The 188,722-nt window shown below is 70.9% G+C and carries 173 protein-coding genes, 2 tRNA genes and 1 riboswitch (1 of these 176 cut by a window edge); of the genes, 74 read left to right on the top strand and 101 right to left on the bottom strand.

Annotated elements, in window-relative coordinates:
• Nucleotides 1-302, bottom strand: a 302-nt coding sequence (locus ABZX11_RS14240; protein ID WP_354913099.1) for a hypothetical protein, incomplete at its 3' end; no start/stop codon positions are given.
• 319 nt (nt 303-621) lie between these two features.
• On the opposite strand from ABZX11_RS14240, the gene ABZX11_RS14235 reads away from it, so the two are divergent.
• Genes ABZX11_RS14235 through ABZX11_RS14225 form a run of 3 tightly spaced genes read left to right on the top strand, consistent with a single transcriptional unit; the run spans nt 622 to nt 3,779 of the window.
• Entirely contained in the window at nt 622-2,367 is a 1,746-nt protein-coding gene (locus ABZX11_RS14235; protein WP_354913097.1) for a hypothetical protein, read from the top strand.
• Nucleotides 2,364-2,918, top strand: coding sequence for a hypothetical protein (locus tag ABZX11_RS14230; RefSeq protein WP_176174923.1), 555 nt, complete (start codon nt 2,364-2,366; stop codon nt 2,916-2,918). Before ABZX11_RS14235 ends, ABZX11_RS14230 begins: the two co-directional genes overlap by 4 nt.
• Before the next feature lie 15 nt (nt 2,919-2,933).
• Complete coding sequence (locus tag ABZX11_RS14225) at nt 2,934-3,779, top strand: ferredoxin (protein ID WP_176174922.1); 846 nt, start codon at nt 2,934-2,936, stop codon at nt 3,777-3,779.
• Here the strand turns inward: ABZX11_RS14225 and ilvA are convergent.
• A complete protein-coding gene (gene ilvA / locus ABZX11_RS14220) occupies nt 3,764-4,966 on the bottom strand; it encodes a threonine ammonia-lyase (protein WP_354913094.1) in 1,203 nt (400 codons plus the stop codon). The two genes, ABZX11_RS14225 and ilvA, sit on opposite strands and share 16 nt — an antisense overlap.
• Nucleotides 4,967-5,061: 95 nt before the next feature.
• Here ilvA and ABZX11_RS14215 point away from each other — a divergent pair, with 95 nt between their 5' ends.
• Both ABZX11_RS14215 and ABZX11_RS14210 read left to right on the top strand, forming a co-directional pair.
• On the top strand, nt 5,062-5,334 hold the full coding sequence (locus tag ABZX11_RS14215) for a hypothetical protein (RefSeq protein ID WP_176174920.1): 273 nt from the start codon (nt 5,062-5,064) through the stop codon (nt 5,332-5,334).
• An 81-nt stretch (nt 5,335-5,415) separates the two neighbouring features.
• Nucleotides 5,416-5,892, top strand: a complete 477-nt coding sequence (locus ABZX11_RS14210) for a TIGR03618 family F420-dependent PPOX class oxidoreductase (RefSeq protein ID WP_354913092.1) — start codon at nt 5,416-5,418, stop codon at nt 5,890-5,892.
• A 3-nt stretch (nt 5,893-5,895) separates the two neighbouring features.
• Here the strand turns inward: ABZX11_RS14210 and ABZX11_RS14205 are convergent, their stop codons facing one another.
• The 6 genes from ABZX11_RS14205 to ABZX11_RS14180 all read right to left on the bottom strand — a co-directional run bounded on the left by ABZX11_RS14205 (nt 5,896) and on the right by ABZX11_RS14180 (nt 12,148).
• The gene (locus ABZX11_RS14205; RefSeq protein WP_176174918.1) at nt 5,896-7,053 is read right to left on the bottom strand and encodes a cystathionine gamma-synthase; all 1,158 of its coding nucleotides are present in this window, start codon (nt 7,051-7,053) and stop codon (nt 5,896-5,898) included.
• A gap of 50 nt (nt 7,054-7,103) precedes the next feature.
• Complete coding sequence (locus ABZX11_RS14200; RefSeq protein WP_176174917.1) at nt 7,104-7,529, bottom strand: hypothetical protein; 426 nt, start codon at nt 7,527-7,529, stop codon at nt 7,104-7,106.
• Entirely contained in the window at nt 7,530-7,922 is a 393-nt protein-coding gene (locus ABZX11_RS14195; RefSeq protein ID WP_254897139.1) for a hypothetical protein, read from the bottom strand.
• Nucleotides 7,923-8,328: 406 nt separating this feature from the next.
• Complete coding sequence (locus ABZX11_RS14190) at nt 8,329-9,858, bottom strand: hypothetical protein (RefSeq protein WP_354913089.1); 1,530 nt, start codon at nt 9,856-9,858, stop codon at nt 8,329-8,331.
• Between the two features lie 125 nt (nt 9,859-9,983).
• Nucleotides 9,984-11,354 carry a cystathionine beta-synthase gene (locus ABZX11_RS14185; protein ID WP_176174915.1) on the bottom strand — a complete coding sequence of 457 codons (1,371 nt, stop codon included), beginning with the start codon at nt 11,352-11,354 and terminating at the stop codon, nt 9,984-9,986.
• A gap of 338 nt (nt 11,355-11,692) precedes the next feature.
• Complete coding sequence (locus ABZX11_RS14180; protein ID WP_354913087.1) at nt 11,693-12,148, bottom strand: pentapeptide repeat-containing protein; 456 nt, start codon at nt 12,146-12,148, stop codon at nt 11,693-11,695.
• On the opposite strand from ABZX11_RS14180, the gene ABZX11_RS14175 reads away from it, so the two are divergent.
• Together ABZX11_RS14175 and ABZX11_RS14170 are read left to right on the top strand one after the other, a co-directional pair.
• Nucleotides 12,147-12,650 carry a hypothetical protein gene (locus ABZX11_RS14175; protein WP_354913085.1) on the top strand — a complete coding sequence of 168 codons (504 nt, stop codon included), beginning with the start codon at nt 12,147-12,149 and terminating at the stop codon, nt 12,648-12,650. The two genes, ABZX11_RS14180 and ABZX11_RS14175, sit on opposite strands and share 2 nt — an antisense overlap.
• Before the next feature lie 100 nt (nt 12,651-12,750).
• Complete coding sequence (locus ABZX11_RS14170) at nt 12,751-13,971, top strand: acetyl-CoA C-acetyltransferase (protein WP_354913083.1); 1,221 nt, start codon at nt 12,751-12,753, stop codon at nt 13,969-13,971.
• 48 nt (nt 13,972-14,019) lie between these two features.
• Here ABZX11_RS14170 and ABZX11_RS14165 read toward each other — a convergent pair whose 3' ends face one another.
• The 3 genes from ABZX11_RS14165 to ABZX11_RS14155 form a co-directional block, all read right to left on the bottom strand.
• Nucleotides 14,020-15,288 (bottom strand): YeeE/YedE family protein, encoded by a 1,269-nt coding sequence (locus ABZX11_RS14165; protein WP_354913081.1) that lies wholly within the window; start codon nt 15,286-15,288, stop codon nt 14,020-14,022.
• 153 nt (nt 15,289-15,441) lie between these two features.
• On the bottom strand, nt 15,442-16,182 hold the full coding sequence (locus ABZX11_RS14160) for a hypothetical protein (protein WP_254897137.1): 741 nt from the start codon (nt 16,180-16,182) through the stop codon (nt 15,442-15,444).
• Nucleotides 16,183-16,336: 154 nt separating this feature from the next.
• The gene (locus tag ABZX11_RS14155) at nt 16,337-17,170 is read right to left on the bottom strand and encodes a Bax inhibitor-1/YccA family protein (RefSeq protein WP_176174912.1); all 834 of its coding nucleotides are present in this window, start codon (nt 17,168-17,170) and stop codon (nt 16,337-16,339) included.
• Between the two features lie 318 nt (nt 17,171-17,488).
• Between ABZX11_RS14155 and ABZX11_RS14150 the strand changes: the two genes are divergently transcribed.
• From ABZX11_RS14150 to ABZX11_RS14135, 4 genes are all read left to right on the top strand, one after another.
• Nucleotides 17,489-18,946: a hypothetical protein gene (locus ABZX11_RS14150; protein WP_354913079.1), complete on the top strand. Its 1,458-nt coding sequence runs from the start codon at nt 17,489-17,491 to the stop codon at nt 18,944-18,946.
• Nucleotides 18,947-18,950: 4 nt separating this feature from the next.
• Nucleotides 18,951-19,757: a class F sortase gene (locus ABZX11_RS14145; RefSeq protein ID WP_354913077.1), complete on the top strand. Its 807-nt coding sequence runs from the start codon at nt 18,951-18,953 to the stop codon at nt 19,755-19,757.
• A 101-nt stretch (nt 19,758-19,858) separates the two neighbouring features.
• Nucleotides 19,859-21,853 carry an SDR family oxidoreductase gene (locus tag ABZX11_RS14140; protein ID WP_176174909.1) on the top strand — a complete coding sequence of 665 codons (1,995 nt, stop codon included), beginning with the start codon at nt 19,859-19,861 and terminating at the stop codon, nt 21,851-21,853.
• Nucleotides 21,854-21,958: 105 nt separating this feature from the next.
• A complete protein-coding gene (locus tag ABZX11_RS14135; RefSeq protein ID WP_176174908.1) occupies nt 21,959-23,107 on the top strand; it encodes a cell division protein DivIVA in 1,149 nt (382 codons plus the stop codon).
• Nucleotides 23,108-23,411: 304 nt separating this feature from the next.
• Here ABZX11_RS14135 and ABZX11_RS14130 read toward each other — a convergent pair whose 3' ends face one another.
• On the bottom strand, nt 23,412-24,449 hold the full coding sequence (locus tag ABZX11_RS14130; protein ID WP_354913074.1) for an IS110 family transposase: 1,038 nt from the start codon (nt 24,447-24,449) through the stop codon (nt 23,412-23,414).
• A 367-nt stretch (nt 24,450-24,816) separates the two neighbouring features.
• On the opposite strand from ABZX11_RS14130, the gene ABZX11_RS14125 reads away from it, so the two are divergent.
• Nucleotides 24,817-25,728, top strand: a complete 912-nt coding sequence (locus ABZX11_RS14125) for an IS110 family transposase (RefSeq protein WP_354913072.1) — start codon at nt 24,817-24,819, stop codon at nt 25,726-25,728.
• Nucleotides 25,729-25,882: 154 nt separating this feature from the next.
• Here the strand turns inward: ABZX11_RS14125 and ABZX11_RS14120 are convergent, their stop codons facing one another.
• From ABZX11_RS14120 to ABZX11_RS14105, 4 genes are read right to left on the bottom strand one after another with little or no spacing between them, the layout of a single operon-like run.
• On the bottom strand, nt 25,883-27,208 hold the full coding sequence (locus ABZX11_RS14120) for an amidase family protein (RefSeq protein ID WP_176174907.1): 1,326 nt from the start codon (nt 27,206-27,208) through the stop codon (nt 25,883-25,885).
• Between the two features lie 47 nt (nt 27,209-27,255).
• Nucleotides 27,256-27,858 carry a response regulator transcription factor gene (locus tag ABZX11_RS14115; protein ID WP_354913070.1) on the bottom strand — a complete coding sequence of 201 codons (603 nt, stop codon included), beginning with the start codon at nt 27,856-27,858 and terminating at the stop codon, nt 27,256-27,258.
• 46 nt (nt 27,859-27,904) lie between these two features.
• A complete protein-coding gene (locus ABZX11_RS14110) occupies nt 27,905-28,150 on the bottom strand; it encodes a hypothetical protein (protein ID WP_354913068.1) in 246 nt (81 codons plus the stop codon).
• Nucleotides 28,147-28,392: a WXG100 family type VII secretion target gene (locus ABZX11_RS14105; protein WP_176174904.1), complete on the bottom strand. Its 246-nt coding sequence runs from the start codon at nt 28,390-28,392 to the stop codon at nt 28,147-28,149. The genes ABZX11_RS14110 and ABZX11_RS14105 overlap by 4 nt, the downstream gene beginning before the upstream one ends.
• Before the next feature lie 172 nt (nt 28,393-28,564).
• On the opposite strand from ABZX11_RS14105, the gene ABZX11_RS14100 reads away from it, so the two are divergent.
• Together ABZX11_RS14100 and ABZX11_RS14095 are read left to right on the top strand one after the other, a co-directional pair.
• On the top strand, nt 28,565-31,819 hold the full coding sequence (locus tag ABZX11_RS14100) for a BTAD domain-containing putative transcriptional regulator (RefSeq protein ID WP_354913066.1): 3,255 nt from the start codon (nt 28,565-28,567) through the stop codon (nt 31,817-31,819).
• Between the two features lie 129 nt (nt 31,820-31,948).
• Nucleotides 31,949-35,578: a BTAD domain-containing putative transcriptional regulator gene (locus ABZX11_RS14095; RefSeq protein ID WP_254897136.1), complete on the top strand. Its 3,630-nt coding sequence runs from the start codon at nt 31,949-31,951 to the stop codon at nt 35,576-35,578.
• On the opposite strand, the gene ABZX11_RS14090 is transcribed toward ABZX11_RS14095, so the two are convergent.
• The 5 genes from ABZX11_RS14090 to ABZX11_RS14070 are packed head-to-tail and all read right to left on the bottom strand — an operon-like array spanning nt 35,537 to nt 40,487.
• A complete protein-coding gene (locus tag ABZX11_RS14090) occupies nt 35,537-36,913 on the bottom strand; it encodes a GH1 family beta-glucosidase (protein ID WP_354913063.1) in 1,377 nt (458 codons plus the stop codon). The two genes, ABZX11_RS14095 and ABZX11_RS14090, sit on opposite strands and share 42 nt — an antisense overlap.
• The gene (locus ABZX11_RS14085) at nt 36,910-37,734 is read right to left on the bottom strand and encodes a carbohydrate ABC transporter permease (protein ID WP_354913061.1); all 825 of its coding nucleotides are present in this window, start codon (nt 37,732-37,734) and stop codon (nt 36,910-36,912) included. The genes ABZX11_RS14090 and ABZX11_RS14085 overlap by 4 nt, the downstream gene beginning before the upstream one ends.
• Nucleotides 37,731-38,636: a sugar ABC transporter permease gene (locus tag ABZX11_RS14080; RefSeq protein WP_354913059.1), complete on the bottom strand. Its 906-nt coding sequence runs from the start codon at nt 38,634-38,636 to the stop codon at nt 37,731-37,733. The genes ABZX11_RS14085 and ABZX11_RS14080 overlap by 4 nt, the downstream gene beginning before the upstream one ends.
• A gap of 6 nt (nt 38,637-38,642) precedes the next feature.
• On the bottom strand, nt 38,643-39,899 hold the full coding sequence (locus ABZX11_RS14075) for an extracellular solute-binding protein (RefSeq protein WP_176174899.1): 1,257 nt from the start codon (nt 39,897-39,899) through the stop codon (nt 38,643-38,645).
• 9 nt (nt 39,900-39,908) lie between these two features.
• The gene (locus ABZX11_RS14070; RefSeq protein ID WP_176174898.1) at nt 39,909-40,487 is read right to left on the bottom strand and encodes a LuxR C-terminal-related transcriptional regulator; all 579 of its coding nucleotides are present in this window, start codon (nt 40,485-40,487) and stop codon (nt 39,909-39,911) included.
• 151 nt (nt 40,488-40,638) lie between these two features.
• Between ABZX11_RS14070 and ABZX11_RS14065 the strand changes: the two genes are divergently transcribed.
• From ABZX11_RS14065 to ABZX11_RS14055, 3 genes are all read left to right on the top strand, one after another.
• Nucleotides 40,639-41,808: a glycoside hydrolase family 3 N-terminal domain-containing protein gene (locus tag ABZX11_RS14065; protein ID WP_254897135.1), complete on the top strand. Its 1,170-nt coding sequence runs from the start codon at nt 40,639-40,641 to the stop codon at nt 41,806-41,808.
• A gap of 745 nt (nt 41,809-42,553) precedes the next feature.
• Nucleotides 42,554-43,423, top strand: coding sequence for an oxidoreductase (locus tag ABZX11_RS14060; RefSeq protein ID WP_354913056.1), 870 nt, complete (start codon nt 42,554-42,556; stop codon nt 43,421-43,423).
• A 43-nt stretch (nt 43,424-43,466) separates the two neighbouring features.
• On the top strand, nt 43,467-43,874 hold the full coding sequence (locus tag ABZX11_RS14055; RefSeq protein ID WP_176174896.1) for a hypothetical protein: 408 nt from the start codon (nt 43,467-43,469) through the stop codon (nt 43,872-43,874).
• On the opposite strand, the gene ABZX11_RS14050 is transcribed toward ABZX11_RS14055, so the two are convergent.
• Nucleotides 43,852-45,168 (bottom strand): MFS transporter, encoded by a 1,317-nt coding sequence (locus ABZX11_RS14050; RefSeq protein ID WP_354913054.1) that lies wholly within the window; start codon nt 45,166-45,168, stop codon nt 43,852-43,854. The two genes, ABZX11_RS14055 and ABZX11_RS14050, sit on opposite strands and share 23 nt — an antisense overlap.
• A 108-nt stretch (nt 45,169-45,276) precedes the next feature.
• On the opposite strand from ABZX11_RS14050, the gene ABZX11_RS14045 reads away from it, so the two are divergent.
• A complete protein-coding gene (locus ABZX11_RS14045; protein WP_354913052.1) occupies nt 45,277-46,224 on the top strand; it encodes an AsnC family transcriptional regulator in 948 nt (315 codons plus the stop codon).
• 3 nt (nt 46,225-46,227) lie between these two features.
• Here the strand turns inward: ABZX11_RS14045 and ABZX11_RS14040 are convergent, their stop codons facing one another.
• Nucleotides 46,228-46,404 (bottom strand): zf-HC2 domain-containing protein, encoded by a 177-nt coding sequence (locus tag ABZX11_RS14040; protein ID WP_176174893.1) that lies wholly within the window; start codon nt 46,402-46,404, stop codon nt 46,228-46,230.
• A 314-nt stretch (nt 46,405-46,718) separates the two neighbouring features.
• Between ABZX11_RS14040 and ABZX11_RS14035 the strand changes: the two genes are divergently transcribed.
• Nucleotides 46,719-46,970: a hypothetical protein gene (locus ABZX11_RS14035; RefSeq protein WP_176174892.1), complete on the top strand. Its 252-nt coding sequence runs from the start codon at nt 46,719-46,721 to the stop codon at nt 46,968-46,970.
• 351 nt (nt 46,971-47,321) lie between these two features.
• Nucleotides 47,322-48,338 carry a glycoside hydrolase family 19 protein gene (locus ABZX11_RS14030; RefSeq protein WP_176178149.1) on the top strand — a complete coding sequence of 339 codons (1,017 nt, stop codon included), beginning with the start codon at nt 47,322-47,324 and terminating at the stop codon, nt 48,336-48,338.
• A 35-nt stretch (nt 48,339-48,373) separates the two neighbouring features.
• Here the strand turns inward: ABZX11_RS14030 and ABZX11_RS14025 are convergent, their stop codons facing one another.
• The 8 genes from ABZX11_RS14025 to ABZX11_RS13990 form a co-directional block, all read right to left on the bottom strand.
• Complete coding sequence (locus tag ABZX11_RS14025; RefSeq protein WP_354913049.1) at nt 48,374-49,120, bottom strand: alpha/beta fold hydrolase; 747 nt, start codon at nt 49,118-49,120, stop codon at nt 48,374-48,376.
• 95 nt (nt 49,121-49,215) lie between these two features.
• On the bottom strand, nt 49,216-50,055 hold the full coding sequence (locus ABZX11_RS14020; protein WP_176174890.1) for a carbohydrate-binding protein: 840 nt from the start codon (nt 50,053-50,055) through the stop codon (nt 49,216-49,218).
• Nucleotides 50,056-50,139: 84 nt separating this feature from the next.
• Nucleotides 50,140-50,967, bottom strand: a complete 828-nt coding sequence (locus ABZX11_RS14015) for an AraC family transcriptional regulator (protein ID WP_217709786.1) — start codon at nt 50,965-50,967, stop codon at nt 50,140-50,142.
• A gap of 193 nt (nt 50,968-51,160) precedes the next feature.
• Nucleotides 51,161-52,309, bottom strand: a complete 1,149-nt coding sequence (locus ABZX11_RS14010; RefSeq protein WP_354913047.1) for a Cys-Gln thioester bond-forming surface protein — start codon at nt 52,307-52,309, stop codon at nt 51,161-51,163.
• Between the two features lie 195 nt (nt 52,310-52,504).
• Nucleotides 52,505-53,344 (bottom strand): serine hydrolase, encoded by an 840-nt coding sequence (locus tag ABZX11_RS14005; protein ID WP_354913045.1) that lies wholly within the window; start codon nt 53,342-53,344, stop codon nt 52,505-52,507.
• A 101-nt stretch (nt 53,345-53,445) separates the two neighbouring features.
• Nucleotides 53,446-54,963 carry a cellulase family glycosylhydrolase gene (locus ABZX11_RS14000; protein ID WP_176174886.1) on the bottom strand — a complete coding sequence of 506 codons (1,518 nt, stop codon included), beginning with the start codon at nt 54,961-54,963 and terminating at the stop codon, nt 53,446-53,448.
• Nucleotides 54,964-55,144: 181 nt separating this feature from the next.
• On the bottom strand, nt 55,145-56,860 hold the full coding sequence (locus ABZX11_RS13995; RefSeq protein WP_354913043.1) for a GTP-binding protein: 1,716 nt from the start codon (nt 56,858-56,860) through the stop codon (nt 55,145-55,147).
• 129 nt (nt 56,861-56,989) lie between these two features.
• The gene (locus tag ABZX11_RS13990) at nt 56,990-57,907 is read right to left on the bottom strand and encodes an aminoglycoside phosphotransferase family protein (RefSeq protein WP_354913041.1); all 918 of its coding nucleotides are present in this window, start codon (nt 57,905-57,907) and stop codon (nt 56,990-56,992) included.
• Between the two features lie 50 nt (nt 57,908-57,957).
• Between ABZX11_RS13990 and ABZX11_RS13985 the strand changes: the two genes are divergently transcribed.
• Together ABZX11_RS13985 and eno (ABZX11_RS13980) are read left to right on the top strand one after the other, a co-directional pair.
• Complete coding sequence (locus ABZX11_RS13985; protein WP_354913039.1) at nt 57,958-59,034, top strand: HAMP domain-containing sensor histidine kinase; 1,077 nt, start codon at nt 57,958-57,960, stop codon at nt 59,032-59,034.
• Nucleotides 59,035-59,156: 122 nt separating this feature from the next.
• The gene (eno, locus tag ABZX11_RS13980; protein WP_354913037.1) at nt 59,157-60,440 is read left to right on the top strand and encodes a phosphopyruvate hydratase; all 1,284 of its coding nucleotides are present in this window, start codon (nt 59,157-59,159) and stop codon (nt 60,438-60,440) included.
• Between the two features lie 6 nt (nt 60,441-60,446).
• On the opposite strand, the gene ABZX11_RS13975 is transcribed toward eno (ABZX11_RS13980), so the two are convergent.
• The 6 genes from ABZX11_RS13975 to ABZX11_RS13950 form a co-directional block, all read right to left on the bottom strand.
• Nucleotides 60,447-60,878, bottom strand: a complete 432-nt coding sequence (locus tag ABZX11_RS13975) for a S26 family signal peptidase (protein WP_354913035.1) — start codon at nt 60,876-60,878, stop codon at nt 60,447-60,449.
• Nucleotides 60,875-62,698 carry an ABC transporter ATP-binding protein gene (locus ABZX11_RS13970; protein WP_354913033.1) on the bottom strand — a complete coding sequence of 608 codons (1,824 nt, stop codon included), beginning with the start codon at nt 62,696-62,698 and terminating at the stop codon, nt 60,875-60,877. Before ABZX11_RS13970 ends, ABZX11_RS13975 begins: the two co-directional genes overlap by 4 nt.
• Entirely contained in the window at nt 62,695-63,198 is a 504-nt protein-coding gene (locus ABZX11_RS13965) for a TlpA disulfide reductase family protein (protein WP_354913031.1), read from the bottom strand. Before ABZX11_RS13965 ends, ABZX11_RS13970 begins: the two co-directional genes overlap by 4 nt.
• A complete protein-coding gene (locus ABZX11_RS13960) occupies nt 63,198-63,698 on the bottom strand; it encodes a MauE/DoxX family redox-associated membrane protein (RefSeq protein ID WP_176174878.1) in 501 nt (166 codons plus the stop codon). Before ABZX11_RS13960 ends, ABZX11_RS13965 begins: the two co-directional genes overlap by 1 nt.
• 72 nt (nt 63,699-63,770) lie before the next feature.
• Complete coding sequence (locus ABZX11_RS13955; RefSeq protein WP_176174877.1) at nt 63,771-63,938, bottom strand: hypothetical protein; 168 nt, start codon at nt 63,936-63,938, stop codon at nt 63,771-63,773.
• Between the two features lie 135 nt (nt 63,939-64,073).
• Nucleotides 64,074-67,724: a tetratricopeptide repeat protein gene (locus tag ABZX11_RS13950; protein WP_354913028.1), complete on the bottom strand. Its 3,651-nt coding sequence runs from the start codon at nt 67,722-67,724 to the stop codon at nt 64,074-64,076.
• 85 nt (nt 67,725-67,809) lie between these two features.
• Between ABZX11_RS13950 and ABZX11_RS13945 the strand changes: the two genes are divergently transcribed.
• The 8 genes from ABZX11_RS13945 to ABZX11_RS13910 all read left to right on the top strand — a co-directional run bounded on the left by ABZX11_RS13945 (nt 67,810) and on the right by ABZX11_RS13910 (nt 77,425).
• Entirely contained in the window at nt 67,810-70,974 is a 3,165-nt protein-coding gene (locus ABZX11_RS13945) for a BTAD domain-containing putative transcriptional regulator (protein WP_354913026.1), read from the top strand.
• Between the two features lie 75 nt (nt 70,975-71,049).
• Nucleotides 71,050-72,555: an FAD-dependent oxidoreductase gene (locus ABZX11_RS13940; RefSeq protein ID WP_354913024.1), complete on the top strand. Its 1,506-nt coding sequence runs from the start codon at nt 71,050-71,052 to the stop codon at nt 72,553-72,555.
• Between the two features lie 92 nt (nt 72,556-72,647).
• Nucleotides 72,648-73,559, top strand: coding sequence for a hypothetical protein (locus tag ABZX11_RS13935; RefSeq protein WP_254897134.1), 912 nt, complete (start codon nt 72,648-72,650; stop codon nt 73,557-73,559).
• Nucleotides 73,560-73,970: 411 nt separating this feature from the next.
• Entirely contained in the window at nt 73,971-75,023 is a 1,053-nt protein-coding gene (locus tag ABZX11_RS13930; RefSeq protein ID WP_176174872.1) for a C40 family peptidase, read from the top strand.
• An 86-nt stretch (nt 75,024-75,109) separates the two neighbouring features.
• On the top strand, nt 75,110-75,475 hold the full coding sequence (locus tag ABZX11_RS13925; protein WP_354913022.1) for a hypothetical protein: 366 nt from the start codon (nt 75,110-75,112) through the stop codon (nt 75,473-75,475).
• Between the two features lie 52 nt (nt 75,476-75,527).
• Nucleotides 75,528-76,073, top strand: coding sequence for a DUF305 domain-containing protein (locus ABZX11_RS13920; RefSeq protein ID WP_354913020.1), 546 nt, complete (start codon nt 75,528-75,530; stop codon nt 76,071-76,073).
• A gap of 60 nt (nt 76,074-76,133) precedes the next feature.
• Complete coding sequence (locus ABZX11_RS13915) at nt 76,134-76,490, top strand: BlaI/MecI/CopY family transcriptional regulator (protein ID WP_176174869.1); 357 nt, start codon at nt 76,134-76,136, stop codon at nt 76,488-76,490.
• Nucleotides 76,487-77,425, top strand: a complete 939-nt coding sequence (locus tag ABZX11_RS13910; RefSeq protein ID WP_354913018.1) for a M56 family metallopeptidase — start codon at nt 76,487-76,489, stop codon at nt 77,423-77,425. The genes ABZX11_RS13915 and ABZX11_RS13910 overlap by 4 nt, the downstream gene beginning before the upstream one ends.
• Before the next feature lie 116 nt (nt 77,426-77,541).
• Here ABZX11_RS13910 and ABZX11_RS13905 read toward each other — a convergent pair whose 3' ends face one another.
• Nucleotides 77,542-77,691, bottom strand: a complete 150-nt coding sequence (locus ABZX11_RS13905) for a hypothetical protein (RefSeq protein WP_354913016.1) — start codon at nt 77,689-77,691, stop codon at nt 77,542-77,544.
• Between the two features lie 225 nt (nt 77,692-77,916).
• Between ABZX11_RS13905 and ABZX11_RS13900 the strand changes: the two genes are divergently transcribed.
• Entirely contained in the window at nt 77,917-79,347 is a 1,431-nt protein-coding gene (locus ABZX11_RS13900; protein WP_176174866.1) for a helix-turn-helix domain-containing protein, read from the top strand.
• 57 nt (nt 79,348-79,404) lie between these two features.
• On the opposite strand, the gene ABZX11_RS13895 is transcribed toward ABZX11_RS13900, so the two are convergent.
• On the bottom strand, nt 79,405-80,964 hold the full coding sequence (locus tag ABZX11_RS13895) for a M28 family metallopeptidase (RefSeq protein WP_354913014.1): 1,560 nt from the start codon (nt 80,962-80,964) through the stop codon (nt 79,405-79,407).
• A 220-nt stretch (nt 80,965-81,184) separates the two neighbouring features.
• Between ABZX11_RS13895 and ABZX11_RS13890 the strand changes: the two genes are divergently transcribed.
• The 4 genes from ABZX11_RS13890 (at nt 81,185) to ABZX11_RS13875 (ending at nt 83,826) form a co-directional block, all read left to right on the top strand.
• Nucleotides 81,185-81,883, top strand: a complete 699-nt coding sequence (locus ABZX11_RS13890) for a GAF and ANTAR domain-containing protein (RefSeq protein WP_354913012.1) — start codon at nt 81,185-81,187, stop codon at nt 81,881-81,883.
• A 477-nt stretch (nt 81,884-82,360) separates the two neighbouring features.
• A complete protein-coding gene (locus ABZX11_RS13885; RefSeq protein WP_354913010.1) occupies nt 82,361-82,492 on the top strand; it encodes a hypothetical protein in 132 nt (43 codons plus the stop codon).
• Nucleotides 82,489-83,028: a histidine kinase dimerization/phospho-acceptor domain-containing protein gene (locus tag ABZX11_RS13880; protein ID WP_354913008.1), complete on the top strand. Its 540-nt coding sequence runs from the start codon at nt 82,489-82,491 to the stop codon at nt 83,026-83,028. Before ABZX11_RS13885 ends, ABZX11_RS13880 begins: the two co-directional genes overlap by 4 nt.
• Nucleotides 83,029-83,481: 453 nt before the next feature.
• Complete coding sequence (locus tag ABZX11_RS13875) at nt 83,482-83,826, top strand: response regulator (protein WP_354913006.1); 345 nt, start codon at nt 83,482-83,484, stop codon at nt 83,824-83,826.
• Nucleotides 83,827-83,861: 35 nt separating this feature from the next.
• On the opposite strand, the gene ABZX11_RS13870 is transcribed toward ABZX11_RS13875, so the two are convergent.
• Together ABZX11_RS13870 and ABZX11_RS13865 are read right to left on the bottom strand one after the other, a co-directional pair.
• Nucleotides 83,862-84,038, bottom strand: a complete 177-nt coding sequence (locus tag ABZX11_RS13870) for a hypothetical protein (RefSeq protein ID WP_354913004.1) — start codon at nt 84,036-84,038, stop codon at nt 83,862-83,864.
• A 151-nt stretch (nt 84,039-84,189) separates the two neighbouring features.
• Nucleotides 84,190-84,432, bottom strand: a complete 243-nt coding sequence (locus ABZX11_RS13865; protein WP_354913002.1) for a hypothetical protein — start codon at nt 84,430-84,432, stop codon at nt 84,190-84,192.
• Nucleotides 84,433-84,751: 319 nt separating this feature from the next.
• Here ABZX11_RS13865 and ABZX11_RS13860 point away from each other — a divergent pair, with 319 nt between their 5' ends.
• The 4 genes from ABZX11_RS13860 (at nt 84,752) to ABZX11_RS13845 (ending at nt 87,202) form a co-directional block, all read left to right on the top strand.
• Nucleotides 84,752-84,928: a hypothetical protein gene (locus ABZX11_RS13860; RefSeq protein WP_354913000.1), complete on the top strand. Its 177-nt coding sequence runs from the start codon at nt 84,752-84,754 to the stop codon at nt 84,926-84,928.
• Nucleotides 84,929-85,361: 433 nt separating this feature from the next.
• Nucleotides 85,362-85,931: a hypothetical protein gene (locus ABZX11_RS13855; RefSeq protein WP_354912998.1), complete on the top strand. Its 570-nt coding sequence runs from the start codon at nt 85,362-85,364 to the stop codon at nt 85,929-85,931.
• Between the two features lie 319 nt (nt 85,932-86,250).
• On the top strand, nt 86,251-86,493 hold the full coding sequence (locus ABZX11_RS13850) for a hypothetical protein (protein ID WP_354912996.1): 243 nt from the start codon (nt 86,251-86,253) through the stop codon (nt 86,491-86,493).
• A gap of 82 nt (nt 86,494-86,575) precedes the next feature.
• A complete protein-coding gene (locus ABZX11_RS13845; RefSeq protein WP_354912994.1) occupies nt 86,576-87,202 on the top strand; it encodes a VOC family protein in 627 nt (208 codons plus the stop codon).
• A gap of 73 nt (nt 87,203-87,275) precedes the next feature.
• Here ABZX11_RS13845 and ABZX11_RS13840 read toward each other — a convergent pair whose 3' ends face one another.
• Complete coding sequence (locus tag ABZX11_RS13840) at nt 87,276-87,563, bottom strand: hypothetical protein (RefSeq protein WP_354913123.1); 288 nt, start codon at nt 87,561-87,563, stop codon at nt 87,276-87,278.
• Here ABZX11_RS13840 and ABZX11_RS13835 point away from each other — a divergent pair.
• Nucleotides 87,481-88,026 carry an FAD-dependent monooxygenase gene (locus ABZX11_RS13835; protein WP_354913120.1) on the top strand — a complete coding sequence of 182 codons (546 nt, stop codon included), beginning with the start codon at nt 87,481-87,483 and terminating at the stop codon, nt 88,024-88,026. The genes ABZX11_RS13840 and ABZX11_RS13835 overlap by 83 nt on opposite strands.
• On the opposite strand, the gene ABZX11_RS13830 is transcribed toward ABZX11_RS13835, so the two are convergent.
• From ABZX11_RS13830 to ABZX11_RS13815, 4 genes are read right to left on the bottom strand one after another with little or no spacing between them, the layout of a single operon-like run.
• The gene (locus tag ABZX11_RS13830) at nt 88,015-89,832 is read right to left on the bottom strand and encodes a DUF1998 domain-containing protein (protein WP_354912992.1); all 1,818 of its coding nucleotides are present in this window, start codon (nt 89,830-89,832) and stop codon (nt 88,015-88,017) included. The genes ABZX11_RS13835 and ABZX11_RS13830 overlap by 12 nt on opposite strands.
• Nucleotides 89,829-92,981: a helicase-related protein gene (locus tag ABZX11_RS13825; RefSeq protein ID WP_354912990.1), complete on the bottom strand. Its 3,153-nt coding sequence runs from the start codon at nt 92,979-92,981 to the stop codon at nt 89,829-89,831. The genes ABZX11_RS13830 and ABZX11_RS13825 overlap by 4 nt, the downstream gene beginning before the upstream one ends.
• Nucleotides 92,978-94,558: an NERD domain-containing protein gene (locus tag ABZX11_RS13820; protein ID WP_354912988.1), complete on the bottom strand. Its 1,581-nt coding sequence runs from the start codon at nt 94,556-94,558 to the stop codon at nt 92,978-92,980. Before ABZX11_RS13820 ends, ABZX11_RS13825 begins: the two co-directional genes overlap by 4 nt.
• Nucleotides 94,555-99,216: a DEAD/DEAH box helicase family protein gene (locus ABZX11_RS13815; protein WP_354912986.1), complete on the bottom strand. Its 4,662-nt coding sequence runs from the start codon at nt 99,214-99,216 to the stop codon at nt 94,555-94,557. Before ABZX11_RS13815 ends, ABZX11_RS13820 begins: the two co-directional genes overlap by 4 nt.
• A gap of 305 nt (nt 99,217-99,521) precedes the next feature.
• On the opposite strand from ABZX11_RS13815, the gene ABZX11_RS13810 reads away from it, so the two are divergent.
• Nucleotides 99,522-100,178, top strand: a complete 657-nt coding sequence (locus ABZX11_RS13810) for a hypothetical protein (protein WP_354912984.1) — start codon at nt 99,522-99,524, stop codon at nt 100,176-100,178.
• 656 nt (nt 100,179-100,834) lie between these two features.
• On the opposite strand, the gene ABZX11_RS13805 is transcribed toward ABZX11_RS13810, so the two are convergent.
• The 6 genes from ABZX11_RS13805 to ABZX11_RS13780 form a co-directional block, all read right to left on the bottom strand.
• Nucleotides 100,835-101,998 carry a DNA cytosine methyltransferase gene (locus tag ABZX11_RS13805; protein ID WP_354912982.1) on the bottom strand — a complete coding sequence of 388 codons (1,164 nt, stop codon included), beginning with the start codon at nt 101,996-101,998 and terminating at the stop codon, nt 100,835-100,837.
• Nucleotides 101,999-102,628: 630 nt separating this feature from the next.
• A tRNA-Leu gene (locus ABZX11_RS13800) sits at nt 102,629-102,705 on the bottom strand.
• Nucleotides 102,706-102,728: 23 nt separating this feature from the next.
• Nucleotides 102,729-104,060 (bottom strand): ricin-type beta-trefoil lectin domain protein, encoded by a 1,332-nt coding sequence (locus tag ABZX11_RS13795; RefSeq protein ID WP_354912980.1) that lies wholly within the window; start codon nt 104,058-104,060, stop codon nt 102,729-102,731.
• Between the two features lie 200 nt (nt 104,061-104,260).
• A complete protein-coding gene (locus ABZX11_RS13790) occupies nt 104,261-105,595 on the bottom strand; it encodes an NAD(P)/FAD-dependent oxidoreductase (RefSeq protein ID WP_176174853.1) in 1,335 nt (444 codons plus the stop codon).
• Between the two features lie 84 nt (nt 105,596-105,679).
• The gene (locus tag ABZX11_RS13785; RefSeq protein ID WP_176174852.1) at nt 105,680-106,363 is read right to left on the bottom strand and encodes a uracil-DNA glycosylase; all 684 of its coding nucleotides are present in this window, start codon (nt 106,361-106,363) and stop codon (nt 105,680-105,682) included.
• Nucleotides 106,360-106,872: a hypothetical protein gene (locus ABZX11_RS13780; protein ID WP_354912977.1), complete on the bottom strand. Its 513-nt coding sequence runs from the start codon at nt 106,870-106,872 to the stop codon at nt 106,360-106,362. The genes ABZX11_RS13785 and ABZX11_RS13780 overlap by 4 nt, the downstream gene beginning before the upstream one ends.
• Nucleotides 106,873-106,909: 37 nt before the next feature.
• Here ABZX11_RS13780 and ABZX11_RS13775 point away from each other — a divergent pair, with 37 nt between their 5' ends.
• Entirely contained in the window at nt 106,910-108,403 is a 1,494-nt protein-coding gene (locus ABZX11_RS13775) for a peptidase S10 (RefSeq protein WP_176174851.1), read from the top strand.
• Here the strand turns inward: ABZX11_RS13775 and ABZX11_RS13770 are convergent.
• The 15 genes from ABZX11_RS13770 to ABZX11_RS13700 all read right to left on the bottom strand — a co-directional run bounded on the left by ABZX11_RS13770 (nt 108,381) and on the right by ABZX11_RS13700 (nt 123,782).
• Nucleotides 108,381-109,166, bottom strand: coding sequence for a hypothetical protein (locus ABZX11_RS13770; protein WP_354912975.1), 786 nt, complete (start codon nt 109,164-109,166; stop codon nt 108,381-108,383). The two genes, ABZX11_RS13775 and ABZX11_RS13770, sit on opposite strands and share 23 nt — an antisense overlap.
• Complete coding sequence (locus ABZX11_RS13765) at nt 109,163-109,918, bottom strand: hypothetical protein (protein ID WP_354912973.1); 756 nt, start codon at nt 109,916-109,918, stop codon at nt 109,163-109,165. Before ABZX11_RS13765 ends, ABZX11_RS13770 begins: the two co-directional genes overlap by 4 nt.
• A 46-nt stretch (nt 109,919-109,964) precedes the next feature.
• Complete coding sequence (locus ABZX11_RS13760) at nt 109,965-110,801, bottom strand: hypothetical protein (protein WP_354912971.1); 837 nt, start codon at nt 110,799-110,801, stop codon at nt 109,965-109,967.
• An 85-nt stretch (nt 110,802-110,886) separates the two neighbouring features.
• A complete protein-coding gene (locus ABZX11_RS13755; RefSeq protein ID WP_354912969.1) occupies nt 110,887-112,611 on the bottom strand; it encodes a S8 family serine peptidase in 1,725 nt (574 codons plus the stop codon).
• Nucleotides 112,612-112,685: 74 nt separating this feature from the next.
• Complete coding sequence (locus tag ABZX11_RS13750) at nt 112,686-113,723, bottom strand: dipeptide ABC transporter ATP-binding protein (RefSeq protein WP_176174846.1); 1,038 nt, start codon at nt 113,721-113,723, stop codon at nt 112,686-112,688.
• Nucleotides 113,710-114,711, bottom strand: a complete 1,002-nt coding sequence (locus tag ABZX11_RS13745) for an ABC transporter ATP-binding protein (protein ID WP_176174845.1) — start codon at nt 114,709-114,711, stop codon at nt 113,710-113,712. The genes ABZX11_RS13750 and ABZX11_RS13745 overlap by 14 nt, the downstream gene beginning before the upstream one ends.
• Before the next feature lie 5 nt (nt 114,712-114,716).
• On the bottom strand, nt 114,717-115,670 hold the full coding sequence (locus tag ABZX11_RS13740) for an ABC transporter permease (protein WP_176174844.1): 954 nt from the start codon (nt 115,668-115,670) through the stop codon (nt 114,717-114,719).
• Nucleotides 115,663-116,592, bottom strand: a complete 930-nt coding sequence (locus ABZX11_RS13735; protein WP_354912966.1) for an ABC transporter permease — start codon at nt 116,590-116,592, stop codon at nt 115,663-115,665. The genes ABZX11_RS13740 and ABZX11_RS13735 overlap by 8 nt, the downstream gene beginning before the upstream one ends.
• Before the next feature lie 88 nt (nt 116,593-116,680).
• Nucleotides 116,681-118,306, bottom strand: coding sequence for an ABC transporter substrate-binding protein (locus ABZX11_RS13730; RefSeq protein ID WP_254897128.1), 1,626 nt, complete (start codon nt 118,304-118,306; stop codon nt 116,681-116,683).
• 236 nt (nt 118,307-118,542) lie between these two features.
• Complete coding sequence (locus ABZX11_RS13725) at nt 118,543-119,496, bottom strand: Ppx/GppA phosphatase family protein (RefSeq protein ID WP_354912964.1); 954 nt, start codon at nt 119,494-119,496, stop codon at nt 118,543-118,545.
• Nucleotides 119,497-119,505: 9 nt separating this feature from the next.
• Nucleotides 119,506-120,684, bottom strand: coding sequence for a lytic murein transglycosylase (locus tag ABZX11_RS13720; RefSeq protein ID WP_354912962.1), 1,179 nt, complete (start codon nt 120,682-120,684; stop codon nt 119,506-119,508).
• Between the two features lie 140 nt (nt 120,685-120,824).
• Nucleotides 120,825-121,334, bottom strand: coding sequence for a DUF501 domain-containing protein (locus tag ABZX11_RS13715; RefSeq protein ID WP_354912960.1), 510 nt, complete (start codon nt 121,332-121,334; stop codon nt 120,825-120,827).
• Nucleotides 121,335-121,358: 24 nt separating this feature from the next.
• Nucleotides 121,359-121,721 (bottom strand): septum formation initiator family protein, encoded by a 363-nt coding sequence (locus ABZX11_RS13710; RefSeq protein WP_176174838.1) that lies wholly within the window; start codon nt 121,719-121,721, stop codon nt 121,359-121,361.
• A 248-nt stretch (nt 121,722-121,969) separates the two neighbouring features.
• Nucleotides 121,970-123,256, bottom strand: coding sequence for a phosphopyruvate hydratase (eno, locus tag ABZX11_RS13705; RefSeq protein WP_176174837.1), 1,287 nt, complete (start codon nt 123,254-123,256; stop codon nt 121,970-121,972).
• A 64-nt stretch (nt 123,257-123,320) separates the two neighbouring features.
• Nucleotides 123,321-123,782, bottom strand: coding sequence for a VOC family protein (locus ABZX11_RS13700; protein WP_354912957.1), 462 nt, complete (start codon nt 123,780-123,782; stop codon nt 123,321-123,323).
• A 72-nt stretch (nt 123,783-123,854) separates the two neighbouring features.
• Here ABZX11_RS13700 and ABZX11_RS13695 point away from each other — a divergent pair, with 72 nt between their 5' ends.
• Nucleotides 123,855-124,259 (top strand): tetratricopeptide repeat protein, encoded by a 405-nt coding sequence (locus ABZX11_RS13695; protein ID WP_176174835.1) that lies wholly within the window; start codon nt 123,855-123,857, stop codon nt 124,257-124,259.
• 222 nt (nt 124,260-124,481) lie between these two features.
• Here ABZX11_RS13695 and ABZX11_RS13690 read toward each other — a convergent pair whose 3' ends face one another.
• Nucleotides 124,482-125,228, bottom strand: coding sequence for a murein transglycosylase (locus ABZX11_RS13690; protein WP_354913118.1), 747 nt, complete (start codon nt 125,226-125,228; stop codon nt 124,482-124,484).
• Nucleotides 125,229-125,595: 367 nt separating this feature from the next.
• Between ABZX11_RS13690 and efeU the strand changes: the two genes are divergently transcribed.
• The 6 genes from efeU to ABZX11_RS13660 all read left to right on the top strand — a co-directional run bounded on the left by efeU (nt 125,596) and on the right by ABZX11_RS13660 (nt 130,953).
• Nucleotides 125,596-126,441: an iron uptake transporter permease EfeU gene (gene efeU, locus ABZX11_RS13685; RefSeq protein WP_354912955.1), complete on the top strand. Its 846-nt coding sequence runs from the start codon at nt 125,596-125,598 to the stop codon at nt 126,439-126,441.
• Nucleotides 126,438-127,574: an iron uptake system protein EfeO gene (gene efeO / locus ABZX11_RS13680; protein ID WP_176174833.1), complete on the top strand. Its 1,137-nt coding sequence runs from the start codon at nt 126,438-126,440 to the stop codon at nt 127,572-127,574. The genes efeU and efeO overlap by 4 nt, the downstream gene beginning before the upstream one ends.
• Nucleotides 127,571-128,830, top strand: coding sequence for an iron uptake transporter deferrochelatase/peroxidase subunit (gene efeB, locus ABZX11_RS13675; RefSeq protein ID WP_176174832.1), 1,260 nt, complete (start codon nt 127,571-127,573; stop codon nt 128,828-128,830). Before efeO ends, efeB begins: the two co-directional genes overlap by 4 nt.
• Before the next feature lie 61 nt (nt 128,831-128,891).
• Nucleotides 128,892-129,461, top strand: a complete 570-nt coding sequence (locus tag ABZX11_RS13670) for a WHG domain-containing protein (protein WP_354912953.1) — start codon at nt 128,892-128,894, stop codon at nt 129,459-129,461.
• The gene (locus ABZX11_RS13665) at nt 129,458-130,525 is read left to right on the top strand and encodes an SGNH/GDSL hydrolase family protein (RefSeq protein ID WP_354913116.1); all 1,068 of its coding nucleotides are present in this window, start codon (nt 129,458-129,460) and stop codon (nt 130,523-130,525) included. The genes ABZX11_RS13670 and ABZX11_RS13665 overlap by 4 nt, the downstream gene beginning before the upstream one ends.
• Nucleotides 130,526-130,542: 17 nt before the next feature.
• Nucleotides 130,543-130,953, top strand: a complete 411-nt coding sequence (locus tag ABZX11_RS13660) for a PPOX class F420-dependent oxidoreductase (RefSeq protein WP_176174830.1) — start codon at nt 130,543-130,545, stop codon at nt 130,951-130,953.
• Nucleotides 130,954-131,228: 275 nt separating this feature from the next.
• Here ABZX11_RS13660 and ABZX11_RS13655 read toward each other — a convergent pair whose 3' ends face one another.
• Genes ABZX11_RS13655 through ABZX11_RS13620 form a run of 8 tightly spaced genes read right to left on the bottom strand, consistent with a single transcriptional unit; the run spans nt 131,229 to nt 137,903 of the window.
• Nucleotides 131,229-131,774, bottom strand: coding sequence for a S1 RNA-binding domain-containing protein (locus ABZX11_RS13655; protein ID WP_354913114.1), 546 nt, complete (start codon nt 131,772-131,774; stop codon nt 131,229-131,231).
• 22 nt (nt 131,775-131,796) lie between these two features.
• Nucleotides 131,797-132,360 carry a hypothetical protein gene (locus tag ABZX11_RS13650; RefSeq protein WP_354912951.1) on the bottom strand — a complete coding sequence of 188 codons (564 nt, stop codon included), beginning with the start codon at nt 132,358-132,360 and terminating at the stop codon, nt 131,797-131,799.
• Nucleotides 132,357-133,697 carry a hypothetical protein gene (locus tag ABZX11_RS13645; RefSeq protein WP_354912949.1) on the bottom strand — a complete coding sequence of 447 codons (1,341 nt, stop codon included), beginning with the start codon at nt 133,695-133,697 and terminating at the stop codon, nt 132,357-132,359. Before ABZX11_RS13645 ends, ABZX11_RS13650 begins: the two co-directional genes overlap by 4 nt.
• Nucleotides 133,694-134,497 carry an ABC transporter ATP-binding protein gene (locus tag ABZX11_RS13640; RefSeq protein WP_354912947.1) on the bottom strand — a complete coding sequence of 268 codons (804 nt, stop codon included), beginning with the start codon at nt 134,495-134,497 and terminating at the stop codon, nt 133,694-133,696. The genes ABZX11_RS13645 and ABZX11_RS13640 overlap by 4 nt, the downstream gene beginning before the upstream one ends.
• Before the next feature lie 18 nt (nt 134,498-134,515).
• Nucleotides 134,516-135,340, bottom strand: a complete 825-nt coding sequence (locus ABZX11_RS13635) for a zf-HC2 domain-containing protein (protein ID WP_354912945.1) — start codon at nt 135,338-135,340, stop codon at nt 134,516-134,518.
• Nucleotides 135,337-135,894: an RNA polymerase sigma factor gene (locus ABZX11_RS13630; protein ID WP_176174826.1), complete on the bottom strand. Its 558-nt coding sequence runs from the start codon at nt 135,892-135,894 to the stop codon at nt 135,337-135,339. Before ABZX11_RS13630 ends, ABZX11_RS13635 begins: the two co-directional genes overlap by 4 nt.
• Nucleotides 135,895-135,948: 54 nt before the next feature.
• Complete coding sequence (locus ABZX11_RS13625) at nt 135,949-136,881, bottom strand: MazG family protein (protein ID WP_354912943.1); 933 nt, start codon at nt 136,879-136,881, stop codon at nt 135,949-135,951.
• The gene (locus tag ABZX11_RS13620) at nt 136,878-137,903 is read right to left on the bottom strand and encodes a hypothetical protein (RefSeq protein WP_354912941.1); all 1,026 of its coding nucleotides are present in this window, start codon (nt 137,901-137,903) and stop codon (nt 136,878-136,880) included. Before ABZX11_RS13620 ends, ABZX11_RS13625 begins: the two co-directional genes overlap by 4 nt.
• An 85-nt stretch (nt 137,904-137,988) precedes the next feature.
• Between ABZX11_RS13620 and ABZX11_RS13615 the strand changes: the two genes are divergently transcribed.
• Nucleotides 137,989-138,396, top strand: coding sequence for a hypothetical protein (locus ABZX11_RS13615; protein ID WP_354912939.1), 408 nt, complete (start codon nt 137,989-137,991; stop codon nt 138,394-138,396).
• Here ABZX11_RS13615 and ABZX11_RS13610 read toward each other — a convergent pair.
• From ABZX11_RS13610 to ABZX11_RS13600, 3 genes are all read right to left on the bottom strand, one after another.
• Nucleotides 138,380-139,375 carry a Scr1 family TA system antitoxin-like transcriptional regulator gene (locus ABZX11_RS13610; RefSeq protein WP_354912937.1) on the bottom strand — a complete coding sequence of 332 codons (996 nt, stop codon included), beginning with the start codon at nt 139,373-139,375 and terminating at the stop codon, nt 138,380-138,382. The two genes, ABZX11_RS13615 and ABZX11_RS13610, sit on opposite strands and share 17 nt — an antisense overlap.
• An 84-nt stretch (nt 139,376-139,459) precedes the next feature.
• Entirely contained in the window at nt 139,460-143,014 is a 3,555-nt protein-coding gene (gene mfd / locus ABZX11_RS13605) for a transcription-repair coupling factor (protein WP_354913112.1), read from the bottom strand.
• Nucleotides 143,015-143,066: 52 nt separating this feature from the next.
• Nucleotides 143,067-143,990, bottom strand: a complete 924-nt coding sequence (locus ABZX11_RS13600; RefSeq protein WP_354912935.1) for an LLM class flavin-dependent oxidoreductase — start codon at nt 143,988-143,990, stop codon at nt 143,067-143,069.
• Between the two features lie 75 nt (nt 143,991-144,065).
• Between ABZX11_RS13600 and ABZX11_RS13595 the strand changes: the two genes are divergently transcribed.
• Nucleotides 144,066-144,839 (top strand): helix-turn-helix transcriptional regulator, encoded by a 774-nt coding sequence (locus ABZX11_RS13595; protein WP_354912934.1) that lies wholly within the window; start codon nt 144,066-144,068, stop codon nt 144,837-144,839.
• Here the strand turns inward: ABZX11_RS13595 and ABZX11_RS13590 are convergent.
• Together ABZX11_RS13590 and ABZX11_RS13585 are read right to left on the bottom strand one after the other, a co-directional pair.
• Complete coding sequence (locus ABZX11_RS13590; RefSeq protein ID WP_354912933.1) at nt 144,815-145,294, bottom strand: DedA family protein; 480 nt, start codon at nt 145,292-145,294, stop codon at nt 144,815-144,817. The two genes, ABZX11_RS13595 and ABZX11_RS13590, sit on opposite strands and share 25 nt — an antisense overlap.
• Nucleotides 145,266-145,865, bottom strand: coding sequence for a methyltransferase domain-containing protein (locus tag ABZX11_RS13585; RefSeq protein WP_354912931.1), 600 nt, complete (start codon nt 145,863-145,865; stop codon nt 145,266-145,268). The genes ABZX11_RS13590 and ABZX11_RS13585 overlap by 29 nt, the downstream gene beginning before the upstream one ends.
• Before the next feature lie 132 nt (nt 145,866-145,997).
• On the opposite strand from ABZX11_RS13585, the gene ABZX11_RS13580 reads away from it, so the two are divergent.
• The 3 genes from ABZX11_RS13580 to ABZX11_RS13570 all read left to right on the top strand — a co-directional run bounded on the left by ABZX11_RS13580 (nt 145,998) and on the right by ABZX11_RS13570 (nt 149,035).
• The gene (locus tag ABZX11_RS13580; protein WP_354912929.1) at nt 145,998-147,116 is read left to right on the top strand and encodes a histidine kinase; all 1,119 of its coding nucleotides are present in this window, start codon (nt 145,998-146,000) and stop codon (nt 147,114-147,116) included.
• Nucleotides 147,113-147,769, top strand: coding sequence for a response regulator transcription factor (locus tag ABZX11_RS13575; RefSeq protein ID WP_354912927.1), 657 nt, complete (start codon nt 147,113-147,115; stop codon nt 147,767-147,769). Before ABZX11_RS13580 ends, ABZX11_RS13575 begins: the two co-directional genes overlap by 4 nt.
• Nucleotides 147,770-147,847: 78 nt before the next feature.
• A complete protein-coding gene (locus ABZX11_RS13570) occupies nt 147,848-149,035 on the top strand; it encodes a PQQ-dependent sugar dehydrogenase (RefSeq protein WP_176174816.1) in 1,188 nt (395 codons plus the stop codon).
• 190 nt (nt 149,036-149,225) lie between these two features.
• Here the strand turns inward: ABZX11_RS13570 and ABZX11_RS13565 are convergent, their stop codons facing one another.
• Both ABZX11_RS13565 and ABZX11_RS13560 read right to left on the bottom strand, forming a co-directional pair.
• The gene (locus ABZX11_RS13565; RefSeq protein ID WP_354912925.1) at nt 149,226-150,110 is read right to left on the bottom strand and encodes a hypothetical protein; all 885 of its coding nucleotides are present in this window, start codon (nt 150,108-150,110) and stop codon (nt 149,226-149,228) included.
• A gap of 139 nt (nt 150,111-150,249) precedes the next feature.
• A complete protein-coding gene (locus ABZX11_RS13560) occupies nt 150,250-150,975 on the bottom strand; it encodes an SDR family oxidoreductase (RefSeq protein ID WP_176174814.1) in 726 nt (241 codons plus the stop codon).
• 65 nt (nt 150,976-151,040) lie between these two features.
• Here ABZX11_RS13560 and ABZX11_RS13555 point away from each other — a divergent pair, with 65 nt between their 5' ends.
• Nucleotides 151,041-151,433 (top strand): NUDIX domain-containing protein, encoded by a 393-nt coding sequence (locus ABZX11_RS13555; RefSeq protein ID WP_354912923.1) that lies wholly within the window; start codon nt 151,041-151,043, stop codon nt 151,431-151,433.
• The gene (locus tag ABZX11_RS13550; protein WP_254897124.1) at nt 151,430-151,822 is read left to right on the top strand and encodes an NUDIX domain-containing protein; all 393 of its coding nucleotides are present in this window, start codon (nt 151,430-151,432) and stop codon (nt 151,820-151,822) included. The genes ABZX11_RS13555 and ABZX11_RS13550 overlap by 4 nt, the downstream gene beginning before the upstream one ends.
• Here the strand turns inward: ABZX11_RS13550 and ABZX11_RS13545 are convergent.
• From ABZX11_RS13545 to ABZX11_RS13535, 3 genes are all read right to left on the bottom strand, one after another.
• The gene (locus ABZX11_RS13545) at nt 151,782-152,702 is read right to left on the bottom strand and encodes a GNAT family N-acetyltransferase (RefSeq protein WP_354912921.1); all 921 of its coding nucleotides are present in this window, start codon (nt 152,700-152,702) and stop codon (nt 151,782-151,784) included. The two genes, ABZX11_RS13550 and ABZX11_RS13545, sit on opposite strands and share 41 nt — an antisense overlap.
• Before the next feature lie 31 nt (nt 152,703-152,733).
• Nucleotides 152,734-153,327: a TetR/AcrR family transcriptional regulator gene (locus tag ABZX11_RS13540; protein WP_003062116.1), complete on the bottom strand. Its 594-nt coding sequence runs from the start codon at nt 153,325-153,327 to the stop codon at nt 152,734-152,736.
• Between the two features lie 95 nt (nt 153,328-153,422).
• Nucleotides 153,423-154,388 (bottom strand): acyl-CoA desaturase, encoded by a 966-nt coding sequence (locus ABZX11_RS13535; protein WP_354912919.1) that lies wholly within the window; start codon nt 154,386-154,388, stop codon nt 153,423-153,425.
• Between the two features lie 205 nt (nt 154,389-154,593).
• Between ABZX11_RS13535 and ABZX11_RS13530 the strand changes: the two genes are divergently transcribed.
• The 5 genes from ABZX11_RS13530 to ABZX11_RS13510 all read left to right on the top strand — a co-directional run bounded on the left by ABZX11_RS13530 (nt 154,594) and on the right by ABZX11_RS13510 (nt 159,888).
• Nucleotides 154,594-154,665, top strand: a tRNA-Gln gene (locus ABZX11_RS13530).
• Nucleotides 154,666-154,701: 36 nt separating this feature from the next.
• A complete protein-coding gene (locus ABZX11_RS13525; RefSeq protein WP_176174808.1) occupies nt 154,702-156,456 on the top strand; it encodes a GGDEF domain-containing protein in 1,755 nt (584 codons plus the stop codon).
• A 48-nt stretch (nt 156,457-156,504) separates the two neighbouring features.
• Nucleotides 156,505-157,980: a bifunctional UDP-N-acetylglucosamine diphosphorylase/glucosamine-1-phosphate N-acetyltransferase GlmU gene (gene glmU, locus ABZX11_RS13520; RefSeq protein WP_176174807.1), complete on the top strand. Its 1,476-nt coding sequence runs from the start codon at nt 156,505-156,507 to the stop codon at nt 157,978-157,980.
• Entirely contained in the window at nt 157,977-158,957 is a 981-nt protein-coding gene (locus tag ABZX11_RS13515) for a ribose-phosphate diphosphokinase (RefSeq protein ID WP_176174806.1), read from the top strand. The genes glmU and ABZX11_RS13515 overlap by 4 nt, the downstream gene beginning before the upstream one ends.
• 64 nt (nt 158,958-159,021) lie before the next feature.
• The gene (locus tag ABZX11_RS13510; RefSeq protein ID WP_354912916.1) at nt 159,022-159,888 is read left to right on the top strand and encodes a TIGR03621 family F420-dependent LLM class oxidoreductase; all 867 of its coding nucleotides are present in this window, start codon (nt 159,022-159,024) and stop codon (nt 159,886-159,888) included.
• Here the strand turns inward: ABZX11_RS13510 and ABZX11_RS13505 are convergent.
• Together ABZX11_RS13505 and ABZX11_RS13500 are read right to left on the bottom strand one after the other, a co-directional pair.
• Nucleotides 159,882-160,523, bottom strand: coding sequence for an NAD(P)H-binding protein (locus ABZX11_RS13505; protein WP_354912914.1), 642 nt, complete (start codon nt 160,521-160,523; stop codon nt 159,882-159,884). The two genes, ABZX11_RS13510 and ABZX11_RS13505, sit on opposite strands and share 7 nt — an antisense overlap.
• A gap of 99 nt (nt 160,524-160,622) precedes the next feature.
• Nucleotides 160,623-161,717 carry a hypothetical protein gene (locus ABZX11_RS13500; protein WP_354913110.1) on the bottom strand — a complete coding sequence of 365 codons (1,095 nt, stop codon included), beginning with the start codon at nt 161,715-161,717 and terminating at the stop codon, nt 160,623-160,625.
• Between the two features lie 351 nt (nt 161,718-162,068).
• Between ABZX11_RS13500 and ABZX11_RS13495 the strand changes: the two genes are divergently transcribed.
• From ABZX11_RS13495 to ABZX11_RS13480, 4 genes are all read left to right on the top strand, one after another.
• Nucleotides 162,069-162,668 carry a 50S ribosomal protein L25/general stress protein Ctc gene (locus tag ABZX11_RS13495; RefSeq protein ID WP_176174803.1) on the top strand — a complete coding sequence of 200 codons (600 nt, stop codon included), beginning with the start codon at nt 162,069-162,071 and terminating at the stop codon, nt 162,666-162,668.
• A 9-nt stretch (nt 162,669-162,677) separates the two neighbouring features.
• The gene (pth, locus tag ABZX11_RS13490) at nt 162,678-163,271 is read left to right on the top strand and encodes an aminoacyl-tRNA hydrolase (protein ID WP_354912912.1); all 594 of its coding nucleotides are present in this window, start codon (nt 162,678-162,680) and stop codon (nt 163,269-163,271) included.
• Nucleotides 163,272-163,292: 21 nt separating this feature from the next.
• Nucleotides 163,293-163,616 carry a DivIVA domain-containing protein gene (locus ABZX11_RS13485; RefSeq protein WP_176174801.1) on the top strand — a complete coding sequence of 108 codons (324 nt, stop codon included), beginning with the start codon at nt 163,293-163,295 and terminating at the stop codon, nt 163,614-163,616.
• Between the two features lie 182 nt (nt 163,617-163,798).
• The gene (locus ABZX11_RS13480; protein ID WP_176174800.1) at nt 163,799-164,155 is read left to right on the top strand and encodes a DivIVA domain-containing protein; all 357 of its coding nucleotides are present in this window, start codon (nt 163,799-163,801) and stop codon (nt 164,153-164,155) included.
• Nucleotides 164,156-164,197: 42 nt separating this feature from the next.
• Here ABZX11_RS13480 and ABZX11_RS13475 read toward each other — a convergent pair whose 3' ends face one another.
• The 8 genes from ABZX11_RS13475 to metG all read right to left on the bottom strand — a co-directional run bounded on the left by ABZX11_RS13475 (nt 164,198) and on the right by metG (nt 175,755).
• Entirely contained in the window at nt 164,198-165,886 is a 1,689-nt protein-coding gene (locus tag ABZX11_RS13475) for a fatty acyl-AMP ligase (protein ID WP_354912910.1), read from the bottom strand.
• Between the two features lie 76 nt (nt 165,887-165,962).
• Nucleotides 165,963-167,726: an ABC-F family ATP-binding cassette domain-containing protein gene (locus ABZX11_RS13470; protein WP_354912908.1), complete on the bottom strand. Its 1,764-nt coding sequence runs from the start codon at nt 167,724-167,726 to the stop codon at nt 165,963-165,965.
• 219 nt (nt 167,727-167,945) lie between these two features.
• Entirely contained in the window at nt 167,946-168,908 is a 963-nt protein-coding gene (locus ABZX11_RS13465; protein ID WP_176174797.1) for a 4-(cytidine 5'-diphospho)-2-C-methyl-D-erythritol kinase, read from the bottom strand.
• Nucleotides 168,909-168,977: 69 nt separating this feature from the next.
• On the bottom strand, nt 168,978-169,991 hold the full coding sequence (locus ABZX11_RS13460; protein ID WP_354912905.1) for an ATP-binding cassette domain-containing protein: 1,014 nt from the start codon (nt 169,989-169,991) through the stop codon (nt 168,978-168,980).
• 209 nt (nt 169,992-170,200) lie between these two features.
• Nucleotides 170,201-170,291, bottom strand: a riboswitch (SAM riboswitch).
• Between the two features lie 126 nt (nt 170,292-170,417).
• Nucleotides 170,418-171,254, bottom strand: coding sequence for a 16S rRNA (adenine(1518)-N(6)/adenine(1519)-N(6))-dimethyltransferase RsmA (gene rsmA, locus ABZX11_RS13455; protein WP_354912903.1), 837 nt, complete (start codon nt 171,252-171,254; stop codon nt 170,418-170,420).
• Nucleotides 171,255-171,475: 221 nt separating this feature from the next.
• A complete protein-coding gene (locus ABZX11_RS13450) occupies nt 171,476-172,903 on the bottom strand; it encodes a resuscitation-promoting factor (RefSeq protein ID WP_176174794.1) in 1,428 nt (475 codons plus the stop codon).
• A 209-nt stretch (nt 172,904-173,112) separates the two neighbouring features.
• On the bottom strand, nt 173,113-173,949 hold the full coding sequence (locus ABZX11_RS13445) for a TatD family hydrolase (protein WP_176174793.1): 837 nt from the start codon (nt 173,947-173,949) through the stop codon (nt 173,113-173,115).
• A gap of 9 nt (nt 173,950-173,958) precedes the next feature.
• Nucleotides 173,959-175,755, bottom strand: a complete 1,797-nt coding sequence (gene metG / locus ABZX11_RS13440; protein WP_176174792.1) for a methionine--tRNA ligase — start codon at nt 175,753-175,755, stop codon at nt 173,959-173,961.
• A 53-nt stretch (nt 175,756-175,808) separates the two neighbouring features.
• On the opposite strand from metG, the gene ABZX11_RS13435 reads away from it, so the two are divergent.
• The 5 genes from ABZX11_RS13435 to ABZX11_RS13415 all read left to right on the top strand — a co-directional run bounded on the left by ABZX11_RS13435 (nt 175,809) and on the right by ABZX11_RS13415 (nt 180,181).
• Entirely contained in the window at nt 175,809-176,408 is a 600-nt protein-coding gene (locus tag ABZX11_RS13435) for a PadR family transcriptional regulator (RefSeq protein ID WP_354912900.1), read from the top strand.
• Nucleotides 176,409-176,489: 81 nt separating this feature from the next.
• Entirely contained in the window at nt 176,490-177,467 is a 978-nt protein-coding gene (locus ABZX11_RS13430; RefSeq protein WP_354912898.1) for an ATP-binding cassette domain-containing protein, read from the top strand.
• Nucleotides 177,457-178,221, top strand: coding sequence for an ABC transporter permease (locus tag ABZX11_RS13425; protein ID WP_354912896.1), 765 nt, complete (start codon nt 177,457-177,459; stop codon nt 178,219-178,221). Before ABZX11_RS13430 ends, ABZX11_RS13425 begins: the two co-directional genes overlap by 11 nt.
• 78 nt (nt 178,222-178,299) lie before the next feature.
• A complete protein-coding gene (locus ABZX11_RS13420; RefSeq protein ID WP_354912894.1) occupies nt 178,300-178,914 on the top strand; it encodes a GH25 family lysozyme in 615 nt (204 codons plus the stop codon).
• A gap of 19 nt (nt 178,915-178,933) precedes the next feature.
• The gene (locus ABZX11_RS13415) at nt 178,934-180,181 is read left to right on the top strand and encodes an aminodeoxychorismate synthase component I (RefSeq protein WP_354912892.1); all 1,248 of its coding nucleotides are present in this window, start codon (nt 178,934-178,936) and stop codon (nt 180,179-180,181) included.
• Here the strand turns inward: ABZX11_RS13415 and ABZX11_RS13410 are convergent.
• Nucleotides 180,158-181,114, bottom strand: coding sequence for a zinc-binding dehydrogenase (locus ABZX11_RS13410; protein WP_354912890.1), 957 nt, complete (start codon nt 181,112-181,114; stop codon nt 180,158-180,160). The two genes, ABZX11_RS13415 and ABZX11_RS13410, sit on opposite strands and share 24 nt — an antisense overlap.
• A gap of 42 nt (nt 181,115-181,156) precedes the next feature.
• Between ABZX11_RS13410 and ABZX11_RS13405 the strand changes: the two genes are divergently transcribed.
• Nucleotides 181,157-181,690 carry a QsdR family transcriptional regulator gene (locus tag ABZX11_RS13405; protein WP_354912888.1) on the top strand — a complete coding sequence of 178 codons (534 nt, stop codon included), beginning with the start codon at nt 181,157-181,159 and terminating at the stop codon, nt 181,688-181,690.
• Here ABZX11_RS13405 and ABZX11_RS13400 read toward each other — a convergent pair.
• Both ABZX11_RS13400 and rsmI read right to left on the bottom strand, forming a co-directional pair.
• Complete coding sequence (locus tag ABZX11_RS13400; protein WP_354912886.1) at nt 181,683-182,180, bottom strand: SUKH-3 domain-containing protein; 498 nt, start codon at nt 182,178-182,180, stop codon at nt 181,683-181,685. The genes ABZX11_RS13405 and ABZX11_RS13400 overlap by 8 nt on opposite strands.
• Before the next feature lie 17 nt (nt 182,181-182,197).
• Nucleotides 182,198-183,034, bottom strand: coding sequence for a 16S rRNA (cytidine(1402)-2'-O)-methyltransferase (gene rsmI / locus ABZX11_RS13395; RefSeq protein WP_354912884.1), 837 nt, complete (start codon nt 183,032-183,034; stop codon nt 182,198-182,200).
• 68 nt (nt 183,035-183,102) lie between these two features.
• Between rsmI and ABZX11_RS13390 the strand changes: the two genes are divergently transcribed.
• A complete protein-coding gene (locus ABZX11_RS13390) occupies nt 183,103-184,671 on the top strand; it encodes a phospholipid carrier-dependent glycosyltransferase (protein ID WP_354912882.1) in 1,569 nt (522 codons plus the stop codon).
• Between the two features lies 1 nt (nt 184,672).
• Here the strand turns inward: ABZX11_RS13390 and ABZX11_RS13385 are convergent, their stop codons facing one another.
• On the bottom strand, nt 184,673-185,386 hold the full coding sequence (locus ABZX11_RS13385) for a helix-turn-helix transcriptional regulator (RefSeq protein WP_176178139.1): 714 nt from the start codon (nt 185,384-185,386) through the stop codon (nt 184,673-184,675).
• A 76-nt stretch (nt 185,387-185,462) separates the two neighbouring features.
• Here ABZX11_RS13385 and ABZX11_RS13380 point away from each other — a divergent pair, with 76 nt between their 5' ends.
• Entirely contained in the window at nt 185,463-186,032 is a 570-nt protein-coding gene (locus tag ABZX11_RS13380) for a class I SAM-dependent methyltransferase (RefSeq protein ID WP_354912880.1), read from the top strand.
• Here ABZX11_RS13380 and ABZX11_RS13375 read toward each other — a convergent pair.
• On the bottom strand, nt 186,029-187,801 hold the full coding sequence (locus ABZX11_RS13375) for a serine/threonine-protein kinase (RefSeq protein ID WP_354912878.1): 1,773 nt from the start codon (nt 187,799-187,801) through the stop codon (nt 186,029-186,031). The genes ABZX11_RS13380 and ABZX11_RS13375 overlap by 4 nt on opposite strands.
• 186 nt (nt 187,802-187,987) lie before the next feature.
• On the opposite strand from ABZX11_RS13375, the gene ABZX11_RS13370 reads away from it, so the two are divergent.
• Nucleotides 187,988-188,722 carry the beginning of a propionyl-CoA synthetase gene (locus ABZX11_RS13370; protein WP_354912877.1) on the top strand. Its footprint extends 1,134 nt past the window's final position, so only the first 735 of its 1,869 coding nucleotides appear in the window; its start codon is at nt 187,988-187,990; the stop codon falls past the right edge of the window.

Raw genomic sequence — 188,722 nt, 5'->3', positions numbered from 1 at the left:
TCGCACGGGAGCGACAACAGCCCCTCGCCGACCAGGGGCAGCGACAGCAGCCCGTCGCACACCGGCGACACCAGCCCCTCACCAACCCGAGGCGGCGATGGCACGCCGTCGCACGGGAGCGACAACAGCCCCTCGCCGACCAGGGGCAGCGACAGCAGCCCGTCGCACACCGGCGACACCAGCCCCTCACCAACCCGAGGCGGTGACGGCACGCCGTCGCACGCAAGCGACAACAACCCCTCGCCGACCAGGGGCAGCGACAGCAGCCCGTCGCACACCGGCGACACCAGTCCGTCGCCCACGCGAGGCGGCGCCGGCGACAATGCTCCCTCGCCGACCCGGGGCGGCGACAGCAGCCCGTCGCACTCCGGCGACAACGGTCCCTCTCCCACCCGAGGCGGGGACAGCAGTCCCTCTCGGGGCGGTGGGGATGCTTCCTCGCCGTCGCGTGTTGCTGATGGCAGCGAAGCTCCGAGCAGTTCCGCGCCTCCTCGCCACGACGGGTCCACCTCGGCCAGCGGGACCGCTCCCGCCGCTCCGCGGACCGGGGAGCCCGGGGCCGTCCCGGCGGCTCGGGGTGGGGACGGTGCCTCCGTCCCCGCGCAGGGTGGCGCTCCGCTGATGGGCGGCGGTGGCGTGCCACCCGCGGGCGGGCCCGGTGGTGGCCTCGGCGGCGGTTCCCCGCGCGCCGGTGGCGGGCCGGGCTGGACCGGTACTCCCGGGAGCCCCGGTGCGCACGTCGACGCGCCCGGCAGGCCACGCTCCGGCGGTGACCTGCCCGGCGGTGGCCGTCCGCGGACTCCGGATGCTCCCGCGCCCGCCGCCCGCGGGTTCGGGCCCGGGACGCACGCGCCCGATGCCCGGCCCGGCACGCACGCGCCCGGCACCCGGCCGCACGAAACCGGCCCCCACCAAAACGGCCCGCACCAGAACACTCCCCACGAGAACGGCCCGCACGACAGCACCCCGGGCCACCACGACCCGGACGGCGCCACCCCGCACCACGACAGCACCCTCACCCCCGACGAGGTGAACGCGCGCCACGCCGAAAGCACCCCGTCGGGCAGCTCCTACCACGCCGGCGATCCCGAGCTGGGCGACCTGCCCCACCGCGTCCAGCCCGACCCAGGCGGCCGCTACACCGTCGACGTGCACGTCACCCCGGATGGCCACGCCCGCATCGGCGACCGCCTCTACACCCCCGAGGAATTCGCTGACATCCTGCGCCGCAACGGCGACTACGACGGCCGCCCGATCCGGTTGATCGGGTGTGATGCCGGCTCCAACGACTTCGCGCACCGGCTCTCGCGCGAGCTCGACACCGAGGTCATGGCCCCGACCAAACCCGCCTGGACGGACTCGCACGGCCGGGTCTTCTCCTCCGACTACGAAATCGGCCCCGACGGGCGGATGCGCCCCCGGATCCCGCCGGACGGCGAGTGGAACACCCACCACCCGGACGGCTCGACGCACCGGGCCGGTGACGACGGCTTCGCGCCCGACAGCCACCACGGCGACCAGCACGACGTCGACGCCGACTCCGCGGTCGACCGCGGGCAACGGCCGTACGACGCCGCCGAGCGCGACCAGGACATGCGGGATCTCCGCCGGGAGAACCGGGATCTGCGCGAAGAAGGGCTCGAATCGGTCCGGCACCACGACGGCCGGAACGTCAACCCGACGACGGACGACCTGCGGCGGCCGCACGACCGCGCCCTGACCACCTCGAGGTACCGCAGCCTCGAGGGTGGGGTGGAGGACATCCACAGCTTCAGCGGGAAGACCCACGACTGGGCGCCCGCGAGCGAGGGCCCGAGCTACCCGAAGCACGAGCGCCTGTTCGAGACCAAGGAAGCCGGCACCTACCGGCCCGAACTCGGGGAGCCGGACCCGACCAACAAGTTCGGGCGCACCCACGACTCCGAGCCCAAGCTCATGGAGGAGCTGGTCCGCCGCGACTTCGCCGAGCGGTCGGGGCTGCCCCGCGAAGAGGTCGACGACATCGTCAAGAAGCAGATCGAACGCCTGCGGCGCGAAGAAGCCGCCGGTGCCCGGTCTTACGACAACGGGCTCAAGGGCGACATCGCCCGCGCCCAGGACCGGATGGACGGCGCGCTCGACGAGATCAACCGGCGGGCCGCCGAACGCGCGGCCACGCGCGGCGAAACCTACACGCCGATCACGCGGGAAGGCATGGACGGTGATCTGCGGATGGTCGTCGACCTGCCTTCCACGAAACGCGACAACATCCCGGTGGACTACCAGATCTGCGACTCGTGCCAGGATGTCATCATGCAGTTCGAGAAACTGTTCCCGAATGTCCGCGTCGAGGTCGTCAACCTCAAGGGCGAGGAGCTGATCTGGTGACCACGCCGAATACCGACCCCGCCGCGCGGATCCGCGAAATCTTCGCCGGAGCCGTGTCGGACGGCCTCCGCGCGGATTCCGTGCGAGGAGCTTCCGACGCCGAAATCGACGGCTGGGCCGCCGAGCAGGGCGCCCGCGCCGTTCCGGAGGCCGTTCGCGAAGTCCTCCGGCTGATCGGCCGGGACCACGGGTTGTGGCTGGCCGGGAGCTCGCTCGGGGTCGGCGCGGTGCAGCGGGACGCCAAGAACCACCTCCTGGCCACCCTGACCACGATGAACGATCCGCTGGAAGACCCCGAGGGCGCGCTGGTGCTGGTCGAGCACCAGTCGTACACCTTCCACGTCGTCGACGGCGCGAAAACCGACCTCCCCGATCCCCCGGTCTGGCTCGTCACCGAAGGCGAAGGGGCCGAAGAACAATGGGAAAGCGTTTCTTCGTGGTTCCGCGCGATAACGCCCGACGTCGCGCGTTATCGCGAACGGCTGGAAGTGATGCAGGAACTGGGTCGCCGACGAATCCCGGATTGGGCGCAATACATTGAACCCCGGTGAAGCGCGGCGAGCGTCATGACCCAGCCACCGGGTCCGCTGCGCCCGGACCAGCAGCAGGAGATCGTCCGCCAGATCGGGGCGGTGCTGATGTCGCAGGTGCCGCCGGGGTGGCGGCAGGTGCGCGTGGAGTACCGCGCCGCCGGGCGGCACGTCGAAGCCGACCTGCTGGTCACCGGGCCGGACGGCGTGCCCCGGCCCGGTCCGCCGCACCCGGGAGCCGTGCGGCTGCTGGGGGTGCTGCGCTCGGGGATGTACCAGCCCGGCTTCGGCACGTGGCTGGGCGCGATCCTGGTGTTCGAGCCGGCGCAGCCACCCGACGTCGACTTCGTGCGGCCCGACCTCGAACCGCCGTTCCGGCAGCAGCCGCCGCCGATCGGGTTCCAGGACGAGCTGCGGTTCTTCCCGCGCGCCGACGAGCACATCCCGGCGTGGCTGCGGGAGCGCGCCGGGCTCGCCCCGGCGCCCGCGGCCGGCGAGGTGCGCACACCGCGGATCTACGACGGCGTCGACGCGACGGGAAAGCCGCTGGTCCGGCGCGCACCGCTCGTCCCGGCGGAAGCCGAGCGGGTGCTCGCCTACCTCGACGCGGCGCCGGTCATCCTGGCCTCCCGCAGCAACGGGCCGGACGCCTTCGCGCCGGACCGCACGGACGCCGTCCCGATGAACTTCCGCACCGACGGGGCCTGGGCCTGGCCCGGCGCGGTGGCGTACTACCTGCGTGAGCACGGCGTGCCGCCGGACCCGGACCTGGTCGCCCACATCCGGGCCCGCCGCTTCACCGCGCCGTCGGAGGTCCCCGAACCTGCCAAGGACCTGGCCTTGGCCGCCATCACCGGCGAAAGCCCTCAGACGACCGTGTAGCCCGCGTTGGACAGGGCGAACTCGACTTCCTTGCAGTGCTCGGGCCCGCGGGTCTCCAGCGCGAGCACGACGTCGGCCTCGCCGAGGTCGAGGCTGCCGGAGATGCGCGAATGCTCGACGTCGAGCACGTTCGCGCCCAGCTCGCTGACGCACTTCAGCACGCCGACCAGCGAGCCCGGGCGGTCCGGCACCCGCAGCCGCAGGTGCAGGTAGCGGCCGCCCGCGGTCATGCCGTGCTGGATGATCTGCAGCAGGAGCACCGGGTCGACGTTGCCGCCGGAGAGGATGGCCACGACCGGGGGCTCGAAGATCCCGGGGTGCTGCAGCAGCGCGGCGACCGGCGCCGCACCGGCCGGCTCGACCACCAGCTTCCGCCGTTCCAGGCACAGCAGCACCGCGCGGGACAGGAACTGCTCCGACACCGTCACGACGTCGTCGACCAGCGACTCGACGTGGGCGAAGCTGACCAGGCCGGGCTCGCCGACCGCGATCCCGTCGGCCATCGTCGACGTCGTGCTCAGCCGCACCGGCGCGCCCGCGGCCAGCGACGGCGGGTAGGCGGCGGCTTCCTCGGCCTGGACGCCGACGACCCGGACATCCGGGCGCAGCGCCTTCACCGCCGACGCGACCCCGCCGACCAGCCCGCCGCCGCCGGTGGCGACCAGGATGGTCTTCACCCCCGGCACCTGCTCGAGGATCTCGAGGCCGACCGTGCCCTGGCCGGCGATGACGTCCGGGTGGTCGAACGGGTGGATGAACACCGCCCCGGTCCGCTCGCCGAACTCGATCGCGGCTCTGAGCGTCTCCTCCAGGAGGGCGCCGTGCAGGTGGACGTCGGCGCCGTAGCCGCGGGTGGCGGCCAGCTTCGGCAGCGGGGCCCGCAGCGGCATGAAGACGGTGGACTTGGCGCCGAGCAGCGACGACGCCAGCGCGACGCCCTGCGCGTGGTTGCCGGCGCTGGCGGCGACGACGCCCCGATCTCGTTCGGCCTGGGTGAGGCCGTGGATGCGCGTGTAGGCGCCGCGGATCTTGAACGACCCCGTCCGCTGCAGGTTTTCGCACTTCAGGTGCACCGGACCGCCGTGGAGTTGGCGCAGGTCGCGCGCGTGCTCCATCGGCGTCACCCGGGTCACTCCCTTGAGGAGTTCCCGGGCGGCCTGGATCCGCTCGAGGGTGACGAGTTCCATGGGCCGGACTATGCCACTCAGGAACTCCACAGGTTGACCGGACCGTTATCCGGGTACCCTGGGTCGCGTCAACACACCGTAAACAAGGAGCGAGCATGGCAGCCGGGAATGACGCGGACACCGCCCGACGGGCTCGCGCCACCCGCTCGGCCGGCCTGCTCCCGCTCGTCATCGGGCTCGCTTCGGCCGCCGCGCTCACCGGGGCGGCCTACATCACGGTGGACAGCGCCTCGTGCGGGTCGCCGGCCCAGTACATCCGCCACGACAGCCACGTCGAGCTGGTCGGCGGCTGTGTGGACGGCGCGAAGCTGCCGGCCACCGGCCCCGCGCCGAGCGGCGGCGTCGTGCACGGGAACTACAACCCCTGACCTGGGGTGTTACCCCGGTGTGCCCGGGGAACACGAAAGTGCCTTCTTCCGCAGGCCGCAGCGGTCGCCGATGATCATCGGGTGACCACCGTTTACGAGCCGGGCCGCGGGCCCGGACCCGCCAAGCCCACCGAAGAAGCGTCGAGCTGGCTGCTGGCCGCCCACAGCCTGGGCGCACTGGCCACCGTGAACCGCGGCGGCTTCCCGCACCTGTCCACGGTCGCCTACGCCTGGGATCCGGAGGCGCGCGTGGTGCGGATCGGGTCCACCGCGGGGCGCGCGAAGGTGCGCCAGCTGGCCCGTGATCCGCACGCTTCGCTCTACGTCGGCAGTGACGACCACCTGGCGTTCGCGGTCGCCGAAGGGGTGGCCGAGGTGTCACCGGTCAGCGCGGTGCCCGGTGACGAGACCGGCCGGGAGCTGCTCGCGATGCAGGCGCCGTTCGACGACCCCGAGCAGGAGGCCGCGTTCCTGCGGAACATGGTCGAGGACCGCCGCGTGGTCATCCGGCTCCGGGTGGAGCGGCTCTACGGCGGCGGCCTCGACGTCGGTGCCTGAGGCTCAGCCCAGGGCCGCCAGCAGGTCCGCGACCAGGTCGCGGCCGTCCTCGATGCCGACCGAAAGGCGGAGCAGGTCGGCCGGGACCTGGAGGGTCGAGCCGGCCGTGCTCGCGTGGGTCATCTTGCCCGGGTGCTCGATCAGCGACTCGATGCCGCCGAGCGACTCGGCGAGGATGAACAGCTTCGTGCGGCTCGCCACTTCCAGGGCCGCCGCCTCGCCGTCCACGTGGCTGAAGGAGACCATCCCGCCGAAGCGGCGCATCTGCTTCGCCGCCGTCTCGTGGCCCGGGTGCTCCGGCAGGCCGGGGTAGTAGACCTTCGCCACCTTGGGGTGCTTGACCAGGGCCTGGACGATCTTCTCGGCGTTGTCGCTGTGGCGCTCCATGCGCAGGGCGAGGGTCTTGATGCCGCGCAGGGTCAGCCACGCGTCGAACGGCCCTGGCACCGCACCCGCGGCGTTGCGCAGGTAGAAGAACTGCTCGCGCAGCTCGTCCTCGTTGGTGATGATCGCGCCGCCGACCACGTCGGAGTGGCCGCCGAGGTACTTCGTCGTCGAGTGCAGCACGATGTCCGCGCCCAGCGACAGCGGGTTCTGCAGGTACGGCGTCGCAAAGGTGTTGTCGACCACCAGGCGGGCGCCGGCGTCGTGCGCGACCCCGGCCAGCGCCGCGATGTCGGCGACGCCGAGCATCGGGTTGGTCGGCGACTCGCACCAGATCAGCTTGGTCTCCGGCCGGATCGCGGCGCGCACCTCGTCGAGGTTCGCCAGGTCGGCGACGGTGTGCTCGACGCCCCACAGGCTGAGCACCTTGTCGATCAGGCGGAACGTGCCGCCGTAGGCGTCGTTGCCGAGCACGAGGTGGTCACCGGGGCGCAGGGTACTGCGCAGCACCACGTCGGAGGCGGCCATGCCGGAGGCGAAGGCCAGCGCGTGCCGGCCGCCTTCCAGCGAGGCCAGCGCCTCTTCCAGCGCCGACCGGGTCGGGTTCGCGGTGCGCGAGTACTCGTAGTCGCCCTCGCGGGTCCCGCCCACGCCGTCCTGCGCGTAGGTCGAGGTCTGGTAGATCGGCACGATCACCGCGCCGGTGCGGGGGTCGGGCTTCTGACCGGCGTGGATCGCGCGCGTCTCGAAGCCCAATTCGGAGTAGTCGTCCACCATCGGTTCAGCGTACGGGCCGCCCCTGACATTCCCGACAGGTGGGATGGGTCTCAGCGACGCGTCCAGCGGCGGGTGGCCGGCCGGGCCGCCAGCACCAGCAGCACGACGAACGGCGCCGCGATGACGACCGCGCGCAACCAGGGGACGCCGATCCCCGTCGGCCCGCCCACGACGAACACGACGAGCCGGTAGCGGAGCACCGTGTCGGCGATCGCGGCGACCACCGCCAGCACCGCCGCAAACAGGCACAACAGCCGGCCCGCCTCGACGCGCGCGAGCAGCGCCACTCCGCCGAGGACGAGGAGCAGGCCGACCACCGCGTCGGCGATCTGGCCGGGGACCAGCAGGTCGCTTTGGCCCAGCCCCTGCACGAGGCTCCACCAGAAGGTGCCCAGCAGGAACCACAGGCCGCCGAGCACCGCGAGCACGCCGGCGGCGATCGCCGGGGCCGGCCGGGGCGGGGCCGTGACCGTCACTCACCAGCTCCGGGACGAGTACGCACCCTGGCCGGACAGCACCGGGACCACCGACGTGCGGTAGCGCAGGTACCGGAACGTCGGCGGCAGGAACGCCAGCACCAGGACGAGCACCGCGAGCCCGGCCAGGCCGACGCGGTCCACCATCGCGAACCCGCCGTGGGTGAACATCGCGTCGGCGAAGCGGGCCGGGGGCACGCCGACCGACATCGGCTCGGTGAGCAGGGCGCCGATGGCCAGGAGGGCGCCCAGGCCGAGCAGGACCGCGCCCGCCGTCGCGCGGAACAGCGTTGCCAGCGAGCCGAGGAGGAGCACCAGGCCCGCCACGACGTACGCGGCGAGGTCCACCAGCACCCAGCCCGGCAGCGCGTCGAGGCTGAATTCGGCAGGCATGTCGAGGAAGATCTTGACCGGCACATATCCCGCGGCGACCGCGGCCGGAATGCCGAGCAGGCCGGCGAGAACCGCCGTTACTCCGGATGGCCGAGCCGATGAATACGAATGCGAATGCGCCACCGGGTATCGGTGCGGACCGGTCACAACTCCCCCATCAGCCGAGCGCTGGACGACGGCGCTCACCCTAACCGGAATCGGGGGAATCAAACCGAAATGTGAACGGAATTCGGCCGGACGGCGGAACCCAAGATCATTTTTGTGCGGTAGTGGCGGAAATGCCGTCACGCGATCACGCGCAGTGCTGAACGGCGCTTTGTCGTCCTCTTCGGACAATTGCGGACCGGCGGAAATGCAGCGTGCCCCGGAGCCGAATCGGCTCCGGGGCACGAAGGCGCGTGCTAGCTCACCACTGCTGCTGCGGGGGCTGGCCGGGCTGGCCGAACCCGCCGCTCGGCGGGCCCTGGTGACCCGGCTGCTGGCCCCAGCCCTGCGGCGGCTGACCCGGCTGCCCGGGGTGCCCCGGCTGCCCGGGCTGTCCCGGCTGGCCGTAGCCACCGGGCTGCCCCGGCTGGCCGTACCCGCCCGGCTGACCCGGCTGCGGGAACCCGCCGCTCGACGGCTGCGGGAACCCGCCGCTGGACGGGTTGGGCCCGCCCGGCTGCCCGTAACCGCCGGGCTGACCCGGCTGACCCGGCTGGCCGTAACCCGGACCGGGCTGCCCCGGCTGGCCGTAGCCACCGGGCTGCCCGTAACCACCCGGCTGGCCGAAGCCCGGCTGCTGCTGCGGGCCACCGAAGCCCGGCGGCGGCCCGCCGAAGCCCTGCGGCCCGCCCGGCGTGGCACCGCCGCCACCGAGGCCGACGAACTGCTGCGTCGCCGGGACGAGCCCGAGCACGCCCACGATCAGGATGAGGACACCCAGGATCAGCGGCGGCAGCCCGATCCCGAACGTGTCCCGGCTGGACGCGCCGACCACGCCGCCGCTCGGCGTCATGCCGATCTTGAGCAGCAGGGCGAAGACCGCGAGGATCGCGCCGCCCGCGACGATCGCGATCGGGACGAACTTCCGGAGCCCGCCCAGCTTGCCCACGAGCGCCAGCCCGATGCCACCGGCGAGGGAGATCAGCGACCCCAGCAGGATCATCACCACGTAGAACCAGACGAGCCCCGGGCCGATGATCCCGGCGGCGTCGAGCGCCTTCTGGATGATCTCCTGGCTCGCGGTGTCGTTGACGAGCGTCGAGTAGTCGCTCGCGTCACCCATGTAGTTGAACGAGATGATCAGCGCGATCAGGCCCAGCAGGGCCACGATGCCACCGGCGATGTAGCCGAAGAGGGCGTTGCCACCCGCGGCCGGCGCACCGAACGGCTGCTGCGGCCCGCCGAAGCCGGGCTGCTGCTGGCCACCGAAACCGGGCGCGCCGAACCCCTGCGGCTGACCCGGCTGGCCGTAGCCCGGCTGCTGACCGAAACCGCCCTGCTGCTGGCCCGGCTGCCCGAACCCGCCCGGCTGCTGCCCGAACCCACCGGGCTGCTGACCGAAGGCGGCGGCCGGGTTGTCGGCCGCGCTCGGCGGCGGGGTGTACGGGATGGCCGGCGGCGGCTGGGAGCCCGGGGGCACCAGCTGCGTCGAGTCCGCGACCGGGGCGTCGCCGCCGCCCGCCGGGTTCACCATCTGGGTCGCGTTCGCGTCGACCGGCGGCATCGCCTGGGTCGCGCCCGCCCCGCCGTCACCCGGCCGGCCCGGCTGGACGACCTGGGTCGGCTCCGGCGTCTCCCCGAACGGGGAACCACCCTGGTGCTGGGCGGGCTGGACGACCTGGGTCGGTTCCGGGCTGCCGAACGGGTCCTGCTGCGGCTGGGGGCCACTCGGCGGGCCCTGAGGTGGCTGGCCGCCACCCCACGGCTGGTTCGGTGGCTGCGGTGCACTCATGTGGGTCTTGAACCCCCTTGACGAGGACGCGAAAGTGTTCTACTCGCGCCCACGCTATCGGATCGCCCGGCAGGGCGCTCGTAACGCCCCTGCCGGGTCCGCCGATCTATCCCTTTCCGGCTCGGTCAGCGACCGGCCAGGAAGCCCAGCAGGTCGTGCCGGGTGACGACCCCGGCGGGCTTGCCGTCGACCAGCACGAGCGCGCCGTCGGCGCCTTCCAGCGCGGTCATCGCCGCGCCCACCTGCTCGCTGCCGCCGATCGTCGGCAGCGGCGGTGACATGTGCCGCTCGAGCCGGTCGGCCAGCTGCGCCTTGCCGGTGAACAGCGCGTCGAGCAGGTCACGCTCGTTGACGGCGCCGACGACCTCGGCCGCCATCACCGGCGGCTCCGCGCTCACGACGGGCATCTGGCTCACGCCGAACTCGGAGAGGATCGCGATGGCCTCGGCGACGGTCTCGTTCGGGTGCGAGTGCACCAGCGCCGGCAGGTGGCCGCTCTTCTTCGTGAGCACGTCGGCGACCGTCGCGCCGGAGGAGTCGGGCGGCAGGAAGCCGTAGGAGGACATCCAGGTGTCGTTGAACACCTTCGTCATGTACCCGCGGCCGCCGTCGGGCAGCAGCACGACCACGACGTCGTCCTCGGTGAGCCGCTCGGCGAGCTTGAGCGCCGCGGCGACGGCCATCCCGCAGGAGCCGCCGACCAGCAGGCCCTCCTCGAGCGCGAGCCGGCGGGTGATCTGGAAGGAGTCGGCGTCGGAGACCGGGATGATCTCGTCGGCGATGGTGCGGTCGTAGGTGTCCGGCCAGAAGTCCTCGCCGACGCCTTCGACCAGGTACGGGCGGCCGCTGCCGCCGGAGTAGACCGAGCCCTCCGGGTCGGCCCCGACCACCTGCACGCGGCCGTCGCTGACCTCCTTGAGGTACTTGCCGGTGCCGGAGATCGTGCCGCCGGTGCCGACGCCCGCGACGAAGTGCGTGAGCTTGCCGTCGGTCTGCTTCCACAGCTCGGGACCGGTGGAGAGGTAGTGGCTCTCCGGGTTCTGCGGGTTGGCGTACTGGTTGGGCTTCCAGGCGCCGTCGATCTCGCGGACCAGGCGGTCGGAGACGTTGTAGTAGGAGTCCGGGTGCTCGGGCGCGACGGCCGTCGGGCACACCACGACGCGGGCGCCGTAGGCCTTGAGCACGTTGCGCTTGTCCTCGCTGACCTTGTCCGGGCAGACGAACACGCACTGGTAGCCCTTGCGCTGGGCGACCATGGCCAGCCCGACGCCGGTGTTGCCGGACGTCGGCTCCACGATCGTGCCGCCCGGGCGCAGCTCACCGGAGGCTTCGGCGGCCTCGATCATGCGCAGCGCGATGCGGTCCTTGACCGAGCCACCCGGGTTCAGGTACTCGACCTTGGCCAGCACGAGCGGCTTGAGCCCCTTGGTCAACGAGTTCAGCTTGACCAGCGGGGTGTTGCCCACGAGGTCTGCGATGTGCTCTGCGTACTCCACAGGGCCAGCCTAAACGGCCCACCGATGAGGTTGTCCAGTCGTGCACGATCGAGGCCCGAGCGGACTCCGGGTGCGCGTCGGCAATGGTGGGCAGTGCGCGCGAGGTCGGGCCGCCCGGCCCGGACCTCAGGCAGCCACCAAGCCGCTCGTCCGCACCGGTACCGGCCCGAGGGCCGCTGCACACTGAGCCGTCATCCCGTCCCGGAGGTTCCACCCGGCGTCGATGACGCTGCGGCAGCCCGTCCGTGGGCCCGCGGACGCCCAGTAGGCGGCCCGAGTGGTGATCATCGCCAGTTCACCTCCTGTGGCATGGCGACTGTCTCCTTGGTGCGACGATCCTATCGGCTCGCCGGTTGCCCGGGTTCGCCCTTTCGTGTCAATTCCGCACGGCCGGGACGGTCGGCGATCGGCCGTTCTTCCCAGCCCGGCGGCCACGTTCTCGGAAAGCCCCCGTCCGCTTCCGCGCCCGCGAGCCGGGCCGCGGACTTCGTGCCGAAATCGGCCGGACCTGCGAAGACGGCACCGTGGAAGCTTTCGCGCTCGCCGCCGAAAACGGTTCCGCGGAAATCGACGCGGTCGGCGAAACGAGCCTTGTTGAAGTCCGCTTTGGTGCGGAATTCGGTGCCGCGGAACGACGCCAGTTCGAGAAAAGTCGCGCCGTAGCAGGTGATCGAGCGGATCGTGCAGTGCGTGAGGGTCAGCCCGACCAGCTTCGCGCCGGAGAAGTCGAGGTCGGTGTCCGGCCAGAAGTCCCCGCTCGGCTGCTCGGCACGACCGCGGCGAAGGTGCAGCATGAGGATGCGCTGCGCGGCCGTTCCGGACCTGCAGCTCCTCCTTGTCCTTCTTGGGGTTGAACGGCATCCGCAGGTAGGCGCAGAAGACGTTGACGATCGTCTGCCGGTGCTCCGGGTGCCCGGCGGCGAGCCGTTCGAGCGCGTACAGCCCGGCCAGCCGGACCGGCGCCTTGTCGCTGCCGAGCTGGTCGGCGGCCTTGCCGTACATCTCGGTGATCCGGCGCTCGGTGGCGTCGTGGTCCTTCTGCACCAGCTCCAGCTCGGCCGACCGCTGCCGCCGGGCGGCGAGCAGCAGGGCGGCCGCGCCGCCGGTGCCGACGACGATGTTGGCGGCGGTCTTCAGCGCGTCCAGCCGGGCCGAGTCCTCCGGGCGGCCACCGCCGAGCAGCGTCAGCAGCACCGCCGCGGCGGCCCCGGCCGTCACCAGCAGCCCGGCGCCCCACAGCACGATCGTCCTGGTCCGCAGCACCCGTTCGAGGTCGTTCGGCACGGCACCGGATGATGCCAGTGTTGCCTTGGTCGCGTTCCGCTTTGACCGATGCGGCGGAGACGGCAGTATGGTGAGCAACCGCTTAGCACGCCGATACGAGGATGTGTCCGCCATGCCCGAAGCCGTCATCGTCTCCACCGCGCGCTCGCCGATCGGGCGCGCCAACAAGGGCTCGCTGGTCGGCATGCGGCCCGACGACCTGACGGTGCAGATGGTCCGCGCCGCCCTGGACAAGGTCCCGCAGCTCGACCCGGCCGACATCGACGACCTGATGCTGGGCTGCGGCCTGCCGGGCGGCGAGTCCGGGTTCAACATGGGCCGCGCGGTCGCCGTCGAGCTGGGCTACGACCACCTGCCCGGCTGCACCATCACCCGGTACTGCTCTTCGAGCTTGCAGACCACCCGGATGGCGTTCCACGCGATCAAGGCAGGCGAGGGCGACGTCTTCATCTCGGCCGGCGTCGAGACCGTCTCGCGGTTCGGCAAGGGCAGCTCGGACTCCTGGCCCGACACGCACAACCCGCTGTTCGCCGACGCCGAGGCGCGCACCAAGGCGACCGCCGAGTCCGGCACCGACACCTGGACCGACCCGCGCACCACCGGGGACGTCCCCGACGTCTACATCGCGATGGGCCAGACCGCGGAGAACCTGGCCCGGCTGAAGGGCGTCACGCGCGAGGAGATGGACGAGTTCGGCGTCCGTTCGCAGAACCTGGCCGAGAAGGCCATCGCGGACGGCTTCTGGGCCAAGGACATCACCCCGGTGACCCTGCCGGACGGCACGGTCGTGTCGAAGGACGACGGCCCGCGCGCCGGCGTGACCGTGGAAGGCGTCTCCGGCCTGAAGCCGGTGTTCCGCCCGGACGGCCGCGTCACGGCGGGCAACTGCTGCGCGCTCAACGACGGCGCGGCGGCGCTGGTGATCATGTCCGACACGAAGGCGCGTGAGCTGGGCCTGACGCCGCTGGCGCGGATCGTCTCCACCGGCGTCACCGGGCTTTCGCCGGAGATCATGGGCTACGGCCCGGTCGAGGCGTCCAAGCAGGCGCTTTCGCGCGCGGGGCTGTCGATCGGCGACATCGACCTGGTCGAGATCAACGAGGCGTTCGCGGCGCAGGTCATCCCGTCCTACCGCGACCTGGACATCGACCTGGACCGGCTGAACGTCAACGGCGGCGCGATCGCGGTCGGCCACCCGTTCGGCATGACCGGCGCCCGGATCACCTCGACCCTGATCAACTCCCTGCAGCACCACGACAAGCAGTTCGGCCTCGAGACGATGTGCGTCGGCGGTGGCCAGGGCATGGCGCTGATCATCGAGCGCCTTTCCTGACGTCGTGAAGCGAAGGCCCCCACCCGGCGCGGGTGGGGGCCTTCGTCGTCAGCAGACGCTGTCGGACGGCTCCGGGTTCGCCAGCCCGAACAGCGGCCGCAGCTTGAGGCCGATCCAGGTGCCGCCGAGGGCGAACACGCCCCACAGCCAGCCGTGCAGGCTGCCCGTGGAGATGCCGCCGAGGTAGGCGCCGATGTTGCAGCCGCCCGCCATGCGCGCGCCGACGCCCATCAGGACGCCGCCGAGGAGGGCGGCCACCGCGGTGCGCCACGGGATCGAGCTGTGGATCTTCCACGCGCCCGCGGCCGCGGCGGCCACCGCGGCGCCGATCATGATCCCGATGTCGGTCAGGCTGGTCTTGTCGCGCCAGATCGGGCCGGCCAGCGACGTCGCGTTGGCCTTCAGCCGCCAGAACTCCCACGTCTCCGGGTGCAGCCCGAAGACCTGCAGGATCTTGGCGCCCCAGAGCGCGAAGGCGCTGGTGATGCCCCAGATCCCGCCGGAGACGAGGAAGACCGCGGCGGCCAGCACGCCGAGCACGACGGCGCCGACGAGCATCGGCCACGAGCCGCGGAAGACCCGGGCGAAGCCACGGGCGGTCGGGACGACGTCGACCGGCGGCGGCGTCCGGCGGCGTTGCACCGCCCGGGTCACGAGGACGATCCCGGCGAGGACGGCGATGGTGATCGCCCACGAGCCGAACCAGCCGACGTGGTCGGCGAGCAGCACGCCCTTGAGCTCGGGCCAGCCGGACAGCACCGGGTACGCCCAGGTGTAGAGCACCGAGCCGGCGATGAACCCGCCGAGGGTGAGCACGATGGCGGACTGGCCGGAGCCGACGGCGAACAGCGTCCCGGACGCGCAGGCGCCGCCGAGCTGCATGCCGATCGCGAAGAGGGTCGCGCCGACGAAGAGGGCGAGGCCGAGCGCACCCGCGGCCGGCGCCGGCTTGCTGCCGAAGAGGCCGCTGCCGGTGCCCGCGATCAGCGCGATGAGCGTCGCGGCGGTGCCGAGCAGGACGGTGTGGGCGCGCAGCCCCTGCCCGTTGCCGACCGCGATCAGCTGCCGCCACGCCGAGGTGAAGCCGAACCGCGAGTGGAACAGCGCGAGCCCGAGCCCGAGGCCGAGCAGCAGCAGGACGCCGAACTTCGCGCCTTGGGTGGCCCAGACGTACCAGGTCAGGCCGGCCGCCAGCACACCGGCGACGGCCAGCGGGCCGATCTTGACCGGGTCCTCCGGCCGCGGCACCGGCGCGGCGCAGGACGTGGGGAATTCGAGGAACTTCTTTTCACCGATCGGGGATTCGGTCGTCGCCACCGGCTACTCCAGGCTCGGGCGGGCAGGACGATCAAAGCTAGATCGGGTGACGGTCCGGTCGCAGCCCGTCGCACAGTGTGGGACGAACGGAGCAATCCGGGTACGCAAAAGGCCCCCTCGCCGGCGCGGCGAAGGGGCCTTCGTGGACTTGCGCTATTCGTTCGTCTTGACGCACATCGTGGTCGCCGGCTCCGGGTAGACCGCGACGCGGGTGGCGTCGGTGCCTTCGCAGACGTTCTTGTCCGCCTGGCCCGTCACGACCTTGACGAGCTCGCCGTCCTTGGTCGGGTCGGTGCACGGGACCTTCAGGTAGCCCTTGGTCTGGGACGTGAAGTTCGCCAGGCAGTCGCCCTGCTTCGCGTTGATCATCAGGCACAGCTTGTACGAACTGCGGCCGCTGACCGAGTAGGTGTCGTAACCGGCGTCGGAGCCGCCGGGACAGGTGTCGGAAGCCGTCTCCAGCTTCTTGGCGATCTTGACGTTCGCCTTCGGGTCGTTGCAGTCGGCCTTCACCGGGTCGTCGCCGCCCTGGGTGAACTCGGTGATGGTGAGGCAGTCACCGGCGTTCGAGGTGGCAGGCGACTTCATGAACGAGACGATCCCGATGACCACGATCGCGACCAGCACGAGGGCGCCGATGCCGGCGAGGATCAGCCGGGGGCCCTTCGAGCGCTTCGGCGGGGCCGGCGGCGCGGGCGGGAAGCCCGGCTGGCCGGGCGGCGGGCCGAACTGACCCGGCTGGCCCTGCGGCGGCTGGCCGTACGGGCCCGGCTGGCCGTACGGCTGCTGCGGCTGGCCGTAAGGCTGCTGCGGCTGGCCGCCGGGAGGCGGTCCGTAGGGATCGGGCTGACCCACCGGCTGCTGGCCCCCGGGGGCCGGAGGGGGAACGCTCACTGTGAACCTCACACATGTGAAATGAGAACCGACCGGGTTATCAAACACGCAGGGTGAGCGTCGTCCGCAGCGGGGTCCCTGTATGCACTAATTACCCACAGAAAAGGCGCCCCGCCGATTACGGAGCGCCTTCACTGAGGGACTGTGAGCCAGGTTACTCGCGGAAGTACGAGAGCAACCGGAGGATCTCGAGGTACAGCCAGACCAGGGTGGTCATCAGGCCGAACGCGGTGTACCAGGCCCACTTCGACGGCATGCCTTCGCGGATCATCCGGTCCGCCTGGTCGAAGTCGAGCAGGAAGCTGAAGGCCGCGATGCCGATGCAGAGCAGGCTGAACAGGATGGCGATCGTGCCGCCGCCGCGCAGCGGGTTGAAGCCGAAGGCGAACGTGCTGATCAGGTTGAACAGCATCAGGATCGCGACGCCGACGGTGGCGCCGACGATCCACTTGGTCAGCTTCGGCGTGACCTTGACCGCGCCGGTCTTGTAGACGACCAGCATGCCGATGAACACGCCCGCCGTGCCGATGATCGCCTGCAGCGCGATGCCGGGGTAGATCGCCTCGAACACGCCGCTCAGCGCACCCAGGAACAGGCCTTCGGCCGCCGAGTACGTCAGCGTCAGCGCGCCACTGGGCTTCTGCTTGAAGATGATCACCAGCGAGATGACGAGGCCGACGACCAGGCCGCCGAGCATCGCGCCGATGAGCGCACCGGGGAGCCGGCCGGTCTCGGTGATCTGCACCTGGGCCCAGATCGCCGTGACCACCCCGACGAGCAGCGCGACGCCGAGGGACATCCCGGTCTTGACGACGACGTCGTCGACGGTCATCGGGCGGTCGCCCTCGCCCGACGCGGCCCGGCCCGGGCCGTACCCGGGCACGCCACCCTGGGGTTGGTTGAAGCCCACCGGGGGCCCGTACTGCCCGTATGTCTGGGTTCCGCCGCCGGGCAGGTTGCGGAACGCCGGGTTGCTACTGGAACGCACCTGATCCTCCTGGATCTGCTGCTTCGTGGATCATCGCTGCATCGGGTTCAACGACCGCCGCGGGCGCGGGGTTCCCGTCGAGTAAAGACGACTTTACTCGACGACGGCCGCGCTGCCTCGGACGACACGGTAAGCGACGAACGTCACGACCGTTCGGCGACAGCCACCCGAAGAGCGGTACACAGTTTCCTTCCGTGGCGCAACGCTCACCTGGCGTGCCCGGATCTTCACCGAACGCGCGTCGGGGATTTGATCAGTCGTGTGACCTGCAGATACGCGGAGCCGCTGCCGAGCGTGGCGACGAAGGAGCATTGACACATGGGGTGGTCAGCACGCCCACGCGCGGGTGTTCGCGCGCTCACCGGCCTCGTCGCCGCGGCCCTGCTCGGCACGCTGTCGGCGACCGCCGGCGCGCCCGCCGCCTCGGCCGCGAGCCAGGAGGGCATCGGGCACGACGTCGGCGGCCAGGCGGGCTTCGGCACGGTCTGGCTCGGTTCGTACCTCGTCGGCGGCCAGCAGGTGTTCTGCGTGAGCTTCCTGCTCAAGGCACCGGACACCGACGAGCAGTACAAGCCCGGCGACGAACTGCTCACGAAGTGGGGCACGAAGCTCCCGGCCGACCAGGCCGCGAACATCTCGTACCTGCTGCTGCGCTACGGCGACACCAAGAACGCGGACGAGGCGACCGCGCTCGCGCACCTGCTGCACTCGTGGACCGCGGCGCCGCGCACGCCGGACGACCTCAAGGCGGGCCTCCCCAAGGACAAGGTCGCCTACGACGCGCCGGGGCACCTGGCCGAGATGCGCAAGAACTTCGCGGCCGCGGCCGACGCCGTCGACCGGCTGAAGACGGAGGCCGAAGCCAACCGCGGCCCGTGGACCGCTTCGATGACCACGCCCAAGGGCGACCAGCACCTCGGCGAGGCGGCCGAGTGGACCGCCACCGTGAAGAACGCGCAGGGCAAGGGCATCCCGGACGTCCCGGTGAAGCTGACGGCGACCGACGCCACCCTCGGCGACGGGAAAGCCGACGCCGCCGAGGGCAACGCGAGCCCGCAGTCGGCGGCGAAGGACGTCACGCTGAAGACCGGCGCCGACGGCACCGTGACCGTGAAGCTGACCCCGACCGGCGAGAAGCCGAAGCTGGTGGCCTCGCTGACCGCACCCGCGGACCGGCCCTACGTCCGGCTGCCGGTCGACACCGGCGTGCAGCGGGTGGTCTCCACCGGCGGCGAGAAGGAGCTGACCGCGCAGGGCGTGGTCAACGTGGCCAAGCCCGGCAAGGTCCAGGTGACCAAGACGGACGCGAACACCGGCAACGGCGTCGGCGGCGCCGTCCTGCGGATCACCGGCAAGGACCGGACGTCGGCCGCGCTCGGCCAGGACGGCAAGCCGCTCGTCGGCGCGGACGGCAAGCCGGCGGTCGTCACCACCGACGGCAAGACCGGCGGCGTGACGGTCGAGAACCTCCGCGCGCCGCAGGAGATCTGCGTCGTCGAGGCGAGCCCGCCGCCGGGCTACACGAACGCCTTCGACCCGAACAACCCGCCGTCGGCGTGCGGCACCGTGCAGCCGGGCGAGACGCTCGCGCTGACCGTGTCGAACAAGCCGAACGAGGTCCCGCGCGCGATCCCGGCAGGCGACCAGCCGGTCGCGCAGGCCCGCGGGGTCGTCGAGACGAGCTGGTCCGTGCCGGGCCTGGCCGGGTTCGGCCTGCTCGTGCTGCTGACGGCGGGGCTGATCGGCGTCGCCGCACGGCGGGCGTCCCGGCGGTAACGGCGTGGGGGACCGCTGGCAGGGCGAGGACTGGTTCGTCGACGAGTGGCACCGGGGCACCGGCTGGGCCGCCCCCGACGACGAGCCGCCCCGCGACGAGTGGGATCCGCCCGCGCGGAAGCCCGGCCGGGGCCGGCTGCTGGTCGGCTTCGTGCTCGGCGCGGCCACGGTGCTCGCGGTGCAGTTCGGCGTCCCCGTGCTGAAGGCGCCGCCGGTGTCCGTCGTGGCCGGCACGGCGCTGCCCGCCGCGGGTGCGGCCGGAGCCGCGGCCGCGGTGCCGTCGCCATCCCCGGCGGCCACCGCCGCCACGGCTCCGGCCGCGCCCGCCGCGCAGACGCCGTCGTCGGCCGCGCAGACGCCGTCCCCGCCACCGCAGCCGCGGGGCACCGTCCGGCTGCCCGCCGGCGGGACGGCGACGCTGGTCCGCACGGACCTCGGGCCCGGCGGCGAGCTGCCGGTGCCCACCGACCTCGGGCAGGCGACGTGGTGGGGTGCGTCACTCGACGCGGCGAGCGGGGCGAGCGTGTTCGCCGGCCACGTGAACTGGCGGGGCGCGACCGGGCCGTTCGCCGAGCTGTGGACGGCCCGGATCGGCACCGACGTGACCATTGTGGACAGTGCGCGCCGGACGTGGCGGTACCGGATCTCGCAGCTGGTCACGGTGCACAAGAGCGACCTGCCGGCCCGCGCGGACGCGCTGTTCGGCCCGTCCGGCCCGCACCGCGTGGTGCTGGTGACGTGCGGGGGCCGCTGGGTCGGCGGATCGGACGGCTACGAGGAGAACCGCGTCGTCATCGCGGACCCGAGCTAAGTTACTCGTGGGTAACATCACGTTTCGGCACGGTGGTCCTGGGCAGCGCCATGCAGCAGAATGCCCAGGGTCAGTGCGGTGCGGCGAGAGGTGTGAGTGAGATGGCGACGTTCTTGGTGACCGGGGCGACCGGACTGATCGGGCGTCACTTCACCCGGTTGCTGCTCTCCCGCCCCGACGACGACCGGGTCGCGCTCGTGGTGCGCGCGTCCTCGCGGGCCAAGCTGGCCGCGCTGGTCGACCAGTGGCCGCACTCCGACCGCGTCACGCTCGTGACCGGGGACCTCGGCGAGCCGCTGCTCGGCGTGTCCGAAGCGGACCGCGAGCAGCTGCGCGGCAGCGTCGACCACATCGTGCACCTGGCCGCGCTCTACGACCTCACCGCCGACGACGAAGCCAGCATCAAGGCCAATGTGGACGGTACGCGGGCCGTCGTCGACCTCGCCGCGGACCTGCGCGCCGGCTGCCTGCACCACGTCTCGTCGGTCGCCGTCGCGGGCGACCACGAAGGCGTGTTCACCGAGGAGATGTTCGACGCCGGGCAGCGGCTGGTGACGCCGTACCACCGGACGAAGTTCGAAGCCGAGAAGATCGTCCGCGAGCAGACCGAGGTGCCGTGGCGGGTGTACCGGCCTGCCGTCGTCGTCGGGCACTCCGAGACCGGCGAAATGGACAAGATCGACGGCCCGTACTACCTCTTCCCGGCGATCAACCGGCTCGCCGGGCTGCCGGACGTGCTGCCGATCGTCGGCCCCGACCTGGGTGACACGAACATCGTGCCGGTCGACTACGTCGCCAAGGCGCTGCTGGAGCTGGTGGTCAAGCCGGGGCTGGACGGGCACGCCTTCCACCTGGTCAACCCGGAGCCGCAGCCGGTCGTCTCGGTGTACAACGCCTTCGCGCGGGCCGCGGGCGCGCCGACGATCACCGTGCAGCTGGGCGAGGGCCTCTCGAAGCGGATCGTCGGGCTGGTCAAGCTGACCGAGCACATCCCCGGCGTCACCATCGCGCGCGACGCGGTGATGGAGCGGTTCGGCATCCCGCCGGTGCTGCTGGACACGATGGCGTTCCCGTCGGTGTTCTCCTCGGCCGAGACGCGCAAGGCGCTGGCCGGCACCGTCGAGGTCCCGCGGCTCGAGGAGTACGCGCCGACGCTGTGGCGCTACTGGCGCGAGCACCTCGACCCGTTCCGCGCGCGCAAGCACGGCCCGCGCGGCGAGCTGGACGGCCGCCGCGTGATCATCACCGGCGCGTCGTCGGGCATCGGCCGCGCGACCGCGCTGAAGGTGGCGGCCGCGGGCGGCGTCCCGCTGCTCGTCGCGCGCCGCCGGCACGAGCTGGAAGAGGTCCGCGACGAGATCGTGGCCGCCGGCGGCACGGCGTCGGTGTACCCGGCCGACCTGACCGACGAGGACTCGGTGCACAAGGCCGTCGACGCGATGCTGGCCGAGCACGGCCGGATCGACATGCTGGTCAACAACGCCGGCCGGTCGATCCGCCGGTCGATCAAGCTGTCGTACGACCGGATGCACGACTACGAGCGCGCGATGGCGATCAACTACTTCGGCGCGGTCCGGCTGATCCTCGCGGTGCTGCCGCACATGTCGGAGCGGAAGTTCGGGCACATCGTGAACGTGTCGTCGATCGGCGTCCAGGGCATCGCGCCGCGCTTCTCGGCGTACGCGGCGTCGAAGGCGGCGCTGGACTACTTCTCGCGCATCGCGGCGACCGAGACCCACGGCGACGGGATCACCTTCACCACCATCCACATGCCGCTGGTGCGCACGCCGATGATCCGGCCGACGAAGATCTACGACGCGTTCCCGACGAAGTCGCCGGAGCAGGCGGCGGACATGGTGATGAAGGCGCTCGTCGAGCGGCCGAAGCACATCGGCACCCCGGCGGGGCAGGCGATCGGGCTGGCCTACACGCTCACGCCGGGCCTGACCGACGCGATCGCGTACCAGGGTTACCGGATCTTCCCGGATTCGACCGCGGCGGGCGGTTCGGGCGAACTCAAGATCGGACGTGGCGAGAAACACCTGTCCCGCGCGGCGATGACGCTGGCCCGGCTTTCGCGCGGGTTCCACTGGTAACTGAGCGTTTCTCGGGTGCGGCCGTTCCGGCGACACCGCGACACGTGTTGGTGATTCGTGAAGCCGGAGGGCGGAGGCGGCGGGTGCCCGGGTACGGTCGGGCCCATGGTTCCTGAGCGCGACCCCGCCGCAACCGCCCTCAACGGCCTCCTCCCCCTCCGTCGTGAGTACACCCAGGCTTGGCACGGTTTCGACCGCAACGAGGTGCGGCAGTACCTCGACCACATCGAAGCCCAGCTGCGCCGGGTCCTCAGCGAACGCGACGCCGCCGCCGCGCAGGCCGCCGCCGCGACCCGCGAGGCCGAGACCGTGCGGCAGCAGGTCGCGGCGCTGGAAGCGCGCATCGAAGAGCTGAAGAAGCCGCCGGAGCGGCTCGAGGACCTCGACGAGCGCATGCAGCGCACGGTGACCCTCGCGCAGGCCCGCGCCGACGAGATCATCAAGCGCGCCGAGGTGGCCGCGGAGAAGACGTGGGCGTCCTCGACGGAGGCGTCGACGAAGCTGCGCGAGCGGTACTCGAAGCTGGTCGCGGAGCTGGACAAGCAGGCCGACCTGCTGCACTCCGAGCACGAGAACGCGCTGGCGGAGACGCGCGCCGAGGTCCAGCGGCTGACGATCGAGGCGGCCCAGCGGCGCGAGCTGCTGGACAACGAGGCCGAGCGCAAGCGCCGGAAGCTGGAGCGCGAGTTCGAGGCGTCCCAGGCGGCCCAGAAGGCGGCGCTGGAGAAGCACATCGCGGACCAGCGCACGGCGAGCAAGAACCAGGCGGAGCGCCGGATCGCCGAGGCGACGGCGGAGGCGAAGCGCCGTCTCGACGAGGCGACGGCCGAGGCCAAGCGCCGTCTCGACGAGGCGACCACCCAGGCGGCCCAGCGCACGACGGCGGCCAACCGCAAGGTCGAGCGGCTGGCGGAGATCCGGGAGCAGGCGCGCAAGAGCCTGGCGCTGGCCGAGGACATCCTCAACCGCAGCGAGACGCAGCTGGCGACGCTGCCGGAGGAGGCGGTGATCCCGCAGGCATCGAAGCTGGTCGGCGGCGACGCGGAGTCGGCGACCACGCCGTCGGCGCCGGTCGTGCCGGTGGTGCAGCCGTCGATCCCGAAGTCGGCTCCGAAACCGGCGCCGAAGCCGGCCCCGCAGGCCGCCAAGCCGGCGAACTCGAACGGCCCGGCAACCAAGCCGGCGAACGGCAACGGCGCGAACGGCAACGCGGCGAAGCCGCTCTCGCCGACGGGGAGCAAGCCGGGCGCCTGAGCCACCGAACATCCGTGAAGGCCGCGTCGCGGGACTCCTGGGTCCCCGGCGCGGCCTTCATCGCGTGAGGAGCCTCCAGCCGAGCGCGCGCTGCGAAGCCCACAACCCGCGCGCGAGTGGAGGGGCCCATTACCTTTTTCCTGGCTCCCGACCAGGGAGTTGTGGTCACTAGGCCTGGCATGACTTGCGCCGCCAGTCGAACCCATGATCCGGGGGGGTGGTGTCACCGGGTCTGGTGGCATCGACCGACCGCTGAATAGGGACACGGCCACCGCCGGGTAGGTCTCGATGCCCCTATTGTTCGTCAAGCAGCTTGTTGTGCTGGTGGAGGCAGCGGATCGGGCGCGGTGATGACCCGGTAGAGCTCACGGGCGATGTAGCGTTTGAGGCATCGGACGGCTTCACGTTTGGTCTTGCCCTCTCGGACACGTCGGTCGATGTAGTCGCGGGTGCGTCGGTCCCAGCGCAGGCGGACCAGCACGATGCTGCGCAGAGCAGAGTTGGCTTGGCGGTCGCCGCCACGGTTGAGGCGATGGCGTTGTGTCCTGCCTGAGGATGCTTCCACCGGGCTGACGCCGCAGAGCGCGGCGAAGGACGCTTCGCTTCGCAGGCGATCGGGGTTGTCACCGGTGGCGATGAGCAGGGTGGCGGCCGTGTCGGGTCCGACCCCGTACGTCTCGAGCATGTCGGGGTTGTGGCCGGCCAGAACCGTGGCGGTCTGAGCGTTGAGGTCGGCGATCTCCTGGTTGAGCCGGTCAATCCTGCGCGCGAGCAGGCGCAACGTGAACCGGGCAGCCGTAGCGGTGTCGCAGGGTGTGGTGGGCGCCCAGTCGATGCACCGCTGCACGAGCTTGGCGGTGCTGAAGTCGCGCAGCTCGTCGCGCAGCGCGGGATCGGCCGAGACCAGGACGGCCTTGAGCTGGTTGATGGCCTGGGTTCGGGACTTGACGGCCGAGGTCTTGGCGAGCTTGAACATGCGCAGCATCTCTACTGGCCCGTGGCCTGCCTTGGCCAGGGCGTTGGCCTGCCCGTTCAGCACGGATCGGGCGGCGGACTCGGCGTCGATGGTGTCGTTTTTGCCGCGGCGCCGGCGGGTGGCCTTGTCGGGCTGGTTGACTTCGAACACCTCGATGTCATTGGCTGCCAGGTGGCGGGCGAGCGCGGCTCCGTAGGAGCCCGTGCACTCCACGCCCGCCCGGCGCACGACACCGAACCCGCGGGCCCACTTCACCAGAGCCTGATACCCGGCTCGCGTGGTCGGAAATGCCTTGCTCGCCAGGAGCACTCCCAGCGCGGTGATGATGGCGGCGACGTGGAAGTCCTTGTGGGTGTCGACTCCCACGATCACCTCCTGGCCGCAGCGATCCAGAGGCCGGGAAGAAGGAGGGGTGCTCGGCACGGTCTGCTGACTCCTGCTCTGATCGAGAACGCCGGTGGCTGGCCGACGCCGGACCGATCAGGCGGTCAGGACTGTGAAGATGCGCAGTGCGGCAAAGCCCCTATCGGGACACGCCCCACCAGCCCGGCGGCAGCAAGCACCGCCCCGGAACCGAGGCCGACAGATCGAGACAAGGACACATCGGTCAGTCGTAACGCGGGTCAGGCCGCAGCCCGGGGCGGCACACCTTGATCATCACAGTCGTAACGTGGGTGCCGGCGCTCGATGCCTGACCGGATGACCACGAGGCGGCGAACGAACGGCAAGGTGGATGAGCAGCACTTTCAGCGTGTTCCTCGGCCTGGGCCCCGACGGCAACCGGCTGCACGACGCCCCGCTGCCCAACACCGAACCCAAACTGCGAGCCCTGTTCGACAAGCTCGCCGCGCACGGACCGCTGCTGGTCGTGGTCGACCAGCCGGCCACGATCGGGGTGTTGCCGGTCGCGGTCGCCCGTGCCGCCGGGCACCAGGTCGCCTACCTGCCCGGCCTGGCGATGCGCCGCATCGCCGACCTCTACCCCGGCCGCGCCAAAACCGACGCCCGGGACGCGTTCGTCATCGCCGACGCCGCCCGCTCCCTGCCCCACACCCTGCGACCCGTGGATGTCGGCGACGACGCCCTGGCCGAACTGGAGGTGCTGGTCGGGTTCGACGACGACCTCGCCGGCGAAGCCACCCGCATCAGCAACCGCATCCGCGGCCTGCTCACCGGCATCCACCCAGCTCTCGAGCACGCCATCGGGCCGCGGATCAGCCACCCGGCGGTGCTGGAAATCCTCTCCCGCTGCGGCGGACCGACCGGCATCGCCAAAGCCGGCCGCCGCAAACTCACCGCCATCGCCAAGGTCCACGCGCCGCGCATCGGCGACAAACCGGTCGAGGCGATCATGGCCGCCCTCGCCGAGCAGACGGTCACCGTCCCGGGCACCGCCGCTGCGGACACAGTCTTGCCGCGGTTGGCCGACAGCTTGAAAGCGGTTCTCCTGCAGCGGAAACAGGTTGCTGAGCAGGTCGAGGGGATACTTGATGCGCACCCTCTTGCCGGGGTCCTGACTTCGATGCCCGGCATCGGGGTCAGGACCGCCGCCCTCATCTGCCCGGCCCGCCGCCGCTGCGACGTCCTCTACGCGATGCTCCGCAACGGCGCCCACTATCGCCAACCCGCTCCCGCCGCGGCTTGACAACCACATAGGACACCCCCCGGTTTTTACGCTACCGGCAGGCACCGACAGTTTCCGGCGCCCGTGAGCAGCGCGCTTTCAGTTGTGCACAGCTGTGCGGGCGCCTTCCGCGGCCGCGGCCCGGAGATCGAACCGCTGCTGGCCGGCCGAGGTCTCAGTTGCGGGCCGTGCGGGGCCACGGGTTCGCCGCTTCCAGCTGGGCCGCCAAGCCCAGCAGCAGCGATTCCCCACCCGGCCGAGCCACCAGCTGCACCGAAGTCGGTAACCCGGACACCACCGAACGACCCGCCGGGACCGTGATCGCCGGATAGCCCGCGAAGTTCCACTGACCGGTGAAGCCCGCCAGCCGCGTCGACGGCAGGACGTTCGCCAGCCACCCCCGCTCGTGCCAGCGCCCGGCCTTCACCGGCCAGTGCGACAGCGTCGGCGTCAGCAGCACCTCGTGCGACGCGAAGAACTCCTCCGCCCGTTCCACCCACCGATCACGCGTCCGCGGGCGGAGCAGCCCGGCCCGCTCGACCAGGCGCCCCGCTCGGACGTGCGCGCGCGTGCGGCGCTGCAGTCGCGAGGCGTCGAATTCGCGGGCCTGGACCGCCGGGCCCGCGAGCCAGCGGGCCGTCATGCCCAGGACCATCGTCGCCGGGTAGCGGGGTGCGGCCGGGTCGATTGCGTGGCCCGCCGCCGCCAGGTGGCCCGCCGCCGTCGAGACCGCCGCCACCAGCTCCTTCGGGACCGGGGTGCGCAGCAGCGGCACCGTCGTCGTCATGCCGATGCGGACCGGAGACGGCGGAGCCACCGAAGCCAGCGAAGGCGCGTCGGCCAGCACCGAGAGCAGCAGCGCCGTGTCGGCGACCGTCGTGGCCAGCGGGCCGTGGACCGACATGCCGAACCAGCCGCCCTCCGCCAGCAGGTCCGCGCCCGGCTTCAGCCCCACCAGGCCGCACATCGCCGCCGGGAGGCGGACCGAGCCCATGCCGTCCGAGCCGTGGGCCAGCGGGACCAGCCCGGCCGCCACCGCCGCCGCGCTGCCGCCCGAGGAGCCGCCCGCCGCGTACGTCGGGTCCCAGGGGTTGCGGGCGATGCCGTCCGGGGTGTCGCTCATCGGCCAGATGCACAGCTCCGGCACCCGGGTCAGCCCGACGAGCACCGCGCCCGCCGCGCGCAGCCGGGCCGCGATCACACCGTCCGCGTCCGCCCGGGTGGCGGGGCCCGCCAGCGAACCGTGCGACGCGTACTCGCCGGCCACCTCCGTGACGTCCTTGACCGCGACCGGCACCCCGGCGAGGGGCAGCGACGCGAGATCCGGCCGCGCGGCGACCTCCGCGGCCTCCTTGAGCGCCTCCTCGGCGCGCACCCGCCGGAAGGCGCCGATGACGCCGTCCGCCGCGGCGATCCGCTCGAGGGCCTCCTCGGTGACCTGGACCGGATCGAGCTGCCCGGCGCGGACGGAGGCCGCGATCTCCACTGCCGTGAGCACCATGATCGGACCCTAGCCCACGAAAAGGTGACAGTGGCAAAGAAAACGTCTCAGATGGCGCCGGCCCGCAGTGCATAGGCGACAGCGTGGGCGCGGTTGTTCAAGCCGCAGCGCGTCATGAGCCCGTAGAGGACGTTCTTCACGGTCCGCTCCGAGTAGCACAGCTTCGCGGCGATCTCCTCGGTGCCGAAGCCCTCGGCGACCAGCCGCAGCACGTCGCACTCGCGGGCCGCCAGCCCGGACAGCGTGAGACCGTTCGGCTCCAGGACGTCCTTGCGCATCCGCTGCACCTGCGCCAGCAGCGCGCCCTGCAGCCGCGGCGGCAGGTTGGCCGTGCCGTCACCCGCGGCGAGCACCGCCGTGACCAGCTCGGCACCCCCGGTTTCGCGGCGCGGCAGGATCGCCACCACGCCGCACTCCAGCGCCGCCATCAGGTCGCTTTCGCGGAAGTGCTCGACGACCAGCACGACGTGGGACGCCTTGGCCGCCCGGATCTCGCCGAGGACGCTCTCGGTGACGTGGTCCTCCATCACCAGCAGCACGTCCGGCACGAGGTCGGTCAGCCGGACGTCGGGATGGTTGTCCAGCAGGCTCACCGCGCCGGCGTGCGTGATCGGGTCCGAGGCGAGGACGCTCACTTCGACGGGCTTCATGGTGGCAGTGTGGACGGCCCGTCTTCACGCCTTCCCTATTCCGTCTTCACGCCCGTGAAGACAGCTCCCCGAACGCCGCCCGCGCCCGCTCCAGGCACCCGGGCATCCGCCCGGCCGCGCGGGTCCAGTCGCGCTTGGCGCGCCAGTACGCCTCTTGCGCCTCCGGGGGCCAGCCCGCCAATTCCGGCTCGACCCGGGCCTCCAGGTCGGCCAGCAGGGCACCGAGGTCGCCGGTGATGGTGCCCATCCGGTCGAGCACCAGGTCGGCGAAGCTGAAGTCGAGGCGGGTCACGGCAGGCGCGGCCGGGGCATCGTGCCGCCGGTCGTCTCCAGCAGCTCCGCCAGCCGCGACAGGATGACGTCGAACTCCTGCTCCCAGTCGCTCATCGCCTGGCCGAACCGCACCGAAGCCTCCCCGCGCCACGACGCCTGCACCGTCGCCATCTCGCTGTTGACGTCACGCAGGCGGGACCGGGCACCATCGAGGGCGGACGCGAAACAGGCGGCGGCCCGCTGCATGTCTTCGGTCGGCATCCGGGGCTCCTCTCCGGCCCCCGAGGGTGACGCACGCGGTGGCGGCGCGGAACCCCGCGCCGGGGGCCTTGCCCGAATGTCCGCCATCCTTGCCTGCCGGTTCACGACGTCCGCGTATGCTCACGGCAGGCATCCGGCGCGTGACGATTCGTTCACGCACGAAGGGAGACCGATGTCGGCCGCGGACGGCTCCGCACCGAGACTCCAGCTGCTCGGCCCCCTCAAGGCCTGGCAAGGCGAAACGGAGCTGGACCTCGGTTCCGCGCACCGCCGCACGGTCCTCGCCGCGCTGGCGATGCACCCGAACCGCACGGTCTCGCGCGAAGAGCTGATCGACGCCGTCTGGGGCGACGCGCCGCCGCAGAGCGCGCAGGGCTCCATCTACACCTACGTCTCCGGGCTGCGGCGCGCGCTGGAACCCGGCCGGGCCAAGGGTGAAGGCCCGCAGCTGCTCGCGTCGATCGGGTCCGGCTACTCACTGCGCCTCGACGCCGAAGCGATCGACGTCCACCGCTTCGAAGCCTTGCGGGAGCAGGCGCAACGCCAGTACGCCGCCGGTGACCTCCGCGGGGCCCGCGAAGCCTTTGACGAGGCGTTGGCGCTCTGGCACGGCGTCCCGCTGTCCGGCCTGCCCGGGCCGTTCGCCGCCGCCCAGCGGGCCCGGCTCACCGAAGTGCGGCTGGCGACCGTCGAGCGGCGCGCCGAAGTCGTGCTGGACTCGGGCGGGCACACCGAGCTCGTCGCCGAACTGACCGCGCTGACCCGCGAACACCCGTTCCGCGAAACGCTGCGCGGGCTGCTCATGCGGGCCCTGGTCCAGGCCGGGCGGCGGACCGAGGCGATCGCGGTCTACGCCGACGTCCGCGACCGGCTCGTCGAGTCCTCGGGCACCGAACCCGGCCCGGCCCTGCGGCGGCTGCACGACGAACTGCTGGAGAAGCCCGCCCCGGCACCGGAACCGCGGCCGGCGGCGCCCGTCCGGGCCGCGCCGCGGGTGCCGGCCGCGGCGCTGCCGGAGCGGGCGGAGATCTTCGTCGGCCGGGAGGCGGAACTCGACCGGCTGCACGAAGCCGTGGTCGGCCTCGGCACCGGGGCGGGCCGGTCGGTGTGGCTGGACGGCGAGCCAGGCAGCGGCCGGACCGCGCTGCTCGCCGAGGTCCTCGCCGCGGCGCGCGACTTCCACCCGGCCTTCGCCGCCGCCGACGCGCTGGACCAGCGGTTCGCCCTGCGGCCGCTGCTCGACGCGCTGGGCGTGCACCCGCGCGCCACCGACCCCCGCCGGGCCGCGCTGGCCGCGCGGCTGGCCGGACAGCCCGGCGAGGACCCCGTCGACGACGTGCTCGGGCTGGTCCGGGAGCTGTGCGCGGAGGCGCCGCTCGTGCTCGTGGTCGACGACCTGCAGTGGGCCGACGACGCGACGCTGCGCGTCTGGCGCTACCTGAGCCGGGAGACGCGCCGGCTGCCGCTGCTGCTGGTCGGGGCGTGCCGGCCGGTACCCCGCCCGGCCGCGCTCGACGACCTGCTCGACAACGATGACATCAGCGTCCTGTCGCTGCCGCCGCTGGCCGAGGACGAGACGCACGAGCTGGCCGCCCAGCTGGCAGGCGCACCACCCGGGCCCGGGCTGCAGCAGCTGGTCTCCTACGGGGCCGGCAACCCCCGCTACGTCCGGGAGATCGTCGAAACGCTGCTCGCGCAGTCGATGATCGTGCTCGACGGCGTCCACGCGCACCTGGACGGCAACTCGTGCCAGACGATCCCGTCGCCGCTCGGTGCGCGGATCACACAGTTCCTGAGCTTCCTCTCCAGCGGGACCCGCGACACGCTGCGCTGGGCCGCGCTGCTGGGCCGCGAGTTCTCCCCGGCCGACATCGCCGTCGCCACCGAGCGGCCCCCGACGGCGCTGGTCGGCGCGATCGACGAGGCGATCGCGTCCGGGGTGCTCGTCGAATCGGGCGCCCGGCTGGCGTTCCGGCACCCGCTCGTGCGCCGGGTGCTCTACGAAAAGTCGCCCGCCGCGATGCGGGTCGCGCTGCACCGCCAGCTGGCCGAGGCCTTCGCCGCCGCCGGCGCGCCCGCGGAACGCGTCGCCGAGCAGCTCGCGGCCGCGCCCGCGCAGGTGGACCCGTGGGTCACCGGGTGGCTGCTGGAGCACATCGGCACGGTCGCCACCGAGGCCCCGCGGACCGCGGTGGACCTGCTGCGCCACGCCGTCACCCAGGGCACGCTGCCGCCGGACGCGCGGGAGACGCTGACCGCGACGCTGGCGCGGCTGCTGTTCTGGCTCGGCCGGGAGCCCGAAGCCGAGGCCCGCTCGGTGGTCGCGCGCACGTCCGACAGCAGGCGCGCGGCCGAAATGCGCTGGATCCTGGCCTACGTCTACTACCGCCGCGGTGACTTCGCCGAGGCGACCGCCGAGCTGAAGCGGACGCTCGACGACGCCGACGTGCCGGAGATGTGGCGCGGGCGCCACGAGTCGCTGCTGGCCACGCTGGAGAAGCTGGGCGAGGAGACGGCGCTGGCGCCCGCCGGGCTGCACCCGCTCGACGACGCGGCACTGGCCGTGCCGAACCTCGACAGCCTCGACGACGCCGCCGAGCCGCTGGACGCCGCCCGCCGGATCGCCGCGACGCGCGCGGTGCCGGGCGAGATGCACCTGGCCGGCGCGGTGCACTACTACTGGCTGGGCCGCTGGCCGGAGGCACTTGCCGAGCTGGACGCGGTGATCCGCGGCGGCGCCGAGACAGCGTCCTACGTGCTGCGCAGCCCGGGTTCGGCGTTGCTGGTCCACGGCGTCGGCGCGCTGATCGCCGGTCACCGCGGCGAACCGGGCCAGGCCCGCACCCACCTCGACGCGGCCGACCGGCAGCAGTGGCCGCCGGGCCTCGAGCCCGACGGCGGCGACTTCCTGCTCGCGGCCCGTGCCCTGCTGGCCGAGCAGGAGGGCAGGCCGGAGGCGGCGCTGACGGCGTTGCTGCCGCTGCTGGAGGACACCTACCCGCCGGCGGCCCGCCACCAGTGGCTGCCGGACCTGGTCCGCCTCGCGCTGCAGCTCGGCGACCGCGACCGCCTGCAGGACGCCCTGCGCCTGCTGGAGCCGGCGGGCGACGTCCCGCCCGCCCACGCGGCCGCCGCCGCGCACTGCCGGGGCCTGGCGACCGGGGATCCGCGGCCGGTCCTGACCGCGGCCGGGCACTACCGCGCGGCCGGCCGGGTGCTCAAGCACGCGAAGGCCACCGAGGACGCGGCGATCCTGCTGGCGGAGTCGGGCGAGCTGGCCGACGCCCGCACGGCGTTCCGGGGCGCGCTGACCGCGTACACCGAGATGGGCGCGGTGTGGGACGTCCGGCGCGCCGAGGCCCGGATGGGGCCGTTCGGCATCCGGCGGGCGCCTTCGGTGCGTTCGCGGGCCGTCGCGGGCGAATGACGGTCTTCGCGAGTTGAACAAGCAACCTTCCGGGGGTTGCCACGTCGGTAAGGTCACCGAATAGTCGGTACCGAGATGTCCCTGGGGGAAGGGGTCTGGGGCGCACGCCCCAGAGGGGACGGCAACGACATGCCAGCGGATGCGGACACCGGCCTGCGGGTGGGTGTGCTCGGCCCGCTGCGGGCCTGGCGCGGGGCGGCCGAAATCGGCCTCGGCCCCGCGCGGCAGCGCGCCATCTTCGCGGTGCTCGCCGTCAACGCCGGCCGGCCCGTCCCCCGCGCCGAGCTGATCGCCGGTGTCTGGGGCGACTCGGCGCCGGCGAGCGTGGAAGGCAGCGTGCACACCTACGTGTCCGGGCTGCGCCGCGCCCTCGAACCGGACCGGTCGCGCTGGTCGGCGGCCAGCGTGCTCGTCTCGGATCCCGCCGGGTACTCCCTGATCCTCGGCGAAGACGCGCTCGACGCGGCCCTGTTCGAACGGCACCGCGAACGCGCGCAGCAGCACCTCGAGCACGGCGATCCGCGGGCCGCCGTCACCGAACTCGACGCCGCTCTCGCGCTCTGGCAGGGCGAGGCGCTTTCCGGGGTGCCCGGCGGGTTCGCCGAACGCCACCGCGAATACCTCGCCGAGCTCCGGCTGAACACGCTCGAACGGCGCGCCGAGGCCGTGCTCGCCCTCGGCGGGCACCTCGACCTCGCGCCGGAACTGGCCGTGCTGGCCGGCGAACACCCGCTGCGGGAATCGCTGCGGGAGTCGCTCATGCTCGCCCTCTACCGCAGCGGACGGCCCGCGGACGCCCTCGACGTCTTCCGCGACGCCCGCGCCACGCTCGTCGCGGAACTCGGCGTCGAACCCGGCGCGGCGCTGCAGCGGCTCCAGCAGCAGATCCTCGCCCAGGACCCCGCCCTCGACGCGCCCGCGCCGCCGGTCGTCGTCACCGGGCACCGGTTGTTCGGCCGCGAAGCGGAGACGGCGAAGCTCGCCGAGCTCGTCGCCGACGTCCGCGCCGGCCGGGGCCGGGCGGTCTGGATCGAGGGGGACGCCGGGATCGGCAAGTCCGCGCTGCTCACCTCCTCGCTGCCGGACGGCCCCGGCTTCCAGCGGCTCTGGGCGGCCGCCGACGAGCTGAGCACCCGGTTCCCGCTGCAGGTCGTGCTGGAGTGCCTGGCCATCGACGGGCATTCACCCGACCCGCGGCGCGCGCGGGTGGCGAAGGAGCTCGCGGGCGAGAGCCCGGCGCAGCGCAGCTGGGGCCCGGCCGACCCGGTGCTCGGCGCGGTCGACCGGCTGCTGGCGCTGGTCGACGAGCTGTGCGCGCAGTCGCCGCAGGTGCTGGTGCTCGACGACCTGCAGTGGGCCGACGAGGCTTCGGTGCTGGTCTGGCACCGGCTCTGCGCGGCGACCCGGCAGCTGCCGCTGCTGCTGGTGGCCGCGACCCGGCCGGCGCCGGACCGCGCCGAGCTCGCCCAGCTCCGCCGCGGCGTCCAGGCGCGGGACGGCGTCGTCCTCGACCTCGCGCCGCTGACCGGCGCCGACGTCGGACGGCTGATCGAGGACCAGCTCGGTGCGCCACCCGGGCCGGGGCTGCGCGAGCTGGCCGCCCGTGGCGCCGGGAACCCGTTGTACGTCAAGGAGATGGTCGACGTCCTGCGGCGCGCCGGTGCGGTCGAGGTGAGCGGCGGCCGGGCCGACGTCGACGACCCGGCCGAGTTCGAGGCACCGCGGTCGCTGGTCGCCGCGGTCGACCGGCGGCTGGACTTCCTCACAGCGCGGACGCAGGAAGTGCTGCGCTGGGGCGCGTTGCTGGGCATGGAGTTCGCCGTCGGCGACGTCGCCGCGGTGCTCGGCACCCGGCCGTCGGACCTGCTGGCGCCGCTGGAGGAAGCCGTCACGGCGAACGTGCTGATCGACACCGGGACGCAGCTGGCGTTCCGGCACCCGTTGCTGCGCCAGGCGTTGTACGACCGGCTGCTGGCCGGGACGCGGGCGGCGCTGCACCGGCAGGCCGCCGAAGCGCTCGCGGGGATCGGCGCGCCGGTGAAGCGCGTCGCCGAGCAGCTGGTGGCCGCACCGGCCACGGTGGACGAATGGGTGCTGGACTGGCTCGCCGCGCACCACGCCGCCGTCTCGACCCGGGCGCCGCTGATCGCCGTCGAGCTGCTCGAACGCGCGCTGACCGCCTGCGACGGCACCGACCCGCGCCGCGAGACGCTGCTGGTCGCGCTGGTGAAGGTGCTGTTCCGGCTGGAACGCAGCCCGGAAGCCCTGGCGCGGCAGGCGCTCGAGGTCGCCACCGACCCGGACGCCGCCGAGGAGATGCGGCACGTGCTCGCGGCGCTGCGGCACCGCCGCGGGGACACCGAAGGCGCCGTCGCGACGCTCGCGGCGTGGGTCGACGACCCGGCCGTGCCGGAGCTCTGGCGGGTCAAGCACCGGCAGCTGCTGGCGAACTTCCGCCGCGGCAGCCTGTCCGATTTGGACGCCGCGGAGCGGACGGCGCATGAGACGAAGGCGCTGGCCGGCGGCGACCGCTACCTGACCGCGCACGCGCTGCAGTCGTTGTGGCTGGTCGATTCGGTGCGCCGCGAGCACGACCGCGCGCTCGCCCACATCGACGCCGCGATCGAGGCCGTCGGCGACGAGCACGAGCTGGCCGACCTGCACCTCGACCTGCTCGACAACCGCGTCTTCACGCTGCAGAACCTCGACCGGCTGGCCGAGGCGGGCGAGGCCCTGCGTGCGGCGGGTGAAGTCGCGGCGCGGCACGCGTTGCCGGTCGGGCTGCAGGTGTCCGCCGCGGTGCACCGGTACTGGGAAGGCCGCTGGGACGAGGCGCTCGTCGAGCTGGACACGGTCATCGAGGACGGCCCGGCGATCACCTTCTACGGCCTGCGCGAGCCCGGCCCGGCCGCGCTGCTGCTGCACGGGGTCGCGGCGCTGATCGCGGGCCGCCGCGACGACCGGGCCCAGGCCGCGGCCCACCTCGACGCGGCGGAGGAGTACGCCCCGGCGACCGGAGCCGAGCGCGAGAGCTTCGACTTCCTGCTGGTCGCCGACGCCCTCGCCGCCGAGCAGCGCGGCGACCGCGTCCGCGCGCTGGCGGTGCTGGAGCCGATCCTGAACCCGACGTACGCGCAGATGATGCTGCGCCACCAGTGGCTGCCGTCGTTCGTGCGGCTGGCGATGGAGCAGGACGACGTCGCCCGCGCCCGCCGCGCGCTGGCGGTGTGCGAGGAGGAGGCGGCAAAGGAGCGGCGTCCGGCGCGGGCGCACGCGGCGGTGTCGTGGTGCCGCGGGCTGATCGAGGAGGACCCGGCGCCGGTGCTGGCCACGGCCGAGCACTTCCGCGCGGTCGGCCGCCGCCCGGAACTGGCCTCGGCGCTGGAGGACGCGGCCGTGCTGCTGGCCCGCGCGGGCCGTCTCGACGCGGCGCACGCGGCGTTCGAGGAGGCCGCCGACCTGTACACGGTGCTGGCGGCCCGCTGGGACCTGCGGCGCGCGGAGACCCGGTTGCGCCGCCTCGGTGTCCGCCGGGGAGCGCTGTTCTCGCCGATCCGGCCGGGCCACGGCTGGGAGTCGCTGACGCCGATCGAGGTCCGCATCGCCGGGCTGGTCGCCGACGGCCGGTCCAACCCGGAAATCGCGGCCGAGCTGTCCCTGCCGCGGCGGACGGTCCAGGCCCACGTGGCCCGGCTGCTGGGCAAGCTGGAGACGCCGTCACGCTCGGGCGTCGCCGACGCCGTCCGGCGGCGTCCCTAGCGCGTTGGCCTTGGCGACCCGGCCCAGGTAGCGGCCCGACTCCTTGACCGTCCGCCGCTGGGTCTCGAAGTCGACGTGCACCAGGCCGAACCGCTGCGTGTAGCCCATCGCCCACTCGAAGTTGTCCAGCAGCGACCAGGCGAAGTACCCGCGGACGTCGACGCCGGCCCGGATGGCGTCGTGGACCGCCTGCAGGTGCTCCATGAAGTAGTTCACCCGGGCCGCGTCGTACACGCGGCCGTCGACCACCGTGTCCACAAAGGACGCTCCGTTCTCGGCCACCACGAGCGGGAGGCCGCCGGACCGGTCGTCGATCCACCGCAGCAGGCCGGTCAGCGAGCCGGGGGCCTGTTCCCAGCCGAACGCCGTCAGCGGCGGCCGGGCCGGCAGGACGTCCATGCCCCGCAACGTCGGCAGCGGGCAGTTGCTCGGCGCCTGCGGGTCCTCGAGCGGCGTGACGCGGGCCGGCGCGTAGTAGTTCACGCCCAGCCAGTCGATCGGGGCCGCGATGACGTCCGTGTCGCCGTCGCGGACGCACTCGGCGAACCGGCCCGCGGCCGCCACCACGTCCGCCGGGTAGCCGCGGCCCAGCACCGGGTCCAGGAAGAACCGGTTGTGGATGCCGTCGAACTGCCGGGCCGCCTCCGCGTGGGCCGGGGTGTCGCCGTCCGCGATCGCCGGTGCGAAGTTCAGCGCCAGCGAAAACTCGTGCTGCGGCCCGGCCAGCGCACGGGTGGCCAGGCCGTGCGCCAGCAGGAGGTGATGGGCCGCCACCAGCGCCGTGGCGTGGTCCTGGACGCCGGGTGCGTGCACGCCGCTGCCGTAGCCGAGGAACGCGGCGCAGAACGGCTCGTTGATCGTCGTCCACTGGCGCACGCGGTCGCCGAGCGCGGCGTGCACCACCGCCGCGTAGTCGGCGAACCGCGACGCCGTGTCACGCGACGGCCAGCCGCCCGCGTCTTCCAGCGCCTGCGGCAGGTCCCAGTGGTAGAGCGTCAGCACCGGCACGACGTTCCGGCTCAGCAGCTCGTCGACCAGGCGGTCGTAGAAGGCGAGCCCGGCCGCCGACTTCGTCTTGCCGTCCGGCATCACCCGCGGCCAGGCGACGGAGAACCGGTAGGCGTTCAGCCCCAGGTCGGCCAGCAGGCCGATGTCCTCGGGGTAGCGGTGGTAGTGGTCGCAGGCGACGTCACCGGTCGCACCGTCGAGCACCTTGCCTTCGGCCGCCGCGAACTCGTCCCAGATGGACGGTCCGCGGCCGCCCTCGGCCACCGCGCCCTCGACCTGGTAGGACGCGGTCGCCGCGCCCCACAGGAAGCCGGTCGGGAAGGTCATACCGGTGCCCCTTTCAGGATGCCCCGCACGAGGTGGCGGCCCAGCAGCAGGAACAACGCGATGACCGGCACGACGGCGACGGTGGCACCGGTGAGCATCAGCGCGTAGTCGGTGTAGTAGCCGCTGGCCAGCTGCGAGAGGGCGACCTGCACGGTCGGCGTCTCGTTGGGGTCGAGGACCACCAGCGGCCAGAAGTAGTCGTTCCAGGTGGCCATGAACGTCAGCATCGCGAGCACCACGGCCGGCGCCCGCAGCGCGGGCACGGCCACGTGCCGATACGTGCGCAGGATCGAACAGCCGTCGACGGTCGCGGCGTCGACGAGGTCCGGGCTGATCGCGTTTTCGCACGCCTGGCGCATCCAGAACACGCTGAACGCGCTGACCAGCGCCGGCACGATCACCGCTTCCAGCCGCCCGTACCAGCCGAGGTCGCCGACGACCAGGTACAGCGGGATGACACCGAGCTGCGCCGGCACCATCGCCGAGCCGACGACCAGCAGGAACAGCGTGTTGCGGCCGCGGAACCGCAGGCGCGCGAAGGCGAACCCGGCGAGGCTGGCGAGCACGACGTTGGCCACCGTGACGGTGCCCGCGACGATCAGCGAGTTCCCGATGGCCAGCCAGAAGTCGACGGTGTCGAAGACCCGCCGCACGTTCTCGGCCAGGTGCCCGCCCGGCAGCAGCAGCGGCGACGTCTCCCCGATCGCCGAGTTGTCCCGCGTGGCCACGACGAACGACCAGTACAGCGGGAACACCGACGCGCCGAGCACCCCGGTCAGCACGGCGTACACCCAGCCGCCCGGCCGCCGCCGCGCCGTCACGCCGACCTCACGAACCGGCGCACCAGCCGGTAGTCGACCAGCGCGAACAGCGCGCAGATCACGAACATCACCCAGGTCAGCGCGGCCGCGTAACCGGCGTCGAGGTGGGTGAAGCCCTTCTCGTACAGGTACATGACCAGCGTCTGGAACTGGCGGTCGTTGCCGCCGGTGCCTGCCGAGCCGCCGGCGTCGAACAGCTGCGGCTCGGCGAACAGCTGCAGGCCGTTGACCGTGCCGGCAATGGCGGTGAAGGCCAGTGCGGGCCGGATGCCCGGCACGGTGATCGACCAGAACGTCCGCCACCGCGAGGCACCGTCGAGCTCGGCGGCCTCGTAGAGATCGCCGGGGACGGCCTGCATCGCGGCCAGGTAGATCAGGGCGTTGTAGCCGGTCCAGCGCCAGAGCACCATGCTGGCCACGGCGAAGTGCGACGTCCAGGTGCTCGCCCGCCAGTTGACCGGCGCGACGCCGAACCAGCCGAGGACTTCGTTGACGACACCGTAGTCACGGCTGAACAGCTGCCCGAAGACCAGCCCGACGGCGACGACGGACACGACGTTCGGCAGCAGCACCCCGGTGCGCCACCAGGTCGCGGCCCGCAGCGGCCGGTCGAGCAGCGCCGCGATGCCCAGCGCCAGCAGGAATTCCGGGACGGCGGCGAGCAGGAAGATGCTCACCGTGTTGGCGAGCGCGTTGTAGAAGTGCGGATCCGTGAGCAGGGCGCCGTAGTTGGCGAGGCCGAAGCCGCCCCGGTCGCCTTCGAGGAGGTCCCAGTCGTGCAGCGAAACCCACGCCGTGTACAGCAGCGGGAAGGCGCCGAAGACGACGAACAGGGCGAAGAAGGGCGCGACGAACAGCAGCGGCGTGAGCTTGCGGTCGAGGCGGGCGAGCCGGTGCTGCACGCGCGGCTACTTCAGCGCGGCTTGGGCTTGCTGGACGGCTTTCGCCCAGGCCTGCTCGACGGTGTCGGTCTTTTCCTCGATCCGCCCGAGCGCGCGGCCGAACTCCGGCCGGACGTCGGCGTCACGCAGGCCGCGGTAGTTGGGGCGCAGCTGCTGGGCCGAGGCGGCGAAGATCCGCCCGATCGGCGCGTCACCGAAGTACGGGTCGGTGTGCGCGACGACCTGCGGGTCTTCGTAGACGGCGGGTTCGCTGGGCAGGATGCCGTCGGACAGGAAGAGCTTCTTCTGCTGTTCCGGGGCGGTCAGCCAGCGGGCGAGCTCGTACGCCTCCTTCTGGTGTGCGCCCTGCTTCGGCACGGTCAGGAAGGAACCGCCCTGGTTGCCGCTCTTGCCGGGCACGGTGGTGACGTCCCACTTGCCGCGGTTGGCGTCCCCGCCGGCTTCCTTGATCTGGCTGAGCATCCACGCCGGACAGGCGACGGTGGCGAAGGAGCCCTGCTTGATCGCCACGTTCCACGCCTGGGTGAACGTGGTCGCCGCCGCCGTCTCCCCCTTGGCGGCGATGCCGCCGGAGAGGAAGAAAGCCGCGCGCACGCTCGGGTTGCGGTCGGCGATGAAGGAGTCGTCACGCTGGGAGAAGTAGTTCTCCGGCGACTGGTTCAGCATCGCCGTGTAGACGGTGCCGGCGGAGTCGGCGAACTTGACGTTCGGCGTCTTGGCGGTGAACCGCTCGGCGGTGGCGGCGTAGGCCTCCCAGTCGGGCATCAGCTTCGCGACTTCGTCGCGGTCGACCGGCAGGCCCGCGTCCTGGAACAGGTCGCGCCGGTAGCAGAGGGCGAGGCTGCCCATGTCGGTGCCGAGGCCCAGCACGAAGCCGCCGTCGGTGCCCTGCGCCCACTTCCACGGCACCCACTGCTTTTCCAGGTCGCGCGCGCCGTACGCGGCGAGGTCGGCGAACTTGTCCTTCACCTTGCGGTACTGCGGCATGTACTGCTCTTCGATCGCGACGACGTCGGCGGCACCGTGCCCGGTGGCCAGCTGCGTCGCGAGCCCCTTGTGGTGGGTGTCGAAGTCGGTGACGCGGTTCTGCACCGTGATGTCCGGGTGCAGCTTTTCGTACTCGGCGATCAGGGGCGCGTAGCCGAACTCGCCGAAGGTCGCGATGGTGAGTTTCGTCTTCTCCCCGGCGTCACCCGGGCTGCAGGCGGCGAGGGGGATCAACGCGGCGACCACGATGGCGGTCCGGCGGACGATCGTTCGCAACAGGCTTCCTCAGATCACACCGGCCCGCACGGCGTACGCGACCGCGTGCGGCCGGTTGCGCAGGTTGAGCCGGTTGGTCATGGCGTAGATGACGTTCTTCACGGTCCGCTCCGAGTAGCAGAGCTTGCCCGCGATCTCGGCAGTGTCCCAGCCTTCGGCCATCAGGCGAAGCACATCCACCTCGCGCGGCGTGAGTGCCGCCCCGCCGCCGGCGCCGGCCAGGGCCTCGACCTGCTCGCGCAGCGGGGAGGTGCGCCCCCGCGCCGCGGCGACCACGGTCGCGGTGAGCTGGTCGAGCGCGGTCCGCGGCAGCACAGCGGAGACGTGGCAGTCGGCGAGCAGCCCGACGTGCGCGGGGTCGACGTGCCCGGCCACCAGCACGATCGCAGCCGGCGACTCGACGGCCGCGGCCCGCAGAGCGGCAACGGCCTCCCGGTCGACCTCGCCGACGGCGAACACCAGCACCGCCGCCTCGCCCCGGCGGGCGCGCGGCACGACCAGCAGCTCCGGGCGGGCCTTCAGGTGGTTGATCAGGCCGGTCAAAGCGATCGGATCGGACGCCCACGCCGCCACTCGCACCTGGTCCATCGAACCCTCCCCGCCCACGACGAATCCTGACTGCGGCCAGTGTGCTGAGGCGGCCTTCACGAATTCTCTAAGGTTGACCAACCCCTTCTTCACGCCGTGAAGTTTCACCGTCGACTACCGTCGGGGGGCACACAGACGAGTGAAGGGACCGATGAACCGCCGACGTCTTGCCGCCTTCGGGGTGGCGTTCTCCATCGTGGCCGGATGTCTGCTGGTCGCAGGCCTGCAACCGCGGACCGTCTCGGGCCTGGCGGTGCCACTGACCTCCACCCGGCCGGCCCCGCCACCGGCGGCGGTCTCTTCGCCACCCACCTCCCGGCTCGCGCGGCCGGGCGACTGCGCGTCGCTGGCGGCCGGGCTCGACGTCCGGGCCCAGGTCGCGCAGCTGGTCGTCGTGGGTGTCTCCGGTGACAACCCGGCTTCGACGGTGGCCCTGGTCCGCGACCACCAGGTCGGCGGGATCTTCATCGGGGGTAACGCAACAGCGTTGTTGAAAGACCGCTCGCTGGCCGCGGTCCAGGCCGTGGCCAAGGTGCCGGTGGCGGTGTCGGTCGACGAGGAGGGCGGCCGCGTCCAGCGCATCGACGACCTCGACGGCGACCTGCCCTCGGCCCGCACGATGGCCGCGACGAAGTCCCCGGACCAGGTCAGGGCGCTGGCCGCCGAGCGCGGCCGGCAGCTGCGTGCCCGCGGGGTGACGGTGGACTTCGCCCCGGACACCGACGTCACGGACGCCCCGGACGACGACGTGATCGGCGACCGCTCCTTCAGCCCGGACCCGGTCCGCGTGAAGACGTACGCGAAGGCGTTCGCGGAGGGCCTCCGCTCCGCGGGGATCCAGCCCGTGCTGAAGCACTTCCCCGGTCACGGCCACGGCTCGGGCGACTCGCACAAGGGCACGGTCGTCACGCCGCCGCTGGATCGGCTGCGCGCGGTCGACCTGGTGCCCTACCGAGGCCTGGCCGACTACGGCCCGGTCGCGGTGATGGTCGGCCACCTCGACGTGCCGGACCTGACCGGAGGCATCCCGGCCTCGCTGTCCCCGGCGGCGTACCAGCTGCTGCGCGGCGAGTTCGCGTTCACCGGCCCGGTGGTGACCGACGACCTCGGGGCGATGAAGGCGATCACCGCGCAGTATCCATTGCCGGAGGCGGTGCTGAAGGCGCTGCAGGCGGGGGCGGACCAGGCGCTGTGGTCTTCCGGGGGCCGGGTGGACGAGGTGCTGGACCGGCTGGTGAAGGCGGTGCAGGGCGGGGAGCTGCCGAAGGCGCGGGTGCAGGAGTCGGTGTCGCGGGTGCTGCGGGGTAAGGGGCTCTGCTGAGTCTCGTTGCTGCGCACTACCGATACTCGGGAACTGATCGCCGCCCGTTGCGCGGCTGATTGGGTTTCTGGGTTCGGCCACGAGTTCCGCACGCGCCGCCTCGACCACGGCGGCGCCGAGGCAGCCCAGCGGTCCGGCCTCAAGCACACCGCCTTCGGAACAGCCCAGCTCGTCCCGCACCACCTCCAGCGCACCGCCTCCGGGCCGCCCCTGCGGCTCATCGCGCGCCACCACCGGCACGTGGCCGCCGCGACAGACCAGCGGCTCGTCCGGTCTCCTGAGCGCATTCCTCCTCACTGTGGGGCGCCGGACGATCCCCACCTTCCCGCGCTCACCAAACACACCCGGAACCGCTTCCCCAGGCGGCCGGAACCGGCCACAGCCGACACGCAGCCCGGGTCTTCGCCGGCCCGCGAGTGCGTCGCCCGGCTGACAGAGGGATATCGCCCCACCAGCCGGGCGGAGGGACGTTTTCGGCTTCACAAAAGGAATCGTCGCAGTCACATCAACGACGTTACCGAACACAAGTTCGACCGTCACCGCTGAATCGGGTGAATCTCAAGGCGCGACCCGATCCAAGATTTCTGTTGCAGCGCAAGGAAAACAGCAGCGAACCGACGCGAGAAGCCCCCGAGATCCACGCTACCCGAGACCACCGACAAAACGGCGATACCGAAGCCACAGCCGGAAAACCGAGCCGATCGCGCCTAGACTTCGCGGCACAGCACTCGGACCAAGGAGCGGCATGGCGGATCTCGGCGGTACCTTCACCCTCGGCGGCGAACTCCCCGTGAAGCGCATGGGTTACGGCGCCATGCAACTGGCCGGGCCCGGGGTCTGGGGGCCGCCGAAGGAGCACGACACCGCCGTTGCCGTGCTGCGGGAAGCCGTCGAACGAGGCGTCACCCACCTCGACACCAGCGACTACTACGGCCCCCACACCGTGAACGCCCTGATCAAAGAAGCCCTGTACCCCTACCCCGATGACCTCGTCATCGTCACGAAGGTGGGCGCGCGGCGGAGCTCCGACAAGGGCTGGCCGCCCGCCTTGTCGGCCTCCGACCTCACCGAAGCCGTGCACGACAACCTGCGGAACCTCGGTGTCGACGCGCTCGATGTCGTCAACCTGCGGCTCAGCAACGCCGCCGGTGACTATCCCGTTCCGATGTCGCTCGCCGAACCGTTCGGGGTGCTCGCCGAGCTGCGGGAGCAGGGGCTGATCCGGCACCTCGGGGTCAGCCACGTCAGCGCCGGACAACTCGACGAGGCGCGGGCCATCGCGCCCGTCGTCTGCGTGCAGAACCAGTACAACCTGGCCCACCGGGAAAACGACGACCTCGTCGACAAGTGCGCCGCCGAGGGGATCGCCTTCGTGCCCTACTTCCCCCTCGGCGGGTTCAGCCCGCTGCAGTCGGGCCTGCTCGACGACTGCGCCGCGCGGGTCGGGGCCACGCCGATGCAGGTTGCGCTCGCCTGGCTGCTGCAGCGGTCGCCGTCGATGCTGCTGATCCCCGGGACTTCGTCGCCGGAGCACCTGAGGGAGAACCTCGCCGCCGCCGAGCTCGAACTCCCCGGCGACGTGCTGGCCGATCTGGACCGGATCGGCGGCGCCTGATCGCTACGCTGGGCGCCCGGACAGGCACGAGAACGGAGCAGCCGTGGCGGAGTGGGGCGATCTGGTCGCTTACATCAGGCAGTCGTACCGGGTGGTGCGCGACGAGCCCGACGAGCTGCGCATCCGCCTGGTGTTCGGCTCCGACCCGGACACCGAGGAACGCGCGCAGATCGTCGTCATCGCCCGGGAGATCCTCGACCAGCGCGAGGACTGGGTGCAGATCGCCACGCCGTTCGCCCGGCACGACGAGGTCGACCTCCTCGAGGTGCTGACCGAGGTCGGCGACGCGATCGTGGTGGGCGGGCTGGCGGTGATGGGCGACCACATCGTGCTCCGCCACTCGCTGCCGCTGATCAACCTCGACATCAACGAGTTCACCGACCCCCTCGAACTGGTCGCCGGCGCAGCCGAACTGCTGGAGCAGCAGTTCACCGGCCGGGACGACTACTGAGCGGAAGCACGGCCACCGCGGCGGCCACGGCGAGGGCGGCACCCACGCCGAGCGCCGCGGTCGCCGTGCCGGTGCCGAGGTAGAGCCCGCCGAGGAGGGCCACGCCCAGGGTGCCGCCGAGCTGCTGCACGGCGTTGAGCAGCCCGGCGGCCGAGCCCGTCTCGTGCGGCCGGACGCGGTGCAGGGCCGCGGTGAAGAACGGCACCGTGAACGTCCCCATCCCGAGCCCGCACAGCGCCAGCGCCCACGGGTACGCCCGCACCCCCGCGGCGAGGGCGGCGAGCAGGCCCGCGGCCAGCAGGGCGAGCCCGGCGAACATCATGCGGGCGCCGAACTTCGGCACCAGCCGGGCACCGGCGAGGTACGACGACACCGCGAGCCCGGCCGACAGCGGCAGCAGCGTCAGGCCGGCGGTGCGGACGTCGGCGCCGAGGCCCAGCTGGAGCTGCATCGGCACGACCTGCATCAGGCCGGTCATCACCGCGAAGAACAGCAGTGACCCGGCGAGCGCGGCCGGGAACCCGCGGTTCGAAAACAGGCTCGGCTCGACCAGCGGCGCGGCCGCGCGACGCTGGTGAAAGCCGAACCCGGCCAGCAGCACGACGCCGGCCGCGAGGAGGACCCAGTTGGTGCCCGCCGGGTCGATCAGCGGGTAGACGAGCAGCCCGGAGCCGGCGACGACGAGCGCGGTGCCGGTGAGGTCGAGCCGCGGCCGGGTGGCGGCCCGGTCCTCCCGCAGCAGCCGGGCGGCGAGCAGCACCGCGAGCCCGAGCGGGACGTTCACGAGGAACGCCGCCCGCCACGAGACCGCCTGCGTGAGCAGGCCGCCGAGCAGCGGCCCGGTGACCGCGGACAAGCCCATCACCGGCCCGATGGTGCCCAGGGCCTTCGCGAGCTCATCGCCGTCGAAGAGGGCGCGGATCAGGCCGATGGTCTGCGGGATGATCAGCGCGGCCGCCGCGCCCTGCACCGCGCGGGCCCCGATCAGCAGCCCGGCGTCCTGGGCGGCCGCGCAGCCGAGCGACGCGAGCACGAAACCCGCCACGCCGAGCTTGAACACCCTGGCCCGGCCGAGGATGTCGCCGAGCCGCCCGCCGGTGATGAGGAAGGCGGCGAACGGCAGCGTGTAGGCGGCGCTGAACCACGGGACGTCGGCGGCCGGGCCGGGCAGCTCGGCGTGGATCGCCGGACCGGCGACCTGGACGATCGTGGCGTCCAGCAGGTTCATCGCCTCCGCCACGAGCAGCACGGCGAGTGCGGCCCAGCGCCGCCGGTATCGGGTCAGGGTGGGCACGGGTGGCTCCTTTCGGTCGGCACCACCCTGACTTCGCCGCCGCAATGCGTTCCAGCTGTGGGCATAAGGTTGCAGTTTTCTTCCGCGAACTGCGGTTGAATGAGGGATATGACCACCCTGGACGCGGTCGATCGAGCGTTGATCCACGCGCTGCACCTCGACGGGCGGGCACCTTTCACGAAGATCGGCGACGTCCTCGGCGTCTCGACGCAGACGGTGACGCGGCGGTACCGCCGGCTTCGGGCCGAAGCGTCGCTTCGCGTCGTGGGCCTGCCGGATCCGCAGCGGGCCGGGCAGGCCGAGTGGATGGTCCGGCTGACGGCGGCGCCGCACACGGCGCAGGACCTCGCCCGGTCACTGGCCCGCCGCGCCGACACGGCGTGGATCAAGCTGATGTCGGGCGGCACGGAGATCTGCGTGAACGTGCAGATGCCCGCGGCGAGCGACCACGCGCTGCTGCTGCGGGACATCCCGCGCACGGCGAGCATCACGGCGGTCTCGGCGCACCAGCTGCTGCACCGCTACCTCGGCGGCCCGACGGCCTGGCTGGGCCGGGCCAACGCCCTCGACGCGGCCCAGATCGCCGCCCTCACTCCCGTGCACGACGGCCCGGGCAAGCCCCTGACCGGCGACGACGCCGCCTTGCTGGCGGAGCTGCAGCGTGACGGCCGCACCGCCTTGGCCGATCTGGCGGCGGCGACCGGCTGGTCGGCGGCGACCGTCGCGCGCCGGCTGGCCGACCTCCAGGCGGGCGGGACGGTGTTCTTCGACCTCGAGATCGACCCGGAAGCCCTGGGCGTGACGACGCAGGCGCTGCTCTGGATGGCCGTCGCGCCCGCGCAGCTCGACGGGGTGGCCCGGACGCTGGCGACCCACGAAGAGCTGGCGCTGGTGGCGGCGACGACCGGCCCGGCGAACCTGGTCGCGCTGGCGTTGTGCCCGGACGCGGCCGCGCTGCACCACTACCTGACGCACCGGCTGGGGGCGCTGGAGGCCATCCGGACGTTGGAGACGGCGCCGGTGCTGCGGACGGTCAAGGCGGCCGCCTCGCGCTGAGGACTAACCGGACTTGACCTCGACCAGGTGGTCGAGCATGCCGCGGACGGCTTCGAACTCCCGGACCTCCTGGCGGCAGTCCGGGCACGCCGCGAGGTGCCGCTCGACCCGGGCCGCCTCGGCGGCGTCGAGCAACCCCAGGCTGTACGCCCCGAGGTCGGTCCGGTCGTACCGGCCCATGGATCGCGTCTCCGTTCCGCGTCCCCGCGAGGGGAACGCCCGCACTACCCGATGCCTCCAGAGTCCTGAGAAGGACGCGCCACCGGCGGAGTTCCGCGGATTTCTACCCGAACGGCCGACAACTTCCGAGGGCAAACAGCCCATGTGAGTGACGGCGGCGGTCACGCATTTCACCCACCCGACCACGGAAAGCTTTTTGCCGCGAACTTGGCCGATTCCGCGTCATGGCTCCCCGGCTCGCCCGTCGGACTGGCGTCGGGTCGGATTTTTCCGCCTCGACCTGGAGAAAAGGCGATCCGGAAACGAGGAGAGCGATGACCGTACGGAGCCACCGGGCGGACGACGTCGTGGACGAGGTCGGGGTGTGGCTGGCCGGGGAGTTCGCGGGGCGGCTCCCCGCATCGGAGATCGACCGCGTCGTCCGGACGACGCGGCTCGACCTCGAGGGGAGCATTGCGCCGGAGGAGCTCGGGGAGATGCTCCACCGGCTGGGCCGGGCGAGGCTGCAGCGCATCCTGCACGTCTCCCCGGCGACGGCACAGCTGAGGATCCCGCAAGCGCGGTGACGTGCCGGGCGGGTCACGCAGCGCCGCGTCGCCCGCCCCGCGGCAGCAACGCGGCAGGACTGCGGCCACTCGATGCCCGCGTCAGCAGGGAAACGGGGCCGGCACCCCCGGTGGTTCACCGGCAGGGACGTTCGCGCACACCCCTTGCCCGCCCCACCCGGCGTTCTTGACTGGACTAGACCAATCTGCTCTAGTGACCGTTGTCACCCCTCGTCTCGGCCGGATGAGCACCCCCACCTTCGACGCCGGGCGCCTGCGCGCCCGGGTTTCCGTCGTGGCCGAAGGAGTGAGCGAATCTTGAGAAGACGTCTTGTCGCGGTCCTGTCCGCCGTCGCCGCCGTTGCCGGGCTCGTGTTCGGCGTGCCCGCCGTCACCGGGCAGGCCTCCCAGGCGGCCGCCGCCGCGTGCAGTGCGCCGAACTGGGTTGCCGGGCAGTGGTACGACGTCGGCGCTGTCGTGCGGTACACCAACGGCGGCTACTACCGCGCCAAGAACGCCAACCCGGGCTACGACCCGGTGATCAGCACCTGGTACTGGGAGCCCTACAGCTGTGACGGCGGCGGCGGGAACACCTGCAGCTACCCGAACTGGGTCGCCGGCCAGTGGTACGACGTCGGCGCGATCGTCCGCTACACCAACGGCGGCTACTACCGCGCCAAGAACGCCAACCCGGGCTACGACCCCGTCATCAGCACCTGGTACTGGGAGCCCTACAGCTGCGGTGGCGGCACCGATCCCGGCAACCCCGGCTCGTTCGTGGTGAGCGAAGCGCAGTTCAACCAGATCTTCCCGAGCCGGAACTCCTTCTACAGCTACAGCGGCCTCACCGCGGCCCTGTCGGCCTACCCCGGCTTCGCGACCACCGGCAGCGACACCGTCAAGAAGCAGGAAGCCGCCGCGTTCCTCGCGAACGTCAACCACGAAACCGGCGGGCTCGTCTACATCGTCGAGCAGAACACCGCCAACTACCCGCACTACTGCGACTGGAACCAGCCCTACGGCTGCCCGGCGGGCCAGTCCGCCTACTACGGCCGCGGCCCGATCCAGCTGAGCTGGAACTTCAACTACAAGGCCGCGGGTGACGCGCTCGGCATCGACCTGCTCGGCAACCCCTGGCAGGTGGAGCAGAACTCGGCCGTCGCGTGGAAGACCGGGCTCTGGTACTGGAACACCCAGAGCGGCCCCGGCTCCATGACCCCGCACAACGCCATGGTCAACAGCCGCGGCTTCGGCGAGACCATCCGCAGCATCAACGGCTCCATCGAGTGCAACGGCGGCAACCCCGCCCAGGTGCAGAGCCGCGTCGACAAGTACCGCCAGATCACCTCGATCCTCGGCGTGGACCCCGGCGCGAACCTGTACTGCTGAACCGGTGGGCGGGCGGGTGAACCCCGCCCGCCCGCTCAGTCGGCGAGCCGCCCGGCGATCAGCCGGATGATCGCCGCCGCGTGGTCGTTCACAAAGAAGTGGCCGCCCGGGTACGTCTTCAGCTCGAAGTCACCCGACGTCCGCTCCGCCCATTGCCGCGCCTCGGCCTCGGTCACCTTGGGGTCCCGGTCGCCGACCAGCGCCACGATCGGGCAGCCGACGTCGGGGCCCGGGCGGTAGTGGTAGAGCTCCGCGGCCTTGTAGTCGCTGCGCAACGCGGGCAGCACCAGGGTGCGGATGTCCTCGTCGTCGAGCACCGCGGAGTCGGTGCCGCCGAGCCGTTTGACCTCGGCCAGCAGCTCTTCGTCGCCCTTTTCGTGGATCCGCTCGTCGCGGTGCACCGAGGGCCCGCGGCGGCCGGACACGAACAGCGTGAGCAGCTTCGTCCCCCGCGGTTCGAGCCGCCGGGCGACCTCGAAGGCCAGGCTGGCGCCCATGCTGTGGCCGAAGAACGCCACCGGCCCGCCCATCTCCGGCGCGAGCACGTCCGCCAGCCGGTCGGCCAGCACGAACAGGTCGTCCACCGGCGCTTCGGCGTGCCGGTCCTGCCGGCCCGGGTACTGCACGGCCAGCACCTCCACCGACGGCGCCAGCGCCGCCGAAACCGGGTGGAAGTAGCTCGCCGCTCCCCCGGCGTGCGGGAAGCACACGAGCCGCGCCGCGGCGGCCGGAGCCGGGTGGAACCGCCGGACCCACTCCGACGCGTCGAGGGAAATCGTCATGGCCCCCAATCTGGCAGGCCGCCGGGCCGGCGTCGACCCCTAACGTGCGCAGCCTGGGGCCCGGCAGGCCGCGTGGCCTGCCGGGCCGTCGACCGCTATTCGGCCCGCCACAGGGCCGGGACCGCCGGCGGCTCCCAACCCGGCTGCGCGGTGTGCGCCTGCAGGCAGACGTACCCGCGGCCGCCGTAGGTGACCCGGGCACCCGCCGCGTACGCGGTGCCCGCCGCCCAGGTCGTGCCCCCGGGCGGCGTGGACGACGTCGGCGTGGAGGTCGGGGTGGACGACGTCGGCCGCGTCGACGTCGGTGTCTGGGGGACGTCGAGCACGAAGTCGAAGGCGGCTTCCTTCGCCGATCCGTTGTCACGCACGGTCATCAGCAGCCGCGCGTCGAAGATCGTGTCGGTGTTGTTGCGCGGCTCGTTCGGGAAGTACAGCTGCGTGGTCAGGATCGGCCGTCCGGGTGCCTGCACCTTGACGTGGATGTGCCGGGTCCGGCCCGGGTAGAGGCCCGGCACGATGGTGGACAGCGTGAACGCGCCTTGGGCGTTGGTGTACTGGTGCCCGCGGAAGGTGTAGCCGGTGTTGTCGTAGGCGCCGTTGACGTCCGCCTGCCAGAAGTCCAGCAGCGCGCGGTTGACCGGCAGGCAGGCCCGGCCGAAGACGTAGCCGGTCACGGTCAGCCGGGTACCTTGCGTGCCGGGGGTGACGAGGTTGGTCCGCTCCGGCGAGTTCGGCTTGAAGTACGGTCCCTCGGTCTGCTCGATCGTCGGATCGTCGTCGTCGTGGCAGGTGGGGGTCAGCTCCGGTGCCGTGCCGCCGACGGCGTTCGCGCGGGCCAGCGCCGGGCCGCCGATCAGGGCGACCGGCGCGGCGACGCCCGCGGCGAGCGCCGCCTTCAGCACCGTCTTGCGGCTCAGCTGGGTTTCTTCGTCCATTGCCGTGCTCCTGGTGGGGGGAGGAGGTCGGGGATCCCCTCGAACGTAGGCAGCGCACGGGTGGGCGGCGATGGACTGGACCGGTCAGTCGTGGTGCTTCTCCCCGCCGCGCCGGAAGCCGCCGGGGCTCAGCCCGGTTTCGCGGCGGAAGAACCGGCAGAAGTAGGCCGGGTCGGCGAACCCGACCCGGCTCGCGACCTGCCGGACGGTGAGGTCCGTCCGGAGCAGGAACCGTTGCGCCTCCCGGATCCTGGCCTCGCGCAGCAGCTGCGCGGCCGTGCGGCCGGTCGCGGCCTTCACCGCTTCGGTGAGGTGACCGGGGGTGACGCCGAGGCGGTCGGCGTACGCGCGCACCGACCACAACCCGGGTCCGGGACGGCCGGCGAGCCGGACGAACTCGGCGGCGACCGCGCCGGCGGGTGCGGGCGGCGGCGTTCCCAGCAGCCGTCCCGCCCGCACGACCAGGACGTGCACGAGCGCCCGCAGCACCGATTCCGCGCCGTCGCCGCCGCGGCGGTACTCGTCTTCGAGGTCGGCGATGAGCCGGGTGACCGCCGCGTCGGCGTGGTCGTCCAGGTGCAGCCACGGCCGTTCGCTCAGCCGCCGCAGCAGTTCCCGGTCGGCCGGGTGGTCGAGGAGGAAGTCGTCGGTGAACAGCACGACGTGCCCGGTGAGGCCCCGGACGCCGTCCCACTGGTGCACCTGCCCGGGCGCGATGACGCCGAAGTGCGGCGGCCGCAGCGGCCAGCGCGCGGTGTCCACGACGTGCGCGCCGGTGCCGCCGGTGACGTGGACGAGCTCGTGGAAGGTGTGCCGGTGCGGGAAGTCCGCACGGGACAGCGGCCCGATCGCGTCGAACGTGCCGACGGTGAACGGCGGCGCGTGCGGGGCGGGCACCTCCAGGCGGTGCATCGGCAGCTCGCCCGGCCGCGGGGTCCGGCAGGGTGTCCCTGGCGGAACGGTCGTACCGCGCATGACCGAAAAGTCTAGACCAATTCGGCGGCGATTCGCCGGGTTTGCCCCGATGATCGCAATCCGATCGTCGGGTTCCGGACAGCAGAACGGGGCTGGTCCACAGTGGACCAGCCCCGTTCGGTGGTACGTACTACGCGCGGCTGCGGCGCCGGTTGACCAGCAGCATCAGCGCGCCGCCGCCGAGCAGCAGGCCCCCGATGCCGAACGGAACCGCGGCGTCGACACCGGTGTTGGCGAGCTCGCCGCCACCGGAGGGAGCGCCACCGGGCGTGCTCGGCGCGGTGCTCGGGACGGCACCCGCCTCGGTCCAGGACGCGGTCGCCTTGGCGGCCACCTGGGTCTTCTCCGAGTCGGCGACGATCAGCGACTGCGCCGGCTTCTTCGCGTAGTTCTCCGCGACGAACAGGCGGCCGGTGTCCAGCTCGCCGGAGGCCTTCAGGGAGAACGAGCCGTTGCCCGGCTTGGCGCCGGCCGGGACGTCGACGAACAGCTTGCTGCCGTCCTTGACGTCGCCGGTCTTCAGCTCCTTGCCGTCGGCGTCGGTGACCTTGACGCCGTCGGGCAGCTCGGTGGTCAGCGACGTGATGTCACCGGAGGTGGCGACCTGGAACGGGCCGATCTTGGTGCCGGCCTTGCCCTCGGTCTTCGGCCCGGCGATGTTCAGCGTCGGCTTCGGCTGCTCGCCGATGCCCTTGTTCTGGTCGCCGACCAGGTAGCTGTACAGCGCGGCGACGTCGGCGTTGGCCTCGGCCGGGTTGTTCTCGGCCAGCGGCTTGGTCAGGTTCAGGTTGACGCCGTCGCTGAAGTGCCACACCGCGGCCTGCGTGGCGGCGATGGCCTCGCGCTCGGAGACGCCGTCGTGGACCTTGACGCCCTGCTTGGCGAGGGCGGCCTCGATCGCGTCGAGCTTGACGCCCGGGTAGCCGTGGTGCAGCACCCAGTTGATCTTGTTGCTGTTCTTGTTGAACGGCGAGTCGGCGGCCGGGTACTTGTTCCACGGCGTCTCGACCATGTCGACGTCGGTGCGCATGCCGACGGTGATCTGCACGCAGTAGAGCTTGAGCGTCTTGCCGTCCGACAGCTTGAACCCGAACAGCTTGGCGATGTAGTCACCGCCGCCTTCGAGGTTGATCCGGTAGCCGACCGTGCCCGCGTCCTCGACGACGCGGCCGCGCGCGGCGCCGTCGTCCGCGAGGGCCGAGGGAGCGCTGACCATGACGGCGGCGGCCGCGGCGAGCACCGCGATCCCGCCACGCACGAGAGCTGACCTGACCTGCATAAATCTCCTATCCGAGCCCGAACCACGCCGTTGGCGGCGCCGTGGGATCACCAGCCCCGACCACGGCAGCCACGATTCGGGTGAGTGATCACCCGGTCAAGCGATATCGGAGCATACACAGACCACACAAGGGCTACGCACGGTGCCCCCATAAACACGATTCCTCTTGGAAATCCCCTGAAAGAGGCACAGATTTCAGGAACCGAAATACCCGGCGAACAGGATTCCGGCGATCTTCGTCGTCGTCTCCCTGCCGGTCTCTTCGCCGCCGGCGACGACCCCGGTGTCGTTCATCAGGGCGAGGGCGTACCGCTCGCCCGGTCCCGCGAAACCGACCGAGTTCATGATCCAGGACCCGTCGTCGTTGTCATCGGACCAGCCGTTCTTGTTACCCGGGTGCGCGGCCGTACCGGCACCCCAGACACCCCACTGCTGGTTGCCGTCCACCGTGCGCAGTTCCCGCACGAGGTAGTCGCGGTGCCGGTCGGGCAGGCGGGTCAGGACGTACTCGATCAACCGGTCCAGATCGTCCGCCGTGGTGCGGATCCAGCCCCAGTGGTGCGGGTGCCGGTCGCTGAACCGCATGTCGGTCATTCCGTATGCCGGAAAACGACTGCCGAATTCGGTTTCGCCGCCATAACGGGTCCACAACACGTGCGCGGCGGCGTCGTCACTCGAATGGAGCATCCGGTGCAGCAGATCGCGATCTTGGGCGGACAACTTGATCGCACCGGAATCCTCCCGCAACAGCAGGTCGACGGCCATCGCGAGCTTCGGCGTCGAGCACGCCCAGATCAGCCTGCCGGCGGCCGGGCTGCGGTAGACGGCGCCGGTCGAGCGGTCCCGCAGGACGATCCCGGTCACCCCGGGCCGGCTGTCGGCGTAGGCCTGCGCCCGCGTGATCCGGGCGCGCAGGTCCGGGCCGAAGGGGTCGCTCTCGCTGACGTGCGGCGCCGGCCGGGGCGAGGGCGAGGGCGACGGCGACGGCCCCAGCGCGAAGGCCGCCAGCAGCGCGGTGAGCAGGAGCTTGCCCATGGGGGTCCCCCGGGTCCGGAGCGGGTGGTTGCGCCCCGAAGACTCGCACGGACGGCGGGGGTGCGGCGAGCACCGCCGCACCCCCGCTCAGCCCGCCGGTGTCACGGGTGGACGGTCAGGAGGTGGGCGCGGAAGCCCTCGCCGTAGGTCTTCGTCGGCGTGCCGGCGTAGTCCTCGATGAGCACGTTGCCGCCGCTGCAGCCCCACGGGTTCCACGTCCAGGCCGTGTACCCGAGGTCGTGCGCGTCCAGCCAGGCCAGCACCTGGTCGACGTAGTCGTGGGCGCAGCTGTTCTGGCCGACCTCCCCGGCCTGCACCGGGACCTGGGCCGCGACCGTGCCGATCCGGCTGTCCCAGCAGGACACCGTGACGCAGGCGTTGAAGTTGTACGTGTGCCAGGACGCCACCAGGTTGCCCGCCGGGTCCACCGGCTTGTAGGCGAGCCACTGCGTGAGGTCGTTCGTCCAGGTCAGGCCGGCCGACATCACCACGTTCACGGCGCCCGTCGCCCGGACGGCGTCGAGCAGCTCCTGCATCCCCGCGACCGGGTAACCGATGCCCGTGCAGGTGCCGCCGTCCCGCAGGCACTTCCACTCGGCGGCCGGGTTGGCCCAGCCGTCGGCCGCGTCCGGGTAGGGCTCGTTGAACAGGTCGAACACGACGGCGTTGTCGCCCTTGAACGCGGTGGCCACCTGGCTCCAGAACGTGGGCGTGTACTGCCGGCTCGGCATCGGCTTCTGGCAGGTGGCGTTGACGTCGGTGCAGGCGGAGGAGTTCCCGGTGTACTGGCCGTGCGTCCAGTGCAGGTCGAGGATCGGGTTGATCCCGTTGGCCTCCAGCAGCTTCGCGTAGTCCTTGACGGCCTGCTGGTAGGCGGGGCCGCTGGGCGAGCCGGACAGGCCGAGCCAGCAGTCCTCGTTCAGCGGGATCCGGACCGCGTGGATGTTCCACGCCTTCATCGCGTCGACCGAAGCCTGGTCGACCGGGCCGCTGTCCCACATGCCCTTGCCCTGCACGCAGGCGAACTCGCCACTGGAGCGGTTGACGCCGAGCAGGCGGTAGGTCTTCCCGTCGGCGGTGAGCAGCTTGTTGCCCGAGACGTGCAACGCCGGCGCCGGGCCGGGCGGCGGTGGCGTGGTGGTCGTGGTCGTCGGCTTCGTGATCGGGGTCGTCTCGGTGGTCGGCGGCACGCCGGTGCAGGTGGCGCCGTTGACCGCGAAGTCGGTGGGCGTGGCGTTCGTGCCGCTGTAGGAGAAGTTCGCGCCGGTGCTGACGGAGCCGCCGGCGGCGATGGTGCCGTTCCAGCTCGCGTTGGTCACGGTGACCCGCTTGCCGGACTGCGTCCAGTTGCCCATCCAGCCCTGCTGGAGGGTCTGGTTGCCGGCGTAGGTGTAGGTCAGCGTCCAGCCGTCGACCGGCGCGGAGCCGAGGTTGGCGATCCCGACGGTGAGGCTGAAACCGCTCCCCCAGTCGTTGGCCGAGTAGGTCACCTTGCACGCGAACGCCGCGCTCGTCTCACGTGCGGACGACACCGCCGTCGTCGACGTGACGACCCCGGCGGCGACCGCGAGTCCCGCAACCGCCAGCGCGGCAGGACGTTTTCCGGCTCTTCCCCACATCGGCACTCCCTTGTGCACGCTGACGACGACCGCTTCTGGGAGCGTTCCCAGAAGCCCGTCACACCGTCGCTTCCCGGCCCCGGGTTGTCAATCACCAACGGCGAGATCGCGGCCGATTCCGGCGAACAGCGCCCGGGGCGTTCGCCCATCGAACGCAGCCGCCTCGCCCGGCCGGAGTCCCCTACGGGCGCCACGGGCGGTGGCCGCCCGGTTCGGCCGTGAAGACTGCTTCGCCCTGGCCGAGGGCAGGCAGCCGGCGCCGGAAACCCGCGGTCGCGGCCGACGGCAGCGAGCCGCGCACCCGGGCGACACCGTCTTCGACCACCGGCGGCTCGCAAACCGCCTCCAGCTTGACCAGCGCGATCAGCGCCGCCCCGGCCGCGTGCTCCGGCACTTCGAGGTCGAACCGGTCCACCGGCTCGTACACGCGGGTCCGTGCCCGCGCGAACGCCTGCGCGAGCAGCCGCGCGGTCACTTCGCGGAACCCGCCTGCCGTGCTCATCGGCGGCTGGAAGCCCGAATGCGTCAGGGTGACGACGCAGTCGGTGACCTCCCAGCCGTGCGGGCCGCACCCCGCCGCGCGGTACACCGTCTGCTCGATGGCGGTGTGGAAGGCCCGCGGCAGCGAGCCGCGTTCGACGGCCAGCGCGTACCGGACGCCGCTGCCGGTCTCGCCGGGGGCCACCCGCAGCCCGACCGTCGCGACCGGGTCCGTGGGGCCGAGCCGGTCCAGGAACTGGACCGCTTCCCCCACGCCCACCGGCTTTTCGACGTGCACCGGCTGCGGCGCCGCGAACCGGGCGACGAGCCCGAAATCCTCGCGCAGCCGTTCCAGGAGCACCTCGATCTGCACTTCGCCGTAGGTCCGGACCGACAGGACGCCGCGGTCGGCGCGGAGGCCGAGCAGCGGGTCCTGGTCGCACAGCTCCCGCAACGCCTGGTGCAGCCGGGTTTCCTCGCCCGGCCGCGCGGTGACGACCGAGACGAGCCCCGGCGGCGGGAACAGCCCGGCCTCCGCCAGGCCGTCCGGGGACCCGAGCCGGTCGTCGACGCGAACGTCGCCGAGCCCCGAGAGCCGGACCAGGTCGCCCGCGCCGGCGGCGGTGACCTTGGCGCCCGCGCGCGTCATCGCCGTGATCCTTCGCCGGCTTCGCTCGACCGTGCCGTCTCCGGCCCGCCGGAAGAGCTCCACCCGGTCGCGCACCTTCGCCGTCCCGCCGTGCAGGCGGGCGTAGGCGATCCGGTCGCCGCCGCGGCCGCGTTCGACCTTGAAGACGGTCGCGCGGAACCCGGCGCCCGGTGGTGCGGCGGGCAGGAAGCCGACGATCCCGGTGACGAGCTCGGGCACGCCGTCGCCGGTCATGGCCGAGCCGAAGAACACCGGGTACGCCTCGCCCGCCGCCACCTGGTCGCGGACGGCTTCGGCGGGCGGCACCACCGCGCTCGACAGTTTCCGCCGCAGGTCGTCGAGCACCCCGGCCGGATCGACGCCGGGCTGGTCGAGCTTGTTGACGAAGACCAGCGTCGGCACGCGCAGCCGGCGCAGGATGCGCCAGAGGATGCGGGTGCTCGCCTGGACCCCGGCGGGCCCGGAGACAACCAGGACGACACCGTCGAGCACGCCGAGCGCGCGTTCGACCTCGGCGACGAAATCGGCGTGGCCCGGCGTGTCGATGACGTTGACCGTCCGGTCGCCAGCCCGGAAGGAGACCACGCCGGTGCTGATCGTGATGCCGCGGCGCCGTTCGACGGCGAGGGTGTCGGTCCGGGTGGTGCCGTCGTCGACGCGGCCGAGGACACCGACCGCGCCGGTGTCGAACAGCAGCCGCTCGGTCAGGCTGGTCTTACCGGCGTCGACGTGGGCGAGGATCCCGATGTTGAGAGGGGTTTCGGGCAAAGAAGGCTCCAGGGGCCGCAACGGTTGCTGGGAATTCGGCGGTGTTGCGGAACTGGCGCATGCTGCCCTCCTCGCGGATCGATCAGAGCGGCCCGACGGTAACCGGGAGCCCGGCGCGACGCCAACGGATTAACGGCCGGTGCGGTATTCGGCGAAGATTTCGCCGAGGACGCGATGGGCGTCTCCGGCATCGGGCCGGGCGGCGGAAACGAGCGTCTTCCACAGCGCCCAGCCCCGGCCGCGCGCCCAGGTGCCGTCGTCGACGGCCAGGCGTTCGCGGAACGCCCGCCGGCCTTCGGCGGTCAGCAGTGTCCAGGCGACGGCCGTGTCACAGGACGGGTCGCCGACGCCGCAGGTCCCGAAGTCGATGACGGCGGTCAGGTTCCCCTCGCCGAGCAGGAGGTTCCCGGCGGCGACGTCGCCGTGGAACCAAACGTCCCGGCCGTCCCACCGCGCGTCGAGGGCGGCCGTCCAGATCTCGCGGGCGAGCCCGGTGTCGACCCGGCCGTCCAGCGCCGCGAGCGCGCGCTCGGCCGCGGGCTCGTAGGTGCGCAGGGTGGCGCCCCGGAACCAGTTGTGCTTGCCCGGCTGGGGACCGTCATCGGCCTCGACGTCCTGCAGGGCGGCCAGGAAACCGGCCAGTTCGAGCGCGAAGCGGACGGGATCGGCGATCCGGTCGAGGCTCGCGGGTTCGCCGTCGAGCCAGGGCTGGACCGACCACGGGAAGGGGTAGCCGGCACCGGGATTCCCCTCGGCCAGCGGAACCGGAACGGGCAGCGGCAGCCGGGCGGCGAGCACCGGGAGCCACCGCCGTTCCTTCTCGACCGCGAGCGCGTATTCGGCCGCGCTCGGCAGCCGGGCCACCATCCGGTCGCCGACGTGGAAGGTGAAGTTGTCCCAGCCGCCGTGGGCAACGGGACGGACGGGGAGTGCGGCCCACCGCGGGAACTGCGCGCCGATCAGCCGTCGCACGAGTCCGGCGTCGACGGTCACGCGCTGCGGCACCGGGCCGAGATCGGGGACGCTGCTTTTCTCCGGGTTGATCACGGCGGTCGAGCATATGCCCGCGATAACCGCCGCCGCCTACGCTTTTCCGCGTGAACAGGCGCCCCGGGCTCAGCGCGCGGCTGAAGCTGACCATCAGCTACGCCGCGTTCCTCGTGCTCGCCGGGGCGGTGCTGCTCGCCGTGGTGCAGGTGTCGCTGCTGCGCTACGTGCCCGACAACGACCAGGGCCTGCTCGGGATCTCGCCGAACCGGTACCTGCTGACGCACACGTTCGCCCCCGCCGCGGCCACCGCGCTCGGGTTCCTGCTGGTGTTCGGCGTCCTCGGCGGCTGGCTCCTCGCCGGCCGGATGCTGGCCCCGCTCACCCGGATCGCGGACGCCGCCCGGCTGGCCGCGCACGGCTCGCTGTCGCACCGCATCCGCCTGACCGGCCCGGCCGACGAGTTCCGCGAGCTCGCCGACGTCTTCGACACGATGCTCGAACGCCTCGAGTCCCAGGTGGGCGAGCAACAGCGCTTCGCGGCGAACGCCTCCCACGAACTGCGCACGCCGCTGGCGGTTTCGCAGGCGATCCTCGACGTCGCGGGCAAAGACCCGGCTTACGACCGCGACCGGCTCGTCGACCGGCTCCGCGAGGTGAACACGCGGGCGATCGACGTCACGGAGGCGTTGCTGCTGCTCAGCCGCAGCGACCGGCGGCACTTCACCCACGAGCCGGTGGACCTTTCCCTGGTCGCCGAGGAAGCGGCGGAAACGCTGTTGCCGCTGGCCGAGCAGCGCGGGATCACCCTGGACGTCAGCGGGGAGCAGGTGCACGCGTCGGGTTCCGCCGCACTGCTGCTGCGCGTGGTGACGAACCTGGTCCAGAACGCGATCGTGCACAACGTCCCGGACGGGAAGGTCACGGTGCACACGGAACGCCGCCGCTACGCGAGCGTGCTGCGGGTGGAGAACACGGGCCGGCCGCTGCCGGCGGAGCTGATCCCGACGTTGACCGAGCCGTTCCAGCGCGGGACGTCCCGAACGCGGAGCGACGAGCACGACGGGGTCGGCCTCGGGCTGGCGATCGTGCACAGCATCGTCCGGGCGCACGACGGGATGCTGGAGCTGGAGGCCCGGGAGGGTGGCGGATTGCTGGCGACGGTCCGCCTGCCCGCGCGGCGGTAGTGCGGCCACCGAAGGCCGCACCAAAAGTTCAGGATCGATTCAGTAAAACTCTGCTAGCCTCGCCTCGTCTCGCGGCTCACCGTGGCGCCGCTGCCCGCTCGACGAACTCACCGAGGAGTGCAATGACCGCCATCGTCGGAGTCAAGGCCCGCGAAGTGCTGGACAGCCGGGGGAACCCGACCGTCGAGGTCGACGTCGCGCTGGCGGACGGTTCGCGAGGCCGGGCCGCGGTGCCCTCCGGTGCCTCGACCGGTACCAAGGAAGCGGTCGAACTGCGCGACGGGGACAAGGCCCGCTTCCACGGCAAGGGCGTGCGCAAGGCCGTCGACGCGGTCAACACCGAGATCGCCGAGGCCGTCGTGGGCCTGGACGCCGAGGCGCAGGCGACCGTCGACCGCACGCTGATCGAACTGGACGGCACCCCGAACAAGGCGCGGCTCGGCGCGAACGCCACCCTCGGCGTCTCGCTCGCCGTCGTCAAGGCGGCCGCCGCCGCCAACCGGCTGCCGCTCTACCGGTACGTCGGCGGGGTTTTCGCGCACCTGCTGCCGATGCCGATGATGAACATCATCAACGGTGGTGCGCACGCCGACAACCCGATCGACTTCCAGGAGTTCATGATCGGCCCGATCGGCGCGACGACGTTCGCCGAAGCGGTGCGGATGGGCTCCGAGGTGTTCCACACCCTGCGCAAGTCGCTCCACGACGCCGGGCACGGCACCAACGTCGGCGACGAAGGCGGGTTCGCGCCGAACCTCAGCTCGGCCGACGAGGCGCTGGAGTTCGTGCTGCGGGCCATCGAACAGTCCGGCTACACCCCCGGCGAGGACATCGCCCTGCTGCTCGACCCGGCCGCGTCGGAGTTCTACACCGGCGAGGTCTACGACTACACCGGCGAAGGCCGCAAGCGCAGCGTCGAGGAGCACGTCGCCTACCTCGCCGACCTCACCGCGCGCTACCCCATCGTGTCCATCGAGGACGGTGTCGCCCAGGACGACTTCGCCGGGTGGAAGCAGCTCACCGACACCATCGGCGAGCGCATCCAGCTCGTCGGCGACGACGTCTTCTGCACCAACGTGAACCTGCTCGCCGACGGCATCGAACGCGGTATCGGCAACTCGATCCTGGTCAAGGTCAACCAGATCGGGACGCTCACCGAGACGCTGACCACGGTCGAAACGGCGCACAAGGCAGGCCACTCCGCCGTCATGTCCCACCGCTCCGGCGAAACCGAGGACACCACGATCGCCGACCTCGCGGTGGCCACCAACTGCGGCCAGATCAAGACCGGCTCGCTGTCCCGCGCCGACCGCACCGCCAAGTACAACCAGCTCATCCGCATCGAAGAGGAGCTGGGCGCCGAGGCGCGGTACGCGGGCGCGAGCACGATCAGCGGCCGCCGCTGACGCGAGCTACGGCCGGGGGACGTGCCGCACCACGACCCCGACGATCCGCTCCCGCGGCACGAACCCGTAGTGCCGCGAGTCCCAGCTGGCCGGCCGGTTGTCGCCGAGGACGACGGCGCAGCCGGCCGGCACCCGCTGCCCGCCGAGGCCGTGCACGTCCGGTTCGGCCCAGCCGGGCGGGAGCCGGTCGCCTGCCACCGCCACCACGCGCTTGAGCAGCAGCTGGCCGCCGGACGGCGCCCCGCTCGGCAGCGGCGGGAACCGCAGCAGGGCCACCCGGCCCCGGCGCGGGCGGCGGGTCCGGCGCACCAGGACCCGGTCGCCGGACGCCAGCTCGGGCGCCATGCTCGAACCGTCCACTGTGGTCAGGATCAGCCGGCGGCGGGCGACGTACACCGAGCCGGCGGCCAGCAACCCGAGCAGCACCGGGCCGTTCACGACACGGCCTGGTAACCGTCGGCCTGCAGGCGGAACAGGCGCGCGTAGCCGCCGTCGGCGGCCAGCAGGCCGTCGTGCGTGCCCAGCTCGGTGACGCGGCCGTCCTCGAGCACGGCGATGCGGTCGGCGTCGCGCACCGCGCTCAGCCGGTGCGAGATGAGCAGGCTCGTGCGGTCCTGCCGGTGCTCGCGGATGCGGGCGTGCACCTCGTGCTCGGCTTCCGGGTCGAGGCCGGAGCTCGGCTCGTCGAGGATCATCAGGTCCCGGCCCTCCCGCAGGAGCGAGCGGGCCAGCGCCAGCCGCTGCCACTGCCCGCCGGAGAGCACCACCCCGGTCGAGGTGTCCTCGGTGCCGATCTCGAAGATGCGGGTGAGCGGCGTGTCGTACCCCCTCGGCAGCGCGGCGATCCGCTCGTGCGCCCCCGCCCGGACCGCGGCCGCCTCCAGCCGCGCCCGATCGTCCATTGCGGACAGTTCACCGAGCCCGATGTTCTCGGCCGCGGTCATGTCGTAGTTCATGTGGTCCTGGAAGACGGCGCTGATCCGGTCCCGCAACAGGGCGTGCGGCACGTCCCGCAGGTCGACGCCGTCCCAGAGGATCTGCCCCCGCGTCGGGTCGTACATGCGGCACAACAGCTTCACGAGAGTGCTCTTGCCCGCGCCGTTGAGCCCGACGAGGGCGACGGCGGTGCCGTGCGGGATCGTCAGGTCCACCCCGCGCAGCACCCACGGGTGGTCGTCGCTGTACCGGAACCAGACGTCACGCAGCTCGATCCCGTGCCGCAGCGGGGGAACCGCGTCTCGGGTGCCGCTCGGCAGGTCGGGCTCCGCGCGCACCACGGCGACGTAGTGCCCGAACGACAGCAGCCGGGCCTGGCCGTTGGCGATCGACGACGCCAGCGTCCCCAGCGCGGCCTGCACCCCGGCGACGGCGGCGACGAACATCGAGACGTCGCCGGCGCTGAGCGACCCGCCGCGCGCCGAGGTGATCGCCCACCAGAGCCCCGCACCGGCGACGGCCGCGCTCAACGCGGTCAGCCCGCCCATGGTCCACAGCTCCCGGGTGTCCATGCGGCGCTGGGCTTCGTTGGCGCTGCGGCGTTCCTCCAGCAGCCGGGCGCGCAGGAACGCCCCGATGCCGAACAGCCGGATCTCGGTGGCGGCCGGGATGCCGGTGAGCAGCTGGCTGTAGAAGAACTCGCGCCGGGCGAACCGCTCGATCCGCCACTCGACCGCGGCGCGGCTGCGGGCCAGCAGCAGCTCGGCGAGCAGCGCGGGGATCGCGGCGGCCAGCACGACGCCGGTCATCGCCGGGCTCAGCAGGAGCAGCGAACCGAGGAACCCGGCCAGCGAGAGCGTCCCGCTGAGCACCCCGCCGACGCCGTCGACGATCTCCGGCATCCGGCCGCAGCTTTCCTGGGCCAGCCGCAACCGGTCCTGGTAGGCGGGGTTCTCGAAGGTGCGCAACCCGACCTGGCGGCCCAGCGCGGCGAACAGCCGGTCGGTGGCGATCGTGCTCGCCGCGCGGCCGATCTGCGCGCGGACGTAGTGGGCGACCACCGGCAGCGCGGCGACGGCCAGCCCGGCGAACACCAGGGCCAGTGCCAGGCCACCGACCGCGCCGGTGCGCTCGACGAGCCGGTCCAGGACGAGCTTGGTCAGCCAGGCGGTGGCGATCGGGGCGGTGGCCGCGGCCGCCGTCATGGCCAGCAAAGCCACCAGCCGCGCGGGGCCGGACCGCCACAGCAGCGCGGCCGCCGCCACGGCCGCGGCCCGCACCTGGCCGGAGCCGGTCTGCGGGTCCGCGACGCGCACGGTCACCGGCCGGCGGGCACGGGCAGCTCGCGCACCCGGCCCGCGGTCGCGACCACCTTCCCGCCGCTCACCACGTACAACGCGGGTGTCCAGGTGTTGCGGAACGCGGCGGCGACCGGGCCGCCGTCGAGCTCCGCGGTCACCACGTGGGCGACCTCGGCGAGCGCGCGCACGGTCTCCGGCTCGTCGCCACCGAAGATGGCGAAGACGTTGTCCCGGCCCTGCGCGCGGGCGTAGGCGAGGAAGTCCGGCAGGGTTTCGTGGCAGGCGGCGCAGTCGGCGGAGAAGAACGCCACCGTGCCCTCGAGCGAGGCGAGGGTCAGCGGCTCGCCGTCGGTCGTGGTGACGGCGAACTCGCCGACGGCCGAACCGGGCCGCAGCGCGAACGGCGGCTCGGCCTGCGCAGTGGGCTGGGCCCGCATCCGGCGCAGGATGCCGACGGTCAGGAGCAGGTTCAGCAGGCACACCAGCCCGAGCAGCACCAGTGCGGCGACGACGTAGAGCATCAGGAACTCCTTGCGAACACGACGGCGATGTCGTCCATGGCGACGACGAGCACGGCCAGCACCACCCCGGCGGCGAAGGCGACGACGGCCCCGGCGGCGGGCGGCAGGTGGTCCGGTGCGAAGGCGCCGAGGACGGCGAAGCAGATCAGCAGGGCGTTGCGGACCAGGTGGCGCGGGCCGACCGGGGTTTCGGTCGCGCCGAAGCAGCGGCACGGGGCACGCCGTCCGCGGCGCAGCGAAGCGGCGATGGCGACGGTGAAGGCCAGCAGCAACGCCGTGGCCAGGACGAAGCCGGCCACCGCGGTGACCAGGACGAGCCCGGCGGAGGCCGGCTCGGCGGCCACGACGGTCACCGACACCGGAGTGACCCACCTCGCGGGCACCGGCGCGAGGGCGGGCACCGAGCGCGCGAAGCCGCGGAAGTCCCGCAGCTTCGAGAACGCCGAGGCGGCGAACACCACGGCGATCAGCGCCGTGGCCACGGCCCGCAGGTACTCCATGGCAACTCCATCCACGCCGGGCGGTGTCCGGGGGGAAGGTGGCGGACACCGCCCGGTACGTTCACCGGCCGATCAGCAGCTGCTGCGGACCTTGGACCACTCGCAGCCGGTCTGCGGGCAGCAGAACCGGTACCAGTAGCCGGGGTGGCCCTGCGCGTTGCAGAAGTAGGTGCCGCTGCACGCGGAAGCCTCGGCGGTGGGCACGATCCGGTTCAGCACGCGATCGATCAGGCGCCCCATGGTGTCTCCCTTCGACGGTGGGTGTCCGAGGTGTGGGACGCGCTTCCGCTGTCCCGCACCGGCTGCGAGCATCGCTCCCGGCGCGGTCCGCGAGCAGCAATCCCGGACGAACCCGGACACCCGGCGCCGCGGTGTTCAGCCACCCGCCGCCACCGAGCACGCCAGCCCCTCCGTGATCTCCGCCGATTCCGGCAGCCCCAGCTCACGGTGGTGCTCCCGGGCCGCGAGCCAGTGGTGCCGGGCGTTCTCCCGGTCTCCCGACGCGGTCAGCGCGCGGGCCAGGCCCGCGTGGGCCCGCGCCGCCGCGTGCAGGCTCCCGAGCTCCGCCGCGATCGCCAGCGCGCACTCGTGCGTCGTCCGGGCGTGGTCGATCCGGCCGAGCTCCAGGGACGCGTCCGCGAGGCAGAGCAACGCTTCCACGTGCAGGTCGCGGTCGCCCGCCCGCTCGGCGATCGCCGTCGCGCGGTGGAAGTAGCCGCAGGCCTGCGCGTGGTCGCCCGATCTCAGGTGCGTGTCGCCGATGTTGAGCAGCGTGCGGCCGGTGTCGCACAGGTCCCCGGTCTGCTGGTCGATGGCCAGTGCCTGCAGGTGGATCTCCAGCGCCTCGGCGTACCGGCCCAGCCGGCCGTGGACGAAGCCCAGGTTCGTCAGCGCGGTCCGCTCGGCCGCCCGGTCGCGCAGCTCGCGCGCCAGGGCCAGCGCCTCCCGCAGGTACCCCGCCGAGCGCGCGAAATCGGCGTTCCAGGACGTGATCGCGCCCAGCGTGCCGAGTGCCCGGCACTCGCCGGACCGGTCGCCCGCGCGGCGGAAGCAGTCCAGTGCCTCCTCGACGTGCCGCTTCGCCACTTCGTAGCGGCCGACCTGGCTGTGCGTCGCCCCCAGGCTCACCAGCGCGTGCCCGCGGGCGACGACGTCCGCCGACTCCGCCGCGCTCGTGTGCAGGACCAGGGCCTCGCTGAGGTAGCCGCCGGTCTGCAGGTACCGGAACAGCAGCCGGGACAGCAGTCCCGCGTGGCCGGACGCCACCCCGTGCACGCCGGCACCGACGAGGTTGGCCCGTTCGGCGGCCAGCCACGCGGTGGCCGGTTCGCGGTCGTCCAGCGGCGGGAGCGGCAGGCCGGGGTCGGGAACACGCGGCCGGTAGGCCCGCATCCTCGGCGCGTACTGGTCCATCGCCGTCGCGGTGGCGAAGGCGTAGTAGTCGAGCAGCCGGGTCAGCGCGGCCTTGCGGCCGGCCGGGGCGTCCTCGTCCTGGGCCCGCGCCATCCCGAACGCGCGGATGAGGTCGTGCAGCTCGAACCGGCCCGCCTCGCCCCGGCGCACCAGGCTCGCCGCGACGAGCCGGTCCGCCGCCCGCGTCGCTTCCGCCAGGCCGGTCCCGGCGAGCGCGGCGACGCCGTAGGCGTCCAGGTCCGCACCCGGGTGCAGGGCGAGCAGCCGCAGGACCCGCCGCTCCGGCTCGGCGAGCTGCTCGTAGGACAGGCTGATCGACGCGTCGACGGCGTTGTCGAGCCGCAGGTGCGCGCGCCGCTGCTCGAGCCGCTCCAGGTGGTCGGCCAGCACCCACGACCGGTGGGCGGGCGCGGTCATCCAGAGCGCGGCGAGGCTCAGCGCGAGCGGCAGCCTGCCGAGCTCGGCGGTGATCCGCCGGGCCACGCCGGGCGCCCGGTCGACCCGCTCGGCGCCGACCGTGCGCCGCAGGTACGCGAACGCGTCGTCCGGGCTCAGCACGTCCAGCGGCACGTGCGTGACACCCGGGAGCCCGGTGAACGCCCGGCGGCTGGTGACGAGCACCGGGCCGCCGCGCTCGCCGGGCAGCAGCGGCCGGACCTGGTCCTCGCCCGCCGCGTTGTCCAGCACGACCAGCAGCCGCCGCCCGGCCGAACGCTCCTGGTAGAGCCGGGTCTTGCCGGCCAGGTCGGCCGGGACGGCGTGCCCGGGCACGCCGAGCAGGCGCAGGAACGAGTCGAGCACCGCGGCCGGGTCCACCGGCGGCCGGCCGGGGTCGGGGTGGAACCCGCGCAGGTTCACGAAGAGCGCGGTGTCGCACCGGCCGGTCCGCACCAGCTCGTGACCGATGTGGACGGCCAGCCCGGTCTTGCCGACCCCGGCCATGCCCGCGATCGCCGCCAGCGGCGCGCGCCCGCCCAGCACCTCGCCGAGCCGCGCGAGCTCGGCCCGGCGCCCGGTGAAGTGCGGGACGGCCTCCGGCAGGCCGAGCTGCGCCTGCACGAAGGTCGCCGCCTCCGCCCGGCCGCGGACCGCCCGCAGCACGTCCTGCCAGCCGGCGACGTACGCCGGATCCGGGTGCAGCGCCTCGACCACGGCCAGCAGCAGGTCGGTGTTGGGCCGCGCCCGGCCGGTCTTGAAGCAGTCGGCGACGGTGGTGCGCGCGGTCCGCTCCCCCGCCGGGCGCCCGGCGGCCGTCCAGAGCCGGTTGACCCGCTCGGCGATCTGCGCGTACGACGGGCCGCCCGCCCACTCCTTGAGCAGCCGCAGCTGCGCGATCAGCTCGGCCAGCGTGTGCGCGCGACCGGGATCGGGTGCTTCGGTGAAGGCCATGCCGCCATGGTGGCCGCGTTCACCCGGCCCGTGTCCCGGTTTCGGCGAGTTGGCCACTGGTTCGTGCTCCACCGAAAAGCGACAGATCGATGGAGTCGGCCAGCGCCCGGTAGCCGGCGTCGCTGCCGTGGAGGTGGTCGCCGGAGTGGAAGTCCGCCCGGATCCGGCCCGGGTGCTCCGGGTCGCGCCAGACGGCGTCGAAGTCCAGTACCGCGTCGAACGCGCCGCCGGTGCGGATCCACTCGTTGACCGCCAAGCGGGCCTTCTCGCCTTCCGCCGAGTAGGCCTCCGAGCCTTCGAAGGGCGCGATCGTGGTGGCGTGGACCGGCACGCCGTGTTCCCGCGTCCGCGCGGCCAGCTGCCGGAACCCGGCGATGACGTCGCCGGTCGTGACCGGGGCGCCCGGGAACATCGCCAGCAGGCCGGCGAGCGGTCCGTCGTCACGCGGGCGAAGGAGATCGCGATGTCGTTGGCGCCGACGGACAACACGACGCCGCCGAGGCCCGGCGTCGCCAGCACGTCCCGGTCGAAGCGGGCCAGCACCCCGGTGCCGACGCCGTCGTTGAGCATCCGGTTGCCGCTGATGCCCTGGTTGACGACGAAACCGGCGCCGCGCGCGGCCAGCAGTTCCGGCCAGCTGTGGTGGGTGTCCGGAGTGGACCCGGCGCCGTCGGTGCGCGAGTCGCCGACCACGACGATCGCCGAGGCCGGTGCTTCGGGGAGCACGTCGACCGCGGACAGCAGGGCCCGCACCGGCAGCACCGTGGCCTGCGGCGGCAGCTCGGCCGCGGCGACGGCGTCGCCCGGGATCGTCCAGCCGGTGTCCAGCACGGGGTCGTGGCACGTGCAGGTCTCCACGCGGCCGGGCAGGTGGAAGCTGATCGACAGCTCGGCGAGCGCCGCGGCGGGCAGGTCGACCGGATCGCTCAGCAGCGGCGCGCCCACCGGGATGGTGCCGGCCGGAGCACCCGAGAACGTCAGCACCCGTCCCTCCCGCACCCCGCCTCCGGGCGTCGCCAGGCCCACCCGGGCCGCGCCGATGGTCACCGGCGCCGTCCCGAACTCGTTGGTGAGGCGGACGCGCACCCGGCGGCCGCCGCCGCTGAGCCGGACCACCTGGCGGACGGTCACGTCGTCGAGCGGCGGGTGGTCGTCGAGCGAGCCCAGCCCGTCGTGCGCGGATTGGGGCGCCGCGCCCCAGCTGCGAACCCAGCCGATGGTCATCTGTTGCTCCTTTGGTCGAACCGACCGGCGAAGGCTGCGGCGGGCCGCTCACACGAGACGCACGCGGCGCTGACACGATCGACGCATGGACGGGCTTCGCATCACCCTGCTGGGCACGTTCCGGGTGACCAGGGGCGACGCGGTCCTGCCGGTGCCGGGCGCACGGTTGCGGAGCCTGCTCGTCCGGCTGGCGCTCGCCGGCGGGCACGCGGTCGAGCCGGGTGTGCTGGTCGACGCGGTGTGGGGCGACGAGCCGCCGTCCGGCACCGCCTCGGCCCTGCAGACCCTCGTTTCCCGGTTGCGCCGCGCCCTCGCCGCGGCCGACGGCGAGCTCGCGCAGGTCGCGGGCGGCTACCGGCTGGCGGTGGACACCGTGGACGCGGTGGCCTTCGAAGAGCTGGCCGCGGCCGGCCGGGAGCGGCTGCGGGCCGGCGACGCGATCGCCGCGGGCACCGCGCTCGCCGAAGCCGTGGCGTTGTGGGGCGAACCCGCGCTGATCGCCGCCGTCGCCCCCGCGGTGGCGACCCGGCTGGCCGGGCTGTCGGTCGAAGCCGTCGCGGACCTCGCCGACGCGGAACTGGCGCTGGGCCGCGCCGAACCGGCCGCCGCCCGGCTGACCGGGTTGCTGGCCGAGCACCCGGCGCACGAGCGGGCGGCGGCGCTGCTGATGGACGCGCTCGCCGCGCAGGGACGTCAGGCCGAGGCGCTGTCCGTCTACGAGCGGGTCCGCCGGGCGCTGGCCGACGACCTCGGTGCCGATCCCGGCACCGCGCTGCGCGACCGCCACTTGCGGCTGCTGCAGCCCGCCGAGCCCGCGCCGGAACCGGCGCGGCCCGCACCCCTGCCCGCGCCGTTGACCAGCTTCATCGGCCGCGACGACGACCTCGCGCGCATCGACGCCCTGCTCACGTCCGGGCGGCTGGTCACCGTCCTCGGGCCCGGTGGCGCCGGCAAGACCCGGCTCGCGCTGGAGGCGGCCCGCCGCCACGGCCACGACGTCCGGCTCGTCGACCTCGCGGCCGTCACCGAGCCGGCGAAGGTCGCGCAGGCCGTGCTCGCCGGGATCGGGCTGCGCGGCAGCGCCCTGTTCGACGCCCGCAGGCGCGCCGGAAGCTCCGAGGTCGACCTGCTCGTCAGCGAGCTCGGCGGCCGGGAAAGCCTGCTGCTGCTCGACAACTGCGAGCACCTGATCGACGCCGTGGCCCACCTGGTCGCGACCCTGCTGCCGCGGTGTCCCGGGCTGCGGGTGCTGGCCACCAGCCGCGAACCGCTGGCCGTGGACGGCGAAGCGCTCGTGCCGCTCGGCCCGCTCGCCTTGCCCGGCCCGGACGACGACGTCTCCGCGGTGGCGTCGGTGCGGTTGTTCACCGAGCGGGCGGCCGCCGTGCGACCCGGTTTCCGCGTCGACGAAACCACGCGCGCCGACGTCGTGCGCGTGGTCCGCGGCCTGGACGGCCTGCCGCTGGCCCTCGAGCTGGCCGCCGCCCGGCTGCGGACGCTGTCGCTGCCCGACCTGGCCGACGGGCTCGCCGACCGGTTCCGGCTGCTCACCACGGGCAGCCGGACCGCGCCGCCGCGGCACCGGACACTGCGGGCGGTCATCGCGTGGAGCTGGGAGCTGCTCGACGACCGCGAACGCACGGTCGCGGACCGGATTTCGGTGCTGCCCGGCGGTGTCACGGCCGCCTCGGCCGCGGCCGTCTGCGCCGGCACCGCCGTGCCCGCCTCCGACGTCCCCGACCTGCTCGCCGCCCTCGTCGACCGGTCGCTGCTGCAGCTGGCGCCCGGCACCGGCCGCTACCGCATGCTCGAAACCCTGCGGGAGTACGGGATCGACCGCCTGACCGGCGCCGGCGCCCTCGATGCGGTCCGCGACCTGGCGGCCGCGCACTTCGCCGCCCTGATCGCGCGCCAGGACGCCGAGCTGCGCGGGCCCGGGCAACCGGCGGCGATGGCCGCCATCGGCGCCGAGTACGACAACGCGCTCGCCGCCCTCCGGCACCGGTGCGCGACCGGCGACGCCGACGGCGCGATCGGCCTGGCCATGGCACTGACCTGGTACTGGCAGATGTTCGGCCGCGACTCCGACGCCGCCTACTGGCTGGGCGAGGCGCTGGCGGTCCCGGGCGGCGAGCCGTCGCCCGAGCGGGACTGCGCGCGGGCCGCCCACCTGCTCGGCCGGGCGGACATCCTCTCCGGGATCACCGCCGAGGAAGCCGAAGGGGACCGGGCGGAGATGCGGGAGCTGGCCGGACGGCTGATCGCGCGGCCGGGGTTGCCGGGCCACTACCGGGTCTTCGGCCCGATGCTGCTCTTCCAGCTCGGCGACAAGGCCGCGCTCCCGGTCCTGCGGGAGCTGGCCGATGGCGACGACGAGTGGCTGGCCGGGCTGGCCCACACGTTCCAGGCCGAGATCGCCGAGAACGCGGGCGAGCTGGACCGCGTACGCGTCCACGTGGACGCGGCACTGGCGGCCTTCCGGCGGGCAGGCGACCGGTGGGGCCAGGCGGCGACGCTGCCGATGCGGGCCCAGCTGCGCCGCTACGACGACCTCGACGGCGCGTGGGCGGATCTGGACGAAGCCAGGGCGCTGGCCGCCGGATTCGGCTCACCCGGCCTCGGCGACCAGCTCTACAACGACCTGCGCTGGATCGACCTGCACATCCGGCGCGGCGAAACCGGCCAGGCGCTGGCGATCATCGACGCGGCCCGTGAGCGGGTGCTGCGGACGTCACCGGCGGAGCTGCCGATCCTGATCGACGGCTGGGAAGCAGGCCTGCGGGTGGTCCGCGGTGAGCTGGCCGAAGCCGGCGTCCTGCTCGACGACGCGGAACGCCGGCTGCTCGGCGACACCGGGTTCCCCTCCGACCACGCCAGGACGCTCGTCGCCGGCGCGCGGTCCGCGCTGTTGCTGGCCCGGGGCGACCTGGCCGGCGCGGACAGGTCCGCGCGCGCGGCGTACGCGGCCGCGCTGGCCGCACGGGACCTGCCGATCCTGTCGCTGGTGACGGTGCACACGGCCGCGCTCGCCGAAGCGCTCGGGCGGCCACGCGAGTCGGCCGTGCTGCTCGGTGCGGCGGCCCGGCTGCGCGGTGCGCACGACCACACCGATCCGCAGGTCCGCGCGCTCACCGGCCGGGGCCGGGCCGCGCTGGGCGAGGCCGGGTTCGCCGCGGCGTACGCGGCAGGCTGGGAGCTGGACGCGCAGGCCGCACTGGCCGCGGCCGATCCGGCCCGCCTCGCGCTGTGAGCGCGGTGTGCGCGCCGCGTGCGTGACGGCGGTCAGTCTCGGGGCACGGTGAAGTCCTCGAGAAAGCGGTTTGTCATGCATGACGTGGTGATCGTCGGCGCCGGCCCGGTCGGCTTGTTCCTGGCCTGCGAACTCGGCCTCGCGGGCCGTTCGGTGCTGGTGCTCGAACGCGAGGCGGAGCCGGGGTCGCCGTGGCGGAGCTTCCCGCTCGGCATGCGGGGCCTGTCGGCCGGGTCGGTCGAGGCGTTCCACCGCCGCGGGCTGCTGTCGCCGCTGCTGGCCGCCTCCGGGGCACCCGAGCGGCCGGTCCCGGACGAGCCGGCGCCGCCGCAGTCGGCCGGCCACTTCGCCGGCACCCCGCTCGACCCGGCGGACGTCGACCTGGCCCGGCTGCCCCACCGGCTGCCGAGCCCGGCCCTCGACGGCCTCATGACCAGCCTCGAAGCGGTCGAGTCGGTGCTGGCCGAGCGGGCGGTCAAGCTCGGCGTCGAGATCCGCCGTGGCGTCGCGGTCACCGACGTCACCCAGGACGGTTCGGCGGTCGTCGCCCGGGCCGGCGAGCAGGAGTACCCGGCGAAGTGGCTGGTCGGCTGCGACGGCGGCCGCAGCACGGTCCGGCGGCTGGCGGGCTTCGACTTCGACGGCACCGAGCCGCGGCTCACCGGTTACCTGGCGCTCGTCACGCTCGCCGACCCCGGTCTCCTCCGGCCGGGCTTCACGCCGACCCCGCAGGGCATGTACGTGACGATGTCGGAGCCGGGACACCTCGGCGTGCTCGACTTCGACGGCGGGACGTACGACCGCACCCGGCCACCGACCCTCGAGCACCTGCAGTCGGTGCTGCGCCGCGTGTCCGGCACCGACGCAACGCTCACGGAGGTGCACTTCGCGTCCAGCTTCACCGACCGCGCGAAGCAGGTGACCACCTACCGCCGCGGCCGCGTCCTGCTGGCCGGCGACGCGGCCCACATCCATTCGCCGCTGGGTGGCCAGGGTCTGAACCTCGGCCTCGGCGACGCGCTGAACCTGGGCTGGAAGCTGGCGGCCACGGTGGCCGGGACGGCACCGCCCGGCCTGCTCGACACGTATTCGGCGGAACGCCACCCGGTCGGCGAGCGGGTGCTCGACTGGTCGCGGGCCCAGGTGGCGGCGATGGGCCCGGACCCGCACGCCCGGGCGGTCAAGTCGGTGCTCACCGACCTCCTGGCCACCCGCGACGGCACGACGTACGTCTTCGAGCGCACGTCCGGCACGTCGTTGCGCTACGACCTGGGCAGCGAAGAACCGCTGATCGGGCACAACGCGCCGGAGTTCGTGCTGACGGACGGGACCAGCCTCGCGGACCTGCTGCAGGACGGCCACGGTGTCGCCCTCGACTTCGGCGGCGGCCTGCGGGAAGTGGCGCAGCGGTACGACGACCGGATCCGGTACGTCGCCGGTCCCGCCCGCGACGACCTGGGATTCGGTGCGGTGCTGGTCCGGCCGGACGGGATCGTCGCGTGGGCAGGCGGCCGGGAGCCCGACCGCGGTGCGTTCGAGGAAGCCGTGCGGCGCTGGTTCTTTTCCGTTGAGGCCGAATAGATCGGCCGGAGCCGGACACCGGGTGATCGACTCGATACGGTGGCGCGCACCGAAGTCGATCTCGACGTACTGGGGTGGTCAACATGCGGAGAATGCGGAAAATCCGGCGGCTGGCGACGATCGCGACCGGAATCGTGACCGGGGTGGCCCTGGCGGCCGGGCCGGCCGCGGCAACACCGGCGATCGAGCTCCCCGAGGGGATGACGGCCGGCTACCTCGTCGTCGACCAGGAGACGGGGGCGACCTTCGGCTCCGGCGAGCACCAGCAGTACCGCTCGGCCTCGCTGGTCAAGCTGTTCATCGCCCTCGACTACCTCGAATCGCACGGGCCCGACTACGAGATCCCGGCCGACGACCTGGCCCTGCTCGAGCCGATGCTGCGCTCCAGCAACGACGACGCGGCCAGCACGCTGTGGGTCCGCGACGGCTGGGACGAGATCGTCAAGCGGATGGTCGTCAAGCTCGGCCTCACCGACACCGCGCCGCCCGCCGCCCGCGGGAAGTGGGGGTACACCGCGATCAGCGCCGCGGACATCGTCCGGACGTACCAGTACATCCAGCACGAGGCGGACCCGAAGTACCGCGACTTCATCATGGGCAACCTGGCGCAGTCGACCAAGTGCGGTTCGGACGGTTTCGACCAGTCCTTCGGCCTCCCCAGCGCCGTCCCGGGGCCGAAGGCGGTCAAGCAGGGCTGGTCCGGGTTCGGCGCCGCCCCGGCACCCGGCGAGCAGTGCACCGAGCCCGGCCCCGCCGCCCGGCGGGTGCTGAGCTCGCCGGAGGTCCGGGCCGCGACCGCGGTCGCCTCCAGCGGCGAGGGCACGGCCGCCCCGCTCGGCGTCCAGGACATCGACCTCACCAGCCGCGCGATGCACACGAGCGGCACGGTGGGCGGCACGATCGTGGTGGTGCTGACCCTGGAGCCGACGACGTTGTCCTGGAAGGACTCCGCCGCGCGGATCACCGAGCTGACCCGGGAGGTCTACTGCCAGGCCGGTCTCTGACCGCACACCGTTCCGAGCAGAGCACGTCCAGCCCGGCCGAGGTCCGGCCGGGCTGGACGTGCAAGTCAACGGCCAGTACAAAGTGGACGTCGCCCGCGCCCTACTATCGCTCTTAGTAAGAACGGCCATGACTGATCGTGAGGAGCCCGGTTTTCCTTTTCCGGGTTTGACCAGGTCACCCGCCGGCGGCCGGTTTTTCTTCCCCCGAAAGGTGGACGGCGGCCCGTTCCGTTCGTAATCTGGCCGAGATCTCGCGGCCGACGCCGTTCACCCGATGGCGACGCGGGATCGCTGCCGGGACGCCGGATCACCGAACGCGCGCTTCACCTGTTGCGGTACCGCGCGGCCCGGCTCCGGCGACCGGACTCACCACCGGCCGGCAGCCCGAAGGAAAAGGAGAATTCCGCGACCGTGCAGTCGCATCCGATCAGGCGTGTGGTATCCGGCATCCTCGCCGCGGCTTCGGTGATCACCCTCGTCACCGTGGCCCAGCCCGCGGCCACCGCCGCCCCCGTCCCCGTCCTCCAGGCCCCGCCCACCGGCTCCGAAGCCCTCGCGAAGTACCGCGAACTGGCCGCACAGGCGGAAAAGCTCAACGAGGACCTCCTCAAGGCCCAGGGCGACCTCGACGCCAAGCAGGGCGAGCTCGACAAGGCCACCAACGACGTCAAGGCCGCGAAGGACCAGGCCGCCACGGCGTCGGAGAACCAGAAGAAGTACCAGACCGAGGTCAACAAGTTCGCCGGCGCGTCCTTCACCAGCGGCGTGCAGCTGAACAAGCTGTCCGCGCTGCTGTCCGGGACGTCCACACAGGACTTCCTGGACCGCTCCTCGGCACTGGAAGTCCTCGCCACGGACAAGAGCGCCGCGCTGGGCAACCTCACCGGCGCCGTCCAGCAGGCCACCGACGCGGCCGCCAAGGCCGGTGACGCCGCGAAGCGCGCGCAGGACGCGCGGGACGCCGCGGCCAAGCTGACCGAGGACATCAAGGCCAAGCAGAAGACGCTCGACGACCAGATCGAGCAGCTCAAGGCAGCCAACCGCAACCTGAGCACCGCGGACAAGGCCGCCCAGCGCGACACGGGCGGCGCGGCACCGAACGTCAAGGCTCCCACGGCGGCCGCGCAGACGGCGGTGAACGCGGCGCTGAGCAAGCTGGGCAGCGCCTACGTCTGGGGCGCCACCGGGCCGAGCACGTTCGACTGCTCGGGGTTGATGCTGTGGGCCTACGGAAAGGCCGGCATCACGTTGCCCCGCAACAGCGCGGCGCAGGCCCAGTTCGGCACGCCGGTGCCGCGTGACCAGCTGCAGCCCGGCGATCTGGTCGCCTACTACTCACCGGTGTCCCACATCGGGATGTACATCGGCGACGGCAAGATGGTGCACGCGCCGACCAGTGGTGACGTCGTGAAGATCTCGCCGCTGCAGAGCCAGTACGCCGGGGCGACCAGGCCCACCGCCTGACCGTTCCGTCCGGGGCGGCACCGCTTTCCCGCGGTGCCGCCCCCGCTCACTACTAACCTCCGTAGTACTCCGGTACGGTGGGAGCCATGGCGGAGCGCGTCGGCCGGGTGCAGCAGGTGGTCCTGCTGTGCCTGCTCGCGCTGTGCGTGACCGCGATGCACCACGTCCCGTCCGCCGGCGAACCGATGGCGACCGTTTCGGTTTCGGCCATGGACGTCGCCGTCCCGGCCCCCGGTGGGCACCACGGCCCCGCCGGTGGGCACGACGTGCTCCACCTGTGCCTCGCCGTCCTGACCGCGCTCCTGCTGGTCTGCGTCCTGCTCCTGGTGGGGCGCCCGGGCCGCGGGAATCCGGCCCGGCGGACGTGGCCGCGGGGCTCACCGGCTCCGGAGCGGCCACCGGACAGATCCGGGCGGACCGTCTTGACCTCTCTCTGCGTGCTGCGGGTGTGACCGGCCGGAACACCGGCCCCATCACTCCCACACTCCCAGAGAAGGTTTTGTCATGCGCAAAAAACCGTTCCTCGGCGCGCTCGCCGTCGTCTTGACCCTCGCCCTCGGCGCGTGCGGCGGAAGCAACAACAGCAGCAACAACAACGCGGACGACGTCATGTTCGCGCAGCAGATGATCCCGCACCACGAACAGGCGCTCGAAATGGCGAAGCTGGTGCCCTCGCGCAGCAGCAACCCGAAGGTCGTCGACCTCGCTTCGCGCATCGAAAAGGCGCAGGACCCCGAGATCCGGCAGATGCGGGGCTGGCTGTCGGCCTGGGGCGCGACCTCGGCGTCGAGCATGCCGGGGATGGACCACGACTCGATGCCCGGGATGATGCCGGCCGGGGACATGGCGGAGCTCGAAGCCGCCAAGGGCACCGAGTTCGACCGCAGGTGGCTGGACATGATGGTCAAGCACCACCAGGGTGCGGTCGACATGGCCCGCACCGAGCTGGACAAGGGCGCCAACGCCGATGCGAAGGCACTGGCGCGGAAGATCGCCGACGCCCAGCAGGCGGAGATCACCGAAATGCAGGGCCTGCTGCGGCAGAGCTGACGCCGTCGGGACCGGGCACGGGGGATGGCCGTGCCCGGTACCCTCGGCCGCGGAGGTCTCATGCGGCAGCTCGGCGAACTCGAAGCGGCGATCATGGACGTGCTCTGGACCGCGGCGGCGCCCATGCGGGTCCGTGACGTCCTCGACGGGCTGGAGCGGGATCTGGCGTACACCACGGTGATGACCGTCCTGACCAACCTGCACCGCAAGGGCTGGGTGGACCGCGAGCTGGAGGACCGCGCGTACCGCTACCGGCCGGTGACCACCCGCGAGGAGGCCACGGCGCAGACGTTGCACGACCTCCTCGACGCCGCCGGCGACCGCGAGTCCGTCCTCCTGCACTTCGTCGGCTCGGCTTCGGAAGAGGAGTCGGACATCCTCCGCCGCGCGCTGCGCCGGAAGGCCCGCAAGCGGTGATCCCGGCCGCGACCCTGTTCCTCGGCGCGGTGGTGACCGGCTGGTGGTCACCACGGGCGCTGAGCCGCCTGGCCGCCACCGGAACGGCCCCGGGCACGGTCATCGCGTGGTGGCTGCTCGCGGCAGCCGGGGTGGTGGCAGGCGTCCTCGGCAGCGTCCTGCTGCTGGTGCTCCCGGGCCACGGCCCGGCCGGCGCAGTGCTGCGCGTCCTCCACGACTGCTGGGCCACGGCCGGCCACGACGGCTTCCCCGCACTGGACCCGATCGCGGCCGCCGGCTCGGCCGCGGTGCTGGGTGCCGCCGTCGTGGGCCTGGCCCGCAACGGCCTGCTCCGCCGACGGCACCGGACGGTGATGCACCGGCGGCACCTGACGGCTCTGCGCCTGACCGGTGACCGCCGGCCGCTGCCGACGTTGTGGCTCCCGGACGACCAGCCGATCGCCTACAGCATGGGTGGGCGCCGCCCGCTGGTCGTCGCCAGCACGGGCTTGGCCGACCGGCTCACCGGGGTGGAACTGCGCGCGGTGCTGGAGCACGAGCGAGCGCACGTCCGCGGCCACCACCACCTGCTGACCGGCGTGGCGGAGGTGCTCGGCCGGACGTTGCGGTTCGTCCCGCTGATGCGCGAGCTGCCGTCCGCGATGAGGCTGCTGGTCGAGCTGGCCGCCGACCGGACGGCCGCGGCCCGCTGCGGGACCGAGCCCCTGCGCTCGGCCTTGCGCCGGGTGCGCACCACCGGCGGCCCGCGCGGGGCGTTGTCGATGGCCGGGGCCGACACGGCGATCCGGCTGGACCACCTGGACGCCACCGCGGAACCGCGGTTCACCGCCGGGGTCAAGGCGGTCGTCGGTGGCGTGGCCGCGGTGCTGGCGCCCCCGGCCGTGGCGGTCGCCCTGGTCGTCGGGGCCGGGCTGATCGCGTGTCCGGCTTCGTGAACCGGTCACCCTGACCCGCTGCCCTCGGTTTCCTCCGCCGAGCCGGCTCTCGTGCGGGTCGCCGACGCCTGGTGCGCCATGGATCTCGGTGCGGTCGCCGCACCCGGGCCAGGTGGTCACCGGCGGCCCCGTTCCTCCTCGGCTCGCCGGGCGGCGCCGGCGGCCTCACGGCCGGCCGAGGTGGCCACCCGCGCGTCCTGCTCCGGCCGGGCGCGCTCGTGCGGTGTCCCGCCGGCGCGGGCCCGTTCGACCCAGCGCACGGTCATGACCGCCTCCGCGGGCCGGTACCCCCAGGGACGCGAGGACGGGACACAGAACCTCCAGGTGGCTCGACGCAGGCGGCCCAGCGTTCCGGGCCGGACCGGCCGGGCGGATTCCCGCCGGATGGGAGTTTTCCCCGGAGTTTCCGCGGGCTCTCGGGCGCTGTGGCGGGCCGCGGTGATGCGCTACGGTGACCGACCGTCCGGGTACTCGGGGTCGGGAGCGGCGTCATGGGAACCAGCGGGGCGAAGCCCGGGAGCAAGCCCGAGCGCGAACGGCTCCGGCACCAGCTGCTCGCCGTCGGCAGCAGCCCCGCCCGGATCGCCGCCGAGATGGCCGGCCGCTGGCAGTTCAACCCGCGCCAGGCGTGGCGGTACACCCACGGCCTGTCCCAGACGGCGGTGGCGGCGCGCTGCAACGACCTGCTCGGCGACGGCCGTGCCCCGATGACCGGCAAGCGGATCAGCGAGTACGAGGCGTGGCCGCAGCGGGGTATCCGGCCCACGGTGCACGTCCTCACGCTGCTCGCCCGGGTCTACGGCACGGTGCCCCGCGCCTTGCTCGCCGAGGACGAGCTGCCGCTGCTGCCCGAGCCGGAGAGGCTCGTGCTCGACCAGCTCCCGTCGGACCCCGTCACCGTCCCGGCGGCCGGCTCCGGCCGCCTCGACGCCGCCGCGATCCGCGCCGCGGCCCACGCGTCCGGAGCGCACGCCGAACGGGCCGAGGTCACCGAGGTCGGCGCGATCACGCTCGAACAGCTGGACCACGACGTCGTCGAGCTCGCGCGCGCCTCCATCCGGACCCGGCCGGAGGAGATCTTCGACGAGCTGGTCCGCGTGCGCGACCGCGTCTTCCGGCTGCTGCAGCGGCGTGCCCACCCGGCCCAGCAGTCGCACCTGTACCTGCTGGCCGGCCAGACGTGCGGGTTGCTGGCCAACGCGAGCATGGAGCTGGGCTGCCACGGCGCGGCGGCCGAACAGTCGCGCGCCGCCTGGGTCTACGCGGAGCTCATCGGCCACAATGGACTCAAGGCGTGGCTGCGCGGCACACAGGCGCTCATCGCGTTCTGGTCGGGAAACCCGCGTGAAGCAGCCCACCTGGCCCGGGCCGGCCGCGAATACCTGAGGCACGGCACGGGTTTCGTGCGGCTGTGCAACATCGAAAGCCGCGCCTGGGCCCACCTGGGAGACGTCCGCGAGACCCAGAAGGTGATCGGCATGGGTCACCACGCCCGCGACCACGTCACCGAGCCCGACGAGTTGCACGACCTCGTGGGCGGCGAGTTCGGCTTCGACGAGGCACGGCAGTCGTTCTGCAACGCGGGTGCGTGGGTCCAGGTGGGCAAGCCGGGCCTGGCGATCGAAGCGGCCGAGCGCGCGTTGCGGCTGTACGCAACGGAAGCCGAGCGCAACCGCCGTTACGGCGGCGAGCCGTCCACCCGCCTGGAGATGACGGACGGCTACCTGGCCGCCCGCGAACTGGACGCCGCGGACGCCGCGCTGGCCCCGGTGATCGGCACGGCGGCGACCACCGGCGTCGCCCACCTGGCGACCCGGCTGTCGGGGATCTGCGCAACGCTGGACGGCCCGCCTTACCGGAACTCGCGCGAGGCGCGGGAGCTCGCGGAGCGGATCCGCGCCCACCCGGTCCTGTCGACCTGACTGCCGGCCGGTGTTTCGTTCCGGGCGGCCCGAACCGCCCGGAACGTTCAGCACTTCCTACTTGGCAACATCGCCGGACTGGCCGGCGGTCGGGTTGCGCACCGCGCCCGGCGGCGTCCGGCCCGGCACTCCGTTCACCACCTCCGTGCTGTACGCCAACGTGACCGTCGCGTAGGCGATGGCGTCGGCGTTCTGGTCCAGTGCCACCAGGTTGTTGTTCGCGAACGTGTCACACGCCTGGTGGTAGCAGCTGTCGTAGGCGACGCCCGCCGTGCCGCCGTAACTGGCCGCCTGGGCCGGCGTCTTCACTCCCTCGGCTCCGGTGAACAGTCCGCCCGCCGGTATTCCGGCCGCGATGAAGGGGCCGTAGTCGCTTCGGCCGTCGAAGGCCGTCGGTTCCGTCGGCAGGCCCCGGTCGGCGAAGTACCTCAGGAACACGCTCTCGATCGGGCCCGAACCGGCCGGCCCCGGGTTGCTGAGGCCCGCCGAACCGTCGCCGTCGTACACGAACCTCGCGAAGTTCGGCGAGGCCACCATGTCGAAGTTCAGGTACAGCCCGATCCGGTTCAGCTCCGCCTGGCTCAGGCTCTGCACGTAGTGCGCCGAGCCGAGCAGGTTCAGCTCCTCCGCGCCCCACCAGGCGAACCGCACCGTGTTGGTGGGCTTCGCCTTGGCGAACACCCTGGCCACCTCGAGGATGGCCGCGCTGCCGCTGCCGTTGTCGTTGATTCCCGGGCCGGCGAGCACCGAGTCCAGGTGCGCCCCCACCATCACGACGTTCCCGTTGGTGCGCGCTCCGGGCAGCTCGGCGAGCACGTTGCGGGTCTGCCGGATCTGGCTGACCGTGCTCGTCGCCAGGTGGACCGTCGCCCCCTGCAGGCTGACGCCGATGTCGAAGCTGGTGGCGACCACCGGGATGGTGATGCCCGGCGCGCCCAGCGTGCCGCCGAAAGCGTCGGTGCGCCCCGGCTGGCCCTCGTTGAAGATGATCACGCCGCTCGCGCCGGCGGCCTGCGCGTTGGCCGCCTTGACGGCGAAGGCGCAGCTGCCGCGCTGGATCAGCGCGATCTTCCCCGGGACGAACCCGGCGAAGTCGGCCGCCTCGCACCCGCTCGTCGACGACGGCACCGGCGCCGGCGGCACCACCAGGTCGACCGCCTGCGTGGCCGCGGTGACGTTCCCGCTGCCCGAGTAGGTCATGGTGCTGAAGTCGGTGCCCGGCGCGAACAGCCGGAAGAGCGGCGCGACCTGTTCCATGGTCTCGCTGTCGAGCTGGAAGAACGGGAAGTCGAAGTCCTGCGTGGTGACCTTGAGGCCCGCGGCGCGCGCCTGGCCCTCCACGTAGGCCGCCGACGCGGTGAAGCCGGGCGTACCCGAGGCCCGGGTACCGCCGTTGGCGTCGGCGGCGCCCTGCAGCGCCTGCTGGTGGGCGCGGACACCGCCGACCGTGACGCACTCGAGCACCAGCTGCACGGTGTTGTTGGTCCGGGTGCTGCACCCGGACGGCGCGGCGGAGGCCGGGCCGCCCACGGCGGCGACCGCGGGGAGGACGAGCAGACCGGCGACCGCGGCGGCGAGGGCGCGCGGTCTCTTTCGCGGGTGGGGGCCAGGGGACATCGTCGTCCACATCCTTTCGGGCACGGACGCCGGTTGCGCCCGTACCCGGATGAGTCGGGACAAACGGCGCAAGTGTGACAGCCGATCGGCGGAGTGGAGCAGCCATGCTTGGGCTTTGGGAACCGGTGAATCAGCAGGTCAAGGCTCCGAAATGCGGACGAGCGCCGCCTCGCTAAGCTGAAATTCTCGACGAAGGGCAGGCACGGAGGGGGTCCCCCTGATGCAGGACGATTCGGACAAGACGGGCACGAGCTTGAGTGCCACGCTGAGCGCGATCGCCCGGACCCTCCAAGCCGAGCCCGACGTCGACACCACCCTCGCGGCGATCGTCAAGGCCGCGCTCGACCACGTCGAGGGCGCCGAGTACGCGGGGATCTCCCTGGTCGAACGCGGCCGCCCGATCCGGACCGTGGCCGCGACCGGCGATGTCGTCTCGGGGATCGACGAGGTGCAGTACCGGGTCGGCCAGGGGCCGTGCCTCGACGCCGTCGCCGAGCACCAGGTGTACACCACCGGCGACCTCGCCACGGAGGAGCGCTGGCCCGCCTTCGCGCCCGCGGCGGCCGAGTTCGGGGTGCACTCGATGCTGTCCTACCGGCTGTTCGTCACCGACACCACGCTCGGCGCGCTGAACCTCTACTCCCGCGCTCGTGACGCGTTCAGCAGGCAGACCGTGGAAGACGGCACGCTGTTCGCCACGCACGCGGCGATCGCGCTGGTCGGCGCCCAGACCGAGGCCCAGCTCACCGCCGCGATCGAAACCCGCGACGTCATCGGCATGGCCAAGGGCATCCTGATGCAGCGCCACGACATCGACGCCGTCGGGGCGTTCCGGCTGCTCGTGGAGAGCTCGCAGAGCACCAACATGAAGCTGCACCAGGTCGCGGCGTGGCTCGTCGAAAACCGCCACGAGCTGTGACATGGCGGCAATCCTCGCCGGCCAGCTGCTTGACCGGCGAGGACTGCCCCACTCGCCGTCACCGGCGAGTGGCCCCTTGGTGACGGGTTGTGCCCAAGCTTTACCCGCTCCGGGGGGCGGCAAACGGAGCAATGCGGCACAAGTCGGTTCCACCATCACTACCGACTCGTGGCTCGGCTGCACGCTGGACTGGTCACCGAACGCTTCGCGGTAGGCCACGGCGAGCCGTCCGGTTCGGCGAAACCCACCGCGCCGCGATCGCCTTCACCGTCGCGCCATGCACCGGGTCGGCGGCCTGCAGTTCCTGGCCCCCACGTCCTAACCGCCGCGATCCCGCAAGCCGCACCGGCTGCCCACCACTGGCTTCGATCAAAGCCACGCGCAGCGGGCGCGACATGGCCGGGGTGTGCGTCGAAGACGAAGCGGACCTCGTCGCCGTGACCGGCGCCTACCCTGCGCCGCGACGGCTTCCAGGTCGTGACGGCGGCCGACACCCGGTCGGCCACCGCGGCGCTGCGCGAACACAACGCCGACCTCATGGTGCTCGACCTCGGGCTGCCCGACGGCAACGGGCTGGACCTGCTGCGTGGGGTCCGCACCTGCCGGTGATCATCCTGACCGGCTGGGGCAGCGAGCGCGAGCGGATCGTCGGCCTGGAGCTGGGCGCCGACGACGCCGGGCGGGTGCCCCTCATCGTGCACCTCGTACAGGACGTCACCGAGCTGATCACCCTGCGCGACCAGGACCGCGAACGCGCGGCGGCGCAGGTCGAGCAGATGGAGGCGAACCTGCTCTCCCGCGCCCGCGAACCGCAGGAAGCCAATCAGCAGCTGCGCGGCGCGAACGCCGCACTGGCCGTGGTCACCGCGGAGTTGCGGGCCCAACAGCAGGCGAAGGACCGGTTCATCGCAACCTTGTCGCATGAGCTGCGCAACCCGCTCGCGTCCGCGAGCGCGGCGCTGGACGTGCTGGGGCTCGACGTCACCGGCCGCCCGGCCCAGGCAGTCCTGGAGCGCCAGCTCAGTGCCCTCAGCAGGCTCACCGGCGACCTGCTCGACGCCGTCCGCGTCGTCACCGGCAACCTCCGCGCCACACGGACCCCGCTGGACCTCCGCCCATGGTCCACACGGCACTCGACGACCTGACGGCGTCCCTTGCCCGCCCCGCGGTGACCCTTCCCGCCGAGCCGGTCCTGATCGACGGCGACCCCGTCCGCCTCGGCAAGCTCCTGACCAACCTGCTGGACAACGCGCGCAAGCACACGGACGACACGACCGAGGTGAGCGTGCACCTCCGTGTCCGCAACGGCCAAGCGGAACTGCACGTCAGCACACCGGCCCCGGCTTCGACCCGGCGCTGGCGGCCGCCCTGTTCGACCCGTTCACCCGCGCCACGACGGGCACCGGCGCACCGAGCGGCCTCGGCTCGGCCTGGCCATCGTCCGAGGCATCGCGGAGCTCCACTACGGCAATGTCGACGCCCACAGCGACGGCCCGGGACCGGAGCGACGTTCACCGTCCGCATCCCGCTTACCGCCGAGGCCGTTCCGCCGGCCGAGAATCATGCAGCATGCCAGGCGCTGCGGATACTCCTCGTGGATGAACAACGCCGACTTGGCCGAGATGACCGCGATCATGCTGAGCCGCCGGGGGAACACGGTCACGGTGGCCACCAACGCGGGCGACGCACTGGCCATCGCGGGTGAGAGCACGTTTGACGTGGTCTTGTGCGACTTGGAACTCGGCGAGGAAATCGACGGCTACGAGATAGCCCGGCGGCTGCGGCGGAGCGCCCGGCACCGGGATGCCCTCCTGGTGGCGGTGTCGGGGTTCAGTCAGGACGCCGACCGCAAACGCGGCCGAGCCGCGGGGTTCGACGCCCATTTAGCCGAACCGCTCGATTTGGCGGAACTAGAACTCCTTTTGGCCCGCAAAGCCAAGTGATTCAAGCCAGCTTGTTGCTGCCCCGATCAGGTGATTCACGGAGCCAGGCGGAACATCTGCGACGACGCGGCCGAGTACCAAGGTGTCGGCCACAGGTGGGACGTGCCGTGGCCACCAAAACCGTCTAACAGATCGTGCGCGTAATCGGTGGCGCCGTTGTGCTCGCCGGTGCGGCGATGTTCGTTTTCGCCGCGTTCGACAGCTTTACCCACCACCACAGCCCCGCGAGCACGGCGGACTGGGGACGCCCGTCACTCGGCGCATGGATCGGGGTATACGGTCGCGGCATTGGGCTCATGCCGCGAGCAGAACCAAGATATAACCATTGCCAACGCAGGTGCCGCTCGGTTCTCGCAGCCCAGTTCAGACACGATCGCTGCGGTCTGAGACCTGCCACACCAGAAACAGCAAAAGGGCTCCGGTCAGCCCCAGCCCGAAGCTGGCCACGATGAATCCAAGTGCCACCAGCCCAAGACCGCCAACCAGCAGGCTGTACCACCCAGCGCGATAGGCGGGGATCCGCCGCGTCAGTTCGTCAAGCACGTTATCGCCTGCGACTGCGGCAGCGACAACGAGGGCAAGCACTGCGATCACAACGACGGTCACGAGAACGATCCAGCCACGATCGCTGCCCGTTGGCCCCCGCCATCGGCAAACATGATGTTCGAAAGATACATGCGTCGCTTCATTCTTGAGCACCCACCAGGTCGATCGAAACGGCAAGAGTGTTACAAATGATCAAGAAGTGACATTTCGACACCCGGCAGCTACCGGACGAGCCGATCCAGGGTTTCATGATCGAGCAATGTTGCACGACCGTGCCCACTTGAGATGGAACAGACCTTCAGAAAAATCCGACGAACAAAGGTTGCCGAGGTGAGCGTCGACTTCGACGCCTTACTTTTAGACAGCCACCAGGTGAGACATGAACAGCAAGCGCCACGATGACTGCTCAACAGCCGCGCTCGTGGCCATCTACCCGTCGGAGCGCGCCGATTCGACCTCGAACATGAACTTCAGCCTCGGCTTGGTCGGAGCAGAGGCCGCATATCTTGTCGGCACATCCGCCCTCTGGGACAAGTTGGCTCTCCTTGGCGACTGAATGGCCTTGCTGCCCTTCCCGCTGATATGTCTAGCTTCCTTCCAGTCGGTACTACTTGCAGCTTCGGCCACCAAAGCCGCTTCTATCTACCACACGGAGAAACAGCCGAAGAAGTTGAGTGAGATTTCGAATGAATCCCCAGGCAGATATCTCATCTGCTTCATGGCAAGCGAGCGGATATTCAACATCCAAGGAGCATTCGAAAACGGAAATTGGGCGCTCGCAGCAGCCACACTGATCACATACGGCGGCGCAGGCTCGACCGTAGTCTGTTACACAGTTATTGTGACGATAAAGAGCTTCGACTACCTCCACGCTTGGGCGTTTTGGCCGCACCGCCACGCCATCGACGAACGCGGCTGCCACGACCACCAGCAAACTACTGTCAGTACACGTCGGACCCGGATCGAGGTGGTGGGACTCAGTGGGCAACATGGACGTATGGATCCCCCCAGCCCAGCTCAACCGTGCGCACGCCGCCTGGGTGACCGGTTCGGCCGCCGTGCGCATGGAGCTGGTGCAGGAGCTCCTGGCCGGAAAGCCGGTTGCTGCCGAGCACGCGCACCGAGTCCTGGGCTACAACCTCACCGGCCGGCACCTCGCCTTGGCGGTGTGGGCCGACGACCTCGAACGAGCCGACCCCGGGCGGCTGGAAGCTGTCGCCGAGCAGCTGCTGCGGGCGGGCGGAGCGACCGGCACCCTGATCCTGCCCGTCGGCTGGCAACGGGTGTGGGCGTGGGGGTCGAGCGTCCGTGGTACCCCGGTGGAGCCGTCGACGCCCCGGCTGGGAATCCGGGCGGCGGCCGGGCTGCCCGAAGCCGACGCTGAGGGGTTCACGCTCAGTCACGCCCAGGCCGTCGATTCCGCCCGGGTCGGGATGCTTTCCCGCGCTGGCCGGTGGCTGTTCGACTACGCCGAGCTGGACCTGATCGCCATGCTCAGCACTGATCTCGACGAGGCGCGCCCGTTCACGCTCCGTGAGCTGGGTGGGCTCGCCGGATAGGGCGAGGAGACCACCACCCTGCGCACCACTCTCAAGTGCTACCTGGATACCGAACGCAGCCTGAACACCACGGCTGAGCTGCTGCGCAACACGGTGGCGTACCGCATCCAGCGGGCAGGCAGATGCGAGGCCGGGAAATCGAGGTCCGGCGGATGCAGCTGCACGTCGCTCTGGCGCTCGCGGAGGAGTTCGGCGACCTCGTGTTGGGGCAGGCCACCCCCGCGCTGACGGCCCCCGTTGGACCTTGGTCCCATCGCCGGTGGGCCGGTTTACACCGCGGGCCAAGCGCCGCCGGGGCCGGGTTCGCTGCACTGTCGGCATGGTGATCCACCTCGCCCGCTACCGTCTCGCCGGCGAGATCCGGTGGGCGGCTGTCGCCGACGGTGACCTGTCGCCGCTGACCGGTGACTACGCCTCGAGCGCGGACCTCGTCGGGACGGCGCCGACGACTGGCGGCGGCCGTCGGTCGACCTCCGAGACTGCCGACCGGGTCGATGGAGCTGCTGTACCCCGTGACCACGCCCTGCCGCGTCCCGTGCCAGGGCGCCAGGTGACGTCGTGACCGCGAGCATCCGCAGCCCCGACGGCGCCACCGACCTCGACCGCCAGCGCACCACCATCACCGCCCCCTGAAATGACCGCTCATGGAAGCCGGCACCAGCAGGCCCGCGAACGACGCCGCGCCGGACTTCCTCGCGCACTGGGTCGTCAAAACCGCCCGCCTCGACGAGATGACCACCTGGTACCGCAAGGTCTTCGGCGCCCGCGTGGTGCCCCAGGACCGGCAGGGCGCCTTCCTTAGCGGGGACCGCGAGCACCACCTGCTGGCTGATCGCGGTGCTGGGCATCCTGCGGTACCTCCTCCCGCTGGCCCGGCTGCGGCGCAAGGTCCACGGGATCGACCACCTCGCCGTCCAGTCGCGTCGCTCGAAAAACTGCTCACGACCTACGAGCGACTCGAGCGGGCGGGCATCCGCCCGGTCTGGTCCATCAACCACGGGCCGACCACCTCGCTGTACTACGAGGACCCCGACGGCATCCGCCTGGAGTTCCAAGTGGACAACTTCCCCACCGCCGACGCCACCGCCGCCTACTTCGCTGGCGAGGAGTGCGTCGCCAACCCGATCGGCACCGAGTTCGACTCCGGCTACCTGCTCGAGCGGCTGCGCCGCGGCGACGACCCGGCCGAGCTCTTCCGGCCCGGCGCGGGCACCCGGCCCGGCACCACGCCGCGGGCGAACAAGCGAGCTATCACCTGGAAGACCCTGTAGGCCCATGCGCACCGCACCGGTCGTGATCGCGAGCGCTCGAACGCCGCGACCAGCCCCTGATGCACCCCGCGGCTCACGTCGTCAACGCCCGCTCACGCGAGATCTGGCACCACGCGTCACCCGGCTGGCCGCGGAGATCACCGCGCTGGCGGCGCCCAACGACACGGTCAACGTCATCCGGTGGTGCTCCCGGCTCACCGAGCCGCTCGGCGAGATCGACCTGTCCGACCCCGCCCGCCTCGCCGAGGTCCAGGCGCACAGCCCGTTCCTGGTCACCCATATCGGACTGGGCGGCACTGGAGCGCGAGCCGCTCGTCGACTTCCGCCGCGGCACCGCGGTCACCGCGATCGAGGCCGGCACCGGCAGGATCGTCGTGCAAACCGCCACGGAGGCACTCGACGCCGCCTACCTGGTCGCCGCCGACGGCGCCAACAGCGTGATCCGGGGCAGCGCCGGCATCTCGCTGCGTGGCCGGGTCATGGCGAACATGGCAGCGTCTTCCTTCACGCCCCCGGGCGGCACCCACCCGGCACGGTCCGCCCGCTGCTCAGCTGGATCTACCAGCCCGCCTTTTAGCGACTGCTCCGGGCAGGGGGCACCTCAACGGAACCGACAAGGCCCCGGCGCCTGGACATCCTCAACGTCAGTGTCGACGGTGTCCGCGCCGAAGACCTGCTCGACACCGTCATCGCGTTCGCCGCATCCACCGGTCCGCTGCCAAAGTTGTGCCCGCAGCCCTCATTCGTTCGCGGCGATGGACTCGAACCCACATGCGCCTTCGCGGCTGCGTCTGTCGTTCACCATCCGGAAATCATTCCTCTGAGAGTTCGCCGGATCGCTCCACCGTCGCGATTCGAAGACCTTGAAGAACGTTCTCGAAGAAACCTGGCGTCTCGCCATCTCCAATAAGTAGCACCCTGTCTAATAGAACATTGGACCGCTCGCACGACGTCTCAGCAACAAGGCAGCAGCCATGACAAGCTGCACGGTTCAAGCTGTTAAACCCTTGACCGCGACTCTCTCGGCAGAGCGGGTCTGCCGAACACCATGCAGCTTCTTCAATGGCCGCAATCAGGGTGCGAGCGAGCCTCGGAGCCTCTCCCTCGCGAACGAGGCCTCCAAGGGTCCCCTCGGAATCACCAGCAGAAGTATATATGAGAAGTCCAGCCTCCGAACGCGGAGCAGTCTCAGCATAAATGCGCTCTCGCAATGAGGCAGAAGAATAACCACAAGAGAAAGCAAGCCGTCGCATCAAAAGGTGAGCCAAGGTGTGAAGCAATACAGATCTAGGAGTCGCTTCGATAAGCCTGGCTCCCATGATACTGCGCCGTCGCCGCGACTCAAGTACCGCCACCCGGGACCGAACTTCGTCAAGTTGCTCCCACCGACCAAGAAGGTCCTGATTCAGCGAAAGGAATATCCCTTCCCCGAAAGACTCGACAGCCGGCAACCATCGACCACGTCCCCGCCGTCCCAGGTGCACGTCGACGAGATCCGCATCCTGCGAGTAGCGACGGAACCCGTGCAGCACCCGTATTTCGCGCAACCTGTGCGCAAGCACCACTGCGTCGACAGACTCACCCAACAGTTCGACCACCGGAGGGGTGCCGACACCAGCGCGTACGAATTCCGAGGCACTGATTACAAATTCCGGCGTACCTACAGGTTCGCCGCCCGATCCGGCGGCCTCGAGAAAGGCGTCCCACTCATCACTCAGTAAACCACGTCGCGTCTCTCGCAAGCCCTCGTCCGGATCGCCGACCAATGCCTGACGGACTTGACTCTCATCGATCTCGAGATTCTGTGCAATCAGTTGGATCAAGGCCGACGCCAAGGGCCCCTGTGGGGCGCTGCGCACATCTTCGAAGTTCCGGTGCTGCCGCACTTCCGCAGCAATATTCCGCATACCTTCAGCTGGCTCTGGAATATCCAAAGCGGTAGTCGTATCAGGCAACGTGACATTTGTCGCGCCGCGTTGCAAGACTTCCAGCGGCTGATCGCATGCTGCCATGTTGCGTTGCCATGGCTGCCCTCCCGAACAGGAGACGCCAATCCTTCCCAACGCTCCTCGGGCTGGAAGTTCTCCCAGATCGCGGGAAGCGCCGCACGTGCGGCAACGCACTACAAGACCGGATAGGCCTTCGTTTCCCCTTACTGCCATGTCAAAGATGAGCACATGCTTTTGACAACGACGTTGGGCCTCCGACTCATATGTCGAGTGCGCCCATCTGTCCCACGGAATGTCTCTGACATGCCCCTTGCTGGCGCAGACCGCGATGAATCGCATCGGGACCAGCTTGCTCCTGCACTGATCACACAGGGGCGGATCACCGGTCTCCTGCTGGATCCGATAATGGTGCATCCTGCGACAACTCTGGCAGAACAGCCAACGAGGGAACCGCTGATAGGGAATTCCTGGACTGTGGATCGACGGTCTCGCCGGCACGCTCGGCGGCGTACGCAATTCCTGTACTCCGAGACGCTCTTCGAGCCGCTTGGATTTCACCTGCACAGTGCGGTCGTATTGCCATTCGCTGATGTCGACGCCCATGAGGGACTCGCCCATCACATCGACGATGGCGCCCACGCCGAAGGGCGAGACGGTCTGACTCAGCCGAACAGTCCTCATCGACGCCCCTCACCGAGAGCCAGAATCCGCACCTGCCGGTCGACCGACCGCATCGAGTGCGCGACCGGCCACCCCTCACCCCGCGCACCGAAATCCTTCAGCAAGGCCGCATGTTCCTTGGATTGGTAGTACAATCGCTCTCCCCGCTCGGTGACGGCCGCCGCACGATCGTGCCACTCCTGGGCAATTCGCCGCAGTTCGCGCCCACTTGGTTCAGCTTCGTCCTCATCGGCCCGGCGAGCCGCCTCGGCCAGTCGTTCGACGGCCGTCCGAACGATAGGGTCGTCAATGGAGAAGTCGCCTGCCTGTTCGTTGCGGCGAAGCCCGACCCCGTGCCGGATGAGCATGACGAAGGCGGCGCGCAGCGATCGCTCTCGAGAAGCCAGCGACCAAGGCGTAACGCTCGTGGGCTCCACATAACGGTAGAGCGATTCGTGGTAGGCCCGGAACGACTCGTAATGAGACCGATCCCGCGGCTTGGTTGCACGGAGCAGAGTCACGACCAAGCCGGGGACCGCGGCGGAACGACCAACCCGACTGGTGGCCTGGATGTACTCGGACGTGGTCTTCGGCTGTCCGTTCATGAGCATCACCCCCAGTCTCCCGATGTCGATGCCGACCGACAGCATGTTGGTCGTCGCCAGGACATCTACGACGTCCCCCTGTTCTGTACTCTGTTCCAGGCGGGCGATGATTTCGGGCAGATCATCAGCGTGGACATTGCTCGTGAGCTCCACGACTCCGTCGCCTCGCAAACTACGGGCAGCAGTCGTCTCTGTGCTCCGCGCCTGCAGCATGGTATCCACATCGTCTCGAATCTGCGTTACCGTCCGCCCGAGTTCACGGAGACTGTTGTGGTAGATGACCAGCGTCCAGTACGCATCCAATGCCTTGCCGAACAATCCCAACACTGTGGGCGCTTGGAGAATCGCCACACTGCTTAAGATTGTCGCTGAGGCCTGCGTGAACGCCTGCGGCATCAAACCGACATAGAGTCTCCCCGCGCCATTCTTGTCAGTACGGGCGAAATAGTTATCGTCTGCATCCAAGCCACTGGGAGGGAATAGCTCGACAGAGCCGCCGTACAGACTGCGCACCTGATGATCCGCGGCTCGAATTGTGGCGGTGGACGCGACAATCTTGGGAGTTTTTCCATCCCAGGACAGTAAGGCGTGAACAGCGGCCTCGTAAAGTGCAACTGTCGTTCCCAATGGCCCGGACAGAAGATGCAGTTCGTCCTGGATCACAAGGCTCGGTGCATCGAAGGGTACGGCACCTCTTCCGAACACCGCACCCGCGTCCTTCACCCAGGGCAACCGAGCAAGCTTGTCCACGGTCGCCAAAAGGAGCGTCGGCGGATCCGCGAAAATCTGATCGTCGACAACCCTTATCGGGAGAGTTTCATGGAAGGAACATTCCGAATGAGGGCAGAAAAGTTCAAAATGATTCTTCGTGGCCCTGAAGCCGTATGCCGGGTTGGGCCCGCCGCCAGCGAGACTCGGCCGTCGACTCTTGGGCACGATCAGCGTTCCACACCAAGGGCAGTTCTGTAACTGGAATGGGTTTTTCGGTTTCTGCGCGAGGAAAACATCCTTAACCGCAGCAAACGCTTTGCCATAGTCGTTCGGCGTAGTATCCCCGCCCACCCACAATCCAATACTGAAAGACGGCAGACTCTGCAACTCAGGGCGCTTGCCTCTGAGCTGCTCCAGGGCGCAGATCAGCGTCGCCGCGCGCTGGAACTGTTGACTGGTCAAAAGCCGGAGTGTGTAGCGGGTGAGCACCGCTGTGCCACCTCCGCGCATACCATCCACAAGCCGCCTGCGGATCATTTCGAAAGCAGCCAGTCCGAGATAGGCTTCTGTTTTCCCGCCCCCAGTGGGGAACCAGATCAGATCGACGACGCCACGATCAGCGTGTGAACCATCGGCGGTCGAAGCAAGGCTCAACAATTGGAACCCGAGCTGGAAGTGGTACCAAGTGGGGTCGTCGACAGCCGAGTCGCGGGCCATCAACGGCGCACCGAGCTCGCCGGGATGAGTCTTCACGTGTTGCGACTGGAGCACCTGTTCGCACATCGCCGCATTAGCGAGACGAAAGGCCAGAAGGCATTTGGCGTCGTCGCGCAAGAGATCTACTCCTGCGTACATCCGCTTGACTGCCCGCCGCATCCTGCGAAGGATACGGTCAGCGGCAGGCATGTGGATCTGCTCCAGAAGTTCGGACTCCCGCTCACGGTCGGCAATCCAAGCCTCGTACCTGCCGACAAATTCTTTCAGATGAAAAACAAGGGTCTCTGTTTCGATCGACTCATCTGCCAGATAGGACATGCGGAGCACTTTGCCCGCGTCGGAAGGCCGAGCGACGCCTGGGACGATCTTGGTCGGCAGCATCTCTGTGCGCACTGTGCGGACTTCTCCATCAGAGTCTGCCAGCCAGTCGATGGAGCATCCATGGCCGATCCCGTAGATGCGTCGCCGCCGATAAATCAGGCGCAGTTCCTGGTCCTCCGGATCATCAGACAGGTCGGTACTGCTCGGGTAAGGTAGAATCCGACCGTTCTGCACGTGACAGGCGAATCCGACCTGGAACAGGCACCGATCGGTAGGAGGCGGCGATTCGGCCTCGTCGTGCTCAGCCAGGTTTTCGAGCGCAACCGTGACCAGCCAGGCCGCCTTGGTTCGACGCCAGACGCACACCAACCTGGCTCGATTGCCGAAAACGTCGACTGTGTTGTCGTCGAGGCTACCTTCTGCACTGAGGACAACCTCATCGCTCCACGCTCGGCGCGACCATCGATCGCGCCGTGTCGCCGGGTCCTTCTCAGGCAGTTTCTCGTAGGTGCCGGCAGTTATCTCACAGCGCAGCTCGGTGCCGTCATGCAGGAATGAGATGGCAGCCGAGGCCGGATGCCAGCTGTTGGCCATCTCGATGGGTTCGTCGAGTTCCTCGTCGTGGGCGTCCTCTCCGAGGGAGTCCCCATACAATTGCGAGGCCGCAGGCCCCTTGGGGTACAACGTCCCGACGAGGTAGGTATGTTCAGGTTTGGTGTGGAGGATCTCTTCATGGCCTGAAGCAGGGCCCAGGTATTGGTCACGCAGGTAGCCGAGCAGATCCTCACGAACACCGGCCGGATCGCGGTCTGTCACGGCTTCGTCCTTTCGCCACTCCGCTCGATCTGTCGCCAAGCCGTTTCGCTGAACGCCAGCCACAGGCTGATCCTCGGCCGCGTCATCCCGACATACAGCCGTGCTGCTCGGACTGGGTCGGCAGTACCATCGACATCGACAATACAGACATGAGCCACCTCGAGCCCCTTGATCTGAGCGGCGGTGACTAGGCGGGCAACTCCCGACCGCCCTTTTCCCGGATCGACCACATTCTTGAGCCGTCCTGCTCGGAACGCCCTTGTTCGCAGCGCGGAGCTCTCTTCTGTGCGATCCCGAAGAGTCACTACGGCGACATCCGCCAGGTTCACGTCTTGTTGCCGCAGCTGGCTCAGTTGCGCATCCAGCAAACTGGCCTCTTCCTCGTCATCACGATAGCGCCTGTAGTCGACGGCGGGTCCCGCTCCCGCTCTGGCAACTCCGACGTCGGCTCCCGTGATCAGTTGGGTCTGCAGCACGATCGGCGACGTATTTCGACAATTATAAGGCAAGCTGATTGATACGGCGCCGGCTGCCAGTTCGTCGAATGTCTGTTTGTCGAACGAGCCATCGACGTTGGCTTGGTTGTTGGGGTCGCAGAAGACCCGCCAACGACCGGCTGACCATCCACCCTGGACCAGGGCATCGAGCCGCAACACGGCATCCACGTCCATGAGGTCCTGAGCCTCATCAACCACGAGGACGTCTCCCCGCGCCGTTCCGCGCAATTCTGACAACGCACCACATACAACGCTGGTACCTACGACATTGTCCCGCAACACGTCAGCCAGATGGGGGGACCGACACGTGAGCACGACGCTCCGGCCGGAAGCTGCAGCACGTCGAGCCGTCTCCACCGCAAGCAGAGTCTTGCCGGACCCAGCGCCTCCGGTGCACACAATCCGATCGTTGCTCTCGGCACCGAGGAGCAAGTCGTACTGTCGTTCGGCTAGCCGAACGTACTCCTGCTCTAACCCGGCAGCCCGAGCAGCCAAACTCGGCACCCGGTCGAAGTCCGGGCGCAATACCGACAGAAGCTCCGAGCGAGCACCACCTCGTACCGGATGCCCGAGACGCTCATGTGCGAAGTTGCGAGCGCGTCGCAGAGCCTGTTCGACACTACGGACGCTCATGGTGCGTGGTCCACCGTGTTGTTGCGGCGCCCATTCCATGTCCGGGTCGAGTTCCTGGTCCGGGGTCAATACGAGGAAGCCGAAGGCCACATCGAGGTGCGGCAGTCTGTTCAGAAGACGGCGTTCCAGCGCGAACATTGCGGAGGACGCCTGTTCGAAGGGACCTTCGCGCTTCTCGTGCGTCTTGCCGTAGCGATCAGTAAATGTCCACAGGCCTTCTCGGCGGCTGACACGGCCGCCCTTCACCTCGACGACCAGTACGGTGTCATCCCAGATGATCAAGAAATCTATTTCGGACATTCGCTTGTACTCGTGCTCCGGCAATCTCAGCGAGTACAAACAAGTGGTCGGTACACCGAGATCGGCCTGAGCCAGAAGTTGGGACACCCGCAGTTCTGCAGCACTGTTCACCCGTCCGAAACTTTCCGGAGCCGGGATCATCTTCATGCTTCTCTTCCCCCCTGTCGTTGCCATAGATAGTCGAATTCCCTGAACGCCAGGCGCTCACCGAATTGGCCAAAGGTGTCCGCAACGTTCACCACGAGACACTCGGCCTTACCGCCGTTCGCCGGACCACGCAGTCCACGCCCGACCATCTGTATGTAAGCGTTGGGACTGAAGGTAGGACGGGCAATATACAACGCTCTTACGGCGGGCACGTCGAAACCCTGGGTCAATACGTTGCAATTGGTGAGCACTCGGATTTCACCACGGCGGAATCGCTCGATGCTTCGCCGTCGCTCATGGATGCGCGTGGAGCCGCTGATCGAAGCTGCTGAAATCTTTCGCACTCGCAGGAGCGCTGCCAGGACCTGGGCCGACAAGACCGAAGCAGCGAACACAAGGACCGGCCAATCCGACGGCAGGCTTGCGATGTGTTCGACCAGTCGCAGGGTCCTCTCCTCGTCACGACCGAGTCGCTCCAGAACGTTCGACGGCAACAGACGCGTGCGTTGAGTGGCCTCGACCTCCTCCGGGTCGAGGACCACTGCACCGCCGTCGAGGATACGGTGCTCGACCCGTGAGAGGACTTTCAGCTCCTGGAGCTTGCCGTAAGGATCATCACCCAGGACGTCGAGCATCGTGTCGCCGAACCGTCTCGCCAGCCGCCGGGTCATCTCCTCGCTGTTGCCCTTGAACGGCGTAGCGGTCAGCCCGATCAGGGGCCTGGCCGTATGACCGACGTCCAGCCCGAGCCAGGCCAGGAGTTCAGTGTAATCTTTACCGGTCGCCTCGTGCGCTTCGTCGATCACGACTGCAGTGGGGTCTGCCAACCAGGCGTAGTCCGGGTTGTCTCGGCTCGCGGCAAGTTTCGCGTCGGTGGCCACGACGACCATGAGTTCGTCCTCGCCCTGAGCTATTTCGTTGCGGCCCCATAGACGGCAGATCCGCATTGCGCGGCCATCGCCGCAATCACGCCAGATTGTGCTCCACGTCTGGACGGCCTGCTCGCAGAGCTCCTCGCTTTGGGCGACCCAGAGCAAGTGGCCTGCGAGCTCATCTTCCATGAAAGCTGCCGCCAATGCCTGCACCGTCACCCGTGTTTTCCCTGCGCCCGTAGGCAAAAAAAGCAGCCCTCTGCCCCGACTGGCGACGAGCCTTCGAATCTTGTCGACCAACTCCTGCTGATACGAATGGAGACCACCCAGCCGGGGCGGACCGAGCACCGTCAAGTCGGGCTCGAGGTGCGAGCCACGCTCCCCGGCGTACTCGGATGGGAAGCCGAGACTACGAACGAAGCCCACGGCAGGTGGACTTCCCGCCCAGCGATCGGGCACCGGGAACCCCATGGCCTCTAGATCGTGGCGTAACTCGTGCAGCACGTCATAGCCGTGCACGTCCAACAGGAGACATGCGATCTGCGTCGGATCTCTGTCGTCTTCGAGTTTGCGGACGGTGTCCAGTAAACCAGTAGGGAGTCTGGTCTCCATTCTCTCCGCATCGAGCAGGTGCAGCAGCTTACGAGCGTGGTCACGTTCACTTCGACACAGCGCGATGGACCTCTGCACCGCCTCGCTTTGCGAATCCTCGAGGATCCGGGCAATCAAGCTCGTGGTGAGATCGATGTGGAACTCGGCGGCGAGTCGCTCGATCAGCTCTTCGTCGTCGATATCTGCGCGGTGGTAGACAATCTTGCCGTCACGTAGCACATCTACCGGCTCCCGGTCCGATCCGTCCGGTCCGGTGATCTGCCTGAAGAGATCGCCGCACTCGATCAGCTCCACATCGTCAAGTGCCCCGTGCGCGAGCGGTCGAAGGCCTCGATAGCGGTCGAGGACGACAACGGGCTCGGCCGGATTTTCCGAGAACACCTCCACTTTCAATCGTGCGGATGCAAAGGTACAGCCCCACTTTTCGACCAGCAACGAGGCGAGTGTGACGTCGGAAACGGCGATGTACGCAGACCGCCGCTTGGAGAGGACCCGATGCTCGTCCTCGGTCCTGGCGACCAGAAGATCTCCTCGAGGTACCCGGCAGCCCGAAGCGCCACTGATAGCGGGCAAGTAGTCCGGCGCGTCCTTGCCGGGCAGCGTTCTGGCCGCCTCCGCCACAAGGAAACCCAGAGACCACGGATTCCCATCTGACGGAACTCGATCGAGGAACTCGCGCCAGACCTCAGCCCTTATGTCCGCCAGGGCAGCAGGTAGCGACAGCTTGTCAGCAGCCTCCCACTCGACAACGGGCAAGTGCGGCGCATATGCCGCGAGCGCTCGAGCCACGCTGCCCGCCGCCGGACGTGGTCCCCAGGACGTGGCAAGCAGTCCGTATTCTCCCGCCGCCCATACCGAGGGTGCAAGAAAATCCATTGGCGGATACGATCTTCGATTGATGCGTCCGAACTTCCACTTCACGGGAACATCGAGCTCGAGAAGTGCGCGAGTCCAACCCGTGCATGCATCGACGTCACCTGAATCACGAAACCTTCTGAGAATATGCAGAGGCCCGACCGGAGCGTCTTCAGTGAAGTTCAGTTCTTTTTCGGGCGGTCGCCCGCGCGCCGGCAACGTCGAAGAGTATTTTACGCGAGCATTCCGCAAGTACTCCAGATTTGTCGAGTCGTACGCCAAGGCACGACTGATCACGGGTTGCGCGACGATGCCGATCCTCCGCAATAAGACGGGACTCAGATCGTTATGGAATTTTTCATCTAAAACCATGGCGGGATTTTTTGGTCGAACGGTACCGGCGACGACGACCTCGTCCGAGAAGTGCCACCACCCGTCCCGGCATTTGACCTTGAGCCTGCGCCCTTCTGCCAGATAGTTTTCCAGGTGTTTCTCGGCAGTTGATTCTTGCACATGAGAGACGAGTCTCCAAAACTCACCCCATTCAGTGCCACTCCACTTCCTGATAGCCGCACTGGTCAGCTTCGCCAACTCATGACCGGGATCAACGTCGTTGAAATCGAATTCGCGGAGAATAGGTTCGATATCCGGAAAAGCCAAAAGAGACTGCCGCACCAGGCTGATCTGCGCCTGGTCAGTCAAGATGTCACCACGAAGAAATACGTTCCCCGTCGCGTTGAGCGCCCACAAGCGCCCACTTTCATCCGGCAGAATCTTTGCAGACAGGAACCGGCTTCGAGTATCGACATCCTTCGTTGATGCGACCACTCGGACAGCGGTTGCGCATTGCTCATCGCTCGCAGAACTAACGATGCGTTCGAGCCAGACTGGAGCGTCCAGTTCGACGGTGGCCGCGCGCGCGTCGTCAGCGCGGATCAGAGTCCGCAGCTTAGCTTGTCGAATGGCTCCTCGAAAGCACTGGATGTGGGGAACCGATGTCGGACCATCCGGCGCCGCGTACCAGACAGCAAGCATCTCCGGGTCAAGTCGAATCCTCTCTTGGTGTGGAAACCATAGTTCGTCGACCCGGCGAAGGACTCCTTGACGATCTGGAATACAGGGTCCGGCGGCAACCAACTGGGGAACACGTTCGGCCAGAAATCGATCGGCGAAATTAGGTGCTTCGCGGCCGCGCGCCGGCAAGTAGTCGAAGTGCTGCGCAGGGTCATTCAAGCTGCCGAGCTGCGGCAGACCGTCGGCCACCAGAGCTGCGATCGATTCCAGTATCTCGCGATTGAAGCGGCCTTGGAGCAGGCTGGTGCGATCGTCGTTGATCTGCCATGGTGCGTTCAGGATGCCACGCAGTGACGTGGTCTCTCCGAGGGGAAAGTACGCCCAGAAGCGGCCCAATGCAGCGCGGTCCGGGTTCAGCGGCGCCGCCCAAGTCGCCGTGATCGTCTCGCGTCGGATTGCATCGCCGACCTCCTGCAGCGCCTCGGGCGACGAACTGTGCGATCGTTGCCACACGCGCCAATCCGCCGATTCGCCCCCCTCAGTCTGCAGCCGGCGAACCCCGGAGGCGAGAACTGTGCACCGGTGTTCCCGATCGACGGATTTGCCGTCGGGTCGCCCTCTCACGATCCGCAGCGTGGACACTTTCGGCGTAAAGAGAAGAAACTCGAGAGGGAAATTCTCAAGATCGCTTTCGATTCGGTCCACGTGCGCTGACAACGGCAAACGGACGACAGTAGTGGCCCAGGTGATCAGCTCAGCCAACACTGAATCTCGGCGAGCCTCCTCCATCACGTCCAGATGGGCGGGCATACGCAAGATCGGAAATCGCGTCGCAACCGGATCGAGATAACGCAGTTCTGCCGCCGCCCGAGCCGCGTTGAAGTCAAAGCTGACCGATCTACTGAAGACTGCCGGATTATCGGTAATACCCAGAACCGACTTGAAGCCGAGACCGAACCGGCCGATAGCATCGTCACGCTTGTCACTGAGGAACGCATGGCAGACGGCCTCGAGGCCCTGCCTACTGAACGCTTGCCCCTCGTTCGCACAATACATTACACCGTCGACGAGGCGGAGTTCAATTCGACCCGGTTGGTCATTGTATTGCGCATCTGCAGCATTCTGGACCAGTTCGATAATTTGACGTCGCGAATAACCTCCGGTCCTGTAGCTGTCCTCCTGGTTCGCATGCTCGCCCAGGTAAAGTGTATCGGCTTCGTATGCCTTGAGGGTTTTGACGCGGTGTTCCTCGATCCAACGGACAAGTTCAGGGTCCTCATGGTCCCACGCACTATCCTCGGTCACGGACACCTCCAGCCACCGCCGACCGCAACGATTGACCCCTCACACTACGCGACGCCCTCCGAAGACACCTGCAGCCATCTCGAAACCACAAGCAAGCATGGTTCGAGAAGGTTCCACCGAGCACCTGTAATCGAGGCGCCATCGCGCCCAGGCCGCAGTTCGAAACGCGATTCGGCCACCGCCTCCGCTCGCACGAGGCATCGCGACGCCGATCGAAGCAGCCCACCGAACTATCCGATCGCGTACAGGCGAAGTAAAAGCTCGGAACTGCTGGCAAGTGAGACATCACGTGAGAGACTACCCCCGTGCATTCGGACAAGGAACTACGCACCGCCATCGCCGACGCCCGAGAGGCCCTATTGGCCGCCGCAGACCAGCTGGCCAATATCGGTACCGCCGAAAGAGTGACGGAAGACGACTGGCAAGACCTGAGCGCCGCCGTTGGGCTCAACATGGCTTTGCACCGTGAGCGCATGGCAAGAGTCGGCGTCCTCCTCGGACTGGGCGGCGCTCGGAAACGTTTGCTGCGGTACCTATTACGACACGTCGGGCAAGTGATTTCCGGCCCGGAGTTGTCCGGAGTCGCTGGAATCGCCGAATGGCCGCGACGAGTCCGCGAGCTGCGGGTCGAGGAAGGATGGCCCATCGAGAGCGGGATTCAGCGCCCCACGCTGCGTACCGACGAGTACGTACTCCTCCGGCCAGAGCGCGACGCCAGGTTGGCGGAAAGGTGGAGGCTCGCCTCGGACATCCGGAAGAGTGGCGGCACAGCGCGCGACCGCATCCTGGCATTGCTGAAGGCCGTGAGTCCTGACGCCGTCGACCACGAGGATCTTGATTACGTAGCCAAAACCAGTAACTGGACGTCCTTGATCGATGACTTGAGAACCAGCGGTTGGGACATTCGCTCGGCCGACCAAGATCCACGACTTGCGGCCGGCAGCTACCGTTTGCTCGCATGACCCGCCCGTGGCATGCTTGTTGACGGGTCGCCATCAAAGCTTTTGTACTCGATCGAAACGGTAGCATCCGGGCCTTTGGCTGAGTCATCGACCAGAGCGGCAGCCTTTCGCGACCGGCTATAGCCGAGCCTTCTCACGGCCCGTGAGAAGGCTAGCGTCGGCAAGGCCGAACCGCCGACATCCGCCTGCTCAAGCCGCGTACTCATCAGCGCGCTCCTCCGTCCCCGATAGGTCGGCACTAGCTCCCGGTGTATCTCGCCGACTAGAGCAGTTATCGCCAACTGAGGAAGATCCATTACGCATTGCAAGCAACATGACTCGCGGGTAGCATCTCTCGTTCGCACCTCGACGGACGTAAATAACCTGTCTGACCAGCCACGCAACCCATCGGCGGCCAGCCTCGGCCGAAGAGACACGATTCGGTCACGACGACTTGCGGTCGACTCTCGAGCAGCGTGTTGACCGCCACGGCAATCGGCAGGTTCGGACGGAGCGCGACGACGACAAGGATCGCAAATCCCGAGAAGATCGAAAGAGGTGGGTTTCCGCGTTGTCTCCGACCAGCGCAGCCGCAGGCCACCACGATGACGAAGCTCAGCGGGGACACGACGATCGGCTGGCCGACCGGATGCGTGGAGTTCTGTACGGCAGGCTTGTCAGGTCGCTCGACAAAGCCGGCACGAGACCGGCTCTCGAGTACGCGGGTTATCTCCACGCAGGTACGGCTTCAGGTGATGCGCGATGGCCTCAGCAAGCATCGGGGGTACCGCATTGCCGATCTGCTTGGCGACCTGCAGCTTTGTACCACACCACTGGAAGTCGTCAGGGAAACTTTGCAGGCGAGCCGCCTCCCAGTGGGTGATCGGTCGGTCGACACTGTGACCGTTGTCGTCCTGTTCCCACTGGGGATGTAGGTACTGGCCTTTTTCCGGTTTGAAGAACTCCGTGCGGATCGTCAACGACGGCATGTCCCATTGCATCCGCCCCATGACGTCGGTGGTGCCGGCCTTCTTCTCCCGCCAGCACCGCGACAGCAGATGATCGGGTAGGTTGAAACGACCACCACCCGGCGGAATGTGCCGGTAGCGTTCCAGAGACCGCTCGACCGGCTTACGACCGATGTGGAGATCGGAGCTCTTGAAGACGCCTGGCACGTTCTCGCCGAAAAATCTGACCCTCGACGCTGGCAGCTCTGTCGTGACGGGCTTTTCGGGTAGACCGGATAGAACGTCACGAGTGGTGTGCCATTCAGGTAGGTCACCCAGGGTCCCCGGGCGGGCGTGCGTCGGCGCGGGCAGTGGAATCTTCCCAATTCTCGAAGCGATTACGATGGTTCTTTTCCGCCGCTGCGGGACGCCGAAATCCGCGGCGAGCAGGAACCCGGAAGACAACTCGTAGTCCTCCAAAAGGCCTTCTGGCGCGGCTTCGGCTTGCAGCAACGCAAACTCGCTGGACGAAAAGAACCGATCGACGTTCTCGATCACGAACACCCTCGGCTTCGCGTGCCTAACGAAGCGGATGTACTCCTTCCAGAGTTTGTTCCGCGGATCGTCCACGTTGCGCGAGCCAAGGTTTGAAAATCCTTGGCAGGGTGGCCCCCCGATGATCAGATCAACCCTGGGAATCTGGTCGTCCGGGATCGTCGCGATGTCCGCGTGGCGAGTGTGAGACTCTCCGAAGTTGGCCGCGTAGGTAGCGGCGGCATGTAGGTCGAACTCGACCGACATCGACGGCTTGAACTCCTTCGCGGCCATAAAACCCGAGGTCATGCCGCCACAACCGGCGAACAGGTCGATCATCGTGAACGGTTTCGTACCCACACTGTGCAGGTTAGTCGAATCCACCGACAGTCTGGAGCATTGACCAGGATCCGGCTGTCTGCAGGTTACCTCGGCACCGGCGCCACTGACGCGTACCCGTCCGTAGCTGCAGCAACTGAACGAGCCCGACGCGTGGCAGCGTCGACTGCCTGTCTGCGCAGTGTGGCCGGTGAACTGCATCGGGCCCCCCGATACTCAGGGGCGACCTGGTCGAGGAAGGTGAGCCGAACATCGCCCTGGGTCGTCGGGCACAACTGCCAGCTGCACCGCAAGCTCACCGACGCCGGGTGGACCGGCCCCGCATCGTCTCCGTGCGCGGCACCGGCTACCCGCTGGACCCGTGCCCCCGGGCCCGCAGCCAGCCGACTTCACGATCATCACGTGTAGGATGTCACCGACCTGGTCACCCGCTGCGAGCAGGACCGCGAACGCGCCGCAGCACCGTTTTAGTGCGTCGTGCATAGGCGGATGTCTGCTACCCACGAGTAGACCAAGCACGGTCCGGTCCAGCGCCGGAAGTTTAGCCCGACGTGCTCATCATCGCCTACCGCGCTTCGAGGAGAGGTCGTGCGTCGTCTCGATGACCAGCATGCCGGTCAGGTCGGGCTGTTCGGATGATGATGGTCTGCGTGGTGCCCCCGACGGGACTCGAACCCGCACTGAATCGATTTTAAGTCGACTGCCTCTGCCGATTGGGCTACGGGGGCACCGCACACTCTAGGCGATCGCCTCAGTTGAACGTCCAGGACTGGTTCGCCGCGCCCGTGCACGTCCAGATCTGCAGGGGTGTTCCGTCCGCCGAACTGGGGCCGGTTGCGTCCAGGCATTTGCCCGAGGCCGGGTTCAGCAGCTGGGTGCCGGAGCGGGTCCACTGCTGGGCGCCCGTTCCGTTGCAGTCGTACAGCTGCACGCGAGACCCGTTCGCCGTGCCCGCGGCCGCGACGTCCAGGCACTTTCCGAGGGCGCGCAAAGTGCCCGTGGAAGCCGTCCACTGCTGGGCGTTCGTCCCGTTGCAGGTGTACAGGTCCACCGTTGTTCCGTTGGTGGTGGCAGCACCCGCCACGTCCACGCACTTGCCGCCGTAGCCCGTGATCGTTCCGCCCGATGACGGCGGCGGGGTGGTCGTGCCGCCCGTGATCGCGTTGAAGATCCTCGAGTACGCGTACCCGGTCGCCCGGTCGTAGTCCTGGAGCTCCCAGAACGACAGCTCCGCCACGCCGTTCGCAGCCGCGAAGCTCTCCAGCTGCTGGGCGTCCGACTGGCTGAACTGGGCGCCGTCGTCGTTGCGGCCCGCGATCGGGGTCAGGCCCATCATCGCGTACGCCGCCGTGGTCGAAATCCCGTACAGGCTCGCCAGCTGCGACGCCGATGCCCGGGCTGCCGACAGGGCGTCGCCCAGGACCGGCTGGCCGTCGTAGAAGTCCATCACCATCAGGTTGACCACGCTGACCTTGACGCCCTTGTCCTTCGCGTCGCGCAGGAGGTCGAGCTCGTTGCCGGGAATGCCCGTCGGGTCGACCGCCAGCGTGTAGTCGACCTGGACCGCGCTGTTCTGCTGCTGCAGCGCCGCCAGTGCCGAGTTGCGGCGCTGGTTGGACGCCGTGTCGCCGAGGACGCCGCCCTCGATGTCGAAGTCGAGGCGGGGCGTGCCGTAGGTGTTCACCACGTTCGCGTACGCCGCGGTCAGGCTGGCCGTGTTCGTGCAGGTCTGGGCCAGCTCACCGCCTTCGGCGCCGCCGAACGACGGGATCACGTTGCCGCCCGCCGCCTGCAGTGCGCTGATCTGGGACTTGAACGAGCCGACGCCGGTGCCGTTCGCCTCCCACACCGGCGTGCAGCCGGACTGCGGGGTCAGGAACGCCAGCGTGTAGAACTTCGTGCCGGTCGCGTTCATGTCGGCGGCCATCTGGCCGGCGTCGGCGTCGCTGATCTGCAGGTAGGGCGCCGCGTAGTGGGTGGGGAAGGCGCCACCGGCCGCGGCGGCGGTCGAGGGGGTCGTGGCGAGGACGGCAGCACTCACGACAGCGGGCAGTGCCGCGGCGAGCGCACGGGAAACGCGCATGCGAGCTCCAAGGAGGGGACCGTGGGAGGGAGCCGGAGCGGACTTATTCCGCGTTGTGAAGAAAGGGTTTACCCGCTCACCGGCCCAGTTGTCCAGACCATGTCACTCACCGGCACACAGCCGGTCATTTCCCTGCAATAGCCCCGAAAACGACGAATGCCCCCGACCAAGACAGGCCGGGGGCGTTCAGCGAAAGAGCGTCAGGACTTCGAAACCCGGGCGAACTCGTCCTTCGGGTTGTTGATCTGCCCCAGCGAGATCACCTCACGCCGGAACAGCCCGCCGAGGATCCAGTCGAACAGGATGCGGATCCGGCGGTTCCACGTCGGCATCGCCTTCAGGTGGTACGCGCGGTGGAACAGCCAGGCCGGGAAGCCCTTGATCTTCAAGTTCAGCGCGTCCGCGACACCCTTGTGGAGGCCCAGGCTCGCCACCGCTCCCAGGTTCTTGTGGAAGTAGTCCTTCGGCTTGCCGCCGCGCAGGACCTTGATGATGTTCTTCGCCAGCAGGCGGGCCTGGCGGACCGCGTGCTGGGCGTTCGGCGGGCACGTCGCCGTCGGGTCCTCTTCCGTGCGGGACAGGTCCGGGATCGCCGCGTTGTCGCCCGCCGTCCAGACGTCCGGGTGGCCCACCACCTGCATCGCCGCCGTGGCTTCGAGGCGGCCCCGCTTGTCCAGGGGCAGGTCCGAGTTGGCCAGCACCGGGTTGGCCTTCACACCCGCCGTCCAGATGATCGTGTCCGTGTCGAACTCCGTGCCGTCCGACAGGACGACGTGGCCGTTTTCGAACGACTTCGCCGCGGTCGACAGGTAGACCTCGATGCCGCGCTTCTCCAGCTGCTCGACCGTGTACACGCCGAGCGTCTCGCGGACCTCGGGAAGGATGCGGCCGGCCGCCTCGACGAGCACCCAGCGGATGTCGGAGGTCTTGATGTTCGGGTAGTAGTTCTCCACCGCGAACCGGGTCATGTCCTCGAGCTCGGCCAGCGCCTCGATGCCGGCGAAACCGCCGCCGACCACCGTGAACGTCAGGAGGCGCTTGCGCAGCTCGGGGTCGAGCGTGCTGGCCGCCTCGTCGAGCTTGGTCATGATGTGGTTGCGCAGGTAGATCGCCTCGCCGATGGTCTTGAAGGCGATGCCCTCCTCGACCAGGCCCGGGATCGGCAGGATGCGCGCCACCGCGCCGAGGGCGACGACCAGGACGTCGTAGCCCAGCTGCTCGATGTGGCCGTCCGCCGCCTCGACGGTGACGGACTTCTTGTCGTTCTCGATCTTGGTGACGCGCGCGGTCAGCACGTGGCAGCGCTTCAGCACCCGCCGCAGCGGCACGACCACGTGCCGGGGCTCGATCGCGCCGGCCGCGGCCTCCGGGAGGAACGGCGCGTAGGTCATGTGGGGCTGCGGGTCAACGACGGTCACGGAGGCCTCGTTGGCCCGGAGCATCTTCTGGAGGCCGTACGCCGTGTAGAGCCCGACGTACCCACCACCGAGGACGAGGATCCGAGTCGGTTCCGACTTCGACTTCGCAGCAGCCATGTCCTCATGGTGACACCTTCGCCGCGACCCCGCTCGGGGGCCCCATCCCGCTGTGACCAGCGTCGCTGCGGTTTCCGTAACGATTCAGTCCGGCGCTGTCACCGAGGTCGCGGCGCGGAAGACGTCGGCAACCATGGCGTGGGTCACGCGGCGTGTCTGGACATTGCGCGGCGAGACGTGATAACAGCCGAAAAGCCGCAGGTCGCCCAGCTCCACGACGGCGCCGTGCCCGAACGCCGGGCGCGGCTGCGGCACCGGCCAGCCCGCCGCCTCCAGCACGGGCAGTAACGCCTGCCAGCCGAACGCGCCGAGCACCACGATCGCGCGCAGTGTCGGACGTAACAGCGCCAGTTCCTCCGCCAGCCACGGACGGCAGGTGTCCCGCTCGGCGGGTGTCGGCTTGTTCTCCGGCGGCGCGCACCGGACGGGCGAGACGAGCCGGGTGCCGTAGAGCTCGAGGCCGTCGCCGATGGCCGTCGACGTCGGCTGCGAAGCGAGCCCGACCTCGTGCAGGACGCGGAACAGGAAATCACCCGATGGGTCGCCGGTGAACATCCGGCCGGTGCGGTTGGCGCCGTGCGCGGAGGGCGCCAACCCGACGACGGCCAGCGACGCGTCCGGCGGGCCGAAGCCCGGCACCGGACGCGCCCAGTACTCCTCGCCGCGGAAGGCCGCCTTTGTGCCGGCGACGCCTTCGCGCCAGGCCACCAGCCGCGGGCAGGCACGGCAACCGGCGACGGCGGCGTCGAGGTCGGCCAGGGACCTCATCGCAGCGCCGCCGGGGAGGCCCGTAGCGCGACTTCGAGCAGCCGGTAGCGCGAAGCCAGGGCGCTCGGGCGCCCCTCGGAGGGGTAACCCGGCTCGCTCTCCTCCGGGTTCTCCGACCGCATCCGCGAGCGGTGGGCGCCAGGCTCGGCGCGCGATTCGCCGACCCGAGGTGCGGTGCAGCCGGACGCCGGCCGCCGCCCGGTCAGCGCACCGGAGCACCGAGGGTGCGACGGCCGGCGGCCGGCGGCGACGAGTTCATCGAACACCCGGCTCAGCGCGATCGGCACGCGTGAGGACGGGTGAGGAGCGAGCAGACCGGGCCGTTCGTGGCAGCCGGCTCGCGCCCGCGCCGCCGGCTCCCGCAGGCCCACACACATGGAGAACTCGTCGAGACTCGTCACCGTGGGCGGGAGCTCAGGACTGTCGTCCGCCGGCTCGACCCGGCCGCGCAGCCGGTCCTGCACCGCCAGCGCCTCCTCGACCGTCGACGGCCAGTCCTCGATGGGCACCGGATCACCCTGCCACAGGCCCGGCTAAGTTGGGTCCATGGCGGACAGCACCCCCGAAGAGGCCCCCGAGCCGACGGCCGCGGCGCCGACCGAGATCGCGGCCGAGCCGACCGACGACATCGTCACCACCCAGCACACGCTCACCGTGAAGCGCAAGAAGCTCGCGTACACGGCGAAGGCGGGCCGGATCGTCCTGCGCAAGGAGATCGTCAAGGACGGCAAGTCCGAGGGCTTCAAGGCGAAGGCCGAGGTGTTCATCACCTCCTACACCCTCGACGACGCCGACCCGGGGACGCGGCCGGTGACCTTCGCCTTCAACGGCGGGCCCGGCTCGTCGAGCATCTGGCTGCACATGGGCCTGCTCGGGCCGCGCCGGGTGCTCTCCGGCGACGTCGACGACCTGGTGCCGCCGCCCTACGGGCTGGCCGACAACCCCGAGACGCTGCTGGTGCACAGCGACCTCGTCTTCATCGACCCGGTGTCGACCGGCTACTCGCGCGCCTCCGAAGGCGGCGAGACCAAGGACTTCCACGGGTTCAAGGGCGACATCGAGTCGGTCGGCGAGATCATCCGGCTGTGGGTGTCGCGGCACGAGCGCTGGCTGTCGCCGAAGTTCCTGGCCGGCGAGTCGTACGGCACGCTGCGCGCCGCCGGGCTGGCCGCGCACCTGCAGGACCGGCACGGGCTCTACCTGAACGGCCTGCTGCTCATCTCCTCGGTGCTCGACCTGGGCACGCTGCGGTTCACCGAGGGCAACGACCTGCCGTACTCGCTGTTCGTGCCGACGTACGCGGCGATCGCGCACTACCACGGCCTGCACGGCGAGCGCCCGCTCGACGACGTCCTCGCCGACGCGGAGGACTTCGCGGCGAAGGACCTGCCGTGGGCGCTGTCCCGCGGCGCCCGGCTGTCCACTCAGGACCGGACGGAGGCGGTGGCCACGCTGGCGTCGCTGACCGGCCTCAGCGAGTCCTATGTGGACCGGGTGAACCTGCGGATCGAGCACGTCCGGTTCTTCACGGAGCTGCTGCGCGACCGCGGCCTGGTGGTCGGCCGCATGGACGGCCGCTTCACGACGTGGGAGCCGGACGGCGGCCGCGAGCACATGAGCGACGACCCGTCGATCTCGCGGGTGATCGGCGCGTACGCGGCGGCGTTCAACCACTACGTGCGGGCGGAGCTCGGCTACGCCAACGACCTGCCGTACGAGCTGATCAACGAGGACACGAACAGGGCCTGGTCGTACGCGGACTTCGAGGGCCGGTCGGTCTCGGTGGTGGACTCGCTGAGCGCGGCGATGCGGGCGAACCCGCACCTGAAGGTGCACGTGGCGTTCGGCCACTACGACGGCGCGACGGCCTACTACGCGGCGGAGCACGTGCTGGCCCACCTGCAGATCCCCGAGGAGCTGCGGGAGAACATCGACACGGCGTACTACCCGGCAGGCCACATGATGTACATCCACGAGCCGACGCGGGTGCAGCAGTCGAAGGACCTGGCGAAGTTCGTCAAGCGGGCGTCGAACCGCTGAGCACGGCCCGCAGCCGCCGCCACTGCAGGACGCCCACGACGACCTGCAGCGCCACCGCGAGCAGCGCGTAGCCGGCCAGCCACGGCCGCCACTCCGGTGGCTGCTGCGGCTGGCCGGCCAGCGGTTCGAGCAGCAGGGGAACGGCGTAGAACCCCGGCATCGTCATGAGCAGGTCGTGCAGCCGCAGGGCGGAGTCGACGGCCCGGGACGTCGCGTCCTCCGCGATGACGGGACGCCGGAAGACGCCGGCCGCCATCGCGGTCGTGACCGCCGCCCCCAGAGCCAGCAGGAGGAGCCAGCTGCCCGCGTAGGTGCGGTACGGCGTCGTGGCGAACATCGTCACCGCGAGCGCCGCGCCGCCGCCGAAGGTGACCAGCTCCACGGCGAGGAACCAGCCGGCCAGTTCGGTCCGCGGCGGGCCGGCGAGCGTGCCGAACCGCGCCAGCGCCTGGCGGTCGCGGACCCGCGCCGGAAGCCAGTAGCCGAGCTGCTGGCCGATGACGATGAAGTAGACGAACGAGCCGCCCGCCAGCTGCCCGCCGCGGACGCCGGGCAGGAAAGCCAGGGTCAAGTACCCGATCGTGGCGGCCACGTAGGCCAGGACGGCCACGATGACCCACCGCCACGTCCCCGGCGGCCGCGCACCGGCGCGGAAGCCGAGCCGCATGGCCAGCAGGTCGGTCATCGTCGGCACGTCGACGCGGTGCTTGACCAGCCAGCGCCCGGCCGCCGTCCGCTCCGCCTCCGTCACCGCGGCGGTCACGGGGTCACCGTCCCGTAGCGGCCGGGCGGCAACCGCAGGCGCCGGAAGCCGGTCGCAGCTCGGGCGTAGAAGACCACCACCAGGACGAAGTACGCCAGCGGCGGCACGAGCCGCGCCGGGGGCCAGGGCCAGCTCGTGGACAGATCGATCCAGGGCAGGAACGTGAACAGGAACGGCACCACGAACGCCCGGGTGTCGTAGGCCCGCAAGGCCGCGTCGACAGCCGCCGATGCCTTGTCCTCGGCGATCACCGGGGCGCGCAGGGCCCGCTCGAAAACCGGCGCCGAGCACGCCCCGCCGATGACCAGTGCCACCGCCCAGGCCACCGGGTTCGCCGCGGACACGGCACACAGCACCGCACCGCCGGCGAACGTCGTCGCCACCCCGGCCAGGTACCACGGGCCCACCTGTGCGGCCGCCACCCGCAGCGGCGGCCGGGCGCCCGGCGGTACCAGGCGGGCGGCGGCGCGGTCGGCCGCACGCGCCCGGCGCCACTGCAGCAGCGGGTAGGCAGCGCTGGCCAGGGTGAACACGAGGAACCGCGCGAGCACCGGGACCGGTGGGAGCAGGGCGACCATCCAGACCACGCCGGAAAGCACGGCGTGCACCGGGTATGACCGCGTGGCCTGCACCCGGGCCCCGACGCGTACCGCGAGCAGCGGCGTCGGCTCGTCCACCGCCACGCCGTGCCTGGCCAGCCACGCCCGCGCCCCCTGTCTTTCGGCGAGCGTCGTCCACGCTGTCTCCACCATCGAACCTCCCCCTGTCCGATTTACCCGCCCGAAGCGGCGAAAAGGTTTACCGGCCGTAGAAGCCGGGCGGCAGCCGGCGGTACCGGTGGCGGACCGCCGCCCACCCCAGCAGCTGCAGGACGACCGCCGTGACCAGGTACACCAGCGCCGACCACCCCAGCCAACCCGGGAACGCCCAGTCGACGACGAAGACCGGCAGCGCCAGCACGGCGTAGACCGCGCACGGGGCGAACCGGTAGACGTCCTCGGCGCGCAGCACCTGGTCGACCGCGCGCGACGCCTCGTCCTCCGCGAGGACCGGTGCGCGGAGCACCCGGCCCAGCACCAGCACGGTCGCGCCGGCGCCGGCCGCCAGCGCGAACGTGTGCACGCCGATCTCGACCGACGGCGGGTACCAGTGCTTCCCGGTGAACTGCGGCTGGGTCAGGAACGAGGCCGCGCACAGCGCCGCCCCGCCGACGAACGTGAAGGCCGTCGAGCTCAGGAACCACCAGCCGACCTGCTTCGCCGCCACGCGGAGCGGGAGCGGGGGTCCGGCACCCGTCAGGCGCTCCGCGAGCTGTTCACGGCTCTGCGTCCGGCGCCAGCGCACCACCTGGAACGCGGCGAAGAGCAGGGCCATGCTCGCGGCCTTCCCCGGCAGGTCCACCTCCTTGAAGAACGGCGCGCTGAACGACCACAGCGCCGCGAAGACGATCGCGTACGCCGGTGTTCCCCGTGCGCCGATGGCGCGCCCGCCCACGCGCAGTGCGAGCAGCCGCGTCGGCAGCCACACCAGGACCCCGCGCTTGCCGAGCCACAGCCGCGTCCAGCCGACCTCGAGCACCGTGGGCTCGCCCGGCAGCCTCGGGTCCACCGGCAGCGCCGGTTCGCGAACGATCAACGACAACACTCCCCCCACGTCCCCCCGTACACGCGAACCGCCCCGGGAAGGTTGCCTTCCCGGGGCGGTTCTTGCCGGATCGGTGCTACTTCAGGTACTGCGACCCGTGGGTCACCGCCGAGTAGGCGTCGACCGCGCCGTGGCCGTAGAAGCCGTTGAACGACGGGTCGCCTTCACAGGTGGCCGTGAACTCGGCCGGGCGGCCTTCGTTCAGGTAGTCCACCGTGCGCGGCACCGGGCAGGCGATCTTCGCCGCGGTGCCCTCCAGGACGCGCTGGACCTTGTCCGGGTCCATCCCGAACTCGCCGTGCGACTTCTTGCCGTACTGCGAGACGATCAGCGCCGCGACGCCGGTCGCGTGCGGCGTGGCCATCGACGTGCCCTGCAGCCACTGGTAGTAGCCGACGCGGCCGTCCGCGGCCGTGGCCTTCTGGACGCCCGCGGCCAGGCCGGCTTCGGTGATGTTGCCGTCCGCGTCGATGTTGCCCTCCGCGACACCCACGTTCTTCGGGTACGTCGAGAGGATCTCGTTCTGGACCGTGCGGTACCACGGCGTGCCGAAGTAGTCGCGGAAGTACCCGCCGGGGCCCGAGACCGAGATCTGCTCGAGGCCGTAGTTCGAGTAGTCCGCCTTCTTCTGCGACGGCCCGAACGAGCTGACGCCGATCGTGTGGTTGCCCTCGACCGGCAGGTTGAGGCAGGTCGCGTTGTCCACCGTGCGCGGGTGCGTGGTGTTCGCCGGGTAGTCAGGGCTCGTGGTGTCCGGCAGCGGCTTGCCGAGGTCGGTGTGCTGGTTGCCCAGCGCGACCAGCATCGTGACGCCCTTGCGGTGCGCGTAGTTCAGCGCGCGCTGGGTGGCCTCGATGATCGTCCGCTGCTCGGCCTGCTCGGCGGGCGAGTCCGCCGGGTTCGCCGTGCAGTTGTACAGCCACGGGTCGGTGTAGAACGACATGTTGACGACGTCGATGCCCGCGTCACCGGCGTAGGTCAGCGCGTCGACCGTCGGCTGCAGGAAGAAGTAGCCCGAGTCCTGGCCGGCGCGGATGTTCACCAGCGTCACGTTCGGCGCGACACCGGAGACGCCGAAGCCGTTGGCCGCGGCGGCGATGGTGCCGGCGACGTGCGTGCCGTGGCCGCCGTCGTCGTGGTTGGCCGGGTCGACGCAGCCGCGGAACTCACACGGGCCGTCCACCTCGACGCCGTTGACGTCGGTCGGGATGTCACGCGTGAAGTTGCGCGAGTCGGCTTCGTCGAAATTCGGCGCGATGTCGGGGTGCGTGCCGTCGATGCCGGTGTCGATGACGCCGACCTTGACCTGCTTGCTGCCCGGCTGCTTGGTGCGCGAGAGGTCCGAGCGGACGGACTTGAGGCCCCAGAGCTGGTCGTCCAGCGGGTCCATCCCGACGGCCTTGTTCGCCGCCGCCTTCTTGGAGGCGCCGCCGCGGCCCTCCTTCTCGACCCCGGCGTCACCCTTGGTCTTCTTGCCGTTCTTCGGCACCGAGCCGATGACCTGCGCCTTGGCCGCGCCGAAGACCGCGCGGTTGGTGGCCACGCGCTCGGTGAAGCCGGTGGCGGGCGCGCTGGCCCTGATCAGGCCGACCGCGGTGTTGGTCTCCAGGACCGTGCCACCCGCGGCCTTGATCGCCTGCTGGGCGCTGCCGATGCTCTGGACGTCCTTGGCGAGCACGGTGAACTCGGTCGCCGGGCCGGACAGCGCGGGCTGCGCCGACGCGGCCGGGACCGCGACGGCGGACACCGCGCCGAACAGCGGCACGGCCAGCACCGCGGCCAGAAGCCTGGGTCTCTTCACGTTTCTCCTCCTCGCGGAAAGCGGTTCCTGCACCGTATAGATCGGACATAGCGCGTACAACGGCAAAAAGTACGTTATGGAACAACCGACTTCTGCTCGGCGAAGTGACAAGCTGACAAGTGCCCGTCCGTCCTGGGCACCAGCTCGGGCACCTCGGTCGCGCAGCGGTCCTGCGCCTTCCAGCACCGCGTGCGGAACCGGCACCCGGACGGGGGATCCAGCGGGCTCGGCACGTCACCGGTCAGCCGGATCACCTGGCGGCGCCCGCGCACCGACGGGTCCGCCACCGGCACCGCGGACAGCAGCGCCTGGGTGTACGGGTGGGACGGTCGTTCGTAGATCTCCTCGTCGGTGCCGAGCTCGACGATCTTGCCGAGGTACATCACCGCGACCCGGTTCGACAGGTGCCGCACCACTGAAAGGTCGTGCGCGATGAAGACGTAGGACAGGCCGAACTCGCCCTGCAGGTCGCCGAGCAGGTTCATCACCTGCGCCTGGATCGAGACGTCCAAAGCGGACACCGGCTCGTCGCAGATGATCACCTTGGGCCGCAGCGCGAGCGCCCGGGCGATGCCGATGCGCTGGCGCTGGCCGCCGGAGAACTGGTGCGGGTAGCGGTTGAGGTGTTCCGGGTTGAGGCCGACCACCTCCAGCAGTTCCCGGACCTTGCCCGCCCGCGACCCCTTGGGCGCGACTTCGGAGTGGATTTCGAACGGCTCGCCGACGATGTCGCCGACCGTCATCCGCGGGTTGAGGGAGGTGTACGGGTCCTGCAGCACGATCTGGATTTCGCGCCGCAGCTTGCGCAGCTCGGCGCCGCGCATGGCGAAGATGTCACGGCCCTCGAACTCCGCGGTGCCGCCGGTCGGTTCCTCCAGGCGCATCAGGACCTGGGCGAGGGTCGACTTGCCGCAGCCGGACTCGCCGACGACGCCGAGCGTCTCGCCCGGCATCAGGTCGAACGAGACGCCGTCGACCGCTTTGACCTGGCCGATCGTGCGCTTGAAGAGGATCCCGGTGCGCACCGGGAAGTACTTCCGCAGATCGGTGACCGAGAGAATCGGGTCCGCCGACGTGCTTTTCCCAGCGGAGGCGGAATCAGATACTGCCACGGGAGCTCACCACCTCTTCGGCGAAGTGGCACGCGCTGGTGCGGCCGAACCCGATCGCGTGCTGCGGCGGGACCTCTGCCGAACACTTCGCTTCGGCTCGTTTGCACCTCGGGTGGAACGGGCAGCCGGGCGGGATGTCGAGCAGGCTGGGCGGCAGGCCCTTGATGGTTTCCAGCGTCTGTCCTTTGAGGTCGAGCCGGGGCAGGGAGTCCATCAGCGCGGCAGTGTAGGGGTGGGCGGGCGCGCGGAACAGCTCGACGGCGTCGGCCTGTTCGACGATCCGGCCCGCGTACATCACCGCGATCCGGTCGGCGACCTCGGCGACCACGCCGAGGTCGTGCGTGATGAGCACCAGGCCCATCTTGCGTTCGGCCTGGATCTCGGCCAGCAGGTCCATGATCTGGGCCTGGACGGTGACGTCGAGGGCGGTGGTGGGCTCGTCGGCGATGAGCAGGTCCGGGTCGAGGGCCAGTGACATCGCGATCATCGCGCGCTGGCGCATGCCGCCGGAGAACTGGTGCGGGTAGTCCTTGATCCGGCGTTCCGCGGCGGGGATGCGGACGGTGTCGAGCAGCTCGATCGCGCGCTTCCGGGCGTCCTTCTTGGACATCCCGAGCCGGACGCGCAGCTGTTCCTCGATCTGGAAGCCCACGGTGAACACCGGGTTCAGCGCGGACAGCGCGTCCTGGAAGATCATCGCGATCTCGCTGCCGCGCACCTCGCGGCGGCGGTCCTCGGTCGCGGTCAGCAGGTCCTCGCCGCGCCAGCGAACGGCGCCGGCGGTGATCACGCCGGGTGGCATGTCGAGGATCCCCATCACCGTCTGGGCGGTGACGCTCTTGCCGGACCCGGATTCGCCGAGCACGGCCAGGGTTTCCCCGGCGTGCACCGAGTAGCTGACGCCGTTGAGGACGTTCGCCACGCCGTCGGACGTCCGGAACTCGACGTGCAGGTCTTCGACTTCGAGGAGGAGTTCGTTGTCGGACAAGGGAGCTACCTCGACTTCGGATCGAGCGCGTCGCGGATGCCGTCGCCGAGCATCACGAAGGCCAGCACGGTCAGGGTGACGAAGGCACCGGGGAACAGCAGCATGTGCGGGTCGTTCCGGAAGTAGTCCCGCGAGTCGGCGATGAGCACGCCCCACGAGATGACCGGTGCGCGCACGCCGATGCCGAGGTAGGCCAGGGTCGCCTCGGCGCCGATGAACGCGCCGAGCGCGATGGTGGCGTACACCAGCACCGGCGCGATCGTGTTGGGCAGCAGGTGCCGGAAGATGATGCGCGGGGTGCTCGCGCCGAGGCCGCGCGCGGCCTTGACGTAGTCGAGCTGCTTGGCCACCAGCGTGGCCGAGCGCATGATCCGCATGCCGACCGGCCAGCTCAGCACCGCGATGGAGCAGACCACCTGGACGATGATGGTGACCGCGCCGGGGTTGGTGCCGGGCGCGTTGAACGTCGTCAGGATGACGATCGCGCCGAGCACGAACGGCAGGCCGGCGAAGATGTCGCCGAAGCGCGACAGGAGGCTGTCCACGAGCCGGCCGTAGTAGCCGGCGATGATGCCGACCACCGAACCGATGAGGACGGTCAGCAGCGTCGCGAACACGCCGACCAGCACCGACGCGCGGGTGCCGTAGATGGTGCGGGCGTAGACGTCCTGGCCCTGGTTGTCGTAGCCGAACCAGGCGTCCGCGGACGGCCCCTCGTTCGCGTGCGTGAGGTCGCTGAAGCCGGCGTCCCGCGAGCTGAACAGGCCGGGGGCGACCGCGATCAGCACGATGAACAGGATGATCACCGCCGAGGCGATCACCGCGGGCTTGCGCCGCAGCTGGCGCCAGGCGTCGCTCCACAGGCTGCGGGGCTTCTGCGGACCGGTGGCCGAATCGTCCACACGGGACAGCTCGGCCGCGTCGGCCCCGCCGCCGCCGATCAGGTTCGGGTCAGTCATAGCGGATCCTCGGGTCGAGAACGGCGTAGAGGAGGTCGACGACCAGGCTCATCAGCAGGTACACCAGCACCAGCAGGACGACCACGCCGACGACCGTCGCGCTCTCCCGGTTCTGGATCCCGCGGAAGATGAGGCCGCCGAGGCCGTTGATGTTGAACACGCCTTCGGTGACGATCGCGCCGCCCATCAGGGTGCCGAGGTCGGTGCCGAGGAAGGTGAGCACCGGGATCACCGAGTTGCGCAGCAGGTGCACGAGCACGACCCGGCTCTGCGGCTGCCCCTTCGCGATCGCCGTCCGGACGTAGTCGGCGCGGCGGTTCTCGGCGATGCTCGTTCTGGACAACCGGGCCACGTAGGCCATGGACAGGGTGCCGAGCGCGATGCCCGGCACGATGAGCTCGCCGACGCTCGGGTCGTCCGAGACACTCGCTTCGATCCAGCCGAGGCCGTTGGCGCCCAGGGCCAGCTGCAGCACGATCGCGGTGACGAACACCGGGAGCGAGATCAGGAACGTGGTCGAGACCAGCACGAGGTTGTCGAGGAAGCCCTTGCCGCGCAGGCCGGTCAGCACGCCGGCGGTCAGCCCGATGACCGCTTCGATGGCCACCGCGATCACCGCGAGGCGCAGGGTGATCGGGTAGGACGTGGCGATCAGCTCGCCGACGGACGTGCCGTTGAAGGTTTCGCCCCAGTCGCCGGTGAACAGGCTCCCGAGGTACTTGAAGTACTGGACGAAGATGTTGTCGTCGAGGTGGAACTTCTCGGTCATCTGCGCGATGTAGGCCGGCGGGCAGGCGACCTGGCCGCACTTGCCGGAGAACGGGTCGCCGGGCACGGCCCAGACCAGGACGTAGATGAGGAACGTGGTGCCGAAGAACACCGGGATCAGCTGGAGCAGCCGTCGCAGGACATAGCGGGTCATCAAGAGTTCCTAGTGCGCGCCGGCCGTCGTGGGTGGCGAGGCGGGTGCCGCCTCGCCACCCACGACGGCGTGGTGGTGGGAGCCGCGGCTACTTCTTCAGGACCTCGATGGACGGGTAGTCCGGCATCCGGCGGAAGTCCAGCGCCGCCGACTTGAGGTTCTTCGACTTCGCCGCGACACCCTTCTCGTCCCACGTCGGGATCGACGGCAGGTCCTTCGCGATCAGGTCCTCGGCCTGCTGGTACAGCTTGACCGCGGCGTCCTTGTCGGCGGTGGCGTCCGCCTTCTCGAGGAGCGCGTCGACCTGCGGGTTCGAGTAGGTCGAGTCGTTCGAGGAGCCACCGGTCTTGTAGATCGGGTTGAGGAAGTCCTCGATGGACGGGTAGTCCGCCGACCAGTCCGAGCGGCCCATGCCGGTGAGCTTGTGGCCGGTCACGATGCTGCGCCACTGCCCGAAGTCGGTCGCGGGCACGAAGTCGCACTCGACGCCGAGGGTGTTCTTGATGCTGTTGCACGCCGCGACCAGCGGTTCCTTGCGGCCACCGTCCGCGTTGGACGCGATGGTCAGCTTGCCCTTGAACCCGGACTTCGCGAAGGCCTCCTTGGCCGCCGCCGGGTCGTACTTGCAGAACTGGCAGACGCCCGGCCGGTACCCCGGGATGCCCTGCGAGATGTAGCCGTCCGCCGGCACGTAGGTGTCGTTCATGACGGTCTTGGTGATCTGCGCGCGGTCGATCGCCATCGAGATGGCCTTGCGCAGCTCGAGGTTGTTGTACCCGGGCACGTAGTACGGCACGGCGATGGTGCTGATCCCGAGCAGGTGGCCGGTGACGAGCCGGTCGCCCAGGTCGTTCTTGTACTTGCCACCCGCGACGGCCGACGGCGGCAGCGCCTCCATGAAGTCGAGCCGCCCGCTCAGCAGGTCCTGGTAGGCGGTCTCCTGGCTGGAGTAGATCTTGATGTCGAGGTCCTTGAAGTGGACCTTGTCGTCACCCTTGTAGTCGTCGTTGCGGGTGAGCTTGATGTCCTGGTTCGGCGTCCGCGAGACGAATTTCATCGGGCCGTTGCCGATGGGGTGCTGCTCGAAGCCCTTGGGGTCCTTGAAGAACGCGTCGGGCAGCGGCGCGAACGCCTGGTAGCCGACCTTGATGTCGAACACGGAGAACGGCGCGTCCAGGGTGACCTGGAACTCGTAGTCGCCCTTCTGCACCAGGCCCGACATCTTGTCCGTGGCCGGCTTGGCGTTCTCGTCCGCGGGGTGGACGTCGGTGTACCCCTGGATGTTCGAGAAGAAGTCGGTGTTGAGCTGGCCGTTCGGGGCGTAGGCGCCGTAGTTCCAGGCGTCGATGAAGTTGTGCGCCTTCACCTCGGTGCCGTCGTGGAACTTCCAGCCCTGCTTGATCTTGATGTCGTAGACCTTGGAGTCGGTCGTCGTGATCGAGTCGGCCATCAGGTTGAACGGCTTGGCGTCCGCGCCCTTGAAGCCGACGAGCGTGGCGAACATGACCTGGATCGCCTTGGTGCCGCCGAGGTCGTTGATGTTGGTCGGGACCAGCGCGTTCTGCGGTTCGGTGCCGTAGACGCTGACCGCGCCGTCCGGGTTCGTCTCGCCGGCGCCCGCGGAGCTGCCCGACCCGCCACCGCACGCGGCGAGCACGAGCGCCAGCGAAGTCATCACCACCGTGGGTCCCCAGAGCCTGCGCGAACGACGCATGATCCCCTCCATATCCGGTGTGTCCGAAAGGTGAGACGCACGCTATCGGGGGCGATGAAGCCGATCACAGGACTGCGGTGTTGCAAATGTGTGACGACCGTCGGGACCACCTGGTTGGAGCACGACCAACGTAGGAATCCGGATACTCCGGACGGCCCAGCGCGGACAGCAGGTCATGGCGCGATCACCCACGGTTCGCTTGTGCCCCAAGCCCTTTGGGGCGGCCGAACGGTCGGTCAGGCGAGGGAGAGGGCGATGCCGTCGAGGATGTCGTGTTCGCTGACCACCAGCTCGGTCGGACCGCCCCGAGCGGCCAGCTGTTCCGCGAGGGTCTGGACCACCACCGCGCCGCCGCCGATCACGTCCACCCGGCCCGGGTGGATCACCGGGTTGGCCGCGCGGCCGGCGTGGTCGCTGTGCAGCAGCTCCGAGGCGAGCCGGTCGATTTCCGCCGCGCTCAATGTGGACAGGTGCACCCGGTCGCTGTCGTACTCCGGCAGGCCCAGCGCGATCGCCGACAGCGTCGTCACCGTGCCCGCGACGCCGATCCAGGTCCGGGCGCGGGAAACGTCGACCACGTCGAACGCGTCCGTCAGCACCTTGCCCGCCAGGTCACGGGCGGCGGCGATCTCCTCGGCCGTCGGCGGGTCGCTCTTGAGCGCGCGCTCGGTGATCCGCACGCAGCCGATGTCGACCGACTTCGCCGCGGTCACCTCGGCCCGGCGGCCGTCCCAGGTGCCGAGGACCAGCTCGGTCGAGCCGCCGCCGACGTCGACCACCACGAACGGGCCGTCGTCCGGGTCCTGCTCGCCCACCGCGCCGGTGAACGACAGCCGCGCCTCCTCGTCGCCGGTGATCACCTCGGCCTCGACGCCGAGGGTTTCGCGGGTCATGCGGAAGAACTCGTCGCGGTTCTTCGCGTCGCGGGTCGCCGAGGTCGCGACCATGCGCACCTTCTCCACGCCCTTGCGCCGCGCGGCGATCGTGTAGTCGGCGAGCGCGGCGCGGGTGCGTTCGAGCGCTTCGGGGGCCAGCTCGCCGGTGGCGTCGACGCCTTGGCCGAGCCGGACGATCCGCATCTCGCGGTGCAGGTCGCGCAGGTCGACCGTGCCGTCGTGGCGCGGCGTCAGCTCGGCGACGAGCAGGCGGATGGAGTTGGTCCCACAGTCGATCGCGGCAACACGAGGCATGCCGCCACCCTAACCGGCGCCCGTTCCGGTGGTGGTCGGCGGCAGCGTGGTCGTGGTCGTGATGACCGTCGTGCTGATCCGGGTGACGACCTGTCCGCACGTCGGCGTCGGGGTCGTGGTCGGGTTCGGCGAGGACGTGTCCCCGGTCGGCGTGGAGGACGGCGCCGGCTCGGTCGTGATGCTGATGACCGTCGTCGGGATCACCGTCGTCGTCGGCGGCGCGCACGTGGGCGTCGACGTCGGCGGCTTCGAGGTGCCCGACGTGGTCGGCGGCGGGGTGGAGACCGTCGTCGTCGGGACCGGGGGCGGCGGGATCGGCGGCGGCGCGGGAAGCGCCGCCGCGTTCGGCGCGCCGACCGGCACCGTGCTGTCCGGCACCTGCATGATCCCGTTGCGGTAGGCGTCCGCCCACAGGACCACCGTGTTCACGTAGGTGTCCGAGTTGTTGTACCGGTAGATCGCGCCGCGCAGCTGGTCCGGTTTCGCCAGGTCGAACCCGCCGGAGCACAGGTAGCGGCCGGTGGCCAGGGCCGCGTCGAAGATGTTGTTCGGGTCGGACTTGCCGTCGCCGTTGCCGTCGGAGGCGTAGCCCTTCCACGTCCCCGGGATGAACTGGGTCGGCCCGACCGCGCGGTCCCACACCGGGTCGGTGTCGAGCAGGCCCTGGTCGGTGTCCGGGATCGCGGCGAACCCGCCCTGGCCGTTGAGCTGCGGCCCGAGGATCGGCTCGCGGGTGGTCCCGGACGCGTCGACGTACCCGCCGCGCGCGTGGTTGGACTCGATCCGGCCGATGCTGGCGATCAGCGCCCAGTCGATGTGGCACGCGGGCAGCTCGCGGCCGAGGATGTCGGCGGCGTTGCGGTACGCCTTCAGCGCGGTGGCCGGGATGCCGAGCGGGCCGTCGGGCAGCTCGTAGGCCGGCAGCGGCAGCGGGGTGGGCGCGCCGGGGAGGGTGCCGTCGACGGCGATCTGCTGGAGGGCCGCGTTCCCCGGGTCGTAGCCCTGGGCCAGGGCGGCGTCACGGGTGTGCGCACCGCTGCCGCCGAGCCAGCCGAGGGTGCCGCCGCCGGCGACCAGCGCCGGGACCACGGCGAGGATGCCGGTGATCAGCGGGTAAGCGGTGCGGTGGCGGATGCCGAATCTCCGCGCGTAGCTCCCGACTGCGTCTGGCAGCCGCCGCACACGCATGATCGGAGTCCTCCTGGCCGGATCGATCGCCGTTCCCGGGGGACAGCCTGCCGCAAGCGCGGCCGAGTTTCAGCCCATCGAGAGTCGCGATCGAGGTTTTCGCTCACCCAGACCAGTTATCTGTTCACAAGGCGCGAGCGTTACGCGGCACAGTCCCCCGTGGGCCACCCGTTGGCCTTAAGCAGGGCCAGCGTCTCGTCACCGAACGGATTCACGCCCGGGCCGACGGCGAGGGAGTGCGCGACGTGCACGTGCAGGCACTTGACCCGCCCGGGCATGCCGCCCGCGGTGACCTGGTGGCCCAGCGGCTCGATGGCGTCCCGCTCGGCGAGGTAAGTCTCGTGCGTGCGCTGGTACTGCGCGGCGAGCTCGGGATCGGTGGTGAGCCGCTCGGTCATCTCCTTCATGATCCCGGACGCCTCGATGGTGCCGATCATCGAATTGAGCTTCGGGCAGGTCAGATAGTAGAGCGTCGGGAACGGGGTGCCGTTCTCCAGCCGCGGGCTGGTCTGCACCACGGACGGGTGACCGCTCGGGCACCGCGCGGCGATCGCGCGCAGCGCCCGCGGCGGCCGTCCGAGCTGCTCCGCGATGATCTCGCGGTCGGCTTCGGTGACGGGCTCGAACCGGTACTGCTGCGTGCTGTTCACACCGTCCAGGTTAGAGCGTGGCCCTCAGCCGCCCGAGACCTGGTTCCACAGGTTCTCGTACCAGGAGCCGGCCGCGGCCTGCTGCTGACCGGGTGGCGGGGCCGCGTCCGGCGCCTTGTCCTCCGGCAGCTGGACGATGTACGGCGTCTCGCCCGGCTTGACGTACCGCAGCCGCCGCCGGGCCTCGGCCTCGATCTGCGCGGGGTCGCTCAGCTCCGCCTTGCGGCCTTGGAGCTGAGCGACCTCCTGCTGCAGCTGGGCCTGCTGCGCCTGCTGTTCGCGGACCTCGGTCCGCTGGGAGAGGTACGTGCGCAGGGGCACGGCGATGGTGAACGCCAGCGCGCACACCACGATCGCCACCACCGCCGCGCGGCGGGTGGTGGACATGCCGAGCACCTTCGCCGCGCCTGAAGCTCGCTTCGCCGCCAAGCCCCGGCGCAGCCGGGCCCTGGTGGTCTCCGCGTCGCCGGTGCGGCGGCGCGCCGCCGCGGTGCCGTCGGTCCGGGGCGACCGGGATCCCGGGCTCCCCGCACGACCGGCCTCCGGGCGGCGGGTCCGCGCGGGTCCGCCGACCCGCGCCGAACCGCCGCCACCGCCGCGGCGGCCACGTGTCCTCCCCCGGTCCGCCATCGGCGTCAGGCCTCGGCGCTGAACCGCGGGAAGGCCAGCTCGCCGGCGTACCGGGCGGCGTCACCGAGGGTCTCCTCGATGCGCAGCAGCTGGTTGTACTTGGCGATCCGCTCGCCGCGGGCCGGGGCACCGGTCTTGATCTGGCCGACGCCGGTGGCGACCGCCAGGTCCGCGATGAACGTGTCCTCGGTCTCGCCCGAGCGGTGGCTCATCATCGACTTGTAGCCGAACGACGTGGCCAGCGAGATCGCGTCGAGCGTCTCGGACAGGGTGCCGATCTGGTTGACCTTCACCAGCAGCGCGTTGGCGGCGCGGCGGGTGATGCCCTCCTCCAGGCGGTCCGGGTTGGTGACGAACAGGTCGTCGCCGACGATCTGGACCTTCTCGCCGACCTCGGCGGTCAGGGTGACCCAGCCGTCCCAGTCGTCCTCGCTCAGCGGGTCCTCGATCGACACCAGCGGGTAGTTCGCCAGCAGCTCGGCGTAGTAGGCCGACATCTGCTCGGCGCTCTTCTTCGCGCCCTCGAAGGTGTACACGCCGTCGGCGAAGAACTCCGTCGCGGCGACGTCGAGGGCCAGCGCGACGTCGCGGCCCGGGGTGTAGCCGGCCTTCTCGATGGCCTGCAGGATCAGGTCGAGCGCCTCACGGTTGTTGCCGAGGTTGGGCGCGAAGCCGCCTTCGTCGCCGAGACCGGTCGACAGGCCGCGGCCCTTCAGCACCGACTTCAGCGAGTGGTAGACCTCCGTGCCCCAGCGCAGGGCCTCGCGGAAGGTCTCCGCGCCGATCGGCGCGATCATGAACTCCTGGACGTCGACGTTGCTGTCGGCGTGCGAACCACCGTTGAGGATGTTCAGCATCGGCACCGGCAGCACGTGCGCGTTCGGGCCGCCCAGGTAGCGGAAGAGCTCCAGCTCGGCCGACTCCGCGGCGGCCTTCGCGACGGCCAGCGAGACGCCGAGGATGGCGTTCGCGCCGAGGCGGGACTTCGCCGGCGTGCCGTCGAGGTCGACCAGCTTCTGGTCGACGATCCGCTGGTCGACGGCCTCGATGCCGACCATCTCCGGCCCGATCTCGTCGAGCACCGCGGCGACCGCGCGCTCGACGCCCTTGCCGTTGTAGCGGCCGGTGTCGCCGTCACGCAGCTCGACCGCTTCGTGCTCACCGGTCGACGCCCCCGACGGGACCGCGGCCCGCGCCAGGGTGCCGTCGTCGAGAGCCACCTCCACCTCGACCGTCGGGTTGCCGCGCGAGTCCAGAATCTCGCGCGCGCCTACCTGCTCGATGAGAGCCACGCCATGCTCCTCGGTGCGTCATTTCTGCCTGCGGTAACGCCGCCAGCCTAGCCGTCGCCGCAGTTCACCCGTTGGAGGACTCACCGCCCGCGCGGACCTCCTGCCAGCCCGGCGGCAGCTCGACGACCTCGGACGTCTGCTGCCAGAACGTCCAGCTGTTGCCCCCGAGATCGGCGACGGTGAACACCCGGGCGCCGTACGGCTGGTCCTGCGGCGGCTCCAGCTCACCCTCGTCCCCGAGGGCGGCCTCGATCCGCGCGTAGGCGGCGTCCACGTCGTCGACGTAGAGGATGTTGAGCTGGCCGACCGGCCCGTCGACGCCCTTGGCCTGCCAGTAGTCCGGCCCGACGCCGGCGAGCTGGATCCGCGCGTCGCCGGCCCGCAGGGTCGCCTGGAAGACCTCGCCCGCGCCGTCGCAGAAGCGGACCTCCTCGGTGAACCCGAAGACCCTGGTCAGCCAGGCGAGCGCTTCCGTCGCGTCGGAGTAGTAGAGGTAGGGCGCCAGGCCCCGGTACCCGCTGCTCATGGCGGCACAGTCCATCACGTCCCGTTCGGAGGCGTGTGCATCCCCCTCCCCGGGGGTAACGTGGGAGCGACCATGACGGACGCCGCAGCTGCTTCGCAGCCTCCCGAGGAGTCGCGGTTCCATGCCTTCCGCCAGGCCGAAGACCTGGTGGGCCGCCGCCGTCCGCTCGACGCGCTGAAGGCGTTGCAGCCCCTGCTGGAATCCGAAACGGACAAGCCGTCGGTCCACCTGCTGGCCGGGCGCGCGTACTTCCACTCCGCTCAGTTGCGGCGCGCCGAGGAGGCGTTCACCCGCGTGCTGGAACTGGACCCGACGGACCACTACGCACGGTTCATCCTGGGCCGCACGCTCCAGCGGCTCGGCCGGTTCGTCGAGGCGCTGGGCCAGATGAAGATCGCCTCGGCGATGCACCCGGTGCCGGAGTACCTGGAAGCGATCAGCGAGGTCAAGGCGCACATCGCGCTGCGCGAACCGTGACCTGACCAGGGCCGAACGGCCCGGGGTTCCTCAGCCTTTCGGCCGACCAGGCCGGGCCCGTCGACCGATGTCCTGGCGGGGTTTTCGGGCGAAGCTGGTTCCAGACCGAAACCAGGGAGGAACCGGAAATGTCGATCTTCGCCACGCTGGGTGCGTACGCCGGGCTGCTGCTGCTCGTACTGATGGCCGTCACGCCGTTCGTCGCCGACCGCGAGCTGTGACTCAGGGCGCGACACTCGCCTCCGCGTAGGCGTCCGCCGCGCTGAACACGTCTTGTCCGTACGAAACGGCCTGGTTGTAGAACAGGATCGCCCGCCACCAGCCCGCCGGCGTCCCCAGGTCGTCGCCACCGGAGCACAGGAACCGCGCCGCCGTGAAGGCCGCGTCGTCCACGTTCTGCGGGTCCGGTGCGCCGCCGTCGCCGTTCGCGCGCTCCTGGTACTTCTTCCACGTCGACGGCAGGAACTGCATCGGGCCGATCAGGTGGTCCCACGACTTGTCGCCGTCGAGCCTGCCGCCGTCGCTGTCGTGCACCGCCGGGACGCCCGGCGAGCCGTCCAGCGGCGGGCCGACCACCGGCTTCGCCACCCGGCCGTCCGAGCCGATCGCCGAGAGGTCGAAGTCGCCGCGTTCGTTCTCGACGCGGCCGATGCCCGCCAGGGTCGCCCACGAGAGGTGGCACGTCGGCTTCTGGCGCTGCATCCACATCTCCGCCCGGCCGTACGCCGAGAGCACGCGCGCCGGGACGTGCGTCTTGCCCGCGACCCGGGCCGCCCACGCGTCCAGCTCCACGCGGTCGGACACCTGCGGCCGGTCGACCGGCGCGGCGAGGCCGGCCCGCGGTGCTTCGGCGCCCGGCTGCGGCCGCTGCTCCGGGATGGCGAGCGCCGGCTGGACCGGCGGTGAGGCCACCGGGGCGTCCGGGTCTCGGACACCGATGGTGACGACGAGGACCACGCCGGTGACCACCAGCCCGAGCGCGAGGGCGATCCGCCCGACGTACCGCCTGGGCGGCCCGCCCGAAGGCGGTGACGGAGGCGTGACGGTCGGCTGAGCGGTTTCGGCCACCCGAACAGGTTACGGAGCCACTCAAGAGGGTCACCCAAGCGGCTGACCAGGCAAGCGGCAGGTAAAGCCAGGCCCGCTGCCTGCGAAATCACAGAATTCGTTATGGAGTCGACGCGCAAGCCTCTGACCTGCGGTTACCCTAACCTAACTTCAGATCCGTGTCCTGTTTGTCCGGTTGCATCGTTTCGAGGGAGCGACCGCCCACTGGACTTACAGGTGAGCCTTACCTAAAACCATCACGGAAGCAGAAACTCAGGGAGGCGGACCCGTGTTGTTCTCGAGCGCGCTGATCGGCCTGCGCGAAGGCCTGGAAGCGGCGCTGGTCGTCAGCATCCTGGTGGCCTTCCTGGTCAAGACCGAACGGCGGCACGCGCTGCGCTGGGTCTGGCCCGGCGTCGGTGCCGCGGTGCTGCTGTCGGTCGCCGTCGGCGCGGTCCTGACCTACACCACCGCCCAGCTGTCCTTCGAGCACCAGGAGCTGCTCGGCGGCAGCCTGTCGATCGTCGCCGTCGTGTTCGTCACCGCGATGATCTTCTGGATGCGCAAGGCGTCGAAGAGCATCGCCGCCGAGCTGCGCGGGAAGATGGACGACGCGCTGGACGTCGGCCCGGCGGCCGTGCTGCTGCTGTCGTTCCTCGCGGTCGGGCGCGAGGGCCTGGAGACGGCGGTGTTCTTCTACTCGACCGTCCAGGCCGCGCAGTCCGACACCGTCGAACCGCTGATCGGCTTCGCCATCGGCATCGCCGCCGCCGTCGTGCTCGCCTGGCTGCTCTACAAGGGCGCGGTCCGGTTCAACCTGACGAAGTTCTTCACGATCACCGGCGTCCTGCTGGTGTTCGTCGCCGCCGGCGTGCTGGGCTACGGCCTGCACGACCTCCAGGAGGCCGCGTTCCTGCCGGGTATCAACACCCTGGCGTTCGACGCGTCGAGCACGCTGCCCGAGACGTCCTGGTACGGCGCCCTGCTCAAGGGCATCTTCAACTACTCGCAGCAGACGACCGTGCTGCAGGCCGTCGCCTGGCTGGCCTACGTCGCCGTCGTGCTGCCCCTGTTCCTCAAGCCCAGCAAGAAGACCGCCCCGGCGCCCGCCGTCGCGGCCGCCTCGAAGGAGTGACCGTGCGCAAGACCCCCTCGCTGGCCGTACTGGCCGGCGCCGCCGCCCTGGTGACGCTGGCCGCGTGCGACAGCAAGAGCCAGCCCGCGGCGGCCGGCGGCCCGATCAAGGTCGCCGCGTCCGACACCGCGTGCGAGGTCTCCGCGACCACGGCGAACGCCGGCAACCTGACCTTCGAGATCACCAACAAGGGCACCAAGGTCACCGAGTTCTACCTCTACGCCGAGGGCGACCGGATCATGGGCGAGGTCGAGAACATTGCGCCCGGGCTCAACCGGCGGCTGATCGTCGAGGTCGCCGACGCCGGCAAGTACCAGACCGCGTGCAAGCCGGGCATGGCCGGTGACGGCATCCGCGGCGACTTCACCGTGACCGGCGGCGTCGCGAAGCAGAACGACACCAACGCGCAGAAGGCGGAGGCGACCAAGAGCTACGCCGGCTACATCGCGAACAACACCTCCGCGCTGCAGGACGAGACGGTGAAGTTCGCCGACCTCGTGAAGGCAGGCAAGGTCGACGAGGCGAAGGCCGCCTACGCGCGCACCCGCACCTACTACGAGCGCATCGAGCCCGTCGCCGAGAAGTTCGGCGACCTCGACCCGGCCATCGACGTCCGCGAGGCCGACCTCGAGCCGAACCAGCAGTTCACCGGCTTCCACCGGCTGGAGAAGGACCTGTTCAAGACCGGCCTGCAGCCCGACAGCGCGCAGATCGCCGACAAGCTGGTGACCGACGTCAAGACCCTGGTCGGCAAGACCAAAACCCTGGAGCTGTCCGCACTGGACCTCGCGAACGGCGCCAAGGGCCTGCTCGACGAGGTCGCCACCGGCAAGATCACCGGCGAGGAAGAGGCCTTCTCGCACACCGACCTCTGGGACTTCCAGGCCAATGTGGACGGTTCGAAGGGCGCGATCGCCTCGCTGCGGCCGGTCCTGCAGGCCAAGGACCCGGCCCTGGTGTCCACTCTGGACAAGGAGTTCGCGAACGTGCAGGGCCTGCTCGACAAGCAGCGGGCCGGTGACGGCTTCAAGTCCTACACCGAGCTTTCCCAGGACCAGGTCAAGGAGTTCGCCTCGGCCGTCGACGCGCTGAGCGAACCGCTGAGCAAGGTTGCGGAGGTCGTGTCGAAGTGACGTCCACCGAGGGCACGCGCGTCTCGCGGCGGAAGCTGTTCGGCCTGGCGGGCGCGGGGGTCGCGCTCGCCGGGGCCGGGGCCGCCGCCGGCATCGGGATCGACAAGGCGACGAGCGGCAACGCCGAAGCGTCGACGAACGTCGTCGACTTCCACGGCGAACACCAGGCAGGCATCGCCACCCCGGCGCAGGCCAACCTGCACTTCGCGGCCCTCGACGTCACGACGAAGGACCGCGAGAAGCTGCGGGCCCTGCTCAAGACGTGGACCGAAGCGGCCCGCCGGATGACAGCGGGCCAGGAGGTCGTGGCGAACGGCGCGGTCGGCAGCGGCGCCTACGCCCCGCCCGGCGACACCGGCGAGGCGCTCGACCTGCCGGCGTCGAACCTGACCCTGACCATCGGGTTCGGGCCGTCGCTGTTCGACGGCCGGTTCGGCCTCGCGGGCAAGCGCCCGCCGCAGCTGATCGACCTGCCGCTGTTCCCGAAGGACAAGCTCGACCCGGCCCGCAGCGGCGGCGACCTGTGCATCCAGGCCTGCGCGGACGACCCGCAGGTGGCGGTGCACGCGGTCCGCAACCTGGTCCGGCTCGGCTTCGGCGTCACCGAGGTCCGCTGGTCGCAGCTCGGCTTCGGCCGCAGCTCGTCGACTTCGCGCGAACAGCAGACCCCGCGGAACCTGTTCGGCTTCAAGGACGGCACGAACAACATCAAGGCCGAGGAACCCGACGTGCTGCGCGACCAGGTCTGGGCCGAGGCCGGCGACGGCCAGGCCTGGATGGCGGGCGGCACGTACCTGGTGGCGCGCCGGATCCGGATGCACATCGAGACGTGGGACCGCGAGACCCTCGACGGCCAGGAGAAGATCATCGGCCGCACGAAGGGCACCGGCGCCCCGCTGGGCCAGACCGCGGAGTTCGACGAGCTGGACCTCGACGTCGGCGGCGCGGGCGGCGAGAAGCTGATCCCGGAGGACGCGCACGTCCGGCTGGCCTCGCACCAGGCGCTCAACGGCGTCCGGATCCTGCGCCGCGGCTACAACTTCGTCGACGGTTCCGACGGCGTCGGCCACCTGGAGGCCGGGCTGTTCTTCCTGGCGTTCAACCGCGACACCCGCAAGCAGTACGTGCCGATGCAGCAGGCGCTGTCGTCGAAGGACGCGATGATGGAGTACGTCCAGCACACCGGGTCGGCGCACTTCGCGGTCCCGCCGGGTGTGACCCGCGATGCGAGCTGGGCGGACGCGCTGTTCTCCTGACCCGTTTGCCTAAAGCCTTTAGGTTGATCTACCCTGGCTTTAGGCGAACAGGAGAAGGTTAATGGTTCGAGCGGGACTGACCACGGAGAGCGTGGTGCGCGCCGGCGCGGAGCTGGCCGACGAGCTCGGCTTCGACCGGCTGACGCCGTCGGAGCTGGCCCGGCGGCTGGGCGTGCAGGTCGCCAGCCTGTATTCGCACGTCAAGAACGCGCACGACCTGCGGACCAAGGTCGCGCTACTGGCGCTGGACGAGCTCGCCGTCCGGGCGGCCGCCGCCCTCGCGGGCCGGGCCGGGCGGGACGCGCTCGTCGCCTTCGCCGACGTCTACCGCGACTACGCCCGCGAGCACCCCGGCCGGTACGCCGCCGCCCAGCTGCGGCTCGACCCGGAGACCGCCGCCGCGAGCGCCGGTCCCCGGCACGCCGAGCTGATGCGCGCGATCCTGCGCGGCTACGACCTGACCGGGCCGGACGAAACGCACGCGGTGCGGCTGCTGGGCAGCGTCTTCCACGGGTTCGTCAGCCTCGAAACCCAGGGCGGGTTCGACCACAGCGCGCCCGCGGCGGCGGACAGCTGGGTGCGCATCCTCGCCGTCCTCGACTCCCTCCTGCGTGATTGGCCACGATCGTGATCGACATCCCCCTGACCGCGAAGCTCGTCCGCGGCGCCCTCGAACTCGAATGCACCGAAAGCGGCCTGGTGCCGCACCGGCTCCCGGCCCGCGCGCGGGCGCAGAACACCGACCCGCGGCTCGCCATGGCGGAGGCCCAGCCCGCGGGCGTGCGGCTGCGGTTCCGGACGAGCGCCCGCGTGATCGAACTCGACACGCTGGCGACGAAGGTCGAGTACCCGGGCGCGCCGCCACGGCCCGACGGCGTTTACGACCTGCTGGTCGACGGCAAGCTCGCCGCCCAGGCGACCGCACCCGCCGGCGTCCGGTTCGCGGACCTCCCCGGGCAGGACAAGGACATCGAGATCTGGTTGCCGCACAACGAACTGACGACGTTGGTGGCCTTGCGCACCGACGCGCCGGTTTCGCCGTCGCCCCGGGCGGACCGGGTGTGGCTGCACCACGGCAGTTCGATCAGCCAGGGCTCGAACGCGATCAGCCCGTCGACGACGTGGACCGCGGTGGCCGCGCTCGCCGCCGGGGTCGAGCTGGTCAACCTGGGCTTCAGCGGCAACGCGCTGCTCGACCCGTTCACCGCGCGGGCGCTGCGGGACACCCCGGCCGACCTGATCAGCGTCAAGCTGGGCATCAACGTGGTCAACGCGGACCTGATGCGCCTGCGCGCGTTCGGGCCCGCGGTGCACGGGTTCCTCGACACGATCCGCGACGGCCACCCGGACACGCCGCTCCTGGTCGTCTCGCCCCTGTACTGCCCGATCCACGAGCGCACGCCGGGCCCGGGCGACTTCGACCACGAGGCACTGGCTTCCGGTTTCGTGCGTTTCCGGGCGACCGGTGAGCCGGGCCCGGGCAAGCTGACGCTGGAGGTCATCCGGGAGGAGCTGGCCCGGATCGTGGCGCAGCGCGAGGACCCGAACCTGAGCTACCTCGACGGCTTGGCGCTCTACGGCGAGGAGGACTTCGCGGACCTGCCGCTGCCGGACGCCCTCCACCCGTCCCCGGCGGCCCACCACCGGATCGGGGCGAGGTTCGCCTCGCTGGTCCTTGACTTCAACAGAGCTTGAAGTTGGAGGCTTCGGTCATGTTCACCGAAGCAGAACTCGCCTACCTCGCCGCCCAGCCACTGGGCCGGCTGGCGACCCAGCAGCCGGACGGAACGCTCCAGGCCAACCCGGTCGGCTTCCGCTACAACCCGGACGAGCAAACGATCGACGTCACCGGCCACAACCTGCGGAACAGCAAGAAGTTCCGCAACATAGCCACGCACGACCGCGTGGCGTTCGTGGTCGACGACCTGCCATCGACGAACCCGTGGCGCGTGCGCTGCCTGGAGATCCGCGGCCGCGCGGAGGCCCTGGTGGGCGTGAACCTCCCGGACAACCACTTCGACGACGCGGTGATCCGCATCCACCCGGAGCGGATTCTGGCCTTCGGCGTCGAGGACTGGGATCGCGAGCCGTTGGAACTGGAGTCGAACATCCGGAACGTGTGATCGGTCAGACGGGGCCGCGGGAGCGCTCCAGCGGCCCCGGCGCGAGGGTGAGCCTGCGCCCCACGCGGTCGATTCCGGTCACGACGACCGTGAGCTCGTCTCGGGCCGGCTCTCGCCGATGGGCTCCCCAACCAGCCGGTCAAGCGCGGCCGCGGAGGTACTCCCGCGGCCCCGGCGCAAGAGTCAGCCTGCGCCCCACCCGGTCGACCCCGGTCACGACAACCGCGAGCTCGTCACCGACCCAGCTCTCGCCGATGGGCTCCCCAATCAGCCGGTCAAGCGCGGCCGCGGAGGTGCTCCTGCGGCCCCGGCGCGAGGGTGAGCTTGCGCCCCACGCGGTCGATCCCGGTCACCACCACCGAGAGCTCGTCGCCGACCCGGCATTCGCCGATGGGCTCCCGGACCAGTCCTTCGACTCCGTCGGCGACCTCGACGAAGACGCCGACCGGGCTCAGCAGGGTGACCCGGCCGCGCAGTTGCCGTCCGGCTGTGGTGGTGTCGGCGAACGCCTGGAACGGGTCCGGCTGGGTCGCCCGCAGGGACAGCCGGGCTTCCAGGTTCGCCGTGTCGAACGCGAGGAACTCGCCGGACACGCGCAAACCGACCTGCACGACGTCGGTGGCGGCGGCGAACCGCCGCCACGAAAGCTCGGGGTAGACGACGAACCCGACGCCGGGGAAGACCGGGTGCGCGGGGCCGTCGTCCAGGGCCACGAACACGCCGAACCGCTCGATCGCCGCCACGGTGCCGGTGAGGAGCTCCCCCGGGTGCAGTGCCTCGAGGAACGCCCACAGCTGCGGGTGCTCGGCCCGTCCGCCCATCACCCGCCCAGGCTCCCACGAGCTACCGGCGGCCACCCCAGGCGGTGTACGCCACGGCCCCCGCAACCGCCAGTACCGCCGCCGTCCAGGTGGCGGCCGTCGTTTCCGGTGGTTGCAGCAGCCACGCCAGTACTCGCTCGGCCGTCGATCCGTTGTCGCGGACGAACGGCGCGATCGCGCACCACACCAGCGGGAGCGTCCAGCCGAACTGGCCGCCCGCGACCGTGGCCGCCAAGCCCGCGAGCCCCGCCAGGCCCGCCGCGTCGCGGATGATGACCGACGCGGCCACCTGGGCCGGCCCGAGCTGCTGGATCCCCAGCACCACCGCCCCGGCCACCACCGCGATCAGCGCCAGGTGGGCGAACCGCCGGACCGGCCACGGCCGGGCCGCGGTCCGGTCGAGCTCGGGGTCCTGGCCGCTGAGCCCGATCGCCGTCACCGCGACCGCCGTGGTCAGCGCCAGCGCGACGAGGACCCCGTTCCACCCGTCCCGGCCCAGCAACCACACCGCGGACGTCGCCACCAGCAAGGCCGCGAAGGCCGCCGGCAGCTGCCGCGAACGCGCGTACAGCACCGCCCACCTCATCGCGACACCAGCGTTTCCAGCGGGTCGCCCTGGCAAGTCAGCAACGACCGGCGCAGCGCGACCACCCGAGTGAACTGCACGTCTTCGGGCAAAGCCCGGAACTTCGCCCACAGCTGCTCGAACACGTCCCGTTTCGAGCTGAACCAGTTGCGGGTGAACTCGGGCAGCAGCTTCAGCTCCCCGGTGAAGTACGCCGCCGCGATCATCCGGGCGCCCATGTCGGACACGTCCGCGTGGCTCGGCGGCACGCACGGCGGCACCCCCGCGCCGGACAGCACCGCCAGCCGCAGGTCGCTCGCGTCCGCCCGGAGCAGGACGTCGTTGCGCTGGAAGTCGAGGTAGACCACGCCGGGGTCGCGCCGGGCGGGCGCGGCCGGGGAGTCGGGCAGGACCTCCTCCTCCACCCGCGTCGGCGCGCCCGGCAGCTTCGCCAGCATGGCGAGGGCTTCGCGGCCCGGACCGGCCAAGGCGGCCAGGCGGTCCCGGTGCATCTCCGCCACACAGACCGGCCCGTCGCAGACCTTCCGGGCGGCGACGTCGTCGGCGGCGAAGACCTCCGAGGGGAACAGCGGCAGCGCGAGGGCGACCCCGGCGACCAGCGGCAGCAGGCTCAGCAGCCGCGCGCGCACGGACTGCACCGACAGCAGCAGGAACCCGGTGACGGCGAGGCCGAGGAACCACGCCACCTGCCCGACGTCGACCGCCGCGGCCGTCGTCACCATCGAGCCCCGCGGCTCGGCCAGCGACGGCGTCAGCGTGCCGACCCGGTGCGGCAGCACCGCGTCCAGCCCCGGCTCGAGCGAAATCCAGCAGAGGATCGTCCCGGCGAAGGCCACCACGGCCAGCCCGGGCGCGGTCAGCGGGTGCGGCAGCAGCCGCCCGACCGCCAGGCCCAGCCAGCCACCGGCGACCACGGCGAGCACCCCGATGCCCAGGACGGGGACGAAGACGGCCGAGACGAACCCGTCGTGGGCCAGTACTTCGCCGACGCCGACGCCGAACACGGCCAGGTAGCCGAGTGCGGTCAGCGCGCCGAGCGCGCCGGCCAGCCGGATCGCCCGCTGCCACGCCGGCCGCGGTGTCGTCGCCAGCAGTTCGACCATGCCGGAGCGGCTGTCCCGCATGCCCTGGATGGCACCGGCGCCGACCACGACGGGCCAGAGGAACTGCAGCAGGTACCGGATCCACAGCGCGGTCGTGGTGGTGTTCGCGAACCAGGCGCCCGGGTTCTTCCACCACGGCCCGGTGAGCAGGAAGAGGTACGCGAGCGCGAGGACGACCAGCGCGAGGCCCACCCAGGGCGCGATCGAGCGCCGCAGTTCGATGCGGAAGATCACCACGCCCCCCGGCCCGGCTCGTGGTTCAGCAGCGCCGAATACCCGCGCTCGATCGGGCTGTCTCCCCCGTGCTCGAGCGTGCCCGCCGCGGCCAGCCCCTCCGGCGTCCCCTGGAACACCAGCTTGCCCGCCGCGAACAGCACCACGTCCGTGCACGCCGTGGCGACGTCCTCCACCAGGTGCGTCGAGATCAGCACGCACGAGTCGCGGCCCAGGTCCTGGACCAGCTCGCGGAACCGGAGCCGCTGCGCCGGGTCGAGGCCGGCCGTCGGCTCGTCGAGCAGCAGGATGTCCGGGTCGTTGACGATCGCCTGGGCGATGCCCACCCGGCGGACCATGCCGCCCGACAGGGTCTTCATCCGGTCGTCGGCGCGGTCGGCCAGGCCCACCCGCTCGACGGCCCGCTGGACCGCCCCCGGGATGTCCTCTTTGGACATCTCTTTCAGCCAGGCCAGGTATTCGACGAACTCGCGGACGGTGAACCGCTTGTAGTACCCGAAGTCCTGCGGCAGGTACCCGATCCGGCGGCGCAGCTCGCGCAGGCCGGTGTGCCCGCCGGCCGGGGTGCCGAGCAGCGACAGGCTGCCCGACGCCGGCCGCAGCACCGTGGCCAGCGCCCGGATCAGCGTCGTCTTGCCGGCGCCGTTCGGGCCGAGCAGCCCGTGCACGCCCTTGCCGAGGGACAGGTCCAGCCCGTCCACGGCCATCTTCCGCCGTCCCACCCGCACCTTCAGCGCCTCCGCCCGGATTTCCCAGGCGTACGTCGACGGTGCGACCTCGGCGGCCCCTACTGCCCGCATGTTTCCTCCCCTGAAGAGCTAGTGACGTGCGCCGAGCCGGGTGAACGCCGGCCCGCGCAGGGCGACGACCACCGTGGTCAGCACGAAGACCCCGGCCCACACCGGCAGCGCGCCGGTGCCGAGCGAAAACGCTTCTCCCCGCTGGATGAACGCCGGCAGCACGACGATCGCCACCCACACCACGACCAGCGCGTACGCCGCCCGGCCGACACCGACCAGCCCGCCGAGCGCGAGCGTGCCGGTGGTGAAGGCCAGGCTCGGCAGCAGCCAGAGCGCCGGCTGCGTGCCGGTCAGCCACCCGGAAACCGCCAGCACCGGCAGGACGACGGCGAGCACCGCGACCGTCCGCCGGACGACCAGGTACAGCCCCGCGCGCGGGGTCGCGGTGACGACCTCGTACGCCGGATCGAGCCCCCGCGCCCACGAGACGGCGACGCCGAGCACCGGCAGCACCGGCGCGAAGAGCTGCACCGCTGTCACGTCGAGTGCCGCGCGCCAGACGCTGTCGAGCAGGATCGCCGCCAGCGTGACGGCCGCGATCATCGCCAGCCACGGCGCCATCGCGGGGGTGACCCAGGTGCCGAGCCACCGCCACCGCCGGCGTCGCCGCTGCGGCCGTGGCGCGGGGGCGAGTTCGTGGAACGGGCCGGACGGCAGCCGGACCTCGACCGAGAGCCGGCTCCAGACCAGGTCCACCACCGGCTCGACCGGCGCGATTTCGGCCAGCCGCTCCCGGCACACCCGGCAGGCCTCGAGGTGCGCTTCGAGGCCCCAGAGCTGATCACCCGGGAGGTCTTCGCCCGCCACGTACGCGACGATGAGCTGCTCCGGCGCGTGGTTCATGACAGTGCCTCCCGCAATGCGATCCGCGCCCGGCGTGCGCGGGTCTTGACCGTTCCCTCCGGCAAGCCCAGCAGGACGGCCGTCTCCCGGACCGTCAGCCCGTCGAGCACCATCGCCTGCAGCACCGCCCGCAGCTCCGGCGCCAGGTCGCGCAACGCGGCGCCGACCTCGTCGCCCATCGTCGAGGCGAGCAGTTCCTCCTCCGCTCCCGCCACCGGTGCCACGTCGAGCGCGACCTCCGGCGGTGGCTGGGCGTGGTGCGCCCGGCGGCGGAACGCGTCGACCAGGCGGCGCGCCGCGATCGTCCAGACCCACCCGACCGCGCTGCCGCCGGTGGCCGCGCCCGCGAACGACCCCGCCGCCCGCCAGACGGCCAGGAACGTCTCCTGCATGACCTCAGCGACGATCTGCTCGTCCGCGCACCGGCGGCGCAGGCGCACGGCGAGCCAGGGCGCCGTGCGGCGGTAGAGCTCCTCGAACGCCGCGCGATCGCCCATGGCCGTGCGCCGGACGAGGTGCTCCTCATCCGCGACTTCCAGTGACGGGTGTCTCACACCAAGCAAGACGCCGGGTGAGCCGAAACGGTTCTCACCCGGATGTGTGCTGCGTCACACCGAACGGGACGGCCAGAACTTCCGCCAGCCGTCGGCCTCCAGGGTGGTCGGCTCCAGCCCGGCGTCGCGGGCGGCCTGCTCGGCGGCCCGGATGTCCTTGGCGAACTCCTTCGCCACCGCCCGCAGCTCACCCTCGGCGTCGACACCCGCCCGGCGCGCGGTGGCCGCGATGCGGAACAGCTGGGCGGCCGCCCCGACGCCGTCGGGGAACAGGTCGAGCGGGATGCCCGCGCGCCCGGAGCGCTGCCCCAGCTTGCCCGCCAGCGCGACGGCGGGCTGCCCGAGCGCCACGCCGTCCACAATGGACCGGCGCTGCTTCTCGCGCTGCTTCAGCTCTTCCCACTTGAGGTTCTGGTGCTCGACGGTGTGCACCGGGCCGTCGTCGGCGAAGACGTGCGGGTGCCGCCCGACCAGCTTCGCGACCAGCGCGGCGGCGACCTCGTCGATGCCGAACGGGTCGTCGGTGTCCTCGGCCGCCACCCGCGCGTGGAAGAGGACCTGCAGCAGGACGTCGCCGAGTTCTTCGCGCAGCGCCTCGCGGTCACCCTCTTCGATGGCGTCGAGCAGCTCGTAGGTCTCCTCGACCAGGTACTGCCGCAGCGACTCGTGCGTCTGGACGGCGTCCCACGGGCAGCCGCCCGGCGAACGCAGCCGGTCCATCACCTCGGCCGCCTCGACCAGCGGCGGCACCGGCGTCTCGATGACGTCGGCACCGGTCGCGATGAGCAGCGCCGCGGCCGGCTCGTCCCGCGACCCGGCGAGCAGGACGACGTCCTTCAGCGACGGCGCCTCGGTGACGGCCGGGACGCCGAACGCGGCGGGATCGACGTCCGTGGCCGCGTAGACGGCGGGTGACTCACGCAGGATCTTCAGCGCCGCACCGGGCAGCGTCGTCCCGCGGACGACTACGACGACACCCGTGCTCACTGCTGCGCGGGCGCGGCACCGCGAGCGGGCAGCACGACGCCCTGGACGGCGTCCTTGTTCGGCACAAGGTTCATGCCCACAACATCCCACACGCCGTACCGCGGGTTGACGCGCAGGCCGCTCTGGCCGAGGTACGGCTGCAGCAGCCGGGTGCCGACCGCGGTCAGCTGCGCGTCGGTCGGCTTCTGGGCTTCCTGGTCGGCCGGGACGGCCTTGTCGGTGCCGCGGGCGCGGACGAAGAAGACGAACCAGTCGGGACTCTGCGGCTTCTGCGCCTGGAAGACGACGACGTGGTTCGTCTCGGTGCCGAAGAGCGCGGTCGACGCCAGGCCGACGTACTGGGCGGCGCTGAAGAGCTCGGCGGACTGGCCGGCGGAGTAGCCGCTGGGGCCGGGCATGCCGGTCTGCTGGGCCTGCTGGCCTTCCTTCTGCGCCTGCTGGACGACGCCCTGGACCTTGCCGGGGTCGTCGGCGAACTCCTTCGCGAGGTCGAAGGCGCGGGTGCGGGCGGCCTGGTCGTTGTCGGCGGTGGCGCTGATGCCGACGTAGTCCGCGCCGACGGACAGCTTCGGCAGCAGCTTCTGCGCGAGCTGCTGCTCGAGGACGACGTCGCTCGCGACCTCGTTGTGGTCACGCAGCTGCGAGACGATCTGGGTGAGCGCGACCTGGTCGCCCTGCCCGGTGTCGGCGACGGGCACGTTGCGCACCTGCGCGGCCAGCCCGGCGACCTTCGCCTGGTCGGCGACGAGGTTTTCCGACTCGCTCGCGCGCACAGTCAGCTCGTGGATGACGGTCTGCCGGACGATCTCGCGGCCAAGCAGGTCGAGCTTGTGCTCGGCGGCGAGCTTGCGCGCGTACGGGTGGTCGCGGACGGCCTGGTCGATCATCGACTGCACGCTGTCCAGGGAAACCGACCGGTCGCCGACGATGACGGCGCTGCCGACCTGACTCGGACCGGAACCGCACCCGGCGAGCAGAAGAGCACCGGCAACGACCGCGACCAGCGCGCGAGGGCGCCCCATGATCCGCATCACAGGCCATACCCTCTCACACCATCGCCCCCGAAACGCAACACCCATGAGGTCGCGCCGGCGGTAATGTCGACATATGGACCATTGGCTGACCATCGAAGTGTTCGACGGGGAGCATTCGGCTTCGCTGTGGCGCCTGGAACGAGGGGACGCACTCACCGAAGCGGCGCTGACGAACGGCGCTGAGCAGTGGGTTTGGCACGAGCACCGCTGGGGTGTGGTGCTGGAGATCGAGTTCACGACGGAGGAGAGAAGGGACGCGTTCCGAGCGTTGCCGGTCGTGACGGCGGCCCTGGACGCGGTCCCGGACCCGGTGCGCGGGCTGCTGGTGTACCCGGGGCGGGGCGGAGGAGCGGGATCCCGCAAGCCGCGACGGCCCCGGCCGCAGCCGATGTCGGGCGCCGGAGCGATTCCGGTGCCGGTCGAGTCGGTGCGGATGGGGCTGGCGGAGGCTCTGCCGCCGATGTTCAGCGAAGTCGGGTAAGGAGCTCGCGCCAGGCGGGGGTGGAGGCGGCGAGGGTGCCGCCTTCACGGTCCTTGGTGTCCCGGATCAGGACCGGCCGATCGATGGCCACCTCGACACAATCGGCTTGACTGCTGTGGGTGCTCTTCCGCCATTTTTCGGGCATGTTCACTCCCGGGAGGTCTCGCGCGAGTCGGGTGATGAGCATGCGTGATTCTGCCTCATCGAGAGCGGTCTTCGCGAGCGCGCGGAGAATGCGGCGGTAAGCCGAAATTTCGCGGGGGTCCTCCAGATAGAGCGCGGAAACTTCACTCTCCAGATAGATCAAGGGCCGGAACGAAGCCGACTCGACCAGCTGGAAGTCCCCGGCGAGCCCGGCATGCCCACCGGTTGCCGGTACTACCCGGATCGTGGTGTTGTCGCGAAGCTTCGCCAGTTGGTGGAGCTGGGCGCGCATCACCGCCGGAGTGGGGCCGACCGGCAGGCGCAGCGCGAATTCGTGGAGGTAGAACGTGAACCGCGACTGGGGGCGGGCGAGGATTGCTTGGCGGGACAGCCGGGTGAAGACCTGCTCATCCACCCGGTCGGGATCGGGTGGATTGCCCATTTCGTGCGCGAGCGACCGGGCGTAGTCAGCGGTCTGGAGCAAGCCCGGGATGACCACGCCGTGGAACGAAAAAATGGCGGTGGCCTGCTGCTCGTGCGCGATCAGGGTGCGGAGGTTTCCAGGGTTTTCGAGCAGGCCCGGCTTGCGCATCTCGTCGGCCAGGGCCATCAGCTCGTGGTATTCCGCACCCTTCACCCCCAGCACCGTCAGGAGCCTGGCCAGGTTCACCGGGTCCGGGCGGGCGCGGCCGCGGGTCACCGACGATACCCACTGCGCACTCATCTCCAGGCGCCGGGACATTTCCCGGACTCCCCAGCCCTTCTCCGCCATCCTCTCGAGGAGCCGTTCCCCCAGCTGCCGGGCCCGGATGTTCGGCTCGCGATATTCCGCCATGCGCGGAACCTAAAACCTCCGCCGAGCGAAACCCAGGCGCCACAACGGAAAGTCCCCCGAAATGGCGCCGGTGTCCAGCCCTCTTTACACGGCCGCAGGCTTCTTCGTCAGCTGGACCAGCAGTTTCGTGCACCACTCCAGCAGTTCTTCGTCCCGCAGCGTCGGCGCGCCGATCCGGCCGCCGGCCGGGCCTTCCGTCGGCTTGGGCACCGAGACCGTGTTCGTCACCGCCTTGAACACCGCCTTCGGGTACAGCCGCTTCAGGCGGACCATCTGCGAATCCAGCAGCGGCAGCGGCGCGAAGCGGATCGTGTTGCCCTGGACCGCCACTTCCGTCACGCCCGCCTCGCGGCACGTGTGGCGGAACCGCGCCACCGCCAGCAGCCTGTTCACCGGCGCCGGCGGCTGGCCGTAGCGGTCGATGAGCTCTTCGCGGACCGCGTCGAGCCCCTCCGTGTCCGGCGCCGCCGCGATCTTGCGGTACGCCTCCAGGCGCAGCCGCTCGCCCGGGACGTAGTCGTGCGGGATGTGGGCGTCGATCGGGAGGTCGACGCGGACTTCCGCCAATTCCTCCTCTTCCGCCGGCTCGGCGCCCGCGTGCCGGCGGAACGCGTCGACCGCCTCGCCGACCAACCGCACGTACAGGTCGAACCCGACGCCCGCGATGTGCCCCGACTGCTCCGCACCCAGGATGTTGCCCGCGCCGCGGATCTCGAGGTCCTTCATCGCGACCGCCATGCCCGCGCCCAGCTCGGTGTTCTGGGCGATCGTCGCCAGGCGGTCGTGCGCCGTCTCCGTCAGCGGCGCCTCCGGCGGGTACAGGAAGTACGCGTACCCGCGCTCGCGCCCGCGCCCGACCCGGCCGCGCAGCTGGTGCAGCTGGGCCAGCCCCAGCAGGTCACCGCGCTCGACCAGCAGCGTGTTGGCGTTCGAGATGTCCAGGCCGGTCTCGACGATCGTCGTGCAGACGAGCACGTCGTACTCGTTCTCCCAGAAGCCCTGGATGATCTTCTCGAGCTTTTCCTCGTTCATCTGGCCGTGCGCGGTGACGACCCGCGCCTCCGGCACCAGCTCGCGGATCCGCCGCGCCGCCTTCTCGATCGACGACACCCGGTTGTGGACGTAGAAGACCTGGCCGTCACGGAGCAGCTCGCGGCGGATCGCCGCGCCCACCTGCTTGTCGTCGTACGCGCCGACGTACGTCAGGATCGGGTGCCTGTCCTCCGGCGGGGTCAGGATCGTCGACATCTCGCGGATGCCCGCCAGCGACATCTCCAGCGTGCGCGGGATCGGTGTCGCCGACATCGTGAGGACGTCGACGTGCGTGCGCAGCGCCTTGATGTGTTCCTTGTGCTCGACGCCGAACCGCTGCTCCTCGTCGACGATCACCAGGCCGAGGTCCTTGTAGCGGATGCCGGTCTGCAGCAGGCGGTGCGTGCCGATGACGATGTCGACCTCGCCGCCGGCGAGCTGCTCGAGGATCGCGTCGGACTCCGCCTTGTTCGTGAAGCGGGACAGGCCCTTGATCGTCACCGGGAACGACCGCATGCGCTCGGTGAAGGTGTTCAGGTGCTGCTGGGCGAGCAGCGTCGTCGGCACCAGGACCGCGACCTGCTTGCCGTCCTGGACCGCCTTGAACGCCGCGCGCACGGCGATCTCCGTCTTGCCGTAGCCGACGTCACCGCAGATCACGCGGTCCATCGGGACGCCTCGCTCCATGTCCGCCTTGACCTCGTCGATCGCGGCGAGCTGGTCGTTGGTCTCGGTGAACGGGAAGGCGTCTTCCAGCTCGTGCTGCCACGGCGTGTCCGGCCCGAAGGCGTGCCCGGGCGCGGACTGGCGCGCCGCGTACAGCTGGACGAGCTCGGCGGCGATCTCCTTGACCGCCCTCTTGGCCTTGGCCTTGGTGTTCTTCCAGTCGGAGCCGCCCAGCTTGTTGAGCGTGGGCAGCTCGCCGCCGACGTACCGGGAGACCTCGTCGAGCTGGTCGGTGGGCACGAACAGCCGGTCGCCCGGGTGGCCGCGCTTCGAGGAGGCGTACTCCAGCAGCAGGTACTCGCGGGTGGCGCCGGCGACCGTCCGCTGGACCATCTCGACGAACCGGCCGATGCCGTGCTGGTCGTGCACCACGTAGTCGCCGGCCTTGAGCGCGAGCGGGTCGACCGCGTTGCGCCGCCGGGACGGCATCTTGGTGTTGAAGTCCTTTGTGGACGTTCCGGCGCCGGCGCCGCGGCCGGTGAGGTCCGCTTCGCTGAGCACGACCAGCGCGCGCTCGGGCGAGACGAAGCCGTCGGTGAGGCCGCCGCAGGTGACCGTGACCATGCCCGCGGCCGGCGGCCCGGTGAGGCCGTCACCGGCCTGGGTGGCCGGGACTTCGGCGCTCGTGAGCTGCTCGACCGCGCGCGCCGCGGTGCCGTGGCCGGCGACCACGAGCACCGCCGTGCCGCCCGCGGCGGTGTGGGCGCGCAGGTCCGCCGTCGCGCGCTCGATCTCGCCCCGGTAGGCGGGCGCGGCCTCGACCGAGACGCGGTAGACGTCAGGGTCTTCGCTGGTCAGCTGGGTGATCGTCCACCAGGCGCGCTTGGTGTCCTGCGCGTGGGAGGCGATCTCGTCGAGCCCGCGGTAGGCGGACGCACCGAGGTCGATCGGGGCCTGCCCGCCCGCCGCGGCCGTCGTCCAGGAGGCTTCGAGGAACTCCTGGCCGGTGCGGACGAGGTCGGCGGCGCGGGCGCGGATCTTCTCGGGGTCGGTGAGCAGGACGTGGGTGCCGGCCGGCATCGCGTCGGTGAGCAGCTCCAGCTCGCCTTCGCAGAGCACCGGGATGAGGGCCTCCATGCCCTCGACGGGGATGCCGTCGGCGAGCTTGGTGAGCATCTCGGCCAGGTGCGCGTCGGCTTCGTAGGTCTTCGCCAGCTCCGCGGCCTTCTCCTTGACCGGCCGGGTCAGCAGCAGTTCCCGGCACGGCGGCGCGGTGACCCGCGGGATCTCGCCGGGCAGCGACCGCTGGTCGGAGACGGCGAACGCGCGGATCTCGCTGACCTCGTCACCCCAGAACTCCACTCGGACGGGGTGCTGCGCGGTGGGCCCGAACAGGTCGAGGATGCCGCCGCGGACGGCGAACTCGCCGCGCTTCTCGACCATGTCGACGCGGGTGTACGCGAGCTCGACGAGCCGTTCGAGGAGCTCTTCGAACGGCGTCTCCTCGCCGACGACCAGGTCGATGGGCTTCAGCGAGCCGAGCCCGGGCGCCATGGGCTGGATCAGGCTGCGGACGGTGGCGACGACCACGCGCAGCTCGTCATCGCCGGTCTTCAGCCGGTGCAGCACCTCGAGCCGCCGCCCGACGGTGTCCGCCCGCGGGGACAGGCGTTCGTGCGGGAGGGTCTCCCAGCTCGGGAAGTCGGCGACTCTGCCTTTGCCCAGGAGGGCGCTGAGCGACGCGGTCAGCTCGTCGGCCTCCCGCCCGGTGGCGGTGACGGCCAGTACGGGACGGCCGGCGCCGGTGTCGGCGGCAATGGCGGCCGCGACGAGCTGCCGGGCGGCAACCGGGCCCTGCAGCTCGAGCAGCGGCGCACCGGCGCGCTCGACCACGCCGCGCAGGGCCGGGTCGGGAAGGATGGCGGTGAGGAGTCCGGACAGTGGAGCGTCGGTCACGGTCCCAGCCTACGTGCCACCCCCGACAGGTTTCCGATCACGGCTGGTCGCGCAGCAGATTCACCACCTCGGCAACGCGCGGCAGCTGCTCGTCGAACACCTTCGGGTCAGTGCTCGCGATCCGCAGCAGGAAGTGCTCCGCACCCTCGTACTTCCGCAGCTCCGCCGCCACCTCGGCAACGCTGCCGGTGACCTGCATCTGGATCCCCTGGACGAACGCCGCCGGTCGGCCGTAGTTCCTCTCGCAGTACTCCTCCAACAGGGCCTGGCCGCGGACCGGATCGTCCTCGACCAGCACCGTCGCGAACAGCGCCGGTGTCACCGGGCGGGTCGCGGACGCCCGGATCGACGCCAGGCCCGAGCCGTAGTCCGCGGGGTTCGGCGGGTAGGGCAGCCAGCCGTCGTACAGGCGGCCGACGCGCTCCAGCGCTCCCGGCGTGTACGCCGCCAGCCACACCGGGGGGCCACCCGCCCTGGCCGGGGCCGGGAACACCGGCAGGGAGTCGTGGTGCAGCACCGAGCCGTGGAACGAACCAGCGCCGCTCCAGATCGCCCGCCAAAGCGCCACGATGTCGTCCAGCCGGGCCCGGCGGCGCTCCCACGGCACTCCCGCGAACGCGAACTCCGGCTCGCTGCGCCCGGCGAACCCGGCGCCGACCGCCACCGTGACGCGGCCGCCGCTCAGCAGGTCGAGTGACAACAGCTGGTTGGCCGTCAGGATCGGGTTGCGCAGGGCCGGGAGCAGCGCCGCTGTCCCCAGGGTGACCTGCGAGGTCCGCGCGGCGAAGGCCGCGAGCATCGTCAAGGCGTCCAGCGGCGCCCGCGCGAGGGTGTCGCCCACCCAGACCGAGTCGAGGCCGAGCTCCTCCGCGGAGACGGCGGTGCCGACCAGCTCGGGCGCGGTCCGCCCGGCGTCGAGGATGGGCTGGTAGGTCGGGATGACCAGGCCGTAGTTCGTCATGGCCGTAGCGTCGCCGGAACCGGAGTATGCCCTCAATTCCCCGCGGGGAATGGACGCGCCGAGCAGGATGGAGCCGTGGACTTCGGAACGGCGCTCAAGGACTGGCGCACCCGCCGTCGGATCAGCCAGCTCGACCTCGCCCTGCGCGCGGGCACGACCCAGCGGCACGTCAGCTTCATGGAGAGCGGCCGCTCGGTGCCCGGCCGCGGCATGGTGCTGCGCGTCGCCGAGTCCCTCGAGCTGCCCCTGCGCGAGCGAAACGGCCTGCTGCACGCCGCCGGCTACGCGCCGACGTACCCCGAAACGCGGCTCGACGACCCGGCGATCCGGCCGGTGCTCGACGGCCTGCGGCGGCTGCTCGACGGCCACCGCCCGTACCCGGCGATCGTCGTCGACCGCTACGGCGTGCTGGTCGCGGCGAACGACGGGTTCCGGCTGCTCACCGAGGGTGTCGCGCCGGAGCTGCTGCGCGAGCCGGTCGACACGCTGCGCCTGGCGTTGCACCCGCAGGGGATGGCGCCGCGTGTGGCCAACCTCGACGACTGGGCCCGGCACATCCTCGAACGCCTCCGCAACGACCTGGCCCGCACGCCGGACGAGCGGCTGGCCGCCCAGCTCGCCGAGCTGGAGGGGTACCTGCCACCCGCGGCCCCGCCCGGCCCGGAGCACCTGGGGTTCGCGGTCCCGGTCCGGCTGGCCACGTCGATCGGCGAGCTGCGGCTGATCACGGCGATCACGACGTTCGCGACCGCTGCCGACGTCACCGTGTCGGAGCTGAAGCTGGAGACGTTCCTGCCCGCGGACGCCGAGACCGCGGACCGCCTTCAGAGCAGCAGCGCCGTCGTGTGACCCGCCAGCAGCTCCGCGCTCGCCCACAGCACCGCCGCGCACACGCTGCCCGCCAAGAACCGCGGGTACGGCATCGCCGCCGAGCCCGCGACGCGGGGCACCAGCGTGCGGACGCCGGCCAGGCAGCGGCCCGCGATCACCGCCGGGACGCCGTAGCGCGCGACCGCCGTTTCCACCCGCCGCCACCCGTTCCGGTGGGACGACCGCGGTCCCCAGCGGCGCCCTTCGAGGTACGCGAGCTGGTCGCCCGAGACGGCCGCGGCGACCGCCACCAGCCAAGCGAGCCCGAGGTCGAGCGTGCCCCGCTCGGCGAGGAAGCCCATCAGCAGCAGCGTCGACAACGTCGGCAGCACGACCCCCGGCAGCAGGGCGGTTTCCGCCGTGATGACCAGCGCGCAGACCAGGTAGACGACCACCGCCGGCGCGTCAAGCAGGGGCCGCAGCAGGCTGGCCACGCCGAGTCCTCCCCACCGCCACCGGCAGCGCCGCGCGGTAGACGAACGCGGGCGGCAGATTGCCCCAAACGACCTTCGTGCGCTCCACGACGGCGAACCGGCTTCGCAGCAACGCGGCGAAGCGACGTGCAGGCGGCGTCCAGGCCGCGTGGGCGTACGCGAACGTCGTGAACCGCCCGTTCGAAGCCAGTGCCGCGATGACCGCGTCGAGGATGCGTTGCTGGCGGCCCCCGGGCATGGCCGTCCACGGCAGCCCGGAGACCACCACGTCGAAGCCGGTCCCGGTCGCCAGGTGTTCCGCCGAACCGGTGACGACCTCGACGCGGGGAAAGCGCTCGCTCAAGGCCGTCGCGAAACGCGGGTTGATCTCTACAGCCGTGAAGCGTGCTTCGGGGCCAAGCAGCGTGAGAACCGCTTCGGTGAACACGCCCGTGCCCGGCCCGAGCTCCGCGACGCACGACGCGCGTTCCAGGCCGAGGCCCGCCGTCATCTCTTCGGCCAGCCGCGGCGAACTCGGCGCGATCGCGCCCGTCAGCACGGGGTGGCGAAGGAATTCACTGGTGATCGACATGGCCCCGACGCTAGGAACGACCACGGTGGCCGCGAATCCGTTGCGTCGATCGGCTTGGTCCTCCCCCGGGAGGACTCCGATCGGACCGCGGGGATGACGACCCGGGCCGTTCCCGGCGCTACGTTCGACGCCATGGAGCGTCTCGTCGTGTGGGTGCGCTGGCACCGGTGGACGGTGGACCTGCCGCTGTACGGCGTCTTCGTCTTCCTCGCGCCGAGCTGGACGGGCCCGGAGCCGTGGATCGCGCGGGCGATCCCGCTGCTGTTCCTGCTCCCGCTCCTGGTGCGCCGCCGGTACCCGCGCACGGTCGCGGTGCTGACCATCGCCGGCGCGGCGGTGGTGTACTTCAACGAGATCTGGGCCTACGACCGCGGCCGCACCGAGCTGGCGATGGCGGTGGTGCTGTTCAACCTGGTGAAACGGCGGGACCGGGGGTTCGCCGCGGTGATCGCGGTGGCGATCGCCGTGCTCGGCACGCAGTGGTACGTCCTCTACGCGCCGGAGACGGCGAACCCGACCTTGGCCCTGGTCGGCATCCTGCCGCTGCACATCGCGGCGTGGGCGCTCGGCGAGTTCTTCCGCAAGCAGGAGGAACTCGCCGCCGAGGAGAAGAAGCGTGACGACGCCCAGACCCGCGCGGCGGTCGCGGAGGAGCGCACGCGGATCGCCCGCGAGCTGCACGACGTCCTGGCGCACAGCATCAGCGTGATCGTGCTGAACGCCGAAGGGGCCAAGCTGGCCCGCCACCGCGACCCGGCGGCGGTCGACCGCACGCTGGACACGATCGTCCACACGGGACGGGACGCGCTGGCCGAGCTCCGCCGGCTCATCGAGGTCCTGCACGCCGGCCGCGCGGCTCGCAGCCCCCAGCCGACGCTCGCCGAGCTGCGGGAGCTGGTCGGGCAGTCCGGCCGCGAGGTCACCCTCGACGTGACCGGCGACCCGGGCGAGCTGCCCGCGAGCGCGGCGCTGCAGGCGTACCGGATAGTCCAGGAGGCACTGACCAACATGATCAAACACGCTCCTGCCGACGCCACCGCTCACGTCGGCGTCGCTTTCGAGCAGCCCGAGGTGCGGATCGAGGTGACGAACACGGGCGGCCACGCGCCACCGGCGGCGGCGCTGCCGTCCTCGGGTCGGGGGCTGGCCGGGATGCGCCAGCGGGTCGAGATGTACCACGGCGAGCTGACGACCGGGCCGCTGCCGGACGGCGGGTACCGGGTGCGCGCCAGCCTGGTGGTGACCCCGTGACCACCCGGATCCTGCTCTGCGACGACCAGCAGCTCGTCCGCGTCGGCCTGCGCATGATCGTCGAAAGCCAGGACGGCCTCACCGTCGTCGGCGAGGCCGCCAACGGCGAAGAGGCCGTCACCCTGGCCCGGGAGCTCCGGCCCGACCTCGTCCTGATGGACGTCCGGATGCCGGTCCTCGACGGCGTCGCCGCGACCGCGCGGATCTGCGCCGAGCTCCCCGACGTGCGCGTCCTGGTCATCACCACCTTCGACCTCGACGAATACGCCTACGCCGCCCTTCGCGGCGGGGCGAGCGGGTTCCTCGTCAAGGACGCACCGGCCGAGGAGATGCTGGTCGCGATCCGCGGCGTGCTGCGCGGCGACGCCATGGTCTCGCCGTCGGTCACGCGGCGGCTGCTCGACCGGTACCTCGCCGACGACCGCGATCCGGTCGACATCGCGAAGCTCGGGGTGCTGACCGAACGGGAGAAGGACGTCCTGGGCCTCGTCGCGCGCGGACTGTCGAACACCGAGATCGCCGGGAAGCTGTACATCGGCGAGACGACGGTGAAGACGCACGTCGGGCGGGTGCTCGGCAAGCTGGGCCTGCGGGACCGGGTGCACGCCGTGGTCTTCGCCTATGAGTCCGGGCTGGTGCGGCCGGGTTCGTGAGCGCTTCGGCAGGACTCCGCCGGGTGACGCGCTCGGCGTCGAACGGCGATTTCACCGGTTGCTGGGAAGATGAGCCGTATGCGGCGTTCGCTGGGTCTCATCGGTGCGGTGTCCCTGCTGGTCCTGGGCTGTTCGGGGGCGGCGAGCGAGCCCGTGCAGAGCGTGCCGCCCGCCTCCTCGCCGGCCGCCGCCGGCGGGGCGTTCAAGGTCGAGACCGTGACCGCCGGGCTGGAGCACGGCTGGGACGTCGGCTTCCTGCCCGACGGCGGCATCCTCGTGCCGCAGCGGCCCGGGAAGCTCGCGCTGGTCCGCAACGGCCAGGCCACCGAGGTGCGCGCCGACTTCTCCGACGTCATGGTCAAGGGTGAAGGCGGCCTGCTCGGCATGGTCGTCAGCCCGGACTTCGCCACCAGCCGCGAGTTCATCACCTGCCAGGACCACCAGGAAGGCGGCAAGGCCGTCGACATCCGGCTGGTCACCTGGAAGCTGGCCGCCGACGGCGCGAGCGCGTCGAAGGTGAAGAACCTGCTCACCGGGCTGCCGGTGAACCCGAGCGGGCGGCACTCCGGCTGCCGTCCGACGTTCGCCCCGGACGGCGCGCTGCTCGTCGGCACGGGTGACACCGCGCGGGCGTCGATCGCACAGGACCGCCACTCCCTCGGCGGCAAGGTGCTGCGGCTGGACGCGAAGACCGGGGAACCGTTGCCGGACAACCCGTTCATCGGCTCGAGCGACCCGCGCGAACGGCTGATCTACACCTACGGCCACCGCAACGTCCAGGGCGTGGCGATCCGGCCGGGCAGCGGCCAGGTGATCACCGCCGAGCACGGGCCGTCGTTCGACGACGAGGTGAACCTGCTGAAGCCGGGCGCGAACTACGGCTGGGACCCGTCGAAGGGCGGCACCGAGCCGGACTACGACGAGAGCGTGCCGATGACCGACCTCCAGCGCTTCCCGGACGCGGTGAGTCCACTGTGGACGTCCGGGAAGACGACCGAGGCGATCAGCGGCGACGCCTTCCTGACCGGTGACCGGTGGGGGAAGAACGACGGGGCGCTGGTCGTGGTCGCGCTCAAGGGCCAGAAACTGCTGCTGTACCACCTGGACCCGGCGGGGAAGGTCCTCGACGTCACGCTGCCCCCGGAGTTCGACGACAAGTTCGGCAGGCTGCGCGCGGTCCGCAGCGGCCCGGACGGCGCGCTGTACGTGACCACCTCGGACGGCTCGGACGACAAGCTGCTGAAGGTCACGCCCGCCGGACCATGAGAAAGGCACGGCAACGGCGTGCCGTGGGCACTTCCGCACGGGGTGGCGGTTCGCGGAACATGGTGTGCACCAGAGCTTCCGCCCGCCCCCGACGCGTGTTGGACGCGGTCCGAAGAGTGCGTTCCCGCGGCAGCACCGCGCCGGTCCCCGGGCGCCATCGCCGACCTGGCGACCCGGGGACCGGCATCCATCAGGCCTTGCCGGCGCCGAGGGAACCCTTGAGCGCACCGAGCGCGGTGGTCACCGCCGACGTCGCGGCAGGCCAGTCGATGGCGTCGTTCCAGGACGCCATCACGGCGATGGCGTAGGTCCGGGACGTGGTCCGGACCAGGCCGGTGGTGTTGAGCACCCGTCGGCCCTCGGAGCTGCCCCAGCCCTGCTTCACCGCCCACGCCGTGCCCGGGAACGCGCGCGGGATCCCGAAGTGCTGGTCGAACCCGTCGACGGCGGTGCGCGGGGCGTTCTCCATCGCTTCGGTGAGGAACCCGCGTTCTGCTTCGGGCAGTTTCGCGGTGAGGTACCGGTAGACCGCGACGACGTCGGTGGGCGACATCCGGGTGGAGCCCCACTGGCCCGCGTCGGCCGGCGGCGTGGTGTGCGTGAGCCTCAGCTTCGCGACCTGCCGCCGGACGATTTCCGGGCCGCCGTTCTGCTGCCACAGGTGGCTGGCGACGTGGTCGTCGCTGGCGGCGAGCATGGTGCGGACGGCCGTCGCTTCGCTGCCCGTCGGCACTCCGGAGCGGTCGATCAGGTCGAGGGCGATGAGCAGCTTGACCACGGACGCGGCGGGCTGCGGCTGGTCGGCCTTCCAGCGCGTCTCGACGGCGCAGGCGTCCAGGTCGACGATTTCGATCCCGAGCCGGGGTTCGTTGCCCGTGTCCAGCAGCGCTTTCCGCGCTTCGGCCACGAGGTTCGCCTGCCTGCCCGCGGGAGCCGACGGCGGCGAAGCGCACCGGGTCTGCCAGCGGTCGCCCGCGGAGCCGCTGTTGACGGCGAACGCGATCAGCAGGCCGGCGACCACGATGACCACGGCCGTCCCGACGAGCAGTTTCGGGTTGTTCAGTCGTGCGAGCACGGTGCACCTCCGCCGGATCGGTGAGGGATCCGAAGCTATGGCGGAGGTGCGCCGCGGGTATCGCCCGATGAGCCAGGGTGTTCCGGCCGTCCGGCGGACAACCGGCGCGCGCATCGGCCGATCGGCCGATGTCCGGGCGTTATTTGCCCAGGTGAGCCCCACCGTTGACGTGCACGACCTGCCCGGTGACGTGCCCCGCGGCGGGGCTCGCCAAGAACGTCACGACGGCGACGACGTCTTCCGGTGTGCCGGGTCGCTTGTTCATCGTGTTGCCGATCAGCCACTCGCGGCGCGAGTCGCTGAGCTGCCCGTGGAAGAACTCGGTCTCCCCGATCAGCCCCGGCGCGACGACGTTCGCGGTGATCCCGCGCGGCCCGAACTCCCGGGCCACGCTGACGTTCCAGCCTTCGACCGCGGCCTTCGCGGCGCCGTACGACCCGGCGCCGGTGTGCGCGGCGATCGAGCCGATGGTGATGATCCGCGCGCCGTCGGCGAGGCGGTCGCGCAGCGCGTGGGTCACCAGCGCCGCACTGACCACATTGGACTTCAGGTTCCGCTCGAACGCGGCCGCGAAGCCGGCCAGGCCGCTTTCGTCGCCGTCGAGGAAGTCCGTGTTGCCGCCGGCGTTGTTGACCAGGACGTCAACGCGGTCCGGCAGCTCGTCCAGAGCGGCTTCGACGGCGGCCGGATCGGCGGCGTCGAAGACGACGGGCCGCGCACCGGCGAGCGCCGCGGCTTCGGTGAGCACCTTTTCCCGGCGCCCGGTGATCGTGACGCGCTCGCCGGCCTGCGCGAAGGCCGCCGCCACGGCGTAGCCGATGCCCGTGCCGCCGCCCGTCACCACGATTTCCCTGTTGTTCCCCATGCGCTCGACCCTAGTGCCTAGGATCGGGGCATGAGCAAGATCGACGAGGCCGTGGCGGCACTGGCGTGATCGACAAGATCGCCTGGATCCACGTCGCGGACGGCCGAATCCTGGCAGCCCGCTCGCGGGGCAAGGACAAGTTCTACCTCCCCGGCGGCAAACGCGAGCCCGGTGAAACCGACGCCGAGACGCTGGTCCGCGAAATCCGCGAAGAACTCGGGGTGGAGATCTCGGTCGAGTCGATCGCGCCGGCCGGCACGTTCGAGGGCCAAGCGCACGGCCACGCGGAGGGCACGATCGTCCGCACCACGGCGTACTCGGCCGAGTACCGCGGGACACCCCAGGCGTGCGCGGAGATCGAAGAGATCGCGTGGCTCACCTACGCGGACCGGCCGCGGGTTTCGCTGGTGGCACAGCAGATCTTCGACCACCTGCACGAAACCGGCCTGCTGCGGTGATCGACAAGATCGCCTGGATCCACCTGGTGGACGGCCGGATCCTCAGCACGCGCTCGCGCGGCAAGGACGTGTACTACCTTCCCGGCGGTAAGCGCGAGCCCGGCGAAACCGACCGGGACACGCTGGTCCGCGAGATCCGCGAGGAACTCGACGTGGCGATCGTGCCGGAATCGGTCGCCGCCGCGGGGACGTTCGAAGCACAGGCGGACGGCCACGCCGCGGGCACGCTGGTCCGGATGACCTGCTACACCGCCGGCTACCGCGGCACTCTGAAGGCGAGCAGCGAGATCGAAGAGATCGCGTGGCTCGGCTACGCCGACCGCGGGCGGGTTTCCGCGGTGGACCAGCTCATCTTCGACCACCTGCACCAGGCCGGGCAGTTGCGATGAGCGGCGCGTCCCGCGAAAACGCCCGGAACCCCACTCCGTAATACAACTCCCGGGCCGGCGCCGCCTCGCCCATGCACACGACCGTCGCGTGCCGGGCGCCCGCCTCGGTCGCCAGCTTCATCCCGTGCAGCAGCATTGCCCGGGCCAGCCCTTTGCGCCGGTAGCCCGGGTGCGTGCCGACCGGCTCGAACTCGACCGTCTCGTTCACCTCGTCGAGCCACATGATCGTCGAGCACGCCATCGTCCCGTCCGGCGCCTCCACCAGGACGTGCAGGTCGGCGCGGTAGCCCGGGGCGCGCCGCAGGCTCTCGTACGACGCCACCGTGTACGACGTCGGCGTCCAGGCGTCCACGTGCGCCTGGACCACGGCCTCCGGCGCGACCTCCGCCGCGGTGCGGAAGGAAAACCCCTCCGGCAGTGAAGGTTCCTCCAGCTCATCCAGTTCACGCGAGTTGAGCTGCGACCACGCGTCGGGCGCATCGGGCTCGTAGCCGTGCGCGGCCCAGCGCTGCAAAGCAAAGGAATCCGCCGCCGCCGGGAGCAGCGTGCGTGTGACGCCGGGCGCCGTCTCCGCGTACCAGGCGATCACTTCGTCGACCAGCTCAGCGTGGGCCGGGTGCACCTGGTAGGCCAGGTAAGCGTTCTCGATGTCCCGGACCGAGCCGTCGTTCCGGTGGACCCGGCGCGGCAGCTCGGCCCAGCCCCACGCGACCGGCTCACCGCCGGAGAACCACAGCCGGTGCTCGCCCTCGCCGCCCGTGCGGCCCCAGTTCCAGGCCAGCTCGCCGTACGACGCGTCGGCGTTGACCAGCTCCGGGTGGGTGGCGGTGATGCGCTGCGCCAGGCTCTGCATGTGCCGCAACTTCGCGAACTCGGCCATACCCACCACTGTCGCAGAGCCGTCCAGCCGTTTACCCCAGCCGGAGCTTCGGCTTGTGCTCCAGGTGTGACAAGCCGTTCCACGCGAGGTTGACCAGGTGCGCCGCAACCTCGTCGCGCTTGGGCTTGCGCGCGTCCAGCCACCACTGGCCGGTCAGCGCCACCATGCCCACCAGCGCCTGCGCGTACAGCGCGGCCAGCTTCTCGTCGTAGCCGCGGGCCGCGAACTGCTGGGCCAGGATGTGCTCGACCTGGCTCGCGATGTCGTTCAGGACCGTGGAAAACGTCCCCGTCGAGCTCGCCACCGGGGAGTCGCGGACCAGGATGCGGAACCCGTCGTGGGAATCCTCCACGTAGGACAGCAGCGCCGTCGCCGCCTGCTCCAGCATCGCGCGCGGGTGGCCGCCGTGGAGGGTCGAAACCATCCGGTCGAGCAGGAGCTGGGTTTCGCGGTCCACGACCACCGCGTAGATGCCTTCTTTACCGCCGAAGTGCTCGTACACCACCGGTTTGGACACGTTGGCGCGGTGGGCGATCTCTTCGATCGACGTGCCGTCGAAGCCCTTCTCGGCGAACAGGGCCCGAGCCACGTTCAGCAGCTGCTGACGCCGCTCGGTGCCGGTCATCCGGACGCGGGTCACCGGGGCGGCCGGACGGGCCCCGGTGACCTGCTGCTCACGCTTCGAACGTCGTCTCCCCGCCATCGGGGCAGCCTAGTTGACTAGCCCTTTTCCGTCGCGATACGGGCCAGCCGCTGCGGCGTCGGCCAGCGGACGTCGTGCACCCAGCCGAACTTCTCGAAGATCCAGATCAGCCGCGCGGAGATGTCGATCTGACCGCGCTTGACGCCGTGGCGCGCGGACGTCGGGTCGGCGTGGTGCAGGTTGTGCCACGACTCGCCGAAGGAGAAGATCGCCAGCGGCCAGAAGTTGGCCGACTTGTCGCGGGCGGCGAACGGGCGCTCCCCGATCATGTGGCAGATCGAGTTGACCGACCAGGTCACGTGGTGCAGCACGCAGATGCGGACCAGCCCGGCCCAGAAGAACGCCGTCACCGCGCCCCACAGCGACCACGAGATGAGCCCGCCCAGGATGGCCGGCAGCACCAGGCTGACCAGGGCCCACAGCCAGAACAGGTCGTCGACCTTCTTGATCGCCGGGTCCTTCACCAGGTCCGGCGCGAAGCGCTCGGCGTTGGTCTGGTCGCGCTCGAACAGCCAGCCCATGTGGGCGTGCCAGAAGCCCTTGGCGATGGCCCACGGCGAGGTGCCGAACGCCCACGGCGAGTGCGGGTCGCCGTCGCGGTCGGAGAACGCGTGGTGGCGGCGGTGGTCGGCGACCCAGGTGATCACCGGGCCCTGCAGGGCGATGCTGCCCGCGATGGCCATGAACACGCGCAGCCACTGCTTGGCCTTGAACGAGCCGTGCGTGAAGTAGCGGTGGTACGACACCGTGATGCCGAGCCCGCTGATGGCGTAGAACACCACGAAGATGGCGACGTCGACCCAGCTCAGCCCCCAGCCCCACGCGAACGGCACCGCGACCAGCAGGGCCACCAGCGGGGCGATCACACCGAAGTAGACCGACAGCTGCACGCCGATGCCGCGCTTGCCGTCGATGACAGGTTTGGGCCCCTTGGGGGCCTCCGGCTCCCCGGTGGGCTGAGAGCGGTCGAGCGTGGCCGTCATACGCTTCACTTCTTCCTACACGGGCACGCCTGCTACCAAGGGCGCCCTAACCTACGATGCCGTAAGTTACGGTACAGGAGGTTCGGGCGGCTGGGGAGTGCCCGAACACACACACCGTCCCGGAGATCGGTTACCCGCCCGTGACGCGTCTAACGCATCCCCCGCGCGGACGACACCCGATCGTCGCTATCCTGACCAGGATCGATCCGCCGTAGTGTAATCGGCAGCACTTCAGATTTTGGTTCTGACAGTTCAGGTTCGAATCCTGGCGGCGGAGCAGCAGTAAGGACCGGAAACCCACGACACCGGGAGGTTGGCGCTGACCGACGAGGCGACCGACCCGGTGACGGCCAGGCGGCCCGCGCTGGCCGAGATGTCCGACGCCTGGATCGTCGGGCGCGCGCGGGAGCTCAACGCCGCGGTCCAGCGCCACGAGTACACCCAGCAGCTCGAGATCGTCGCGATGATGGACGAGCTGCTCGACGAGACCCAGCGGCGCGGCGAGCCCCTGCTGGTGGCCCAGCTGCTGCGCTCGTCGGCGCTGGCGCGGCTGGCCACGAAGGGCCTGGCCGCGGAGGCCGAGCCCCGGCTCGACGAGATGCTCGCGCACACCCGCCGCCACGGCATCGCCCTGCTGCGCGCCGACGCGCACGCCCTGCGCGGGCGCCGGCTGGTGATCGCCGCGCAGGAGGACGCCGCGCTCACCGAGATCGCCAGGGCGCTGGCCATCCTCGACGACTCGACCATCCCGGACCGCCAGGTCGGGCTGCGCAACTGGAACCGGCTGCTCTCCTCCACGCTGATCGACTGCTGGCTGGTGCTCAACCAGCTCGGCGTCTACGAAGCGGCCGAGGAGGTGATCGGCCGGGCCGCCGCGGCCATCCGCGAGAGCGCGAGCCCGCACGACATCGCCCTGCAGCTGATCAACCGGATCAAGATGCTGCTCGGCTGGGGCCTGCGGCTGGAGCGCATCGACGAGTACGACGAAAGCGCGGAGAAGTTCCGCACCGCGGCGTCGATGGGCGCGGCCGCCGAAGGCCCGTTCGCCGAGTCGCTGTTCCCGCGCAAGGCGAACATCGCAGCAATCGACCAGGTCGGCGTCCTGGCCGCGGCCCCGGCGCTGAACCAGCCGGGCGCCGAGCACATCGAGCGGCTGCAGAACCTCTACGGCGAGCGCGCGTTCGGGCACGACCGCGAGATCGTGGCGATCGCGCTGGCGCGCTGCCTGGACAAGGAGGGCCGCCGCGACGAGGCGCTGTCGGTCCTGCGCGAGACCCGCCAGTCGATCTCGGACGACACCTCGCAGCCGTCGATGCGGCTGAACATCGCCCGCGAACTGGCCCGGCTCGACACGACCCCGGACTACGCCTCGGGCGCCAGCGAGTCGCTGATCGACTACGCGCGGCGGCTGGAGTCGGAGATGTGGAGCCTGCGCGAGTCGCAGATCGCCACGCTGAACGCCCGCCGCGAGCACGAACGGCTGTCCGCCGAGCACGGCGCGATCACCCAGCAGGCGCTGCAGGACCCGCTCACCGGCCTGCCGAACCGGCGCGCGCTGGACGAGAAGCTGCGTCAGCTCGCCTCCTCGGCCGACGCGCAGCCGCTGGCGGTCGCGCTGGTCGACCTCGACGGCTTCAAGGGCGTCAACGACAAGCAGTCGCACGCCGAAGGCGACAACGTGCTGCGTGTCGTGGCGAGCACCCTTCGTGACGCCTTGCGCGGCGACGACCTGGTGGCGCGCTACGGCGGCGACGAGTTCATCGTGCTGCTCCCGGGCACGCCGGCGTCCGCGGCGAAGATGGCGCTCGGCCGCGCCGTGAAGTCCGTCTCCAACCTGCCGCACCACCTTTCGCACGGCGTCACGCTGTCGATCGGGCTGGTGTCGCTGCGCCCGCAGGAACGCGGCGAGCAGGTCCTCGCGCGCGCGGACGCGGCCATGTACCAGGCAAAACGCGGCGGCGGCAACCAGGTGGCGTCGGCGAACTCGATGGCCGCGGACCCGGCCGCCGCGTGGGCGGGCGAGGCCCCGCCCACCGACCCCGCGTGGGACGCCGAAGACCACGGTTAGGATCGGTGCCCGACAGAAGCCATCTTTTGGTAACCGTTGGGAGCGCCGTTGACCGGCCCGCTGAGCACGTTGATCCTGGCCGCGGGTGAAGGCACCCGCATGCGTTCCTCGACGCCCAAGGTGCTGCACCCGATCGCCGGGCGGCCCCTGGTCGAACACGCCGTCCGGGCCGCCGCCGGCCTGAACCCCGAACACCTCGTCGTGGTCGTCGGCCACGGCCGCGAGCTGGTCGGCGAACACCTCGCACAGCTCGGCACCGCCCTCGGCCGCCCGGTCGGCACCGCGGTGCAGGACCAGCAGAAGGGCACCGGCCACGCCGTGTCCTGCGCGCTCGCGACGCTGCCCGCCGACGTCACCGGCACGGTGATCGTCAGCTACGGGGACGTCCCGCTGCTCGACACCACCACCCTGGCCGCGCTGCTCGACGAGCACACCGAGGCGAAGAACGCGGTCACCGTGCTCACCGCGGTGGTCGCCGACCCGGCAGGCTACGGCCGGATCGTGCGCGACAGCGCGGGCAAGGTCACCGGGATCGTCGAGCACAAGGACGCCACCCCGGAGCAGGCCGCGATCACCGAGATCAACTCGGGCGTCTACGCCTTCGACGCGGCCGTGCTGCGCGACGGCCTTTCGCGCCTCTCGACCGACAACGCACAGGGCGAGCTCTACCTCACCGACGTGCTCGGCATCGCGAACGGCGACGGGCTGCACGTCGGCGCGCTGGTCGTCGACGACCCGTGGCTGACCGAGGGCGTCAACGACCGCGTGCAGCTGTCGGTGCTCGGCGCCGAGCTCAACCGCCGGATCGTGCAGCGCTGGCAGCGCGAGGGCGTCACCGTCGTCGACCCGGCGACGACCTGGATCGACGCGGGCGTGACGCTGGCCCGCGACGTCGTCATCGAGCCCGGCGTGCAGCTCAAGGGCACGACGTCGGTCGGCGAGGGCAGCACGGTCGGCCCGGACAGCACGCTGACGAACGTCTCCATCGGCGCGGGCGCCTCGGTCGTCCGCGTGCACGGCTCGGACTCGGAGCTCGGCGACGGCGTCAACGTCGGCCCGTTCACCTACCTGCGGCCGGGTACGAAGCTCGGCGTCAAGGCGAAGCTCGGCGCGTTCGTCGAGACGAAGGCGGCCGACATCGGCGCCGGGACGAAGGTGCCCCACCTGACCTACGTGGGTGACGCCACGATCGGTGAGCACAGCAACATCGGCTGTTCCAGCGTCTTCGTGAACTACGACGGCGTGAACAAGCACCGGACCGTTATCGGGTCGTATGTCCGGTTGGGCGCGGACAACACCTTCGTCGCCCCGGTGCACATCGGTGACGGCGCTTACAGTGGTGCAGGTGCCGTGATCCGCGAAGACGTTCCGCCAGGCACACTCGCGGTGTCGGCGCCACCCCAGCGCAACATCGAAGGCTGGGCGATCCGGCGCCGGCCGGGTACGCCCGCGGCGGAGGCGGCCCAGGCCGCCCTCGACGCCGATTCAGCAGCAGCAGGAACCGACGGGGAGTCGCCAGCATGAGTCCGAAGCAAGGGACGCCGAAGAAGAACCTGATGCTCTTCTCCGGCCGCGCGCACACGGAGCTCGCCGAAGAGGTCGCCAAGCACCTCAACGTGACGATCACCCCGCAGACGGCGCACACGTTCGCCAACGGCGAGCTGTTCGTCCGGTTCGAGGAGTCCGTCCGCGGGACCGACGCCTTCGTCATCCAGGCGCACACCACGCCCATCAACGAGTACGTGATGGAGCAGCTGATCATGGTGGACGCGCTCAAGCGGGCGAGCGCGAAGCGGATCACCGTGGTGATGCCGTTCTACCCGTACGCGCGCCAGGACAAGAAGCACAAGGGCCGCGAGCCGATCTCCGCGCGGCTGATCGCGGACCTGTTCAAGACCGCGGGCGCCGACCGGATCATGACCGTCGACCTGCACACCGCGCAGATCCAGGGCTTCTTCGACGGCCCGGTCGACCACCTGATGGCGCAGACCGTGCTGGCCGACCACATCAAGGCCACCTACGGCGACGCGGACATCACGGTCGTCTCCCCGGACTCGGGCCGCGTGCGGCTGGCCGAGAAGTGGGCCGCCCAGCTCGGCGACCGCCCGATCGCGTTCATCCACAAGACGCGTGACCCGGACAAGCCCAACCAGGCGGTGGCCAACCGCGTGGTCGGCAAGGTCGAGGGCAAGCTCTGCGTGCTGATCGACGACATGATCGACACCGGCGGCACGATCGTGAAGGCCACCGAGGCCCTGATCGAAGAGGGCGCGGCCGACGTCGTCATCGCGACGACGCACGGGATCCTGTCCGACCCGGCCACCCAGCGGCTCTCCTCCTGCAAGGCGCGCGAAGTCATCGTGACGAACTCGCTGCCGATCCCGGAGGAGAAGCGGTTCCCGGGCCTGACCGTGCTGTCGATCGCCCCGATGCTGGCCGAAGCCATCCAGCAGGTCTTCGAAGACGGCTCGGTGACGTCCCTCTTCGACGGCAACGCCTGAGGTTCCCTTCCGCCGGGCGCGAACTCCGCGCCCGGCGGGGGTTCCCGGCACTAGCGTCCCCGGCATGGGGAAGTTCAAGTTCGGCGTCAGCCTCCGGGAAACCGGCGGCCGGGACGCCTGGATCGCCAAGTGCCGCCGGGCCGAAGAGCTCGGCTACGACGTCATCACCGTGCCCGACCACCTCGGCACCGGCCGGTTCGCGCCGTTCCCGGTGCTGGCCATGGCGGCCGCCGTCACCGAACGGCCGCGGCTGGGCACGCTGGTGTCCAATGTGCCCTTCTACAACCTCGCCCTCTTCGCGCGCGAAGCCTCTTCGACGGCCGCGTTGCTCGACGGCCGCCTCGACCTCGGGCTCGGCGCCGGGCACATGAAGAGCGAGTTCGACGCCGCCGGCCTGCCGTGGCAGAAGGCCGCCGAGCGCATCGCCTACCTCGGCGAGAGCCTCGGCTACCTGCGGAAACACTTCGAGGACGAGGGCATCGAGCACCCGCGGCTGCTCATCGCGGGCAACAGCGACGGCGTCCTGGACCTGGCCGCGGAGCACGCCGACATCGTCGGGTTCGGCGGCCTGCGGCAGCAGCCCGGCAAGCCACCCGGCACCTTCAAGCTGGACAACGCCGAAGCGATGGACGAGCGCGTCGCCCACTTCCGCGCGAAGACCGGCCGCGATGTCGAGCGCAACATGCTGGTCCAGCACGTCGAGGTCACCGGCGACCGTCTTGCCGCCGCCGAAGCGTGGCACGAAAAGACCGAGCGCAGCGCCGTCCCGGACGCCCGGGAGCTCCTCGACGCGCCCCAGTTGCTGCTGGGCACGGTCGAGGAGATCGCCGGGCAGCTGGAAACCCGGCGCGAGCGGTACGGCTTCTCGTACATCACGGTGTTCGAGCAGTACCTCGAAACCTTCGCGCCGGTGATCCGGGAACTTCAGTAAGCGACGGTGAACCGGGCCCGGCGGTGCTTCGGCTGCTCGATCTCGTCGACGTAGGCGATCGCGAAGTCGTCGCCGCCGATGTGCGAGCGGCCGTTCTCGTCGGTCAGCAGGACGTCGCCACCGACCCGGAACTCGCCACGGCGCTCACCGGGGGTCCAGGCACCGAACTCGGCGGCCGGGCTGACGTAGAACCAGTCGACGTTCTCGGGCTGCTCGCGCAGCAGCCCGAGGACCTCGGCGTGGTTGCCGGCCTCCTCCTTGTACTCGGCCGGGAACTCCGGGGTGTCGAACAGCCGCGGGCCGCCCTCGGCCACGTGCAGGCTGGCCGCCCCGCCGACGAACGACAGCCGGGCCCCGTGCTCGCTCGCGATCCGCGCCAGCGCCGGGACGGCGTCGATCAGCTTCTCGCCGTCGAGCTCCCGGGCCGGGGTGGCGACCACGATGACGTCGGCGTCCTTGGCGAGCTGCGCGACGAACTCTTCGTCGTGCAGCGAGCCCTGCACCGCTTCGACGCCTTCGGGCACCGAACCCGCGTGGCGCGCGACCCCGACGACGTCGTGCCCGCGGCGCAGCGCCTCCGCGCCGATGCGGCTCCCGGCGTACCCGGTTCCCCCGAAAATGACCAGCTTGGCCATGTCTGATTCTCCGTTCGTTTCGGCTGTCCGCAGCCGATGCTAGGAACGGAAGATCACCTACTTCAACGGAAGCAACACACCTGGGGGTAGGTGCCCAGGTCAGCCGCCCAGGCCGGCGAACTCCGCGGCCACCTTCTGCTTCACGGCGTTGACGTCCAGGCCCGCGCGGACCTCCGCCGTGGCGTTCGGCTTGGAGAGCACCTGGTAGCTGGCCGTGCGGTTGGGCAGCTTGAACTTCACCGCGCAGGAGAGCTGGATCGTCTTGTACGGCTCCGCGTCCCCGGCCGCCGTGCACGTCTGCGCACCGAGCGACTCGGCGCTGACCTCGACCGACAGGGTGATGTGGACGACGCTCTTCTCCCCCGACGCCGGCGTGCCGACGACGCTGTTGGAGACGTCGACCGTCGTCGTGCAGGAGCCGACGAAGTCCTTGCAGTCAAGCTTGTCGTTGGTGACGACGGCGCTGGCCTGCACCAGCCCCTCGAACGGCTGGCCCAGCCCGCCGACCGCGGTGTCGAGATCGGTGTGGAACGCCTTGACCGCGTCGCCGGTGAGCGCGGTGACGCCGAACTCGGCGCCGTACTTCGGCCCGTTCTGCGGGTCGAGCAGGGCCGGGGCGAAGCTGACGACGCGGTTCGGCTTGGCCGTCGTCACGCGCAGCACGCTCGGGGCCGCGCCCAGCTGGTAGACCTCGGTGCCGTCGGGCAGCTTCTCGATGACCGGCTCGCCCATCCGGTCGAGCCCGGACAGTGCCTTGCGCAGGCCTTCGGCGAGGGCGGGCGGCGAGAAGCGGGCCGCCGGGTCGAAGGGCAGTTCGGAGCCGAGCGAACGCACCCAGCTGGTGCCGAACTGCGTGCCCTCGTCGATGGCGTGCGCCTTCCAGTAGTCGGCGTCGGCCTGCAGGAAGAACTGGTTCGCGGCCACCGTGACCTGGACGAACCGGCCTTCCAGCGGCAGGCCGCCGACGGCGTACCCGCCGCGGGTGATCCGGAACTGCTGCTCGGCGCCCTTCACCGTGGACTTCAGCGCGACCGCCGGCGCCTGGCCCAGCGCGGTCAGTGCCGCTTCGACCGCGGTGCGCTGCTGCGCGCGCCGGTCGGCCGTCGCCTGGTCGGCCGCGGAGACCCCGGCGGTCCCGGCCACGGCCACCTGGCAGCCGGCCAGCACTCCACCCAGCAGCAGCACCGCCGCCACCCTGCTCCACCGAGCGCGCATTCCCGCCCCCTGCTCTCCCGCTACCGAGCACACCTCGGCCGACGTCGATCCGCCACCGGATTTGTGTCGTCACGTACCGGGGTTCCAGGAGGGTTCTAGCCTGGGCCGGGCACCCGCCGCAACCCACCGTGATGAGGTTGGTTTACACTCTTGAAGTTGTCTCGGCGAGGCGGGGCCCTTCTGGGGTGCCCGGCGTGATCGACGCGGCGGCTCGAGTAGCCCCCGTCGTCGTGCACGCCCGGAAACTCGCCGCCGAAACTTCCTTGAACAGAACACACACCGGCTTCCCCCGCCGCAGCATGCTGTCTTGATTTGAAGGAGTGCCACACCGTGTCCGAGGTACGTCTGTCCGTCGAGCCGCGCACCGAGTTCGGCAAGGGCGCCGCGCGTCGCACGCGTCGCGCCGGCAAGATCCCCGCCGTGCTGTACGGCCACGGCTCGGACCCGCGGCACTTCGCGCTGCCGGCCATCGAGTTCGCCCGCGTCGTGCGCGAGAACGGCTCGAACGCCGTCATCACCCTGGACCTGGAGGGCGCCAGCGAGCTGGCCCTGACCAAGACCATCGTGGTGCACCCGCTGAAGAACTACATCGAGCACGTCGACCTGCTGGTCGTCAAGCGCGGCGAGAAGGTCACCGTCGACGTCCCGGTCGTCGTCTCCGGCACCCCCGGCCCCGGCGGCCTGGTCAACCAGGACGTCGACACCCTGCAGGTCGAGGTCGAGGCGCTGCACATCCCGGAGCAGGTCGAGGTCTCGATCGAGGGCCTCGAGGTCGGCACCCAGATCCTGGCCGGCCAGATCGAGCTGCCCCAGGGCGCGACCCTGGTCACCGACCCGGAGTCGCTCGTCGTGGCCGTCAACGAGCCGCAGCGTGAAGAGACCGACGAAGACGCCGAAGCTGGCGAAGAGTCGGCCGAAGCCGCCGAATAGCATCACCGTATGACGGAAGACCTGCCCGGGGCCGGCGAGCTTGTTTTGCTCGCCGGCCTTGGCAATCCAGGACCCCAATACGCCGGAAACCGGCACAATGTCGGATTCATGGTGCTGGACGAGCTCGCCGCCCGGGTCGGCGGCAAGTTCAAGGCGCACAAGACCGGCGGTGAGGTCCTCGAAGGCCGGCTGGCCGGCCGCCGCGTGGTGCTGGTGAAGCCGCGCTCGTACATGAACCTCTCCGGCGGACCGGTGGTCGGCGTAGCGAAGTTCTACAAAGTCCCGCCGTCCGGCGTGGTCGTGGTGCACGATGAGCTCGACGTGGACTTCGGTGCGCTGAAGCTCAAGTTCGGTGGCGGCGACAACGGGCACAACGGGCTCCGGTCGATCACGAAGTCGCTGGCCACCCGCGACTACTACCGGGTGCGGTTCGGCATCGGCCGCCCGCCCGGCCGCCAGGACCCGGCGGACTTCGTGCTGAAGGACTTCTCGACCGTCGAGCGCAAGGAACTCCCGCTGGAGGTGGATCGGTGCGCGGACGCGACCGAAGCGCTGATCGGCACCGGCCTCGCGGCCGCGCAGAACGCCTTCCACGCGGGCTGACATGGGTGGCGAGGTGAAGCCATGACCCCCGACGAAGTCCGGGCGATCGCCTTCGGCAAACCCCGGTTCGGCCGGCGCGGCTACAACGAGGACGAGGTGGACGCCTTCCTCGACCTCATCGCCGAGGCACTGGCCGGGCGCAACATCCTGACGCCGGACGACATCCACTACGTCGAGTTCACGATCATGCCTGTCGGCATGCGCAGCTACGACCAGGCCCAGGTCGACCTGTTCCTCGACGAAGCCGAAGCGGCGCTGGTCGAGCTCCGCAACCCGCGGCCGGTGGTGGTCGAGGAGGAGCCGCAGCGGCCGCAGGGCACCCGGAAGTGGTTCGGGCGCAGCTGACGTTCCACGTCACCCTGTGAACCCGGTTACACAGCGCTCGGTAGCGCGGACTCACCCGAAGGCAGGCGTGCGGCCGCCCGTGGGGGTGAGGTTGGGGTTCCGCCCTTTCGGGGAGGCTGTCCGCGGGTTAGGACGGTGTACGGGAGTTTTCGCACCCGCCCAACCCGGAATCGGAGAGTTCCATGTCGTTCACCGCCGAAGACCTCGCCGAGGTCACCTTCGGTAACGCCCCGATCGGCCGCCGTGGCTACGCGAAGGATGAGGTCGACGCGTTCATCCGGCGGATCGCCAAGACGCTCACCGACGAGGACGACCTGACCGCGGCCGAAGTGCACCACGTGATGTTCGCCAAGCCCCTGATCGGCAAGCGCGGCTACGACGAACGCGAAGTCGACGAGTTTCTGGACGTGGTGGAGGACCAGCTGGCCAGCCGTACCGGCCAGGCCCCGGACCTGCCGGGGGCACGGACGTCGACCGAGGCCACGGCTGAGCGGGCTACCCCGCCCACCATCCGGGCGGTGCGCGTCCAGCAACGCTGACCGTTCCGGCGGCGGGCCATCGAGGCCCGCCGCCGGAGTACGTCAGGCGTCGGCGTTCTTCGAGATCTTGTCCGCGAACTGGACCGCCGTCGCCGCGCGCTTCACCTTGCCCGACGGTGTCTTCGGCAGGCTGCCCGCCGGGAGCACCACCACCGCGTACGGCCGCATGTCGACGGCGTCGCGGACTCGGGCCGAGACCTGCTTCATCAGGTTCTTCTCGGCCTCGGCGTCGCCCGCCAGCTTCGACTCCACCACCACCGCGAACCGCTCGCGGCGGCTGCCCGCGTCCAGCCGGACCGCCACCGCGTTGCCCGCGCGGACGCCCTCGACCGACGTTGCCGCGCGCTCGATGTCCGTCGGGTACAGGTTGCGGCCGCCCATGATGATGACGTCCTTGCGGCGGCCGCAGATGACGATCTGGCCGTCGACCAGGTAACCCAGGTCCCCGGTGTTCAGCCACCCGTCCTCGTCCTGCGTCGCGACCGGGCCGTCCATCGTGAGGTAGCCGGGCGTCACGGCCTCGCCGCGGAGCCGGATTTCGCCGACCTGGCGCTCACCCAGCCGCGCGCCCGTCTCGTCGACGATCTCCGCCTCGAGCCCGTCGAGGGGCCGGCCGAGCAGCGCGAACGACCGGACGCCGTCGGTGCCGCGCCGCGGGTCGTCCTCGGGGACCGGCACCGCTCGGTTCTCCGCCTCCAGCGCGTCGGCTTCGACGACGTCGAGGGTGAGGCCGGTGAACAGCGGTGCGAACGACACCGCGAGCGTCGCTTCCGCCATGCCGTAGGCCGGGAAGACGCACTCGGCGGGCATCTTGAACCGCGCGCCGGCGTCCACAAAGGTCTGGACGGCGGACTCGTCGATGGGCTCGGCGCCGTTCAGCGCGATGCGCAGTTTCGAAAGGTCGAAAGCGTCGTCTTCGTCGACGCGGGCCATCCGGCGCCCGACGATCGCGTACGCGAAGTTCGGCGCCGCCGTCGTGGTGCCGCCGTACTTGGTGATCAGCTGCGGCCAGATCAGCGGCCCGGAGAGGAACTCGACCGGCGTGATCTTGACCAGCTCGACGCCGAAGGTCATCGGCACGGTCAGGAAGCCGACCATCCCCATGTCGTGGAACGTCGGCAGCCAGGACACCATCACGTCGACGTCGAAGTCGAACTCCGCGCGCTCGACCATGGCCTTGACGTTGGAGTACAGGTTCCCGTAGGTGATCCGCACGGCCTTCGGGTCGGCGGTCGAGCCGCTGGTGAGCTGCAGGAGCGCGGTGTCGCCCTCGTCGGTGGTGACGACGTCGGCGAGCGGCTCGGCTCCGGCGAGCTCGGTGATGAGCTTGTACCCGATGCCCTTCTGCTCCAGCACCGGCGCGAGCTGGTCGAAGGGCTCGCCCAGCAGCACGAGCTCGGAGCCGATCATCCCGAGCACCCGCACGGTGTCCTCGGCCCACTCCGCGAGATCGGTGCGCGGGGTCGGCTGGTGCAGCATGGTGACGCTGCCCCCGGCCAGCCACACGGCCTGCACGGTCGGCGCGATCAGCACGGGCGCGGCGGCGAGCACGCCGACGGCGGTTCCCGGCCGGAACCCCGCGGCGACGAGCCCACCGGCGATCCGCCGGGCTTCTTCGTGCACCTCGCTCCAGGTCCGCCGAACCGGCTCCTTCGGCTCCCCGGTGACCATGCCCCGCTGCTGACCCCGCCCCGTCGCGGTGGCGACCAGCGTGTCCACGAACCTGCTCATAGCCGGAACATTACTGTCTCGGCGTCAACATCCGCCGATCAACGGGAAAACTCCCCCGGCCAGGCGGGAAGCGCGTTCACTCCAGCAGCTCGGACGTCTCCAGCCAGCGGCCCTCGACGTCCTCGATCTCGCCCTGCACGCCCTTCAGCTCCGCGTTCAGCTCCATCAGCTTCGCCGGGTCCGTGGCCGCCGCCAGCAGGGACGCGTGGAGCTTCTCCTCCTTCGCGTGCAGCTGGTCGAGCTTGCGCTCCAGCCGCCCCAGTTCCTTCTGGGCCGCGCGCAGGTCCGCCGCCGACTTCTTCGCCTCGGCTTTCGCCACCGAAGGTGCCGGACCCGCGGCCGGAAGAGCCGCCGCCCGGCGGTTCAGGTACTCCTCGATGCCGCCCGGGAGGTGGGTGATGCGGCCGTCGCCGAACAGGGCGACGATCGTGTCGCAGACGCGTTCCACCAGGTAGCGGTCGTGGGAGACCACCACCATCGTGCCCGGCCAGCCGTCGAGGAGGTCCTCGAGCTGCTGGAGGGTGTCGATGTCCAGGTCGTTCGTCGGCTCGTCGAGCAGCAGGACGTTCGGCTCGGCCATCAGCAGCCGGCACAGCTGGAGCCGGCGCCGCTCGCCGCCGGACAGGTCCGCCACCGGGGTCCACTGGCGGGCCTGCGGGAAGCCGAGCTTCTCGCCCAGCTGCGACGCCGTCATCTCCTGCTTGCCGAACACCACGCGCCCGGCCACCTGCTCGATCGCCTGCAGCACGCGCAGGTCGCCGGGCAGGTCGTCGAGCTCCTGGCGCAGGTGCGCGAGCGCCACCGTCTTGCCCTGGATCCGGCGGCCGGTCGAGCCCTCGACGTCGCCGCCGAGCAGCTTCAGCAGCGACGTCTTGCCCGAGCCGTTCACCCCGACCAGCCCGATCCGGTCGCCCGGCCCGACCCGCCAGGTGACGTGGTCCAGCAGCGTCCGGTCGCCGACCTGGTACGTCGTGTCTTCCAGCTCCAGCACGGTCTTCCCGAGCCGCCGCTTCGCGAACGCCTGCAGCTCCACGGAGTCACGCGGCGGCGGGACATCGGCGATCAGCGCTTCGGCCGCCTCGACCCGGTAGCGCGGCTTCGACGAGCGCGCCTGCGGGCCGCGGCGCAGCCAGGCGAGCTCCTTGCGGGCCAGGTTCTGCCGCTTCTCCTCGGCCGTCGCGGCCAGCCGCGCGCGCTCGGCGCGGGCGAAGATCCAGTCGGCGTAACCACCTTCGTACTGCTCGACGCGGCCGTTCGCGACCTCCCAGGTCAGCGTCGCGACGGTGTCGAGGAACCACCGGTCGTGCGTGACGACCACGACGGCGACCTTCCGGGCCAGCAGGTGGTCGGCGAGCCAGCGGACACCTTCGACGTCCAAGTGGTTGGTCGGCTCGTCGAGCACGATCAGGTCGAGTTCCCCGGTCAGCGCGGCGGCCAGGGAGACCCGACGCCGCTCACCGCCGGAGAGGTTCGCCGTCGGCGTGTCCAGGCCGATCGCGGTGATCCTGAGTCCGTCCACAATAGACCGAACGCGGGCGTCGGCGGCCCATTCGTGCTCGGCGCCGTAGCGTTCGAGCACGACGTCGCCGACCGTGCTGCCGTCCGGGAGTTCCGTGCGCTGGGTGACCACGGCCATCCGCAGGTCACGCACGTGGCTCACCCGCCCGGAGTCCGGTTCGGACAGTCCGGAAAGGACCTCCAGCAGCGTGGTCTTGCCGCCGCCGTTGAGGCCGACGACGCCGATGCGCTGCCCGGCCGCGATGCCGAGGGAAACGCCGTCCAAGAGCGGGCGAACCCCGTAGGACTTGCTCACCGCCTCCAGGTTGACCAGGTTGGCCATCCGCTCAGCCGATCCTTTCCACTGTCTTGAACCGGGGCACGACGGTCCCGGTGAAATGGGGATTTCTCAGCGCGGGCACCGCTTCGACCACGGGGGAAGCGCACCGGCGCGAGGACGAGGAGCCAGCTCCGGTCCCGGAAAGACACCGCGGCTCATCGGTTCCGTGTACAACGCGAGACCGACGGGATCGTATTCCCGGGAACGCGAACTCGGCGTGCTTCATGCGTGCACCCGCGGCGGGGCCGGCCGCGGCGCGTCGTCCCCGCCGACCACCCTGGCTCCCGGGACCGGGCCGTGGGCCACGCGGACCGTCCGGCACACGCCCGCGCCCGACAGCTCGGCCGCGACCTCCACCGCCGACTGCCCGTCTTCGCAGAGGAACGCGCACGTCGGGCCGGAACCCGACACCGTGCCCGCGAGCGCGCCCGCGTTCACCCCCGCCCGGAGCGTGCGGCGCAGGTCCGGCCGCAGCGAGACCGCCGCCGCCTGGAGGTCGTTGCCCAGCAGCAGGGCCAACTGACGCGGGTCGCCCGAGGCCAGTGCCTCGACCACCGGTGTGTGCGAGCCGATCCGGGGCGGGTTGCCCGCCGCGCGCAGGCGGTCCAGCTCGCCGAACACCTTCGGCGTCGACAGCCCTTCGGCGGCGAAGGCCAGCACCCAGTGGAACGTGTGCCGCGACAGCACCGGGACCAGTTGCTCGCCGCGGCCGGTGCCCAGCGCGGTGCCGCCGTAGAGCGCGAACGGAACGTCGCTACCCAGGCCGGCGGCGATCTCCGCCAGCTCGTCGCGCGTGACGTCGAGGTTCCACAGGGAAGCCAGCCCGACCAGCGTCGCCGCCGCGTCGGCGCTGCCGCCCGCCATGCCGCCTGCCACCGGGATGCCCTTGCGCAGCACCACCCTGACCTTCGGCTCGCCGGTGCGCCCGACGTGCGCGGCCAGCGCTTCGACGGCCCGCCAGGCCAGGTTTTCCGGGCCGGTCGGCACCGAGCCCTCCCCTTCGCCGTAGACCTCGATGCCGGGCTCTTCGGTGACCGCGACGGTCACCTCGTCGGTCAGCGACAGCGCCTGGAACACGGTGACCAGCTCGTGGTAACCGTCTTCCCGCAGGTCGTCGACCGAAAGGTGCAGGTTGACCTTGGCCGGGACCCGGACGGTGACTGGGGGCGGAACTACAGCGAGCACCCGACCAGCCTACGTGCCCGCGGAAACGCCCCGATGCGACGTGCACATCGGGGCGTTCCGGGACAACGATCAGGCAGCCGCGACACCCTGCGGGCCACGCGCGGTGTGCGTGACGTGGCCACCGCGCTCGGCGACCCAGGCCAGCGCCGCATCGGCCCGCTCACCGCGGACACCCAGGCGGAACCGGCCGACCGGCGTGTCGCCGATGCGGGTCAGGCCGCCGCCGATGGTGGCGAACTCGACGTCGAAGCGGCCCGCGGCCTCGGGCAGCAGCGCGCCCACCGAAGCGAAGCCGATCAGCACGACGTCGGCCGAGCGGTCGTAGCGCGCCGCCTGCGAGCGGGTCGTCTCGATGGCCGGCAGCAGCGCCTGCGCTGTGCGGCTGCCCGGGTTCGAGATCAGGTCGAGCACCGAGCCGCGCTCGATGACGGTGCCGTCCTCCAGCACCGCGACGTCGTCGCAGACCCGGCGGACCACGCCGGCGTCCGGCGTCGTGACGACGACCGTGGTGCCGAGCTCGGAGCGGGCCCGGTCGAGGACGGCGAGCACCGCGCCGGCCTCCTCCGGGTCGACGCCGGCGGTCGGGTCGTCGGCGAGCAGCACGGCGGGGGCCGCCGCCAGCGCCTTCGCGACCGCGGCGCGGCGGAGCTGACCGGCGGACAGCTCGCCGGGGCGCTGCGCGGCGCGCTGGGTCAGGCCGACGAGGTCGAGCAGCGAGCCGACCCGGCTGCGGCGCTGCGGGCCGTCGACGCCGAGCTGCTCCAGCGGGGAAGCGATGTTGCCGGCGATGGTGCGCTCGGCGATCAGCTCCGGCTTCGTCGAGACGACGCCGAGCTGACGGCGGATTTCGCGGAGCCGGCGGCCGTCGAGAGTGCCGGTGTTGAGGCCGTCGAGGCGGACGACGCCGCGGTCGGGGCGCTCCTGCAGGGCGATGCACCGGGCGAGGACGGACTTGCCGGACCCGGCCGGGCCGACCACGCCGAACAGCGAGCCGGCCTGGACGTCGACGCTCACGTCCCGCAGGGCGACGACCGAGTTTCCGTTGGTGGCAAAGGATTTGGACAGGTTTTCGACGGTGATCACGAAGGCTCCAGAAAACGGGGTGCAGGCAGCGCGCAGCACCCGGCCGCAAGCGAGTTCCGTCCGGTTGGGACGGTGCGTGAAGAAGAGGTGGACCGGCTACGACAAGCTCAGTTGGAGCGTCGACATGCGGTCACGGAGCGGCGGCCTTCGTCGACTACGCGACGCCTGGTCAGGAGCAGGGGGCGAGCTACCCTCTTCATCGAAAACGGCCTCCATCGGTCCTGGCGGTAGCACCTGCCCTGCGGAGGGTGGTTGCTGCGACTTCGGCGAGCCAGGTCTCTCAGTCGCTCGGGATGGACGTACTGAGTAAAACCGATCCCACGGATCGAAAGCAAGCCCGTTGGCCCAGATCACACGACTGGCGGTGTCCGGATCGCGGGATCAAGGGCGGAGAGGGCGTATTTTCACGCTTCCACAGTGGAACGGCTAGCGCGCGGCGGCGATCCGGGCGAAGTCGTGCACGTCGAGCTGCTCACCACGGGTTTTGGGATCGATCCCGGCGGCGGCGAGGAGTTCGCCCGCCTGCTCGGCCGAGCCCGCCCAGCCCGCGAGCGCGGCCCGCAGCGTCTTCCTGCGTTGTGAGAAGGCGGCGTCCACCAGGCCGAAGAGGACGTCCCGGTCGGCGGACGCGGTCGAGTCCGCACGTTCGAAGGCGACGAGCGCGGAATCGACGTTCGGCACCGGCCAGAACACCGAGCGTGGCACGGCGGCGACCTTGCGTGCGGAGCCGTACCAGGCGAGCTTGACGCTCGGGACGCCGTAGATCCGGCTGCCGGGGCCGGCGGCCATCCGGTCCGCGACCTCGGTCTGCACCATGACGAGCCCGGAGCGCAGCGACGGCACCTCGGCCAGCAGGTGCAGGACGACGGGCACGGCGACGTTGTAGGGCAGGTTGGCGACGAGCGCGGTCGGCTCACCCAGCTCCGCGCGGGTGACGCGCAGGGCGTCGGCCCCGACGACGGTCAGCCGGTCCGCGGCCTCGGGCCCGCGTTCGGCGACGGTCTTGGGCAGCCGTTCGGCGAGCTTGGGATCGATCTCGACGGCGACGACCCGCGCGCCGGTGGCCAGCAGGCCCAGGGTCAGCGACCCGAGCCCGGGCCCGACCTCGAGGACGAGATCGTCTTCGGTGACGTTCGCGAGCTCGACGATCCGCCGGACGGTGTTGGGATCGTGCACGAAGTTCTGCCCGAGCTTCTTGGTCGGCCGCACGTCGAGTTCGGCCGCCAGCCCGCGGATTTCGGCCGGTCCCAGCAGTTCAACCACCGGACGAGCCTACTTGAACCCGGATCCGGCGTGATCAGCGGCGGATCCCGCGTGATCGAGCGCGGATCTCGCGTGATTGGGAGGGCATCTCGCGTGATTGGAGGGGCATCGGCGTGATGCCCCGCGGATCACGCGTGATGCCCGTCGGGACACGCGTGATGCCTGCCGGCGCACGCGGAACGGCCCCCGTCCGGTGGACGGGGGCCGTTTCGAAGTGGGGCTCAGGCCTTCTTGCCGCAGACCGGCCAGGCGCTGTAGCTGCCGCCGCGACCCGCCTTGACCTTCTCGGCGATCGCGATCTGCTGCTCGCGCGACGCCTGGTTCGGGTAGGCCGCGTACTCGTCGCCGCCGTAGGCGTCCCAGGTGCGCTTGTCGAACTGGAGGCCGCCGTAGTAGCCGTTGCCGGTGTTGATGGCCCAGTTGCCGCCCGACTCGCACTGCGCGATGCGGTCCCACGCGGAACCGTCGCCGATGTCCGGGGTGGGGGCCTGCTTGGTGCCGACGTGGACGATCTTCGGCTTCGGCTGGGTGAGGACCTTCTCGGAGATGCTCTCCCGGCCGACCTCCTTGCCGTTCTTCTGCGTGACCTTGTAGGTCACTTCCTTCTCACCGGGCGCGCCGGGGTCCTCGACCTGCGTCTTGCCCTTGGCCAGGTCCGGGTCGTCGACGCGCTGCTCGGGCGGGTCGATGGTCTCCTTCTGCGTGACCGTCGAGACGCCGGTGCGGCTGATGTGCACCTCGGCGCCGTCGGTCAGCTTGACGTCCAGACCACCCTCGGCCTGGTCCTCCGGGCCCAGGGTGAGCTTGTACTCGCCCAGGAACTCCTTCGTCGTCACGGCCGTGGTCTTGACCTGCTTCGGCGCGTTCCCGCCGTCGTACAGGGTGATGTTCTTGAGCGTCTTGATCTCGACGGTCGCGCCCTGCAGCGGCAGCTCGCCGCTCTTCGGCATCGACATCCAGGTGCCGGGCTTGTCCATCTCGGCCATGCCGAGCTGGCTCAGCGCGTCGCCGAGGTGCGTCGCGCGGACCCACGAGGTGTGCTCGGTGCCGTCGACGATCATCTTCAGCTGGCGGCCGCGCTCGAGCTTGATGACGCCGCCGTCGCCGACCTCGGCCTGCGGCGAGGGGGACAGCGAGTCGTGCTCGCCGACGGACAGGCCCGCGTCCTCGAGCACCTCGCCGACGGTGTCGCCGAACGAGTGCACGGTGGTCTGCTGGCCGTCGACGTCGACGGTGATGCTCTTGTTCATCGCCAGCGCGGCCGCGCCGCCGCCGGCGATCGAGATCATCACGGAGAGGACGGCGCCCTTGAGGAACCGGCGCTTCCAGACCTTGGTGGTCTCGCGGAGGCCCTCGTCCAGCGCGGCCTTGCGGGCCTGCGGGGACGCGGTGCGGTCGGCCTCGAACTCGTCCGGGATGACGATCGGGGGCAGGTACGTCGTCTCGGCGTTGATGAGGCGGATCAGCTCGTCGACGTCGACGTCGATCTCGGCCATCATCGCGTCGGCGTCGGGGCCGAGCGCGGCGAGGATGTCCTGCTGCGTGATGTTCGGGTCGTCGGAGAAGTCGAGCTGGCCGTATGCCGTGTCCTCGAAATGACTGCGTTCGAGGACGGCGGAGCGCGCTCCAGCCTGTCTGCTACCTGTCACCGGGGATCGTTCCCTTTCACGAGACGACGGTCGGGGGCGCCGTCTCTACGACTGGGCGTGACGATCGGCAACTGCTGAGCACAGGTCCGACCGGCACGATCACGGGACAGTAACGGGTCGCGGCGGGTTGCGCAAACACCCCCCGGAGTGTCGTGATCTGGGTCACTCCATCAGGTGGACGAACCGGAAACCCTGTTGTCGCAATGCGTTCAACCCGATGTGACGCTGGGGAGTCGGTACACCCGTTCGGCCGTCGTCCGGACCGCTTCGGCGACTTCGTGGACAGCTTCGCCCCTGAGCGCCGCGAGGTGACGGACGGTGTAAGCCGCGCCGAACGGCTCGTTCGGCCGTCCACGGAACGGGTGGGGGGTCAGAAACGGCGCGTCGGTCTCGACGAGGTACTGCCCGGCCGGGCAGAGCCGGGCCGCCTCGTGGAGCCCCTTCGCGTTCTTGAACGTCACCGTGCCCGCGAAGGAAAGGACATACCCCGCGTCGACGCACTTGCGGGCCATTTCCGCGTCGCCGGAAAAACAATGGAAAATTACGGCATTCGGCGCACCCTCTTCGGCCAGGATGCGCAACACGTCGTCGTGGGCCTCGCGGTCGTGGATCATCAGCGGCTTGCCCAGCCGCTTCGCGAGGTCGATGTGCCAGCGGAACGCCTCCTGCTGGGCGTCGTGCGGCGAGTAGTCCCAGTAGTAGTCGAGGCCGGTTTCGCCGACGGCGACCACGCGCTCGTGCGCGGCCAGGCGTTCCACCTCGGCCTTTTCGGCTTCGCCGAACTCCTTGGTCCGGGTCGGGTGGATCGCCACGGCGGCCCAGACCCGGCGGTCCCAGGTGGCCGCCTCGGTGGCCCAGCGGGCGGAGGCGAGGTCGTCCGCGACCGTGACGACGCGGGCGACGCCGGCGCGCTCGGCGCGGTCGACCATGGCCGTGACATCGGCCGCGGTGACCGCGCCGCACGCGTCGAGATGGGTGTGCGCGTCCACCACCGACACCGGGAGCCGGTCCGGGACCGGCGGCAGCTCGCGCTTCTGATCACCCATGCGTTCTTCTCACTCCTTGATGATCGGCGCCCACTCCGGACCGGTCTCGCCGAGCGCCGGGTCGAGCTTGGTGAACAGCGGCGACGGCTTCTGCAGGGGCTTGCCGACCTCGATCGGCGTCGACTCCCACTTGGCCTGCTCGGCCGCGTAGTCGCCGGTCAGGATCGGGTTGATCCGGCCGTCGATGTCGAGGTCCTCGACCTCCTTGAGCTCCGGCTGGGCGGCCCAGACGCCGGTGCCGCCGAGGGCCTCGTGCACCTTCTGCGCCGAGTGGGGCAGGAACGGCGTCAGCAGCGTGTTGGCGTCGCTCACGACCTGCAGCGCGGTGTGCAGCACGGTGTCGCGCCGCGTCGGGTCGTCCTTGAGCTTCCACGGCTCCTGGTCGGAGATGTACTTGTTGGCCGCGGTGACGACCTTCATCGCCTCGGCCGCCGCCAGCTTGAACCGGGACCGGGCCAGGTGCCCGCCCGCGGTGTCGAACGCCTTGCGCGACAACGCCTTCAGCTCTTCGTCGGCCGCCGTCGGGGCCTCCGGGCGCGGAATGGCGCCGACGTTCTTGTGCGCCATCGAGATGGACCGGTTGACCAGGTTGCCCCACTCGTTGGCCAGCTCGAAGTTGGTCCGGCGGACGAACTCGTCCCAGGTGAAGTCGGTGTCCTGGGTCTCCGGGCCGGCGACCGAGATGAAGTACCGCAGCGTGTCCGGGCCGAAGTCGCGCAGGAAGTCCTCGACGTAGATGACGCGCCCGCGCGAAGTGGAGAACTTCGAGCCGCTCATGGTGAGGAACTCGCTGGAGACGATCTCGTCCGGCAGGTGCAGCTTCCCGTACTTGCCCGGCTCGCCGCCCTTGTCGCCCTCGCCGTTGTGCCCGAACAGCAGGGCGGGCCAGATCTGGGCGTGGAAGGTGATGTTGTCCTTGCCCATGAAGTAGTACGACCGGGCGTCGGCGTTGTTCCACCACTCCTGCCACGCGTCCGGGTTGCCGGAGCGCCGGGCCCACTCGACGCTGGCCGAGAAGTACCCGATCACCGCGTCGAACCAGACGTAGAACCGCTTCAGCGGCTGGTCGCGCCAGCCGTCGAGGGGGATCTTGACGCCCCAGTCGAGGTCGCGGGTGATCGGCCGGGGCCGCATGTCGTCGATCAGGTTCTTGGTGAAGTTGAGGACGTTCGGGCGCCAGTCGGTCTTGGTGGCCAGCCAGTCGCCGAGGGTCTTCGTGAACGCGGGCAGGTCGAGGAAGTAGTGCTCGGTCTCGACGAACTTCGGCGTCTCGCCGTTGATCCGCGACTTCGGGTTGATCAGCTCCGCGGCGTCGAGCTGGTTGCCGCAGTTGTCGCACTGGTCGCCGCGGGCGCCGTCGTACCCGCAGATCGGGCAGGTGCCCTCGACGTAGCGGTCGGGCAGCGTGCGGCCGGTGGACGGACTGATCGCGCCGCGCGTGGTCTTGGGCACGACGTAGCCGTTGCGGTGCAGCGCCAGGAAGATCTGCTGCGTCACCTCGGCGTGGTTGCCCGTGGTGGTGCGGGTGAACAGGTCGTAGGACAGGCCGAGGCCCTGCAGGTCGTTGCCGATCTGGCGGGTGTACTTGTCCGCCGTCTGCTGCGGGGTGGAGTTCTCCTTGTCGGCCTGGACGGTGATCGGGGTGCCGTGTTCGTCGGTCCCGGACACCATGAGCACCCGGTTGCCGGCCATTCGCTGGTAGCGGGAGAAGACGTCGGACGGGACGCCGAATCCGGACACGTGGCCGATGTGGCGGGGGCCGTTGGCGTAGGGCCAGGCCACCGCGGTCAACACAGGGGTGCTCATACCTTATTAGCCTACGGAGGGCGTCACGCGCTTTGTCGGGAGGGAGGCCCCGGTTGTCGGCGACACGGCTGCTCGTGCTCGGGGTGGTGCGGATGTACGGCCGTGCGCACGGCTACCAGGTGCGGCGCGAGCTGCTCAGCTGGTCGGCGGACAAGTGGGCCAACGTCCAGCCCGGGTCGATCTACCACGCGCTGAAGAAGATGACGGCCGAGGACCTGCTGGAGCAGGTCGACGTCGAGCCGGGCGAGGGCGGCCCGGACCGGATCGCCTACCGGCTCACCGGCGAGGGCGAGCAGGAGTACCAGGTCCTGCTGTCCAAGGCGCTGTCCGATCCCGAGCTCAACCACCCGGACCTGTCGGCCGGGATTTCCCTGATGACGTCGTTCCCGCGCGCCCGCGTGATCAACCTGCTCCGGCACCGGCTCGTGCACCTGGAGGCCGAGCAGCGGCAGGCGAAGCTGATGCTCGACGAGGTGAAGGCGAGCATGGAACTGGGCACACCGGCACACGTCGGCGAGCTGTACCGGCTGTGGGGCGGCATCACCGACGCGAGCCTGTCCTGGCTGCAGGGCCTGATCGCCCGGCTCGAAGCGGGCGAGTACGTCATGTCCGACGAGAGCGACGACGCGTTCGGCGCACCCCCGTCCTGGTAATCAAGTTTGACTAGCCGACCGTCTTGAGGCAGAGTGTGCGGTAGCGCTAGTCAAGTTTGACTACCTTCGAGAGGGGATTCGATGATCACGGCACGCGGTCTCGAGCGGCGGTTCCGCCGCAAGGGCCGCACTGGGGGCGAGGTCCACGCGGTGAAAGGCGTCGACCTCGATGTCGAAGCGGGTGAGCTGGTCGGCTTCCTCGGGCCCAACGGCGCCGGGAAGACGACCACGCTGCGCATGCTGACCACGCTGCTGAAGCCGACCTCGGGCACTGCGACCGTCGGCGGCTGTGACCTGCTGGCCGACCCGCTGGGCGTGCGCAAGCGCATCGGGTACGTCGCCCAGGGCGGCGGCACCGCGCCCGAGAGCAAGGTCGCCGACGAGCTGGAGCTGCAGGGCCGGCTCTACCGGATGAGCAAGGCCGACGCGATCGCGCGCGGCGCCGAGCTCGCCGAGCAGCTCGACCTGACCGGGCTGGACCAGCGGCTGACCAAGACGCTGTCGGGCGGCCAGCGGCGCCGGCTCGACATCGCGCTCGGGCTGATCCACTCGCCCGGCCTGGTGTTCCTCGACGAGCCGTCGACCGGCCTCGACCCGCAGAGCCGCGCCAACCTGTGGGACCACATCCGCCGGTTGCGCGCCGAGCAGGGCGTCACCGTCTTCCTCACCACCCACTACCTGGACGAGGCCGACGCGCTGTCGGACCGGCTGATCGTCATCGACGACGGCCGGATCGTCGCCGAAGGGACGCCGGACGCGCTCAAGGCGCGGGTCAACGGCGACCGCGTCGAGGTCGGCGTGGACCCCGGGCAGGCCACGGACGCCGCCGAGATCGCCGGGCGGCTCGCCGGCGCGCAGGAGCTGTCCGTCGACGGCGGCGAAGTCCGGTTCCGGGTGCCGCGCGGCGACGTCGCGCTGCCGGAGCTGCTGCGGGCGCTCGACGCCAAGGGCATCGCGATGCTCTCGGTCCAGGTGCACCGGCCCACGCTCGACGACGTTTTCCTGACCCTGACCGGGCGTTCGCTGCGGGAAGCGGAGGAGGCGGGCCGTGCTGCGTGACACCTGGCTGATCTTCCGCCGCGAAATGACCGCGGCGTTGCGCAACCCGACCTGGGTGCTGATCGGGATCATGCAGCCGCTGCTGTACCTGTTCCTGTTCGGGCCGCTGATGGTCCGGACCGTGCAGGACCAGGGCCTGTCCGAAATGGACGGCTGGATGCTGCTCACCCCCGCGCTGATCGCCCAGCTGGCGTTGTTCGGCAGCTCGTTCGTCGGCTTCGGGTTGCTGGCCGAGTTTCGCTCCGGCGTCGTCGAGCGGTTCCGCGTGACGCCGGTCAGCCGGGTCGCGCTGCTGCTGGGCAAGGTGCTGGCCAACGCGCTGCAGGCCGTGGTCCAGGCCGTGCTGATCATCGTGCTGGCCGAGCTGGTGTTCCCGCTCGACGCGCCCGTCGGCGGCGTGCTGCTGAGCCTGGTGATCGTGTTCCTGCTGGCGGTGTCGCTGGCGTCGTGCTCCTACGCGCTGGCGTTGACGCTGAAAAGCGAGGAGACGTTCCCCGCCCTGCTCAACGCGGTGCTCATCCCGTTGCTGCTGCTCTCCGGGATCCTGCTGCCGATCACCGCCGGGCGGGCGCCGGACTGGCTCTACACGGTTTCGCGGATCAACCCGTTCCGGCACGTCGTGGACGTCGAGCGGCACAGCTTCGGCGGCGACTTCTCGATGGACGCCCTGTTCACGGGCAGTGTCGTGGTGCTGGTGATGGCCGTGTTGTCCCTGTGGTGGGGAACACGGACGTTCCAACGCGAAAACGCCTGATCAACACGGTGTGTGTCACTGCGGGTCCGTCTCCGGCGACGTATGGTGTGCTCTCCACCGACGCGCCGGGGGCGGACCGTGACAGAGCCGGAGAGTGAACTCGGCATTTCGCTGTCGCACCGCGAGCAGGTGGCCGACTGGCAGGCCGTGCGGGCCGCGCAGACCCGGTTCGTGTCGGTGACGATCAGCGAGAACGTCAACTGGAGCAACCCCGCCGCGGAACGCAACCTGGCCGGCGCGCAGGAAGCCGGGCTGCACGCCGGTGGGCGCCACTACGCCCGGCCCGGCGCGGTCCACGACCAGGCGGACTTCTTCGTGCGGACGGCGAGCCGGCTCGGCGCGTTCGCCACCGGCTCGCTCGCCCCGGCGCTGGAGGTGGCGGCCCCCAGCGTCGACGACCGGTTCGTCAAGGCGTGGATCAAGCACGTCCGGCACGCGGCCCACATCGAACGGGTGCTGGTCTACGCCGACTACGACTGCTGGCAGCACCGCCTGCACCCGGACCGCTGGGCCGACAGCGAGGTCGTGCTGTGGCTGGTCCGCCACAACGGCATCCCGGGGCGGGCCGGCTGGTTCCACTCACGGCTCGGGGTGCACCAGCACGCGTACGCCCCCGACGTCCCGGGTATCGCGGCGCCGGTGGAGCAGAACGCCGTCGTGTACCCGTTCACATTGGGTGACCTGCTGCTCTGACGTGTGGTGGTATGTCGCCATGCGCGTGACGAGCACCCCGATCCGGACGAATGTCACGCCCGCACGCGCTTTTTCGGTACTGGCTCACCACGCGGCTTTGCGCGGGCTACCGCCACCCGCGATGCTCTCGGGCGACTGGTTCTCTTCCGAGGCGGTGATCGCGCCTTCGCTCGAGGTCGTCCCGGGCGGGTTCCCGTCCGCCGGGGAGGCCGACGCGCCGCCGGGGGTGATCGGGGGCGGCTGGTTCGGGTACCTGGCCTACGACCTGGCCGACCCCTCGGGCCGGACCGGGGCGCTGCCCGCGTCGGCGTGGGGCTGGACGGACCACGTGCTGCGGTGGTCCGCCGCGGGCACGTGCCACCTGGAGTCGCTGGACGGCGGCGGCCCCTCGTTGTCCACAATGGAATCCCTGCTGGCGTCGCCCGCCCCGCCATCGTCGTGGACAGCCGGGCCGCTGCGGCGCCCGCTGCCGTCGGAACACCGGGACGCGGTAAAGGCGTGCGTGCACGCGATCGAGGCCGGGGAGCTGTTCCAGGCGAACATCTGCTCGCGGTTCACGGGCTCGTTCTCCGGCTCGGCCGCCGCCTTGTTCTCGGCCGGGGTGTCCTCGCTGGCGCCCCGCCGGGCGGCGTTCCTCGCGGGCTCGTGGGGATCGGTGGTGTCGTTCTCGCCGGAGCTGTTCCTCGCGCGGCACGGGCGTTCGGTGCGGTCGACGCCGATCAAGGGGACGCTCCCCCGCCGCGGGCCCGCCGACGACGGGAATGCCGTGTTGCTGCGCCGGTCCACGAAGGACGTGGCGGAGAACGTGATGATCACCGACCTGGTGCGCAACGACCTCGGCCGGGTGTGCGAGGTCGGCTCGGTGACGGTGCCGTCGCTGCTGCAGGTCCGCCCGGCGCCCGGCGTCTGGCACCTGGACTCGACGGTGACGGGCGTGCTGCGCCCGTCGGTCTCTTCCGAAGACCTGCTGGCGGCGACGTTCCCCCCGGGGTCGGTGACGGGCGCGCCGAAGATCCGCGCGCTGGACCTGATCGCCGAGCTGGAGCCGTGCGGCCGCGGCGTCTACACGGGCGCGATCGGGCTGCTGTCGCCGGCGGCCGGGCTGGAGCTGAACGTGGCGATCCGGACGTTCGAGATCGCTGCCGGCACGATCTCCCTGGGCGTGGGCGGCGGCATCACGGCGGATTCGGACCCGGAACTGGAGTGGCAGGAGTGCCTCCACAAGGCGGCACCCCTGGAACGCCTACTTGCCGGGGTCGAGCAGTAGCTTGCCGACGGTCTTGCGCGAGCGCAGGGCCTCGTGCGCACCGCGGGCGTCCGACAGCGCGAACTCGCCGCCCGGGATGGCCTTGAGGTTGCCCGCCAGCACCAGGTCGAACAGCTCGGTCAGCGCGGTCCCGAAGACGTTGCCGGGCAGCCGGAAGACGTGCGGCAGCCACATGCCGCTGATCGTGGTGCTGTGGCCGAGGACGTTGCGCAGCTCGACCGGCTTCGGGCTCTCGCGGCCCGCCATGCCGTAGAAGGCCAGCCGCCCGAAGGGGGCCAGTGCGGCGATGCTCTGGTCGGTGGTCGTCCCGCCGACCATGTCGAGCACGACGTCGACGCGGCGGCCGTTGTTCGCCTCGATCAGGGCGGCCGTCATGTCCTCGGCGCGCGAGTCGATGGCGACGTCCGCACCGAGTTCGATGGCCAGCGCGCGCTTCTCCTCGCTGCTGGCGGTGGCGATGACGCGGCCGGCGCCCCAGGCCTTGGCCAGCTGGACGGCGATGGTCCCGACCCCACCGGCCGCGGCGTGCACGACGACCGATTCGCCTTCGGCCAGGTGGGCGTTCTTGCGGAGCAGCACCCAGGCGGTCGTGCCCTGGACCAGCAGGGACAGCGCGGTGAGGTCGTCGATGCCCTCGGGGACGGGGAAGGTGGTCGCGGCCGGGGCGACGGCCTTCTCGGCGTACCCGCCACCACCGTTGAGCAGGGCGACGACGCGCTTGCCGTCGTGGGTCCCGACCACCTCACCACCCGGGACGAGCGGCAGCTGCGACGGCGCGAGGTAGGAGTTTTCCGCCTGGTGGGTGTCGGCGTAGTTGACGCCGATGCGCTCGACGTCGATCAGCACCTCGCCGGGCCCGGCCACCGGATCGGGCAGCTCGACGGGGGTGAGCACCTCGGGTCCGCCGAACTCGGTCACCTGCACTGCGCGCATGTCGCGTTCCCTCTCCGTCGTGGTTGTGAGACATTCTGGCATATGTCTCAGGAGTTCGAGCTCGCCCGTGAGTGGTTCCTCGCCGGCCGCCGCGTCGACATGGGAGAGCTGGCCCAGGCGCGATCGATCAGCCGCGCGACGCTGCACCGGCGGGTGGGCTCGCGCGACCTGCTGCTGGGCGAGATCCTGTGGTCGCTTTCGGAGGTGACGATCGCCCACCTGTGGCCGTCGTGCGTCGGACGCGGAGCTGCGGGGGTTGCCGACTTCGTCAGTGGATATGTCCGGTTCGCGAACGACTCACCTCCGTTCCGCGACTTCCTGCGCCGCGAGCCGGAGCGCGCACTGAGGTTGCTGACGACCCGCGCAAGCGTTTGCCAGCGACGCACGACGGAGAAGCTGGTGACCCTGCTGGAGGGCGAAGTCGACGCGGGGCGGCTGGAGCCGCCGCTGCCGGTGCCGGACCTGGCCTACTTGCTGGTGCGGATCGGTGAGTCGTTCGTGTACACGGACGTGATCACCGGAGACGCCCCGGACGCGGCGAAGGCGCACGCCGCGGTGACCGCGCTGCTCACCTGACCGGGCCCGGCGGCCAAGGCGGCGCGCCGGGGGCCACGACCCGCAGGCACGTCAGCGGCCGGTGCGCGGTCGAGGCGAACACGATGGCCTCCTCCACCGATTCGCCGAGCTCCCACAGCCAGCCGAGGCCCGTCGCCACCACCCGGCCGGAGTCCTCGACGAAGACGCTGGCCGAGCTCAGCCACTCCCCGAGCGGGTACCAGTTGCCCCCGAGCTCCGAGGCGAGCTCGCGGGCCAGCTCGTGGTGCCCGGCACCGGCCGCGATCGGGTCCACGGTCAACGGTTCGTCGTTGGCGAAGTTCGGTCCGGCCCGGTTCACCGGCGGCAGCTGCAACCCGCCGAAGGAGCGCAGCGCGCCCGCCGCGACCGGGCGCAGGCGATAGCCCTCCGCCGCCAGCTCGGCCTCCCACGCGGAGATGTCGAGGCAACGGCCGGGATGCCACCCGGCCTGCTCCAAAGCGTGCAGGACAGCGTCGGGGAAGCCGCTCATCCTGTTCGGAATCGCGCTCACTTGACCCGTGCCGCCAGCACGGCGTCGTACAGCTCCTTCTTCGACACCCCCGCCGCCTCGGCGACCTCCGCCGCCGCCGACTTCAGGCGCTCGCCCGCCGCCACGCGGTCCGATACCTCGCCCACCAGGTCCGCCACCGAAACCGACCGCGGCTCGGCGCCCGAAAGCACCACCGTGATCTCGCCGCGGACCCCCTCCGCGGCCCACGCGGCCAGCTCCTCCAAAGACCCCCGCTTGACCTCTTCATACGTCTTCGTCAGCTCCCGGCACACCGCCGCCGGTCGGGAACCACCCAGGACCGATACCGCGTCCTCCAGCAGCGAGGCCAGCCGGTGCGGGGACTCGAAGAACACCGCCGTCCGTGGCTCGTCGCGCAACGCTGTCAACCAGCGAGTCCGCTCGCCCGGCTTGCGGGGCGCGAACCCCTCGAAGCAGAACCGGTCGCACGGCAACCCGGACAACGCGAGCGCCGTCGTCACCGCGGACGGGCCCGGCAGGCACGTCACCGGCACCGACTCGGCCACGCACGCCGCCACCAGGCGGAAGCCCGGGTCGGACACGCTCGGCATCCCGGCGTCGGTCACCAGGACCACCGTCTCGCCCGCGTGCAGCGCTTCCAGCAGCTTCGGCAGGCGCGCCGACTCGACGTCTTCGTAGAAGCTCACCACCCGGCCACGCGGGGTCACGCCCAGCGCCGTGGCCAGTGAGCGGAACCGGCGGGTGTCCTCGGCCGCGATGACGTCGGCCTCCGCGAGGGCCGAGGCCAGGCGCGGGGAAGCGTCGCGGACGTCGCCGAGCGGGGTGGCGGCGAGGATCAGGCGGCCGGAAGTCACCCGGCCAGCCTAGGCTGATCAGCGGATCCGGACGACGGACGCCCCGTGCCGCCCGTAGGATCGCCCCCGTGACCGCCGTGCTGACCCGTCCCGACGACGAAAGCGTCCGGCCGGACCCGGTCGAGGCGCTCCGGCCGCCCACCGACCGCGAGCTGACCCTGCTCGGCCGTGGCATGCCGACCGACCGGCTGCGCGGCTGGGTCGTCACCCTCGTGCTCACGCTGATCGGCGGCATCGTCCGCCTGCAGAACCTCGGCGTGCCGACGGACAAGGGCAGCCCGGTCTTCGACGAGAAGCACTACGTGCCGCAGGCGTGGCAGGTGCTGCGCAACGGCGGCTACGAGGACAACTACGGCTACGAGCTGGTCGTCCACCCGCCGCTGGCCAAGCAGCTGATCGCGATCGGCGAATGGCTGTTCGGCTACAACGGCTGGGGCTGGCGCATCATGCCCGCGCTGGCCGGCACGCTGATGGTGCTGCTGACCATCCGCGTCGCCCGCCGCCTGACCCGCTCGACGCTGCTCGGCGGCATCGCCGGCATCCTGGTGATCAGCGACGGCGTCCTGCACCTGCAGTCGCGCATGGGCATGCTCGACATCTTCATCGCGCTGTTCGTGCTCGCCGCGTTCGCCTGCCTGCTCGTCGACCGCGACCAGATGCGCGAGCGGCTCGCGACGGCGGTCCGCGAGGGCTGGGTCAACGAGTCCGTCTGGGGTCCCAAGCTCGGCTTCCGCTGGTGGCGGTTCGCGACCGGGCTGATGATCGGGCTCACCTTCGGCGTCAAGTGGTCGGCGCTGTACTACATCGTCGCGTTCGGCCTGCTCTGCGTGTTCTTCGACGTCGCGGCCCGCCGCGCGGCCGGCGTCGAGCGGCCGTGGCTGGGCACGATCCGCCGGGACGTGCTGCCCGCGCTCTGGGCGATCCTGGTCATCCCGTTCCTGATGTACTTCGCCGCGTACTGGGCCTGGTTCGCCAGCGAAACGGCCACCGACCGGCACTACACCGAGATCAAGGACATCGCGCCGGGCTTCTGGTCGTGGGTGCCGCCGGCGCTGCGCTCACTCGGTGACTACACCGGCAACGTGCTGCACTTCCACGAAACCTTGGTCACGCCCAAGGACAACCCGCACCCGTGGGAGTCGAAGCCGTGGACGTGGCCGATGGGCCTGCGCCCGATGCTCTACAGCTACAACGGCGAAGTCACCGGCTGCGGCGAAGCCCGCTGCATCAGCGCGACGATGCTGATCGGCACCCCGGCGATGTGGTGGCTGGCGATCCCGATGCTCGGCTGGGCGGCCTGGCGCTCGATCTTCCGCGCGGACTGGCGCTACGCGGCCGTGCTGGTGGGTTACCTGGGTGGGTACGCCTTCTGGTTCACCAACATCGACCGTCAGATGTACTTCTTCTACGCCACCCCGCTGGCGGCGTTCCTGGTGCTCGGGCTGACGCTGTGCCTCGGCCAGATCCTGGGCAGCGCGCGGCGCGGGTTCGAACGACGCGGGACCGGGCTGCTCGTGGTGTCGCTGTACGTCGGGCTGGTGGTGGCGAACTTCGCCTGGTTGTGGCCGATCCTGAACGGCATCGCGATCACGAACGGCCAGTGGGAGGCCGAGCGCTGGCTGCCGTCCTGGCGGTAGCTCAGCCGGCGAAGTAAGCCCCCGGCGTGACGCCGACCGCCCGCCGGAAGGCGGCGACGAACGCGCTCGCCGAGCTGTACCCGACCCGGTGGGCGACGGTCTCCAGCGGCGTGCCCTGAGCCAGCAGCGGGAGCGCCGCCCGCAGCCGCGCCTGCGTGCGCCAGGTCCCGAACGGCATCCGGCACTCGCGGACGAAGATCCGCGCCAGCGTCCGTTCGGCGGCGCCGACGTCCCGGCCGAACTCGGCGAGCGTGCGGGGGTCGGCCGGGTCGGCGAGCACCGCGCGTTCGACGTCGCGGGCCCGCGGATCGGACGGCGACGGCACCACGATCGGCACCACGTCCAGCGGTTCCAGCAGGTCGAAGGCGACGGCCTCGGCGCGCAGCCGGGCCGCGGGGGCGACGCCGTCGCCGGTCAGGTACTCCAACAGCTCCCGCAGCAGCGGCCGGACGACGACCATCCGCGGCTCGGGCCAGGAGACCGGCGAGCGCGCCGGATCGGCGTAGATGCCCCGCAGCGCCGCCCGGCCGAGCGCGCCGGTGCGGTGCCGGATCCCGGCCGGTATCCAGAGGGCACGGGTCGGCGGCAGCACCCACCCGGCGTCGCCCGCGTTGACCGCGACGACGCCGCGAGCCGACCAGACCAGCTGGTGGATCGGGTGCTGGTGCCACGGGAACCAGGTGCCGGCGGGCAGGTCGAACTCGCCGATCAGCATCGCTTGGCCGGTTCGCGACATCGGTTGGCAGGCTATCGGCTACCGGCCACTCCGGCAGCTGAATAGCGTCGGACGCATGCCGATGAACCTGATCCACCGCAAGATCTGCAGCTCGGAGAAGTGGGCGAACACCGTCGAAGAACGCCTGACGCCGTGGCTGAGCCGGCGCGACCTCGGCGACGACGTCCTCGAGATCGGCCCCGGTTTCGGTGCCACCACGAAGGTGCTGCTCGGTCTGGTACCGAAGCTGACGGTGCTGGAGATCGACCCGGCGTCGAGCGAACTGCTGCGCGCGGAGTACGGCGACCGCGCCGAGGTCGTCGAGGGCAGCGGCGCGGAGATGCCGTTCGAGGACGGCCGGTTCTCGGCCGTCACCTGCTTCACGATGCTGCACCACGTGCCGACGGCGGACCTGCAGGACGCGATCTTCGCCGAGGCGGCGCGGGTGCTGCGGCCGGGCGGAACGTACTGCGGCTTCGACGGCCAGCTCAACCTCCGGTTCCGGCTGCTGCACATCGGCGACACGATGAACGTCGTCGACGCGGGCACGCTGCCGGCCCGCCTCGAAAAGGCGGGCTTCGAGCAGGTCGACGTCGAGTTGCGGCCGAAGGAGCTGGTGACCTTCTCGGCCGTGAAGCCGGGTTAGCGGCGCGGCAGCTGGCTCCCCGGCTGGCGCGGCACCACCCGCGTCACCGGGCCGTCCGCGGACTTGCCCGCCCGCGACAGCCAGCCCTCGACCTCACGCCGCACCGCGTTCAACGTCGGACGGCGGCGCGGTTCCGGGTCCAGCGAGGCCGCCAGCAACCGGGCGTGTGCGCTCCGCTGCGGCAGCCGCGACACCGGCTCCGCCCGGGCAGCCGCCATCAGCGCCGCCATCGGCGTCTCCCGGGTTCCGCGCGGCGGCTGGCCGGACAGGGCGTAGCTGATCGTCGCCGCCAGCTGCCAGGCGTCCGAGGCCGGTGAGGCCGCCGCGCCCATCGCCTGCTCCGGGGCGACGAAGTCCGGCGTGCCGATCATCATCCCGGTCGCCGTCATCTTCGAGTCGCCCTGGCTGCGGGCGATGCCGAAGTCGATCAGGTGGGCCAGGCCGCTCGGGTCGAGGACGATGTTCGACGGCTTGATGTCGCGGTGCAGCACGCCCTTCTCGTGGGCCGCCGCCAGTGCGCCCGCCATCGTCGCCCACAGGCGGCCCGCGGCGACGTCGTCGAGCGGACCCTGGCCGTCGACCAGCTCGGCCAGCGGACGGCCTTCGAGGTACTCCATCACCAGCGCCAGGCCGTCCGGCTCCTCGGCGAGGTCGTACACCTTGACGCAGTTCGGGTGGCTGACCACGGCCAGGGCACGGGCCTCGCGCTGCATGCGCTCGGCCGTGTCGCGGTCCGGTGCGTGCGCGATCTTCAGCGCGACCGTGCGGTTCAGCTGGGTGTCCACGGCCTGCCAGACCGTGCCGAACCCGCCCGCGCCGAGCTGCTTGACGCGGCGGTAGCGGCTGCCGCCGGCGTTGCGGGAGCCGGGCGGCGGCGGGATCGGGCCGGGCGCCGCGGCCAGCATGCCGCCCGGCGGGGACGGCGGCTCGGGCGCGGACGCCAGCGCCGTTTTCGGGTACGCGCGGTTGGCCGGGGGCGGCGGCGGAGGCGGCGGGGTCGGGCGCGGCTGGACCTGCGACGGCGGCGGGCCCTGCGGCTCCAGCTGACGGCGGGGCAGCGGCTCGTCCGAGCGGTCGGACCGGTTGATCACCGACCACGGCGGCGGCCCCACCATCGCGACCGGGATCAGGCCCAGCACGCTGAACGGCAGGAAGCCGAGCCAGAAGTGCAGCGCGGTGTTCGCCTCCATGCCGACGCTGAACACCAGCATCGCGGCGAACGGGATCCAGAAGAACCGCGACGGCCACTTGGGTCCGCGGCGGAAGGCCGTGCGGCCCTGCAGCATCACGAAGAACAGCGAGCCGGCGCCCAGCACCGCGAAGGCGATCAGGTAGACGATGAACGGGAGGTCGCTGCCGTTCTTGGCGAACAGCACGTCGTAGACGGTCTGGCCGCCGCCGAGGTACTTGGTCTGGCTGCCGACCCAGCAGCCGCCGTCGATGCTGAGCGAGGACAGCTCGGTCTTGCTCAGGCCGGACTTCGCGCCCGAGAACGCCGCCCGGTAGACCCCCGACACGCCGTTCGACAGCAGCCACGGCAGCACCAGCGCGGTGAGCACGCCGATCGCGCCGAAGACGCCCAGCGTGGTGGCGTCGTAGCGGTTGCCGGTGCCCTTCCGGATGATCGACACGGCGACCGCGCCTGCCGGGGGGATCAGCGCGACGAGCGCGCCGGCCGCACTCGTGGCCCAAACCCATTCGCCGGGGCAGAAGCCCGGGCCGAACAAGGAATGGGCTAGCGAGAGCAACGCGCTCGCGAGTCCGTTCACCGCCGGGCTCCCCTCACTGTCCGTGTTCACTTCGTGGCCGACACGCGGCGTTTTCCCGCGGTCCAGCTTAGGACGCTCCCGGGCTCCGTGAGGTTGCCGGGTCTTCCCGCCCGCGGAATCCGGCGCCCGCGCCGCTCCCACGCCATGATGGGGGTCGGCGCAACGTCCGACGCGAAGGAGCCGAGCATGGGCGCGTACTCCGAAGCCTACCGGCGGAGCCTGGCCGAGCGGGACGCGTTCTGGCTGGCCGCGGCCCGGTCGATCAGCTGGACCAGGCCACCGGAGCGGGCACTGGACGACGCGAACCCGCCCTTCTTCCGGTGGTTCCCCGGCGCCGAGCTGAACACGTCGTACAACGCGCTGGACCGGCACGTCGAGGCCGGCCGCGGCAGCCAGGCCGCGCTGATCTGGGACTCTCCCGTGACCGGACAGCAACGGACATACAGCTACGAAGAGCTGCGCGACACCGTCGCGCGCTTCGCCGGCGCGCTGCGCTCGCTCGGGGTCACGAAGGGTGACCGGGTGATCGTCTACCTGCCGATGGTGCCGGAGGCCGCGATCGCGATGCTGGCCTGCGCGCGGATCGGCGCCGTGCACTCGGTGGTCTTCGGCGGGTTCGCCCCGAAGGAGCTGGCCGCGCGGATCGAGGATGCCAAGCCCAAAGTCATCCTGGCCGCTTCCTGCGGCATCGAGCCGACGCGGATCGTCGAGTACCAGCCGATCGTCGAGGCCGCGCTCGGGATGACCGAGCACCAGCCGGACCACGTCGTCATGCTGCAGCGGGAGCAGGCGCCGGCCACCGCGGGCCGCCACTTCGACTGGCGCGAGCTGGCGGCGAGCGCCGACCCGGCCGATCCGGTGCCGGTCGCGGCCACCGACCCGCTGTACATCCTCTACACGTCCGGGACGACCGGGAAGCCC

Source organism: Amycolatopsis sp. NPDC004169, assembly GCF_040610315.1.
Lineage (GTDB): Bacteria > Actinomycetota > Actinomycetes > Mycobacteriales > Pseudonocardiaceae > Amycolatopsis.
Note: the sequence above shows the minus strand (reverse complement) of the source record. Positions and strands in the feature narration are given on the sequence as shown.

Coding starts and splice junctions, on each gene's coding strand:
- ABZX11_RS14235 (WP_354913097.1), top strand. CDS start 622: ATGGGCGGCGGTGGCGTGCCACCCGCGGGCGGGCCCGGTGGTGGCCTC.
- ABZX11_RS14225 (WP_176174922.1), top strand. CDS start 2,934: ATGACCCAGCCACCGGGTCCGCTGCGCCCGGACCAGCAGCAGGAGATC.
- ilvA (WP_354913094.1), bottom strand. CDS start 4,966: ATGGAACTCGTCACCCTCGAGCGGATCCAGGCCGCCCGGGAACTCCTC.
- ABZX11_RS14215 (WP_176174920.1), top strand. CDS start 5,062: ATGGCAGCCGGGAATGACGCGGACACCGCCCGACGGGCTCGCGCCACC.
- ABZX11_RS14205 (WP_176174918.1), bottom strand. CDS start 7,053: ATGGTGGACGACTACTCCGAATTGGGCTTCGAGACGCGCGCGATCCAC.
- ABZX11_RS14195 (WP_254897139.1), bottom strand. CDS start 7,922: ATGCCTGCCGAATTCAGCCTCGACGCGCTGCCGGGCTGGGTGCTGGTG.
- ABZX11_RS14190 (WP_354913089.1), bottom strand. CDS start 9,858: ATGAGTGCACCGCAGCCACCGAACCAGCCGTGGGGTGGCGGCCAGCCA.
- ABZX11_RS14175 (WP_354913085.1), top strand. CDS start 12,147: ATGAGGATGCGCTGCGCGGCCGTTCCGGACCTGCAGCTCCTCCTTGTC.
- ABZX11_RS14180 (WP_354913087.1), bottom strand. CDS start 12,148: ATGCTGCACCTTCGCCGCGGTCGTGCCGAGCAGCCGAGCGGGGACTTC.
- ABZX11_RS14170 (WP_354913083.1), top strand. CDS start 12,751: ATGCCCGAAGCCGTCATCGTCTCCACCGCGCGCTCGCCGATCGGGCGC.
- ABZX11_RS14150 (WP_354913079.1), top strand. CDS start 17,489: ATGGGGTGGTCAGCACGCCCACGCGCGGGTGTTCGCGCGCTCACCGGC.
- ABZX11_RS14140 (WP_176174909.1), top strand. CDS start 19,859: ATGGCGACGTTCTTGGTGACCGGGGCGACCGGACTGATCGGGCGTCAC.
- ABZX11_RS14135 (WP_176174908.1), top strand. CDS start 21,959: ATGGTTCCTGAGCGCGACCCCGCCGCAACCGCCCTCAACGGCCTCCTC.
- ABZX11_RS14125 (WP_354913072.1), top strand. CDS start 24,817: ATGAGCAGCACTTTCAGCGTGTTCCTCGGCCTGGGCCCCGACGGCAAC.
- ABZX11_RS14120 (WP_176174907.1), bottom strand. CDS start 27,208: ATGGTGCTCACGGCAGTGGAGATCGCGGCCTCCGTCCGCGCCGGGCAG.
- ABZX11_RS14115 (WP_354913070.1), bottom strand. CDS start 27,858: ATGAAGCCCGTCGAAGTGAGCGTCCTCGCCTCGGACCCGATCACGCAC.
- ABZX11_RS14105 (WP_176174904.1), bottom strand. CDS start 28,392: ATGCCGACCGAAGACATGCAGCGGGCCGCCGCCTGTTTCGCGTCCGCC.
- ABZX11_RS14100 (WP_354913066.1), top strand. CDS start 28,565: ATGTCGGCCGCGGACGGCTCCGCACCGAGACTCCAGCTGCTCGGCCCC.
- ABZX11_RS14095 (WP_254897136.1), top strand. CDS start 31,949: ATGCCAGCGGATGCGGACACCGGCCTGCGGGTGGGTGTGCTCGGCCCG.
- ABZX11_RS14090 (WP_354913063.1), bottom strand. CDS start 36,913: ATGACCTTCCCGACCGGCTTCCTGTGGGGCGCGGCGACCGCGTCCTAC.
- ABZX11_RS14070 (WP_176174898.1), bottom strand. CDS start 40,487: ATGGACCAGGTGCGAGTGGCGGCGTGGGCGTCCGATCCGATCGCTTTG.
- ABZX11_RS14065 (WP_254897135.1), top strand. CDS start 40,639: ATGAACCGCCGACGTCTTGCCGCCTTCGGGGTGGCGTTCTCCATCGTG.
- ABZX11_RS14060 (WP_354913056.1), top strand. CDS start 42,554: ATGGCGGATCTCGGCGGTACCTTCACCCTCGGCGGCGAACTCCCCGTG.
- ABZX11_RS14045 (WP_354913052.1), top strand. CDS start 45,277: ATGACCACCCTGGACGCGGTCGATCGAGCGTTGATCCACGCGCTGCAC.
- ABZX11_RS14040 (WP_176174893.1), bottom strand. CDS start 46,404: ATGGGCCGGTACGACCGGACCGACCTCGGGGCGTACAGCCTGGGGTTG.
- ABZX11_RS14035 (WP_176174892.1), top strand. CDS start 46,719: ATGACCGTACGGAGCCACCGGGCGGACGACGTCGTGGACGAGGTCGGG.
- ABZX11_RS14025 (WP_354913049.1), bottom strand. CDS start 49,120: ATGACGATTTCCCTCGACGCGTCGGAGTGGGTCCGGCGGTTCCACCCG.
- ABZX11_RS14020 (WP_176174890.1), bottom strand. CDS start 50,055: ATGGACGAAGAAACCCAGCTGAGCCGCAAGACGGTGCTGAAGGCGGCG.
- ABZX11_RS14015 (WP_217709786.1), bottom strand. CDS start 50,967: ATGCACCGCCTGGAGGTGCCCGCCCCGCACGCGCCGCCGTTCACCGTC.
- ABZX11_RS14010 (WP_354913047.1), bottom strand. CDS start 52,309: ATGCAGGTCAGGTCAGCTCTCGTGCGTGGCGGGATCGCGGTGCTCGCC.
- ABZX11_RS14005 (WP_354913045.1), bottom strand. CDS start 53,344: ATGGGCAAGCTCCTGCTCACCGCGCTGCTGGCGGCCTTCGCGCTGGGG.
- ABZX11_RS14000 (WP_176174886.1), bottom strand. CDS start 54,963: ATGTGGGGAAGAGCCGGAAAACGTCCTGCCGCGCTGGCGGTTGCGGGA.
- eno (WP_354913037.1), top strand. CDS start 59,157: ATGACCGCCATCGTCGGAGTCAAGGCCCGCGAAGTGCTGGACAGCCGG.
- ABZX11_RS13965 (WP_354913031.1), bottom strand. CDS start 63,198: ATGCTCTACGTCGTCGCCGCACTGGTGCTGCTCGGGCTGGTGTGCCTG.
- ABZX11_RS13960 (WP_176174878.1), bottom strand. CDS start 63,698: ATGGAGTACCTGCGGGCCGTGGCCACGGCGCTGATCGCCGTGGTGTTC.
- ABZX11_RS13955 (WP_176174877.1), bottom strand. CDS start 63,938: ATGGGGCGCCTGATCGATCGCGTGCTGAACCGGATCGTGCCCACCGCC.
- ABZX11_RS13950 (WP_354913028.1), bottom strand. CDS start 67,724: ATGACCATCGGCTGGGTTCGCAGCTGGGGCGCGGCGCCCCAATCCGCG.
- ABZX11_RS13945 (WP_354913026.1), top strand. CDS start 67,810: ATGGACGGGCTTCGCATCACCCTGCTGGGCACGTTCCGGGTGACCAGG.
- ABZX11_RS13940 (WP_354913024.1), top strand. CDS start 71,050: ATGCATGACGTGGTGATCGTCGGCGCCGGCCCGGTCGGCTTGTTCCTG.
- ABZX11_RS13935 (WP_254897134.1), top strand. CDS start 72,648: ATGCGGAAAATCCGGCGGCTGGCGACGATCGCGACCGGAATCGTGACC.
- ABZX11_RS13925 (WP_354913022.1), top strand. CDS start 75,110: ATGGCGGAGCGCGTCGGCCGGGTGCAGCAGGTGGTCCTGCTGTGCCTG.
- ABZX11_RS13920 (WP_354913020.1), top strand. CDS start 75,528: ATGCGCAAAAAACCGTTCCTCGGCGCGCTCGCCGTCGTCTTGACCCTC.
- ABZX11_RS13915 (WP_176174869.1), top strand. CDS start 76,134: ATGCGGCAGCTCGGCGAACTCGAAGCGGCGATCATGGACGTGCTCTGG.
- ABZX11_RS13905 (WP_354913016.1), bottom strand. CDS start 77,691: ATGACCGTGCGCTGGGTCGAACGGGCCCGCGCCGGCGGGACACCGCAC.
- ABZX11_RS13900 (WP_176174866.1), top strand. CDS start 77,917: ATGGGAACCAGCGGGGCGAAGCCCGGGAGCAAGCCCGAGCGCGAACGG.
- ABZX11_RS13895 (WP_354913014.1), bottom strand. CDS start 80,964: ATGTCCCCTGGCCCCCACCCGCGAAAGAGACCGCGCGCCCTCGCCGCC.
- ABZX11_RS13890 (WP_354913012.1), top strand. CDS start 81,185: ATGCAGGACGATTCGGACAAGACGGGCACGAGCTTGAGTGCCACGCTG.
- ABZX11_RS13875 (WP_354913006.1), top strand. CDS start 83,482: ATGAACAACGCCGACTTGGCCGAGATGACCGCGATCATGCTGAGCCGC.
- ABZX11_RS13860 (WP_354913000.1), top strand. CDS start 84,752: ATGAACAGCAAGCGCCACGATGACTGCTCAACAGCCGCGCTCGTGGCC.
- ABZX11_RS13855 (WP_354912998.1), top strand. CDS start 85,362: ATGGACGTATGGATCCCCCCAGCCCAGCTCAACCGTGCGCACGCCGCC.
- ABZX11_RS13850 (WP_354912996.1), top strand. CDS start 86,251: ATGGTGATCCACCTCGCCCGCTACCGTCTCGCCGGCGAGATCCGGTGG.
- ABZX11_RS13845 (WP_354912994.1), top strand. CDS start 86,576: ATGGAAGCCGGCACCAGCAGGCCCGCGAACGACGCCGCGCCGGACTTC.
- ABZX11_RS13830 (WP_354912992.1), bottom strand. CDS start 89,832: ATGAGGACTGTTCGGCTGAGTCAGACCGTCTCGCCCTTCGGCGTGGGC.
- ABZX11_RS13820 (WP_354912988.1), bottom strand. CDS start 94,558: ATGAAGATGATCCCGGCTCCGGAAAGTTTCGGACGGGTGAACAGTGCT.
- ABZX11_RS13795 (WP_354912980.1), bottom strand. CDS start 104,060: ATGCGCGTTTCCCGTGCGCTCGCCGCGGCACTGCCCGCTGTCGTGAGT.
- ABZX11_RS13790 (WP_176174853.1), bottom strand. CDS start 105,595: ATGGCTGCTGCGAAGTCGAAGTCGGAACCGACTCGGATCCTCGTCCTC.
- ABZX11_RS13785 (WP_176174852.1), bottom strand. CDS start 106,363: ATGAGGTCCCTGGCCGACCTCGACGCCGCCGTCGCCGGTTGCCGTGCC.
- ABZX11_RS13775 (WP_176174851.1), top strand. CDS start 106,910: ATGGCGGACAGCACCCCCGAAGAGGCCCCCGAGCCGACGGCCGCGGCG.
- ABZX11_RS13765 (WP_354912973.1), bottom strand. CDS start 109,918: ATGGTGGAGACAGCGTGGACGACGCTCGCCGAAAGACAGGGGGCGCGG.
- ABZX11_RS13740 (WP_176174844.1), bottom strand. CDS start 115,670: ATGACTGACCCGAACCTGATCGGCGGCGGCGGGGCCGACGCGGCCGAG.
- ABZX11_RS13735 (WP_354912966.1), bottom strand. CDS start 116,592: ATGACCCGCTATGTCCTGCGACGGCTGCTCCAGCTGATCCCGGTGTTC.
- ABZX11_RS13730 (WP_254897128.1), bottom strand. CDS start 118,306: ATGCGTCGTTCGCGCAGGCTCTGGGGACCCACGGTGGTGATGACTTCG.
- ABZX11_RS13725 (WP_354912964.1), bottom strand. CDS start 119,496: ATGCCTCGTGTTGCCGCGATCGACTGTGGGACCAACTCCATCCGCCTG.
- ABZX11_RS13720 (WP_354912962.1), bottom strand. CDS start 120,684: ATGCGTGTGCGGCGGCTGCCAGACGCAGTCGGGAGCTACGCGCGGAGA.
- ABZX11_RS13710 (WP_176174838.1), bottom strand. CDS start 121,721: ATGTCCACCACCCGCCGCGCGGCGGTGGTGGCGATCGTGGTGTGCGCG.
- ABZX11_RS13700 (WP_354912957.1), bottom strand. CDS start 123,782: ATGAGCAGCGGGTACCGGGGCCTGGCGCCCTACCTCTACTACTCCGAC.
- ABZX11_RS13695 (WP_176174835.1), top strand. CDS start 123,855: ATGACGGACGCCGCAGCTGCTTCGCAGCCTCCCGAGGAGTCGCGGTTC.
- ABZX11_RS13670 (WP_354912953.1), top strand. CDS start 128,892: ATGGTTCGAGCGGGACTGACCACGGAGAGCGTGGTGCGCGCCGGCGCG.
- ABZX11_RS13660 (WP_176174830.1), top strand. CDS start 130,543: ATGTTCACCGAAGCAGAACTCGCCTACCTCGCCGCCCAGCCACTGGGC.
- ABZX11_RS13655 (WP_354913114.1), bottom strand. CDS start 131,774: ATGGGCGGACGGGCCGAGCACCCGCAGCTGTGGGCGTTCCTCGAGGCA.
- ABZX11_RS13650 (WP_354912951.1), bottom strand. CDS start 132,360: ATGAGGTGGGCGGTGCTGTACGCGCGTTCGCGGCAGCTGCCGGCGGCC.
- ABZX11_RS13640 (WP_354912947.1), bottom strand. CDS start 134,497: ATGCGGGCAGTAGGGGCCGCCGAGGTCGCACCGTCGACGTACGCCTGG.
- ABZX11_RS13635 (WP_354912945.1), bottom strand. CDS start 135,340: ATGAACCACGCGCCGGAGCAGCTCATCGTCGCGTACGTGGCGGGCGAA.
- ABZX11_RS13620 (WP_354912941.1), bottom strand. CDS start 137,903: ATGGGGCGCCCTCGCGCGCTGGTCGCGGTCGTTGCCGGTGCTCTTCTG.
- ABZX11_RS13615 (WP_354912939.1), top strand. CDS start 137,989: ATGGACCATTGGCTGACCATCGAAGTGTTCGACGGGGAGCATTCGGCT.
- ABZX11_RS13610 (WP_354912937.1), bottom strand. CDS start 139,375: ATGGCGGAATATCGCGAGCCGAACATCCGGGCCCGGCAGCTGGGGGAA.
- ABZX11_RS13600 (WP_354912935.1), bottom strand. CDS start 143,990: ATGACGAACTACGGCCTGGTCATCCCGACCTACCAGCCCATCCTCGAC.
- ABZX11_RS13585 (WP_354912931.1), bottom strand. CDS start 145,865: ATGTCGATCACCAGTGAATTCCTTCGCCACCCCGTGCTGACGGGCGCG.
- ABZX11_RS13580 (WP_354912929.1), top strand. CDS start 145,998: ATGGAGCGTCTCGTCGTGTGGGTGCGCTGGCACCGGTGGACGGTGGAC.
- ABZX11_RS13570 (WP_176174816.1), top strand. CDS start 147,848: ATGCGGCGTTCGCTGGGTCTCATCGGTGCGGTGTCCCTGCTGGTCCTG.
- ABZX11_RS13560 (WP_176174814.1), bottom strand. CDS start 150,975: ATGGGGAACAACAGGGAAATCGTGGTGACGGGCGGCGGCACGGGCATC.
- ABZX11_RS13545 (WP_354912921.1), bottom strand. CDS start 152,702: ATGGCCGAGTTCGCGAAGTTGCGGCACATGCAGAGCCTGGCGCAGCGC.
- ABZX11_RS13540 (WP_003062116.1), bottom strand. CDS start 153,327: ATGACCGGCACCGAGCGGCGTCAGCAGCTGCTGAACGTGGCTCGGGCC.
- ABZX11_RS13535 (WP_354912919.1), bottom strand. CDS start 154,388: ATGACGGCCACGCTCGACCGCTCTCAGCCCACCGGGGAGCCGGAGGCC.
- ABZX11_RS13515 (WP_176174806.1), top strand. CDS start 157,977: ATGAGTCCGAAGCAAGGGACGCCGAAGAAGAACCTGATGCTCTTCTCC.
- ABZX11_RS13510 (WP_354912916.1), top strand. CDS start 159,022: ATGGGGAAGTTCAAGTTCGGCGTCAGCCTCCGGGAAACCGGCGGCCGG.
- ABZX11_RS13505 (WP_354912914.1), bottom strand. CDS start 160,523: ATGGCCAAGCTGGTCATTTTCGGGGGAACCGGGTACGCCGGGAGCCGC.
- pth (WP_354912912.1), top strand. CDS start 162,678: ATGACGGAAGACCTGCCCGGGGCCGGCGAGCTTGTTTTGCTCGCCGGC.
- ABZX11_RS13485 (WP_176174801.1), top strand. CDS start 163,293: ATGACCCCCGACGAAGTCCGGGCGATCGCCTTCGGCAAACCCCGGTTC.
- ABZX11_RS13480 (WP_176174800.1), top strand. CDS start 163,799: ATGTCGTTCACCGCCGAAGACCTCGCCGAGGTCACCTTCGGTAACGCC.
- ABZX11_RS13475 (WP_354912910.1), bottom strand. CDS start 165,886: ATGAGCAGGTTCGTGGACACGCTGGTCGCCACCGCGACGGGGCGGGGT.
- ABZX11_RS13470 (WP_354912908.1), bottom strand. CDS start 167,726: ATGGCCAACCTGGTCAACCTGGAGGCGGTGAGCAAGTCCTACGGGGTT.
- ABZX11_RS13445 (WP_176174793.1), bottom strand. CDS start 173,949: ATGGGTGATCAGAAGCGCGAGCTGCCGCCGGTCCCGGACCGGCTCCCG.
- metG (WP_176174792.1), bottom strand. CDS start 175,755: ATGAGCACCCCTGTGTTGACCGCGGTGGCCTGGCCCTACGCCAACGGC.
- ABZX11_RS13430 (WP_354912898.1), top strand. CDS start 176,490: ATGATCACGGCACGCGGTCTCGAGCGGCGGTTCCGCCGCAAGGGCCGC.
- ABZX11_RS13415 (WP_354912892.1), top strand. CDS start 178,934: ATGCGCGTGACGAGCACCCCGATCCGGACGAATGTCACGCCCGCACGC.
- ABZX11_RS13410 (WP_354912890.1), bottom strand. CDS start 181,114: ATGCGCGCAGTGCAGGTGACCGAGTTCGGCGGACCCGAGGTGCTCACC.
- ABZX11_RS13405 (WP_354912888.1), top strand. CDS start 181,157: ATGTCTCAGGAGTTCGAGCTCGCCCGTGAGTGGTTCCTCGCCGGCCGC.
- ABZX11_RS13400 (WP_354912886.1), bottom strand. CDS start 182,180: ATGAGCGGCTTCCCCGACGCTGTCCTGCACGCTTTGGAGCAGGCCGGG.
- ABZX11_RS13385 (WP_176178139.1), bottom strand. CDS start 185,386: ATGCTGATCGGCGAGTTCGACCTGCCCGCCGGCACCTGGTTCCCGTGG.
- ABZX11_RS13380 (WP_354912880.1), top strand. CDS start 185,463: ATGCCGATGAACCTGATCCACCGCAAGATCTGCAGCTCGGAGAAGTGG.